Origin of the sequence: Francisella halioticida (genome assembly GCF_002211785.1) — a bacterium.
GTDB classification, from domain to species: domain Bacteria; phylum Pseudomonadota; class Gammaproteobacteria; order Francisellales; family Francisellaceae; genus Francisella; species Francisella halioticida.
Genome location: NZ_CP022132.1, coordinates 1323734 through 1554419, shown reverse-complemented (window position 1 = coordinate 1554419; position 230686 = coordinate 1323734). Strand labels below are relative to the sequence as shown.

Below are 230686 nucleotides of genomic sequence, written 5' to 3'. Positions count from 1 at the left end.
TTTTGTACTTAGAAAATTAGGTTATAGAAGTATTTTAGTTGGAAATATTGGTACGCCTGTACTAAATAAAATAGACGAAAAGTTTGATTATTGTGTTATAGAGACATCGAGTTTTCAAATAGATGTATTTCATTCTGTAAAATTTGATGTAGGTTGTGTTATCAATGTATCACCAGATCACTTAGATAGATATGCAAGTTTTGGGGAATATAAACAATCAAAGTTAAATTTAGCTAATTTTACAAAAGATTTCTTCGTATATGATGTTCATAATAATGGTATTAAATATGCAGGCGAATACGAAATAGTAAGGGCAAGCATATATAAAAATGCCACAAAGCTGCTAGATATTGCAGAAACTAACTTGTTTGGCAAACATAACTTAGAGAACATTGTTGTTGTTTTAAATATATTAGATAGATTAGATTTAGATATTTTTAAGGCATTAAATGCTATTAAAAAATTCAAAGGCTTAGAACATCGCTGTAGAATTGTAAGAAGTATTGATGGTGTAACCTATATAAATGACTCAAAAGGTACAAATGTTGGTGCCACAGTAGCAGCACTTAATAGTATAACTAGTACTAAAAACATTATATTATTGTCAGGAGGCGTAGCTAAGAGAGGGGACTTTAGTCTTATGGCAGAGTCACTAAAAAGATATGTCAAGTATGTTTTTATATATGGGCAAGATAAAGAGTATATAAAAGAGTCAGTTATAGATATTTGTAAATATGAACTATGTAGTAATATGCATCAAGCTTTTGAATTGGCTAGTAAAAAATCACAGAATAGTGAAATAGTTTTGTTATCTCCAGCATGTGCAAGTTTTGATGAGTTTCATAGCTATATAAAACGAGGCGAAGCTTTTGAAGATTATGTTGCACAATTAAAACATATAGGAAGCTAGAAGTGCTATATAGGTTAAAACTTTTTCTGAGTAGAAAAAATGTAAAAAGAGAGCGTGTAAGGGCAAAACTTGAAATAGATATTTCTATAGTTTTTATTATGATTGGATTGCTTACTTTTGGTTGGGTTATGGTTACTTCAGCATCTATGGTAGATGCTTTATATGATTTCAAGGATCCTTTTCATTACTCCATAAGGCAAGGTCTTTTTGCAATTATCTCAATATTCTTATTTTTATTAGCTTTGCTTGTACCAACTAAAAATTATGAAAAAAACTATAATGCGTTTTTCTTTATAATGCTTTTAGTCTTAGTTGCAGTACTTGTTCCAGGATTAGGTAAGAGTGTTAATGGGGCTAGACGTTGGATACCTCTTTTAATTATTAACATTCAGGTTGCTGAGTTAGCTAAACTTTTGGCAATTATATTTTTTTCTGGTTATATTGCTACAAATTTTAAAAATATGGGAAACTTTAAGGAAGGTATTCTTACACCAATAACGTTATTAGGATGTATCGCAATACTTTTATTGATGCAACCAGACTTTGGTTCTACTGTTGTGATATCAATATGTGTGATGGGAATGTTATTTGTATCAGGTAATAAAGTACGATGGTATGGGTTGCTTTTGGTCGCTATGGTATTAATGGCCTCAATGTTGGTTGTTATATCTCCGTATAGGATGCATAGAATTACAGGTTTTTTGCATCCATGGGAAAATGCAAATGGTTCGGGTTATCAGTTAGTTCAAGCACTTATAGGTTTTGGTAGAGGGGGTTGGTTTGGTGATGGTTTGGGTAATGGCATACAAAAACAATTTTTCTTACCCGAGGCGCATACTGATTTCATTACTTCTGTCATAGCGGAAGAAATCGGTGTTTTTGGGCTAATGATTTTATTATTAGTTTATTTATTTATTGCTCTAAAAGCGATAAATATTGCTAAATTTGCTTTTGAATTAAAAAGATATTATCAGGCTTTTTTGGCATATGGGATAGGCTTTTGGATTAGTTTTCAAGTTTTTGTAAATATAGGTGTAAATACAGGATTATTACCGACAAAAGGTTTAACATTACCTTTAATAAGTTACGGAGGAAGTAGCTTATTAATAATGTGTTATACCTTGGGGATTTTAGTTAGAGTAGATTTTGAGAATAAACTGTTAGCAGATACAATAAATCCTAGATATGTATATAAAAAAGTTAAATAAGGAAATCGTATAATTTGATATTATTATCATTTTGATCTTTGATGGCTTGCTCTGATTGGAAGTATTTAAATTCATTAACTCTAGATCTTGATATAGGGTCTTTTTCATCAATGCCTATAGCTGGATGGCACATTATTATTCCACCATCTTTAATTTCCGAATAAGCTTTTAGTATAACTTTTCTAAAATCTTGATTACTATTTTCAAGTGAATATATTCCAGAAAAGCTTGTATTGTGTTTAATGTTGTTATCAACTAGTAAGTTATTGAATTTTTTTGCCCCACTACGATAGATTATTAGTGATTTAAAATCTGATTTGTCCATATTAAAGGTTGAACGAATGTATGTCTGCTTTTTAAACATATTAAAATCTTTGTACAAGTTTATTACGACTTTTCGAATGATAGGGAAGTGATGCACATGTTGATGGCCATCAATAAAATCTGGTAGATCTCCCCATTGCTCTATAAAATTGTCTAGTTGGGCCTTTAGCTCATTATAAACATCAGTATATTTTATTGATCTAAGTTTTGATTTGACAAGTAATTTTGATAATGATAAAAATTCTTTATTTTTGCTTATAGAAGTCGCTTTTGTAAGAGGAGTTCCTTCCGTTAGGTTCAAATGTATACCAACATGAGTAAAATTATTATGTATACTTTTTAGATTAATAATTCCATACTTTAAAGCAGGCATATTTGACATACAGCTTGTAGCATTAATAATTTTTCTTTCTAAAAGGTCAAGAATACCTTTATTAACCTCATCACCTAGGCCAAAATCATCAGCACAGATTATTATTTTTTTAGACATAATAGGATCACTTAAATAATACAAAATATTATGGTTATTAGTATATATTTTATACTTTCATAGTTATAATAGCATCTATTAAGACTTAATATATTTTGTATTTAAAATGACAAATAGAAATATTCAGAATTCTTACCTTTATGCTGTAATTCCAGTCTATAATGAAGAGGCATTAATAGGATCTTTCTTAGAGGAATTAGCCGCAAAACTTAGCGGAATCTCGTCAAATTATAAAATAGTAGTTGTTGATGATGGTAGTGTAGATAGCTCTAAAGAGATTATCCAGGGGCTAGTTGGCAAATTAAATATTATGCTTATTAGTTTTTCTAGGAACTTTGGTCAGGAGGCTGCTATAACTGCTGGGTTAGAAGCTTCTTGTGATGCAGATGCAGCAGTTATTATGGATTGTGATTTTCAGCATCCGATAGAGGTGATAGATCAATTCTATGAAAAATGGTGTGAAGGGTATTCGAACGTCTATGGAATAAGAACAAGAAATGACCAAAGTGCAACCAGAAGTTTTTTATCGGAAACATTCTTTAAATTTAGTAAGAGCTTAATGGGTGTTAATATTCCAGCAAATGCAGGGTACTTTAGATTATTAGATAAACAGTGTATCAAAGCTTTTAATTCTTTATCAGAAAATAATCGTTTTATTAGAGGACTTTTTTCTTGGATAGGTTTTAAGGAATATGCTATACCATTTGAAGTTGCTGATAGAAAAGATGAAACACCTAGTCGATGGGGCTATAAAAAGCTTTTTAAACTTGCTTTTACTGGTATTTTTTCTTTTTCAGCTGTTCCTCTTAGAATGATATCTCTTATGGGAATAGTAATTTCTATATTTGCATTAGCATATGGGTTATATATATTTCTAGAGAATATTTTTTTCCATGTTGGTGTGAGTGGTTGGCCAACTATTGTTGTGAGTATTATGTTCTTTAGTGGTGTTCAGCTTATTTCTCTAGGGGTTTTAGGTGAGTATATAAGTCGTATATTTGATGAAGCAAAAAATCGACCTAAATACATCATTGATGAAGATGAAAGCCTAAATATTTAAATATTATAAATAAAGCTTCTTTTCTAATATCTTAGAAATTTAAATGTTTTTTTAAAAATTTCGGTTTGAATTATATAGTACATAGTAATTAATCTGTTATAAAAAATGATATAACTAAACTGAATCTGCCATCTTTAATTTGCTTGATAGGTCCTAATAATATCTACGTTAATTGTAAGATGCTGAAGTAAATATAACATAACTATTTTAGTGGCACATTAACTATAAATAATTAACTTTTGACTACCTCAACTACAACATTCTTGTTGTACCTCCCTTTAACTTGGAAATCTATATTTGGATATTTTTCTTTAATTTTTTGTAATTGCTTTTCTTTTGTGAAGATAACAATATCTTTTTTAGATTTTAAAAGTTCACTAAACTGAGGATAAGTAATTAAATACTTAGGCCATTTTCCATTATGAGATTGCTGGTATTGTTTAATGCCATAATGAAATTCTCTCGCCCAGTTATCAATTTCTGGTCTATAAGTTTTCCAGTTATAAACTATATAGATATTATCATTTAGTAGTAATGGAAGGTCTTCTTCATAACCTTTTTTCTTTATTTCTTCTTTTAATATAAAGTGCTTTGGTTGAGGTCTATTATAGTAGGCAAATATAGTATCTTTAGGAGAGTCTTTTATTACTTTTTCAACTAAAGGTTCAGATGTTCTAATATCAAAATAAGGAATCAAAAGTTGTCCTGAGATGTTTAATAACATCAAAGCAAGAATTGTTATTATGATAGCTTGCTTAAATTGATTCTTTAGAGATGGTCTTAGACTATAAGCTATCAGTAGGGCACATATAATTACTAAAGTTGTATAAACTAAGGGTGTTTGTACACTTAAAAATAAGTGTCGTATAGCAGAAAAGATTACTACACCAATAGCTGCTATTAAGAAAATTATGCTAGCTACTACATACATTTTTTTAAAAGAAATTATTCCATCATGCTCTTTAATTATTTTTTCAAATGATACTGACATCAGTAATGATAGTGGTCCAAAAATAGGTAAAATATAGCTTACAATCTTTGAGCTAGGAATTGAGAAAAATATTAGTATAAGCACACACCAAAGCATTATTAGAAATGTTATATAATCTGATCTTCTATTTTGCCAAATAGTTTTAAAACCTTTGGGTAATCTATTAAGTAGTAAAATACTAAATGGTAAAAATACTGCTAGTATAATTACAAAATAAAACCATGGTCCAATAGCATTGTTAAAGCCATGCCCAACAAAGCGATAGAATTGTTGGAAATAAAAAAAGAAGTATAGAAAATCAGGATTTTGTTGTTGGGCTAAAACTAGCCATGGCGTTACTATAACTACAAATATAATAGCTCCTGTTGGAATATATAATTCTTTAATTCTATGCCAGTTATTTGTCACAAGCATCCAGACAAAGATAGTCATACAAGGAAATGCTATGGCCATTAAGCCTTTGGTTAAAAATGCTAATGCTGATACAAAATATGCGCCATACATAAAAAGACGCTTTTTAGTTCCTATTTGCTGTTTTAAGCTAACTAAACATAAAAAGAATGCGATCCAAAGGAGATTTGCAACTATAAGATCCATATTCGCATAATGAGATTCAAAGAAATATAGTACATTAGCCGCTAGTATTAAACTTGCTAAGACTCCAGCAAAACGAGAATAAAAATATCTTCCGAATGAATATATTGATATACAACCTAATATGCCTAAAAGTGCTTGAGGTAAACGAATAGCCCAAGCATTTATACCAAAAAAATGCATTGAGGTAGCTTCTAGCCAATAGTAAAGAGGAGGCTTATCTAGAAAAGGAACCCCGTTAATTAAGGGAGTAACCCAATTACCTGTGCTTAGCATTTCTCTAGCAATTTCGGGATAGCGTCCTTCATCTGGAATACTTAGATGCCTGTGACCAAGAAATACAATAAAATATATTGCATAAATTACTAATAAAATTAGGATGTCATAAGCATAAGAGTTTTTAAATTTATTCATTTAAGTTTTTTAAAAAAAAGATAAATTAATGATTTAATGTATCTTTTAATTATAATTTTTTCAAGGAAATTATATTAAAAAAAGCTGATAGTAAGTATCTGCAAAAATATTGTTTAATTTATTGGGGTAGTATATTAGAAGAGTTAAATTTCATTGAATTGTTCTGGTTTCTCTTCTTCATTTTTAAATAAAAACTTGTGCATTTCTTGTTGTAGAAATTCTTTTGCTTTTGGATCCATAAGATTAAGGCGATATTCGTTTATCAAAATAGTTTGATGTGATAGCCAAGCTTGCCATGCTTTATTCGAAATTTCAGCATGTATCTTTTTACCTAGTTCACCTGGTAAAGGTTGAAATGGTATTACATCTAATTCTTGATTATATTTTTTACATAAAATAGTAGTCATTTTTTCTCCTTTAGAGTTTTTTTAAATACATCTTTTAGGTTTTGGTAAGCCTGCTAGTTTAGCAGCTTGTACAGCTGGAGAAATAGGAAATAACATTTGTAGATATAAACTATTGCCTATTTTTTCTCCATATTTCTCTTTTAATGCTTTAACAAGCTCTCTAATAGCTGGAGATTTCTTGTTTTTCTGATAAAAACTTCTTAAAAAATTAATAATCAGCATATGATTTTTAGATAAATTAATATCTTCAATTGTAGCTGCTGATTTGCAAAAATCTATATCCCAACTCTCAAAATCTGTTAAAAATCCATGTTTGTCTATGTTGTAGTTATCCACAAGTATGATAGAATTTGTTACTAGTTTTATTATTCGACAATTATAGCAAATAAGAATAGTTGTTTTAATCTATAAAAAGGCATATTTAATGAAAGTTACTTTATATACTACAAAATATTGTCCATATTCTCTTAGAGCAAGGATTGCTCTAGCAGAGAAAAAAATGAGTATGGAAGTTGTTGAGGCAGGTGATCTGACACCAGAAAAACTAAAGAAAATATCTCCAAATGGTATTTTCCCAGTATTAAAAGAGAAAGATTATAGTATAAATAATAGAAAAGCTCTTTTAATATATATTGATGAAAGGTTCCCAGCTCCTGGATTATTACCAAATCTAGTTAATGAGCGTATAAAAATCCGTTTGTCTTTAGAAAAAATAGACAATGAATGGTATCCAGTACTTGATCAGATTAGAAAAAATAAAGCAGATCAAGAGCAACTAAGTATCTTATTCAAAGAATTAAAAGAAAGTTTTATAGCTATGGAGAAAGCTTTTAGTGAGTTTGATTATTTTATATCTTCTAACTTTACTTTAGCAGATTGTTATATTGCAGCATTAATAATTTCTCTTGAAGCAGAAGGCTTTGTTATAGATGAAACATTTGGTGGTATACATGCGTATAAGAAAAGAGTGTTTGTGAGAGATTCTGTTAAAAAAGCTAATCTAAAAGGTAACGCAAATGAATCGTTGTTAAAGACTTTAAGAGCACACAGGTAATAGGTAGGTAAAGTTATATGTGGTATGAAGGTTTTGTAAGTTTTGTTTTTTTTGCTCTTAGTGTACTACTTATTGTGGTTGCTATTATTTTTGTTATAGGTAGTTTTTTCTCATTGTTAGCAAAGGCAAAGCAAGAAGTTGCTAAGTTGACAAAAGGTAAATTAGAAATTAATAAAATTGGCAAAGATTATAAAGAGATTAAAAAAGCGGTTTTAGAAACATTATTAAATAAAAAAGATTATAAGGATTATCTTAAAGGACAAAAGAAATTAGATAAACAAGATGATAAGCCTGAGAAAAAAGTTTTTGTAATTGATTTTAAGGGTGATATACACGCGTCACAAGTTGAAAATCTACGTAAAGAAGTATCTGCTGTTTTAGCAGTAGCAAAATCAATTGATGAAGTTATTGTAAGAATAGATAGTCCAGGTGGCGTCGTAAATGGTTATGGTTTTGCAGCTGCACAGTTAGAAAGAATTCGTCAAGCAGATATTAATTTAACTATTTGTATTGATCAAGTTGCTGCTAGTGGCGGCTATATGATGTCAGTTGTTGGGAACAAAATAATTTCAGCGCCTTTTGCAATAGTTGGTTCAATAGGTGTAGTTGGAACAGTTCCAAATATTAGAAACTTACTTGAAAAAAATGGTATTAACGTTGAGATGCATACTTCTGGAGAGTATAAGCGTACATTAACATCTGTTGGTGAAAATACTGAAGAAGGTCGTAAGAAGTTTAAGCAGGATTTAGAAAATATTCATCAATTATTTAAAAATCATATTTTAAATTATCGTCCTAACTTAGATATGCATAAAGTGGGTACAGGAGAATACTGGTTTGGTAAAGATGCTCTTGAGTTAGGTTTGGTTGATGAGATTCAAACTTATGATGATTATTTGATAAGTATACTTAGTAAAAGACATGAAGTATATGAAGTAAAGTTTGTTAAAAAGAAAAATAATGGGTTGTTGAGGTCTAAATTTGCTATGGTCAAAAAAACTTTAACAGATTTCTTATACGCACGTAAAATATTATAGGATCAAAGTGTTTTCTTTAAATACACATCAAAAAATTTTAGATAATTTTCTTGAACAAAAATCTAAGCATATGTTACATCATGCTTTTATCTTTAGGGTTAAGGATGCGGTACTTTTAGATAGCTTTATGAATTCTCTATGTCAAGTATTACTTGCTCAAAAAATTGATGACCATAATGAATCACCATATATAACAATAGCAAATTCAGAAAATAATGAAATCAGAGTTTCTGAAGTTAAGAAAATAATAAAAAATTGTGAGTTAACAGCTCATAATAACTTGGCTAAAATTATTATAATTCCAGAGTTAGATTTTTTAAATGAATCTGCAACTAATGCTATTTTAAAAACATTGGAAGAACCTGCTGAGAATACGTTTTTTTTAATGTTTACACGTAATTATAGTAATATTTTAGCAACGGTAAAAAGTAGATCTTTAGTTTATGATATAAATTTTAGTGAAGATGATAAATATAATTACTTAAAGTATACATTTAATATGTCAAAAGATGCTATAGAAAAATCTTTACTAATGGCTAGAGATGATATTAATGTGATTGCTAAGATTAAATTAGACAAGCATTTTTGGCAGGTCAGGAATAGTTTGATGAGAGTTTTGGTAAATCAGTTAAATTCAAATGTATTTCTTAAAGAAGCTAATCCAAACTTTAAAGATGTGCTTTATTGGTTAACGAGTTTAATTGTTGATGTGTACTATTATAAGCTTAATGATCAAACCCAAAATGTGGCTAATTATGATAAACTTGCTGTTGTTAAATATCTTGCAACTAAATTTACAGAAGATGAGATATACAAGCTATATCAAAAAACTCTAGAGGCAAATAGTTATTTTCTTAATTTCAAAAATGTTGATAAAGAGTTAGTTTTAGAAAATTTAATATTAAAAATTATAAAGTAGGTAAAAATGGAAGTAAAACAACAACAAAGATTAAAGGCTCAAGCTCATAGTTTAAAACCTGTAGTTTTGATGGGAGAAAAAGGCCTTACAGAGAATGTAATGCTAGAGATTGATTTAGCTTTAGCATCTCACGAGCTTATAAAAGTAAAAGCTGGACGTTTACCAAAAGAAGAAAAACAGCAAATTGCGGCTGAGATTGTTAAAGCAACAAAGTCAGAATTAGTACAGATAATAGGAAATATTTTAGTTTTATATAGAAGAAACCCCAATAAAAATAAAAAATAGGTTCGTATATGAGTTTTCCGATATCACGTCCGCGTAGACTTAGAGTTTCTCAAAATATTAGAGATCTGGTTGCAGAAACAACTTTGAATATTGATGATCTAATGTATCCAATATTTGTTGTGCATGGTGAAAATGTTAAAAAAGAAATATCAAGCATGCCAAACCAGTATCATTGGTCTGTTGATATGCTAGATGAGCTTGTTGAGAAAGTTCTAAAAGCTGGTATAAAGAGTATTATGATATTTGGGGTGCCAAAGATTAAAGACTCTATTTCATCTGAGAACTATGCTCCTAATGGTATAACTCAACAAGCTATTAGGAAAATAAAGCAACTTGCTCCAGAGCTAGTAGTAGCAACTGATGTGTGTATGTGCAGTTTTACACCACATGGACATTGTGGAATCCTAAATAAGGATGAATATGTTGATAATGATAAAACATTAGAAATTTTACAAAAAACTGCAGTATCTCATGCAGAAGCTGGTGCTAATATAGTTGCGCCAAGTGGAATGATGGATGGCATGATTTTAGCAATGCGTCTGGCTCTTGACGAGGCTAATTTTGAAACTGTAAGTATTATGTCATATTCAGTTAAATATGCTTCTGCTTACTATGGCCCGTTTAGAAGTGCTTGTGATTCTTCTTTAAAAGGTGATCGTAAAACCTACCAGATGGATTATCGTAATAAAAAAGAAGCTATTCGTGAAGCTATTGCAGATATAGAACAAGGGGCAGATTTTATTATGGTTAAGCCTGCATTAAGCTATCTTGATATTATAAATGAGCTAAACCATATTGTTGATTTACCAATAGCTGCATACCATGTAAGTGGCGAATATGCGATGATAAAAGCCGCAGCTCAAGCTGGATTAGTAGATGAAAAAGCTATTACGATAGAGACACTAGTATCAATGAAACGTGCCGGAGCAAAAATTATACTTACCTATACTGCATTAGATGTGTCTAATTGGATTAGACGCTAATTAAAATAAATTGCAATAAAAACTATTTTATATAGAATTTTAGAGAGGATTGCTGATTTTTTATAAACTAATAATGAATGTATTTATTAAGACTTTTTCTTTGATAGCCTTAGGCATAATTATTTCAGCGTGTGCGATTATTACAAATGATGATTTTGTCTATTTAGGACATCCTTCTAGATTACCTAAGTATCAGATTTACTATGATAAGACTTTTAAACCTTTATTTTTTTATAGATAAGGATGGCTGTTTTGATAAGAGTGTTGAAGATTCCGGAAGATGTATAACAATGAATCAGCAAGAAGCTGATATTTTTATTAAACAGATTTTATCTAAGATGCTTGATACTGAAAATAGGCTAGAAGAAGATAATAAACAAAAAGTCATGGCTGGATTAAAAAAGTATAATAGAACGGTAGTTAAACGCCCAATTAAAATTAACCTTAAACTACGACCTATAAAACAGATTAATGCATACGGCAAGAAAGAATATCATTTAGTACCAAAAAAATATAATGTGAAAGTTAATTTAATACTTATGTTAGATGGTTCTAAGCAAGATAGTGATGTTCGTGTGTTGTATTCAGTATGGATGCCAGCAGTTATCCAAAATCAAAAAACTTCAACAAAACCATTTTTAATAAATTCAGAATATTTAGAGAAAGTGATGAATAAAAAAGCAGTAAAAAAGTTTGAGGATTTATATAATAGGACTTTTGATGTGTAGTAATATCTTCCACCTATCAGCGGAATCTCAAATACTATATAATTTTCTAAAATCTGCCTAATTTATATAGGAATTTAACAAATTAGTTTGATGATTTGTTAGTTCTAGAACACTAATTATTTCATTTTTAGACTTTTTCAAAACTATCTTAGAGTCTGGTATTTTTTGTTTTTTACCATACTCACTATTTTCTGATTTTTTATAAGGCTGATAAGAAGCTCTTTTATTTAAAATAGTACCTGGAGCTCGTCCATATCCATGAGATTTATATACACAATGCTTTGCTGGTGAACCAATCTCTTGTAATATGGTTGATAGATTCCTTTGCACTTGATAAGGCGTGGAAATACTATTGTTTTTACGCATTTGTTTTTGCCAAGGATGTAATAAATCCGTATCCAATAAACTTGCACATGCAAGTGAATTTATGTAGGCAAGTACACTAACTTGATTCCAAATATCTAGTGTTGGAGTATCTGGAGTTTCATATTTACCTAAAAGTAAATGTTGCTTAGAAAACCTAAAGAAATGCTCAATATTAAATCTACTTGAATATCTAGAAAATATTTCAAAACTAGTCAGCTTTCCTCTATCTTTGCCAGCTAACATCAACCACATATTTTTGTAGTATACTGGATCTCCATTGTCTTTAAAAACTTGAACTTTAACAATATCAAAACAATTCTCATGCATTGGCATGTTCCTTTTTCCATGAATAATTAAATTATTCCAACGAGTCAATTTTACAGTATATACTTTTCCTCGTGTAGTAACTATTTCACATTGTTCAGAATCAGATGGAGCTGTAGTCCATATTGATTCATCATTTAATTTAAAAGACTCACCATATTTTTTGAGCTTATTATCACTATGATCTTGAAAAGATAAATTTCTAACAGAGTTAAGCCTGCTTAACAATAATGTATTATTATGTTCTGAGTAAACTCTATGAATACATTCCATTGAACTGTATTTTGAGTCACCAATCAGAACATTAATATCTCCTGAATTCTCTTGATTAGATATGTATTTATGGAATTGATCTAAGCTTACACTAATACCAGAATCAGCAGCAGTCACTCGCTGCAAATTAACAGGTACCACCCATTGCCCCATCTCCTGCCTAAGTATACTAAATAAGAGTATGAATGACCTATGCCAACTTTACCCGTACCATTAGTCAATCCATAAACAAATCTTCTTCCATCCATGCTTTTTGAGTTAGGCTTTAAGATTGATGTTTCATCTAGAGCATAAAAATGTATGTTGGATGAATTGTTTAATTTTATTTCATTAATCAATTTTGTTCCCACTTTACCCAATATCGATGATTGTGATTCTATCTTTAGTATCTGAGATATGCTGCTATATTGTCGAGTAAAAAATGGGGATAAAGATAGCTCAACAGCAGTTTTAGCATTTGATGATGATAAAGCATCTATTAATTCAAATGTGGTATCAGCATAAGTTTCAAAGCTATCATATAACTCTTCTCTAAATGAATTTGTATAGGCAAAATTACCAAAAGGAAAGGACATATAATGATCTATTTCAAAATTATTTACATGGAGATTATTATAATTTATTCAATGCCCAGACATCAAAAGCCCCATATAATAAGAGTTTAAAAGAGCAAAAAAAAAGGAAAGATAGCTTTGAGAGTTTTCTGCATGATGAATTGAATATATAGTATTAGATATTGGCATTTAGGATTGAAATAAATTGTAAAAATAATAATTTTATATAGAATTTTAGTAATTAAGTTATAAATTTTACTAAGTGATATAAATGAATAAAACCATTAAACTTTCGGCTATTGTTTTGTTATGTGTGTTAGCATATGCTTGCGCAATAGTTTCAAAAGATAACTTTTTGTATTTAGGTCATCCCAGTTCATTTCCTGACTATAATGTTTATTATGATAAAGTAGAAAAAAATTATCTTTTTATAGATAAGGATGGCTGTTTTGATAAGAGTGCAAGTGGTTCTGGCACATGTATGGCTCTTAACCATAAAGAAGCTAATAATTTTGTTGAGAATATATTGCCAAAAATGCTTGATAGACGCAGTAGAATCTTAGAAAAGCATAGTAAAGAGAAAATAATAGCCTATTTGAAAGAATCCAAGAGAAAAGCTGTTATAAAAGTAATTGATACGACAGGTATTAAGGTTATGCCAGTTAAAGAAATTGAAGTAGATGGTAAGGACGAATATCACTTGGTTTCAAGAAAGTATAATGTAAAGGTTAATCTGAAAATTATGTTAGATGCTTCTAAGCAAGATAATAATCTTAGAGTATTATATTCTTTAAGAATGCCGGGTGTTATAAATACGCCATACAAATCATTAAAACCATTTATGCTTGATCCTGAATTCTTAAACAAAGTAATGAATAAAAAATATATAAAATCAGCTGAGCAAAAACAAGAAGAAAACTTAGAACAGCGTAAAAAAGAAAAACAGAAATTTAAGGAGTTAAATCATTATTTAGATAATGATTTAGAGGTTAAATAATTTGTATGATAAATATAGCTTTGTATGAGCCAGAAATACCTCCAAATACGGGCAATATTATTAGATTATGTGCTAATGTTGGAGCTAACTTGCATTTAATAGAGCCTCTAGGTTTTAAGCTAGAAAATAAGCAGCTAAAAAGAGCAGGCTTAGATTATCACGAGTTTGCTGATCTTAAAATTTATAAAAATTTTGATGAGTTTTATCAAAAAAATAAATCTAAGAAGATTTGGGCCTGTACCACTAAAGCTAAACAGTATTATCATCAAGTTGATTTTGAATGTGATGATATACTACTTTTTGGTCCAGAGACAAGAGGGCTTCCTAGCGAGGTTTTAGAGTTGTTAGAGCAAACTCAGCTTAAAATTCCAATGCATAATAATAGCCGAAGTCTTAATTTATCTAATTCAGTAGCCGTTATTTTATACGGAGCTTTAAATAATATAGGTTTTGATAAGTTAGGTTTATTATAACTTTTATCTTAATTTAAAAACATCACAAGTATTATCATAAGTTTGTTTAGCGACTTGCTCAAAATCCTCATTTTTTAATTCAGCAAGAAATTTTGCAACATATTTTACATATTCTGGATAGTTTGGTTTGCCTCTATACGGTACAGGAGTTAAATATGGAGCATCAGTTTCTATCAATATTCTATCCAAAGGAAGCTTTTTTGCAGTTTCTTGGATATCTTTAGCATTTTTGAAAGTTAGTATTCCCGAAAATGAGATGTACATTCCCATATCTATAGCTTGCTTTGCCATATCGTAATCTTCTGTAAAACAATGTAGTATACCACCATATTTTTCAACCTTTTCAGATTTTAAAATATCTAGAGTATCTTGCTTAGCGGCTCTAGTATGCACAATTATAGGCTTTGCTACTTCAATAGCTGCTTGAATATGGTTTACAAACTTAGAAACTTGTTTAGACTTTGTCTCTTGGTCATTATAGTAATAATCTAGACCAGTTTCACCTATAGCTACACATTTAAGATGATTTGACCTAGCTATAATTTCTTGGATGCTGGGCTGATGGGAATCTAATTCACTAGGGTGAACTCCAACAGAAAAATACACATCTCTATAAGATTCAGCTATTTTTTGTATATCATTAATCTCATGCCACGCTACAGCAATAGAAATTATTTTGTCTATACCAGAATTTTTAGCATTTGTGATGATATTATCTAGATTTGTATCTTCTAATTTCAAGTAGTTAAGATGGCAGTGTGAGTCAATTATCATTTTAGATAAAGATTTTTGTTTGAACTGTTACAGATTATAACAAATATTCTGTTAATATATTGTTAGCATATTTGATAAATTGTTTTGCTAAAATAATGCTATGATAGTCAAATATCCTATATTAGAGTATTTATATTAATCAAAAATTTTATAAATATAGAGTTGAGTAATGATGAATGAAAAGAATACAAACAGTGTTTATAGTGTTTTTCCAAAATTTTCTAAAGATGAAGTTTTTACAGATCTTTTAAAATATGAGAATGTCCACGTTGAGAAAATTATTTCTTATGGACAAGTTACCGATACTGATAAACCATATGTTCAAGATCATGATGAGTGGGTTTTAGTATTAAAGGGTAAAGCAAAACTTAACTTAGAAGCCAAAGAACATATTCTCGAAGAGGGTAGATATTTATTTATCCCGAAGGGTAGTAAGCATTGGTTGACTTATACAGCTATTCCAACTATATGGTTAGCTATACATCTTAGAGGAAAATAAGCATATGCAAGAGTTTTTAGCTAACCATTTCTTTGTACTTTGTTTTTTTATTATATTAATGGGTTTTTTAGCTAGTTTTATTGATGCTATTGCTGGAGGAGGAGGGCTTATAAGCATCCCAGCTTTAAGTATGACTGGTTTGCCAATTGTTATGGTTCTTGGTACAAATAAGCTTCAGGCAAGTATTGGTACTGCAATGGCAACTTTTAAGTATTATAAAAATGGATTGATAAATTTTAGGACAGTACTACGAGGTTTAGTTGCAGGTTTTATTGGGGCATCTTTAGGGACTATCTTAACGGTTGTTATTCATAATGATTTTATGAATAAACTTGTTCCAATACTTTTAATTATTGTTTTCATTTTTAGTATTTTAAACAAAAATCTTGGAGTTAATCAGGGTAAAAAAAAGATGTCAGAAGTTACATTTTTTACATTGTTTGGATTCATCTTGGGTGCATATGATGGTTTTTTTGGTCCTGGAACGGGTAATTTTTGGATTATTGCAATAGTATATTTTCTTGGCTATACATTTTTGCAAGCTTCAGGGTATGCAAAAGTGTTAAATTTAAAGAGCAATGTATTTTCACTCATTGTATTTATTTTATCAGGACAAGTGAATTATACATTTGGTTTTTTGATGGCTATAGGAAGCTTTTTTGGTGGTATTGTAGGGTCTAAAATGGTTATACTAAAAGGTTCAAAGTTAGTAAGACCAATCTTTATAGTAGTAGTTGGTTTGAGTATCATTTTTATGATAAAAAAAACATATTTCTAAGTTTTTATTTTTCTATGTTAGAGAAAATGTAGGCGCCCTTAACTGTTTTTCCGAATTTATCATCTTTGTTATATAGTGGGCAAGTAGACACCCACATCCTATACATCTTGATAAATTGTCTCTTAGTTTGGTTAAATAGTCTATTCTTTTATTTAATTCATTTTTCCAATTGTTTGATAGTTCTTGCCAATCTTCTTCATTAGGGGTGCATTTGTTGGGAAGTTTAGAGAAAGCTTTTTTAATCTCTTCGAGGCTAATTCCTACCTTCTGTGCAGCTTTTATAATAGATATTTTACGTAGTACATCTCTGCTATACCTTCTTTGGTTTCCAGAGTTCCTCCAGCTTGAGATTAGTCATTTTTTCTCGTAAAAATGGATGGTCGATATTTTTACATCACATCTTTTTGCTACTTGTCCAACACTTAAAATATTATTGTTCATTTTATATTTAAAATATTTTTTTTAAAAAAAACTTGACCTCAACTCAAGTTGAGGCATTACAATGATAAATAACTTGAAAGAGTTTATCAAGAAGGAAGTAAAAAAATGAAATTAGAGCATTTAAATTTAGTAGTTAAAGATATACATAGCATGATTAATTTCTATAAGTCAGCATTTCCTCACTGGTATGTTAGGGCTAAGGGGAAGTCTGATTGGTACGGGGTAGAGCGAAACTGGGTTCACTTTGGAGATGATTTTCAATACTTAACGTTTAATAGTAATGGTCAAGGTGAAAATCGAGATTTAGAAGGACATGAAACTGGATTAGCGCATTTTGCTTATGTTGTAAGTAACCTTGAGTCAGTTAATAATAGATTATTAGAAACTGGATTTAAACCTAGAGCTAGCTCTGAAAATAAATATAGGAAAAATATATATTTTATAGATCCTCGTGGCTATGAAGTTGAATTCGTCGAGTATTATAGTGATATACCAGTTGAGCGTAATAGTGATCAATAATGATAAAGCTACAAATTTCTTAAATAAGATTATTTGTTTGGTATCTTAGCAAAAATTAAAATTATAAAACTATAGTGTTATAATAGTCCTACATTTTATAGTTAAAATAAATCTTGAGCATATGAGTGAAAAAGCATTAGAAATAAAAAACCTAACTAAAATCTACAAAGGTGGTTTAAAAGCTGTAGATGATATTAGTTTAGATGTTAAAAGAGGAGATTTTTTTGCTCTTCTAGGTCCAAATGGAGCAGGTAAATCCACAACGTTGGGAATTATCTCTTCTCTAGTGAATAAGACATCTGGGAAAATTAAAATATTTGGCCATGATATCGATAGTGATTTTATGAGTGCTAAAAAACATTTAGGTGTTATGCCCCAAGAGATAAACCTTAATATTTTTGAAAAGCCAATTGATATATTAATTACTCAGGCAGGGTTTTTTGGTCTTTCCAAGAAAGAAATTATGCCTTATGTAGAAGAACTACTTAGAAAAGTTGATCTATATGACAAAAGAAATACTCAAATAAGATTTTTATCAGGTGGTATGAAAAGAAGATTGATGGTTATCAGAGCACTAATACATAAGCCAAAATTACTAATATTAGATGAGCCGACAGCGGGTGTTGATGTTGAACTTAGAAATTCTTTATGGAAAATGATTTCCAAGTTTCATAAGGAAGGTTTGACAGTGATTTTGACTACACATTACTTAGAAGAAGCTGAATCCATGTGTAATCATATAGCCCTTATCCATAAAGGTAAAGTTCATGTGAATACAGATATGAAGACTTTCTTAAAATCAGCAGATAAGCATACATACATTTTTGACTTAAAAGATAAGTGTCAGGAGAATATTATTAAACTTAGTCTTGGTGATGCTAAATTAGTGGATGAATATACATTGGAAGTTGAGGTTTCAAAAGGTGTTGTTCTAAATGAAATATTTTTAGAATTAACAAACGAGTATCATTTAGATGTTTTAGATGTGCGTACAAAGGAAGCAAAACTTGAGAAATTATTTATCGACGTTGCAAGGAATAAATAGGTAAATTTATGAATTTAAAAGATTATTGGACAACATATATAACGATTTTTAATCGTGAGTGTAAAAGAGTATTTAGAATTTGGCCACAAACATTATTACCATCAGTAATAACTATAGTTTTGTATTTTTTAATCTTTGGTAAGGTTGTTGGTTCACGTATTGGTACTATGGGTGATGGGATTACATATATGCAGTATATTACTCCTGGTCTTATTATTATGGCTGTGATACAGAATTCTTATGGAAATGTCGTAAGTTCTTTTTTTGGGGTACGCTTTAGTAAAGCCATCGAAGAGCTACTAGTTTCACCTGTGAGTAATCATATAATAGTTTTAGGCTATATCTCAGGAGGTATTTTTAGAGGATTTATAGTAGGTATATTTGTAAGTATTGCAGCATTTGCTTTAGGCGGGTTTAGTACTATTTATAGTGTATTTTTAGTCTTTGCTGGGTTTGTATTTTGTGGGGCATTGTTTTCTTTAGGTGGATTAATAAATGCAATATTCTCTCAGTCATTTGATGATACTACGATATTTCCAACATTTATATTAGCGCCACTTATCTATCTAGGAGGGGTTTTCTATAATATAAATAATCTTACTGGTTTTTGGCATTTTATATCAGCTTGTAATCCATTGTTTTATATTGTTGATTTTGTTAGATATGGCTTTATTGGTGTTTCGACCGTTAACCCATATTTTGCTTTTGCCGCAATAATTATTTTTACATTTTTATTATATTATCTTTGCTGGTATCTACTAGAAAAAGGTATTCGCCTGAAAGCTTAGTTTTTTGTTTGTATACACTTGTGCATTTTCTTAATTATATAGAGGCCTATTTTGTCCCTATAGATGTTCTACCAATATAGCATTCCTATTCTAATTATTTGTAGCCACTAAAGATAAATAGTATTAAAAATGACAAAGAGATATTCATGAATGTTTATACCCAAAATAGGTAATCTTACGATTATTAATGAGCCATAAAGGATGCAGGTAAATGCAATTATCATGCTAGTATAAAACTTATTTGGTTTGATGAACTGCTTATATTTTTCTCTTAGCTTAATAAATAGTACCTATGGTAGACCTGCTTTAGTAGTCCATGATGACTAGCGATTGGCATTAGTTTAGTATCGCTAATTTTATTTATTTTATAAAATAATTCAGCAGAGTCTTTTTGTTACTATATTAGTTTCTCTATCTGTTGTTATTACTATAACCACTTCATATCCGTTAAATCAGTAATCACCATTTTTAAGTAAGTTCAGGAAGCCAACCTAGAGTAAATGCAAATCTTTTAAATAAGAGATTTAATTCTTCAGATTCATTTTTTATTGTCATATTAACTTGTTTAAACTTTAATAATATTGGATATTTTAGGTTTATTGAATTTTAATAACGACTATTATAGAATTGTTGCGAACCTTACAAGTATGATAGAATAATAAGATAAATTGTTATGTATCATATTATTATAATGAGTGGTGATTGAACGAAATGATATTACGTATGAAAATAGTTCAAAAATTAAGAAAAAAGCCTACATATATATTAGAGTTATTTTTGCTATTAGGATTATTTTTATATTTCTTAATAATAAATATCTATCAACCTTTATTTGCGGATGATTTTGTGAGAGCTAATATTGATGCATTTTATGATCATACTGTATTGCTGAATTTATATCACGATTATATACATTGGACTGGACGTATAACAGCTCAGCTACCTGTGTACATTTTTCTAAATAAAAGTATGCATTTTATGATTTACTTATTTGATTGTATCAATGCTTTTGTAATATGTTCTTTTATATTTATTTTTTTTAAAACTATTACAAAAGATAAAGAGTCTATAATATCAAAAAGTTTCTTAGTATATTTTACTTTTTTGATTACTTTTTCGTTTTGGTCAGCAGCTCTAGGCAATATCTTATGGAAAACACTTGCCATGCAATATTTTTGGGGTGCTTGTATAGGCATTTATTTTTATTATAAAAGTTTTGTAAAAGATAAAGAGGGTAAACTACTAGCTATTTTTACAGGTGTTTTTATTGGTTTATATAATGAAGTATATTTTGCAATTTGTTTTGTGATTTGTATATGTTATCTATTTGATTGTATTAAAAATAAGAAAAAGATAAATAATAATGTTTACTTCTTTGTCGTACCTTTAATATTGGCCGGGATAGTTTTATTATCAGCTCCTGGTAGTTATATTAGGCTGCATAATGTTGAAAGTAGTGATGTGGGCGTACAGACAAATATAATTCTTATGCTAGTATTTAATGCTCTTAAAGTATTTGTTCAGCAGATATTTTTAACGATAGTATTTATTTTAAGCTTAATACTTATGTATATAGATACTAAAAGAAACAATTCTAATGTAAATTGGTGGAAAATATTTTATTTGGTACTTATTTATTTGACTGTTGTACCAGCATCAATATCTTTCGCTCAGAGAGTTTGTTTGCCGTATTACATAGTTTATGGATATATAATATTCTCTATTTTATTAAATAGAGAGAGTAAATTTTTAATCTCCATGATGAAAAATATTAATAAGTTGTTTTTTATTTTAATATTACATCTTGTACTTTTAGGGGGGGGGTATTTTTATCTTCATCTTCAAATAATACAAAGACATAAGCTAATAGAAAAATATCATAGTAATAATATTGAAAATGCAAGGTTTAAAAAAATAAAACCTTTACCTAATAGTTCTATAATTGCCTATCGAGATATATCAAGAGATCCTTATGATTGGACAAATACTACTTATGCTAGATACTATAAATTTAATACTGTACAACTAGACTAAATGTAGAGTTAATTTACAATTTATAAAAAATAGCAAGTTTCAAAGATTTTATTTATGATAACTTAGATATACTTTATTGATATTATCTAAGCTTAAAATTCTCGCAGAAAAATTTATTGTTACTAATTTGTGAATATAAATTTTATAATGTCCCCAGAAAAAGCTACTGATTTTAGAAAGATTTTTATTCCTAGATGTTAAACTTAACTAGATAAATTAGGAAATAGATAAATGAGTAAAAAAAGAGTAACGTATACAGCTGATTTTAAAGCTAAAGTAATTATAGAATTGCTAGAAGGCGATATGACAGTTAATGAGATAGCAAGTAAGTATGATTTACTTCCTAAAAACGTGCATAATTGGAAGCAGCAATTTTTATCTAATGCTTGCTTAGCATTTTATAAAAGCTCTATTGTTAAGGAGTATAAGCAGGAAATAGATGAGCTTAGAAAAGATAAAGATGCAACAAGTAAAAAACTAGTCGAGGTAATAGTAGAGAGGGATTTTTTAATGGGAAAGCTAAAAAGCTTGGTATCATCAAATGATAGAGTAAACTCTGTAGATACTAAGCTAGAATTATCTTTAAATAATCAGCTTAAACTATTATCTGTATCTAAGAGTGTGTACTATTATACACCAATATCAAAATTTAGTAGTAATGATGATATTAGACTATTAAATGCAATAGATTTGATACATACTAAACATCCATATTATGGTACGAGAAGGCTAGTAAAGTTGCTAAATAGATTAGGATTTCTAGTTGGAAGGAAGCTAATCAAAAGTGCTATGTAATTCATGGGTATTAAGGCATTGTATCCTAAAAAAAAGACAACTGTCATTAATAAGCAAGACAAGAAATATCCATACTTACTTAATGTATTTAAAAATGAGACGAATCAGGTTGTTATAGATAAAGCTAATAAGGTATGGAGTGCTGATATCACGTATATTAGACTAGAATGTGGGTATGCATATTTAGTAGCCATAATAGATTGGCATAGCAAGAAAATACTAGCTTGGAAGATTTCTAATACTATGGATACACATCTAACAACTAGTGTGTTAAAAGAAGCGTTATTTAAATATGGTAAACCTGATATCTTTAACTCTGATCAAGGAACTCAATATACAGCAAAAGAGCATATTAAAATATTATCTGATAATAAAATAAATAAATCTATGGATGCTAAAGGAAGATCTATAGATAATATTGCAATTGAGAGATTTTGGAGAACACTGAAATATGAAAATGTTTATCCGGCATCATATATAACTATGAAAGAGGCTAAAGTAGGTATCAAAGAATATATTGATATTTACAACAATGAAAGACTACATTCTAGTATTGGATATATGACTCCTGATGAAGTATATTCTGGTATTTTAGATGCTGCATAAAAGCAAGGAATAAAAATATTTTATAAAGTGGTATTGAATAACAGGGACAGTTTATTTCTTTTTGTTATACTAACTTTAATAAAATTTTAATTTTAAAAGCAGATATATGTTTGCATATCAAAAAGTAGCTATTATTGGTAAGCACTATAAGCAAGATGTTAGTCAAACAGTTGAAATACTTTGTAACTATCTTACAGAAAAAGGATTACAAATAATAGTTGAGACAGGAACAGCTAAAGATATTAGTTTGAATAATATTGCGACTGCTAGCTTGAAAGAGATAGCTCTTGAATGTGATGTTGCAATAGTAGTTGGTGGAGATGGCAACTTTTTGAAGGCATCTAGAGTATTAGCTTTATATAGTAATATACCTGTTATGGGTATCAATAAGGGTAAGCTAGGATTTTTGACAACTATAGCGCCAGATGATAGAACTTTAAAAGATGATTTGTTAGATATTTTACAAGGAGAGGTTTCTGTTTCTAGTGTAAGTATGCTAATGTGTCAGATTGATGATAATTTACGGGCTCCTTTAGAAGCATCTATAGCACTTAATGAAATAGCAATAACTTCAAGTAGAGGTTTAATGTTTGGTTTAAAAGTGTATATCGATGGCAGATATGCTTTTGATCAACGTGGAGATGGACTTATTGTATCGACACCAACAGGCTCTACAGCTCATGCAATGGCAGCTGGAGGTCCGATTCTTAATCCTAATCAAAACAGTATAGTTTTAGTACCGATATGCTCACATTCATTAAATAGTAGGCCTTTGGTGATTTCAGATGAGAGTGTTATTGATATCTATATAACAGAATATAATGATCCTGAGCCCGTTTTAAGTATAGATGGTAGACATGATACTATCTTAAGATCTCATCAAAAAGTGACAATTAAAAAAGCCGAGAAGAAAGTCACAGTTTTACACACAAAAGATTATAATTATTATGATACTTTAAGGGAGAAACTAGGATGGAGTAAAGTTCTATTTTAGAAGTTCTGTAGCAGTTTTACTTATTGTCAAGCCAGTGTTGTCTGGATCGTTAATCATATTAGGAATTAGAAACGTATCTACTATCCACCAAATAAACATAGCTAATAAGGGAAGAATTAGAATAGAAAGAAACCATGAAACTATTGAGCAAATAAGCATAATAATTGCACTTTTTGTTTTACCTAAATAAAAACGATGACCTCCAAAATACCCTAAAAAAAACCATAATAGATAAGCTACTCCTATGTCTTTACTACTTTTTTGTTGGCTTAAAATATATTTCTGTGTAGCACAACCGCACTTTATACAAACAATTGCATTTTCATTGATTTGACTTCCACAGTTAGAGCAAAACATTCTATATCCTTTAAACTAATTGATAAGTTAAAATTAATTTTAATGAGTAAAGATTAAAAAGTAAATAAAGCGGCTATTCTAGAAAAGTTCAATCAAAATAATTATTATAAAAACTGTTATAAACAAGGCTGATACTAATTCTAATCTTTTGATATTTCTAAAAAAAACTTGTCTAAGTTTGTTGTTACCAAAGAAAGTAGCAACTATACAAAACCAAATAAGTGTTGTAAGAGCTATACATATCCAAATACCAACTTTACCAACACTAGATAAGCTATCAACTAGATTTAACATCGAACTAAAGAAAACTAGCACCTTGGCATTAGCTAGATTAGTAAAAGCACCATTTAAAAAAAGTTTAAAACTTGATGGAGTATCAAAGTTGTTTAAGTTTTTTATATGTTCACTAGCATTTGGATTTAACTGTTGTTGCTTTGTGAAAATATTTTTATATAAATTAAAAGCTAGATACGATAAGTAAATTGTTCCAATTAAAATTAGACCTTTAAATAATATTGGTTCTTTATAGAGTAGAAATGACCCAAACCAGTAGACAACAAACGTATTTATAAATATTCCAGATGCTACTCCAGATGCTGTATAAATACCTTGCTTTTGACCAAATTTGATTGAGTTATTAATAGTTATAAAGAAATCAGGTCCTGGAAGTACAAGGCAGCTAATTTGCAAAGCAAGAATTGTTAAAAATATTAACACTGATATACTCTTATTTTTATTTTAGTTGATATAGAATAGTATTAATAAAATTGTAAATCTAGAAAAATGTGTGACAAATCTAAAGAAAATTTACGCCAAGTAAAGAGTTATGTACAAAGATCTGGTAGGGTAACAAAGAAACAACAGCAAGCTCTTGAAAACTATGCTGAAAAATATATGATCGATTATGATCAAAATAGACAGATAAATTTTTCAGAAGTATTTGCCAATACTAATCCAGTAATTCTAGAGATTGGTTTTGGAATGGGTGGATCATTAATTCAGATGGCTTTAGAAAATTCAGAAAAAAATTATCTAGGAATAGAGGTACATAAAGCTGGTGTTGGAAATATTTTGTATGAAATAAAAGATCAAAATATAGCAAATCTCCGAATAATGAGTCATGATGCCGTTGAGATTTTAGAAAATATGATCGTTGATCAATCTTTATATGGTGTACAGGTTTATTTTCCTGATCCATGGCATAAGAAAAAACATAATAAACGTAGATTAGTTAATCAATCAAATATAGATCTCTTTGCTAAAAAGCTTAAAATTGGTGGAATATTTCATTATGCTAGTGATTGGCTGCCTTATGCTAAAGATGTTTTGAAACTTCTTGAGAATAATGATAAATATCAGAATATGTATTTGGGGTTTGCACCAAGACCAGAGTGGCGACCTTTAACAAAGTTTGAGAAGAGAGGCCAAAACCTAGACCATCAAATATCAGATATACTTTTTAAAAAAGTTTAAGGATTAATAGTGAAAATAGCTAGATATAAAAAAGGTTTTATGAAAGCTAGTGAATATAGTAGCAAACTACATTTTGATAATATATTTTGTCCAGATTGTGGTAAGGCTAAGTTAAAGCTAGTCCGTAAAGCAAATCAAGACCCTTATTTTGAGTTTATCAAAGGTGAAGACGAGCACGACCAGTTATGCCCCAAATCTAGTAAACCAATAGCTAATGATAAGATAAAAGAACTTGTTTTAAGTGATTCAAAAAAAGATATGAGTAAACTTAATTTTTTAGTTAATAAAAATCTTGAGAGATGTATAAACCTTCTTACAAAAATTGAAAATGATGGAATGCTTAAAAAAGAAGATGAATTAAACTTGATGCCGTTTAAAAAGCAGCAGTTAGTTGAGAATCGAACTAGAGAGTATTCAAAGCAGGATATTTATAGTATAAATGGATTAGAGCTAGCTGATATAAACGTACAGAGTATCAATAATAAATATTGTATTATATATGGAGTTGCAGGAATTACAGCATCAGAGATAGGTGAGAGTAAAAAGCTTCTTTTTAAAGTTGATCAAGATTCAAGGTTTTCAATATTTATAGTGCCAAATCAAATTAAGTATTTAGATTTTGATAAAAGTAAAAGAGCTAAGTTTGCAGTTTTTGGAAGAGTCAAAAAAACAGATAAATTTTTAAATATTGAAATACGTTCAACGAGAGACTTAGTTATAAAGGATTAGTTTATGAATATAAATATTCGTTATGAGCAATTAAAAGATCAAGAGTTAGTTTATGAACTTATTGCCTCATCATTTGAGACAGATGATGAAGAAAAATTGGTTAGATTATTACATACTGATCATCAAAGTCTGATTTCTCTAGTTGCTGAAGTAGATAATGCAATTGTTGGTCAAATAATTCTTTCTAAAATGGTGGTAAAAAATAATAATCTAAATATATATGGTTTAGCACCAATGAGTGTATCTCCTAAATATCAAGATCAAGGAATAGGAACCAAGCTTGTTGAAGCTGTAATAAAAGAAGCTAAGAAAAATAATATTGATGCTATATTTGTTTTAGGGCATCCAAGTTACTATCCTAGGTTTGGTTTTAAACCAACAGTTCAATATGAAATAAAATGTCAATATGATGTTCCTAGTGATGTATTTATGGTTTTGGATTTAACCCAAAAATTAGAGTTTTTAAAGAATCAAACAGTTTATTATGCTAAAGAATTTGGAGAAGTTTTTTGATAATGGAGTTATATACATAAAATATCTGAAAAAGTAAGATTTTTTTTATGTTTTTATGTTTTTATGTTTTTATGTTTTTATGTTTTTATGTTTTTATTGATTGTTCTAACACGCTAAATTTTGTTAATAACTAGTTATTAACACATTATACTAACTCAAAAACACCTTAGTATAAACTTCACATTTCTAATACCAATCAACAGTTTAAATATAATTTATTAGCACATTTAAAAGGTAATTTACATCTACGAATTTGAGCTAATGGGCTGGTAAAGTAAAATTATCTCCGTATATTTGAAAATAAGTAACTATTTTGAAGAAAGTTTACAATATTTTGTTTAAGATTTAGCAATAACAGTAGTCCAGAGCTTACAGATGAGGAGATTGTTACACTATATGTTTGCGATATATTGGAAAGTTAAAAGTATCTATACTCATACAAAGAAGTATTGGAATGGCTTATTTCCATCATTAGCAGGGCACGCTGCTTTCAATAAAAGAATAAATAAATTAGAAAGTGTCTTTGTTACATTAATTGAGCCTTATCAAAAAAAATGCCTTCAAATATTTATGATGTAAAAAACTTTAGGTTAATTGATTCAATGCCTATTATATTTCTAAGGAGCTCCTGAGCTAAAGCTAACTAGATAAAAACTCCAAGAACAACTATAACCTAGATATTAGTAATAGCCGCAATAGCTAGAAAGAGCCTAATAATATTTCGGGTAAATGGTATAATTGCATTAAAGTGCTTGTGTTATTGAGGCTTGGGCTTAATGCTAAATATTGAAGATTTGCTATTTTTTATTGAAGTTGTTGATGCTGGTACTTTTTATTTAGCTGCAAGGAGACTTAAAGTATCGATTGGTACAGTAAGTAATAGGCTTACGAGATTAGAGAATAGTTTAAAAGTTAAACTCGTAAAAGTATCAACACGTGGTTTAGCAATAACAGATGAAGGTGTTTTTTTATATGAAAAAACAGTTTTATAATACCCCATGAAATTGTAACAACAATTTTGAGAATTTAGTTCCTAAAGTAGCTAAACTATAAATGAGCAATTTAGGATAAATGTAAATGAGTAATAAGAGAAAAATATATACCGTTGAATTTAAGACTAAAGTTGTCTTGGAAGTATTGGGGAAAGATCAAACAATCACACAGTTATCAGTAAAATATAATATTACGCCCAAAAACATAAATAATTGAAAAACAGCCTTTTTAGAAAATGCTGAGTTGGCAATGGATCCATCCAAATCAGTATCACAATATAAAAAAGACAATGCAAAGCTTCAAACCAAGATAGATCAGTATTCTAAGAAGGTTGGACAACTAACAATTGAGAAGGAATTTCTTGAGGGAAAGCTCGTAAGCTTGGGATTATCTGATAGAAAAGCGATGATTGATCCTAAGCATAAATTATCTGTTGTAAAACAAAGTTTCTTATTAGAAGTTTCTAGAGCTGGTTTATATTACAAGCCTGTGGTTAACGAACATAAAGAAGAAGTAAAAGCAAAGCTTATACAGATACATGAGGAGATTCCCTGCTACGGCTATATAAAAGCTCATAAGCAATTAATAGAAGATGGGTTTAGCATCTGTGAGAACACAGTACAAAAGTATCGTAAAGAGTTAGGCATCAAAGCTATATTGGCGGTGAAAAAACCAAACTTAAACTTATCTAAACCTAACAAAGAGCATGCTATTTATAGTTACAAACTAAAAGGTTTAAGCATATTGAGACCTAATCAAGTTTGGTCTACAGATATTACATATATTAAGACTGATGCTGGCACAGTTTATATGGCAGCTATTATTGATTGGTACTCTAAGGCTGTACTAAGTTGGGAGATATCCAACACTATGGATAGTAGTTTAGTTATGAAAGTTTTAAATGAAGCTCTGTATAAATATGGAGTACCAGAAATATTTAACACTGATCAAGGTAGCCAGTACACATCTAACATTCATATCCAAACATTATTGGATAAAAAAATTACTATATCTATGGATGGTAAAGGTAGAGCAATTGATAACATTTGCATCGAAAGATTTTGGAGAAGTGCTAAATGTGAGAGATTTTATTTAAATCAATATCCTGGCATTGTTGAACTAAGAAACGATGTGGATGATTATATCGATTTTTATAATAATAGAAGATTTCATGAGTCTATCAATTATAAAAAACCTATGAAATTTTATTACGATAACTTATTGGAAAAACGGGCGGCTTAGATGGGAACTAAATAATTGAAAATATTGTTTAATTTATTGGGGTAGTATATTTCTATTAAAAATTAGATTGACTGTATGATTCAGGAGGTAAGAGAAAAGAATAAAAATACAAAAGGAAAAATAAGAATATCTACTCCTATAGGATTTCATAATCTTATATTAGCTTCTATCATGAGTGATTTTTTGAAACTGTATCCAAATATTGAAATATACATATATAGTAGCGCCGCATATGATCAATTACCAGAGTTGGAAAAATATGACCTTGCTTTTAGAGCGGGTGATCCTAGTAGATATCCTTTGACAAAAGTTTTTAGAAAAGTACTTAAATATAAATTCGTAGTATGTGTATCACCTCAATACATCAAAGAAAAGGGAATGCCAAAAAGTTTAAAAGATTTGAAGAAACATAATTGTTTGGGAAATGTCAATTTTAGCAAAACTAAAAAAGCATGGAATTTTATTGATGAAAATAGTCCCATATCAATTGAAGTTAAAAGTAATATTAATGTTGATTTAGGAGATTTAGCAATAAAATTGTCTTTAGGTAATACAGGTATACTTTATATTCCAGATTTCCTTGTAATCAAATATATTAATAATGGAGATTTAGTACAATTATTAAGTCAGTATGATACACCAGAAGAGCATATTTGCTGGTATCATAGCTACAATAATAAAAATATTCCATATAGAATAAAACTATTATCTGATTTCATTTTCAAAAACATAACAGAAGTTAACAGGTAGTAACGTTTCTAAAATACTGAAAAGAGCTTCTAATTATTAGATATTCAACCTCTGGCTTAAATACATTAGTATAGTGTTAATTCTAAAAAAGCTTTAAAAACAAATGATTAAAATTACAGCATTATTAAGTTCTCTCTTTTTACTAGTAAATTTTGCCTTCTCAACTATATTAGTAGGGACTACAGGCGATTATGCTCCTTTTTCAATTTATCAAAATAAGGAGTTTTCTGGTAAGGATATAGATCTTATAAAAGAATTTGCAAAAACACAAAAACAAAATATTGAATTTGTTAAAACGACCTGGGCAAGCTCTAGTAAAGATCTAGCTAAAGGTAAATTTGATGTATTTGTTGGAAGTGTAACAAAAACGCCTCAAAGAGAAAAACTTTTTATATTTTCAAAAAACCTAAATTCTTTTAGCAAAGCAGCTATGACTCAATGTGAAAATCTAAATAAATATAGAATTCTCGAGGATATAGATAATAGTAAATCACTGATAGTTGCAAACCATGGAGGAACTAATGAAACATTTACCTTACAGAAAGTGAAAAAGGCAAATATTTTGATTGTGCCAAGCAATATCGTAGCAATAAGATCTTTATTAAGTGGTGTAAATGGTATATACCCAAATATTATGTTTACTGATTCAACAGAAATTGCATATCAGCATGAAATAAACCCTAAACTATGCCTAATACCAATAAAAATTGATGATAATATTTCTCATATGGTTTTTCTGTTCAACAAAACAGAAAAAGGGAGACTTTTGGTAAAACAATTCAATCAATGGCTTAGCAATAATCCTAAAATACTTGAAAAATATAATAGCTATTAGAAACTATAACGATTAATGACTTTTCAATAATATAATAAATAGTTGTATGTTTTGTTTTTTTGGAGAGTATTATTAAGTGTCAAGTCTAATCAATTTCCCACATGAAGAAAATGGAATGGTTCCAACACAAAATAAGACAGGATCTATGTTTATAGATATCGTATGTGTTTCTAAAGACTTTATAAAGGACGCTAAAGAATCAATTTATCCTATTTTAGATTTAGGATGTGCATATGGTATAGTGACTTTAAAGTGTTTGGATAAAAATGTAAAGTCTATAATTGCCTTTGATATGGAAGAAACATTTAGATTTTTTGCTACAGAAAACAGCTTCTTATGGAAATAAACCGCTATTAATAAAAGGTATATTTCCTTATGATTTTAATTTTTATAAAGAAACATTATATGGAGTGCATTGCTCTAATATGTTTCACTTTTTATCGGGACAAGAAACTTATGAAGTACTAAAAAAAATACATGAATCTTTAATGCCGGGAGGTAAATTATATATCAATACTTGTTCTATTTACTTTCACTCATTTAAACATTTGTTTTCATATTTTGTAAAGAAATTCAGAGATGGAAGTGATTGGCCTGGAGAAATTAATAATGCACATTTACAGTCTTTAGCTTCACCAGATAGACTACCAAATTTTATACATGTACACAATAAGGTAAGCATGATTAAGATCTTAAAAAGAATAGGTTTTAAAATAAATAAATCTTTTTACTGTGATTTAAAGCCAAAAGCATATGCATCAGAGAATAAAGGTGTTTTAGCTATTATTGCAGAGAAATAATTATGCTTCCATTTGGATCATGTAATGTGAGCAATGATCATACCCTCCCATTTGGGACACTTAGGTGTTAAGAAAAGGAGACAAGATGAGATATACAAAAGAGTTTAAAGATGAAGCTGTTAAATTATGTTTACAACCAGATGCAAATAGACGAGAAATAGCAGATAACTTAGGGGTTAAATATAAAACCATTTGCAGTTGGATATCCAAAGCCATGTCAAACTCTCAGAAAGAAATAAAGATAGATTATAAAACGCAGTACCAGCAACTATCTTTTGAAAATACTGATTTGAAGAAAAAACTCAAACAGGCAGAAACAGAGCGTGAAATACTAAAAAAGGCAGCAGCGTACTTTGCAAAGCAAAATCTGTAAGGTACGCCTTTATTAAGGAGCATTATAAAGTTATGCCAGTAACAACACTATGTAAATCTTTGAATGTGAGCACATCTTCATATTACAGATGGATTCATAAACCTATAGGTAAAAGGCAATATAATGATGCTGAACTAGATGATGCTATTTTAATGAACATAAATCTAGATATGGAAGTGTTAGGATATACAAAGAGCTTAAAGATATGGGTTGGAAAGTTACTCAAAAACGTATGAAATTACTTGGTTTACATGCTAAAGCGGCTCGTAAGCATAAGAAAACTACAGATTCTAACCACAACAAACATGTTTATGATAATTTATTAGAACAAAACTTCACTGCTTTATCTGTAAATCATAGGTGGGTTACAGATATAACTTATGTACCTACACAAGAGGGGTGGCTGTATCTTTGTGTGATTATAGATTTATTCTCAAGATCAGTTATTGGTTGGGCAATGGATTCTAAGATGAAAGCGGATTTAGTTTGTAATGCTTTAAATATGGCATTCTTTAGAAGAAATTTTCCTAGTGGTGTGATTATACACTCTGATAAAGGGTCACAGTACTGTAGCAAACAATATCAAGACATTATTAAAGAACCTGGCTACTATCAAGTATGAGCTCTAAAGGATGCTGTTACGATAATGCTGCTTGTGAAAGTTTCTTTGGAATTTTAAAAGTAGAGTTAGTACATGATGAAAGCTATAAAACTAGAGAAGAAGCTAAACTATCAATATTTGAATATATTGAAGCTTACTATAATACAAAAAGGAGACATTCTACAATAAATTATATGACTCCATATCAATTTGAATATATAATGGAAAATGAAGTAGTAAACTGTCCCAAATTGACGGGGTAGATCACAATTTTCAGTGAGTTGAAAAATTCTTATAAAACAAGGCTTTTAGGCTGGTAAATTTTTCATGCTTTCGTAGTAGATTTTAGGTTTATATTTAAATTTTAAATTTCACTGTTCTTATTTGCTAATATACAAGGCCTTTAAGTATCAGCTTTTCAGGATGAAAGCTTATAAGTAAAAGAGTATAGTTATAAAATAACTTACTGAGAATTGCTGAATATTTATACTCCTGTAAAAAAAGCTAAGGGAGAAAAGTATTTAGATACTGCTGATAAACCATATTCAACGACTGTATCTAGTATTCACAAGCCTATTGAAGCTTTAAATAATTGGATAGAAGAAGAAACAGGAATAGAAATTGCTAGTAAGGTACGTTCAACTAAAGGGTTAATAGTGCATGTATTTGGTAGACTGGCTGCTTCTTTTAGGATTCTTACCAGAAAGCTAGTGGGGTTTAACTGTTGATTAGTATTCTAAGTATTTTATATATGGATTTAAGAAGAAAATATAATAAAGCTAAGGACGAGGGTTTAGACTTTTAAATTGATTTTAGTAATTGTTTAGCATCTACTTTGCCAACTAGTTTTTTTTCTTCACTACCTTTTTGATTAAAAACAATTATGCTAGGTGGACCAAAAAGCTTAAATTCTTTTAATAACTGACTACTATATTGTCCTACTTTTGTTACATCTGCTTGAATTAAGTTGTAGTTTTTAAGCTGAGCAATCACTTTAGGATCTGAAAAAGTCATATGCTTCATATATTGGCAATCCAGACACCAATTTGCATAATAATCTATAAGAACGGGCTTACCCTGATCTTTGGCTTGTTGTAAGGCTTTATGTAATTGTTTCACATTGGTAACATGCTGAAAATCTAATTGAGACTGCTTTGATTGAACAGCGGCTGTTAAAGGCTTAATAATGCTTGTATTGCCCATTAAAAATCCAATTAGTAATGTACTACCATATATTAAAAAGACATAAGCAAAAAACTGTCTAGCTTTAGCCCATTTAGTCTTGATACTAAAACCAAAGGCGCACATATAAATTGCTAAGCTTAAAATCAGAAAACTAGTCAATAATAAGGTAAATTGTGCTGGAATAATTTTTGATAACATATAAATAGCGAGCCCAAGTAGCATAAATCCAGATATATGTTTAACCATATGCATCCAGTTACCGGCTTTAGGTAAAATTGAGCCACTAGTAGTACCTACAATTAAAATGGGTACGCCCATACCTAGTCCCATAGCAAATAAAATAGTTCCGCCATAGAGTGCATTACCCGAATAACTAATATATGCTAATACAGCGACCAAAGGTGCTGTTACACAGCTTGAAACAATCAATGTTGATAATACACCCATGATAAATACACCAATATAAGTACCATTTTTTTGCTTGCTACTTAAGCTATTAGCTAAGTTTAATATAGGTGAAGGCATTTTTAGCTCAAAAGCACCAAACATAGCTACAGCCATAATTATAAATAATAAAGCCATAGCCGTAATTGCCCAGGGTGTTTGTAGGATATTTTGAACACCTCCGCCAAAAATCCCTGCTAACACACCAACTATTGCATAACTTATTGACATTCCTAAAACATAAAATAATGAAATGCTAAATGCTTTTGTTGTTGTTAATTGTTTTTGACCGGTAACGATACTTGATATAATTGGTAATAATGGCAAAACACAAGGGGTAAATGTTAATAAAAGCCCTAAACCAAAAAATATAAAAAATGCCCAAATAATATTTGTATGATCTAAAAACTTTGTATAGTCACTAGCTCTATCGAAGTTAGGATGTGTAACATCTAATTTATATTTTAGAGCTTTAGGTAGAGTTCCATGATAAGTTTTGCCTTGATAAGTTTTACCTATAGCAGACAAATCAATATTAAATTGCTGTTGAATAGGTACAAAGCAAATACCATTTTCAGAGCAACCTTGATATGCAACAATCAATGGTAGTACATTGTCATTCATATTATTTTTAATTTTTAATATAATGCTTACATAGTTTTTATAGATCTTTACCATCCCATAAAAAGGATCATTTTTAATTTGATATGTTTTTGGAAAAATGATTTTTTGGATATTAGCTTTTTGAGGTAGTAGGCTATAAAAACTAAAGTTTTTTAGATACAAATAGTTACCAGGTGTAATCTGCCACGTTGCTATTAAAGTATTTTTATCAAGAGTTTTAATTTGTAACTGAAAGTTTTGATCGACATTATAATGATTTAGCATGTTAGTATTAGCTAAACTCATTGAGCCTAGGACAATATTATTAGCTATTTTATTTTCCTGAGTAACTGTAGCATTGACAGAACTAGATAATAAAATACCCATACCAAATAATATGAAAATATGAAATTTGACTATAAAATCATATAATAACTTTGTTTTTTGTAACATATAATTACCTTTTTGTTTTTTCTATATCATAAAATTAACAATCATTATCATAATAAATTAAATGATTGCATGCTGTTATTTAGAATTGATAACAAAACAGGCTCTTGGTGGTCTATAAATACGTTCAATTAACATAAAACTTAAATATGAAATCCTCTTAATAAATAAAATACTAATAAAATGATTAAGCTTTAAGGCTAGTTTAAATTGTACTAATAATGCAGCAAAGCTATTACTATTGAAATTTATTGTAGATGATGAAGATAGAGTGTTAGTGGTACTACAGCTACTACTAATAGTTATTCGATTTAGGGTATAATATATATTACTTGTAGGAAAAATTGTAGAGATTATATTAAAGGAAAATATCAACAAAAGTAAGTTTGCTAAATTTGATACTTTACTTATTTCTTTCATATTTAATTTGTATCTGCTTTCTTTTTTATGCTGATAAGTTTAAAACTTTTATATTATTTTAATAGCAAAAGGTAGCTATCGGTAAAATATATCTCATTATTTGTATTATACAGATAATAAGTGAAAAATATTAGATTGTAATGAACAAAAAATAGAGCTTTTTAAAGATCAGATAGTTTTCTACGCTAAATAATTTGGAGGAGTAATGTATTTAGCTATGTTTGATTTTGATGGAACTATTTTTAAGTATATATTATTGACTACTAAATTAGATTTTTCTAATATAAGTGTATCGAAAGTTTTAAAAAGACAAATTTGAGTATGGATTTAATGCAAATGAAAGATAATGCTAGCAAAGCATCATCGCTATTAAAGGCTATTTCGCATGAATCTAGACTACTAATATTATGTCTGCTTTTAAGAAAAGAAATGACTGTTGGGGAGCTTGCGGAATACTCAGATCTTAGCCAGTCTGCTTTTTCTCAGCATTTATCTGTATTGAGAAGTAAAGGTCTGGTTAAAACTAGAAAAGAGTCGCAAAACGTTTTTTATAGTGTTAAAGATCCTGCTGTTAAAAAGATACTAGAAGCTTTATATAGTATATATTGTGATTAAAAAATTTATACATAATATTAGAATTAACTAAATTAGAAAAATCTAAAGGAGAGGTGAAGTGCATCAAGTAAAAAATATTTCAGTTAAAGAATTTCTTGATTTGAAAAACAAAGAAAAAGTTAAGCTGATTGATATCAGAACTATAGGTGAACATAATAGAGAATGTATTGGTTGTGCTGAAAATATCACAGTTGATGATATTTATGATGCAGATATTCAACCCGATGAAATCGTAGTGCTTCATTGTCAATCTGGAAATAGAACTAATCAAGCAGCTACAAAAGTTAAAGATTTAAATGCAAAAGCAGTTTATTTGTTAGAAGGTGGTATTAATGCTTGGAAACAACATAGACAACCAACACAAAAAAATGTCAAAGAACCATTGCCGATTATGCGTCAAGTACAAATTATAGTAGGTTTTATGGTCATTTTAGGAGTAGTGCTTTCGTTTACAGTATCACAATATTTTGCAATTCTAAGTGGTTTTTTTGGAGCAGGACTTTTATTTGCAGGACTATCAGGAACTTGCGGGTTAGCAATAATGCTAGAATTTTTACCATATAACAAAAGAAAATAATTAAAAGTAGAAAGGAGCTTATTATGGCTAATAGATATCTAATAATTGGTGGAGTTGCTGCAGGAGCATCAACAGCTGCAAGACTAAGAAGATTAGATGAGTCAGTAGAGATTATTATGTTTGAAAAAGGGCCTTATGTATCATTCTCAAACTGTGATTTACCATATCATCTTGGTGGATATATCGAGCCAGCTGAGAAGCTAATTTTAATGACACCAGAGAGGTTTTATAAGCAATATAATATTGATGTTCGTACAAATTCTGAAGTTATAGATATTGATAAGACAAATAAGCTTGTTACAGTTTTAAATCTTCAAACTAATGAAAAATACACAGAAAGCTATGATAAATTAATTATAGCTGTTGGGGCTAAGCCAATAGTACCTCCTTTTGAAGGCCTTAATTTAATAGATCATTTTATTCTAAGAAATGTAGTTGATGTTCAAAAGATGCATGATGCAGTTTTTAATACTCAGAAAACGGTTAAAGATGTAACAGTTATTGGGGCTGGATTTATTGGTATAGAAGTTGCTGAAAATCTCAAAGAAAGAGGTTTCAATGTAACTATAGTTGAGATGGCTAATCAGATTATGCGCCCTTTTGATTATGAAATGGCAAAGTTTTTAGAAAAAGAGCTACTTGACCATGATATTGAACTTATGTTATCAGAAAAAGTAGTTGGTTTTGAGTCTGATAAGGTTCTATTGGGTTCTGGCAAAAAAATTAAATCTTATTTGGTAGTTTTCTCGATAGGTGTAGCACCTGATACTAAGTTTTTAAAAGATGTTGGTATAGATCTAACTAAGACAGGGCATATTCAAGTTGATGAAAACTATCAAACATCAGATGAGAATATTTATGCAGCTGGTGATGCTATTTTAGTTAAAAATGCTCTTACTAATCAAGACTTTAGTTTGCCATTAGCTGGGCCAGCAAATAAGCAAGGGCGTTTGATAGCTGATCATATAAATGGTAAAAAGATAGTTAATAAAGGTTATATAGCTTCATCAATAATACAAGTCTTTAGTTACACAGGTGCAAGCACTGGTTTAAATGAAGCTTGGATTAGGTTTCATAATCTAGACATTGAGTATGCTTATACTTATGTTGTACCTGTAGATATGGTAGGTATTATGCCAGATGTCAAACCAATATTTATGAAGGTTATGTTTGAGAAAAATACTGGTAAATTATTAGGTAATAGGTCAAGGTATAGTTGATAAAAGGATGGATGTATTTGCTACAGCTATCAAAGCAGATATGACAGTAGAAGATCTTCAAGATCTTGAGCTTTGTTATGCACCACCATATTCCACTGGAAAAGATGCTGTCAATCATGCTGGTTATGTTGCGAGTAACATCTTAAATGGTGATTTTAAACAAGTACCATTTACTATGGTAAAAGATTTGATTGAAGCAAATGCTCAGATTCTTGATGTAAGAAATCCTTCAGAGATAGCCAATGGTATGTTAAATGGAGCAAAAAATATTTCTATGTCTGAAATCAGAAACAGATTAGTAGAAATAGATAAATCAAAACCTGTATATGTACATTGCCGTACAGGTCAACGCTCTTATAATGTCGTATTGTTGCTCCAGCAATAAGGATTTAATACCTATAATATAGCTGGAGGGTATATTATGATTTCATATTATTATGATACTATTGAAAAACTGACCAAAGAAAGGGCACCTTTTAACAAGGCGAACTTTAACTAGTATAAAAGAAGGAGAAACTATGATTTTTAGGCAGTTAATAGATAGAGATACGTATACGTATACGTATATTTTAGGTTGTGAAGAAACTAGGGATGCTGTGATAATAGATCCTGTAAGATTTAATATTAAGCAATATATTAAATTTTTAAAGGAACTTAACCTTAAACTGCTTTATGCAATAGATACCCATGTTCATGCCGATCATGTAACAGCTGCAGGACTTTTAAGGCAAGAAACTGGATGTGGTATTGTGCTAGGTGGAGAAACCAAAGCAGAGCACACAACTAAAAAAGTTTTTGATGGTGATATTATTGAGTTTGGTAATTATCAGATAAAGGCTATCTATACTCCAGGACATACTGATGATTCATATTGCTTTATGACAGAAAACAAGCTTTTCACAGGTGATACGCTACTTATAAGGGGATCAGGAAGAACTGACTTTCAAAATGGTAATTCTTATGCTGCTTATGATAGCATTATGAGTAAGTTAATGACATTACCTGGTAATACTATTATCTATCCAGGTCATGACTATAATGGTTTAACCAGTAGTAGTGTTGCGGAAGAAAAGAAAAATAATCCAAGATTACAGGTTGGCTCAGCAGAAGAATATGCAAAACTAATGGGAGATTTAAAATTACCACCACCGAACTATATTGATATTGCTGTCCCAGCTAATTTAAAATGTGGTGTAGAAGAGTGAGATGATCTTAGTAATATTTGGCTTTATTTGTGGAATTGCTCTAGGCCTTACTGGAGGAGGAGGTTCTATACTAGCGGTTCCCTTATTAATATATGTCATTGGCTTAGATTTTCATAGTGCAGTTACTATATCTTTGCTTGTGGTTGGATTCACAGAAATTTTTGGTATTGCAGTGAACTATAAAAATCAAGACATTCACATATTGCAGCAGTTGTGATGATTATTACTGGTGTTATCTTTGCGCCTATAGGAAGCTATATCTCACAAGCACTATCAGATAAATTATTGATGTTTAGCTTTTCAGTGCTTATGATTGTAATAGGTATTTGGAGTTTAATAAAAGCAAAAGTAATATCTAGTTCAGAGAAATCTATTTGTAAAAGTATAGGACCTAAATGTATAGTTTCCTTGCTAATAAGTGGTGGTGTCGTTGGTACTTTGACTGGTTTTTTTGGTGTTGGGGGAGGTTTTTTAATAGTTCCGGCATTAGTTTTTATTACCGCAATGCCTATGAAAAAAGCTATTAATACATCGCTACTAGTAATATTTGTTGTATCGATATCTGGTTTTGTATCACACTATGGACAAACAAGTGTAAATTGGTATGTCGCTAGTATGTTTATAATAGGTGGTGCTATTGGTATGCTTTTAGCTAATAAAATCAAGAAAAAACTCAATGATAAAGTCTTACAAACTATATTTGCAGTAATGCTTGTTGTTTTAGGAGTATTTATATACTTTAGTAATTAGTTCTTCTAGGTTAATATTTTTATAAGGTTAGTAATATTTTATAGAAAGAATGGACGGTTCATACAAAGCTACTTTAGTCTTTTTACATGGTTGGTGTTGTCAGCCATCAGATTTCAAAGCTCAAATTGATTTTTTTAGTAAGAATAATTTTATAGTTGCACCTAACTATTCTGAAATAATTTTAGAAGGAAAGAATACTCTGGGGCAAGTAGTTGTCTATTTATATGATGAATTATCTAAATATAAAAATATTATAATTGTAGGACACAGCATGGGAGGATTTTTAGCATTAAAATTAGCTCAAACTGATTTGGATATTAAAAAAGTTATAGCTATTGATACTACTCTGAAATTAAGACTTACACCTGGTGAAAAGAACTTTTTAGAAGCACTTGATAGCAAGTATGGCTTAGAGATTCTAGTTGATTATATTGATAACTACGTAATAGATAAACATTTTGATAACTATGATCTTATGCAGAATAAAACCCAGCAAATGTTGAGTTATTGGCAAAGACAACCAAAGTCTTTTAATAAAGTTCTTAGAGAAGCATTTTATTTTGATAAAAGGTCTTTATTTTTTAAATTAAATATAGATTTTTTATATATAGCAAGTGCATTACCTAGAGCACCTAAAGAAGAGCTTATATCCTTATTTTTTAAGACTAAATATGACCAGATAAGTACAGGACATTTCATTATGTTAAATGCAGTAGATAAAAATAATACTCTTATAGAGGAATTTTTATAAATAATAAATATTCTCTTGTTAAGAGAGATATTTTAATTCATTGTGTTTTGATGTAAAAAAAACTAGTCTAAACCTTTTATATGTAGTATTTTGAATTAAAAGCTAGAACCCCGAGGATGGGAAAATACTTATGGCAATGATTACTGATGAGGTTTTAAAAGAACAAATAGGACAAGGTGTATTATTAGTGGATATTCGTAGCTATCAAGAATACTTGGTAGATATAATACCTAGCGCAATCCATATAAGTGAATTTTTAATTAATTATGACAAATATAGTTATCATAAGAGTGTAGCTATATACTGTGAAACTGCAGGTAGGTCTAGTAAAGTACATAGTTTTTTTAAAAACCTTTTTGATGATGCTAATTGTCTATTAGGGGGTATTTCAAACTGGCGTGAGAATGGTAATAAAACTATTATTCCACCTGAGCTTGAGTATTTTAATTTTGATAAAGTTCTATTTTTTAATTATGCCGCGACAACGCCAGTTTTTCATGAAGTCGTTGAAGAAATGCAAAAGTATATGGAGATTGATACTTATTTTGCTAATCCAGCTTCAACACACTATTTAGGAAGCCTTGCTAAGAAAAAAATAGATGAGTCTGAGAAAAAGATCTCTGAATTTATAAATGCTTCGAGTGGAAATATAGTTTGGACATCAGGGGCAACTGAATCAAATAATTTAGCGATCAAAGGATTTCTTGAATCAAGTGAAAAGAAGAAAAGGCATATTATAACAACATCAATCGAACATAAAGCAGTCCTTGATGTTTGTAAGTACTTATCTCACAAGGATAGTTCAATTAGTGTGAGTTATCTAAAAGTTGATAATCATGGTCGTATAAACTTAAATGAATTGCGGAATTTAATAAGATCTGACACTTTATTAATTTCTGTAATGGCTGTGAATAATGAAATAGGAGTAGCTAATCCCTTAGAAGAAATTGGTAAAATTGCTAAAGAAAATAGTATTACTTTTCATGTTGATGCAGCTCAAGGTATTGGAAAGGTTGAAATCGATGTGCAAAAAATGAATATCGATATGTTATCTATGTCAGCACATAAATGTTACGGTCCGAAAGGTATCGGTGCTTTATATGTTTCTAATGATATACAATTAGAGGAGCAAATACATGGTGGAGGGCATCAAAATGGTATGCGTTCTGGGACATTGTCAACTCAACAAATTGTAGCGTTTGCTTCTGCAATTGAATTACTTAAAGAAAAAATAGATTTAGCTAAGTTGAAAAGGTATCGAGAATTCGTTGTTGAAAGTATATCTAAATTTGATAACGTTATAGTTAATACACCTTTAGAACAAAGCTATGCTGGTATTTTAAGTGTAACAGTTAAAGGTGTTCCAGGAGACATACTTTTTACTTTGATGCCAGATTTTGCATTATCTATGAGCTCGGCTTGCACTTCGAATGCAGATAAGCCATCTCACGTACTTAGCGCCATTGGTTTGGATCCTAGACAAGCAGCAAATACTTTAAGAATATCATTTGGATACTATACAACTGATAACGATATCGAGAAACTAGTGAAATCTCTAGAAAAAAATATTGAAGTTTTGAGAAAAATCAAGAAGTTTCATTAGCCTTTAGCTTATTTTGTTTGTTGATTTTCTAAGTGAGATAAAGAGCTATCAAGTTCTAACTTAGAATTTATACTTAATCAATTATTATTAAACCACAGCAAAGCGTAGATTTTGCGATTATAACTTGTCATGAGTTTGTAAGAGATAAGTTTCTAGATGTTGATGAAGTATCTATTCTATCAGATTAAATTAAGAGACTTTTAATTCGAAATTTTTATTGCAAAGGTGGATGGTTTATATATCATAGTTTGGCAAGTTATTCTAAAATTAAGTTTTAAAGATATTTATATCTGATAAAATGTATAGTTAATATTAAATCTAGTTATTTAGATTTTTGTAATGATTGTTCCTGTTATCTTATCTGGAGGATCTGGCTCAAGGTTATGGCCATTATCTCGTGAGACATCTCCAAAGCAATTTATAGGTTTGGTTGATGAGCATAGTTTATTAGAAAATACAATCAAACGCTTGGATAATATTAAGGATATATCACCACCTGTTGTTATATGTAATGAAGATCATAGATTCCATGTTGCAGAAATTTTAAGAAAATTAAACAAAAATGGTGATATTCTTTTAGAACCTATTGCTAAGAATACTGCACCAGCAATTGCTTTGGTAGCTTTTCATTTGTTGTGGAATGATCCAGAGGCTATAATGTTAGTTTTAGCTGCGGATCATCATATTAAAAATGTTGAAGTTTTTCACAGTGCTATTGCTAAAGCGAAGCAAAAAGTAATTAATAATGGATCTTTAATAACTTTTGGGATTACTCCGACTGGTCCTCATCAAGGTTATGGTTATATTAAACAAGGTGCTGAAACTGATATAAAAGGTGCTTATAAAGTGGATAGGTTTGTTGAAAAACCTAATCTAATAGTTGCACAAGAGTATTTAGATAGTGGAAAGTATTACTGGAATAGCGGAATGTTCATGTTTACTGCTAAGTCTTATTTACAAGCTTTAGAAAGGTTACGACCACAAATTTATGATTCATGTGAAAAAGCCTATCAAAGTTTAAAGCAAGACTTAGATTTTGTACGTTTTGATAGACAGTTATTTGATAAAATTGAATCTGAATCGATAGATTATGCAGTAATGGAAGAGGCAAATAATGTTATTATGATTCCAATGCATGAAAGTGGTTGGTCTGATGTAGGGTCATGGGACTCTTTATATGATATTTCTACAAAAGATTCCTATGGTAATGTAGCTATAGGTGATGTAATTACTAGTGATGTTAAAAATAGTTATTTACGTTCGCATGACCGTTTATTAGCAGCTGTTGGTGTCAATAATTTAATAGTTGTTGAAACAGCAGATGCTATACTTGTTGCTGATAAAAATAAAACTCAAAATGTTAAAAAGATAGTTGAATCTCTAAAACTTGAACAACGTAGTGAATTATTACAGCATAAACAAGCGTATAAGCCTTGGGGTTTTTCTACAGTATTAGAAGATAAATCTGGATATAAAATAAAAACAATACAGTTAGAGCCTGGTAAAAAACTTTCTCTACAAAAGCATTATCATCGTAGTGAACATTGGATTGTAATCTCAGGAACTGCGACAGTAACTATAGGAGATATAAAATCTATAGTTAGACCAAATGAGTCGGTATACATCAAGATTGGTGAACTTCATAGGCTTGAAAATAGTGGTCAAATCCCCGTTGTTCTCATAGAGATTCAAGTCGGTGAATATATATGTGAAGATGATATTGTTAGAATTGATAATAATTGATATCGGTAAATTATTTAAAATATAAAAAATCTCTTAGGAGATCGAAGTGAAACGAGTCATTATAAAGGATATAATCAATCTAGTGGTATAAAATTTGGTACTAGTGGAGTTTAGAGGACTTGTATCAGCAATGACAGATGCAATCTGTTGTAGCACCTATTAGTAGTAATACAGTAGTTGAGAAGATAGGGTATTTCAATAATATTGTCAGGACTAAAATAGGCTCACCTTATGTAATTGCTGCAATGAATTAGTTACCTCTAGATGGTCATAATGGTAAACTGTCCCTATTATTCAATACCACTTTATAAAATATTTTATTCCTTGCTTTTATGCAGCATCTAAAATACCAGAATATACTTCATCAGGAGTCATATATCTAATACTAGAATGTAGTCTTTCATTGTTGTAAATATCAATATATTCTTTGATACCTACTTTAGCCTCTTTCATAGTTATATATGATGCCGGATAAACATTTTCATATTTCAGTGTTTTCCAAAATCTCTCAATTGCAATATTATCTATAGATCTTCCTTTAGCATCCATAGATATATTTATTTTATTATCAGATAATATTTTAATATGCTCTTTTGCTGTATATTGAGTTCCTTGATCAGAGTTAAAGATATCAGGTTTACCATATTTAAATAACGCTTCTTTTAACACACTAGTTGTTAGATGTGTATCCATAGTATTAGAAATCTTCCAAGCTAGTATTTTCTTGCTATGCCAATCTATTATGGCTACTAAATATGCATACCCACATTCTAGTCTAATATACGTGATATCAGCACTCCATACCTTATTAGCTTTATCTATAACAACCTGATTCGTCTCATTTTTAAATACATTAAGTAAGTATGGATATTTCTTGTGTTGCTTATTAATGACAGTTGTCTTTTTTTTAGGATACAATGCCTTAATACCCATGAATTCCATAGCACTTTTGATTAGCTTCCTTCCAACTAGAAATCCTAATCTATTTAGCAACTTTACTAGACTTCTCGTACCATAATATGGATGTTTAGTATGTATCAAATCTATTGCATTTAATAGTTTAATATCATCATTACTACTAAATTTTGATATTGGTGTATAATAGTACACACTCTTAGATACAGATAATAGTTTAAGCTGATTATTTAAAGATAATTCTAGCTTAGTATCTACAGAGTTTACTCTATCATTTGATGATACCAAGCTTTTTAGCTTTCCCATTAAAAAATCCCTCTCTACTATTACCTCGCCTAGTTCTTTACTTGTTGCATCTTTATCTTTTCTAAGCTCATCTATTTCCTGCTTATACTCCTTAACAACAGAGCTTTTATCAAATGCTAAGCAAGCATTAGATAAAAATTGCTGCTTCCAATTGTGCACGTTTTTAGGAAGTAAATCATACTTACTTGCTATCTCATTAACTGTCATATCGCCTTCTAGCAATTCTATAATTACTTTAGCTTTAAAATCAGCTGTATACGTTACTCTTTTTTTACTCATTTATCTATTTCCTAATTTATCTAGTTAAGATAAACATCTAGGAATAAAAATCTTTCTAAAATCAGTAGCTTTTTCTGGGGACATTATATGGAGTATTGGATATGAGGCAAATGGAGGCTTTCTACAATCTGGAGATATTTGTCTATAAAATAGTATTCTAACCTAACTGAGATGCTGTGATACCAATGTTAGCTGTGCTTATGCTATCGGTAAATTCTGATAAAAACTATATTAGAGTTACAGTTTGATTTACCTGCGAGGTATACAGCGAGTAGTAAAATTGATGATTTTACAACTAAGAAAAGCCAATAAATATTAAAATCAATATTGGCAGGTGAATCTGATCTTTTAGATAAGATAATATCTGAGTATTTTAATAGTAATACTAGTGTTGAGGATATAGATACTACAGATGGTGTTAGGATTACTTTTGTAAATAAGGATATCTTACACTTAAGACCCTCTGGTAATGCTCCTGAGCTTAGATGTTATACGGAAACATCTTCGAAGAAGGTAGCAGAAGAGTTAAATAAATATAGTGTTTTTCTAATAGAAAAGTTAGGTTGATTTATTACAGATTTTATTATTGAATTTTAGAGTATTTACTTTCTTGAAAAGAGTAGGTGAATTTAGGCTACACCAAAGCTAAATAGCACCTCTTTTCATGGTTTGGAAGAATTCTTCATTAGTTAGAGAGCCTTTCATTTTTTCTGTTAAGAATTCCATAGCTTGAACATCTTCCATGCCACCAAGAATTTTGCGTAGAACCCAAAGTTTTTGTAATTCTTCTTGGGATGTGAGAAGTTCTTCTCTACGAGTACCAGATCTATCAAAGCTAATAGCTGGGTAAACACGACGTTCAGAGATTTTACGATCAAGATGAAGCTCCATGTTACCAGTACCTTTAAACTCTTCAAAGATAACTTCATCCATTTTAGAACCAGTTTCTACAAGTGCAGTAGCAATTATTGTTAAGCTACCACCCTCAGCTGTATTACGGGCAGCACCAAAGAATCTTTTAGGTTTTTGTAGAGCGTTTGCTTCTACACCACCAGATAATACACGGCCAGAAGCAGGAGATACAGTATTGTATGCACGAGCTAACCTTGTAATTGAATCTAGTAGGATTACAACATCTTGCTTATGCTCAACTAATCTTTTAGCTTTTTCAATTACAATTTCAGCTAATTGAACATGACGAGCTGCTGGCTCATCAAATGTTGATGCTACAACTTCACCACGTACTGAACGCTGCATTTCTGTAACTTCCTCAGGACGCTCATCAATTAGCAGCATAATTAGATTACACTCAGGATGGTTTTTGGCAATTGATGTTGCAATATTCTGCATCATAATTGTTTTACCTGTTTTAGGAGGGGCAACAATCAAGCCACGTTGGCCTTTACCAAATGGAGCTGCTAAATCAATAACTCTAGCTGTAATATCTTCATTTGAACCATTACCTATTTCCATAGTTAATCTTTCTTTAGCATATTCAGGAGTTAGGTTTTCAAATAAGATTTTCTTTCTAGCAAGTTCTGGAGAATCAAAGTTTACACTGTCAATGTGCTTAACTGCAAAGTACTTTTCATTATCGCGAGGAGGACGAATTTTACCAACAATACTATCACCAGTACGTAGATTTAGTTTTCTAATAAAAGCAGGTGAAACATAGATATCATCAGGTGATGCAAAATATGAGCTATCTGAGGATCTTAGAAAACCATAGCCATCTTGTAGAACTTCTAAAATACCTTCACCATAAATATCTTCACCTTTGTCAGCATGATATTTTAAGATTGAAAAGATAAGTTCTTGTTTTCTTGCGCGAAGCGATTCAAGATCCAGGCTTTGAGCTATATCCATTAGCTCATTAACAGATTTATATTTTAATTCATTTAAATTCATTTGATTCTCTATTTGTAAAGATATGTTGATATAACTAAATTATAGATATTTGTCTATGATTGAAATTAATTGACTTTTTTGTACCACACCGACTTTAGTTTCTTTGTTTTCACTATCTTTGAAAACCATAAGAGTAGGTACACCACGAACACCAAATTTCATAGCAGTTTCTTCATTATCATCGATATTGATTTTGCAAATTTTGATTTGATCGCCATAGTGATCAGCTACTTGCTCGAGTGTTGGCGAAAGCATCTTACAAGGACCACACCATGGCGCCCAGAAATCTAATAATACAGGGATATCACTATTTAGAACCTCATTCTCGAATTGATTATCTGATATATCGATACATTTTGACATGCTTTGATTTTCCTTTAATTTTGATTTTAAATTAAATATGATTAAGTAGTTTTTGCTACTATGTATTTTGATATTTTATAAGAAGTTAAACTTATTGCTAGTTATTATAAACAAAAAAACTTCTTAGACAATTTTTTTTAGCTATTTTAGCTATATTTTTTTATAATGGAAGTTAGTTATAAAACATATATTTTGGTTTGTATGTCAAAAATAGTAGCAACGGTAGATTTAGGTTCAAATAGTTTTCATATGCTTATTAGCGAAATCAAACCTGATGGAAAGGTTGTTACATTATCTAAACAAAAGCAAAAAGTACAGTTAAGAGCTGGTTTAAATAATAATCTGACAATAAGTAAGGATGTTCAAGAAAGAGCTATTAAATGTTTAGAATTTTTTGCCCAAGAAATACAAAGGTATAAAGTTGAGTATGTGCGTGCAGTAGGAACTTATACTCTTAGGAAAGCAAAAAATAATATAAAAGATTTTAAAAATAAACTAGATAAATCTTTAGGAACTAAGATTAAAATTATTTCTGGTCCAGAGGAGGCTAGGCTTGTATATGTTGGTGCTAGAGATAATCATGATATAAAGCAAAAAACTTTAGTTATTGATATTGGTGGTGGCTCAACAGAGCTTGTAATAGGTAGAGGTAATAAGATATTAATAGCTCGTAGTTTAAATATGGGATGTGTTGGAATACAGAATGATTTTTTCACAAATGAGAGGCTTGATTTTACAAACTTTCATGCTGCAGCTACAAAAGCCAAACAGATACTTGAGCCAATATTATTGAAATATAAAAAAATAGGTTGGAATCATGTTTTAGGATCTTCCGGTACGATTATCTCAGTTACTAATATGTCTGAAATATTTAATGAAAAACCTATTATTACTCAAGAATTTTTAAATGATCTAATCGTTAAGATAATAGATAAACGACAAGTTGAAAATATTCATTTTGATGGCCTAAGAGAGGATAGAGAGAGTGTGCTTGCTGGAGGAATTGCTATTTTATATGCAATTTTTGATTGTTTAGGTATTGCTGAAATGAAATTATCAAATGGGGCTGTGCGTGAAGGTGTGCTTTATGAGCTTGTTAAAAGTAAATATAAGATTGTAATAAATTAAGATTATTTTTAATAAAGTTTTGCAATTGATATTAGCAGTGTTTGTGACATACTGTTTCACACATTAGCAAAAGTATGTAAACTGCCTAGACTTAGCTGTCGCTTTGTTTGATAATCAATAGATGGCTACAAAACACACTTAGTTTAAATATAGTTGTAGACATTTCATTGATAATGCGATCAGTGTGTTGTGAAATATTAAAGAAAAGGTTTGTTATATGAAATATGTTCCATTAGCAGCTAGACTAAGACCTAAGAAAGTAGATGATATTATAGGTCAAGAACATTTATTATCAGAAAATGGTGTATTAAGAAAAATACTTATGGGTGATGGTATTTGTTCTATGGTTTTGTGTGGTAAGCCAGGGGTTGGTAAAACAACGTTAGCAAGAATTATAGCAAGCTCTAAAGATTTAGAGTTTTTTGAGTTATCTGCTGTAGACTCCGGTGTAAAAGAGGTTAAAAAGCTAATTGCTGATAATCAAGATTTAGATAGTTTTGTGTTATTTTTAGATGAAATTCACCGTTTTAATAAATCCCAACAGGATTTGCTTTTACCATATGTTGAGTCTGGCAAGATTATTCTAATTGGTGCAACCACAGAAAACCCTACATATTATTTAAATAATGCTTTGGTTTCGAGACTTTTTGTATTACGTCTTAAACGTTTAAGTATTGCAGGAACTAAAGAGCTGATACAAAGGGCTTTGATGCAAGATGGGGCTTTGGCAAAGCATTCTTTTGAGATAGGTGAGGACTTATATAATGCTATTCATAACTATAGTGAAGGTGATTGTCGTAGGATTTTAAATTTGCTTGAGCGAATGTTCTTAATTAGTGATCAAAAAGATAAGATTAGTTTAAGTAAAGAATTATTTGATCAGGCAGTAGGCGAAGCATCACGAGATTTTCATCGAGAGGGAAAAGAGTCTTATGAGCAACTTTCTGCTTTTCATAAATCTGTGAGAGGTACAGACCCAGATGCTGCTATATTTTGGTTAGGATTAATGCTTGATAATGGAGTCGATCCCTTAGTTATAGCAAGAAGAATGCTTTGTATTGCATCAGAAGATATTGGTAATGCAGATCCTCAAGCCTTAGGAATAGCTATAGATGCTTGGAATGCGTATAAAAAACTAGGCTTACCAGAAGGAAAGTTGGTGCTATCTCAAGCTGCTATATATTTAGCTGTGGCACCTAAAAGTAATGCTTGTTATAAAGCATTAGCAAAGGCTCAGCAAGTAACAAAAGGTTTAGGTCATATCGAAGTTCCTCAACATCTTAAAAACTATAAAGATAGCAATTATCTATATCCACATAATTATCCAAATTCATATGTAAACCAAGAGTATTTACCTAAAAATATTAAACAAATCTTTTATTCTCCTTCAGGTGGAGGGTTTGAAAGTAAGATTAAAGTAAAGCTTGATAGTATAAACAAAATCAAGAAGTTATAATTAAATCTATTAAAATTTTGCATTTGTATGATATAATCTTTGAAATTAATATATATCGAATAAAATATAACTAGGTTTTAAAACTGCTATGGCACTAGAAAATTTACTACATCCTACTAATATTAAAATTGATGACTATGCTAAAAATGCTACTAAGTTTTCTTTTGAAGCGCTAGAAAGAGGTGTTGGCTATACACTTGGTTATGCTCTCAAGCAAACTATGCTTTATTCTGTTGGTGGTGCATGTGTTACTAGTATAAAAATTAATGATGGTAAAATTGCATCTTTGGAAGATGTAATTTCGTGTGACGAAACTGTTGCTGATATTATTTTAAATGTTAAAGCTCTTCCTGTGACATTAGCTGATAGTGTCGAAACAGGTAAAATAATTTTTGAACTTTTTGGTTCTGAAGAAGAAATTTTTTCTGAAGAAGCTAAGTTATCAGAAGGTCTAAAAATAACTGAGGAAGTATTTATCTGTAGTTATAATGGTGGTAGAAGACTTAAAATAGAAGCTAAAGTTGAAAAAGGTATTGGCTATAGACAAGCCTCAGAAAATTTCAAAGATGGTGAATTTCTTTTGGATGCTACTTTTTCACCGGTTACTTTCTGTGACTTTGAGGTTAAGGATGCTCGTGTCGGTAGACGTACAGATCTCGATAAGCTCAATTTTAATATTAAGACAAATGGTAATATTACTTGTGAAGAAGCTCTAAGACTGTCAGCAACTACGATACAAAATCAGCTAAAGAATATTGTTGATGTTGAAGAAATTAATCAAGGTATTTTTGTAGAAGATCCAACAAAAGATATTGATCCTATATTGTTAAAGCATGTTGAAGAGCTAAATTTAACGGCTAGATCATCTAACTGTCTGAAAGCAGTGAATATTAGATATATTGGTGAGCTTGTACAAAAAACTGAGAATGAGCTTCTAAAGGCTCCTAACTTTGGTAAGAAGTCTTTAACAGAAATTAAACAAAAATTATCGGAATTAGGTTTATCTCTTGGTACTTCAATAGATAATTGGCCTGAGGACATCTAAAACTCGCCGGAGTGGTGAAATTGGTAGACGCGCCGGATTCAAAATCCGGTTCTGGCAACAGAGTGCCGGTTCGAGTCCGGCCTCCGGCACCATTTAACTTTTTCTATATAATTCTAAATAGTCCCAAACATGTTTAAATTCAATACTTACAAATAGTTTTATTATCCCGCCTAGTACCATTAAAAACCATTAGAACCCTTGTTAAAGTGTATCCTAGCTTATAAAAATGCTAAATTTGAAAATATGAGGATACACCTAATGGCTGGAAAGCTTACAGTAACTAAGATACAGGGCTTAAAAAATACAGGAAAAGACTATCGTATAGCAGATGGTAACGGTTTATATCTTAAAGTTAGTAAAACTGGTAGCAAGTCATGGCAATTTAGACATAAAAATAGATGGACTGGGCTAGGTAGTTATCCTGATGTATCTTTAAAAAAAACTAGACTAAAAATAGGAGAGTTTAAAGAAGCTATAGCAGATGGAGTTAGCCCGCAGATATACAAAAAAACTTTAGAAAGTGAAAGTCATAGTTTATTTTGTAATATTGTAGATTTTTATTTAAATCATAAAATAGAAAATAATGACTGGACTAGCGAAAGTACAAGAAAGAAAAATATAAATAGACTTAATAACAAAGTAAAACCGGTTTTTGCAAATAGACAAATTGACAAAATTAAACCAATAGAGTTAGCTAATTTTATTAAAAGCTTTACTGATACACCAAGTGAACAAGAAAAAGTATATAACCTATTAAATGGTATATATTCATTTGCCGTATCTAGTGGTTATCATGATACTAATCCGGTTAGAGAGTTAAATGCTATTAAAACCAATCCTAAAAATGAGCGATACCCTTTTATTAATCCAATCATGCAAAGAGCTATCTTTAGTAATTTATTAAATGATATAGATAATTACAAAGGACAAGTACAAACAGTAAAAGCATTACAAATATTACCTTATGTTGCATTTAGACCCTCTATGTTAACTGAATTAAAGTGGAGTGAGGTTTATTTAGATAATAATAATCATGAAAACCAGCCGCATATATTAGTAGCAAAAGAGAGGATGAAAAGTAGGCGAGACTTTGCACAGCCATTAAGCAAGCCAGCGGTTAAAATACTAGAAGCGATGAAAGCTATTAACGGTACAAAAGAGTTTGTTTTTTCATCTACAAAAGGAAAGCCTTTAGATATAAATACACTAAGAAAATCGATACAAAATAAGTTAGGTTATAACGGCAAAAATAAGCCAAAGCAGACTACACATGGATTTAGACATATTGTTAGCACAATACTTTATAGCTTGCAAAATAAATATAAATGGAGTGATACAGCTATAGAGACTGTTTTAGACCATGAGGCACAAAATAAAGTACAAGCTACATATAATATATATAGCTACTTTAAAGAAAGGGTAGAGATGATTAATATATTAGCTGATTATGTAGATGATGTTAAAGCAAATAGTAATATTATTAATATTGATAATGTAAGTTAAATTTTAAAGATTAGCATTGTCTAGGGTAACTCCCGACAGAATACTCCCCAAGTATTTTGGTAATGCTTCTTAATATTTTGGGAATAATTTGGGATATTGTTGTAATGGATTTTGAATTTGAACAAGATTATAATACTCCATGAAATTTTAACAACAATTTTGAGAATTTAGTTCCTAAAGTAGCTAAACTATAAATGAGCAATTTAGGATAAATGTAAATGAGTAATAAGAGAAAAATATATACCGTTGAATTTAAGACTAAAGTTGTCTTGGAAGTATTGGGGAAAGATCAAACAATCACACAGTTATCAGTAAAATATAATATTACGCACAAAAACATAAATAATTGAAAAACAGCCTTTTTAGAAAATGCTGAGTTGGCAATGGATCCATCCAAATCAGTATCACAATATAAAAAAGACAATGCAAAGCTTCAAACCAAGATAGATCAGTATTCTAAGAAGGTTGGACAACTAACAATTGAGAAGGAATTTCTTGAGGGAAAGCTCGTAAGCTTGGGATTATCTGATAGAAAAGCGATGATTGATCCTAAGCATAAATTATCTGTTGTAAAACAAAGTTGCTTATTAGAAGTTTCTAGAGCTGGTTTATATTACAAGCCTGTGGTTAACGAACATAAAGAAGAAGTAAAAGCAAAGCTTATACAGATACATGAGGAGATTCCCTGCTACGGCTATATAAAAGCTCATAAGCAATTAATAGAAGATGGGTTTAGCATCTGTGAGAACACAGTACAAAAGTATCGTAAAGAGTTAGGCATCAAAGCTATATTGGCGGTGAAAAAACCAAACTTAAACTTATCTGAACCTAACAAAGAGCATGCTATTTATAGTTACAAACTAAAAGGTTTAAGCATATTGAGACCTAATCAAGTTTGGTCTACAGATATTACATATATTAAGACTGATGCTGGCACAGTTTATATGGCAGCTATTATTGATTGGTACTCTAAGGCTGTACTAAGTTGGGAGATATCCAACACTATGGATAGTAGTTTAGTTATGAAAGTTTTAAATGAAGCTCTGTATAAATATGGAGTACCAGAAATATTTAACACTGATCAAGGTAGCCAGTACACATCTAACATTCATATCCAAACATTATTGGATAAAAAAATTACTATATCTATGGATGGTAAAGGTAGAGCAACTGATAACATTTGCATCGAAAGATTTTGGAGAAGTGCTAAATGTGAGAGATTTTATTTAAATCAATATCCTGGCATTGTTGAACTAAGAAACGATGTGGATGATTATATAGATTTTTATAATAATAGAAGATTTCATGAGTCTATCAATTATAAAAAACCTATGGAATTTTATTACGATAACTTATTGGAAAAACGGGCGGCTTAGATGGGAACTAAATAATTGAAAATATTGTTTAATTTATTGGGGTAGTATAGATGTAAAAAAAGATTTGGATTCTGGAGAACTTATTCATATACTGCCAAACTATAAAGTTATTTTTAATCCTAACGATAAGCCTGATAATATGGTTAGCTTGATGTATCTTTTTAAGCAGTTTTAGCCATACAGAGTAAAGAGTCTTAGTAAATTTATAATAGATAACTTCTCTAGTCTCTAGAATTAGCAACATAGATAAAACTTGGTTATAATTTCTAAAAATAATTAAATATTGTTATTAATGATAAAAAACATATTCTTTGATTTAGATGGTACTCTTGTAAATACTCTGGGAGATATTACAGTTGCTACAAATGCTATGCGTAAACATTTTGACCTTGATCCTATAACTGAGGATGTTTTAGCTAGTATTATTGGTAAGGGCTATCCCACAACTGTCAGAAAAGTATTAGCTTTAGATTTTGATGATGAACAATATATCGAATCTATAGCTGATGAAGGCGTAAAAATTATAAGTCAAACATATAAATCTCTAAATAGCGTGAATAGCAAGGTATACCCTAATGTTATTGAAACACTAGAGTTATTAAAAAAGAAAAATATCAAAATGGCTGTAGTGACAAATAAGCATGAAGAAAATACTAGACAATCTCTTTCTCACCTAGATCTAGTTGACTATTTTGAAGTAATAGTTGGTGGAAATACTACATCTAGCTACAAACCCTATCCAGAGCCACTACTTTTTGCCATAAGAAAACTAAATGCTAAAGTAGAAGAAAGCTTAATGATTGGCGATTCAATGAATGATTTTTTATGTGCAAAAGAGACAAATGTAAGAGCTGTAATGGTAAGTTATGGCTATCATAATGGTATTGATCTTAAAACTCTAGAGAGTTTTTCATATATTGATAGTTTTGCTCAATTGAAGAATCTTGCATAAAGAATAGAAATACATTAGCGATTATTAGCTTTAAAAATAAATGATTAAAAAGTAAAACTACCTAAGTCAATTTTTAAATTTATGAATTTTTTCTTTTTTATTTATTTTAAACTATAATAACTTAGGCAGTTTTGCACACTTTTTTACCATGAAAATATGCTGCTTAAACTCACTGAGTAAGTAGCAAGTAATATTAAAATAGAAATCACTGTTTTTCTTATTATAACTAATTTCAAAATTTCACTTACTCAAGCTCTATGCTATAATTTTGCCATAATCATATTTAGAAAATTTTTAAAATGGCAAATCATCATAAATTAATAATTTTAGGATCTGGCCCTGCTGGATATACTGCAGCAATCTATGCAGCTCGCGCAAACCTAAATCCTATAATAATCACGGGCATGCAGCCTGGTGGACAACTTACGACTACTACAGATGTTGATAATTGGCCCGGTGAACCTGAAGGTATCATGGGTCCAGAACTTATGGACAAGCTACAAAAACAAGCTGAAAGATTTGATACTCAGATTACATATGACACTATTAACTCTGTAGATCTAAAAACTAAACCATTTAAACTAGTTGGTGAGCTAGAAGAATATACTTGTGATGCTCTAATTATCTCAACTGGTGCTACTGCTAAATATTTGGGATTAGATTCAGAAGAAAAGTTTATGGGTAAAGGTGTCTCTGCTTGTGCCACGTGTGATGGTTTTTTCTATAAAAATAAAGATGTAGCAGTAATTGGTGGTGGTAATACAGCTGTTGAAGAAGCTCTCTTTTTATCAAATATTGCTAAATCTGTAACACTAATTCACCGCAGGGATTCTCTAAGATCTGAGAAAATTCTTATCGATAAGCTAATGGAAAAATCACAAAATGGTAATGTAAATATCATTTGGGATACTACATTGGAAGAAGTTCTTGGTGATGATATGGGTGTTAATGCTCTACGTATTAAAAATGTCAAAACTAATAAAGAATCTCAAATTGATGTTATGGGTGTGTTTATTGCCATAGGTCACACTCCAAACACTGGAATTTTTGAAGGTCAATTAGAAATGGAAAATGGCTATATCAAAGTTAAATCTGGCCTAGTTGGCAATGCCACTCAAACAAGTAGTGAAGGTGTATATGCAGCTGGTGATGTTGCTGATCATGTTTATAAACAAGCAGTAACTTCTGCCGGGACTGGTTGTATGGCTGCTTTAGATGCTGAAAAGTTTTTAGACCACTTAAATAAATAATTTTATAACCAAGCAAAATCCATATATCTAAGAGATTTTAACCTATAATTAATATATAATTTACTCCTCCCTAAATTTAAAGTGCTATAAGTATTTAAACTTTAAAACTATACTTTTTTTACATAAAATGGCTATAAGTATATATCCATAAAATATTAAGTTTTAAAAATAATGTCTCGTTCTATTCGTATACAAATTTTTATTATTCACCATGACCTCAGGTTTTTTGCAAGTTGCTCCTAGTGTAAATGGTGATTTCATATTAGAGACTATTAATTATAATGTCCCCATAAAAAGCTACTGATTTTAGAAAGATTTTTATTCCTAGATGTTAAAGTTAACTAGATAAATTAGGAAATAGATAAATGAGTAAAAAAAGAGTAACGTATACAGCTGATTTTAAAGCTAAAGTAATTATAGAATTGCTAGAAGGCGATATGACAGTTAATGAGATAGCAAGTAAGTATGATTTACTTCCTAAAAACGTGCACAATTGGAAGCAGCAATTTTTATCTAATGCTTGCTTAGCATTTGATAAAAGCTCTGTTGTTAAGGAGTATAAGCAGGAAATAGATGAGCTTAGAAAAGATAAAGATGCAACAAGTAAAAAACTAGTCGAGGTAATAGTAGAGAGGGATTTTTTAATGGGAAAGCTAAAAAGCTTGGTATCATCAAATGATAGAGTAAACTCTGTAGATACTAAGCTAGAATTATCTTTAAATAATCAGCTTAAACTATTATCTGTATCTAAGAGTGTGTACTATTATACACCAATATCAAAATTTAGTAGTAATGATGATATTAAACTATTAAATGCAATAGATTTGATACATACTAAACATCCATATTATGGTACGAGAAGGCTAGTAAAGTTGCTAAATAGATTAGGATTTCTAGTTGGAAGGAAGCTAATCAAAAGTGCTATGGAATTAATGGGTATTAAGGCATTGTATCCTAAAAAAAAGACAACTGTCATTAATAAGCAACACAAGAAATATCCATACTTACTTAATGTATTTAAAAATGAGACGAATCAGGTTGTTATAGATAAAGCTAATAAGGTATGGAGTGCTGATATCACGTATATTAGACTAGAATGTGGGTATGTGCATATTTAGTAGCCATAATAGATTGGCATAGCAAGAAAACACTAGCTTGGAAGATTTCTAATACTATGGATACACATCTAACAACTAGTGTGTTAAAAGAAGCGTTATTTAAATATGGTAAACCTGATATCTTTAACTCTGATCAAGGAACTCAATATACAGCAAAAGAGCATATTAAAATATTATCTGATAATAAAATAAATAAATCTATGGATGCTAAAGGAAGATCTATAGATAATATTGCAATTGAGAGATTTTGGAGAACACTGAAATATGAAAATGTTTATCCGGCATCATATATAACTATGAAAGAGGCTAAAGTAGGTATCAAAGAATATATTGATATTTACAACAATGAAAGACTACATTCTAGTATTGGATATATGACTCCTGATGAAGTATATTCTGGTATTTTAGATGCTGCATAAAAGCAAGGAATAAAAATATTTTATAAAGTGGTATTGAATAACAGGGACAGTTTAATCTGTAGATTTAAAATTGGTACAAACATTATTTTGATCCTCCCCACTCTCCAGCTTTATAACCTGGTATTTGCTCTAATCGAGAATACAATTCTTCTGAATTACCAGCAGTCCCTCCTAACCCTTTAAGTTCAAAAGAAAATAGTACTGTATCCGTTAAATTCCATAATATTGTCGGATTATTAGGATCTACATTGGTATAAGCACTTAGTTGATATAAAAGTCTAATATCCCAAGATCTAGCATTATACTGAACTCCTATAAATGCATTTGCTACTTGTTTCTGATTAAAATTATAGTTCCACAAACCAGCAACAGCTCAATGGTTAGTAAAATTAAATATCCCAACTAATGTAACTGTCTCTTGATGTTGTGGAGCAACACCATCATCTATCTGCTGCTGCTGAGTCAAAGCATCCCAGTTGTTTGCAATATTATTATATGAAACACTAAAAATATTCTCATTACTATCTTTATAAACAAACTGATAAACTTGATAATCAACATTACCTCGATTAATTCTATAGTTTATTTGGCCATTGAAATATAAATCCTTAGTTATATAAAGATTTAAAGAAGTCATTACGGGAGAAAAAGTATCATCTGAGAATTCATCCATCATGCCAGGATTAGGACATTTTGAATTGCCTTGACATAGAGTAACTCGTCTATTAGCAAGATATAACATTTGCCCTATTTTTGCAGTGGCTACAGTATTTCCATTACTATTATTTGACATTGAAGCCTCTAATGCATATGTTACCTGATTGGCATTATTTATCCTATCATGTCCTGTAAATCGATTAACTTGGAACATCTGTTCATATTGTTCATTTTGTAAACTCGTATCAAAAAGAGGTATATCTGTCTGATCTTGATAAGGTATATATGTGTAAAACAACCTAGGATGCAATGTTTGTGTAAATGAACCTTTACTAGTTGTAAAGTTACGATCAAAATATGCCCCTGCATCAATATTAAATATTGGAAGTATACTTGTCACAGAACTTTTATTAAATTTAATAGTATCTGTTGGTCTGTTATCAAGCTGATAATAACGTATAGGGACTTCTAACGATGGTTTAAAATATCCCCAAGAATTAGCAAAATCTCCAGCTATTTTAGGAGACTCATAACCTCTAAAAGCATTTACGTTTGTTGCCATTGGTGCACCAGGAGCATATGCTGCTGGACCACTTCCTTTTTGAAAAAACGTATTTAATATATTAGCACTTATTGTTATATAATCTGGAGTATACCCTTTTGATGTTACATTAAATTTGACTTCAGGTAATTTAGCATATGGTTGTCAATAGGCATTGAAAATTGACCCTATAGGCACCGAATTTTTGACCCCCTAGAGGACCTAAAATGACTGATTTTTAGTCAGTCAAAATCATCTGTTTTATTTCCTATTTTTAAGTCTAAAACTATCATTGCCAGTTTCAATAATTTCACAGTTAAAAGTTAAACGATCTAGCATAGCTGAAGTCATCTTCTTATCACTAAAAATCTGTGTCCATTCTCCAAAAGATAAATTTGAAGTTATAATCAAAGATACATTTTCATGTAACTTACTCAGAAGGTGGAATAATAAAGCTCCTTCAGACTTTGAGAAAGGTAAATAGCCCAATTCATCTAAAACAATCACATCCATTGATTTTAACTTTTCCGCAAGCTTTCCCGAGTTATTGTTTAACTTCTGCTGCTCTAATTGGTTAACCAAATCAACGATATTGTGAAATCTTGCTTTCCTACCTAATTTGACTATTTCTCTAGCAATGGCTATAGCTGTATGAGTCTTACCAGTGCCAGTAACCACCAACTAAAATAATGTTACGCTTACTATCTACCAAACCTGTGCTTTGTAAGCCTATAAGAACGTAAGCCAACTGCGTTGGCAGCTGTGGTTTAGTTTGTGCTAGTGGTCACAATTATCAATTAACTGTAAATATTTAGATATTTTTCCTTTATCTTCGAAGTGATCTAATTCAAATTTCTTACAATCAGGACGACGATATACATCATTATATTTATCACCATATATTTCATATATTTTAATCCAAAACTCATCAACAAAGTTTAACGAACCTTCAGCAAATTCTTGGATAACTACTTGAGGGAATAATTTATGGTTTTTAGCTATATCTCGTAATACTTTCTGTATCATCTTATTATGAGAATGTTTATGCTTCAATGTTTAAAATATTTTAAATATAATTATTTATTATCTAATAGACTTTTATACATTACAATTCGAACTCCATCAAAAATCAAAGAAGTATTACAAATTGGTAAATCATGGCTGAAATACTTCGAAGCTCATAAAACAGATATTAGAGATGTTGAGCTAGAAAACATGACTAATATTATGAGCTGTGGCTTACAGGTTAGAGGATATAAGCAATTTGTATGCCATACTAAAGGCTGTCATCATACTAAGAAAATATGTTTTAGCTGTAACTGTAGATCATGTCCTATACTACCCCAATAAATTAAACAATATTTTCAATTATTTAGTTCCCATCTAAGCCGCCCGTTTTTCCAATAAGTTATCGTAATAAAATTCCATAGGTTTTTTATAATTGATAGACTCATGAAATCTTCTATTATTATAAAAATCTATATAATCATCCACATCGTTTCTTAGTTCAACAATGACAGGATATTGATTTAAATAAAATCTCTCACATTTAGCACTTCTCCAAAATCTTTCGATGCAAATGTTATCAGTTGCTCTACCTTTACCATCCATAGATATAGTAATTTTTTTATCCAATAATGTTTGGATATGAATGTTAGATGTGTACTGGCTACCTTGATCAGTGTTAAATATTTCTGGTACTCCATATTTATACAGAGCTTCATTTAAAACTTTCATAACTAAACTACTATCCATAGTGTTGGATATCTCCCAACTTAGTACAGCCTTAGAGTACCAATCAATAATAGCTGCCATATAAACTGTGCCAGCATCAGTCTTAATATATGTAATATCTGTAGACCAAACTTGATTAGGTCTCAATATGCTTAAACCTTTTAGTTTGTAACTATAAATAGCATGCTCTTTGTTAGGTTCAGATAAGTTTAAGTTTGGTTTTTTCACCGCCAATATAGCTTTGATGCCTAACTCTTTACGATACTTTTGTACTGTGTTCTCACAGATGCTAAACCCATCTTCTATTAATTGCTTATGAGCTTTTATATAGCCGTAGCAGGGAATCTCCTCATGTATCTGTATAAGCTTTGCTTTTACTTCTTCTTTATGTTCGTTAACCACAGGCTTGTAATATAAACCAGCTCTAGAAACTTCTAATAAGCAACTTTGTTTTACAACAGATAATTTATGCTTAGGATCAATCATCGCTTTTCTATCAGATAATCCCAAGCTTACGAGCTTTACCTCAAGAAATTCCTTCTCAATTGTTAGTTGTCCAACCTTCTTAGAATACTGATCTATCTTGGTTTGAAGCTTTGCATTGTCTTTTTTATATTGTGATACTGATTTGGATGGATCCATTACCAACTCAGCATTTTCTAAAAAGGCTGTTTTTCAATTATTTATGTTTTTGTGCGTAATATTATATTTTACTGATAACTGTGTGATTGTTTGCAATACTTCCAAGACAACTTTAGTCTTAAATTCAACGGTATATATTTTTCTCTTATTACTCATTTACATTTATCCTAAATTGCTCATTTATAGTTTAGCTACTTTAGGAACTAAATTCTCAAAATTGTTGTTAAAATTTCATGGGGTATTATAATATTATAGAATCTTGCACGGCTGTAATTAATTTAAATCTGTATGATTTAATTTTATACCCTTTAACTTTAAATGTGTATTAGAAGTAAGTCCTTACAATTCCAAGGTATTCATGTACGATTCGTTGAGTTATATAAAAGTTATAAGCATTTGGTAATATTTTAATATTAGGAACAAGTTTAGAAGAGGCTAAACTAATAGTGTTTATATCAAATTTATCAAAAAGTATTTTTGCTCTTTTATAATGGATTCCACCAGTGACTAAACAATAAGTCTTATTTTTTTCTAGCAACTCTTTGGTATATTTAGCATTCTGATATGTGTTCTTAGATTTTTTCTCTAATAATATTCTAGAGCTCGATATTCCCAATTTATGTAATTCTTTTGCATAAATTTCAGCTTCTGATATTTTCGTTCCTGAAGGTACACCTCCTGTTACTATAATTTTTTGTGGATATTCATTATAAATTTCAGCGGTTTTAATTATGCGGTCATATGCTCCAAGACTTGGTTCTAATTGACCAAAAGCCTTATTTAAACCAGCTCCTAACAGAATAATACCACTTGTATTGGCACATGCTTTTATATCAGATGTTTCTGATTGGATTGGTTTTGCTAAAATATACCCTAGAATCCCACTACCAATTAGATAATAAATTATAGTTATAAATATGAAGAAATATCTTAAATATCCTTTTGAGAAAATACATCCAATAATTAAGGCAATTAAAAATAAACAACCAATATTTAATAAACTACTCATTTTAAATCCATATCTATTTTGCAAAGAAACCGCCAAACATTTGAGTATAAGTTTTAGAGTCTCTATTATTACACCCTCTAAATGATACACAAGTATGTTTAGCAGTTATTTTTATAGAAACATCTTCTGTACCAAGGATGAACTTCAAACTTTCAAATATTTGTGCAGTCATTCTTTCTTGAATTTGAGGACGCCTAGCAAAGAAATCACAAATACTATTTATACGACAAAGACCTATAATATTATTATCTTTCGGAATAAATGAAACTTCTGCGACACCTTCAAATGGTACAAAGTGATGTTCACAAAAAGACATAATGGTAATATTTTTTTGAGTTAGAACTCCATCATATTTGAACTCATTCTCATATAAGGCACATGCTGGAAAATTGTTATAGTCAAGGCCATTGAATATTTCCTGAGAAAACATTCTAGCTATTCTAAAAGGGGTTTTATCAAATTCATGAGTTTCTAGACCAAGAGTATCTAGTATTTCACGATATGCTTTTGATATTTTTTGTATTTTTATGTCATTATCAAACTTAAAGTCTCTAGGCTGTTCCAAACCTAACTTTATCAAATGATCACGAACATTTTTGCCTAATTCAGAGCAATATTTATTTGACATTTTTAGTTTAAAATCTCATATAATTGAGTATTAGCAATATTATATTATTTAATAAATCATCTTTATAGAGTAAATAGTATTTATTAGTGTTAATATAGCTAGGTTAAAAAAATAGGAAGTAAATTTTATGCAATTCTCAGATCTTGGTTTAAATTCTTCAATTTGTAATGCTTTAGATAAAAAAGGCTATACTAAACCAACAGCTATTCAGTCAAAAGCTATCCCATTAATTTTAAAAGGTAATGATGTAATGGCATCAGCTCAAACGGGTACTGGTAAAACTGCTGGTTTTGCATTACCTATTATACAAAAGCTTTTAGACCAGCCCAAAGCCCAAGCAAATAAAATTAAGGTTTTAGTTTTAACACCAACTAGAGAGCTAGCGGCTCAAATTGAAGATCAAGTTAGATTATATGGTCAAAATACACATATTCGTTCTACAGTTGTGTTTGGAGGTGTAAGTATAAATCCTCAAATGATGAAATTGCGTAAAGGTGTAGAGATATTGATAGCTACTCCAGGTAGACTGCTTGATTTATATAGTCAAAATGCAATTAAATTTGATAATCTAAATACTTTAATCCTTGATGAAGCTGATAAGATGTTAGATATGGGATTTATACATGATCTAAAAAGGATTCATAAACTTCTACCTAAAAAAATCCAAACTCTAATGTTCTCAGCAACTTTTTCATCAGAGATTAAAACACTAGCTAATGAATTTCTTAGCAACCCCAAATCTGTATCAGCAGATGTCGTAAATACTACGGTTAAAAAAATTACTCAGAAGATTTATACATTAGATAAATCAAAAAAAATTAATGCATTAATATCTTTAATTAGAGAACAAGACTTACATCAAGTATTAGTTTTTTCTCGCACAAAACATGGTGCAAATAAAATCTCAGAAAAACTTAATAAAGCAAATATAACAAGTAGCGCTATTCATGGTAATAAAAGCCAAGGGGCTCGTACAAAAGCTCTAGCAGACTTTAAAGATAAAGAGATAAATGTGTTAGTTGCTACAGATATAGCTGCACGTGGTATTGATATTGCTCAGCTCCCATGTGTTATAAATCTAGATTTACCAAATGTTGCTGAGGATTATGTTCATAGAATTGGTAGAACTGGTAGAGCAGGCCAAGATGGCTTAGCAATATCTTTAGTTAGTGCAGATGAAGTAGAATCATTGTCAAATATAGAGCATTTAATTGGTCATCTTTTACCTCGTGATGAGCTCGCTGGTCTTGAGGCTATTCATAATGTCCCTGTAACAAGTATGTCACGAAAAACTAAAGTGAAAAAGGTTAATGAAGTTAAAATAATTGCAGCAAAAAGAGCAAATAATAATAATAAATCAAGTGGTCATAATAAAGATTTTGCTAGAAGTATTAAGCAAAAAATTAATGCTAATAAAAATGTTAAAAAACCAAAAGGGTAAGTGTTATAAAGGAAAATTAAGTAAGTTATTACTGTTTAAGTACAAGTTTTAAATTTTTCAATTTTAATATCAACATCTAAATCTTTAATTTCAGATAAAAAATTCTGAACATGTTTAGATTCCAAATGAATTCTGTGACTATTTTCATTTGTAAAAGTCATAACTTCAAATACAGTTTCATCAAAATTACAGCCTAGTTCGTAATGAGTACAACCTAATTCCAAATTTATTGGTTGTATAAGTTTTTTAGCAAGATTATAAAGTTCTTGGTTCGACCATATTTAGAGTCTAATTTAACAAAAACAACTATTTTATCAGACATAAATTCTCTCCATTGTCATATTTGACTTTTATGTTTATACATAATTTCAAATTATTTTATCATAGTATTAATAAAAGGGTCATTTTGATAGAAAATCTACCTTAATATAACCCCCAGTTCGGAGTTATTTTAATGGATTTTTATTTAACTCAAAACAACTCTAAAACCTTTGTTTTATAATAATTTAAACCCTAAACTGAGGTAATATATGATTTTGGATCTACCCAATTATAAGCATTAACTGGGCATAGTTCTTACCTATATTGTTTATTTTATTTGTTTATCTTTGTTGAATGAGTTAAATCGATAGTCTTTATAAAGATATTACTTCACTAGTTTTTTTATTTGGTATGTGCTAGTTTTCTTAATAATATTAATTGCATTAATATGCGCCTCTCTTGATGAAGCCCCACAAGCGTCTTCAATAACAATTGGCTTAAACCCTTTCTGCATAGCAGTGTTTGAGCCATATAAAATTGCATTATATGTCGAAACACCTGTAAAATATATTTCGTTAACTTCTTTTATATTAAGCTCTTCTAGCAAATTATTGCCAAAGAATGGATCTCCTGATTTCTTATTAAAAAATTTGTGTTTATCAGAAGAATAAATAGATTCTATAAATTCAATATCTTCACTACCATATAAAAACTTTCTATTTTCTACTAATTCTATTCTGCTAGGAGCATATTTGAGTAATTTTCATCAAATGCTAATCTAATAAAATAAATAGGTAGTTTTTTTTCCTCAAAAAACTGTATTAACTTATTTGTATTCTCAATAACATAATTATGCTCCAACAAATATTCTTTACATATTCCATTTGTTGCGATTCCTTTGATAAAATCAATAACGAATAATGCTTTCATATTTTTTTCCTTAATCATTTGATAATTTCCTAACTAAGTTGCATAAATACTATGTATTTTTATACAAGGTATTATATTTAAGTCTATTTTGATAAATTATATAAATGATGGGCTTTTAGCTATCATTTTGATTGGTACAATATTACATATTTTCAAAGTTTAAACAGTATAATGTCCCCAGAAAAAGCTACTGATTTTAGAAAGATTTTTATTCCTAGATGTTAAACTTAACTAGATAAATTAGGAAATAGATAAATGAGTAAAAAAAGAGTAACGTATACAGCTGATTTTAAAGCTAAAGTAATTATAGAATTGCTAGAAGGCGATATGACAGTTAATGAGATAGCAAGTAAGTATGATTTACTTCCTAAAAACGTGCACAATTGGAAGCAGCAATTTTTATCTAATGCTTGCTTAGCATTTGATAAAAGCTCTGTTGTTAAGGAGTATAAGCAGGAAATAGATAAGCTTAGAAAAGATAAAGATGCAACAAGTAAAGAACTAGGCGAGGTAATAGTAGAGAGGAATTTTTTAATGGGAAAGCTAAAAAGCTTGGTATCATCAAATGATAGAGTAAACTCTGTAGATACTAAGCTAGAATTATCTTTAAATAATCAGCTTAAACTATTATCTGTATCTAAGAGTGTGTACTATTATACACCAATATCAAAATTTAGTAGTAATGATGATATTAAACTATTAAATGCAATAGATTTGATACATACTAAACATCCATATTATGGTACGAGAAGGCTAGTAAAGTTGCTAAATAGATTAGGATTTCTAGTTGGAAGGAAGCTAATCAAAAGTGCTATGGAATTCATGGGTATTAAGGCATTGTATCCTAAAAAAAAGAGAACTGTCATTAATAAGCAACACAAGAAATATCCATACTTACTTAATGTATTTAAAAATGAGACGAATCAGGTTGTTATAGATAAAGCTAATAAGGTATGGAGTGCTGTTATCACGTATATTAGACTAGAATGTAGGTATGCATATTTAGCAGCCATAATAGTATACTACCCCAATAAATTAAACAATATTTTCAATTATTTAGTTCCCATCTAAGCCGCCCGTTTTTCCAATAAGTTATCGTAATAAAATTCCATAGGTTTTTTATAATTGATAGACTCATGAAATCTTCTATTATTATAAAAATCGATATAATCATCCACATCGTTTCTTAGTTCAACAATGCCAGGATATTGATTTAAATAAAATCTCTCACATTTAGCACTTCTCCAAAATCTTTCGATGCAAATGTTATCAGTTGCTCTACCTTTACCATCCATAGATATAGTAATTTTTTTATCCAATAATGTTTGGATATGAATGTTAGATGTGTACTGGCTACCTTGATCAGTGTTAAATATTTCTGGTACTCCATATTTATACAGAGCTTCATTTAAAACTTTCATAACTAAACTACTATCCATAGTGTTGGATATCTCCCAACTTAGTACAGCCTTAGAGTACCAATCAATAATAGCTGCCATATAAACTGTGCCAGCATCAGTCTTAATATATGTAATATCTGTAGACCAAACTTGATTATGTCTCAATATGCTTAAACCTTTTAGTTTGTAACTATAAATAGCATGCTCTTTGTTAGGTTCAGATAAGTTTAAGTTTGGTTTTTTCACCGCCAATATAGCTTTGATGCCTAACTCTTTACGATACTTTTGTACTGTGTTCTCACAGATGCTAAACCCATCTTCTATTAATTGCTTATGAGCTTTTATATAGCCGTAGCAGGGAATCTCCTCATGTATCTGTATAAGCTTTGCTTTTACTTCTTCTTTATGTTCGTTAACCACAGGCTTGTAATATAAACCAGCTCTAGAAACTTCTAATAAGCAACTTTGTTTTACAACAGATAATTTATGCTTAGGATCAATCATCGCTTTTCTATCAGATAATCCCAAGCTTACGAGCTTTCCCTCAAGAAATTCCTTCTCAATTGTTAGTTGTCCAACCTTCTTAGAATACTGATCTATCTTGGTTTGAAGCTTTGCATTGTCTTTTTTATATTGTGATACTGATTTGGATGGATCCATTGCCAACTCAGCATTTTCTAAAAAGGCTGTTTTTCAATTATTTATGTTTTTGGGCGTAATATTATATTTTACTGATAACTGTGTGATTGTTTGATCTTTCCCCAATACTTCCAAGACAACTTTAGTCTTAAATTCAACGGTATATATTTTTCTCTTATTACTCATTTACATTTATCCTAAATTGCTCATTTATAGTTTAGCTACTTTAGGAACTAAATTCTCAAAATTGTTGTTAAAATTTCATGGGGTATTATAGTGAGTTATCGCCATCGCGTAGTTCAACGGCTTCATTTTCACCTGTGCTAGCCCCAGATGGTACAGATGCTGTTGCTTGCGTACCATCTTCAAGTTGTACGTATACTCGAACAGTTGGGTTACCTCGAGAGTCTAAAATTTCCATTGCTTGGATAGATGTTATTTTATCATTCATAGAGTAATCTCCTACAGTTGAAATTTTTTATAAAAATAAGGTACATCTTTACTATAGACTATAAATAGCTAACAATAAATAATTGATCATATCAAAAAAATAACTTATTTAATTTGCTTATATAGTTCTAAAGCCTTATCTCTAGAACTCTTAAGATCAATAATAGGCTTTGGATAGTCTTTGTTAAGAGTAATTTCTGCATCATTTAAAAAGTTTTCAGGAGCTTCCCATGGTTTTACTAAAAACTTATTTGGTAACTTAGCTATTTCAGGTACATATTTGCGAATATAGTCATACGCTTCAAATTTCTCAGATTGTAATATGGGATTAAATATTCTAAAGTAGGGTGCTGCATCTAAACCACAACCAGCTACCCATTGCCAGTTTGTATTATTACTAGCAAAGTCAGCATCAAATAACGTATCAAAAAACCATTTTTCACCATATTTCCAATGGATTAAGCAGTTTTTTATAAGAAAACTAGCAACTATCATTCGTACACGATTATGCATATAACCAGTTTGCCAAAGCTCTCTCATTCCAGCATCTACTATAGGTATACCAGATTGTCCTTGTTGCCATTTTTTTAGAATGATAGGGTTATTATCCCATTCAAAGTCATCAAACTTTTGATCGATGTTTTTATTATGAAGTTCAGGATAATAATATATCTGATAATATGAAAAATTACGCCAGACAAGCTCTTTGATAAAATGCTCTTCATTACTTCCAATAATATCTAAGCTTTGTATAGCATTAAAGATTTGATTTGGTGAAATTTCACCAAAATGCAAATATGGGGATAATACTGATGTAGCATTTAAACTCATATAATCTCTAGCAGCTTTATAGTTTTTAACTTTATTTGCTAAAAAGTCTCCAAGTATTTCACTAGCCGATTTTTCACCAATTCTCCATTGTTTGATGATATTTTGCCAAGAGTGTTCTGATTCTAATAGTTTTAATGAATCTAGATTGCTAGAACTATCAAGCTTTTCTAGGATATTGAACTCAGGTTTTATAATATTTGATCTATATTTTCTAATTTTAATGAGTTCTTTATAGAAAGGAGTATAAACCTTATAATGCGTACCATTATCTTTTTTACATTCCCAAGGTTCTATAAGTAAACTACAATTAAAACTTTTTACATTTATATTTTGTTCTTGAAGAAACCGCTTTATCTGAGTATCTCGATCTATACTGTATTTGTCATAGCATCTATTCCAATGAAAACCTGTGATATTATTTTCTCTAACAAGCTTTTTTATAATTTCTAGAGGATCTCCAATATAGAAGTTTAATTTATTATCTAGAGATTTATTAAGACTTTTTAGAGAGTGATGTAACCATAATTTACTTGCGCCACCTATTGGATATTTTTCATCGTGAATAAATATTGTTATAGTTCTATCTGCTTGGCTAGCTTGATATAATGCCGGATTATCAGCTAGGCGTAAGTCTTGTCTAAACCAATGTATAGATGTTGTTTTATCAGAGTTAATTTTCTTTTTCATGTTCTGTAAAATTAGTGTTTCTTAAATAACTTACCCAAGAGTTTTCACATTGAGAAATGGTTTTACCTGTAACTTTATTTATAGCTTTTTTGGTATTATTAGCATTGTAAATTTGCATAAATTTATTAGCGCCTAATTGTGTAAATAGATATTCTGTGAAAGATCCTGATAATATATAAAACATTCTTTTTTTATGAATGCGTTCTTTTTTAGGTCCTTTAAAGAAAACTAAGCCATCTTCTCCAACTTCATACTTATCTGCTAAGACACTTCTTAAGTTGTCATTTGAGGATATACTTTCGATATGTTTCTTTGCTAAGAAATTAAGGTTTTTGCCAAAATTAGGGAATGTCGGCTCACCTCCAAGCTTTTGATTAAGGTATACAGCAAGTCCTTCTTTAATCCAGACACTACGCCAATGCCAAGCGATAATATGAACTGTTTCATGTACATAAGGTGATCTACCTTGAGCATACCATGTAATAAGTGTTGTAGGATGAGCTTTATCAAGCATATGATATCCTATTATAGCATGTGATGCTTCATGAGCTCCATACACATAGTAATGTATCGTAAAATCTCTTTCATTTTCAGGAACTTTTAAAGTATTACGGATTTCTACAATAGCTTTATCAATTTTTTGTTGTAGTTTCAAAGCTTGTTGTTTGGTTAAATAGTTTTTTTGTACCCATATTATTGATAATGGTTTATTAGAATTCGCTTGAGTTGTTTGTTTTGATATATACTCTTGGCCACTGTCTTGGACTCTTTTGATTATTTTATCATTTCTTTCGATGTTGCCATATTTACCATATGAGAAACATAAATTACTAGAGAGAAATATTGAAGTTATTACAAAGAAGATTTTAATATAAGTTTTCATAGCTTTATACATTAAATTTAATCATTCATAATAATATTGTATAACATTTCCACATGCTCTTGAGAATCATTTAGACATGGAACTAGGCTAAACTGTTTTCCACCTTTATCTAAGAAAGCTTGCTTTTCTGTAATAGCTAATTCTTCTAAAGTCTCTAAACAATCAACACTAAAGCCTGGAGCTATAACAACTACTTTTTTATTTTGTTTAGCGAGCTCTTCTAGTTTAACTGTTGTATATGGTTTTAGCCATTTTTTAGGTCCAAAGCGAGATTGGAAAGATAATTCAAAATCTATGCCTGGATAGCTTTTCTGTAAAGATTCTTTTACTAGACGATAAGTCTTATGGCAATGGCAATAATAAGGATCTCCTTTATCAAAGTATTTTTGTGGTAAACCATGAAATGAAAATAAAATTGTATCAAGAGTATAGTTTAAGTTTTGTAAATGCTCTTTTATTTGTTGGCTAATAACTTCTATATGAAATTTATTATCATAATAAGGATTTATACCTTTAATAGTAGGTTGCCATCTTAGTTTTGATAAGATTCTATAAACTTCATCATAAACTGTGGCTGTAGTAGTTGCTGAATATTGTGGATATAATGGAAAAACAACTATCTCAGTAGCACCTTGATCTTGTAAGTTTTTAATTTTACTTTCAATACTTGGATTACCATAGCGCATAGCACAATCAACTATATAGTTATCTAGCTTTGTACTTAATTTTTGCGCGAGGTTTTCTGTATATAGTAGTAATGGTGACTTATTGTGTTGTTTATTCCATACAGTTTCGTAAGAATGGACATTTTTCTTTGAGCGAACAGGTAAAATAATTAGATTTAATATTAACTTCCATAAGATAGGATTAGCTTCAATTACGCGCCTATCTGATAAGAATTCCTTTAGATATTTTTTTATAGATTTAGCATCAAAATTATTTGGAGTTCCAAGATTAACTAGTAAAATTGCCTTTTTATTATATTTTTTGCTATATTCTTGCATTTTATTACTTAAGTATAAGATTTATCTAGGTTTTATTGTAACAAAAAAAATTTGCTCAAAAGTTAATTTTCTTCATAAAAGGGTCAAAAAAGTTATAATGTAAGATAGACTAATATACTACTAAGAAAAACTAGACCAAACTAAACTATAAGTGAATGCTTGAGGGATAAGCCAAACTCCTATTAGCGAAAGTCAAAAGATTAATTTAATCTAGCCGTTAATTGTTTTATTTAGTATCATTTCACGATATATAAAGTTTTGAGTTGTTTTTATAAAATGCAGCAGTGGCACCAATTACAATTTAGTGTGAAGTCTAAGTTTTTTGATATTATTGAAGACTATCTTTTTAACAATGATGCAGGTTCTATAACTAGAATTGATAAGCCATATGATATTGTTAACGTTGTAGTATTATACGAAAATCATCATGATATTGGTCTAATTATTGAGACTCTTAAAAAAGAGTTTGAGAATATTTTAGAAACCCAAATAGATTATGAAGTTATAAAAGATCAACAATGGGAAGCAGCTTGGTTATATGATTATGAACCACTTGAAGTTGGAAAGAATATAGTGGTCTATCCAAACTGGCGTGAATTGCCAAATGATAAAAATCATACATATATTATTGTAGATCCTAGTATAGCATTTGGTTGTGGTAATCATGAAACTACAAAAATGTGTTTAGAATGGTTAGAAGATTATGTGACAAATGATTCTAAGGTTCTTGATTATGGTTGTGGTACTGGAGTATTAGCTATAAGAGCTGTTAAGTTAGGTGCTAGTTTTGCACAAGGTATAGATATAGATCCAAATTCAATAGAGTCATCTATTAAAAATGCTACTGAAAATGATGTAACTGATAAAACTATTTTCGGTGATAATACTCCGACAGAGCAGTTTGATTTAGTTGTAGCAAATATTTTCTCTAATGTATTGATAAGCTTAGTTGAGAGTATTACAAGTAGTCTAAAACAGGGTGGTAGATTGGCCCTATCTGGGATAATAGAAAACCAAGTCGATGAAGTCCAAGAAGAGTTCAAAAAGTATAGTATAAGCTTTAACCAACCAAAACAGATGGGGCAGTGGTTTATGCTTGAAGGGAAGAAAAATGGGAGTTTATAAATATTTAAGTGAAGAGCGTGTTGATGTTCTAGAGAATAATACTATTAGATTTACTCAACCAGTGTTTCTAAATGATCCTTTTGAGACTCAAGTACATTTAAAAGCTCTTGCGTCAGTAGATGAGCTGCAGAAACTTTCTAATGAGAACTTTGACAAGCTTTTATCTGAAGAAATTAGTAAACATAATCACATATTTACTAATGTTATAAGAGATTATGTGACTAAAAATAAATTTGAAGAAGCATTATTTTTTTTTATTCAACTGCCAGAATTAAAGCAAACTTTTAAAAATAAATATAATGAAAGCCTCAATAATGGACTTGGTATATTATCTTTATCATCTAAAAATGATAATTTATTAATGTGGGCACATTATGCAAATTCACATCAAGGTTTTGTAATGGAGTTTGATGATCAGCATGAGTTTTTTAATCAAAAATTATTAGGAAAAGACTGTTTACGTAGTCTTAGAGAAGTTATTTATAGTAAAGAAAGACCAAGTAGGCTAATGTCAGAATATAATGAATATAGGATGATATTGCCACTCACTGATGCAGCAAAAAATATAAATGATGAAATCTACCTTTTCAAATATCCAAAAGAAATTGTTAGATCTGTATATTTTGGTGTAAATATGAATAGTGAAAATAAAAAGAAAAATTTAAACCTTATTAAGAATGATGAAGAGCTTAATCATATACAATTATTTCAAGCTTTTCCATCAGATAAATATTATAGAGTAGAATTTAAGTCTTATAGTGAATAAAATATGTCTTTTAAAATAGCTGATATTGAAATAGAAAATAACGTCGTACTTGCACCAATGGCAGGTTTTTGTGATAGTGCTTTTCGTACTATATGCAAAGAGCACGGAGCAGGGCTCATATATACTGAGATGGTAAGCAACAAAGCTGTAGTAGAACGTAATTGGGAAACTATGGAAATGCTCTATATGGAGAATAGTGAAAAACCACTTGGAATACAAATATTTGGTACAGATCTAGAGAGTTTTGTAGGGGCAACTAAATATATTGCTGAGAATACAGAATGTGATTTTTTAGATATAAATATGGGCTGTCCAATGCCTAAGATTGCGAAAAAACTTCAAGCAGGTGCCGCACTCCTTAAAGATGTAAATAGAATCCATGAGATACTAACTGCTGTAGTAAAAGCTGTACATAAGCCAGTTACGGTAAAGATGCGTATAGGTTGGGATGATAAAAATATTAATGCTGTTGAAGTAGCAAAAGCCTGTGAAGATGCTGGAGTTAGTGCAATAGCTTTACATGGGCGTACTCGTGAGCAGATGTATACTGGTAAAGCAAATTGGGATATTATCCGAGATGTGAAAAAAGCAGTAGATACTGTAGTGATTGGTAATGGCGATGTATATTGCCCACACAGTGCAAAAGCAATGATTGATCACACTGGTATTGATGCTGTGATGGTTGGACGTGCTTCAAGAGGTAATCCATGGATATTTAGGCAAATTGCAGAATATCTAAAAACAGGTGAAATAGTTTCACCACCGACAAATATAGAGAGAGTTGATGTGTTAGGCGAACACTTAAGACGTCTTATAAAGCTAAAAACTGCAAAGGTAGCAGTTAAAGAGATTCGTACTCATGCGAGTTTTTATCTTCAAGATTTGTCCAATTCAAAGGAATTTCGCCAGAAGTTAAATCAGCTAGATAATGAAATAGAAATTTTTAATATTTTAGAAGAATATAAAGTTTACTTAGAAAGTCTTAAATAAAATAAAAATAATATATTAGATTATTGTATTTTATTCCTTCTTATATTTTTGCAGATAAATTAGTAAAACACTGCAGATACAAATAAAAATACCTTCTAAATAAAACTGACTAATTACTATATATGATTCGATAAATACAATTACACCAAAAGCAAAATATTGTATAAGTGAAAATAATCCAGAAGCAGCATTAAATAGAGTTTTAACATTTGTAAAAACTTTAGTACTAGCAATAGCAAATGTTACTGTAGATGCTAAGTTTAGTAATATTCCTGGGATGACATATATGTAGGCATGATTCCAGGTTTTTAAACTAATTATAATAGCTAAAATACCACCTAGTAAGAAAATTATAACACCTAGTTTAATTATTGTATCTTTATGCATAAATCGCTCTAAAGTACTAACAATAATAGGACATAATAGTCCAGGAAGGGCTAATGGGAATAGATATAAAGCAATATATTTTGAATTAATATTAAATGTATCAGTTAACCAAAATGGTAAAGCAATAATGTAAGTCCAGGCGACACCATTTAAAATCGCAACAAATAGAGCATAACGGATAAAATGCTTCGTTTTTATATGTAAGAAAATTGTTAAAGTATTTTTTATAAAACCAGACTGTTTTATGGGTTTATTTTTTTCTTTTGAATTATTTAATTTATATACTGCGCTAATTACGATTATAAGCCAAATTAATACAAGTGCATAACCAAATTGCCAGCCTAAATAAAACCCAATCCAGCCTGAAAAAAATGGAATTATAAAAGAACAAAAATAGACTCCCATAAAAGTGATAGCTATAGCTCTTTGTTTTTGTTGAATATTATCAAAATAAATAAAAGGAAAACTTCTTGAACATACAGAAAGAGAGAAGATGATACTTGTCGTAATAATATAAGTAAATGTAAATATTATAATATTTGTTGTTAAAAGCATTATAATTGTTATTACGAAACTTAATATACTAGCAGATATAGCAACGTTTTAAACCTATTTGGTCAATTAGAGGCCCCCATAGAATAGGTGACAGTGATGAAATTATAAGTGATAGAGATAGTATTTGCTGAATATTTTGATGAGATACTTTAAAGAAAAGACTCATATCATTTACGAAAGGTAATCCTGCTTTTGTAATTACCCAATAACAACTCATTAATATCATTGGATAGTAGACTAAGTATTTATTTTGAACTATTTTTTTGTTTTGAGAATCCACTTTTAAAAGGAAATATAATTTCAGTATACAAATTATAATGGGATTTATTAGAAAGGATATTTTTTATACCTAAGTGGTGTTTGTAGTATATATTTAATTTGGAGTAGAAAAAAAGCTAAGTTAATAATAATTTGTTTTATTATCCTTATAATAAATGGCATGAAAAGCCAAATGAAAAATCTCTTATTATAAAAAATGATAAGATCATAAAATCATGCTTTATAACTAATATTTATAATAAAATATGAAATGTAAATCCAAAGGCAGTTTCTAAATATTATTTAACAAAAAAAAATTAGAACAATTCCATCTGTTTATCATCAACTTCTCCAAGCCGTATACCAATACCTATTAGACGGGTTGGGTAGTTTTGTTTTTTATGAAGTTCTATTATTAGATTTTTAAGAGATTCTTTATCTAGAGTCTTAGCTACTCTAGTTAGACTTGTTTTATTAAATTTTGTATCTGTAAATTTGACAAAAATACCTACTATACTTTTATAGTGTTTATCTGACATCCTGTTGGTTAGTTTTTCATATAAGCTAGGTAATTTTTCTAGGCAGGCTTCTAAAGTCTTTAAATCATCTAAATATGTATTTTCTACACTTACTGACTTACGAATACGAATGGGATTAACTTCACGATTATCAATCCCTCTGGCATAGTTATATAAACTAGCTCCAAATTTGCCAAATTTATCTATAAGAGTATTTAGGCTGATTTGCTGTAACTGTGAGCAAGTTTCAACTCCCATGTTTTTTAATTTCTCTTGAGATACTTTACCAACACCAAAGAGTTTTTTTACTGGTAGATCTTTTACAAATTTATTAACTTGTTCAGGAGTTATTACATATAAGCCATTTGGCTTATTTATATCACTAGCTATTTTAGCTAATAATTTATTAGGGGCTATTCCAGCTGAGCCTGTTAGTCCAGTTTTGTTAAATATTTCTTGTTTGATAGCTTGAGCAATCAAAGTTGCACTATTTTTATACTCTTGTACATCGTAACATCTATATATGCTTCATCAAGAGATAGAGGCTCAACTTTATCTGTAAAAGAATGAAATATTTTTCTAATAGCTGCAGAAGCAGTTTTATACTTTACAAAATCAGTATTTAGAAGTGTAAGGTTAGGACATTTTTGGAGTGCTATAGATGTTGGCATTGCAGAGTGTAAACCATACTCACGTGCAATATAATTACAAGTTGATATTACACCGCGTTTAGGGTTTGTACCTCCGACTGCAAAAGGTTTATCTTTTAAGTTAGGATTTGCTTTTTCTTCTACTTGAGCAAAAAAATAATCCATATCAATATGTATAATTTTTCTTGTTTTACCCATAGATTTTTATTTGTAAATATTTGCAAATTCATCTATATTTGCATCTTCTTGCCAAGAATATTCTATTTCAATACTTTTTTGCTTAGCTATTTCATAACCTAATAAATCTGCTATAAAACCTAAGCTCATATCTATACCAGCACTGACTCCTGAGCTTGAGTAAATATTATCATCCTTTATCCACCTGGCTTTATCTATCCATATGACATCAGGAGCTATAGATTTTGTCCAGTTCAAAACTTTTTTATTTGATGTGGCTCTTTTATTATCTAGTAGTTTTGTTCGAGAAAATAATGAAGATCCTGTACAAACTGTAAGTATATATTTAGCACTAGCTGCTAGTCTAGCTAGTTCAGCAATTAGATCTATATCATAAATCAGTTGCCGAGTACCCATACCACCAGGTATAAATAAAATATAATTTTTTAAGTTTGTTTGACTAAGCTTTTTAGTTGCTATCGAAACATTTTGACTACTAATAACGTTCCCACCCTCTAGAAAATAGTATTTTTTTTTAAAATGTTTTTTAAAACTTCCCAACACTTCCACAGGCCCTAATACATCTTGAGTTTCAAAGTCATTAAATATACAACTATTATATCTATCATTTATTAGCTTACTAAAATGTCAATCCTATAATTATAGCATGACTAGTAAGAAGTTTTTTTCATAAGAACTTAAATGAATTTTTATAAATATCGTACTAAGTTATTTTGGCATTTATTTAAGCATCTCATGGCAGTATTGGTTCTAGTTGAGAGCCATATTAGCTGTATTTTATAATATTTCGTAATAGGTTGATATATACTACCCCAATAAATTAAACAATATTTTCAATTATTTAGTTCCCATCTAAGCCGCCCGTTTTTCCAATAAGTTATCGTAATAAAATTCCATAGGTTTTTTATAATTGATAGACTCATGAAATCTTCTATTATTATAAAAATCTATATAATCATCCACATCGTTTCTTAGTTCAACAATGACAGGATATTGATTTAAATAAAATCTCTCACATTTAGCACTTCTCCAAAATCTTTCGATGCAAATGTTATCAGTTGCTCTACCTTTACCATCCATAGATATAGTAATTTTTTTATCCAATAATGTTTGGATATGAATGTTAGATGTGTACTGGCTACCTTGATCAGTGTTAAATATTTCTGGTACTCCATATTTATACAGAGCTTCATTTAAAACTTTCATAACTAAACTACTATCCATAGTGTTGGATATCTCCCAACTTAGTACAGCCTTAGAGTACCAATCAATAATAGCTGCCATATAAACTGTGCCAGCATCAGTCTTAATATATGTAATATCTGTAGACCAAACTTGATTAGGTCTCAATATGCTTAAACCTTTTAGTTTGTAACTATAAATAGCATGCTCTTTGTTAGGTTCAGATAAGTTTAAGTTTGGTTTTTTCACCGCCAATATAGCTTTGATGCCTAACTCTTTACGATACTTTTGTACTGTGTTCTCACAGATGCTAAACCCATCTTCTATTAATTGCTTATGAGCTTTTATATAGCCGTAGCAGGGAATCTCCTCATGTATCTGTATAAGCTTTGCTTTTACTTCTTCTTTATGTTCGTTAACCACAGGCTTGTAATATAAACCAGCTCTAGAAACTTCTAATAAGAAACTTTGTTTTACAACAGATAATTTATGCTTAGGATCAATCATCGCTTTTCTATCAGATAATCCCAAGCTTACGAGCTTTCCCTCAAGAAATTCCTTCTCAATTGTTAGTTGTCCAACCTTCTTAGAATACTGATCTATCTTGGTTTGAAGCTTTGCATTGTCTTTTTTATATTGTGATACTGATTTGGATGGATCCATTACCAACTCAGCATTTTCTAAAAAGGCTGTTTTTCAATTATTTATGTTTTTGGGCGTAATATTATATTTTACTGATAACTGTGTGATTGTTTGATCTTTCCCCAATACTTCCAAGACAACTTTAGTCTTAAATTCAACGGTATATATTTTTCTCTTATTACTCATTTACATTTATCCTAAATTGCTCATTTATAGTTTAGCTACTTTAGGAACTAAATTCTCAAAATTGTTGTTAAAATTTCATGGGGTATTATAATATATACTTATGTTCAGTATATTAGAGTAAATAGCAGGAGGCATCTTTATATGATGTTAATAATCATTAAGTTAATACTATCTGTATTAATGGTTTTGGGACTTATATATATTTCTGAGAAAAGTCCTAGGCTAGGAGGATTATGTTCAGGATTACCATTAAGTGTAGGTATTTTTACTTATTTTTATGCCAAAGAAAATGGCTTACAATTTTTGATGAGTTCTATGCCGTATGCAATTGCTGGATTTGCTAATACGTTGCTATTTACTATGGGGTTTTATTTAGGAAGTAAATTATTTACTAATCAACGTTATTTAAATACAGTAAGTGCGATAGTTATTGGATTTATAATCTATTTAATTAGTGGGTATGGTGTCACTTTATTACATTTAAATTTATTATCAGGCTTTATTGTATTTATATTATCAATGATAGTTTGTGTTCTTTTCTTTAGGGGAGTAATAGACAATAAAAGCATTAAAGAGAAAGTTAAATTAAAGCCAGTTAATAAAATTAAAATTATTTTATTTAGAATTACTCTTGTATCTGTATTAGTTTTATTAATTACCGGAATTTCTCGTTCAGTTGGACATGAGTGGGCAGGTATATTTTCTTCTTTCCCAGTTATGTTAATGTCAGTATCCATAGTTTTAATATTTACTTATAAAGATCAACTTTTCCCAGGTGTTTTTAAGCATTTTTCATATGGATCTTCTATCTTAGTAATATATGACTTATTGATTTTTTGGCTCTACCCAATTATGGGTATTAATTTGGGAACGGCTTTTGCCTATATTATTTGTTTTATTTACTTATCTTTTTTAAATAAACTAAATAGATAGTCTACTTTTTGTTAAATTCCTTTTATATAAATACTTAATGTATATAATTTTAGATAACTAAAATATTTATGTAATAACTAATGCTCTTTTTTAAAAATGTATCTTATCAGGTTGAGATAAAAGAACTTTTTGATAATATTAATTTTTCAATTTTCCCTAACCAAAAAATAGGTTTAGTTGGTAAAAACGGTACCGGTAAAACTACACTTTTTAATCTAATACAAGGTGGTTTAACTTCTGATAAAGGTAATATTGAGATTGCTAAAAACACTCGTATAGTTACAGTTAAACAAGAAGTTGATGACTATGAATCTAAGGTGATTGATTACGTAGTTAATGGTATAGAATTATTAAAATTATTGAAAATAAAAATGCAAGATTCTTTAATGCAGGAAAATTTCGTTGAGTATTCAAAATATCATGAAGAATATGAATCTCTAGGAGGTTATGCCATAGAATCTCAAGCTGGTAAGCTATTATCTGGTTTAGGTTTTAGTATTAGTCAGCTTCAACAAAAAGTAAAAGAGCTTTCAGGGGGATGGCAAATTCGTCTAAATCTAGCTCAGGCATTATTACAGGAGTCAGATATTTTACTACTTGATGAACCTACAAACCACTTAGACTTAGATGCAGTTTTATGGTTAGAAGAATATTTACAGGAGTATAAAGGTTCTTTACTTCTTATTTCACATGATAGGATTTTTCTAGATAATGTTGTTAAGCAAATATTTCATATTGAGAATAAAAATATAGCTATATATACAGGTAATTACTCATCATATGAAAAGCAAGCTTTTGAGCAAAGAATTCTTCAGCAAAAACAATTTGAAAAGCAGCAAAAGCATGTTGCTCACCTCGAGAGCTTTATAAATAGATTTAAAGCTAAGGCAACTAAGGCAAAACAAGCTCAAAGTCGTGTTAAAATGCTTGAGAAAATTCAGCGTGTCGAAGCAATTAAGACAGAATCAGATTTTAGTTTTGAATTTAAACAAGTTAAAGAGCATTTAGGAGGAACTTTAGTTAATCTACAGAATGCAGATCTTGGTTATGGCGACAAAATAATTTTGAAAAATGTAAAGCTAAATATTTATAATGAAATGCGCATAGGTCTTTTAGGTTTAAATGGTGCTGGTAAATCAACTTTAATTAAATCTTTGATTGGAGAGATTGATATCTTATTAGGTAAAATTGAAAAGCATCCCAATCTTAGGGTAGGATACTTTTCACAACATTCATTAGATATGCTTGATTCTCAAGCTTCACCATTGTTGCATATGCAACGTTTAGATCCGCAAGCAAAACAGGAAAAGCTTAGGACTTTTTTAGGTAGTTTTAATTTTGTTGGTGAGAAAGCTTTAACAAAAGTAGGAACTTTTTCTGGTGGTGAAAAAGCACGCTTAGCTTTAGCTATGATAGTTTATAAGGAGCCGAACTTTCTTTTGCTAGATGAACCAACAAACCATTTAGACATCGGTGTGCGGGAAGCTTTGACAGTAGCATTACAAAGTTTCCAAGGTGCTATTATTTTGGTTTCACATGATAGATTTTTATTAGAGTCTACAGTTGATGAATATATGCTTGTTGGTGAGGGGCAAGTTAGAGCTTTTGATGGTGATATGAAAGATTATTACAAATATATTCTAGAGGCCAAAAAAGTAGTCAATAAAACATCAAGCTCATTAGTAGAATCTAATAATGATTCAAAGAAACAAGCTAAAAAATCATTAGCAGGTAAAAGAAAACAGCTAAAACCATTGCAAGATAAAATCAAAAATCTTGAAAGAACTATAAATAAATTGCAACAACAATATTCTCAAATACAAGAGGCTATCCAAGATCAAAGCTTACATGATGATAAATCAGAATTACAACAAACTTTAGTTGAACATTCACAATTAAAAGAAAAAATAGAAAAAGTAGAGTTAGAATGGTTTTTAGCTTTAGAAGAACTAGAAAATAATAATTAAAAATCTATTTATAAGCTAAAAAGGTCTGTATTATTATCATTAATACATAAAGATTATATACTACTTATTTAAAATGAATATTCAGCAAGCTAAAACAGAAAAAACTAAGCAGAAAATACTTAAATCAGTTTATCAGATCGTTAAGAAAGAGGGTGTTCATGCTATTTCTTCTACTAATATTATAAAAACAGCAAAGATTAGTAAAGGTAGATTTTTTCATCATTTTCATCAGGTAGAGGATTTATATTTATATATATTAGATTCCTTTGTAGAAAAATTAGGTCGCAAAATACCTCCCGAAAAATTTGAAAGTTTTCAAGAGTTTATTAATAACTATGTTGAATATTCTTTTACTATGTTGAGACAATCTCCTGAAGAAGCTTCACTGATTTTTTATTTTGTTGGGCATTGTCAACATAATCAAAAATACAGAAATAAATTTAAGAATATTATTAAAAATTCTTTTGATGAATGGACAAATAGATTTCCTGCTCGTTTCAAATTAAATCTTTCTAAGGAAAAAAAACAACGCCTATTACGCTTGCTAGATGTGCATCTTGTTGGTCTAAGCTTTCATTATCTAATCGTAAGAAATAAAGAAATATCTGAAACAATTAATAGTGATTTTATAAGTATGATTATCAACTTTGTTAATGAAGATAATTTAGTATAAAAATTATAATTAATAGGACTAGAGTTGCAGAGCCAACTTTTGCTTAGTGGTTAAGAGGTGAGTTTTGAGTATTAAGCGTAGTTGATCTTGTTTTTAGTGAGATACCAAGAAAAATCTAAATTTATATAAAATTTTAGGGTTAATAGCAAAAAAGTGTGGGTTTTTTAGTACTTTTTATCGTTATTTATAGCATAATAAATCTACAACTTTTTTCTTCATTTCTTTTAATAAACCTCTATGCACTCTAACCCTATTTTTCATATTAGAAAACTTTAATTCTTTTTAAACACTTATTATACATGTGTTACAAGCATATTTTACCTATACTTTTTTGCTATTAACCCTTAAAACCTATGATCTCCCCCGTCAATTTGGGACACTTTTGATGTCAGGAAAAGGAGAGAGACATGGCTTACAAAAGATACCCAGAAGAATTTATGGATCAAGCAGTGCAGTTATGCTTAGCGGAAGATGCAAATCGTAAAGAAATAGCAGATAATCTAGGAATAAATTATAAAACACTCTGTACATGGATAACCAGCTACATGTCAAAATCTACCACACAAGATAAAAAGATTGATTATAAAACTCAATATCAAAATCTAATATCAGAGAATGCAGAGCTAAAAAAGAAACTTAAGAAAGCAGAAACAGAGCGAGAGATTCTAAAAAAGGCAGCGGCATACTTTGCAAACCCAAATACGTAAGGTATGCCTTTATACAAAGTCATAGAGATGTTATGGCTATAACAACATTATGCAAGACTTTGGGAGTAAGCACTTCTGCTTACTATAGGTGGATAGATAATCCTATAGGTAAAAGGCAACTAAATGACTATGATTTGGATCTGGCTATTATGCAAATATTTAATGATCACAAATCTAGATATGGTTCTGTTAGGATTTATAGGGAATTTAAAAGATAAAGGCTGGAAAGTAATACAACCGAGGGTATCAAAACGTATTAAATTATTAGGTTTACAGGCTAAAGCAAGTAAGAAATACAAAGTTACAACAAATTCTGATCATGACAAGAAAGTAGCGGGTAATTTACTTGATCAGGATTTTGATGCTCAAGATATTAATCAGAAATGGGTTACTGATATTACTTATATCCCTACCCAAGAAGGATGGCTATATTTGTGTGTAATTATAGATTTATTTTCAAGAGTAGTTATAGGTTGGTCAATGGATAAAAGAATGAAAGCAGAGATAGTATGTAATACTTTAAATATGGCCTTATTTAGAAGAGATTTTCCTACCGGTGTTATTATTCATTCTGATAGAGGTACACAGTATTGCTCATAGAAATTTCAAAATCTCATAAGTGATAATTGGTTATTATCTAGTATGAGCTCTAAAGGATGCTGTTATGATAATGCTGCTTGTGAAAGCTTCTTTGGAACTCTAAAGGTAGAGTTAGTGCATGATGAAAAATATAAAACTAGAGATGAGGCTAAATCTTCAATCTTTGAATATATTGAGGCTTATTATAATACTAAAAGGAAGCATTCAACTATAAATTACATGACTCCTAGTCACTTTGAATATATAATGAAGAATGAAGTTAACAACTGTCCCAAATTAGTAGGATAGATCAACTCTTTGCGGCTATGTCATGGGCTTTTTGTAATTTGATGATAAAATTAATAAAACCTCAAAATATGATAGCATTTATAGTATGGTCCAGTCTTTTTTCTTTTCCTACTATTTCCATAATGACTATTTATGTTGAAGGAACAGCTCCTTTCTTACAAATCTTTACAAAAATTAATATTAGCTCTATATTTTTAGTAATATTTCAGGCTTATATTACGACAATTTTTGGTTATAAAATTTGGAATAATCTTATGAAAAAATATTCTGCAATAACTGTAGCACCACTTTCTCTAATTGTACCTATATCTGGTATGCTTTGTTCCTATATGTTTTTTGATGAAAAATTAACCTATATAGAAATAATTGCAGCCTGTATAATATTACTGGGAATAGTATTGTTTTTTAGCTCTAATAGTAAAAAAGTATAATATTTGAAAGGCTCACCAAACTAGGGATTACTGATAAGCTTTATCCCAATTACCAGTTAATCCAGCAACTTCATATTCTGTTACACGGTTTTCAAAGAAATTTGTGTGATCAGCACCATTTAAAATCCATTCTAACCAAGCTAAAGGATTTTTATCAATATTGTATATTTCATTTAATCCTAACTGATTTAAACGTCTATCAGTGATATGTCGGATATACTCTTTTACTTCATCAGCATTTAAACCTTCAATGGTTCCTATTTCATATGCAAGATCAATAAATCTGTCTTCAAGTTCTACAGCTTGAGTAGCCATTAGATAAATTTCTTTTTTAAACTCGTTATCAACTATATATGGGTTTTCTTGGCAGTATATTCTAAATAATGCAGCATTACCTTCCACATGCATTGATTCATCACGAATTGACCACTCAACTACCTTACCCATCCCCTTCATTTTACCAAAACGCTGAAAATTAAGTAACATTGCGAATGATGCAAATAATGCAACACCTTCATTAAATACAGTTTTAGCTAGACATAATCCTAAACCACGACGAGTTGAAGGATCGGCATCCATCATAAATTCAATCTTATCGATCATAGCTTTGTATTCTAGAAAAGCATGATATTCTGAATCAGGAAGTCCTAAAGTATCATTAAGTAATGCATAAGCTCTTTGGTGGATCCCTTCTCGAGCTGCAAATGATCCTAGCATATTACGTACTTCATTATTCTTAAAAGCAGGGATAAATTGATCATAATAGTTTTGACCAACTGCAACGTCAGATTGTGTAAAGAGTCTTAGAATATTTGTAATATACTCTTTTTCTATTTTTGTGATTTTACCATTTTTCCAGTCTGTAACGTCTTCTGAAAGATCAATCTCATCCTCAATCCAGTGCGCTTTTTCATGCTTGACTGTTAGATCAACTGCCCATGGATAACTAAATGGTTTATATGTTTTTGAGAATGTTGTTAAAGAAGAGCCTTTAACTCTAGCTACAACTTCACCAGCCCTAGCCATTAGGTTATCATAACCACCAATATGTACATCATCAACAAATATCTGTGGCACAGTCCTAACATGTTCTTCAATAAGAAGTATATTTTTATTTACTTCATTATAGAATTTGGCTCTTTTTTCATCATCATCAAGAGTAATTTTTGTAAAAGGAATATCGTTTGCGCCAAACCAGCTTTTTGCAAGATCACAAAACGGGCAGTTTGTTTTTGTATATATTTTTACTTCCACTATTTTACCTACTTTTTACTTAAGATTTTTTCAGCATTAGACTTTAACTCTGTAAAACCACCAATATGTACATCATCAATAAATATCTGTGGTATAGTTGAGATAGGGTTAATTACTTTATCACTTTGATTCATTTCATCATAGAATCTAGCGCGTTGGCTATAATCATCCATAACAATCTCATCAAAAGCTATATTATTTTCATTAAACCATTGTTTTGCCCAAACACAAAAAGGACAGCCATTTCTACTATATATTCTGACTTTCATATTTTATCCTTCACAAACAATACATTCATTCTCAGATTGTTTAAGTTCAGAAAACTCAACAAGTCTTTGTTTTTCTACTTTTTTAGATATGTTTTCTGCTCTATTGGAAGTTTCTGTTCTTAAGTAATATAAACCTTTACAACCATATTTCCAAGCATTAAAATGAACTTTATGCAAATATTCTCTAGATGCTCCTGCTGGGAAGAAAATATTTAAAGACTGACCTTGGCATAGATATTTTTGACGCTCTCCACCTAAGTATACCACCCAGTCTTGATCCATTTCAATTGCCGTTTTAAATATATTTTTTACTTCTTCATTTAAAAAATCTAGTTGCTGAATAGAACCACCATTTGTAATAATATCAGACCAGACTTCCTCATTATTTTTACCAATTTTCTCAAGCTCTTGCTCTAAATACTTATTTTTTGTTAAGTGTGATCCAACTCTTGTCCTAGATGTAAAGGCATTTGCTTTCCATGGTTCGATACTTGGTGAAGTATTTAATATTAATGAACTGTTTGCATTTGGTGCAATAGCTAGTAAGTGAGCATTTCTACGACCAGTACCAGTCATATCCGGAGCTTCGCCTTTTTCTTGGCCAAGTATTAAAGTTTCCTGAACGGCCTGATCTTTTATTTTCTTGAATATCTCTTTATTGATTACCTTAGCCTTTTGAGATTCAAAAGCAATACTATGTTTTTGCAAATATGAATGAAAGCCCATAGCTCCAAGACCAAGGCTTCTTTCACGAGATGCACTATATCTTGCTTTAGATATCTCATCTCCGGCATGATCTATAAAGAACTGTAGTACATTATCTAAAAACCTAATCAAATCTTTAATAAGGGTAGTATCTTTCCATTCATCATATTTTTCTAAATTTACCGAAGATAGGCAACATACAGCTGTACGGTTTTCATCTGTAACTAAGTGTATTTCATTACATAGGTTTGAGCCCTTTATAGTTAAACTAAGGTCTTTTTGAGCTTTTGGTAATGCTCTATTTGCAGTATCTATAAAGTTTAAGTATGGTTCACCTGTACGATAACGAGTCTCTAGTATTGTTTCCCAAATTTTACGAGCTTTAACAATATCTCTTATGGTTTTATCATCCGGATCAATAAGTTTCCAATCTTCATTATTTGCAACTGCTTGCATAAACTCATCTGTAAGATTGACAGCATGGTGAATATTTAGACATTTTCTATTAACGTCACCCGTAGGTACACGAAGACCTAAAAATTCAACTATATCTGGATGAGATACATCCATATAAGCAGCATATGAACCTTTACGAGTTTTACCTTGTCTATAAGCTACCATATCAGCATCTACAGTATGCATAAAAGGTATTGGCCCAGGAGCTTTATCTGAAACAGCTCTGACATTTGACCAATGGCCACCAACACCACCACCTTTTACAGATAACCATCTTAGTTCAGAAGAATGCTCGATAAGTCCTTCTAATGAATCTGGAACGTATGATAAAAAGCAACTAATAGGCAATGATTTGACTTTTGCACCAGGTAAAGGAGCATTGGAAAGAACTGGTGAAGCAAACATAAACCAACCATTAGATGCAGCATCATATATACGTTGAGCAAGGTTAGTGTCACCAAATGAATATGCTACAGCAGCCCTAGCAAAAGCATATTGAGGAGAAGGTTCATTCTCTAAGCAATAATAGTTTGTAAGAAGCTGCTGAGCTTGTTCTGAAAGTTCATGATCTTTTGATACGTTAATGTTAATGCCAAGGTAGTTTTTATCAGACATAGTAAAACCTATTTTAATACATTATTAATATTACAAAGCTATACTAAATTAGTATAGCTTCAATTTTATATGTGAAATTTTATCAATTTTTTTCGATTTTAAAACACTAAATAGTTAAATATTATTCTTGACTTTATAGAATGAGTTTTAAGATGTAGATAGTATAAGGATAACTTAGATCCTTAATAAAAATTTTATTTTGATAAAATTTCAGCAGCAGCTTTATTTAAATCTTTAACAGCATCTATAGATATCTGTAATTGCTTTCTTTCTTTATCAGAAATTTCAACTTCTACAGGTCTTACACCATTTGCAGAGATTTCAGTAGGGACACCTACAAACAAATCCTCATCTAGACCATACATACCAACTTTTACTTTAGCAGCGCATGGTAAGATCATTTTTTTATCTTTTAGATAGCTATTAGCCATTTGAATACCAGCAGCTGCAGGTGCATAGTAAGCTGAACCAGTTTTAAGTAAAGCTACAATTTCACCACCACCACTTCTAGTTCTAGCAACTATAGAGTCTAATCTTTCTTGTTTCAGAGATCCTTCTTTTACGAGTTGCTCTAGAGAAACACCAGAAATATTAGACATTTTAGTAAGAGGTACCATAGTGTCTCCATGTCCGCCCATTACATAAGCTTGAACTTGCTGTACAGAAACATTTAGTTCATCAGCTAGGAAAGTTCTAAATCTAGCTGAATCTAAAACTCCCGCCATACCTACTATCTTATTATCTGGAACACCAGAAAATTTTTGTAGCATGTTAACCATAATATCTAGAGGATTTGTTATACATATTACAAATGCATTAGGGCAGTTGTGTTTGATTCCTTCACCAACTGCTTGCATTACTTTAATATTAATGCTTAAAAGATCATCACGAGACATGCCAGGTTTTCTTGCAACACCAGCTGTTACGATTACAACATCAGAGTTCTCAAGATCTCTAAAATCATTTGTACCTCTAACCTTAAAGTCAACTCCTTCAATTGGGCATGTCTGTAATAAATCAAGAGCTTTACCCTGAGGCATACCTTCAGCGATGTCAAATAAAATCACATCGCCTAATTGTTTAATAAGTGCTAAGTGAGCAAGTGTACCACCAATATGACCAGCACCAATAAGTGCTATTTTTTTTCTAGCCATTTAAATCTCCTTTTTTACGCTAAAAAGTGAATACCAAGAATATATTTATAATTATACCTAATAGTTTGCTTGTTATTCAATGAAAACTTTTGTAACAATCATAGTTTATATTTATAATTGTAATCAAATAAAGTTATCAAGTTTTATATGCAAAAAAAATATATCCAAAATATAGGTCTATATTTAGGTATTCTAGGCTTATTAATATTTATGTTTGGTTTAGCAGAAACAAATACTGCTGATAAAAATATAATTGTATTAATAGCAACATTTTTTTTATTTATCTCAGCAGCTGCACAGAAAGAACCTTTTTTTAGTGGTTTACAAGGTATAGCTTTTGTGAGCGCTATTATGGTTTTTTATCAAATAGGGCAGATTTATAACTTAGGAGTATTTATATTTTTAGCTATTGCATTTTCTATCTATTATTTTGGTAGACATAAGTTAAATATTGCCAGAATATGTGCATTTATTGGTTTAATTGCTTTATGTTTAGGTATACTTTTAGGTAGAAATGAGCCGATGGTTGTGTGTGGTATTGTTCTAGCGATTTATGCAATATTTTCGATACGAGAAGGCTATAGTGTAGGTTGGGTATTTCTAATACTCAATATCTTGTTTGCAATAGTTGCAGCAAATGCACTATATGGATTTTATTAATTAGGGAATAGATTATGAGAAAATTATCATTTTTAGATAAAGTTATTGAAGAGCTTGATAGTTATTCAAAATTTACAAAAGCTTCATTAAGTTCAAATAGGAAATCTCCAAGTAATGGCATAGTTGATAATAAATTATCTAATGATGATAAAAAACATGCTGCAGGGTTAATGAGAGTCGATTATACTGGCGAAATTTGTGCACAAGGTTTATATAGAGGCCAAGCTAGTGTAGCAAAATCAGCAGAAACTAAAAAACATCTATATCATGCTGCAGATGAGGAATACGATCATTTAGCATGGTGTGGCGAAAGACTTCAGGAATTAGATGCTAGACCTAGTTTGCTTAATCCATTTTGGTATTGGGCATCATTTGGTATAGGAGCAACAGCAGGTTCAATAAGTGATAGTTTAAGCTATGGCTTTGTTATAGAAACAGAAAAACAAGTAATGAGGCATTTAGATTCTCATTTAAAAAGTTTACCTATAAATGATAATCGCTCACGTGAAATACTTAAACAAATGTATATAGATGAATCAGAACATGCTGTTGAAGCAGAAAAAGCCGGAGGTAAAAAACTTCCTAAACCAGTTAAAGTGATTATGAAATTACAGTCAAAGGTTATGACAACTCTTGCATATAGGTTTTAGATTTTACAATCTTTAAGCTCTAGGTTGTATACCTGGGTCTTAAGTCTTACTTTGGCAGCTATAGCTTCTTTTTTTTGAATTGAATTGCTATTTTGATATGAGTTATTTATATAATTTTTATATCCTCCTTCTCCAAGCAGATATGCCAGATATAGATTAAAACTGTTGGAAGTTTTTAAATGAAGGTTATGTGTTAATTGTGACATATACCAATCTACAAATTCGACACTATCATTGAAATCATTACGTTTTGCATTAGGTTTAACAGTTTTTTGAAATATCTTCCAAGTACCATCTAGAGCTTGAGCATAACCAAATGCAGAAGAGTGTCTATTTTTTGCATTTGCATGAAATTTTGATTCTTGATGTATGACAGCTAATGTAAAAGCAGGGGAGATATTATATTTTTTATTAACCCTTTTTAAAGAGTTTCTCCAGTTTGGATGATGTTTTAATATTTGGCAAATATTCTTCTTATTTGATGTATTTTCTGTTTTAGCAAAGAGATTTGTAGTATTTAGAAAAAATATAATAAAGATAATTAAATTTTGTTTTTTCATAAAGAGTTTAAATTTTACAGTTTTTTAATTGAGATTGATAAACTTTTGTATAATTACTTACCTTTGAAGCAATTTTCTTATCCTCTTCAATTTTTGCTTTATTTTTAAATGTACCAGCTAGATAACGTTTAAATCCAGTTGCTCCAAGCATATATGCCATATATAAGTTTTTGCTATCTGTCATACGTAATTTTAAACTCTTTGATAATTGTGACATATACCAACCTATAAACTGTACACTATCATTTAAGTTATTACGTTGAGCATTTGATTTAACATCTTGCTGAAAATGCTTCCATGTACCATCAATAGCTTGGGCATATCCATAAGCAGAGGAGTATTTGCTTTTAGCGTCAGCATCAAATCGAGATTCTTGATAAATAACTCCCATAGCAAAAGCTGGAGGTAAGTTATATTTCTCCTGAGCCGTTTCTAGTGATTTTTTCCAGTTTGAATGCTGAGCTAATATTTTACAAGCTCCCATATTATCATCAACTTTGGTTTTCTCGGAGCAGCTTGAAATTATAATGATTAAAAAGATCAATAATAAATATCTAAAGTTAAAAGTTTTTGACATATTAATTTAAATAAATAGTTTAATAGTTACAAGAGTAAATTATATAGGTTTATATTTCTAGATATATAATTAAGATTTAACGATTAAAGTCTTCTCCAACTATTTCTTTAATAACAATCCCAGCTATAGTTAAGCCAAATAATGATGGCATGTAACTAAGAGTACCATTAGTAGCTCTAGATCTGCCTTGTTGATTAGGTTCTGGGTCTTTAGGAGGTAGAGGGGCTATACCTTTTTCAGTTGAAAAAACTGCCTTAATACCCTTTTTAACTTTTTGCTTTTTAAGACGGACTCGCATAGCCCTAGCTAATGCACAAACATCTGTTTTATAAATATCTGCAACTTTTATTTGTGTTGGATCAGTTTTTCCTCCAGCCCCCATACTTGATATTGTTTTTATACCTAGCTCATGAGATATTTTCACCAGATTTGCTTTGGCATTTAGAGTGTCAATAGCATCAATAACATAATCATAATTATATTGAGTTAGTAAGCTCTTTGTATTTTCTGGGTTTATAAAAATTTCTAAAGTAGTAACATTACACTCTGGGTTTATATCATTGATGCGCTTTTCCATAACTTCTACTTTGGGCATACTAATGGTGCTTTGCAATGCTATAAGTTGACGATTAATATTTGATGGATCAACAATATCCATGTCAACTATTGTTAAATTACCAACACCTGCTCTTGCTAAGGCTTCGATAACAAATGATCCAACTCCACCACAACCAGCGATAAAAATATTAGCATTTTCTAGTTTTTTTATACCTTGGTTATTAACTAATATACTTGTTCTTTCTGTAATTTCTTTAATCATATATTATGAGTAAACCCTATTCATATCTTTTATATAGTTGTAAGCAAATAAGTTAGCATAAATTTCGCCTGTTACATGATCAATTTCGTTTATATTAAGATCTATAGGTAGCCAATCAATACTATTAGTTAAAATTTTATCATTATCTAGAACAAAACCATCTACTATAGCATTAGCATTTTTCATAAACTTATCATAATTTAAGCGAGTAACAATAGAGTCTTCTTTTAGAGCAAACAAATACATAGGAGTTCTTGTTTTCTCTCCTAGGGTAAATATATTAGCGCTTTTCATTGTCGTCAAAAGCTCTTTATTAGAGAAGATTTTTTGCTTAAATAGATCGTACATAGAATTATTTCCAGTTGGTATACCATAGTGTGAGGCAGACTCTTGATTGGGATATTTTTTATACAATGCGCTATTAAATATTGCACCAGCAAAAGCAGTATTAGGAATATGTTTTTGTAAAAAAAAATTATCAAAAGTGTAGTGCTTACCTTGAAGATTACATTTATCTTGAGAAAAGGTAGAACACACCATATTGAAAAAATCTTTATCAAAATCTTGTGTGCTAATTGTTTTTGAAGTATTTACATAATGAAGATAGCTCATAAATGCATTAGACATTAATCCAGGTTTTAACATAGTTGTTATTAACTTACTATGTAGCAAATATTTGTCTGAATCATTGTTATCAGTCATAAAATTTAATGTAGTTTGACTAACATCATAGGCACCACTTAATCCTGTTGCAGCCCTATATTTATATAAGTTATTTAGCTTATCAACATTTTTACAGTTACCTCGCCATCCTAAACATTTTGCACTCCATATTGAATAAGCACCTCCTTCGGAATAACCCACTGAGAACAAGTTTAAATGTTGATTATTCGTTAAGTTATATTTTTTGCGAATATCTTTACTAACATTATTTAGCATATCAACAGCAGTATTTACTGTTTGCCTAGGATAAAAAACATATGGGTGATAGTTTTTATAATCATCACCTTGACCGATATAGTCAGGAGCAACAACAATATAACCATTTGCAGCATAAATAGCAGCATAAATAGTGTTAAAGAGTACACTTGTTTTATTATCTTTACTAAGGTTAGATGGAACTCCAGCATTATCAAATACAGTAGGGTGGTAGATAATAATTACCCCTTTAGGATTTTTTGTTTCTGGCAGCATTAAAAGGCCTGATACTTTAGATTTAATTTTACCTGTTGCAGGAAAAGTATTTGTTGTAACATAAGTTATTTTATTTAGCCCAATATTTTTAATATTTTTATCAGCTAGAGATTTAACATCAATACCATAACCTTTAATATTTTTAATATTTTTATTGCAATCTTCTTTAGATAATTTTTTGTTACAAAAAACTTTGGTTAGATAGTTTTTTTCTACATCTTTGGTTTTCCAAGTAGTTGTCTCAACAATTTTTGTATAACCTAAAGAAGATATTAGAACTAAACTAATTAAAAGAGCTGTTTTTTTCATAGCTAGATTTATTTTCAAAACATATAACTACATTTTATCAATTATTTATATTAGCTGTTTTATTTTTTATTAGTCCAAATTTATATTTCTCACATCTGTAATAGTCATACCAGCTTTTAAAGCATTTATTAGTCCAGGTATGCCATCCTCAAAAACATGACATTCTTGATTTTTTAGATTATATTTTTCAGCTAATGTAGTAAAAGCATTGGGAGTGCTTTTACTTGGATGATTATCATCCGCGGTAATAATCTCATCAAATAAATCTGTAAGTTCTAAAATATCTAAAGATTTATATACATTTTCTTTCTTGCCTCCAGATATTACAACCATAGGCAGTTTTTTGTAATAGTGTTTAACTAAATCAACAACTGGTTGTATAGGCTTTGTTTTATCTAAAAGCTTATATGATGTTGTTTTTATTGCTTCTGCAATAATCGGAATTTGTTTGTCATTAAAATTAAAGACTTCTTTTAAAATAGTTTCGCTTGGTAAACCATTATATTTTTCAAGGTTAGCTGGAGAGGTTGTTATATTCCTCTCACTTAATACATTTATCCAGGCGTTAGTATGTATATGCATATTATTTGCAATAGTTCCATCACAATCAAAAATTAAAAGTTTAGTATTCTTATGAATAGGTAAAAGCATGATATCTTGTGTTATTAGATGTGATGTAGAACATTATATACAATAAATATTATTGACATAAGAGCAATTAATGAGCAAAATTGGTATCGTTAAATTTAATAAATAACCATGAAAATTCACTAAATGGAGGATAATATTATGGTATTGGTAGGAAAAAAAGCTCCTGTATTTAATGCACCAGCTGTACTAGGTGATGGTGAGATAGTAGATAATTATGATTTTGCAAAAGCTATTCAAGGTAAATATGCTGTAGTAGTTTTTTACCCATTAGATTTTACATTCGTTTGTCCATCTGAGTTAATAGCTTTAAATAAAAGAACAGCTAAACTTAAAGAACTAGGTATAGAAGTTGTTTCGGTATCTATAGATTCTCACTTTACTCATAATGCTTGGAGAAAGACTCCAGCAAATGAAGGTGGTATCGGACCAGTTAAATATACTATGGTTGCTGATATAAACCAAGAAATTGTAAAAGCTTATGATGTTCAATCAGAAGGCGGTATGGCATTTAGAGGGACTTTTTTAATTGATAAGAATGGTGTTGTTCGTCATCAGGTAGTTAACGATCTTTCATTAGGTAGAAATATGGATGAAGTTACTAGAATGGTTGAGGCTTTACAGTTCCATGAAGAGTATGGTGAAGTTTGTCCAGCTGGATGGAATAAAGGTGATGAAGGTATGAAGGCTTCTCCAGAAGGTGTAGCAGAGTATCTATCTGATCATGTTGTAGATTTATAATTAAAATTCTATTCTTTTTCTAAGTTTGTTTCTACTTACTTATAATGGCTATGCAGTAGATGATATTTCTGATGTAAATACGCAAAAAAAGTTAGCCAAAGCCAATAAAGACCGAGCAAGTAAAAAAAATGATTCTGCTATTGATAATGTTGAAGAATATGAGGGAGAGTCTATTTCTTCAGGAAGTACATTTGATGTTGGTAAATCATTGTTAAAAGCTACTCATCTAAATAAGGTTAATATACTACCCCAATAAATTAAACAATATTTTCAATTATTTAGTTCCCATCTAAGCCGCCCGTTTTTCCAATAAGTTATCGTAATAAAATTCCATAGGTTTTTTATAATTGATAGACTCATGAAATCTTCTATTATTATAAAAATCTATATAATCATCCACATCGTTTCTTAGTTCAACAATGCCAGGATATTGATTTAAATAAAATCTCTCACATTTAGCACTTCTCCAAAATCTTTCGATGCAAATGTTATCAGTTGCTCTACCTTTACCATCCATAGATATAGTAATTTTTTTATCCAATAATGTTTGGATATGAATGTTAGATGTGTACTGGCTACCTTGATCAGTGTTAAATATTTCTGGTACTCCATATTTATACAGAGCTTCATTTAAAACTTTCATAACTAAACTACTATCCATAGTGTTGGATATCTCCCAACTTAGTACAGCCTTAGAGTACCAATCAATAATAGCTGCCATATAAACTGTGCCAGCATCAGTCTTAATATATGTAATATCTGTAGACCAAACTTGATTAGGTCTCAATATGCTTAAACCTTTTAGTTTGTAACTATAAATAGCATGCTCTTTGTTAGGTTCAGATAAGTTTAAGTTTGGTTTTTTCACCGCCAATATAGCTTTGATGCCTAACTCTTTACGATACTTTTGTACTGTGTTCTCACAGATGCTAAACCCATCTTCTATTAATTGCTTATGAGCTTTTATATAGCCGTAGCAGGGAATCTCCTCATGTATCTGTATAAGCTTTGCTTTTACTTCTTCTTTATGTTCGTTAACCACAGGCTTGTAATATAAACCAGCTCTAGAAACTTCTAATAAGCAACTTTGTTTTACAACAGATAATTTATGCTTAGGATCAATCATCGCTTTTCTATCAGATAATCCCAAGCTTACGAGCTTTCCCTCAAGAAATTCCTTCTCAATTGTTAGTTGTCCAACCTTCTTAGAATACTGATCTATCTTGGTTTGAAGCTTTGCATTGTCTTTTTTATATTGTGATACTGATTTGGATGGATCCATTGCCAACTCAGCATTTTCTAAAAAGGCTGTTTTTCAATTATTTATGTTTTTGGGCGTAATATTATATTTTACTGATAACTGTGTGATTGTTTGATCTTTCCCCAATACTTCCAAGACAACTTTAGTCTTAAATTCAACGGTATATATTTTTCTCTTATTACTCATTTACATTTATCCTAAATTGCTCATTTATAGTTTAGCTACTTTAGGAACTAAATTCTCAAAATTGTTGTTACAATTTCATGGGGTATTATATAAACCACCATTTTTTGATGGTATTAATAATAATGTTATATTTTCACAAGCATTGCTAAATACCCAACAAGAGACAGGAGATGGACTATTTATTTTAAAATCTCAACAGAATGGGTTATTAAAAGGTGACTATTTATATTTTGGTGGTATGGGTTCTTTTACGCCAGTGTGGGGTAGAGGTTCACAAAGTAATTTATCTTCAAATTCTGTTAATAACTATGCTCTAGAGTACTATGTATTGAGTACTCTTGGTGAGTGGACCTCTGTTTATGCATCTTTGAATACGTATACAACAAATGGTCAATGGAATGTTACACCGGGTAATATATTCTTTATATTAGAAACCTTGATAAATTTCCAATATATTCATATGCAGCTTTATCAACAGTCAACTTTGGTAACTTTAATGAAACAACTAATTTTTTGCCGACACTAACTAGATTATATTTTATGCAATCTGGAGGCAATGTAAATGTGTCTTACAATCAAAATGGGTAAACTGTCCCTGTTCAATACCACTTTATAAAATATTTTTATTCCTTGCTTTTATGCAGCATCTAAAATACCAGAATATACTTCATCATGAGTCATATATCCAATACTAGAATGTAGTCTTTCATTGTTGTAAATATCAATATATTCTTTGATACCTACTTTAGCCTCTTTCATAGTTATATATGATGCCGGATAAACATTTTCATATTTCAGTGTTCTCCAAAATCTCTCAATTGCAATATTATCTATAGATCTTCCTTTAGCATCCATAGATATATTTATTTTATTATCAGATAATATTTTAATATGCTCTTTTGCTGTATATTGAGTTCCTTGATCAGAGTTAAAGATATCAGGTTTACCATATTTAAATAACGCTTCTTTTAACACACTAGTTGTTAGATGTGTATCCATAGTATTAGAAATCTTCCAAGCTAGTATTTTCTTGCTATGCCAATCTATTATGGCTGCTAAATATGCATACCCACATTCTAGTCTAATATACGTGATATCAGCACTCCATACCTTATTAGCTTTATCTATAACAACCTGATTCGTCTCATTTTTAAATACATTAAGTAAGTATGGATATTTCTTGTGTTGCTTATTAATGACAGTTCTCTTTTTTTTAGGATACAATGCCTTAATACCCATGAATTCCATAGCACTTTTGATTAGCTTCCTTCCAACTAGAAATCCTAATCTATTTAGCAACTTTACTAGCCTTCTCGTACCATAATATGGATGTTTAGTATGTATCAAATCTATTGCATTTAATAGTTTAATATCATCATTACTACTAAATTTTGATATTGGTGTATAATAGTACACACTCTTAGATACAGATAATAGTTTAAGCTGATTATTTAAAGATAATTCTAGCTTAGTATCTACAGAGTTTACTCTATCATTTGATGATACCAAGCTTTTTAGCTTTCCCATTAAAAAATCCCTCTCTACTATTACCTCGACTAGTTTTTTACTTGTTGCATCTTTATCTTTTCTAAGCTCATCTATTTCCTGCTTATACTCCTTAACAACAGAGCTTTTATCAAATGCTAAGCAAGCATTAGATAAAAATTACTGCTTCCAATTGTGCACGTTTTTAGGAAGTAAATCATACTTACTTGCTATCTCATTAACTGTCATATCGCCTTCTAGCAATTCTATAATTACTTTAGCTTTAAAATCAGCTGTATACGTTACTCTTTTTTTACTCATTTATCCATTTCCTAATTTATCTAGTTAAGTTTAACATCTAGGAATAAAAATCTTTCTAAAATCAGTAGCTTTTTCTGGGGACATTATAATATCTTAGAATATTTATTTAACTTGATTAAATACTTTAGAGGCTATTTAAAGATATTTTTATTAATGTTTTATCATCATGGATACCATTTAATTCTTGATTATTTATGTTATCGATGATTTTACCAACGTCATCATTGTATTTTAAAATTTCTATAAACGAATCAATACCTAGCATTTGATTATTAACTATATTTGCTTCTGTAATACCATCTGTATAAATATATATAGATCCATTAAGTAATTCATTAAAATTTATATTTCTAATTTGATATATGTATTTAGGAATAGCTCCGAAGACTATATCATAATCATCTTGTTTTAATATATAGAGGTTTTCTTGTTTATTAATAATAGGTAGCTCATGACCGGCATTGATATATCTAATAATTTGCTTATCTAAATCAATTTCTAATATAATTGAACTAAGAAACATTCCCTCTAAATCTTGATTACAGATATATTCGTTAATCTTATAGGCTATATCATCAAAATTAGTGTATTTATCTATAATTTTTTCGATAGCAAATAAACAAAATAGGGCGTGTATAGTAGCTGTTATATTTTTTCCTGTGGAGTCTCCAATTAGTATATAAATTTTATTATTTTTTATGTATGTTAGGTATAGATCGCCAGAGCGTTTATCCGCAGCTTTTGAAGCAATGTCTATATTAACTTTATAAAAATTATTTTTAAAATATACGTTATCTTTAGTTTTTATAATCCTTTGTTGTAACTTTTTAGCTAAATTCATTTCACCATCATAAAAACTTAATTTTTTAACATCATTCAGTAAAAATCGTATTTTCCTATATGATTTATATAGATACATAGTTTCTGTTATTAATTTATCTCTGACGATTCCTCTATTAGATATAGCTGTTTCATTATTTTTTAGTATGTTAAAGATATTGTTTGATAATAAAGATATCGTATCTGATATTTCAGCTGTAGTTTTTGAAATTTTATTTAGAAAAAAATTATTTATAAGTAAAAAAATAATAAAAGTTAGAAGTGTATAAGAAGCAATTATAAATAAAATAATATTCCAATTTAAAGCAAGTATTATAGTCATAGCATTATTTAAAAAAGTTTTTTTATAGAAAATACTATTTGAATTGACTTCGTAACTTGCTTTATTTACAAGTAATTTAGTTATCTGTTTATCATGCGTCTGAGTAATTTTATTATTACTTCTTGAAATATTAAATATTTGATAGTTAGTATGACTAAAATAAGGATTACTTACTAAGTATAATTTTAAATTATTAGAAATTTCTGGATCATATTTATGAATAAAATTTGATAATTTTCTTGAAATATTTATATCTATAATCAGTAGTCCTATATTGTGGCTAGCTTTTTTAATTGGTGCTATTACAGTCAACAATAGTTTTCCTTTTTCTCCAGTTCTACTAACTTGAGGTGAAATGTATGTAGTTGATTTTATGTCTTTAAAATCTTTAAACCATGAGGTATTTTTGTATCCATTATCTTTTTTATAAATATTATTTAGATTTTGAATTCTTGATTTTTTAGATAAATCAATAAAACTATAAGTATTATATTCTTTATTGATACTAGCATAACCGATACCTGTGAAAGAATAATCTTTTTTATAGTGTTTAAAGTAATTATTAATTACGTATATGAATTTCTTTTCATTATAATTTTGCTGTTTTATCAGAATATTAGCATAATTAACTATATCAGATACATTGTTTTCAATAGTGTTTGCATAAATTTTTAATGTAATAACTGTACTTTGAATGTTTCGATACCCTATATAAAAGTAAAAAGAAATTATTGATGTACCAATAAAAATAAAAAATAGGGCTACATATAGGTTAATAAATATTTTAAGCTTTGAATATAATTCATATTTTAGGCTATTTGTTTTCATATGCTAAATTCATAATATTGTTTATTGTCTTTGTAATAGTAATTATTTTTTGTAGTTAATTGATTGACCAAGTGTAAGCCAATCCCTCCATAGTCTTCAATACCATATGATGCTACCTTACTTGTACTATTTGATGAGTGAGCTTCTAAATTAAAATCTTTAACATTACTAGCTATAATATTTATTTTATTATTTTTTATTTTAATAGTTATATCAATTTCTTTATCAGATATACGTTGAGAATGCATATAAATGTTTGTAATTGTTTCCTCAATTATAAGCTGCGTAATATTATCTATCTTGTCTAAATTATTTTTTATATATTTCCAAGCAGCATCTAAGTTTTTATAATAGCTTTTTATTTCAATAGTAGCCATAATACTTATTTATATTAACGGTATTAATTTATCAAAACCGGAAAGTTTTAGTATTTTTTCTGGCATACTTCCAGAAGCTACTTTAGCATAAATCTTATGGTTGTTTGATAGAACTTTTTTCGCTAGAAGAATAAAAGCTCTTAATCCTATGCTACTAATATATTCTAGATTTTCAAGATTTAAGTATACATTTAGATTTTGGATATAATTATTTTTATTAAAATTTTCAAAAATACTATAGCTTGATTGATCTAGTCTTCCTGTCAAGATATATGTTTGTTCTTTTTCATTAGATGAATATGTTATTTCCATTTTGATTCAAACCTCATTTTTAAATTATACTAGATATATACATTTTCTGTATTTTAGTAGCTTCATCTGCTAATATTCTAAGAAAAATATTATACATTTGTGGATGTTTTTGTAAAATATGTTTAATATCTGATTTTGATATTTCAAGTGTAGCAACATCTGATATAGATGCTTTATATATAGCAGGGCTTTTCTTATCAACTATAGTTTCAGTATTAAAAATATCATTTGCTGTTAGTACTGATATAGAAGCTTCCCACCCTCCATCTAAAATAGCAAATTTCTCTATAAAACCATCTAAAACAAAAATAAGATTATTACTATTATAAGCTATAATCTCATTTTCGGAATAGTGATTTAGCTTTGATGATAATACTAATTCATTGATTAGCGCCGAGTCATTAAAGTAACTTATTTGGTTATAAAATTTTTCTCTTTCTAATAATGATTTATCAACAATATCTTTAATAAGCTTATAATTTATTGTAGGCCATGATATCCCTAAACTTTTCATAATAGCTATTGTATAATTATTATTTACTCTCGGATGAAACTCATTTTGAGTATCATTATCTTGTAACCAGCCTTGATGCAACATAAACATTTCTATTAAATTTTTATATGTTGATTTGTTAAATTTGTCGATTAATACATCTATAAAATCTACTATATCTAACTGCTTAAGGTTTAATCTTTTTTCTTGTGCTAGAATTTTTGATAAATCTTGATGTTTAGGGTTAAATACATGGAATGTTTGATTGCTTAATTCATTTTTGTCAAAAATATTAATAATAGCTTTTGCTGTTATATCAACTAGGGAAATTTCAGTTGTTGCAACTTCTTTTGATATAACTCCTAAATTAATCATAGTTTTAAATCTAGCGAAAAAACCATTTTCTTCAATATTCTCTTGGTTTTTCCCATTAAAAGATATTACAGATAAGTATCCTACTCTATAAATATTTGTAGAAACTCCATGCTTTCTATATTTGTAGCACTCTAGTTCACCTTCATACTTAGTTGTTAAATAAACATTATTTCTATTGGTAAGCTCATCCCCAATTGACTCTTCATTAAACTCTATATGGGATCTTTCAGAAATATAACCATCGAGTAAGACACCAAAAGTTGATATATAATGAAAATCTTTTAAAGAGGTTTTTTCAGCAAGGTCTAGTAAATTAATAGTTGCTTGTACATTAGCACTATAAAAATCTTTATATTCACCGTAATGCTTTACTAATGCTGCAGAATGTATGATAGTGTCAACGCTATCTATTAATGAACTATATTCTGCTTCATTAAGTCCTAAAAGATCTTTATTCTCTATATCTGCACTATATACTTTGATTCGATTTTGGTAGTTACTTAAATCTTGATCAAAATAGAAATTAAACTTTTTACTTATACGTTTTTTAGCTTTTGAATGATTCTCAGATCTAATTAGCAAAATTATATTTTTATTACTATAAGTAAGTAATTGATAGAGAATATTACAACCTAAATATCCAGTGCTTCCTGTTAATAGTACAGTATTTATTTTTTTATTTGTATAGGTTAAATTTATATTAGAGCAACTATTATATTTTTCAATTTCAATATGACTATTTTTATTATTAGAGATTTTTATAGAAGAATATTGTTGTCTTATTTTTTCTAATCTAGTTACTAAATTATTCTTAGAAAAAATAATGTTTTCTGCTAATCTTCTTGGTGTTTTATATTTGAAAATTTCAGCTACAGTAACTTTAAAACTCTCTTGTAGCTTATAAACAAGCTGAATGGCTTTTATAGAGTTACCACCAATTTGATAGAAATCACTATCTATACCTATCTTAGTATTTCCAAGTATATTGGCAAAGGCTTCGCAAATTATTGTTTCTTGGAAGTATTATTTTTACTTGTTCACTTGGGTTAACTTCTGGTAAAGCTTTTCTATTTAATTTTCCATTAGTTGTTAAAGGGAAATTATCCAAAATAACTATTGATTTTGGTATCATATATTCGGGAATAAAATTTAGTAAATGGTTTTTAATCTCATTTTCAGAAATTTGAGCATTTATTGTTACATAGGCAATTAAATAGTTTATACCATTATTTTCTTTAGCTATAACACAGCTTTGATTTATTGTACTTATTTTTGTTAAAGATTTTTCGATTTCGCCTAATTCTATACGATAGCCATTAATTTTCACTTGAAAATCATTTCTACCAATATATTCGATCTGTCCATCTTCTAACCATTTAACTAAGTCCCCTGTTTTATATAATTTATTTTCGAACTTAGGATCTTTATTTTTATTCCAAAAATGATTTAAAACAAATTTTTCAGCTGTTAAATCATCTCTATTTAAATACCCTTTAGCAAGAGAAATACCTGCTATATATAATTCCCCAACTACTCCAATTGGCGTAGGTTTCATATCTTTATCAAGGATGTACGCTTTATTATTTTGAAAAACCTTACCAATACTGTTGTTTATAGTAGTAGGCTTAGATACTGTTATTTCTCCAGTTTCTGTTGGTCCATAATAATTATAGATTTCTATTTTACTTGCCAAATCTTTTATTATTTGAGGAGTTATTGCTTCGCCACTTAAGTAGAGTTTTTTAATATTTGAATCTTTGATTAAATTGTCAATTGCCTCATACTGGGAAGGAACTAGATGAGTTGAATTACATCGTTGTATATTATTATTTATCTCATTAATATCAAAAATATTTTCTGATATATAAATTGATGCGCCATAACAAATGTGAGCAAATATATCTGATACAGAAACATCAAAAATATAGTTTGTTTTAAAAAAATAATTATCTTTTTCCGTAATATTTGAAAATTTAGACATATATTCAATACGATTAACTATAGAAGAATGGCTTACCATTACTCCTTTGGGGTTGCCAGTAGTTCCTGATGTGTATATAACATATGCTAAATCATTAGGGTTTACGACTGTATTTTCCAAATTAAGAGAGGACTGGTAAGCATAATGGTTATCTTCTAAAGCTAAAAGTAATATATTATTTTGATTAATTCTGTTTAAATCATTCTGGTAATGTTCATCACATATTAAAAGTTTAGGGTTAGCATTATCTAATATAAATTTAATTCGCTCTTTAGGGTGTTTGGGGTCAATAGGTATATATGCATATCCTATTTTTAATATTGCTAGTATATTAATAATCATTTCTAATGATCTATCAACACATAAACAAATTAATTTACTATCTTTATCATGGTTTTTATTAATCTTACTTTTTAAGTATCTTGCTAATTGATTTGCTTTTTCATTTAAGTGTTTGTAGGTTAATGATTTATCCTTAAAAGTAATTGCTATTTTCTCTGGAGTCCTTAATATTTGTTCTTCAAACAGTGCATGAACAGCTTTATTATTACTATAGTTTTGACTTGTATTATTCCAGTTATATATAATTTGTTTATATTCTTTATCACTTAAAACCTGGTATTCATTAATTTTTTTATCAAGATTGTTTATGAGTTCATTAAGTATATTTTCATAATGAGATAGCATTTTTGTGATAGTTACAGATTTAAATAAATCTATAGCAAAATTAAATTCAATACTTAATTTATTAGTTGATAAATGGCACATTACCATCAAATCGAATTTTGCAGTACGAGGATCAGTCCATGCAGGTAAATTAAATATTAGGTCTTTTGATTTATATTCTGTTTGATGTTCTAAAAAATTAAACACAACATCACAGAGAGGGTTACCTAAACTAGTATCAAGATTTAATTCTTTTACTAAAGCTTCTAAATTAAGATCTTGATGGTCAAGTAGGTCTAAGGTCTGGTCATAAATTTCTTTTATATCATTGATACAAGATTCATTAGGATTTACAGTAACTCCAAGAGGCAGAGTGTTAACAAACATTCCTATTGACTTATCAAGCTTAGAATCGATTCTACCATTAGTTAATGTTCCTATGACAAAAGATTCTCTTTGAGAATATTTATTAATTAATATTTTAAAGGCATGTAACATTATAGCGTTAATAGAAACTTGATGCTCATTTGATATATTTTCAAGCTTATCTATAAATTCGTGATTAAATTCTTTAACTATATTACTGCCAATATGGCTCTTAGCTTGAGTTTTAGAAAAATCAGGAGAAAGCTCTAAAGGTTCTAAATCTATTTGTGAGAGTTTATCTTTCCAGTATTCTAGATTTTTTCTGTAAGTATCTTGTGCTATTAAAGATTCTTTTTGCCAGATAGCATAATCTATATATTGTAATTCTGCTGTATTTAATAAGCCTTCATCATATGCTTGGATTAATTCATTTAGAAAAATCGAGACTGATCCTCCATCAAAACATATGTGATGAAAATCAGCAAAAAGACAATGTTCTTTAGAGTTGATTTTTATAAGTTTAAACCTAACTAAAATATCTTGTTCTAAATTAAAAGGCTTAATAAAATTTTCGAATAAAACATCAAGTTCTTGCTGATTTGACACCTTTGCTATTTCTTTACTAATATTTATAAAAGTATCATTGTTTAAGTATTGAGAAAGATTGGAATCTTTCATTTCATATTTATTTAATAATATCGAGTGCTTTTTTACTATAGCGGTAAGAGCTATACCTAGATTTTCAAAGTTTAATGAGCCTTTAATGTTTATTTTAATAGGGACGTTATATAATTTATTATCTTCTGTTATTAGTCTACTAGCATAGAACATGCGTTCTTGCTGGTGTGATAAAGAGTATGAATTTCTACTATCGGCTTTTCCAATTGAGAAAGTTATATCTTGCTTATCTAGATTAGATAGTTTCCTTGGTGTTTTTAGAAAGAAAATATCCTTTATAGTTATTTTAAAATGATCTCTTAGAGATGATAGTAAAAAAGTTGCTTTAATAGAGTTTCCGCCAAGATTATAGAAGTTATCATCTATTCCCACATCAAAGTTTAGGTTTAAAACCTTTTTAAATTTTGAACATATTATTTTTTGTTCATTTGTATTAGGTGCTATGTATTCACATCTTTTTATTACTAGCTCTGGTAAAGCATTTTTATCTAGTTTTCCATTTATGGTTAATGGAAAGTCATCTAAAAATACAATATAATTAGGTATCATATAATCAGGAAGATACTTTTTAAGAAATTCAACAATATGTTGTTCATTAATCATTTTATCTCTACATTTTATATATGCTATTAAATAGGGTATTTGTTGATTCTTCTTTGCAAGAAGGCATGTTTGAACTATATAAGGATGACCTAATATAGCATTTTCTATTTCGCCTAATTCTATGCGATATCCTCTAATTTTAACTTGAAAATCATTCCTTCCAATATATTCAATATCACCATTTTCTAGCCATTTTCCTATATCACCACTTTTATATAATTTGGTATATCCGTTAGCTTTATCACTTTCTGTTTTAAAAGGATTATCAATAAATCTTTCAGAGGTTAGTTTATCTTTATTTAAGTATCCTCTAGCTAATCCGGCACCTCCAACATAGATTTCTCCTTCTACGCTAATATCTACAGGCATTAAATCTTCATTCAAAATATATATTTTTTGATCACTTATTCTTTTACCAATATTAGATATATTTTGTTCATATTGAGTGATTTCTTTATGTGTAACGTGAACGGTAGTTTCTGTGATTCCATACATATTTATTAATTTTGTATCAAAATTTATAGTATTTTGGTACTTCCACCATCCTTCTAAATAGGATAGATTAAGAGCATCACCACCAAATATAATATATCGGAGGTTTAACTTATAGTTATAATCTAGGTTAGCAATAAAACTATAAAATGCTAAAGGCGTTTGATTTAATACTGAGACTCTATTTTCGTAACAATATTTTACGAAGTCTTTTGTACTTCTTACTAATTCATCAGATGGAATCAAAAGTTTGCCACCATAAAAAAGAGGTCCCCATATTTCCCAAACACTAAAATCAAAGACATATGAATGAAATAAAATCCAAACATCACTAGAATCAAACTTAAAAAAATCATTTGTAGCACTAAATAATCTAGTTATATTATGGTGTAACTGCATAACACCTTTGGGTTTTCCTGTAGTTCCTGATGTATAAATTATATAAGCTAGGCTATTTGAGTTATTGGTCTGTGCTAAATTTAGATCATTCTCATATGAATAATTTTCATTATCTATACTAATAGCATTAACTTCATATAAACTCTGTAATACGTATTTATAAGATTCTTGAGTAAGAATAGTTTTTATATTGCTATCCTTTAAAATATAATCAACTCGATCTTGAGGATATCTTGGATCTATTGGTACATACGCTCCTCCAGCTTTTAAAATAGCTAATATGCCAATAATCATTTCTAATGATCTATTTAGATATAAGCCAATAAGTGTATCATTAGGAAGTATTTTATTATTATTAACGATCTTTAATATATATTTTGCTAATTGATCAGATTTTTTATCTAATTCTTTATAAGTTAGTGCTTTTTTATTAAAAACTACAGCTATATTATCTGGAGTTTTTTCTACTTGCATATTAAATAAGTTATGTATTGATTTTTCTCTAAAGTTTGTATAGCTTGTATTATTCCAGTCATATACTATTTTTTTGAATTTTTTTTTATCTAACATTTTAGAGCCTCAATTTGCTTAGATATAATTTATTTAAAAACTTATTAATTTTACCATTATTAAGCTTTCTAAAAAATAATTAATGATTAGATAATATTACAATTAAATTATATTTATTTAGCATCTTCTTTTAAATTTGATTTTTTTATTAAAAATAAATTATTCTTAATTTTATGTTAAACTACTATCGTTATTAATACTTTAGGAGTCAAAATGCAATCTTTACCACAGTGCTCAAAGTGTCAATCTGAATATGTTTATCAAGATGGTGAGTCATTAATTTGTCCAGAGTGTGGTTATGAATGGCAGCTTGGTGAGAAAGATGATAATACGCCAATTATAAGAGATTCTAATGGTAATTTATTAGAAAATGGAGATGTTGTTACAGTAATAAAAGATTTAAAGTTAAAAGGATCTTCTCAGATTATAAAAGTAGGTACTAAAGTAAAAAATATTCGCCTAGTAGAGGGAGATCATGATATTGACTGTAAAGTTGAAGGTTTTGGCGCTATGAAACTAAAATCACAATTTGTTAAAAAAGTGTAATGAAATAAGTGTGAAACTTGAGAGAGCTTTATTTTCAGTATCGTTAATAGTTATTTTTGGCTTGTGTTACGCATCATATATTGTAAAAGATGATGGTAAAAATATTAATGTTACAAATAAGCAAGCAAATTTGATTGATGATATTGAGATGCAAGAAGGAGAGGCTTTAAGCCAGAATCAAATTATTAATATTATCAATGCTAATAGCAGTTATAGTTTAAAATAAATATTAGACGATGTTTAAAAGAATACTTACTATATTAAATATTTCCCTAATATTTTGTATATGTAATATAGCTATAGCAAGTGATGTATCTCAAAAAGAGGATAGCTCCTTAGAGTTAAGTAATCAATATTCTCCTAATTTTATTAGAGCATTAGAATCTAATGCTTTTAGAAGAGTTTTTCCTAATGAAGATTTTATAGCTAATATAGCTCCTTTAAGTAATAGACAACAAGAAAAACAACAAGAGAAAAGTGCTCAGCAGGCTATTCAAGATTTAGCTGTAAAAGAAGGTGATGGTCTTACTAATAGTGAAAAAAGAGCAGTTGCGAAGAAAAGTATTGATAATAAAATCAATCAAGCACTAAATTATAATCCTATAAAAACTTCTTTCTTTAATGGTTTTAGGGTTAGTGAGACTCTTTCTTATGCAATGTTAAACACCCAGCAAGATACAAGTGATCCATTATTTATGCTTCAAGCTAGACAACAAGGTATCTTGGATGATAATTATATATATTTTGGTGCTAAAGTATCTTTACTTGATTGGTTTAGATTAAATAGAATACCTCCAGGGGGAGAAAATCAAGAGTTTTCATATGCTGTACATGCTTATGCAGCTTCAACAATATCTAAATGGTTTAGTGCGCTACTTGGCTTTACACTTTATCAAGATCATGGTGACGGATTTAATGTTACTCATGATACGATATATCTAATTGAAGGTAATTTATCAGAGAGTCCAATTTTTGGTTACGTTGCAAACTCAACAGTGATGTTTGGAAACTTTGATATTGTTTCTAACTATGTTCCTACTTTAACGCGAACATATTTTATGCAAGCTGGTGGGAATATCAATCTTTAGTATCATACTCAAGACTTACATTTAAATGCAGTAATATTAGATGCTAACCCTAGTAGTTACTTTGGTGCTACAAATGCTGGTAGTAAAAGTGGCGTAGGATTTAGTTTAAATGCTAAATATATCTATCAAATGGATAATGTAGGCGATTATCAATTTTTTGGAGCAGCTTATTCAAATGTCTCTGGTTTTCAAACTGCAAATGGAGGTAATGTAGGGTCTTTTGATATAAACTACGGTTAGCAATATCAGACATAAACTTTGAAGCAGAGGCTCTTATTACTGATAAAGGAGTAGGGGGAATTAATGACTCGTCTTCTGTTAGCCCACAAAATATTGCTGGAGTTCCATTTTTCGGATCAATAAGGCCTAGTTGCTAATTTGATATATGATGGCTTTTTAGGCTCGTGAGCTCCTCTAGCATCATGGTCAACTCAAGCCAGTTATACTGCTACAGTTTATAATAAAAGACTCATACCCTATGTTGATTATTCACAGATTCTCCAAAACACAGATAATTACTCTTATCAATATGGTGGAGGTGTTCGATATAATATTTTTTATGGCTCTTGGATTGGTTTAGATTATACAAGCATCAACTCACGTAGTACGCACTTTAATGAGAGACAAAATTATATTTCTTTAGACTATACATTATATTTATAGTGATCTATTGATATAATTATTGCTACAGGTTTTCTTTTGGTAAGAATTAATGTCTAGACAAATTTTTATAGATACTGAAACAACAGGGTTTGATTATAAAATTGGTAATAGAATTGTAGAGTTTGGAGCAGTAGAAGTTATTGATAGAAAAGTAACTGGAAATACGTTACATTTTTATTGCAATCCTGATTATGAAGTAGAAGCAGGGGCATTAGCTGTTCATGGTTTAACAAACTATTTTTTATCAGATAAGCCTTTTTTTGAAGAAAAAGCTGCCGAAATGATTGAGTTTATAAAAGATGGTGAAATTATTATTCATAATGCTGCCTTTGACGTACCTTTTATAAACTGGGAACTTGGATTATTAAAAGATAATAAGTATGGAACTTTGGAAAACTATGTTGTAAGAATAGTTGATAGTTTAGAAATTGCCAGAAAGAAACATCCATTACAAAAAAATAACCTCGATGCTTTGTGTAAGAGATATCATATACGAAATGATCATCGTACGTTTCATGGAGCCTTACTTGATAGTGAGTTACTAGCTGATGTATATTTGGCAATGACAGGTGGGCAAACAAACTTGATGTTGCAAACAGTAAAAACAACAAGTAAAAATAATATTGATATAGACATTAGTAAGCTAAATTTACGTAAAGCAGATGAGACAGTTAAGAATATAAGTGATCATCAAGAATATTTAGAGAATATATTAAAGTTGCAAGAAGATAATATATGGTAGAAAAAATAATGTTCTTAGAAGCTAAAAATACTGAGCTTATCTTAGCCGGTAAAGATTTCTTCGAAAGAGATTTATTTTTAGAAAAAGCTACATATAATGCATGGCTTACTCTTCAAAAAGCCGCTAAAATGAATCAAGTAGAATTATATATAGTATCAGGCTTTAGAAGTTATGAGTATCAACAGAAAATTATTGATAGAAAACTAGCTAGTGGACAAACTCTTGAACAAATCAGTAAAGTAAATGCTTTACCAGGACAAAGTGAGCATCACACAGGTAGGGCGATTGATTTAACTACGACTAATGAGAAAGAAGCTTTAACAGAAGAGTTTGAAAAAACTCCTGCTTTTAAATGGTTAACAGAGAATGCTCATAAATTTGGTTTTAAAATGAGCTTTCCACCTAACAATAAATATGGTTTTATTTATGAGCCTTGGCACTGGTGTTATCAAAATTAAAAAAATTAAAAAGCTCTTATTTTTATCTTGTTCTCTAATTATTTTGAATAGTTGTAGTAGTGTTAGTGTATCTAAAGATGTTAAAAAAGATAAAACAAATCTAGAGTTTGCCTCTACGAATTATCCTTGGATATTTAGTTCAGTACGTAAAAATATCATCGAATCTAACCTACAGGAAGCCATTAGTCAGAATAATGAAATAGGACGTGCTAAGGAGCTAAAAAATCTAAATGAGCTTGAAACAGGTCGACTTTTACAGTTAGATGGTAACTATCAAGGTTCAATAAAATCATATAATGAAGCACTAAAATCTGTACCAACAAATAGAAAAGAGTTTCTTAAAAAAACTAAGGCAATATTACTAAGTAAAGATACTTATAGTTATTATGATATTAAGTCAGCATACAATATTTCTGATTATGAAATAACTTTTTTATATACATATCAGGTGTTAAATTTTTTAAAAACAAATAATATTAAAGATGCTATAAAATCTTTATCTAGCTTAGATAATGCAAATATATGGTATATCCAACAGCAAGTTCTTAATGATGGAATGAAAGAGCTTGCAAAGAAAAGTTTAAAAGAAAATGATATAGCTGACAAAATACTTGGAATTCAAAACTTTAAAGCATTAAACCAGATGATAAAATTTTCAGGGAGAATTCCTAACTCATATGGAAATCCTATGAGCTATTATTTAAAAGCCATATTGGAGTCTGCAGTTTCTAAAGACTACCCAAAAGCAGTTTCTGATTTATCTAAAGCTAAGAACTATACAATTGGCAATAAATATCTTAATCAAACAGCAAATGAGATTCAATCAGCAATAGCTAGCCAGACATCACCTTTTCCTATGGGAATGGGTAGAGTAGTTGTACTTTATGAGCAAGGTCTTGTAAACGTAAGAAAATCAGAAAAAGTACGTTTAGATTTGGGAAATGTTGGTATAAAGAGGATAGAGTTTCCGATCTACAAGACAAGCTATCATTTCTTTGGCCCTAAGAAAATAATAATCTCTGTAGGGGATAGAAAACTTGTTGATACTTATACAGAAACACTTCTAGATGGCACTCTTTTTGCTATCAAATCTTTAGTGGAGGAGTACCCTAGAATTATTACACAAAATATTGTAATAGAGGCTGTAAAGCATGACTTTGATAAAGGGTTTGCATTAGGTGGATTGTTAGGAAGCCATCTAAAATTTAATCTTTCAAAAACAGATCCTAAACGAGCTGATTTAAGAAGTTGGTTATTGATACCAAATAGTGTTGATTTATTTGAACAAGAAATTGATAGTGGCAACTATACAATTCAGGTTAATAATATTCGTCAAAAAATAGATGTTAAGCAAGGTAAAACCACTTTGCTATGGATTGTAGATATTGGTAAATTTAAGAAAATTTATTATTTTATTATTTAAATATCACTTATTCTTAGAGTCTAAAAATTATTTTAGATAGTCAAAAATCACCTCACCAAATCCTAAGGTTACATCAGCAATAAAATGAGAGCCTTTAACAATTTCATTAACAGGTAGGTGATGAAGAGCCGCTTGTACATGATTGAACACTTGTAAGTCAACAGGCCCAGTCCAAGCCCCTTTAACAGGGAGAGTTTAGGATTAGTGTATGGATTTCAAAATTCTTAAATGAATACCATGGATTTAATACTGAGACAGTTGGAAATACAACAGTAGCTTTATTCTGGATTATGTAATGTGTGGGTGGTATATTAGGTATAGCATTGTTAAAGTTATATAATGTCAAAAATATTTTAAAGGTATTTCTAACACTACAGTTAATATCTTTAAGTTTAGCATTATTTGGTTCAGCAAATGTTTCATTAATATTTTTCCCTGTCTGTGGCTTTTTGACATCCATAATGTATGGGGGTCTTTTTTCATTAGGAATGAACTCTCTAAAATCTCATCATGGGACAATCTCTGGAATATTTTGTACTGGTATAATAGGTGGGGCTATAGTTCCTTTAATCGTTGGAAATATAGGAGATATCTTTGGTTTAAGAGTGGGAATATGTTTTGTTTATCTTACTATTATATTTATGCTATATGTTGCAATAACAGCAAAACCACTAGTAGATAACAAAACAATAAAGTTAAAAGAACTATTATCAACAAAATAATTAAAAACAAACATGATTAGAAAAGCTAGAAATTATAATAAAACTATTGTTGGTGTTGACATAGGTGGCACGAAAATAAATGCAGGAAAAATTGTTGGCGATACTTTATTAGAATCATTTTTAAATAAAATTCCAGCTAATTCAGAGAGTAATGCTCAATCAGTTATAGATGTTGTTATAGATACTATTTCAAAGGTTTTTTCTACTGAGGTTGAAGGCATAGGTGTAGGTATACCAAGTGTTGCAGATAGAGAAAGAGGCGTGGTATATGATGTTCAAAATATAAAGTCTTGGAAAGAAATTCATTTAAAAGAAATTTTAGAAAAAGAATTTAAAGTACCTGTTTTTATAGATAATGATGCAAACTGTTTTGCTATAGGTCAGAGGCTTTATGGTAAAGGTAAACAACATGAAAGTTTTGTTGGTATTACAATAGGTATAGGTATAGGTATAGGTATAGGTATAGGTATAGGTATAGGTATAGGTATAGGTATAGGTATAGGTATAGGTATAGGTATAGGTATAGGTATAGGTATAGGTATAGGTATAGGTATAGGTATAGGTATAGGTATAGGTATAGGTATAGGTATAGGTATAGGTATAGGTATAGGTATAGGTATAGGTATAGGTATAGGTATAGGTATAGGTATAGGTATAGGTATAGGTATAGGTATAGGTATAGGTATAGGTATAGGTATAGGTATAGGTATAGGTATAGGTATAGGTATAGGTATAGGTATAGGTATAGGTATAGGTATAGGTATAGGTATAGGTATAGGTATAGGTATAGGTATAGGTATAGGTATAGGTATAGGTATAGGTATAGGTATAGGTATAGGTATAGGTATAGGTATAGGTATAGGTATAGGTATAGGTATAGGTATAGGTATAGGTATAGGTATAGGTATAGGTATAGGTATAGGTATAGGTATAGGTATAGGTATAGGTATAGGTATAGGTATAGGTATAGGTATAGGTATAGGTATAGGTATAGGTATAGGTATAGGTATAGGTATAGGTATAGGTATAGGTATAGGTATAGGTATAGGTATAGGTATAGGTATAGGTATAGGTATAGGTATAGGTATAGGTATAGGTATAGGTATAGGTATAGGTATAGGTATAGGTATAGGTATAGGTATAGGTATAGGTATAGGTATAGGTATAGGTATAGGTATAGGTATAGGTATAGGTATAGGTATAGGTATAGGTATAGGTATAGGTATAGGTATAGGTATAGGTATAGGTATAGGTATAGGTATAGGTATAGGTATAGGTATAGGTATAGGTATAGGTATAGGTATAGGTATAGGTATAGGTATAGGTATAGGTATAGGTATAGGTATAGGTATAGGTATAGGTATAGGTATAGGTATAGGTATAGGTATAGGTATAGGTATAGGTATAGGTATAGGTATAGGTATAGGTATAGGTATAGGTATAGGTATAGGTATAGGTATAGGTATAGGTATAGGTATAGGTATAGGTATAGGTATAGGTATAGGTATAGGTATAGGTATTGGTATAGGTATTGGTATAGGTATTGGTATTGGTATTGGTATTGGTATTGGTATTGGTATTGGTATTGGTATTGGTATTGGTATTGGTATTGGTATTGGTATTGGTATTGGTATTGGTATTGGTATTGGTATTGGTATTGGTGGAGGAATAATAAATAATGGTTCCTTGCTAAAAGATTCTAATTGTGGAGCAGGCGAGTTTGGGATGTTGCCTTATTTGGATGGAATTCTAGAGGATTATTGTAGTGGACAATTTTTTATCAAAAAAATAGGTATTGATGGTTTAGATATTTTAAAAAGAGCCAAAAATGATGATAAAGATGCTATTGATATTTATAAACAGTTTGGCAAGCATTTAGGAGTTGCTATAAAATCGATAATGTATACTGTAGATCCTAAAGTTATTATATTAGCAGGATCAATAATTTCAGCAAGAGAGTATTTTGAGGATGCTATGTGGGATGAGGTACAGACATTTGCTTTTACTCAATCAATTAATAAACTTAAAATAGAGTGGTCAGAAACACAAGGTGACTTCCAAGTTTTTGGTGCAGCAGCTGTTTATTTAGATAGATGCAAAAATTTATAGTAATATTAATGATAATTGGAATAAAAGTATAAAACTTTTGGATGAATGAAACTCAAATAGAAATATTAAATTCTTTAGATGATCAGAAATACGTTAGTGGTCAAGATATAGCAGATAATCTAGGTATATCTAGGGCAGCTATATCTAAAAATATAAAAGCTCTTAGAGATAATTATCAAATACGTATATTTTCTAATTCAAAGATAGGTTATTTATTAGATGAAAAATTTGATCTAATAAAATTAGATGAGTTAAAAAAAGTTTTTAAAAATGTAAATTATTTTTACTCTATAGATTCTACATCAAAGTATGCTATTGAAAATCAGAATAGTTTCTCAAGTAATTCAGTTTTTATTGCTGAACATCAGACAGATGGCTTTGGTAGATTTAATAGAAAATGGATATCACCTTTTGGAAAAAATATTTATTGTACTTTGCTTGAAATAGTTGATCTTGATATATCTAAATTAAATGGTTTGTCTTTAGTTATTGCGATAAGTATTACTAAAATCTTAAATAGATTAGATTTAAATGTTAAATTGAAATGGCCTAATGATATTTATATCGATGATAAAAAAATAGGTGGAGTAATAATAAATATTTCTGCAGAAATAAATGATCAAGCTAAATTATTTATAGGTTTTGGCTTAAATGTGAATATGCAAAATAACCAAGATATTACAAAAAACTGGACTTCAATAAAATTAGAGTCTAATAGACACGCTAATAGAACGAATCTGCTTATACAAATAGTAAAGACTATAAGAGAAGATTTAGATGTTTTTAGTAAAGAAGGTTTTTCTTTTTTTAAGGAAGACTACGAAAAATTAAACTATCTCAAAAATAAAGAATTTACGTTGATATTAGCAGATAAAAAATTTGATAACTGTAAATATAAAGCTCTATCAGATATTGGCGAAATAATTATTGAAAATAATAATGGTTCTTATTCATTCTCTTCTGGAGATATTAGTATTTTAGATAGCTCTATAAAATCTAAGTAATTAGCATTTTCATGTATTTTTGCTATACATTTGTACCCTGAAAGCTTTTCAATTGTCTCTATCTGTTCATTAATAAAACTAACATCTTGATAGTTACAGTTAGCTACCCAACCAGTTAGTTCTACATTATGTCTATTAAGTTCATTAATGGTTAGTAGTGTGTGATTTATACAGCCTATTTTTATCGATGAAACCAATAGGACAGGTATTTTTAGAACTTTTATTAAATCAAATTGAGTAGTTTGATTTGAATATGGAGTTAATAATCCTCCAGCACCTTCGATTAAAAGAATATCAAGATTTTTATTATAGTTATTCTCAATAAAAGGTTTTAAATTTCCTAAAGAAATATTTGTACCAGATTTTGCAGCAGCTATATGAGGAGCAATAGCTTCTTCAAAAGATATTAAATTTATTTTATCAGGTGAAAATTTGTATTGATATGCTTTTAAAATATTTTCAACATCTTCACTTATATCGGAATTTTCACTTTTACCAGATGCCACAGGTTTTAAACAAAGTGATTTAATATTTTGTGACTCATAAGCTTTTATTAAATTAGTTGAAACATATGTTTTTCCAACCTCTGTATCGGTTCCTATAATAAAACATTTTTTCATAAAATTATTCCTTAAAACAAATAAATAAACCGATATGGTAATTAAGAGTAAATTGATTTTGATCTGAGCAGAGTTCTCTTATTTTTTTATAATTACAGTTAGCTTTATTTCCTGTATATGTATTTACTCCTGTAGACTTTAGATGACTAATAACTTCCTTAAAGCTATTAAAACTTTTATTTATATAAAAGCTATTGTTGTATAAGCAATTTAGATTAGCTTTTCTAATAAATTCTAAAATAGCTGATTTACTATGCATTTCATTTATACGAAGAATATCTTTTAGTTCATAAAAATTATTATCAAGAATTGTACTAAAAGCTAAAATTGAATAATTATTTAATTTTTTTGCGATATTTTGGGTTAGTTCTTCAAAGTTTTGACTCCATTGAAATGACATGTTTGAAAAAATTAGATCATAATCATTGCTTATTATATTTAGATCTTTATCAAAATTAAGTTTAAAAGCATTTAGGTTTTTTATTGCTGTAGAGTTTTTTGGTAGAGCAATATCACCAATATCAATTTTTTCAGGGTTGAAGGTTTTTTTTAACTCTAAAGGTTCCGAAAGATCACGAACTCCTAAATTTAATATATTATTTATATGGTTATAATTTAGAAGTTTTGAGTATTTTAATGTTTGTGCTAAAAGCATTTGGCGAACTTTATTTTGAACAGTACATTTTTTTGAGTATTCATTTGCTTTAGAAAAATTGGTTTTAACTTCATTATATATATCCATAGCTTACCTCCTTAGAGATAATTTCTAGAGCTTTTTGGATTTGATTTGGCGTATTACTTGTATGTAATGATAATCTAAGAATAGCGTGATTCTTAGGAACTGTTGGATATCTAAAACAAGAGACTGAAATATTGTTTGTATAAAGCTTATTTTTTAAGTTCATAGCTAAATCATTATCGTTTATCAATATACTTTTAATGGGCGATATATCATTAGATAACAGTTTCAGATTTTTCTCTTTGCACAAGTGGTTAAAGAGATCTATATTTTTATAAAGTATGATTCTTTGATTATCCGCTAATTTTAAATTTTCTAATTGTAAAATAGAAGCTTTTAATATTAGAGGTGGTAGGGCAGTAGTATAAATATAGTTTCTAGCAAACTGGATTAAATATTCAGCAATCTTGTCAGTTGTGCAAACCATTGCACCAACACCTCCAAATGTTTTACCTAAAGGAAATATACTAATAGGGCAATCTTTGAATGTTAGCTCATATTTATTTATACAACCTTTTCCATGTTCTCCTAAGATACCAAAACTATGTGCTTCATCAACAATTAATCTATTTTTAGCTATATTTGATATTTTATTTAATTGACTAATTGTTCCAGAGGTACTAAAAACTCCTTCAGTAGTTATAAAACTTTTATTATCATAAACACTATCTAGATGAGCTAATTTTTGGTGCCTATATCTTTTGAGTTTAGCTTGTGAAAGTTTAATTCCATCAATAATTGAAGCGTGAATATATTTATCAGCAAATATTGTTTGATTTTTATCAAATAAAGTTGAATAAATAGCTAAATTTGCCATAAAGCCGGAGCTAAAAAATATAGCCCTGGGATAATTGACAAATTCTGCGAATTCTATTTCAAATTGTTTAGTTTCATCAGTATAACCACAAACAACATTGGATCCTTTACTACCAAAGCCGTATTTATCAAATCCGGAGATTATAGCTTGTTTTAGATTAATAGAGTCAGATAAATCTAGATAGTCACTGGTAGTAAAATCAACGCTAGTTTTGTTTTTCTTAATATCGTGGGTAGTTAGTTCTCTTAATAAATTATTTTTCTGATATTGAATATATTTATTTTCTAGATTTATCATGGTATGTGTTTAAGCTGTTAATCCTAATTTTGATAATAGGTAGTTATCTGAATTCACAGTAGCATTATTTTCAGTTAGAAGTTTATTACCATAAAAAATTGAATTAATACCAGCAAGAAAACATAGCGTTTGAGTCTCTAAAGACATATTTTCTCTACCTGCAGATAATCTAAGTCTGGCTTGAGGAAAAAGGATCCTTGTTGTTGCTATAAATCTCACAAGCTCAAAATTATCAATCTGAGCTTGAGAATATTTGTCACCTAGAGGAGTGCCTTTGACTGGTATTAAAGTGTTAATTGGAATGCTTTTAAGTGGAGAAGGTAATGCTAATAATTCCAATAATAGACTAAGTCTATCATCTAGAGATTCTCCCATACCTAATATACCACCACAACAAACATTTATATCTGCATTAGCTATATTTCTTATAGTTTCAATTCTTTCATCAAACTTTCGAGTTGAAATTATTTTAGGATAAAAGTTTCTTGACGTGTCTAAATTATGATTATAATAATCTAATCCTGCTTGTTTTAATTTAGTTGCCTCATCAGCATTAATACTTCCTAAAGTTACACACGTTTCTAATCCAAGCTGCTTTACTTCAGATATAATATTAGCGACTTTATCTAAATCTTTTTTAGGAATATTTTTCCAAGCAGCTCCCATACAGAATCTTTTTGAGCCATTCTCTTTAGCTTGTTTTGCTTCTTCTAAAATATTATCTAAATCTAGTAATTTATGCTTTTGTACTTTTGTATTGTAGTGGCCACTTTGTGGACAATATTTACAGTCTTCTGGACAGGTTCCAGTTTTTATACTTTTTAATGAGCATAACTCTATATCATTATTAAAATTTTTCTTATGTATTTCTAGAGCACTTAATATTAGTTCAGTAAGAGGTTTATCATAGATTGCTTTTATTTGTTTTAAATTCATTTTTATGTAGCTTATATTTAAGGTTGTAAATTATTGTATATCTTGTATATAATTTATGTCAACCTAAAAATCAACAAACGGTTTACAATGAAGTATAGTACTAATATATGGCATCCTTGTACACAAATGAAGGATTTTGAGCAAATTCCGCCCCTAAATATTAATAAGACAGAGGGGAGTTATCTATATACACAGGATAATAGAAAGCTTTTTGATGCTATATCTAGTTGGTGGTGTAAGTCGTTAGGACATCGACACCCATATATTGTAAACAGACTAAAAAAGCAGCTCGATAGGTTTGAACATACAATATTTGCTAATACAACTAATGATGAAGTAGAACATTTTAGTAAAAGAATATGCAAGCTAACATCAATGGATAAAACCCTATATGCTGCAGACGGATCATGCGCTGTTGAAATTGCTCTAAAAATGACTATACACTTAAGACAAATTAGAAATCAGACCTATAAAACTAAATTTGTATGTTTTGAAAATTCTTATCATGGTGAAACATTAGCAACCATGAGTGTTAGTGATTGTGGCTTATATTCAAAACCATATGAGTCTTTGTTATTTGATAGTTTAACTATAACTGATATACCGTATGTAAAAGGGAAAAATGATCCTTTATGGCATAATGCTGAACAAGCTTGGCATGAAACTCAAAAATCCTTAGAGAAGAATAAAGAAAGCATTAATGCATTAATAGTAGAGCCTATATGTCAAGGTGCTGGTGGTATGTTGCTATATAGTAAAGATTATCTTAATAGATTGTGCAAATGGTGTAAGCAAAATGATGTTTATATTATCTTTGATGAGATAATGACAGGAGTCGGAAGGTTAGGTAAGTTATTTGCTTTTGACTATTTGGAAATTTTGCCAGATTTTTTATGTATTTCAAAAGGTATTACATCTGGTACGATACCGTTTAGTGTTACTCTCACAAAAAACCAATATTATGATATGTTTTATAAAGATAAAATTTCAGAAGCATTTTTACACTCACACACTCATAGTGGTAATATTTTAGGAGTAGTAACAGCAAATAGTGTTTTGGATATTTTTGAGCAAGAAAATATACTACACAATGTAGATGAGTTAGAGAAAATAATGTTAGCTTCTTTTTTAGAAATACAACAGGAAATTCCAGTTTTTAAAAATATTAGAAATCTTGGTGGTATGATAGCAGCTGATTTAGATATAAATAAATATAGATTTGGTTTTGATATATACAAAGAGGCTATCAAGCTAGGAGCTTTGCTTAGACCACTTGGTAATACCATCTATTGGTTACCACCTTTAAACTCTAAACTAAAAGATATTATTACTTTAAAACAAATCACCAAGAAATCTATAAAAAATGCTATTGAGAAACTTTAATAAAAGCTACTTAAATAGGTTGTAATGTTTGATCAAAGTAAGTCTAAGAAGTCAGTGACCATTTTAATCAATGGGCAAAAGGATAGTTCAATCCAACAGATGATGTTTAGTGATAGTTTGAGTCTGAGATAATTTAAAATTTAGTAAATTGACTATACCTTTATCATTGCTATTCTCAAGCAAATAAAAAGGTTCTAAGTTGAAAGAATATGTAATCCAAAATTAACTTTCCATAGCTATCTGATTAACTAAAAATTCACCTAAAATTTGTTATAAATTATTCTATTAAATAGTACTTTGTATTTGTGATTTTTAGAAGTTAGAATGAAATTAGACATTTTGAAAAATAAAAAGTTTCGCCACTTACTGTGTAGGTTTTAGCGACACACTTTTTGCATGGCTCCCCCTGCAGGCAGGGACTTCTCTTAAGAGGATAATGGTATGCGGAATTATCAATAACTTAAAAAATTCCCCTTTGGTATGAAGGGGTGGCAGTCATAGACTGGCGGGGTAGTTTTTTTAAAAGAATTTTTAGAAAGAGTAGGAGATCAGATGAAGTTTAAAATTTATTATTAACAATTATATTAGTAATTCCAGCAATGGGATATTGTGGATTTATAGGTTGGATAACTGGATATCCAGAAGTTAAAACAGAAATTAAACAAAACCTTGAGAAAATGTATCAAGGAGATGAGTTTGAGGTAACTAGTGTTAGTTATTCAGATAATCTTAAAGGCTATAACTTCAAAGCTACAGATATCACCAGAGATATAACAAATAAAGGCTCATATTTCCCTCAAACTAATACTATATGGGCAAATGGTTTTATGTGGAGTGTTGTATTAGGACAATGGCGAGATATATTTGAACCGTATATAAAAAAGATAAGTAATAATTATTTGATTATTGGAGGTATAATGTCCCCAGAAAAAGCTACTGATTTTAGAAAGATTTTTATTCCTAGATGTTAAACTTAACTAGATAAATTAGGAAATAGATAAATGAGTAAAAAAAGAGTAACGTATACAGCTGATTTTAAAGCTAAAGTAATTATAGAATTGCTAGAAGGCGATATGACAGTTAATGAGATAGCAAGTAAGTATGATTTACTTCCTAAAAACGTGCATAATTGGAAGCAGCAATTTTTATCTAATGCTTGCTTAGCATTTGATAAAAGCTCTGTTGTTAAGGAGTATAAGCAGGAAATAGATGAGCTTAGAAAAGATAAAGATGCAACAAGTAAAGAACTAGGCGAGGTAATAGTAGAGAGGGATTTTTTAATGGGAAAGCTAAAAAGCTTGGTATCATCAAATGATAGAGTAAACTCTGTAGATACTAAGCTAGAATTATCTTTAAATAATCAGCTTAAACTATTATCTGTATCTAAGAGTGTGTACTATTATACACCAATATCAAAATTTAGTAGTAATGATGATATTAAACTATTAAATGCAATAGATTTGATACATACTAAACATCCATATTATGGTACGAGAAGTCTAGTAAAGTTGCTAAATAGATTAGGATTTCTAGTTGGAAGGAAGCTAATCAAAAGTGCTATGGAATTCATGGGTATTAAGGCATTGTATCCTAAAAAAAAGAGAACTGTCATTAATAAGCAACACAAGAAATATCCATACTTACTTAATGTATTTAAAAATGAGACGAATCAGGTTGTTATAGATAAAGCTAATAAGGTATGGAGTGCTGATATCACGTATATTAGACTAGAATGTGGGTATGCATATTTAGCAGCTTCATCTTTAAACTCTTTTGTATATCTCATCTTGTCTCCTTTTCTTAACACCTAAGTGTCCCAAATAGGAGGGTATGATCAGTTCAGATATAATCACAGGAGGTCAAGGTGATGATGTTTTAGCTGGAGGGGCAGGGTCAGATACTTATGAGTACTCATCTGGTGATGGCAATGATACTAGCAACTTAGCTGGAGATGGTTCTACAGATATACTCAAGCTAAATGATATCTCAAAAGATGATATATTATTCTCAAGAGTAGATGATGATTTACAGATTAACTTCCAAGATCAGCTATCATCAATAATTGTAGATGATTATTTTGAGTCACAATATAATAATGATTCCCTTATTATAGATGCAAATGATGAGTTTCAAATGTTGTTAGCCGCTAATGCAAATAAGATGTCTGAAATACTAGCAGCAAATACATCTAGTGAAGATATAGATGGAGGTAGTGTAGATGGCAGTAACCAAATTACCACACAAGTAGATGCATCACAATTAGCTGACCTATGGATGCCTAAGGATAAAACAGGTAGTTAGAATAAAATTTGAAATAATATCTATATTTTATTATTAAAATATTCTCTATCTGCTATATATATTGTTTTAATAGCTTTAGCATAAATATTTTTTTGTAAATCTTCATAACATACAGGTAAACTAACTATTGATTTATTTTTGATTTGTACATCTTGTTTAATGTTAGCTATAATTTGTTTAGATAATAAAAATCTTGCATATACAATGCTATGATCAGTGATTGGCTTAAGGTAGTCTATATTTGCTGACAAGTCCCATACAACATAATCTTCACCAAGGATTTTACATAATTGCAAAGGGTAGATTGGGTCTAATGAAGAATATATTGCTCCACCAAAACCCGTACCATGATAGTTTTTAGTATTTTCATTTAGATTAAATTTTAGATGAACTTCAAGAAAATCATTAGATACAAATATTATTTCACCACCAGTTGCTACAAAGGCTGGTAGCTCATTAAACCTTGCTATAAGTTGAGTTGATTTATCGTCAGATTTTTTATCTGTTTTAAAAACTGGGTTCATATTAATTACTAGTATTTTTTACCTTTTATTAACAAATTCTACAACTTTATCTAGAGCTATTTTAGCATTTGGTAATGGGCTAATTCCAATTATAGTCATAAAACCATGATACATTTCATCATCGTAATGTGTTTCAACTAAAGTCCCTTGTTGTTTTAATTTATCTTCATAAGCATAAATTCCATCTATTAAAATATCATGAGTAGCTGCTACTATTAGAGTATCCGGTTGCTTTATTGCTTCATAAAATAAAGGAGAAATTTTTGGATCTCTTAATCTCTTTGGCTGAGATAAAATTTTATCACCAAGATAGGCTTTAAGCATCATTTCACACCATTCTGCAGTTAGATGGTATTTATATTCATTAAATTTATGAGTACTTTCATATTTTGTATACATATCAACAGCTGGATAAAATAGGATTTGAGCTTTAGGCATGTTTTGTTGGCGTTCATGGCAAATTATAGCCACAAGATTTCCTCCAGCACTATCTCCCATAGCAAAGATATTCTCAGAGGCTATATCAAATCTACTAATATTTTTATATAACCAATCATAAGCAAATAGTGCATGATCAGCAGCAATAGGATACTTATGCTCAGGAGCTAAACCATATGCTAATGAGAATATGTCAAAGTTTCCCTTATCACAAAGATAACGACACACATGGTCATAAGTATCTATCGAGTTTAGACACCAGCCACCACCATGAATAAAAAGTAGCGCTTTACCATTTGGTTTTTTAGACTTATAGTGTCTTAGTATAGTATTATTCCCTAGTTTGATATCTTCTTCGAGAATATCAGGACGAGGAATTCTTTTAATTTGGCTAATAGATAAACTTTTAAAAATTTCACGCTGTTCTTTTAAGTCTATTTTTTTTATTCTTCTAATTTCTGGAGTGTCAAAGATTGCTTCTAAACTTGGGTGGTATGACATAGTTATTCCTTATTAAATCTTATGTATTCTTATAATTTCAATATTTATTTTTTCTAACTTTTTTGAGAGTTCTCTAGTTGCTCGATCTAAGGATTTTAGATTATCATCTTTTGTTAATCCTAAAATAGATGGTTTACGTGAATGGCCAATTAATGCTTTTAAGTCTAATCTTTCTTTTATTTTAATAAAATTCTCTAATAAATATTTAGCAGTATCTGCTTTTTTACCAAAGCCAAAACCTACATCAAAATAGATATTTTCTTTTGCTAAACCATTATTTATGAGAATTTGCTTTTTTTCCTCAATATATTTACATATATTATCTATAGCATTTTGTTTATTTAGATACTGATCTCTATCTGTTATACCCAGATTATGAGTTATTACATATTTCTTATTATATTTTGCAATTAACTTGGATTTTTGCTCAATATCATTACATTCAACATCATTTACCATCCATATAATATCATGATGTTTCTCCAAGATTTTGTGCATAACATCTAATTTACGTGTATCGATGCTAATTAATGGTTTATATTTTAAATTTGCGGTATTAGATTTTATATACTCTAGAAAAATATTGAGCTTTTTAAACTCTTCATCTACCGATATTACTCTAGCATTTGGTTTAGTTGATTCTGCCCCAATATCTATAATTTCAGCACCATTTTCGATAAGTTCATATAAGTTTGATTCGCGACGATCATCATCAAAATGGCCATCAGAGAAAGACTGATAAGATAGGTTTATAATGCCCATACGCATAGTATTTGAATGATTTTGTTTAAGTTTTTTAATCTTACCAAGCTCTTTTAATTTAATATTAAGATTTATATCTACTTTTTTAGGATGATACCAGCCTTTGGATAACTCTAGTAAAGGGGCTAAAGCAAAGTTACGATTAATTAATTCTTTGTGAGGGATTATAAGCTCATCTGTTTCTAGAATCAGATCTTCAGCAGCCAAAATATCTAGATCAATAATTCTTGGTGACCATACAGGAGCATTTAGATCTCTGCCAATGTCCTTTTCAATATTTTTTAATACTACCAAGAGCTCAGAAGGTGATAATGTTGAACTAATTTTTATAGCCGTATTTATAAAATTAATATCCCAGTCTTTAGGAGCATTTTCTTTAAGTAGAGCCTTACTGCTATATAATCCAGCTTTTTTTAGTATTTTTATATTTTGGTTAACGCTTAGAGCTTCTATTGCTAGATGAATATTCTCAAGTGTGAAACCTATATTTGTACCAATTCCTATAATATACTGCATACTAATCCCTAATAATAAAACAAGCAGATTTTATTTGTGAAACAGGAGGCGCTTTTATAAGTTTCAAGTACTTTATTTTTACATCATTATATTTTTTTTGAATAAAAAGAAATATTTGCTTAGCTAAGTATTCAATAAGATTATAATTAATATTATTACAGAATTTTTGGATATTGTTTCTTAAGGTATAGTAACAAATAGTTTCTTCTAAATCGTCAGTATCACTAGCAGAGTAGTTCTGATTAAATTCTAGTTCAATATCAAGCTTAATCATTTGCTTGTGAGCTCTTTCTTCCTCAGAATATCCTAAGCTGACATAAATTTCTAGTTCATTTAAAAATAAAGATTGTTGCATTTTATTAAAAGAAATTAAATATTAAATTTTAATTTAATATATCATATTAGCAAGCGCTTGGATAATTAATTACTTAAAAATGAGCCAACTTAAAAATTTTTTGGATAATATTAAAAAACACGATAAAAATATTTTTTTTTTTGGTACAAAAAAATCTCGTATCAAGAGGTTTTGAATAAATCTTATGATTTAGCTAGATTATTGGAATCTTATGGTTATAAAAAAATATTTTTTAATCTTAAAAATTCACCATTATCAATTAGTTTATATATTGCTAGTTGGATAGCTGATATAGACCTTTTTGTACCTATTAATCCTCGACTAGTTGATTCTGAACTTAAAAGTATATTAGAAGAAGACTCGTTATTTATAACAGATAAGTTAAGTCATTTAGAAATAAAAGGATTAGAAATACTATATGTAAAAGATGAAATAGAATTCTTAGATAATTTACCAAAGACACAGGATTATGAAATATTTGCAAAAGTAATAACTGCACATGTAAGCTCAGGAACCACAGGATTTTATCAAAAGCATCAACATAATATTAACCAAATCATAGAGTATGCGCAAAATAGGGTCGATGATTTAGGTATTAAGCAAGATGATCATTTATTGGTAGCTTTATCAATAAACCATGCATTTGCTTTTTCTTACCAGCTTTTACCGGCTTTGGTTATGGGGATAGATATTACAGTTATTCCAGAGTTCGATCCTAAACTAGTTGCTAAAATTATTAATGAGTTTAATGTAACTGCTTTAGGGTTGTTGCCAGCAATGTATCATTTTTTAATTAAAGAAAAAATTAATCAAAAAAATAAGTTACGTTATTTAAGTGTCGCAGGAGATATAACATCTGAATCTTTAAATAATTTAGTAAAAGTAAAACTAGGTATCCCATTGCAGAATGGAATAGGTATGACAGAAGTTTTTGGTTATGGTCAAAATACATCTAATAAGGATTGTAACACTGTAAAGATTTTTGCAGATACTAAGGTAAAAATAGCTAAATTTGAGAATAGTAATTACGGAAAGATTTTTATCAAAAATAATATGCTTCCTTTAAATAATAAAGGTGAGTGGTTAGAGACAGGTGATATAGGCAGCTTTGATAATCAAAAATATCAGCTTACCTTTTATGGTAGGTATAAAGATATTATAATAAAAGGCGGTTCAAATATTTCACCAATTGAGTTCGAAAAGTATATTCTAAAAATACCTGAAATTAAAAGCTGTGTTGTTGTTGGTAAATACGATAAAATATGGGGAGAAAGTATTTGGGCAATTTTAGTTTCTGATAAAGAGTATTTATTAGACTCTATAAATAATGAGCTTACTAAATATGTATCTGAATATAAGAAGCTAGATGGCGTTGTATATCTTGATAAGATTCCTATGACATTAACAGGTAAAACAGATAGAAAAAAGCTAAAAGAATTAATTAATAATGAACTCTAAAATACCTCAGTTTGCCATATTTGAAAATACTTTAGTAGATAGCGGGAATTACTATTTTTATAATCCTACTAAAGAAGTTATAGCTTATGATAAAGAATCTTTAGAATTAGCTTTTTATGAGTTAGAAAAGCTTCAGCAACAAGGCTTATACTTAGCTGGATATATTAGTTATGAGGCAGGTTATTATTTAAAAGATGAGTTAAAACACTTACGTTTACCTAATGATGGAAGACTACTTCATTTTGTGGCTTTTAAGAATCTTAGCTATGATGTGCCTAATTTCTCTAATATAGCTAGTTCTATAGATTTAATGATAGATAATCTTAGTTTTGAAGATTATTCTAAAGATTTTGAAAAAGTTCAATTAGCTCTCACAGATGGAGAGAGTTACGAAGTTAATTTAACTAAAAATATTCTTGCAGCATCTAGTTTTAGTAGCCAGGAATTATATAGTAGTTTAAAACAAAATCAGTTAGTTAAATATGCAGCATATTTACCGTTTTTGAATCCTGATCTAATATCAATTTCACCAGAACTTTTCTTTAAGAAAGAAAATAATACTATTATAGTAAGACCAATGAAAGGTACTGCTAGACTTAGCGGTAATGATCAAAAAGACTTAGAAATTTTTCAAGAACTAGAATCTTGTGACAAAAATAAAGCTGAGAACTTAATAATCGTTGATTTGCTAAGAAATGATTTATCAGGCATTGCAAATACTCATACAGTTAAGGTAGATAAACTTTTTTTAATAGAAAAATATAAAAATCTTTTACAAATGACCTCACAAATATCTGCCAATGTAGATAAACAAATATCTTTTAGAAAGATATTAGTTAGTTTATTTCCTTGTGGATCTATAACAGGAGCTCCTAAAAAAAGAACTATGGAGCTAATAAAACATATAGAAAAGCAAAATAGAGGGGTTTATACAGGGAGTATTGGTTATATATTACCTAATAATAATATGTGTTTTAATGTTGCTATAAGAACCATCCAGAAGTATTCAAACAATATCCAAATTGGAGTAGGAGGCGCTATAACTGTATATTCAGATGTGGAGTCTGAGTGGCATGAAATGGATACGAAAATAGCATTTATCAAACAAATGTATAAACCTGATTTTTCTTTGATAGAAAGTTTTTATTATAGTAATGGATTTAAATATTTACATTTACATTTGGAGCGTCTTGAAAATACAGTTAAACGATTATTTTTTGATATAAATATAGTGGATATTAAAAATCGACTAATTGACTACTGTAAAAAAATACATAAAAGCAAAGAGTATAAAATTCGTCTTGAATATAGCTATGATAAATCTCTTATTATTGAGCATAGTCAAATAGATACAAATATTAAGCAATCTGTTAAGCTAATAGTTTGTCCAGAGAGAGTAGATTCTAAAAATAAACTATTTCAATATAAAACAACTCATAATTCTACACGTGGTTTTTATACGCAAATGCATAATAAGTATATTAATACTAAAAATGACTACGAGCTTATATTTTTAAATGAAAATGACTATGTTACAGAAACTAGATTTCATAATATAATTATTGAAAAAGATAGGCAGCTATATACGCCAAAACTAGTCGATGGTGTTTTAAATGGTATTGCTAGAAAATCTATGATAATTGAGACAAATCTAAAACCTAAAAGTTTAACTATGGATGATTTAAAATATGCAGATAAAATATATCTTATCAATAGTGTTAGAGGCTTAACGCCAGCATACTTAGAGGTATAAGATGGTTTTATATATTGATCATTATGATTCATTTACAAATATTATAGTTGATTATATAACCTATCTTGGTCATAAGGTATGTGTAAAAAAAACAGATCAGGAAATAAAAAGTATTGAACAATATAGCCATATTATAATTGGGCCTGGACCTGGACATCCTAATGAATTAAAAGATAAATATTCAATTATTAAATATTGTGAGCAAAATAATAGACCTTTATTAGGTATATGTTTAGGTCATCAGCTAATAGCTCAGTACTATGGTTCTAGTATAATAAGAGCTAAACAGATATATCATGGAAAAATCTCTAAAATTAGAAAGCTAGAGGAATCTATATTATATAAAAATCATACAGAAAACTTTGATGTTACACGTTATCATTCATTAATAGTAGATGGAATTAATGATCCTCTAGTTACTATAGCTGTGGCTAATAATAATGAAATTATGGCTTTTGAGCATAAAGAGGTCAAAATTTTTGGGGTTCAATATCATCCAGAAGCATATTTGACTAAGTATGGCTTGGAAACTTTAAATAATTTTTTAAATAACTAGTATTCAAAGAACCCTTTTCATTATTTGTTTTGTTTAAGAGAGACTATTCCAACAAAGCTTAATAAAATAAAGATGATGCTTATTAAGATTGTAATGTTTATAGAAAATATAATTATAAATCCACTCAATACACATATTATAGAATTACCCAACATAGCAAGAGATGTTCGAAATCCTAAAATTTCACCTTGTTTATTATTCGATGTAGAATCTGAAAGCATAACTAATTGTAAATTATTGGCTGTACCAAATATTAAACCTAATATAATAAACTGAAAAATAACTAAATATAAGTTACTAGAGAGTAATAAAAGATAACCTATAATCATAATAGTAAGTATTAAATACAAGCTTTTTTAGGTAAGAATCTTTTATTTAAAATGAGGGAATATATAAAACACCTAAAGAAAGGCTTATACTATACACTGCTGTCAATATAGCTATAAACATAGAATTCATATTCCAATTATTGGCTAATATTATTGGATAAAATTCATAATAAGTCATAATAGAAAGCGATAAAAAAGTGCTACTAAATAATAAATATCTTATGGAATTATTATCAGCAGCTTTTAATAGATTTTTTATAATTCTAAACTCATTCAATAAATTTAATTTCTCATGAGAAATTTTTGAAATACTTTCTACAATTTTATATTTAACTAATATTGCTAATATAATAGATACAAGACAAGCAAAGTGATCATACCCTCCTATTTGGGACACTTAGGTGTTAAGAAAAGGAGACAAGATGAGATATACAAAAGAGTTTAAAGATGAAGCTGTTAAATTATGTTTACAACCAGATGCAAAAAGACGAGAAATAGCAGATAACTTAGGGGTTAAATATAAAACCATTTGCAGTTGGATATCCAAAGCCATGTCAAACCCTCAGAAAGAAATAAAGATAGATTATAAAACGCAGTACCAGCAACTATCTTTTGAAAATACTGATTTGAAGAAAAAACTCAAACAGGCAGAAACAGAGCGTGAAATACTAAAAAAGTCAGCAGCGTACTTTGCAAAGCAAAATCTGTAAGGTACGCCTTTATTAAGGAGCATTATAAAGTTATGCCAGTAACAACACTATGTAAATCTTTGAATGTGAGCACATCTTCATATTACAGATGGATTCATAAACCTATAGGTAAAAGGCAATATAATGATGCTGAACTAGATGATGCTATTTTAATGAACATAAATCTAGATATGGAAGTGTTAGGATATACAAAGAGCTTAAAGATATGGGTTGGAAAGTTACTCAACCTAGAGTATCTAAACGTATGAAATTACTTGGTTTACATGCTAAAGCGGCTCGTAAGCATAAGAAAACTACAGATTCTAACCACAACAAACATGTTTATGATAATTTATTAGAACAAAACTTCACTGCTTTATCTGTAAATCATAGGTGGGTTACAGATATAACTTATGTACCTACACAAGAGGGGTGGCTGTATCTTTGTGTGATTATAGATTTATTCTCAAGATCAGTTATTGGTTGGGCAATGGATTCTAGGATGAAAGCGGATTTAGTTTGTAATGCTTTAAATATGGCATTATTTAGAAGAAATTTTCCTAGTGGTGTGATTATACACTCTGATAAAGGGTCACAGTACTGTAGCAAACAATATCAAGACATTATTAAAGAACACTGGCTACTATCAAGTATGAGCTCTAAAGGATGCTGTTACGATAATGCTGCTTGTGAAAGTTTCTTTGGAACTTTAAAAGTAGAGTTAGTACATGATGAAAGATATAAAACTAGAGAAGAAGCTAAACTATCAATATTTGAATATATTGAAGCTTACTATAATACAAAAAGGAGACATTCTACAATAAATTATATGACTCCATATCAATTTGAATATATAATGGAAAATGAAGTAGTAAACTGTCCCAAATTGACGGGGTAGATCAATCAGAAAATTTTCCAATAGTTGGGGCACTTAAAAACTGACCAAATGGATACGCTGCTAAAGTAAATCCTAAACCTATATATAATGCTTTTTTAGAATAAAAAGAAAACAGAATATTCTTATGTATAAACAGTGGAGCAAAAATAGCATAGGGCATTGATGTTCCGGTAACACTAAAAAATATTATAAGTAAGAGTATATATATTTGATCTCTGTTGTTAACTTTAGTGTTCATTTATCTTAAAAAGGGACTGGGTATTTTCTTCTCACCTTTTCTATATCTGCTAAAACTTCTTGAGATAATTCAAAATTAATAGCGTCTATATTTGTTTTGAGCTGTTGCATAGTAGTTGCTCCTATTATACTAGAGCTCATATACGATTTTCTAATTGTAAATGCTATTGCCATCTGGCAAATATCTAAGTTATGTTTTTTAGCTATATCAATATATCTATTTATAACTTCATCTTTTACATCAAGTCTATAATCTAGCATATCTTTTAAACTCTGATTAGAAAAAAACTTATTTGACATACGTGACTGATCTGGACGTTTATTATTAGTATATTTACCAGTTATAATCCCTTGCTCGAGAGGCGACCATGTTAAATATGAAATCTCTTCGAGTGCACAGGTTTCCATAATATCAGTTTCATCTCTACGGCGTAGTAAATTATATTCATTTTGTAGGCTTTGAATACGTGGTAAATTATATTTTTCCGAGAGATTAATAAATTGGCTAATTCCCCATGCTGAATCATTTGATATTCCAATGTGTTTAATTTTACCAGCTTTAATAAGGTCATTGCAGGTTTGTAAAGTTTCTAAAATATTCTCAATAATCTGTGGTTTATCCAAATTATTTTTAGTAGGCTCAAAGTTCCACCATAAATTAAAATGGTAGTGTGGTCTATTCATAGGCCAATGAAATTGGTAAAGATCAATATAATCAGTTTTTAACCTTTTGAGACTATTATCTACAGCTAAAATAATATTTCTCTTATTAATTAGAGGAGTATCTTCATTTCTAGCATAAGAAATAGGTGAGAATTTTGTTGCTAGGATAACTTTTTCTCTTTTTTTTGTAGATTCAATCCAATTTCCTATAATCTCCTCTGTTTTTCCATAAGTTTCAGGAGTTCTAGGGAAAGCATACATTTCAGCAGTATCCCAAAAATTCACACCTTTAGAAAGAGCATAATCCATTTGTTCAAAACCCTCTTTCTGAGAATTTTGTTGCCCCCAGGTCATAGTTCCCAAGCATATTCTACTAATATTGATATCAGTTTTACCTAATTTTGTATATTTCATATTCTATTGACCTTATTTAATTTAGTAACAGATTATAATAAATAAACTATCCCTGTTATTCAATACCACTTTATAAAATATTTTTATTCCTTGCTTTTATGCAGCATCTAAAATACCAGAATATACTTCATCAGGAGTCATATATCCAATACTAGAATGTAGTCTTTCATTGTTGTAAATATTAATATATTCTTTGATACCTACTTTAGCCTCTTTCATAGTTATATATGATGCCGGATAAACATTTTCATATTTCAGTGTTCTCCAAAATCTCTCAATTGCAATATTATCTATAGATCTTCCTTTAGCATCCATAGATATATTTATTTTATTATCAGATAATATTTTAATATGCTCTTTTGCTGTATATTGAGTTCCTTGATCAGAGTTAAAGATATCAGGTTTACCATATTTAAATAAAGCTTCTTTTAACACACTAGTTGTTAGATGTGTATCCATAGTATTAAAAATCTTCCAAGCTAGTATTTTCTTGCTATGCCAATCTATTATGGCTGCTAAATATGCATACCCACATTCTAGTCTAATATACGTGATATCAGCACTCCATACCTTATTAGCTTTATCTATAACAACCTGATTCGTCTCATTTTTAAATACATTAAGTAAGTATGGATATTTCTTGTGTTGCTTATTAATGACAGTTGTCTTTTTTTATGGGACTTTTGATGTCTGGGCATTGAATAAATTATAATAATCTCCATGTAAATAATTTTGAAATAGATCATTATATGTCCTTTCCTTTTGGTAATTTTGCCTATACAAATTCATTTAGAGAAGAGTTATATGATAGCTTTGAAACTTATGCTGATACCACATTTGAATTAATAGATGCTTTATCATCATCAAATGCTAAAACTGCTGTTGAGCTATCTTTATCCCCATTTTTTACTCGACAATATAGCAGCATATCTCAGATACTAAAGATAGAATCACAATCATCGATATTGGGTAAAGTGGGAACAAAATTGATTAATGAAATAAAATTAAACAATTCATCCAACATACATTTTTATGCTCTAGATGAAACATCAATCTTAAAGCCTAACTCAAAAAGCATGGATGGAAGAAGATTTGTTTATGGATTGACTAATGGTACGGGTAAAGTTGGCATAGGTCATTCATACTCTTATTTAGTATACTTAGGTCAGGAGATGGGGCAATGGGTGGTACCTGTTAATTTGCAGCGAGTGACTGCTGCTTGATTCTGGTATTAGTGTAAGCTTAGATCAATTCCATAAATACATATCTAATCAAGAGAATTCAGGAGATATTAATGTTCTGATTGGTGACTCAAAATACAGTTCAATGGAATGTATTCATAGAGTTTACTCAGAACATAATAATACATTATTGTTAAGCAGGCTTAACTCTGTTAGAAATTTATCTTTTCAAGATCATAGTGATAATAAGCTCAAAAAATATGGTGAGTCTTTTAAATTAAATGATGAATCAATATGGACTACAGCTCCATCTGATTCTGAACAATGTGAAATAGTTACTACACGAGGAAAAGTATATACTGTAAAATTGACTCGTTGGAATAATTTAATTATTCATGGAAAAAGGAACATGCCAATGCATGAGAATTGTTTTGATATTGTTAAAGTTCAAGTTTTTAAAGACAATGGAGATCCAGTATACTACAAAAATATGTGGTTGATGTTAGCTGGCAAAGATAGAGGAAAGCTGACTAGTTTTATACTACCCCAATAAATTAAACAATATTTTCAATTATTTAGTTCCCATCTAAGCCGCCCGTTTTTCCAATAAGTTATCGTAATAAAATTCCATAGGTTTTTTATAATTGATAGACTCATGAAATCTTCTATTATTATAAAAATCGATATAATCATCCACATCGTTTCTTAGTTCAACAATGACAGGATATTGATTTAAATAAAATCTCTCACATTTAGCACTTCTCCAAAATCTTTCGATGCAAATGTTATCAGTTGCTCTACCTTTACCATCCATAGATATAGTAATTTTTTTATCCAATAATATTTGGATATGAATGTTAGATGTGTACTGGCTACCTTGATCAGTGTTAAATATTTCTGGTACTCCATATTTATACAGAGCTTCATTTAAAACTTTCATAACTAAACTACTATCCATAGTGTTGGATATCTCCCAACTTAGTACAGCCTTAGAGTACCAATCAATAATAGCTGCCATATAAACTGTGCCAGCATCAGTCTTAATATATGTAATATCTGTAGACCAAACTTGATTAGGTCTCAATATGCTTAAACCTTTTAGTTTGTAACTATAAATAGCATGCTCTTTGTTAGGTTCAGATAAGTTTAAGTTTGGTTTTTTCACCGCCAATATAGCTTTGATGCCTAACTCTTTACGATACTTTTGTACTGTGTTCTCACAGATGCTAAACCCATCTTCTATTAATTGCTTATGAGCTTTTATATAGCCGTAGCAGGGAATCTCCTCATGTATCTGTATAAGCTTTGCTTTTACTTCTTCTTTATGTTCGTTAACCACAGGCTTGTAATATAAACCAGCTCTAGAAACTTCTAATAAGAAACTTTGTTTTACAACAGATAATTTATGCTTAGGATCAATTATCGCTTTTCTATCAGATAATCCCAAGCTTACGAGCTTTCCCTCAAGAAATTCCTTCTCAATTGTTAGTTGTCCAACCTTCTTAGAATACTGATCTATCTTGGTTTGAAGCTTTGCATTGTCTTTTTTATATTGTGATACTGATTTGGATGGATCCATTGCCAACTCAGCATTTTCTAAAAAGGCTGTTTTTCAATTATTTATGTTTTTGGGCGTAATATTATATTTTACTGATAACTGTGTGATTGTTTGATCTTTCCCCAATACTTCCAAGACAACTTTAGTCTTAAATTCAACGGTATATATTTTTCTCTTATTACTCATTTACATTTATCCTAAATTGCTCATTTATAGTTTAGCTACTTTAGGAACTAAATTCTCAAAATTGTTGTTACAATTTCATGGGGTATTATATTTTGAAATATTTTCTAGATATTCAAGTAGATTTAATATTGAGCATTTCTTTAGGTTTTCTAAGCAACATTTACTTTTAGGTAAATATGAAACTCCAGATACTCCAACACTAGATATTTGGAATCAAGTTAGTGTACTTGCCTACATAAATTCACTTGCATGTGCAAGTTTATTGGATACGGATTTATTACATCCTTGGCAAAAACAAATGCGTAAAAACAATAGTATTTACACGCCTTATCAAGTGCAAAGGAATCTATCAACCATATTACAAGAGATTGGTTCACCAGCAAAGCATTGTGTATATAAATCTCATGGATATGGACGAGCTCCAGGTACTATTTTAAATAAAAGAGCTTCTTATCAGCCTTATAAAAAATCAGAAAATAGTGAGTATGGTAAAAAACAAAAAATACCAGACTCTAAGATAGTTTTGAAAAAGTCTAAAAATGAAATAATTGGTGTTCTAGAACTAACAAATCATCAAACTAATTTGTTAAATTCCTATATAAATTAGGCAGATTTTAGAAAATTATATAGTATTTGAGATTCCGCTGATAGGTGGAAGAGATTACTACACATCAAAAGTCCTATTTTAGGATACAATGCCTTAATACCCATGAATTCTATAGCACTTTTGATTAGCTTCCTTCCAACTAGAAATCCTAATCTATTTAGCAACTTTACTAGCCTTCTCGTACCATAATATGGATGTTTAGTATGTATCAAATCTATTGCATTTAATAGTTTAATATCATCATTACTACTAAATTTTGATATTGGTGTATAATAGTACACACTCTTAGATACAGATAATAGTTTAAGCTGATTATTTAAAGATAATTCTAGCTTAGTATCTACAGAGTTTACTCTATCATTTGATGATACCAAGCTTTTTAGCTTTCCCATTAAAAAATCCCTCTCTACTATTACCTCGCCTAGTTCTTTACTTGTTGCATCTTTATCTTTTCTAAGCTCATCTATTTCCTGCTTATACTCCTTAACAACAGAGCTTTTATCAAATGCTAAGCAAGCATTAGATAAAAATTGCTGCTTCCAATTATGCACGTTTTTAGGAAGTAAATCATACTTACTTGCTATCTCATTAACTGTCATATCGCCTTCTAGCAATTCTATAATTACTTTAGCTTTAAAATCAGCTGTATACGTTACTCTTTTTTTACTCATTTATCCATTTCCTAATTTATCTAGTTAAGTTTAACATCTAGGAATAAAAATCTTTCTAAAATCAGTAGCTTTTTCTGGGGACATTATATTTTGTTATTCTTAAATTAATAATGACTAAAATTTAATAAAAATTTAATTGTTCTAGACTTTAGGCCTAGTAACTATTATTATCTAGGAAAATTCATAGAAAGAGGCTTAAAATGTCAGATAATAGATATGAAATTACAAAAAAAGTAACAATTGTAGGAATGTTTGTAAATGCATTGCTTGCAATATCTAAAACAATAGTTGGAGTAGTTGGGCGCTCACCAGCCTTATTTGCAGATGGTATTCACTCTTTTTCAGACGTGTTGAGTGACTTTATGGTTTTGTTTGCAGCAAAATATGCAAATAAAGGTGAAGATCATAATCATCCATACGGTCATGAAAGATTTGAGACATTAGCAACACTTGTGCTTTCTGGTATGCTTATAGCTATTGGTTTTATGATTGTTTATCATTCATTAGCAGACTTAATTAGTGGCAACTATGTTACCCCAGATAGATTTACAGTTTTTGCAGCTATTTTTTCGATAATAGGTAATGAGTTTATTTATCAATATACCATGAGAGCCGCAAATAAAATTAATTCTGATATGTTAAGAGCAAATGCATTGCATAGTCGTTCTGATATGTGGTCTTCAGTAGTTGTTTTAATTGGCTTAATAGGATCTTTTTTAGGGTTTGCATGGATGGATGCTATAGCTGCTCTTGTGGTATGCTATATGATTGTCAAAATGGGCGTCAAATGGGGCTACTATGCTGTTGCTGAATTGATTGATGAAGGTGTAGATGACGAAACGCGTAAGAATATAAAAGCAATAATAACAGGTACTGAAGGGGTTGAAGATTTTCACTACTTAAGAACGAGGAAAATGGCCAGTAAAATTGTTTTAGATGTCCATGTTTTGGTTAATAAGTTTAGTACAGCTTCAGAGGGTCATTATATTGCAGAGATTGTCAAAAGTAATATTTATCACAATATTGAAAATATAAAAGATATCACAGTACATGTTGATGTTACAAACCATGAAGACAGTGTAATAAAACTAGAAAATTTTGAGCCATCAAGAAAAGATATTTTTAAAATTATATCTGAATTTTTTGCTGAAAATAATCTAGATTTAAAAGTTATTTTATCAAAAAGAAGCTCTATATATTATTTTGATAATGAAATAATTGTTGATCTTTATGTTAAAAGATCAAATGATTTAAAAAGATACTCAAATGAGTTGAAGAATCTAGCATATAAAGATTATAATATTAGTATTAATCTATACTGTCAGCTTGTTGATAAGTAATTTGTAAGGTTCTTAAATGAAAATTAGAAAAGCAGTATTTCCTGTTGCCGGTTGGGGTACTAGATTTTTACCAGCAACAAAATCATGCCCCAAAGAAATGTTGACAGTAGTCGACAAACCTCTTATACAATATGCTGTAGAAGAAGCAATTGAATCTGGTTGTAAAGAAATAATATTTGTTACGAGTTCTAATAAAAAATCTTTAGAAGATCATTTTGATAGAAATTTTGAATTAGAGTATTCACTTGAAAAAAAGCAGAAGTATGAGTTGCTAGAGATGGTGAGAAACATTATTCCAAAAGATGTAAGTTTTTTCTTTGTGCGCCAGCCCGAGGCTCTTGGATTAGGTCATGCAGTATTGTGTGCTAAACCTCTTGTTGGAATTGAAGATTTTGCAGTTATATTACCTGATGATCTTATTTATAATCATGATTGTGGTACTGGAGTTTTAAAACAGATGGTTAAGTCTGTTGAAGGTACTGATATTAGAGGATGCATAGCTACTCAACAAGTTAAAAAAACTGAAACAGAATCATATGGTATTGTTGCAAAAGATCAGCAAGACATGATAAAAGCAATTGTAGAAAAGCCTTCCCCAGAAAAAACACCATCAACAAATGCTGTGGTTGGTAGATATTTATTACCCAATAAAATTTTTAGATGCTTAGAGATGACATCTGAAGGAGCTGGTGGTGAAATTCAATTAACAGATGCTATTGCTAAGTTAATAGAGCAGGAGGAGAAAATACTTTCTTATGAATTCAAAGGAACTCGTTATGATTGTGGTAGTAAATTAGGGTTTTTAATCGCTAACTATGAAATAGCTCTGAAGCATCAAGAATTGGGTGAAAAATTCAAAAATTATCTTCAAAATAGACACTAAATTTGTTAATAACCTACTATTCTATAACTTAAAATTTTTCTTAAATATGCTATTATGAAGTTAAGATTGAATTTATTTTATTAGTGGTCATGATGCCGTATTCAAAATTTCAAGTATCTCAAGAGTTTATTGATAGTTCTCATGTTAATAGTGAATTGTATGAAAAGCTTTATAAAGAATCTTTAAGTAACTCAGAAGAGTTTTGGTCTAAACAAGCAAATCGTATACATTGGGATAAACCCTTTAGCAAAGCATCTAATAGTAGTTTTGAACCTGTTAATATAAAATGGTTTGAAGATGGGCAGTTAAATGTTTGTTATAACTGTGTAGATAGACATCTACCAGAAAGAGCTAACCAAGTAGCATTTATATGGCAAGCTGATAATCCAAAGAAATCAAGAAAAATCACATATCGAGAGCTTTATCATAGAGTATGTGAGATGGCTAATATTTTAGAAAATAATGGTGTAAAACAGGGTGATATTGTAACTATATACATGCCATTAGTACCAGAATCAATATATGCAATGTTAGCATGTGCGCGTATAGGTGCGACACATTCTGTCGTATTTGGTGGGTTCTCTGCAGAGTCTTTAAAACATCGTATTATAAATGCTAAAAGTGACTTTATAATAACAGTTGATGAGTCTGTCAGGTGTGGTAAAAAAATCCCTATGAAAGCAGCTGTTGACAAAATCATACCTGATATTGGTTTTGTTAGAAAAGTTTTAGTAGTACGTAATACAGAAACAGATAATATATCATGGAATGAAAAACTTGATATTTGCTATTCAGAAGAATTAAAAAAAGTTTCAAATGAACATAAACCAAAATCTTTTAAAGCAGAAACTCCCTTATTTATGTTGTATACTTCAGGTTCAACTGGAGCCCCTAAAGGTTTAGTACATACATCAGGAGGATATTTAGTTTATGCTAGTATGACACATAAATTAGTATTTGACCATAAAGATCACGATGTGTATTGGTGCACAGCAGATATTGGCTGGATAACCGGGCATACATATGTAGTTTATGGACCTCTTGCTAATGGAGCCACTTCGGTTATATTTGAGGGCGTACCTACATACCCAGATGCTTCAAGACTATGGCAAGAAGTTGATCAACATAATGTTAGCATTTTATATACAGCGCCAACTTTAGTTAGATCTTTATTAAAGGTTGGTGATGATTATCTTAAAACTACAAGAAGAAAATCTCTACGAGTACTAGGATCAGTTGGTGAACCAATCAATCCTGAAGCATGGCATTGGTTTGTAGAAAAAGCTGGTAATAATCAAGCTCCTTTAGTAGATACCTGGTGGCAAACTGAAACCGGTGGGCATATGATTACACCTTTGCCAGGAGCACATAAGTTAAAACCTGGATCTGCTTCTAAGCCCTTTTTTGGTGTTGAAGTTGCTTTATTTGATACAGAGGGCAACGAAATACATGGTGAAGGAAAAGGTGCTTTATGTATAAAAAGAGCTACTCCTGGAATGGCAAGAACTATCTTTGGAGATCATGATAGATATTTGCAAACTTATTTTTCTAGCTTTAAAGGGCATTATTTCTCAGGGGATGCAGCTAGAAGGGATGCGGATGGTTATATCTGGATAGAAGGGCGTATGGATGATGTAATAAATGTTTCAGGACATAGAATGGCAACTGCAGAAATAGAAGCAGCTCTAAATACTCATCCTGCAGTTGCTGAAAGTGCTGTTGTTGGTATGCCTCATGATATTAAAGGAGAGGCTATATATGTTTATTGTATTCTTAAGAAAAATGAAGATAATAACCAAATAGCTCTTGATGATGTTAGTAAATCTTTAATTAAATATGTTCGTCAAGAGATTGGTCCTGTAGCAACACCAGAGGTTATTCAGTTTACTCCAGAGCTTCCAAAAACTAGGTCAGGTAAGATTATGCGTAGAATTTTAAGAAAAATAGCAGCAAAAGATTTTGAAAATTTTGGAGATATCTCTACACTATTAAATCCAGATATAGTAGAGTATCTAAAAAATAATAGATAAAATTAAATCATGAATAATTCTTCTTTAGTAAAAGGCTATTTTAAGATAGTTCTGGCTTTGTTTTTTTGGGCTAGTTTATATCATATTGCTCCTTTACCACTTAAATATGTTGATATATATTTAGTAGGTCTGATACGTTATGTTTTTGCATCATTGATTTTTCTGGTAATACACTATTATTATACTAAGACATTTTTTCCTAAGCTTAATATAAAACAATGGCTATACGTTATAGCTGTAGGTTTTTTTGGAGTGTTTCTGTACAATATAACGTTTTTATGGGCAGAAAAGTTAATATCTGGAAACATTGTAGCCATTATTTATGCTTTTACGCCATGTCTTATTATAATATTATCAAGTTATATATTTAGTTTAAAAGTTAATCAGCAAGCAAAAGTCGGTATTCTTGTAGCATTGCTTGGTACTGTGGGGGTTGTTTTGTTCTCAAGTGGTGCGTCTGCTTCTGAATGTTTGAGTGGTATACAAATTAATGCTGGTGAAGTACTAAGTGTACTAGCTGTTATATGTTTTGCTGCTTATGCAATATTAGGTAAATGTTGTGTAAGAGAAGGCATTCATATGATTACTATAAATACTTACGCAGCAATTGTTGGTATGATAATGTTTGCTATAGTTAGTTTATTTAAGTCAGATTTTTCTCAACTTGCTCATACTGATATCAAATTTTGGGGAAGTATGCTTTATATAGCAGCATTTGCAACTGTAGTTGCCTATGTTTGGTATCTTGGAGCCCTTGAGGAAATAGGAGTATACAAAACAGCAGTTTTTCAAAATACTTTACCATTTTTAGTTATTTTTATAGGTTTTCTTTTTTATGGAGAGACTATTTCTATTCTATCTTTATTATTTGGAGGAGTAGTATTTTTAGGAGTATACATAACTAATGCAGCTGTTAATAAAAAGTCAGCTAGCTAGTTAGATAAAAACTATAATCATACTTAAAAAAGTTTTAAGCTTTACCTTCTTCCTCCCCCCATTCTCATACCCATTGAGCTAGCTATTGGCATACTTCTGTTAAAGTTTATATGTTGTTGAGTATAATGGTTAGCTTCTCTATCCATGTTGTACCATTTTGTTCTAGTAGCATTAGCTAGTCTATGCTGATCATGCCTACGGAAATAATATTCACACATATAAGGAATATAGCTATAAGAAGAATAGTCGTTATCATAGTATTGAGAACATTCTCCTGAATAATAACTATTTTCTATCTGGTTATTATTAAACTGTCCCTGTTATTCAATACCACTTTATAAAATATTTTTATTCCTTGCTTTTATGCAGCATCTAAAATACCAGAATATACTTCATCAGGAGTCATATATCCAATACTAGAATGTAGTCTTTCATTGTTGTAAATATCAATATATTCTTTGATACCTACTTTAGCCTCTTTCATAGTTATATATGATGCCGGATAAACATTTTCATATTTCAGTGTTCTCCAAAATCTCTCAATTGCAATATTATCTATAGATCTTCCTTTAGCATCCATAGATATATTTATTTTATTATCAGATATTATTTTAATATGCTCTTTTGCTGTATATTGAGTTCCTTGATCAGAGTTAAAGATATCAGGTTTACCATATTTAAATAACGCTTCTTTTAACACACTAGTTGTTAGATGTGTATCCATAGTATTAGAAATCTTCCAAGCTAGTGTTTTCTTGCTATGCCAATCTATTATGGCTGCTAAATATGCATACCCACATTCTAGTCTAATATACGTGATATCAGCACTCCATACCTTATTAGCTTTATCTATAACAACCTGATTCGTCTCATTTTTAAATACATTAAGTAAGTATGGATATTTCTTGTGTTGCTTATTAATGACAGTTGTCTTTTTTTTAGGATACAATGCCTTAATACCCATGAATTCCATAGCACTTTTGATTAGCTTCCTTCCAACTAGAAATCCTAATCTATTTAGCAACTTTACTAGCCTTCTCGTACCATAATATGGATGTTTAGTATGTATCAAATCTATTGCATTTAATAGTTTAATATCATCATTACTACTAAATTTTGATATTGGTGTATAATAGTACACACTCTTAGATACAGATAATAGTTTAAGCTGATTATTTAAAGATAATTCTAGCTTAGTATCTACAGAGTTTACTCTATCATTTGATGATACCAAGCTTTTTAGCTTTCCCATTAAAAAATCCCTCTCTACTATTACCTCGACTAGTTCTTTACTTGTTGCATCTTTATCTTTTCTAAGCTCATCTATTTCCTGCTTATACTCCTTAACAATAGAGCTTTTATCAAATGCTAAGCAAGCATTAGATAAAAATTGCTGCTTCCAATTATGCACGTTTTTAGGAAGTAAATCATACTTACTTGCTATCTCATTAACTGTCATATCGCCTTCTAGCAATTCTATAATTACTTTAGCTTTAAAATCAGCTGTATACGTTACTCTTTTTTTACTCATTTATCTATTTCCTAATTTATCTAGTTAAGTTTAACATCTAGGAATAAAAATCTTTCTAAAATCAGTAGCTTTTTATGGGGACATTATATATTATTAGTTTGATTTGGAATATTAAGATTATTATTTATAGTAATTTTACTAGGGCTTGAAGGCTCATTAATTACATTTATATTTCCAAGATTAAGTTTTTGAGAGTTCTTAGTTGGTGTATTAGAAAAAGAAGGCACTCCATCATTATTATTTTCATACATGTCAGAGGCGAAGGAGCAATTAAAAACAAACCAGAAAATGTTAATTAAAAATATTCTATTTTTCATCCAATACTCCTAAGAAGTTCTTGTTTTATTTAAGAAAGGACTTCTCTTTTTTTATTTCTAATAGCTCTTTTAATATTACCCCAATAATTAAGCTAAATACTATAAGTACAAAAATAAGAGTCATTCCTATTTCCATCCATATTGTTTTATAGCTATTTAGGTATATAGTTTTTTCAAGTATTCCTCGAGTGTTTTTGGGTAGCTCTTTTTCTATTTTGCCGTTAGTGCTAATAACTGATGTTATACCATTACTTGTTGTTGTTAAAACAAATTTAGCATTTTCAATAGCCCTTACTTGAGATATTTGTAATTGTTGGTCACGAGCTATAGAATCACCAAACCATGAATCATCACTAATTACAGATATTAGTTTAGCTCCTTGTAATTGGTCTCTTACTTGTTCAGGGTAACCAACTTCATAGCATATAAAGTTAGCTAAAGGGTAGCCAAAAGCATTCATTATTGGTTGAACTTTATGGCCAGCATTAAAATTACTAAGGCCAGCACTATCAACATAACCAAAAAATTTAATTGGGAAATATTCACCAAAAGGAACAAGGTGATGTTTATTATAAACCCCATGACCTTTGCCTATAATAATAGAACTATTATAAACTTTAGAAGAATTATTTGATTGTTCTATACTCAATGAACCAATTAATAAAGCACTATTATTTTTATTTGCTATTTTAGCAAGCATATTAAAATAAGGGCTTAAATATTGTCTATAGCTTGGAATTGCATTTTCTGATAATATTATTAAAGCATTTTTATGTTTTTTAGCTACATTCTCATAGTATTTTTCCATTTTCACAAAATTATCACGATCCCATTTAAATCCTTGGATAAAGTCACCTTGAACTAAATCAACCTTCTGTAATTGATCTGTTTTTACAGGTGGTTGATTGTGCTGAATAATAAACCCACATACGTATAAAATACAAATAATAACTATAGATGAAATAATCTTTTTAGTATTGCTTCTATTACAAATACAGAAAGTTATCAAACAAGCAATAAAAACGATAATATAGCTAACTAGATAAACTCCACCTATATTTGCAAACCATACTAGGGGAGATTCTGTTTGGGAGTAGCCTAGTGAAACCCAAGGAAATCCTCCCCATAAGAGATTAGCCTTAACTATTTCAAATAATGTCCATAGTGCTGGGTATATTAAGATTTTAGTGAAATTATTGGCTTTTCTAGTGAGGATATAGCTGAAAGTTCCAAAGGGAATAATATGCAAAAAGCTCAATAAAATAACTAGTGCAATAGCCGCAGCTAGCCCAGCAGCTACCGATTGAGTAAATAGATGTATGCTTATATATACCCAAGATACACTAGTGCCAAAAAAGCCAAATCCGAATAGAGCAGAAGTGAAAAAAGCACTACGATTTTTTTTAGATCTACTCAATATGTGAAAAAAAATTACTAGAGATACTATTGCTAATATATCTATTCGAAAAGGTGCAAATGCTAAAGTTAGCAGTGCACCACTTAAAACTGTAACTATTGCTTTAAATATATTGTTCTTCATTATTCTTCAAATTTTCGATTAAAACTTTAATAATTTTGCGATTATCGGCTTCTTGGATTGTAAATTTTAGCCCATCAAAGACAATACTATCACCTTTTTGTGGTAAACATTCTAAAGTTTGAATAATCATACCTGCTATAGTGTCATAGTTGTTATCATCATCTATTGAGGTATTAAAATACTCATTGAAATCTTCTATGGAAGTTGTAGCATCAATTATAAACTTATTATTAGATATTTTTATAATATTTTCACTTGTTATGTCAAATTCATCTTCAATATCACCAACAATTTCTTCTAGAACATCTTCTATTGTGATTAAGCCAGAAATAGCACCATATTCATCAACTACTATTGCTATATGATTTTGACTATTCTTAAAATCTTTTAACATTGAGTTTAGTTTTTTTGTCTCAGGGATAAAAATAGCAGGGCGGAGAATACTCTTAATATCTTGTGCTTTTAATTCACCATTTGTTGTAGACTCAATCTCTTTTTCAAAGATTAATTTTAATAAATCTTTTGAATGTAATATTCCTAATACTTCAGATTTATCTTCACAATATACAGGCAAACGTGTGTGACTTGAGTTTATAGTCTTTTTTAAAATTTCTTTAACTGACATAGACATATCTACAGCAACTATTTTAGTGTGGGAAATCATAATATCACCAACATCTAAAGATGATATTTCCATCGCACCAATAAGCATGTTTTGAGAAGTCTTATCAATTACCCCATTATCTGCGGCCTTATTGATAGCATCTATAAGAGCAGCTTCACTTTTAATATTAAAAATACTTGATGTGATTTTTTTTATGAAAGGGTTATTCTCTGACATTATTAATTCTCTTGTATAAAATATGGATTATCTATTCCTAGTTTAGCTAGTAACTCTATCTCTAAACTTTCCATTTTTTCAGCTTCTTTATCATCTATATGATCGTACCCTAGTAGGTGTAATAAGCCATGAATAAAAATATGTTGCCAATGATTTTCTAAAGTTTTATTTTGCTCTTTGGCCTCTTGTTCTAGTACTTTGGGAGCAATAACAATGTCACCTAAAAAATCATCTATTATATCATCAGGTAAACCTTCAGGCCTATCAAATTCGAAAGATATAATATTTGTTGGTTTATCTTTGTTACGAAACTGTTTATTTAGTTGTTGAATTTCATCATTTGACACAATACCTACATTTACTTCAGCTTGGGTAATATTGTGTTTATCTGCGATGAGTTTAAAACATTTAATTAGTAGACCTTTACCCGGTATGGGGTGTTCATCATCATTAATTATATTTAGAGTTAAATCATTCATTCTTATATATTCTCTTCATGCTTATCATAAGCATTAACAATTTTTTGAACTATTTGATGACGGACAATATCTACTGATTTTAGATAACTAATAGCTATGCCATCAATATTATCAAGAATTGATAGAGCATGTCTTAAACCAGAAGTTACATTTTTAGGTAAATCAACTTGTGTAATATCACCAGTTATAACTGCCGTAGTATTAAAACCAATCCTTGTTAGAAACATTTTCATTTGTTCTTTTGTAGTATTTTGACTTTCATCAAGTACAATAAAAGAGTCATTAATTGTTCTACCACGCATATATGCTAGTGGAGCAATTTCTATAGCTTGTTTCTCAATTAGCTTTGTGACTTTCTCTACACCCATAAAGTCAAAGAGAGCATCATACATTGGACGTAAATATGGATCAATTTTTTGGGCTAAGTCGCCAGGTAAGAATCCTAGTTTTTCACCAGCCTCAACAGCAGGGCGTACAAGCACAATTCTTCTAACTTCACCTTTTTCATATGCAGATACCGCGCAAGCAATAGCCATATATGTTTTACCTGTACCGGCAGGTCCAACACCAAAAGTTACAAAGTTGTTTTTGATATTATCAAGATATATAGCTTGATTATGTGTACGAGCTTTGAGTTTTTTGCTTCTAAGTTGTACTTCAGCTTCTTGGAGTTTCTTTTTAGATTTAGCTTGAGGAGTTTTTTCTTTTGCAGTTGCATTTAGAATAGTTGTAATTTGCTCCAAGTCTAGTTCTGTATTTCCAGCTAAGATCTCAGCATAGCATGATTTAATAAATCTTTTTGCCTGAGTATTATTTGTACTTGAATCACTTGATATTTCAAATTCATCAGCACGATGCTTAATTTCAACACTAAAATAGTTTTTAATAGCACGGACATTTTCATCAAGATTGCCGCAAAGCTGCATCATAGCATCGTAATTGTATGGCTCTAAAACAAATTGAGTTTTATTCATGTTATTAAGCAATCTCTCCTCTTAGAGAATTTGGTAGGCTTTCTGTTATTGTAACCGTAGTGAACTGACCAATCAAAGATTTATTGCCTCTAAAATTAACAATTCTATTATTTTCAGTTCTGCCAGCTAAAACATCATCAGCTTTTTTAGATGTTCCCTCAACAAGTATACGTTGTTTAGTACCAACCATTTGTCTGGAGATGATATGAGAATTGCTATTAAGCAAATTTTGTAGCCTTGTTAATCTATCTTTTTTCACTTCAATAGGAGTATCATCAGGTAGATCTGAAGCTGGAGTGCCTGGACGTTTACTATAAATAAAGCTAAAAGATTGATCAAAGTTTACATCTTTTACTAGATCAAGAAGTTTTTGGAAATCTTCTTCTGTTTCACCAGGGAAACCGACAATAAAATCAGATGAGATAGTAATATCTGGGCGAATAGCTCTTAGTTTTCTAATTTTTTGTTTGAATTCTAATATAGTATGATTTCTTTTCATATTTGTAAGAATTCTATCTGAGCCGTGCTGCACAGGTAGATGCAATTGATTTGCCAATTCTGGAACACTACCATAAGCATCAATTAGGTTTTGTGAAAACTCAACAGGGTGAGATGTTGTAAATCTAATTCTTTCAACTCCATCTATCTCAGCAATAAAATGTATTAGTAATGCAAGATCAGCTACTTGACCATTTTCCATTGGGCCTAAATAATGATTTACATTTTGTCCTAGTAGGGTAATTTCTTTGACGCCTTGCTCTGCTAATATAGCACACTCAGCTAAGACATCTTCAAATGGTCTATTTACCTCAGGACCTCTTGTATAAGGAACTACACAGTAAGAGCAGTATTTATCGCATCCTTCCATAATAGAGACATATGCTTTAGCACCTTCTGCCTTTGGTTCAGGTAAATAATCAAATTTTTCAACCTCAGGAAATGATATATCAACTTGAGATTTTTGAGTTTGCTTTTTTTGTTTAATCATTTCTGGAAGTCTATGGATAGTCTGTGGGCCAAAAACTAAATCAACAAAAGGAGCTCTTTTAATAATATTTTCACCTTCTTGAGAAGCAACGCAGCCACCAACACCAATTACTAAATCTTCTTTAGTTTTTTTAAGATTTTTCCATCTTCCTAACTCATGGAATACTTTTTCTTGAGCTCTTTCTCTAATAGAACATGTATTGATTAGAATGATATCAGCATCCTTATAGTCATCTGTCTTTACAGTATGGAAGTGTTCATCTAGAACTTCATGCATTCTAGCTGAATCATACTCATTCATTTGACAGCCTAAAGTTTTTATAAAAACCTTTTTTTGTTCTTTCATTTAATAAAACCTTTAATTTTTTAGTTACTCTTTACTTTAAGTTTGAGAAAGTTATTTACAATAAAATGCGCACAAATTCTAGCATAAAAATAAAATAAAAGCACTTTTTGAGGCTAGACTAATTATTACCATTAATGCAAAATACTAAAAGTTTTTTATAAAATTATCTTCATAAATGAAGCAAAATCAATTTACTCAGGATGATATTTGGCAATACTGTCTTGATCACACTAGTGATTTATCTATAAACCTTGAACAATTAAACACCCAAACGAGAGAACAAGTTTATGGTGCACAGATGTTATCAGAAAAGATAGTTGCTAAATTGTTACAGTTTTTTGTATTTACTAGTAAGGCTAAAATATGTGTTGATGTTGGCACATTCACAGGAATGTCAGCTATAGCTATGGCTGAAGTATCACCAGGTATAAAAATTTACACTATTGATAGACCTAATCAGTCAGGTGAAAGGCTAGCAAAAGAACTTATAGTTAAATATCCAAATATAAACTACCTTGAAGGTGATGCTATAAATATTTTACCAGAACTACCTAATAATATAGATATAGCATTTATTGATGCTGATAAAAAACAAACACAGAAGTATTTTGATATTTTAATAAATAAAATGTCTAATAACGGTATAATCATTGTAGATGATATTTTATGGCGAGGCGAAGTCCTAGACCCTCAGGATAAACGTGCTAAAGCTCTTGATGAATTTAATAAGTATGTAAATCAAAGAGAGGATTTAGAAACATTAGTTTTACCTATTCGTCATGGTATTAATATAATTAGAAAGATTTAGGAGACATTATGATATTAAAAAAAGTAAATTTAGCATTATTTTTAATTGTAGGAGTTTCAAGTTCTGTATTTGCTGTAGGATGTAATCCTAATGTTGATGGTGTTAAGTGGTATCATGTTTCAGCTGAGAAAAAAGCGTTGTATCATCAAGCTTATAATGTCGCAAGTGAAAAAATAAAACATGAAGTTAAAAAAGAAAAACTTAAAAAAGATTCGTGGGGAGTTATATTAGACATTGATGAAACTACACTAGATAGTTCTGCAAATGAGTATAAAAACTATAGAAATTATAAATTTAATGAAAATATGCTTAAAAAAGGAGATGCTATAGCTACTCCAGGAGCTATTAAATTTACTCATTTAGTTCATAAGCTAGGCGGTTATGTAAGTTTTGTTACTAATAGAGGTGGTAATGATAAAAAAGAATTTAATGCTACTGTTAAAAACTTAAAACAGCAAGATATTTATTTTGATCAAGTTCTTTTCTCAAATAAAGATGATGGTAAAGAGCAGTTTAACAAAAATTCAAGATTTAAAGCTGTACAAACAGGAGAGTATAATAAAAAATTAATATTTACTAATGAATTACCAGCTCATAAAGTTATAGCTTACTTTGGTGATAATATTCAGGACTTCCCTCACATGAAGCAGCAAAGTATGCAAAAAGCCGATCCAGAAGCATATAAAGAATTTGGTTCTAAATATTTCATCATGCCGAATCCAATGTATGGAAGTTGGCAGTAAATAAGGAAATTAATTGTGGCAAAGCTATATTTTAGATATTCATCTATGGATGCAGGTAAGACTTTAGATCTTTTAAAGGTTGCTTATAACTACGAAGATCGTGGTAGGAAATCATTGATTTTAACTTCTGCAGTTGATAAAAGAGCAGGGTTAAATAAGGTCAAATCACGTATAGGAATTGACCAAGATGCATATTCTTTGACAGATCGGGACAACATCTATAACTTTGTTCAAAAATACAATCAGCAAACATCTGTAGATTGTGTATTAATTGATGAGATACATTTTTTAAAATCTGATCAGGTATGGCAACTATCAGAAATTGTCGATGATCTAAATATTCCAGTAATTTGCTATGGCTTACGTACTAATTATTTGGGTCAACCATTTGAAACAGCAGCCTTACTATTAGCTATAGCTGATACATTAGAGGAAGTTAAAACAATTTGTCATTGTGGCAAAAAGGCGAGTTTTAATATGATGGTACAAAATGGTCAAGCTATAAAAGAAGGAGATCCTATAGTTGTTGATGATGTTTCTTTAAAAGAAATGGATATAAAATATGTTTCTGTATGTCGTAAGCATTGGAAAAAAGGCGTTTATAGATAAATAAAAGTCTTTGACTTAACTCGTAGATGTTCTGCATTTTTGACGCCTAAGTTTGCAGCTTTTTTATAATACATCATAGCTTTTTCTTTATTGTAAGATACGCCATTTCATAATACATATTTCCTAACTTATAATATGCTAGGCCATAATTTTTGCTAGCAGCTTCTTTAAAGTAGCCTGTAGCTTTTTTATAGTCCTTAAGATTGTAATAATAAATTCCAATATAGTAGATTGCATATACATCATCATTATTAGCGGCATGCTCAAGTTTATATAGCTTTTTATAGTCTCCCTTCTGAGCAAAAACTTGCATTCTTTGAACTTTTTCTTCAGCTGTTAGTTGTATTTCTTTCTTTTGCTCTTGTTTTTTTAGTGCATCATTTTCTTCTATTTTAGCTAAAATGTTTCTTTGATATAGCGCTTTTGAATTCTCTTTAATACTTTTGCTTGATGAGTCATTGATTAATAGACTATCATTATTTAGCACTGGTATTAAAGATGACTGTTTAGGTTTATTTTGGATTATATTTTTATTTTTATAAAAAAAATATATTATCCCTTCATATTTGTTGATATTATTATTGTCTCCAAAATCAATTCTTAGAGATGATCTATTGTTTTTAAACTTAGAAAGGTCTATAAGTTTGTTAATATAACTATCTTTAGTATTTTTTGAGTTTATTATCCAGCCTTTCTCAATTTCTAGACCAGAGATGTTTCTATAGAAGTTTTGTAGTTTTTCTTTATCAGTATCAAAAAGATTAATATTATAATGTCCCCAGAAAAAGCTACTGATTTTAGAAAGATTTTTATTCCTAGATGTTAAACTTAACTAGATAAATTAGGAAATAGATAAATGAGTAAAAAAAGAGTAACGTATACAGCTGATTTTAAAGCTAAAGTAATTATAGAATTGCTAGAAGGCGATATGACAGTTAATGAGATAGCAAGTAAGTATGATTTACTTCCTAAAAACGTGCACAATTGGAAGCAGTAATTTTTATCTAATGCTTGCTTAGCATTTGATAAAAGCTCTGTTGTTAAGGAGTATAAGCAGGAAATAGATGAGCTTAGAAAAGATAAAGATGCAACAAGTAAAAAACTAGTCGAGGTAATAGTAGAGAGGGATTTTTTAATGGGAAAGCTAAAAAGCTTGGTATCATCAAATGATAGAGTAAACTCTGTAGATACTAAGCTAGAATTATCTTTAAATAATCAGCTTAAACTATTATCTGTATCTAAGAGTGTGTACTATTATACACCAATATCAAAATTTAGTAGTAATGATGATATTAGACTATTAAATGCAATAGATTTGATACATACTAAACATCCATATTATGGTACGAGAAGGCTAGTAAAGTTGCTAAATAGATTAGGATTTCTAGTTGGAAGGAAGCTAATCAAAAGTGCTATGGAATTCATGGGTATTAAGGCATTGTATCCTAAAAAAAAGAGAACTGTCATTAATAAGCAACACAAGAAATATCCATACTTACTTAATGTATTTAAAAATGAGACGAATCAGGTTGTTATAGATAAAGCTAATAAGGTATGGAGTGCTGATATCACGTATATTAGACTAGAATGTGGGTATGCATATTTAGCAGCCATAATAGATTGGCATAGCAAGAAAATACTAGCTTGGAAGATTTCTAATACTATGGATACACATCTAACAACTAGTGTGTTAAAAGAAGCGTTATTTAAATATGGTAAACCTGATATCTTTAACTCTGATCAAGGAACTCAATATACAGCAAAAGAGCATATTAAAATAATATCTGATAATAAAATAAATATATCTATGGATGCTAAAGGAAGATCTATAGATAATATTGCAATTGAGAGATTTTGGAGAACACTGAAATATGAAAATGTTTATCCGGCATCATATATAACTATGAAAGAGGCTAAAGTAGGTATCAAAGAATATATTGATATTTACAACAATGAAAGACTACATTCTAGTATTGGATATATGACTCCTGATGAAGTATATTCTGGTATTTTAGATGCTGCATAAAAGCAAGGAATAAAAATATTTTATAAAGTGGTATTGAATAACAGGGACAGTTTATATATATTATGATATTTTGTGTCTGTTTTCTCAGAAATAAATATTTAAATTTATCTTAATCTAATTTATATATTTCTATAAATAATTTAGAATATAGTAATATTGTTGAATATTATTAATTGTTTTATGAATGTTGCTAAATTTAAAAAGATTCTTGGCACTGGCTATTGGAGTGATTTTTACGTTTATCCTATAGCTACTATTATCTTTTTTATCTATGGTTTGAAGTTACTTAACTTTAATATAGGAGCAGTAGTTATATTATTTGTAATTGGTATTATCCTTGGATCTCTTATTGAGTATTTTATTCATAGAATTCTTTTTCATCATTGTCCTATATTTAAAGAGCTACATCAATTACATCATGATAAACCTATTGAACTTATAGGAAGTCCTACCTACGTATCATTACCTGTTTACATAATTTGTGTTTTTATTCCACTATGTGTCATTACTAATACAGGCTGGGCTAGTGTTATATTTAGTGCATTTCTATTAGACTTATTATTCTACTTTATAGTTCATCATACAACTCATCATGTGAGATCTAAAAAAGGTTCAATATTACATTGGTATAAAAGGTATCATGCGACACATCATCAAAATCCAAATATAAACTTTTCTGTAGCCTTTCCTATTTGGGATATTATTTTCCAAACTAAACAAAAAAAATAACTTTTTGAATACTAATTGTTATTTACATCAAATAATATATTATTTAACGAATATTTCTATAAATTATATTTTCTATGCAAAAATACACATTTTTTGTTAGCTGCGCAAAAGGCATCGAACTACTATTGAAAGATGAGTTACAAAGATTAGATATTGTATCATATGAGAAACTTGCCGGAGTTGAATTTGAAGGAACGTTAGAACAAGCTTACAAGGTTTGTATCTATTCACATCTAGCTAGTCAAGTAATGTTGAAAATAGCTACTGAGAAGGTAACTGATCAGCAAAGCTTATATAGCTTTATATCCTCTATAAACTGGATGAGTTATTTTGATGTTGATAAAGCTTTTAAAATTATAATTTCTGGAAAGCATTATGATTTTAATAATACAATGTTTGTTTCTCAGAAAACTAAAGATGCGATAGTTGATCAATTTCGTAAAGAGACAGGCCATCGCCCAAATATTAATACAGAAAATCCCAATAACGTGATAAAACTTCATTTACATAAACAGTTTGTAAATGTTTTTTTATGTTTAAATATAGATAGCTTACATAAGCGTAGTTATAGACAATTCCAAGGACAAGCACCTCTTAAAGAATCTCTAGCAGCAGCAATGCTTATCAAAGCAGGGTGGTTAGATGAACTTAAAAAAAATCAACCAATACTTATAGATCCGATGTGTGGTTCTGGGACTATTCTTATTGAAGCTGCGCTTATGGCAACAAATGTTGCTCCTGTGTTGTTAAATAAAGAATTTAAAATATTTGATTCAAAAATTCATAGTGAAACCCTCTGGGATCATCTAATAAATGAAGCTCAAAAATCTCAAAAACCTATAAATGCGATTATTCAAGGATATGATATTGATAATAACGTTTTAGATAAAGCAGAGAAAAACATTTATCAAGCAGATGTTGATGATATTGTAAATATTAAACGCCGTGATATTCGAGACCTTGAAAATGAATTTGATAGCGAGGGATTGATCGTTACAAACCCACCATATGGTGAGAGGTTATATGGTGATCAACTTGATGAGCTTTTAGATATTTTTAACGGTTTTGGAGATAGGTTATCGCAAGATTTTTATGGTTGGAAAGTTGCAATCCTTACAAGCCTTTCTGACTCAATTAAAGAAATGCAACTTCGTACTACAAAGCGTAATAAGTTTTATAATGGGGCTATTGAAACAGTTTTATATCAATTTGATATAAATGAGCATGCAAGATTTAAACATGAAAGTCAGCTTGAAAAAAATGTTCGTATAGCAGAAGCAAGTGCACAAAAATCTAATGAACATATTGATTTTTCAAATAAGCTTAAAAAGAATCTTAAAAGTTTAAAACCTTGGTTAAAACAGACTGGGGTTGAGTGCTATCGCCTATATGACGCTGATATTCCAACATTTGCTATAGCAGTAGATATATATGGTGAGCATATATTTTTACAAGAATATAGAGCAGATGCAACTATAGATCAAAATGTTGCTAAACAAAGATTTTATCAAGCTATATATCAAATACATAAAACGTTAGGTGTTACTTACGAAAATATTCACACCCGTGTGCGTCAGCGTCAAAAAGGCAAAGACCAGTATCAAAAAGAAAGTGATAAAAATAATTTTCATGTGATAAATGAGTCTGATGCTAAATTTTATGTCAATTTTGATGATTACTTAGATACAGGTATTTTCTTAGATCATCGTAAGATTAGACAACTTGTTACTAAATCTGCTAAAGACAAATCTCTATTAAACCTTTTTAGTTATACCTGTACAGCTAGTGTCCATGCCTCTCTGAAGGGGACTAAAACTACTAATGTAGATATGTCTAATATATATTTAGAATGGGGTAAAACTAACTTTATACTCAACAATATTGATCATAAAAAACATAATTTTATCCAAGCTGATTGTATAGGATGGCTAAAATCTAATACCGAGAAATTTGATGTGGTATTTCTTGATCCACCAACTTTCTCAAATTCGAAACGTATGGACGATATTTTAGATGTACAAAGAGATCATCAATTACTTATAAATCTTGCTATGGACTCTCTTAAGAAAGATGGTGTACTATATTTTTCAAATAATTATAGACGCTTTAAAATGTCTCAAGAAATCATTGATAAATTTAATTGTGAGAATATTGATAGAAAATGCCTTTCAAGAGATTTTCTCTCTAATAAAAATATCCATAATTGTTGGGAAATAAGATATTGATCGTAGCTATTTAATTAAAATATTTTCTTTTAATCCATAACGATACATTTACTAAACTTATCAAAACTGGTACTTCAACAAGTGGGCCTATAACTCCAACAAAAGCTTGAATAGAGTTTATTCCAAATACTGAGATTGCAACAGCAATTGCTAATTCAAAATTATTAGAAGCAGCTGTAAAGCTTAAGGATGCTGCTTGCTCATAAGTTGCTTTAAATTTATACGACATTAAAAATGATATAAAAAACATAATTAAGAAATATATTAGAAGAGGTATAGCAACTTTTATTACTTAAAAAGGTAGGCTAATGATTTGATCTCCTTTAGTCATAAACATTAGTACGATTGTGAATAATAAAGCAATTAAAGTCAGAGGAGATATAACTGGGGTAAATTTTTTAACATACCACAGTTCACCTTTTTGAGAAATTAATATAACTCTTGTTAATACTCCAGCTATAAAAGGTATTCCTAAATATACCCCAACACTTTTTGCAATATCTAGCATGGACATATTTATATTAGCATTTATATTAAAACCAAGTAACTGCGGTATGACTGTAATAAATATATATGCATATGCGGCATAAAATATTATTTGAAAAATAGAGTTAAAAGCGACTAATCCAGCACAATACTCTCTAGATCCTTTAGCTAGGTCATTCCAAATAATAACCATTGCAATGCATCGAGCTAATCCTATTAGGATGAAGCCAATCATAAAAGCAGGCTGGTTATGGAAAAAAGCAATAGCTAGAATAAACATTAATACAGGTCCAATTAGCCAATTTTGGACTAAAGATAAAAATAAAATTTTAGTATCTTTAAAAATTTTTGGCATTGTCGAATATTTAACTTTTGCAAGTGTAGGATACATCCAATTAACCAGTTACCAGTATAATGTCCCCAGAAAAAGCTACTGATTTTAGAAAGATTTTTATTCCTAGATGTTAAACTTAACTAGATAAATTAGGAAATAGATAAATGAGTAAAAAAAGAGTAACGTATACAGCTGATTTTAAAGCTAAAGTAATTATAGAATTGCTAGAAGGCGATATGACAGTTAATGAGATAGCAAGTAAGTATGATTTACTTCCTAAAAACGTGCATAATTGGAAGCAGCAATTTTTATCTAATGCTTGCTTAGCATTTTATAAAAGCTCTATTGTTAAGGAGTATAAGCAGGAAATAGATGAGCTTAGAAAAGATAAAGATGCAACAAGTAAAAAACTAGTCGAGGTAATAGTAGAGAGGGATTTTTTAATGGGAAAGCTAAAAAGCTTGGTATCATCAAATGATAGAGTAAACTCTGTAGATACTAAGCTAGAATTATCTTTAAATAATCAGCTTAAACTATTATCTGTATCTAAGAGTGTGTACTATTATACACCAATATCAAAATTTAGTAGTAATGATGATATTAAACTATTAAATGCAATAGATTTGATACATACTAAACATCCATATTATGGTACGAGAAGTCTAGTAAAGTTGCTAAATAGATTAGGATTTATAGTTGGAAGGAAGCTAATCAAAAGTGCTATGGAATTCATGGGTATTAAGGCATTGTATCCTAAAAAAAAGACAACTGTCATTAATAAGCAACACAAGAAATATCCATACTTACTTAATGTATTTAAAAATGAGACGAATCAGGTTGTTATAGATAAAGCTAATAAGGTATGGAGTGCTGATATCACGTATATTAGACTAGAATGTGGGTATGCATATTTAGTAGCCATAATAGATTGGCATAGCAAGAAAATACTAGCTTGGAAGATTTCTAATACTATGGATACACATCTAACAACTAGTGTGTTAAAAGAAGCGTTATTTAAATATGGTAAACCTGATATCTTTAACTCTGATCAAGGAACTCAATATACAGCAAAAGAGCATATTAAAATATTATCTGATAATAAAATAAATATATCTATGGATGCTAAAGGAAGATCTATAGATAATATTGCAATTGAGAGATTTTGGAGAACACTGAAATATGAAAATGTTTATCCGGCATCATATATAACTATGAAAGAGGCTAAAGTAGGTATCAAAGAATATATTGATATTTACAACAATGAAAGACTACATTCTAGTATTGGATATATGACTCCTGATGAAGTATATTCTGGTATTTTAGATGCTGCATAAAAGCAAGGAATAAAAATATTTTATAAAGTGGTATTGAATAACAGGGACAGTTTAAGTTTTTGAATATCACACACACATAGAGTATTTTTATTTAATATATAAAATCATTAATCTATTTTTATCAGAAATAGATTTCAAAAAAATTATTGAACTTTCCATTAAACATATTTAGGTATTTAAATTTATATATATGTTAGTATTTTACAAAAAAATATCAATAATATCCTCTAAATATATAGTTTTAGATAAGATGTTGTCTTAATGTTTAGTCAATATAACCTATATGTGTTAGAATCAAGCCAGCATAAATAGTTATTTTGTAAATAAAATTGATGGGACGATTTCAGCAGAACTTAATGTACGCAATTATTTTAGTGATAATGTTTGTTATTTGTATTTATTTTTTTACTTTTAATCGTAAATATGAGGTAAAAGGAATTTTCTTGCCGGTATATTCAAAAAAGCTACCTCCGACAGACCCTAATAAAATAAGAGTCTTTAATCTGGGCTATGAAAGTGATATTAAGGGTAATATAGGTCAAGTTAGAACATCAATCCATGTAAGTAACCAAAAATATTTTCAAGAACTGTGTGATAAAAATTTATATAAAGCAATGAAGCTAGCAGCAGAGAATGGTGCAAATGAGATTAAATATGTTTGTTTATACCCACAAGGACAGATCAATGAATTAAGTAGTGTTTCATTAAGAGCATATGCTTTTAGGGACTAATAAAATTCATGAGAAAATTAAATATAGTTTTTGCGGGAACTCCTGATATATCTGCTCAAGTTCTTAAAGATTTATATAATACTGAACATAACATTCAAGCTGTATTTACACAACCTGATAGAGCAAAAGGGCGAGGTAAGAAAATTCAATTTTCACCAGTCAAAGAGATTGCATTACAAAATAACACGCCTATTTTTCAGCCACTATCATTTAAAAAAAATCCAGAAATTTTAGAGCAATTAAAGAATCTAAACCCTGATGTTGTAATTGTTATAGCATATGGCATTATAGTACCAAAAGCATTTTTAGATATTCCTAAATATGGTTGTTTAAATATTCATGTTTCATTATTACCAAAATGGCGTGGAGCAGCACCAATTCAAAGAGCCATTCAGGCAGGAGATAATAAAACAGGTATCTGTATTATGCAAATGGATGAGGGCTTAGATACTGGGGATATCTTAAACATTCTTGAAGTAGATATAGATGATACTGATACATCACAAGATTTGCATGATAAATTTGCTAGATTATCAATACAGCCATTAATAGCGACTTTGAATAATATTGAAACCATTAAAAATAAATCTCAAGAAGGTGAGCCAACATATGCTCATAAGATAACTAAACAAGAAGGCTTAGTAAATTTCAATAAAACTTCTTGGCAAATAAGCTGTCATATTCGAGCATTTACTCCATGGCCATCAGCATTTTTTATATTAGATAATCAAACTATGAAGATAGGACAATTTGAAATATTAGAACAATCTTGCAAAAAAACTCCTGGAACTATATTAGATATTTCAAAGCTAGGCTTTGATATCTGTACTGGTGATAGAGTTATAAGATTTAAACAACTTCAGTTCCCTAATAAAAAAATGTTAAGTACGGCTGATATTTTAAATGGTAGAGACTTAAGTAAATATATTGGACATAAAATAGGATAAATAATGAAAGTAGGATTTATAATAGATGATTTAAACTCTTTTAATATTTCAAAAGATAGCACTTTTATGATGCTACAAGCAGCTCAAGATAAAGGTTGGGAGATTTACACATTTTATCTTAATGATTTATATATTATCAATGGTGAACCAAAAGGTAACTCTCTTAAAATAAAAATTCATAAGGCTAAGCAAATTTGGTATGAAGTTCTATCACAGCATAATGATTTTTCTTTACTAAATCTAGATTGTATATTTATGCGTAAAGATCCTCCTTTTGATATGGAGTATATCTATGTTACGTATATGTTGGATTTAGCTAAAAAAAGTGGTGTTTTAATAGTTAATAACCCGCAGTCTTTAAGAGATTTTAATGAAAAAGTAGCTATTTCAAACTATCCAAAATTTGCCCCAAATACTTTAATTACTAGAAGCTACAAACAAATTAACAATTTTTATAAAAAGTATAAAGATATAATAGTTAAACCACTAGATGGTATGGGCGGTAGCTCTATCTTTAGAATCAAAGATGGTGATAAGAATAAAAATGTGATTTTAGAGGTTCTAACAGAGCATCAATCGAAATATATAATGATTCAAGATTATCAAAAATTAATTAAAGATGGTGATAAAAGGGTTCTTATAGTAAATGGCGAACCCATAAAATACTTATTAGCTCGTGTTCCTAGTGAAAAAGATAATCGCGGGAACCTAGCTGCAGGGGCTACAGCAGAGGTTAGAGAGCTAAAAGATAGTGATTATAAAATAGCTAAAAAAATAGCTAAAAAGCTTAAAAAACAAGGTGTAATGTTCGCAGGTATTGATGTCATTGGAGACAAATTAACCGAAGTTAATATCACAAGTCCTACTGGCATCCAAGAAATTTATAAAGCTACAAAAATAAATGCTGCAAGTTTATTAATGCAGGCAGTAGAACAAAAAATTGAGAAAATGAAAGAAGAAATTAAGGATGCAGAATAAATCTGTTTATTTTATGAATAAGCTTCTATTTTAATAACTCTTTGAAAATATATTTAATTAAATAACTCTTTGAAAATATATTTAATTAAAACTTAATAGGTGTAAATATTTTATGATTAATTATAAAGAACTTCCTAAAGGAGTAATGCATATTAATTTAATCCAAATTTTCTCAACAGTTGGCTATGCTGCGTTGATGGGATTATTAAATTTCTATCTAACGAATTATATTGGTATAAGCAAAACTGAAGCAAATACGCTTACTTCTAGCTTTTTTGCAATTAATTTTTTATTTCACTTTCTAGGTGGGACTGTTGGTGGTAGATATTTAAGCTTTAGAGGATTATTTTTTGTCAGTTTATTTTTACAATTTGTGGGTCTATGTTTGATTGCTATACATACAAAAGCAATAGTATTGATGGGTATGGCAACCTTTATTACAGGCTCAGGATTAAATGTTAGCTGTATAAACATGATGTTAACACAACTATTCGCTCAAAATGATAAGCGTCGAAGAATAGCATTCTCAGTAAATTATAGTTTTATGAATATTGGTTTTGTAGCAAGCTTCTTTATTGCAGGATATCTTCAAGGCACTGGATCATATAGTGTCGCATTTTATTTTGCTGCTATTTGTTTATTAATAGCGACTATTATTCATTTATCTGCATGGAAATATGTTAATGATAAGTCTACATATTTTGTAGAAACATTCTATCTATTAAATAAAAAATTCTTTGTGGCTCCTTTGATAATTATTGGCTGTTTAATTTTTGCTTATGCTTTAATGCATCATCCAGTTTTTGCATCTTATCTTATTTATGTGGCATTTTTTGCAATTTTGATCTTTATGTTAATCTTTGCGATAAGACAGCCCCAACAATATAAGCTAAAAATATATGTTTATTTAATTCTATCAGTAGCTAGTATGGTATTTGCTTGTGTTCAAGGATTACAATCAACAGCTTTAGAAAACTTTGTTGAATTTAATACTACAAAGTCATTATTTGGTATCCCAATGGCACCAGCTACAGTAAATATGTTTGAGAGCTTGGGTGTAATCATATTTGGTATTATTCTTGCTATGATGATGAAAAGAAGACAAAAAAAAAATAATCCATATCAACCAGGTTTTCTAGTTGTTAAAGGTTTAGCTGTATATACTATAGCTTTTCTTATGATACCTCTGGGTATATTTTTAGCTGGTGGTGGTAAATCAAATGTTATTTTTCCAATTTTATTATTGATTATTGTTGCCATGGGAGAAATCCATGTAAATGCTGTAAACTATGCTATGGCTGGTGAGATGATGGATCCTAAGCACCAAGGCTTATTTACAGGGTATTTATTTTTAAATATTGCTTTTGGTATTAATTTAGCAGGACCAATATCAAATTATGCAATTGCATCTACTAATAATACAGTCACAATGTCATACCAAGCAACTAATCCAATGTATATGCATATATTCTTAATGATGGCATTGGTAGCATTTGTAATAGCCGCAGTATTTTTTATTTTAATAAGGTTCTTAAATAAAATTTTAGCTGAAGCTAGTTCAGAAAAGCTTTTGGAAAGTGAGATTATTTGATATAAACCTAATATTGGGATAAAAAAATGGATAACAAAATACAAGAATCAGAAAGTTTATTTATACAAGCGCAACAATATATTCCAGGAGGTGTGAATTCTCCTGTCCGAGCCTTTAAAAGTGTGGGGCAAGATTTTCCAATATTTATTAGATCAGCTAAAGGTGCCTATATCTATGATGAAGATTGGCATAGATATATAGACTATATAGGATCTTGGGGACCAATGATTCTAGGGCATGGTGATGATGATGTTTTAAAAGCTATGCAATGCCAGTTACAAAATGGTTTAAGCTACGGTGCCCCATGTAAACAAGAAATAGAATTAGCTAAAAAAATAACTGAGCTTATGCCAAATATTGAACAAATTCGTTTTGTTAATTCAGGTACTGAAGCTACTATGAGTGCTATTAGACTGGCTAGAGCTTATACTAATAAAAATAAAATAATTAAGTTTGAAGGCTGCTATCATGGCCACGCAGATGAGTTTTTAGTAGCTGCTGGATCTGGAGCATTATCTCTAGGTCAACCAAATTCACCTGGTGTTCCTGAAGATGTTGTCAAAGATACATTAATAGCTGATTTTAATGATATTGACTCTATTAAGGCACTTTTTGAAAAGTATACAGATGAAATAGCTTGTATTATAGTAGAGCCTATAGCTGGAAATATGAATATGATATTCCCAAAAGATGATTTCTTAGCTAAGCTTAGAGAGTTGTGTGATCAAAATAATGCTTTACTTATTTTTGATGAAGTTATGACTGGCTTTAGAGTAGCGTTAGGTGGAGCACAAAGTATATACAATATTAAGCCAGATATTACAACTTTAGGTAAAATTATTGGTGGTGGCATGCCAGTAGGGGCTTTTGGTGGTTGCAAAGATATAATGCAAATGATATCACCAGCTGGATCAGTTTACCAAGCAGGAACTTTATCAGGGAATCCTCTTGCAATGGTAGCAGGATTAAAAACTTTAGAAAAAATATCACAAGATGATTTTTATAATAAACTTGAATCTAAAGCTCAAAAATTAATAAATGGTTTAAATGAAGCAGCAAAATTATATGATTTTTCTTTCCATGCTAAATATCTAGGAGGAATGTTTGGACTATTCTTTTGTAATGAAAAAGTTGAGGTAAATACTTTTATAGATTTAGGTAAAACAAATCTTAATATGTTTAATAAATTTTTTGCATATATGTTGGAAAATGGAGTGCACTTAGCTCCTTCAGCTTATGAAGCAGGGTTTATTTCCATAGTACATTGTGATGATGATATTCAAAAAACTATTGATCTAGCTAAAAAATTCTTTTATAAACATACTAATTAATATAGTTGATTTAATAAGTTTACGAAAAATTATAAATAATTTTGTTAATTTAAATATTTCTTTTAATTGTGCAAATGTCTAAAAATTTATAGTTGCCAAGCCTTGACATAAAATCATTGGTAGCTTCATTTAGTACAATTTTGAGCTTACAGCTTGGTATTAAAGGACAGTTTGAAGGTTTATCTTTATTAAAGCATTCAACTATATTCATAGGTTCTAGGTTTCTAATAATATCAGATAGTTTGATATCATTAGTATCTGGAGATATTGATATTCCACCAAATCTACCTTTATATGAATTTATATAGTTTAAATTAGATAAGTTATTTATAATTTTTGTAGCATGATTAAGTTTTATATCTAATATATTTACTAAATCTTTTGTTTTATATTTTTGTGATGGATTCGATCCTAGAATTATTAGGATTCTTAGTGAATAGTCAGTAAATGACGTTAGATTCATATATTAGATTTTTTTAAAGATATTTTGGGGAAGTATAAAATAAATTTGCATGAAATATAATATGCATTTATAATACATATTATATTTTAAGTTTAATTTAAGAGTAAGTTATATGCTAAGCCAAAAAAACATAGATACAATAAAAGCAACTATTCCTATATTAGAAGAAAATGGAGTAGCATTAACAAAACATTTTTATAGTAGAATGTTTCAGCATAATCCAGAAGTTAAGAAATTTTTTAATATATCGCGACAAAAAAACTCTAATCAGTCTGAAGCATTAGCTGCTGCTATTTTAGCTTATGCTAGAAATATTGATAATTTAGATGGGCTTAGTCAAGCAGTTGAATTAATAGCTCAGAAACATGTTTCTTTACAAATAAAGCCTGAACATTATCCTATTGTTGGAACTAATCTCATAGAGTCTATTAAAGAAATGTTAAATTTATCTGATAGTGATGATGTTATTATAGCTTGGAAAAAAGCATATAATTTATTAGCAGAAGTATTAGTTAGTCGAGAAAATAATATTTATCGTGAGAAATTGGAGCAGTATGGCTGGAATGACTTTAAAGAGTTTAATGTTGTAAAAAAAGAAAAAGAAAGTATAAATACATATTCATTTTATCTTAAGAATGATTCTATTGATAAATTCAACTTTAAGCCAGGTCAATATATAACTGTAAGACTTCCATATGAAAATACTACAACGATGAGAAACTATAGTATCTCATCAGCTACTAATGAAGACTACCTAAGAATAACAGTAAAAAAAGAACAAAAGGGTAATATATCTCAACACTTATTTAATAATATAAATGTTGGAGACACTATTGAAGTTGCATCACCATCAGGAGAATTCTTCTTAGATCTAGAGCAAAAATCAGATGAGTCCCTAGTTTTTATATCTGCAGGTATTGGAATAACTCCTCTTATAAGTATGCTTTTATCTGAATTAAAAACAAACAATACGAGAAAGATTGTTTTTATTTGTGGTAAAAAAAGTAAGTTAGAGCATCCGTTCGTAGATTTATTAAAAAAATTAACAGAAGAAAACTCTAGGTTAGAAACTATATTTTTTTATGAAAATATTGAAAAAGATGAGGCTAAATTAGGGGTAGTGAACCTAGATATAGTTAATAATTACTTAGGAAATGAAGCTTTTAATACTCAATATTTCTTTTGTGGACCTACAGATTTTATGCTTTCTACACAAGGTGGTTTACTAAAAAATGGTGTAAATAATGAAAATATTAATTTTGAATTTTTCGGATCAAAGACTTTCTAATAAGTAATTACATAGTTTTCTACTTACTATATTTTATTTTTTTATCAAAATAAATAACTTAGTTTCTTGCAAGGTTAGAACTATACTATATCTAGACTAATTTAATTAATAATAAGCTATAAATTTAATAAATGTACTTCTAGATTCTTTATAAAACCTATAGTATTCTTCAACATTTATATACTTAGCGAGTACTTTTATTTAGTAAAGATAACGATGTATAGCTAATACTACAAATTTATTTTATATCTGAAGTATATCCAAAGATATTTCACTTCTAAGACCTACATTAGCATGTAAAGTATTTTTTGTAGTTTTGTATTCAAAAAGATTGCCTGAAAGAGCATTGTTTAAGATTTTATTTTTACAAAATTCTTTACCAGTTCTCCATGAAGTTACTGATATGATAGACGAGTTAAACTCGACTAGTATACATGGTATATATTTAAATCGAAGTTTTTTAGCAACGGCAAATCTATGGTGCCCATCTAGTATTATATTTGTGTTGATATCAATTAGTATTGGAAATTTCCAGACTTTACTTTTTGATATTTCCTCACATAGATTATCAGCATACTCTTCAGATATCTGTTCTGATGGAATCAATTCAGATATTTTTATAAGACTAAATGTTAGCATATTTTATAATCTCCCAGATTCTAAAAAAAATTATAAATCTATCACTACTAATCTTTATAGAATAATAATTTACTACAATTAAAGCCATAGAACTTTCCTTTTATTATTTTAATCATTTATTTAATTTTTTAATAAAATTTAATTAGCTAGCCATTACCTCATTCTAGATAAAACATTATCTTTCAAAAGAATTTTATGATACAAGACAGCTAGTATATGTAAAACAAAACATATACCTAACATATATGCAAAGAATATATGAAAACTAAAAATATAGCTTGATAAATTAGTATGGTTAGGGATTTGAGGAACTGGTATTAAATAAAATATTTTTCTTTCATGTGCAGAAAATATAGATGCTATAATACCAGTCAAAGACATGCCTAATATACTTATATACAATCCAATATGAACCATTTTAGCAAGTATATAGTTTAGTATTGATAATTTTGGATTATAAGGAACATTTGGTTTAATAAATCTTATGGTGATTAAAAACACAACAAGAATCAATGCTACATAGCCAAAAGATCTATGCAAATCTACCAACCAATCAGGCAAGAGCTTATAATATGTAGCTATCCCAAAAGGAAACTGTATAATTATAAAAAATCCTAAAGCCTTGTGAGCTTGCCTAACCCAAAAATTATATTTCATTGTAAACCCTAAAAAATATATTATTTAATTTAATCTCTGGATTTTAATAATTTTAAAAAACACCAAGCTAGTAACATACTTGTGACTGCAAAACCAATACATAGACCAAACCAGATTCCGTAACTTTTCCAGAATAACCAATAACCAAAAATTCCCATTGCTGGAATACCGACTATCCAATAGCCAATAGTAGTGGTAGTAAAGCCAACTCTAGTTTTACCAAGACCTCGTAATAAACCAATAAGTATATTTTGAGCACCTTTGAAATATTGGTGTGCAATTGCAAACCACAGAAGGCTTGTTGCTAATGTAAGAACAGTAGGATCAGCTTTGTCTCCAAGAAATGGTAACAATATAATATATGGAAAAATAATATAAAAAGCAGCAATAATGGTCATGATGGTAAAGCTAATAGTAAAACTACGTAGAGCAATTACGCCAATTTTATTTGCTTGATTTTTTCCTATAGCGCGGCTTACTAAAATAGAAGTGCTATGTGACAACCCAATATTAAGCTGATAGACGATATATGCTAACTGATTAACAATATTTGAAGCAGCTAGTGCGATCGGTCCAAAAGTGCCCATCATAATAGTCGCTATGGAAGTAATTGCAGCCTCTGAACCATAAGTTAATGAGATTGGAAATCCCATCTTAGTAAGATGTATAATTATTTCCCATTTAGTTTTCCAAAGATTTAAGGAAATAAGTTTATTGAGAATTTGATCACGCATTACAGTTCTTAGATAAATAAAAAATATACAAAAATTAACTATTGTAGTTGCTAAACCAATACCAACAATTCCAAGATGAGGTAATCCAAACCAGCCATAAATAAAAATTAAATCTAAGAAGGCATTAATAGCAACGGAAACTAAGGTAACTAATAGTAAAGATCCAGCACGACGCATACCAACCGCAAACTGTCTTAAAACATTAAGCCATAGCATAGGTAAAAGGCCTGGTGCTAATGCTAGCATTATTGATTTAGCTAAAGCAGTAATAATCTCACTCTGTCCAAAATAAGCAAGAAAATGAGTTAATATAATAATAAATATAATTGCAATAATACCTGTAATTGTTGCCAATAGAAGACCTGCCTGTATCAGACTTTGTATTTCTTTTATTGCTGATTCATCAAGATTACTATTACCAGTTCTAGTTTCTCCTTTACCAACAGCAGAAGCAATAAGATTACCAAGTCCTGTAACCATACCTACGCACATTGTTCTCATTTGGTTATATAGTATTAAAGCAAGTCCGCCAGCTGCAATAGCTTGGATACTAATTAATCCTAACATTAAAAGATCCGTACTTGTAAGTGCAACTTGAGCTAATTGAAGAGCAATAATAGGGGTTGAAAGTGAGATGATTTCTCTATATTGTCGGAATATCATAATTAGACTGCTATTGTTTTAGATGCAAGAAATATAGAATCTTGATAGGCATCAAAAAGTTGCTGAATGGATAGCTGTATTGACTTATTTAATAAAGAACGTTCCTCTAACCAATTATCATTATAAATAGTATCTAAATATTTCTCCCCAGCATCACAGGCTAATACTACTATTGTACTATTTGGCTCAACAAGCATTAATCTCTTAAGTGCTACATATATTGCCGCACCAGATGTACCACCAAGTAGCATACCCTTACGATATGCAACAACTCGTGCAGTATTAAAAGCATCTATATCAGTTACAGTTAAGCCTTCATCAATTAAGGAATAATCAACATTTGAACCAATAGTAAAGCCTTCTGGTGCTCCAGCACCAGTTTGCAAATATTTGCCAGGCTTACCTCCAAATATGATAGATCCTGTTGGTTCAACACCAATACTAGTTACTTTAGAGCCTAAGTTACGTAATTCTCTAACAGTACCACACAAGGTACCACCAGTACCAACTGCGCCTATTAAATAATCAATATTGGTATCAATATCACTTAACAACTCATTAGCAATATTAGCATAACCTTTACTATTGTTAGGATTATAGTGCTGATCTGGCCAGAATGCACCAGTAGATTTGACAATTTCCTCTGCAACTTGACGGCGCCTAACAGTACTTGGTTTATCAGATCCACTTTCAACAAAAATTAAATTAGCACCTAAAGCTTGCATCGCAAGAAGCTTGTCACGTGAAGCATGATTATCAACAATAGCTGTATATTTATATCCACGTTCAATAGCAATAAAAGCAAGTCCCGTTCCAGTGTTACCTGAAGTAGGCTCAACAATATGACCACCTGGCTTAAGTCTACCATCATACTCTGCAGCTAAAATCATTTCACGAGCCATTCTGACTTTACATGAACCCGTTGGATTAAATTGCTCTAGTTTTACTAATAATCGGCTACCTGAACCTGTACGAGCTAGTTCGAATAGAGGAGTTCCTCCTATTAGCTCAGAAAAATCTGTTATGATTCTTTTTTCTGTAGTTTTATATTTAGAAATCATTAGTCTATTCTCCAAAAATAATCTTGATTTTGTTGAGTGATAACAATCTTTGGTGGTAGAGGTAGTTGATGAAACTCACTCTCATTTTTATCCATTTGATATCCAGCAGTATTAGGGTAAATAATTAAATCACCATATTTTGGTGCAGTAGGAAATTTAATTTTACGCCAAGTTAGTACATCATATTCCATACAACTAGACCCCCCAATAACAACATCAATTGGGCTTTGTGGGCGTGGTGATCCACATTGTATAAGAATAGGGCTAGGTAAAAATTCACTATTTTTCCACTGTTCAGATAGACTCATACTAAGTCCTGCAACTGTTACAATGCCATATTCTGTATTTTTCTTAAAACCTTGAACTGGAAAGATCGTCATTCCAGCGCCATCTAAAAGAGCTCGTCCAGGTTCAAGATAAAGTTGTATTTTTGTATCAATTAGTTTACTTGCTAAACTTATATCTCCTATTGATGATTCTAATATTGTATTAAGCATATCTGCGCCAGTAGGGGACTGATAGTAAGGATAAAAATGACTAAAAGCCTTATTTGCATGAAATTGCTCGGGATTTAATGCTGCTTTGAAATTATTCCAGTCAGCTTCTTCAACATAACTACATGCAAAACCTCCACCGATGGATATTGATGAACTAGAAAAGCCATATTCTCTAGCCTTTATACACCAATCAATTAAGGTAAATGCCATTTCTACTCGTGATTCTACTAAGTAACCATCTATATGAAAGGAAAAGCCTTCCATAATAATATAATTTTTGAAATCTTTACAACGCTCTAGTGCTGTAATGATATCTTTTCGATTAAGTCCAAAACGACTATTAGGACTATTTGTTGGTAGTACTCGTAATAAGATTCTTAATTTATCCTTTGAGTTAGAGACAATGCTAATAGCTCTCTCAAGCTCATCTAAAGCATCAATCGCAACTAGAGCTCCATGACGGTTAGACAACCATAAAAGCTCATTATTTTTAGCAGCACCAGTAACACCAATATCTTCCCCACGAATACCATTACTTAAAGCATCTACAAATTCTGGAACACTAGCAACATCGACAGCTCCATTAAGCTCCGCTATTTCTTTTAGCCATGCTCCTGCTTTGTTTGCCTTCTTGCCAAAGTATACTTGCCCGGGGATATTATGCTTTTGAAGAACTTCTTGAAAGTCTAATAAGTTTTTGGCAAAGCTCTTAGGGTTAATGAGATGAAAAGGACCATTTGTGACATTAGCAATGCTATTTAGCAATGTAGTATTTTGTTGAACATTAATAGCCCAGTCTTGTTGTCGAGCGCACATCAAATTCATTGTTAGCTCCATAATTTAATTTTAGAACCACGTCCTGCTGAAATTGCTCTAGTTGCAAGAGCATTAGCAACGGGAATATCTGTTATTATCATTCCACTTGAAAATACAAAAACTTTATCATTTTGAGAGTTTCTACCTAGTTTGTGACCAGAGATAATATCAGGTAATTCAGCATTTATATTTGCTTCATTATTTGAACCTGCTAGTCGCTTACCAGTAACACCCATTTGCATTTTATTAGTTGCTACAACATAATTCACATCTTGTAATGCACCATTTGCTACTCCTTTGCTAGCAACAGAAATCAGTAGTCCTCCAGGCTTTAACCAATTTGTTTCGATCTTAGGGTGTGCAGCACGTCCTGAGGCTACAACAACAATATCTGATTTACTAACAGCAGCAGGGACATCTTTTACAAGTTCTATCTCACGATCTGGGAAGTGCTTCGAAAATGCTTCAATACTAGCAGCAATTCCATCAGGATGCGTGCCAAATAAACGAAGAGTTTTAAGAGAGGGCACTGCGGTTAGAAGGTATGGGATTGTATTGATTCCTTGTGCTCCAGTACCAATCATTAATGCTGATTCAGTATTCTCTTTTGCACAGTATTTAGCAATGATTGCTGTTGTTGCTGGAGTACGGTAGCTACCAACACGATGACAGTCCATAAATGCAAATGGTAATCCAGTTGTATCATCATAAAGACTAATTGTTGTGTAGTATTTATCAGCATTTTGGCTACCTTGACGATAGGAGGTTTTAAAACCAACTTGTTCTAGAGAACCATCGTAACCAAGCATTGAATAAGAAACTGCATCTTTTTGTTTATTAGGAAGCTCCATCATTAGCTTTGTAGGGCATAGCGACTTTTTATCAGCATAAGTTAAATATGCTTTTTCTACAATATTAATTACGTCTTCTGGATTAAGCTCAATATCAGACAAATCTGAGCGGCTAAGAATATGAATAATAGGGTTATTTGAATAAGACATTTTTTATTCTCCTTTTGATTTTTATATAATTAAAGTAAAATATTTTAATATAGACAGGGTAGAGTAATAAAAATCTATATTTAAATGATAATGGGTATCATTATAATTCTTTAGGAAAGATTCTACACGATAATGATTATCATTTCTATAAAATGTTAAAAAAACTTACATTAATAAACAAAATAAAGGATTTTACTCATTTATTTAAAACTATTTTAACCAATTTGGACCATAAGGAGCGAATGAACAAAATGTGGCGGTTTCAACTTAATTTTTAGATAATTTTGTTACTCAAACCGCTATATCTTGTAAAAAATTTCAAAGAGTTCTCTGTTAAATAGACTTGCGGGATAATGAATATAAGTAAGTCGGTATATTACCGCGCTTTAAGTTCTAAAGATAGTGAACAAATATAAGCCGTATATAAAAATCAATGCCTGATTTTCGGAGATGCTATTTTATTTATTGCATATAATTAGATTTCAAAAAAAGAACTTAGAATTAAATATGATTTCAGCAAACGACAAAAAAAGTATTATCAAGAACTATTAGATAAAAATCCTGAATTTGAAGGAACTTTTTTTGTTGGTGTTAAAACAACAGGTGTTTTTTGTTGTCCCACCTTCCCAGCTAGAAAACCAAAATTTATCAATTGTGAATTCTTTAAGTCAGCTAAGGAAGCTATGTTAGCTTCTTTTAGAGCATGTCAACGCTGCCAACCTCTTTCCCACCCAACAAAGTTTCACCAATCATTAAAAAACTTGTAGAAGCGGTGGAAGCTTGTCCTGAAAAGCGTTGGAAAAATAAAGACTTTAACGAATTATCTATTAATGCATCAACAGCAAGACGTCAATTTAAAAAACGATTTGGTATGACCTTTGTAGAATATGCACTAGCAAGAAGAATGGGGTTGGCTATGAAGCATATTAGAAAAGGAAATTTAGTAATAGATGCTCAACTCTCCTCAGGCTATGAATCTGGTAGTGGGTTTCGTGATGCATTTTCAAAAATCATGGGGGTGGCACCAACAAAATCTGACTGTTGTATATTGAATGTTACTTGGTTAGATACAGAATTAGGACCTATGGTTTGTATTGCTGATAATGATGGCGATACCTATTAGAGTTTGTTGATCGCCGTGGACTAGAACTTGAAGTAGAGCGTCTTAGGAAAAAGCTAAGCGTTGCTATAATTCCTGGAGAGACATCCATTACCAAACAATTGAGGCTTGAACTTGAACAATACTTTAAAGGCATAGGCATGGTATTTAAAACCCCCACTCATTTAATTGGTACTGTATTTCAAAAAGAAGTCTGGGAAACCCTCAAAACGATTCCAATAGGGAAAACACAATCTTATGCCGATCTTGCAAAAAGTGTTAATAAGCCAACAGCATATAGAGCTGTCGCTCAAGCAAACGGTGCTAATCAATTATCCCTTATAATTCCTTGCCATCGAATTATAAATAGCAATGGTAATTTAGGCGGTTATGGTGGAGGTATCATACGAAAGCAATGGCTTATAAATCATGAAAAAAATCACTCTAAGTAATGACAATTCTATGTAACAATTAAAACAAGAAAAAATGAAAAAATTTCTCAAGAAAATTATATAATACTATCTAAACTTTGATCTACCCCGTCAATTTGGGACAGTTTACTACTTCATTTTCCATTATATATTCAAATTGATATGGAGTCATATAATTTATTGTAGAATGTCTCCTTTTTGTATTATAGTAAGCTTCAATATATTCAAATATTGATAGTTTAGCTTCTTCTCTAGTTTTATAGCTTTCATCATGTACTAACTCTACTTTTAAAGTTCCAAAGAAACTTTCACAAGCAGCATTATCGTAACAGCATCCTTTAGAGCTCATACTTGATAGTAGCCATGTTCTTTAATAATGTCTTGATATTGTTTGCTACAGTACTATGACCCTTTATCAGAGTGTATAATCACACCACTAGGAAAATTTCTTCTAAATAATGCCATATTTAAAGCATTACAAACTAAATCCGCTTTCATCCTAGAATCCATTGCCCAACCAATAACTGATCTTGAGAATAAATCTATAATCACACAAAGATACAGCCACCCCTCTTGTGTAGGTACATAAGTTATATCTGTAACCCACCTATGATTTACAGATAAAGCAGTGAAGTTTTGTTCTAATAAATTATCATAAACATGTTTGTTGTGGTTAGAATCTATAGTTTTCTTATGCTTACGAGCCGCTTTAGCATGTAAACCAAGTAATTTCATACGTTTAGATACTCTAGGTTGAGTAACTTTCCAACCCATATCTTTAAGCTCTTTGTATATCCTAACACTTCCATATCTAGATTTATGTTCATTAAAATAGCATCATCTAGTTCAGCATCATTATATTGCCTTTTACCTATAGGTTTATGAATCCATCTGTAATATGAAGATGTGCTCACATTCAAAGATTTACATAGTGTTGTTACTGGCATAACTTTATAATGCTCCTTAATAAAGGCGTACCTTACAGATTTTGCTTTGCAAAGTACGCTGCTGCCTTTTTTAGTATTTCACGCTCTGTTTCTGCCTGTTTGAGTTTTTTCTTCAAATCAGTATTTTCAAAAGATAGTTGCTGGTACTGCGTTTTATAATCTATCTTTATTTCTTTCTGAGGGTTTGACATGGCTTTGGATATCCAACTGCAAATGGTTTTATATTTAACCCCTAAATTATCTGCTATTTCTCGTCTATTTGCATCTGGTTGTAAACATAATTTAACAGCTTCATCTTTAAACTCTTTTGTATATTTCATCTTGTCTCCTTTTCTTAACACCTAAGTGTCCCAAATAGGAGGGTATGATCACTTGCTAAAAAATGTAATGTTGATGAGGTAGATATTTACAAATTAGAAATGGCACAATGTATTCCAAGAAGTTCTTATGAGGTCCGTACTACAGACCTATTTTCAAGCCCTGTTGCGGAAGATCATATTGCTTCAACTAGAATAAAATATTATACCTCTCAATTATAAAATATGCTAAAGAAGCACTTGCTTTATCTGAATTTAATGATTTAACAAAAATAGCTCAACAGCTGAAAAATAATTTTAGCACTCAGTTAGAGAAAAAGTTTAAAGGTATAAAAACTCCAGGGTGCCAAAATTTTGATCAAGCATGGGGATACTGGATTAATGGAACTTGGGGAATTTGCTTAAAAGAATTAAATGTTAGATGTATAGCTAAGAAAGAGCTATCACGATTAGCAATTACTGAACCAATTATATAACTAAGAATGATAAAATAAAGCTTATTGATGCTGTTAATACTTATATATGCTTCTATGGATTTTCCAGTATATAGTATACGACATATATTACCACAAGAAACAATCAATAAATTTCAGCTAGAGATTAACTTAGATATGCACTTATATATAAAAAGATAATCTAGCATCAATTTAGATAAGTCACATCATAACCCATACTATAAAAAGACAAAGAAAGTCTAAACCACACATTCTGTTCATTAGCTCCCTATGGTCCAATTTGATTTTGATTTTTTTTATTAAATTAACAGTTTATAAATATCTCTGGGATGAATTATTATAAAGAATAGTAAGAAATAGTTTATATATTAAAAATATTTTCTAAGGCAGCTTGTATATTTATTTTTAAGGAAGTCACTGTATAATTAGTTTGATCTACAGAGGTTGCTCCATATATACAGACATAATTTTTTATGTTATCAATATAGTCAATATCATAAGGTGTAAGTGCAGCTATATTTATAATTTTATTAGGGGCTATAGAGGTCAGATTAGAATATTTCTTGTTATATGTTTTTAAACTTTCAGATATTAATAAAATTAAATCATAATTTCTTATATCTGCTTCAAGATTATCATTTATATGTTTTGTACTAATACTTATATTTAAATTTTGATTTAAAACTATTTTTTTTAATATTTTATTAAATTCATCTAATCGCTGTTTATCAGAATCAACAATTAAGATATTTTGATTATTTTTAAACTGATATGGAATTAATCCTGAGTTTTTAACAATATTTGTACTTTGTTTTGCAATATCTAATGAAACTTTTTGGTGTTTTTGAGAATTAACTGTTAGATTTGCTCTTTTAACTTGTTCATTCTGAGAAAATTTATATATATATGAATTATGTAAATTATGATTTTGTTTAAATTTTAGAATTTTATAATAAGCCTCATCAACAGCTAGAGCAAATTTAGTGTTTTGCTGATATTCTTTTTCAAGAGTCAGAAAGAATTCTTCTAGCTTATAAATATCTTTTTCAGACCAAATTCTTACAGGCATTAGAACTATATCAATACCAGCTAATATTGCTAACTTTGCTGCCTCAATAGAACCAAAATGAGTGGTAATAGCTTTCATATCCATAGCATCAGATATAATTAGGCCCTTAAATGCTATTTTTTCTTTTAAAAATTTAGTAATAATATTATGTGATAAAGTAGCTGGAATACTAATATCTTGACCTGTTGAAATTGATTTATGAGTAGCGTTATCTAAAGCAGGCATACTGATATGTGCCGACATAATCATACTGTATTTATTAACTAATTTTTGAAAAGGTAATAATTCAATTTTTTTTAAATCATCTAAGCTCTTATTTACACTCGCATTATCTAAATGACTATCTGATGAAGTATCTCCATGACCTGGAAAGTGCTTTACACAATCAATAATTTTAGAATCATGATAGCCATCTATAGCATGTCTAGCATACTCTATAACCGTTTCTGGATTATCTGAATATGATCTAACACCAATAATAGGATTATTCTTATTTGAGTTAACATCAATTACAGGAGCAAAATTTGTATTTATCCCTAAACTATATAACTCATCTCCGATCAGCTTAGCCATAGTATAAGCATTTTCTGGCTTATTTGTAGCAGCAAGTGCCATATTACCACAACCACTAGTACCTTGTTTAATACGATTTACTCGACCTCCTTCTTGATCTGTTGCAAAAAAGAGTGGGGTACTTATGTTTGATTGTATACCTCTTAAAAGAGAAATAGTCTGTTCATTAGTTTCTATATTCTCCTTAAATAAAATGAGGCCACCTAAATTATAGTTCTTAAAAAGCTTATTGACTATAGAATTTATTTTTGTAAAAGCAATAGGTTTCTTATCTGTACTTTCATCCCAATAGCGAAAGTCCATCATAATTAGTTGACCGAGTTTTTTTCTTATAGAATCAGACATTTATGTTAGAACGTAATACTAATATAGAGCTAATATTAACATAGGTGATTATTTTTATTTACATTGCTCAGCCATGACTAACTAAAATTTTTTGACCAGTTAAAGCATTCGTTTTAAATCCAGCTAAGAATATAGCTGTATCTGCAATATCCTGAACAGTTGTAAACTCGCCATAAACTGTACTACCAAGCATAATATTTTAATTACTTCTTCTTCATAAATATTAAGTTCCTTAGCTTGTTCGGGAATTTGCTTTTCTACAAGAGGAGATAACACAAAACCAGGACCTATTAAATTAGATGATATATTGTGCTCAGCTCCTTCTTTTGCTAAAGCTCTTACAAAACCAACCTGAGCATGTTTAGCTGCTACATATGCAGCTTTATTTTTTGATGCAAGAACTGAATGAACAGATCCTACTACAATAACTCTACCACCAGTTTTTAGATCTATCATATGTCTCATCGCTGCTTGAGTCACTAGTAAGGTACCTGTCATGTGTATATCAAATAGTTTTTTCCATGCAGAAATTTTGAAATCAACAATAGGTGAAATTATTTGAATACCTGCATTGTTAATCACTGTATCAATACGCCTATAATACCCCATGAAATTGTAACAACAATTTTGAGAATTTAGTTCCTAAAGTAGCTAAACTATAAATGAGCAATTTAGGATAAATGTAAATGAGTAATAAGAGAAAAATATATACCGTTGAATTTAAGACTAAAGTTGTCTTGGAAGTATTGGGGAAAGATCAAACAATCACACAGTTATCAGTAAAATATAATATTACGCCCAAAAACATAAATAATTGAAAAACAGCCTTTTTAGAAAATGCTGAGTTGGCAATGGATCCATCCAAATCAGTATCACAATATAAAAAAGACAATGCAAAGCTTCAAACCAAGATAGATTAGTATTCTAAGAAGGTTGGACAACTAACAATTGAGAAGGAATTTCTTGAGGGAAAGCTCGTAAGCTTGGGATTATCTGATAGAAAAGCGATGATTGATCCTAAGCATAAATTATCTGTTGTAAAACAAAGTTTCTTATTAGAAGTTTCTAGAGCTGGTTTATATTACAAGCCTGTGGTTAACGAACATAAAGAAGAAGTAAAAGCAAAGCTTATACAGATACATGAGGAGATTCCCTGCTACGGCTATATAAAAGCTCATAAGCAATTAATAGAAGATGGGTTTAGCATCTGTGAGAACACAGTACAAAAGTATCGTAAAGAGTTAGGCATCAAAGCTATATTGGCGGTGAAAAAACCAAACTTAAACTTATCTGAACCTAACAAAGAGCATGCTATTTATAGTTACAAACTAAAAGGTTTAAGCATATTGAGACCTAATCAAGTTTGGTCTACAGATATTACATATATTAAGACTGATGCTGGCACAGTTTATATGGCAGCTATTATTGATTGGTACTCTAAGGCTGTACTAAGTTGGGAGATATCCAACACTATGGATAGTAGTTTAGTTATGAAAGTTTTAAATGAAGCTCTGTATAAATATGGAGTACCAGAAATATTTAACACTGATCAAGGTAGCCAGTACACATCTAACATTCATATCCAAACATTATTGGATAAAAAAATTACTATATCTATGGATGGTAAAGGTAGAGCAACTGATAACATTTGCATCGAAAGATTTTGGAGAAGTGCTAAATGTGAGAGATTTTATTTAAATCAATATCCTGGCATTGTTGAACTAAGAAACGATGTGGATGATTATATCGATTTTTATAATAATAGAAGATTTCATGAGTCTATCAATTATAAAAAACCTATGAAATTTTATTACGATAACTTATTGGAAAAACGGGCGGCTTAGATGGGAACTAAATAATTGAAAATATTGTTTAATTTATTGGGGTAGTATAGCCTAAATTTTTCTACAGTAGTATCAATACCTACTTTTACCTGATCTTCATTTGTTACATCCATTTGTACAGCTAGAGTTTCTATATCATATTTATAAGAAAGATCTCTAGCTACTACTTGAGATTTTCCAAGATCTAAATCTGCTATTACAACTTTTGCCCCCTGTTTTGCGAACTCTGTTGCCATACCTAAACCTAAACCAGAAGCTGCTCCTGTTATTAGTGTAACTTTATTTTTTACAGACATTAAGACATCTCCTATAAACTATAATGAGGTTTGCTAATTATTATATAACAAAATTAAGCTAATTGATCACATAAGAGGTGTCAAAATTTTCATAAAGCTTTCTATGAGTAAGCTAGTACGCTTAGTTGTCATATGATCAGTGTCTTTGCTAGAATCAGCTAGAATCTTATCTGCCCAGCTATATAGTTTCTGAACATGATCTTGACTATATATAAAAGTTGCTATCTCATAATTCAAGAATAAGCTACGATTATCTAGATTTACTGAGCCTAGCATTGCAAGGTTATTATCAATTAGAACAGCCTTTGCATGTACCATGTTTTTTGTAAAATGAATAGCTATATTAAATTTTAGAAAATCTCGGATATAGCTTGCTCTAGCTCTATCTACTATTTTATGATTGGATTTCTTAGGTGTTATAATTTTTACTTCAACACCTCTTTTTTTAGCTAAAACTATAGAATGATATAATTCAGCAGAAGGTACTAAATATGGTGTTATAATCCATAATTTATTTTTAGCAGAATTAATAGCGGTAATTAGACCTGAATATAAAGGATCTTCTTGTAGGTCAGGTCCAGATGGGATTACTTGCACAAATCCTTCCTGAGAAATATTGTTATTTACTTTAAAATCTAACTCTTGATTTGTAGCAAAATACCAATCTGAGCAAAAAACTTTTAAAAAATATAGTAATGATTCACCCTGAATTTTAAATAACAAGTCATCCCACATTCCTTCGTGTTCGATTGGTGACATATATTCATCACCAATATTCATTCCACCACTAAATACAATTTTATTATCAAAAATATATATTTTCCTATGATTTCTATAATTAATATAGTTACGTAATGGGTTAGTCAAAACAGGCATAAAGAAGACAACTTCAGCTCCTAATTTTCTTAAATTTTTAAATATTTTTTTATTATGACGATAGACATATAGTGAACCAAGTGAGTCTACCATCATCTTTACTTCAACACCTTCAGCAGCTTTTTTTTCTAAAGCATTTATAACAAGTTTAGATGTAGTGTCATTTTTAAAAACATAGGTTTGTATATAGATGTTATTTTTTGCTGAGTTGATAGCTTCTATAAAAGCTTGAAAAGCTTTAACACCATCTGTGTATATTTCAAAAGAGTTTTTTCCTCTGAGAGTTGGTAAATCCATACTAGAAAAAACATTAATAGTATCCATGGGTAAATCTTGACACTTATGTTCTTTTGTTAAGCATGTTTTTTGTAGGGTAGGTTGACTAATATCCATAGTCTCTTTTTGCCAAAAGCTACGCTTGTCTTTACGTTGAAATATAAAAAAGAAGGGAATTGCAACATAGGGAATAAAAAGTATTGCTAAAAGCCAAGCTAAAATATTTGATGCAGATTTTTTGTCTACTATAAGCTTTAGTACAACTAAAATTGTTAAAGCCTGACAAATGAATAAAACTATATTTGCTTCTACTATATATAGTAAACTTAAAAAGAAATTTTCCATTTTTTAGAAAAAATATAAAAATAATAATTATTCTATAAATTCTAACACAGTGAAAACATTCTAGATAGCAGACCCAATTAGAATAGGTTCATAAACTGGAAATATAGTTTCTAGAATCCCTATAAACCTATATTCTCTTTCAATTTAAAACTAGTTCTTCCAAATCGCTTAATAGATTCAGTTAAGTATAAATTAAGTTTTCTAATGTAGAATTATATCTCTATAGGTTTTTCATTTTATCTAGATTATTAGCAGCAACAAGTTTTCTGCTTCTAAATTTCATCCAATTTGACAATTTAAAGATTATTGATTTAATATATTAATTTTTTGTAGATTTTATAAAATACAGATATCAAAGATATTATATACTTAATCGTTATTTCTAGCGTTAAAATAACCTACTGTCAATAGGCATTGAAAATTGACCCCTATAGGCACCGAATTTTTGACCCCCTAGAGGACCTAAAATGACTGATTTTTAGTCAGTCAAAATCATCTGTTTTATTTCCTATTTTTAAGTCTAAAACTATCATTGCCAGTTTCAATAATTTCATAGTTAAAAGTTAAACGATCTAGCATAGCTGAAGTCATCTTCTTATCCCTAAAAATCTGTGTCCATTCTCCAAAAGATAAATTTGAAGTTATAATCAAAGATACATTTTCATGTAACTTACTCAGAAGGTGGAATAATAAAGCTCCTTCAGACTTTGAGAAAGGTAAATAGCCCAATTCATCTAAAACAATCACATCCATTGATTTTAACTTTTCCGCAAGCTTTCCCGAGTTATTGTTTAACTTCTGCTGCTCTAATTGGTTAACCAAATCAACGATATTGTGAAATCTTGCTTTCCTACCTAATTTGACTATTTCTCTAGCAATGGCTATAGCTGTATGAGTCTTACCAGTGCCAGTAACCACCAACTAAAATAATGTTACGCTTACTATCTACCAAACCTGTGCTTTGTAAGCCTATAACAAGCTCTTTGTTGATTACACTCTTATCAAAATCAAATTCATCCAAAGATTTAGCTGTAGGGAACTTAGCCAATTTAATTTGATTATTAATTGATTTAACAGCTCTATAACTGACCTCTTTCTCAAGTTGCTCCTCTAACCACTTATAATATTGAGTATCATCCTTATCAATCTCTTTAAGACCATCTAAAACTGTACTTAGATGTAACTTTTTTAAATACTCTTGAAGTTCTATCATATTTATAGACCTCCTAATAATTGATTATAATTATTACAGTTAGCTATTGGTGGATTCTTAAGCTTTAGACTATCATCAACATCAACTATAGGTGCACCTTTCTCACATTTTAAACGTATTATTGAGTTTATAATATGCTGAGAATTTATAACATTACTACCAATATCTAAGTCACATGCTATTTCAACAGCCTCAATGCCATAATCTCTCAAAGATAATAGAACCTCAACAGCTTGCCTATCTCCACCGTTCTTAGACATCAGAAGATCTTTAACTTTTAAAATACTTTTAGGTAAAACCCAATCTTTAAAAGGTTCTCCATTTCTCAACGCTCCTGGCTTTCTTTCCAAAAGGTTTAGATAATGATATGGGTTAAGTATCCTTTTATTTCTATCTAAACATATATCATGTGTAGCAATCTTGTTACCATTACAGAAAATTCTTATTTTGCTTGGATAAGCTCTAACATCTACAGATCTATTAGCATATTCACAAGCGACACTATATCTATTACTATCGTAGCTAACCAAACAGGTCTTATCTACCTTGCGTGTAATTTCTTTATACCCATTAAAGGGGGAACTAAAGTCTCGCAATAAGCTTTTTTCTTGTCTAAACACATCATAAATAGTTTTATCTCTTATTTCTGTATGTTTGCGTTGTTTAGATATATCTAATACTCTTTGTTGTAAATGTCTATTAAGCTCCTCCAATGTATCAAATTTCAACCTTGGCTTGAATAGCCAATCTCTGATATTATCAACTTGGTTTTCTACTTGTCCTTTTTCCCATCCTGAAGCTGGGTTACATGCTGTGGGCTCTATAACATAATGCTTTAACATACATAAGAAGTTTTGATTGAACTTACGGTTGGATTTGCTCACAAACACTTTATCTACTGCTGTTTTCATATTATCATAGATACCTCTTTGAGTTACTCCACCAAAGAACTCAAAAGCCTTATCATGTGCATCAAACAGCATTTCTTGACTTTCTCTTAGGTATGCAATCACAAAAAACATCCTGCTATAAGACAATTTAAAATGAGCTAATTTTATTTTAGTTATCTTTACACCTAACTCTACAGTTTCTTCACTCCAATCAAATTGGTAAGCTTCATCAGGGTCAAAGTATAGTGGTATAAAGCTATCCTTTAGTTGAGCAGTGTGTTTTTCGTAGTATTTCTTAACATACCTTTCTTACAGAATCATAAGAGCCTGTATAGCCTAGAGCTTCTAACTGGTTATGATATTTACGAGTACTTCTCTGAGATTTCTTTTCTAGCTTCAAATCATGTGCAAGCATTTCTTCAAGTATCTTGATATAGTCTTGTAACTTTGGGTAAAAAGTCACTTTACGTTGATATTGTTTAGGAATATACTCAACATCTTTTTCTCGGATAATTTTTCTGACTGTGTTCTTTGACACATTCAGGCTAGTACATATTTCACTTATTGAATTGCCTTCACGACGCATTACTAAAATGGCTGTTTTTTTATCCATTTTTATCACCTTAATTTAAGCCCTATATTTATAAAAAATGTAGGGTAGTTTACCACCTCAGGGGGGCATTTTTCTGTGCTTATTTGCCCCTAAAAGGGGGCATTTTTGCATGCTTATTCACACCTAAGTTTATGAAACCAAAATTTGCATCACACATTCTATTTTTTTCATTAATTATAGCGTAGCAGCTATTACTGATCTTTTGTAATTTCATTTAAATTAGCTTATTTTAAAGCTCCCTATATATGGATTTATTGTATCAAAGTTGTAAAAATTATTTTGTTTATGTTATTGTTAATTTTTAATGGGGTTTATCAAAAACTGATGAAAAAATAACTAATAATTTAGTTTTTTATTGATTAAACATACTGAGTGGGTAGCTATACCTTCTTTTCTACCAACAAAGCCTAATTTCTCAGTAGTAGTAGCTTTGATATTTATTTGATTGATTTCTATATCCAAAATATTAGCTAAACAAGATTTCATATCTTCAATATACGGGAGCATTTTTGGAACTTGGGCGACTATAGTACAGTCAATATTTCCAATATGATAAGCTTTTTTATTGAGCATTTTTTTTATCTCAGCTAAGAAAAATTTACTATCAGTATTTTTATATTGACTATCAGTATCTGGAAAGTGTTTACCAATATCTCCAAGCCCTAGAGCTCCAAGTATAGCATCACATAATGCATGTATAAGAACATCACCGTCAGAGTGAGCTTCTAAGCCAAGATGATAAGGTATTTCTATACCACCAATAACGATATTTTGCTTTTGATCTGTGAATTTGTGGACATCATAGCCATGACCTATTCGAAACATATTTTCAGCCTTGTGTAATAGGGTAATTATTATTTAACCAGTCTTGGATACCACCAGTAATAGAAATAACATCTGCATAGCCCATTTGTTGTAAGCTAAGAGTAGCTAAAGCTGAACGAAAACCACTACCACAATATAAGTATATTTTTTGATTTTTGTTTGGTACTAGATTTTCGATTTTAACTTCAATTTTTCCTTTGCTTAGGTGTGTTGCTCCTTGGATATGAAATCTATTAAATTCAGATTCCTCTCTTACATCAAGAATTACTCCATCAAAATTATTAGAGTTTATTTTATTGAATAGATCAGTAGCTGAGCATTCTTTGATTTGTGATTTTGCATTGTTAACAAGTTTTAAAAACTCAACAGGTCTAGCCTCTTTTGGTGAGACTGTAGGGTATCTTTTCATATTCCAGCCTCTCCAGCCACCATCAACTGAAATTACGTTGTTGTATCCCATTTTTTTTAGTGTCTCAGCAACTAAAGCAGATCTATAACCACCACCACAATAAAAATACATTTTCTGATTTTTATTTGGTATTGCTGATTCAATAGCACTTTCAATAATTCCTTTACTTATATGGATTGCGTTTGGGATATAACCATTTGCAAATTCAGACTCTTCGCGAGTATCTATCAAAATACCATCAAGAGAGTTATCTTGATTCATTCTATAAATATCATCGACTGTGCATTCTTGTATTTTTGCTTTTGCTTGATCTACTTTTTTTACGAATCCTTGGGAGTGTTGCATCTTTATCACCTTAATTTTGTGTTTATCTAAATTAATATATTATATTCTTATTCAACCAAAAAGAATATCTATAACAGGTAACTTATAATTTGGAATATTATAATAACTATAGCGATAGTAAGAGCTACTGTATTTAGAGTCTTATTTTTCATGGAAGAGTATATAATATTATAGTCTTTATTACGTAGGATCCTAACCATGTTTAAAGGGCAAGAAACAAGCATAATTAGTGAAAAAAGCCCTACAATAGATAAGGCAATTAAAAAGAGTTTTTTAAAATAATAATTTAAAACAATTGGTAGGATGAAAAGTAAAAAACTAAGAAGTATATTCTTACTTATTTTTGAAAAGTTATTCATCTTAAATCTATCTAAAATTAGATCTTTTAGTGCTAAAGAAAGAGTTATGAATGCTGTAGTTACAGATATTGATATAAAACTATATATCAAAGTTATTATTTCAGGAGATTTAATATTTGCTTTGAGTATGTAGATAAGCTGAGTAATGCTATCTTGAGTACTTAACGGACCACTAAGTATTGATGCAAAGCTATTTTTATCTCCATAAATAGCAATATTACCAAAGATAGCAACAATCCAACAAATATAAATTAATAAAATTATCATTGATGCTACCATGATAATTCTTCTTATATCTTTAGGGTGTGGGCCTACATAATTTACTACTGTAGGCACTATGATATGTGCAGAAAATGTTGTTGCTAATATTGGCAGTGCAATAATTAATTCTTTAAAATTACTAAAACCATACTTATCTAAGTTTATTGACTGTACTGATTTAAATAATTGAATAATTGTAAACAGTATAATTATAAGTTTTAAGGTTAAAAAAAGTCTATTTAACCATTCAGCATGGCTAGTACCTTTTAGAATAAAACCACCAAAGATAATAACAAAGCCTATTTCTATAAGTATATAATTAATATTTAGCAGGCTTTCTAAAGATGATCCTATAGCAGATATATATGCTGCTAACATTCCATAGAGTATGCCAAAGGCACAAATATATACTAAAACGATTCCTGGTTTTTCAAAAAGTTTATGGGCAAGTCCGAGATAACTAATTCCTTTTTCAAAATGTAGACATGCCTCTGCTACAGCTAGAGTTGAGTATGTCATCAAAAGCCACATTAGAAACATTATTATACAACCAATTAAAATTCCAAAATATGAAAGAATCATTGGTATCGCAAGAATACCACCACCTAGTGAAGTACCAATAATTAAGAAAATACATCCAATTTGTTTGTTTATATTTGTCACAAATAAGGTTTATTATTGTATATAGTTTAGAAATAATTAAAACATATAAATCTGGGATAATAAAATAATAATTTCTACTTTTTACCAGGCAGCGATTGCCGCACCATCAGGATATACTTTTTGGCCTATCTTTTTAATAGCAGGACTTTGGAATGCTTTGACATACTCTTTAAGTTTAGGGTTATTTTTCTGATCCGCATTTGCTGCAATAATATTGGTAAATGGAGAATCTGTTGGTTCTACAAATAAAGCATCTTTATGTGTAAGGCCAGCTTTTGATAGATAGTCATTATTTATAATACCTAAAGCTACTACCCCTAGATTGTTAGGAATTTGGTCTGCTTGTAGAGCAATGATTTTTAGATGTTTAGGATTACTAACTATACTATCTGGAGTAGCTTCCCAAGTGACACCTTTTTTAAGTTTAATCAATCCTACATCTTCTAATATCATTAGAGCACGGCCTTGGTTTGTTGGATCATTAGGTATAGCAATAGTAGCGCCATTAGGAACTTCGTTGAGGTGTTTATATTTCTTTGAATATATCCCCATTGGGTAAAGAAAAGTTTTTCCTATAGATACTATATGATAGCCAAACTTCTTATTTTGATTTTCTAAGAAAGGTATATGTTGGAAAACATTTGCTTGAATCTCATTATCATTTAAGGCTCTGTTTGGAAGGTTATAATCTCCAAATGAAACTAGCTTAACATCAAGACCATATTTTTCTTTAGCAATTTTTTTGCTTAGCTCCATAATTTTATCTTGAGGAGGGCTAGTTATGTATCCAACTGTTATCTGATTAGGATTGATAGCAGCTGATGCATTCAAATATAATTGAGTGCCGCTTGCTATTAATAAGATAACCGAAATCACCCAAAGTGAAGTTAATTTTTTTGCTGAAAGGAGATAATTTCCAAAAGATTGTGTTAGCTGTACTAGTATAACTAGTATAACCACACCACCAAATAGCAATGTATAGTTGCCATAGTTGTATCCTTTGAAATATGTTAAATCACCAAGACCTCCACCACCAACAATACCGGCCATAGCTGAAAAGCCAATCAAAGATATACAAGTTAAAGAAGCTGCATCGATCAGAAGATTTTTAGATTCTGGTAACAGTACTTTAAATATAATTTGATTCTTAGTTGCTCCCATAGCTTTTGCAGCTTCAATTAAACCATAATCGACTTCTCTTAGAGCAGATTCTGTCAAGCGAGCATAAAATGGTAACGCTGCAATTGCAAGAGGAACTATAGATGCTGTTGTTCCAATAGTTGTGCCAACTATTAATTTTGTTAACGGGTACAATAAAATAAGTAAAATAATGTACGGAATGCTTCTAGTAATATTAATTACTACACTAAAACCTTTGCTAAATCCTTTAACTAAGATATTTTTATTATCCTGAGTAATGTATAGCAAAATACCTAATAATATACCACCTATAACAGCTACTAGAGTGGCGATGAAAACCATAAAAATAGTTTCCCAAGTAGATAGAGCTATTTGGTTAAGCTCGTGTAAACTAAATATTGTCTGCTGTTGCATAACCTAGTACCTTTAAATTAACATCTTGGTTTGAAAGAAATCTCAGGGCATTTTCCCAATCTTGGCGTTCACCTGTTATATGACAAATTGCGATTCCAACTATTTGTTCTTGGATTGTCTCAATATTTGCTTGAATAATACTTGCTGTAGCATTAAATTGCCGAGATATCTCAGCAATTATTGGCATCTTACCTTTATCACCGTAAAAAGTTAGCTGTACAACAGGATATGTGTGGTCGTTGCTGTAAGGGTTATCATGAAGTTTCTTAGCCATAAAATCAGGAACTTTTGTATGAATACTCGTCTCAACAAAAGATTTTGTTACAGCTGTTTGTGGATCTAAGAAAATATCAAGAGTTTTGCCCATTTCGGCAATACGACCCTTATCAATAATAGCAACCCTGTCACATGTTTTTTTAACTACATCCATTTCATGAGTAATTAAAATTATAGTCAGTCCTAGTTCTTTATTTAATCTTTTAAGTAGGGCTAATATTTGTTTTGTTGATGTAGGGTCTAAAGCAGAGGTAGCTTCATCAGATAATAATACTAATGGGTCAAGAGCAAGTGCTCTAGCTATGGCTACTTTTTGTTTTTGACCACCACTAAGTTTTTTAGGGTAAGCAGTTGCTTTATTTGGAAGTTCTACTAAGTCTAAAAGTTCATGAACTCTTTTTTTTATTTCAGCTTTAGATATGCCCTGGATCTCAAGAGGTAATGAGATATTTTCAAAAACATTTCGTGATGATAATAAATTGAAATGCTGAAATATCATAGAGACTTTTTTACGAAAGGCTCTTAACTGTTTTGGATTTTTTTTAGTTATATTTTCATCTGCTATAAATATAGAACCCTCTGTGGGCTGCTCAAGTAAATTTAGGCATCTTAATAGTGAGCTTTTACCAGCGCCACTATGACCAATTATACCAAATATCTCACCTTGCTTTATTTCAAGATTAATATTGTCAAGAACAAGGTTATTAATATTACTTGTGCGATATTCTTTTTTTAGATTTTTAATTTGTATCATTTTTTGCCTTTGCTTTATCGCCTATTTTACTTTCTTGTCCACTAATTAATCTTTGAATATTACCTTTGTGTTTAACAAGGATAATAATAGCTATTATTAAAAAAGGAGCAGCTATTTGGAAATCTGCTGTAAATATTACAGAGAAGCTTGCTATAACAGTAGCTAATAATGCAGATAGTGAAGAGTAGCGAGTTATTACAGCTACACACAACCATGTAATTACAAATATTAATCCTAATATCCAGCTAAAGCCAAATAACGTTCCTATAAGTGTAGCAACACCTTTGCCTCCTTTGAACCCAAAGAATATAGGAAACACATGACCTAATATAGCATATAGAGCAACACATGCAGTTATAAATTCATTACCTGTTAGGACTTTCGCAATAACTACAGGTATTAAACCTTTTAGAATATCAAAAGTTAATGTAATAATAGCAGGAGTTTTACCACCAATTCTTAATACATTAGTTGTACCAGGATTACCAGAACCAACACTTCTTGGTGATGGCAGTCTGAAAATATAACAAACTATAATTGCACTATTTATTGATCCTAATAGGTATGCAAATATTAGAACGCTAAAGTTTAAAAAGCTCATAAAACTCCTTTTATCTTTATTTTTTTAAAATTACTCGAATTCTTATAAAAGATAATACTATCTAGGTAATATCTTGGCTAGCTATTTTTGCAGTTTTATTATAGGCTTAATGGCCTAAAAAGACTTATTTATCAATTTTTATTTCAAAAGGTTTGATTTATGACTGTAATGAAGTTCGATTTAATCAAAAAAGAGGGCAAAGCAAGAAGAGGAAAGATAAGCTTTCCTAGAGGAAATATTCAGACACCAGCATTTATGCCAGTTGGGACTTATGGTGCTGTGAAATCATTATCTCCTGTAGAGCTAAATGAGATGGGTGCAGATATTATTTTAGGTAATACTTTTCATTTATGGTTGCGTCCAGGTACTGATATTATTAAAAAACATGGCTCTTTACATGGATTTAATGGTTGGGATAAACCTATTTTGACTGATTCAGGAGGCTTTCAAGTATTTAGTTTAGGTAAGATGCGTAAGCTTACTGAAGATGGTGTAACTTTTAAATCGCCAATTAATGGTTCAAAAGTATTTTTATCTCCAGAAATATCTATGCAAGTGCAAAGAGACTTAGGGTCTGATATTGTTATGTGCTTTGATGAGTGCACTCCATATCCGGCGACTGAGAAAGAGGCTAAAGAGTCTATGAAATTATCAATGCGTTGGGCAAAAAGATCAAAAAATGCTCATGAAGATAATCAATCAGCATTATTTGGTATTATTCAAGGTGGTATGTATGAGCACCTAAGAGACGAATCTTTAGCTGCATTAGAAGAGATTGGTTTTGATGGTTTTGCTATAGGAGGATTATCCGTAGGAGAGCCAAAAGAAGATATGATTCGAATATTAGATCATATTGCTCATCAAATGCCAGAAGATAAACCAAGGTACTTAATGGGTGTAGGTACTCCAAAAGATTTAGTTGAAGCTGTGTATCGTGGTATAGATATGTTTGATTGTGTAATGCCTTCACGAAATGCTCGTAATGGTCATATTTTTACTTCAGAAGGAGTTATAAAAATTAGGAATGCTAAACATAAAGATGATATCTCGCCATTAGATCCAAATTGTGATTGTTATACCTGTAAAAATTTTAGCAGAAGTTATTTGCACCATCTTGATAAAACCAAGGAAATTCTAGGATCAAGGTTAAATACTATTCATAATCTGACTTTTTATCAAAATCTTATGGAAAATATCCGCAAAGCTATAGAAGAAGTTAGGTTTGAAGAATTCAGAAAAGATTTCTTAGAAAATTATAAGTAAAACTATTTGTTTAGAAAAGAGTGGAGTAATTTATTCATCTTTGTAAAAACTTTAGAGTTAGGTTCTTTAGATAGTAAATAATAAGATTTGTTAGCAAATAAACTTTTTTGTTCAGGCAAGTATAATAAGCCATTTTCAATAAGGTCACTAATTAAGAGTTTTTCTGTTACAAAAAAAACAATTCCTGAGAAACAAGCTTTAATAGCTTGAATCGAGTTTTTAAAAACTATTTTTTTATTATAATTATCACTTATATTATTATGTTTACACCATTTAATATAGTCGCTATCTCTCAATTTATCATTAACAAAAATAAGTTTTTGTGTAGCTATTATTTCTTCAAATGTTTTGTTTATCTGTTTGATATTAGATACTAAAACTAGTTCTCCAAAAGCAAGTTTTTGTCTATTTTTATTTTCAAACTCCTCATCTGAGCCATATTCAATACTTAAATCTATATTGTCATTATCAAAATCAATTTTTGTTCCTTTTGTTATAAGCTGTATATCTATATCATTAAATGCTTCAAGAATGTTATCAAACCTAGGGATTAGCCAATTAGCACATAATGTGGACAGATAATTGATAGAAACTTTATTCATTTGATGTTCTTTGAAAATATTCGTTGACTGATATATTTCTGTTATTAAAGGATCAATTTTTGAATAATATTCTTTTGCTAAATCTGTAATTACAATTCTTCTTTTTTGAGTTAAAAAAAGTTTTCTGTCAAAATGTGTTTCTAGTTTCTAGTTTCTAGTTTCTAGTTTCTAGTTTCTAGTTTCTAGTTTCTAGTTTCTAGTTTATTGATAGATTGACTTACTGCAGAGTGAGTCATAAATAACTGTTCTGCTACTTTTGTATAACTTTTAGTTTTCATTACTGCTATAAAAACAGGTAAGGAGTTTAAAGGAGGTAAATCGGTTTTTTTTATCATCTTGGTGTAAGAAAAACTTACTTTTATTGTAATAGTGAGGATAAAGTATTTCACATGGCTATGCAATATTTATATGGTTCTGTTACGGTGAGGGTAATTCCAAAAAATGGGATTAAGTTAATAAGTCTAGTAAATAATATTTTTAGTAACACTTATTGCCTTTGGGATTTTTATAAGACAATATTTGGTTGCAATTATTGGTATCTATATGTCTATCACCTATGTGGTCGTAGATAGAGCTTCACGGGTTTACCCATGGGTATCTTTTACTTATAAGAATTTTTAAAGTTTATGTATATCAAATATTACAAATTATTTAGATGGTAGTAGATTTGCTGATCTCAAAAATAGGATTAAGTACATAAGCGGTTTGTCTAAAGAACTAAAGCTTAAATAGTAGATTTCTATATGCAAAATAATGGTAAAAAATTCTAAACTAGCCCTTATTTTCTTCAATTAGCTCTATTTTTCAGTAATAGTCGTGGCTGTATTGGACATTGTTTTTCATGGAATATCAATTATTTTTTTAGAGGTATATGGGATTCTAATAGTATATATTAGTAGCATATTATTAATAATTAAAAAATCTTAGACTTATATATGGAGTTAAAAGTACTTTGATAATAAGCGCATGTCTTTATGTAAGTTTAGCTTACATAAGTGTAAGTTAAAGTTAAAGTAGTTTTACTTTAAAGTATGTTAGCTGTATTATTTAGTTATTGATTTTAGTATTTATTGGATTTAGGGCTGTAAATGAGGCTATTACTCGACAGTATTGCTATGTTTTGGATGCTCTTATCAGCTACTTCTATAACGTTATTTGGATTAGCTATTAAATTTCTGATGTCTAGTAGTTCCATATATAGTGTTATGCTTACGTACTTTGTTGGAAGTTCTATATTAATGTGGTGGATTGTTAGTATTTCATCATTTGATAAACTACGTCCTCTTGAATGGAAGCCTATATTGATGAGAGTTATTCTTCTTGTCACTTCGCAGTATTTTTTATTTTTAGGGTTACACAGCTCATCATTGTTGTTACCAATACTTTTATTTAATACTAGTCCTTTATTTATACCAATAATTAGATGAATTTTTTATAAAGTAAAGGTAGATGTAGGTACATGGGCACTACTAATAATGAGCTTTCTTGGTATTTATCTAGTGTTAGGAGGTAAGTCATGACATCCTGATATATGGGCTCTAAGTGCTTTAGTTTCAGGTGTTTTAAATGCAGGATCTCAAGCTGTACTATATACTGCAAGCCAAAAAGAAAATTTATTTACTATGAACTTGTGGATATTTACATTTATAAGTATCCTTATGTTTATAGGTTTACCATTTACTCATATTACATTTGCAGGAGTTAGAAATGTATTTGCTAGCACACCATTAATTTGTGCAGGTATTGTAATTGTAATATTTGGTGTAAGTTCCAATCTTTTTAGAGTTAAAGCTTTTAAGTATACAGTAGACCCGTCTTTTGTAGCTCCAGGTATGTACTTTTACGTTGTTGTGGCTGCTGTGATAGATGTGTTTATGTATAATAAAAATTTAACTGGTATAGAGGTTTTTGGTATATTGATTGTTTGTGCGGCGGGCATACTTTCAGTTATTAAGAAAAAATAGTTATAAATAAAAGGAGAATTTAAAATGAAAAATACTTTAATTATTGCTGCTGACTTCATTAATGAAATTGTTCATGAAGAAGGTGCTTTTGGGGCTTATCATGCTCAGTCTATTAAACATGGAAAATGCTAATAAGATCATAGCTTGGGGTCGTAAAAATGGGATTAAGATTGCTCATGTTAAAGTTGGCTTTAGCAAAGATTATCATGAGTGCCCAGAGAACTCACCTATATTTGGTCAAGCACCTCAGTATAAAGCGCTTCAGCTTGGTACATGGGCAACAGAATTTCATAAAAATATTGATGTTCAAGAGAGTTATATAGTTATAACAAAATAAACTGTCCCTGTTATTCAATACCACTTTATAAAATATTTTTATTCCTTGCTTTTATGCAGCATCTAAAATACCAGAATATACTTCATCAGGAGTCATATATCCAATACTAGAATGTAGTCTTTCATTGTTGTAAATATCAATATATTCTTTGATACCTACTTTAGCCTCTTTCATAGTTATATATGATACCGGATAAACATTTTCATATTTCAGTGTTCTCCAAAATCTCTCAATTGCAATATTATCTATAGATCTTCCTTTAGCATCCATAGATATATTTATTTTATTATCAGATAATATTTTAATATGCTCTTTTGCTGTATATTGAGTTCCTTGATCAGAGTTAAAGATATCAGGTTTACCATATTTAAATAACGCTTCTTTTAACACACTAGTTGTTAGATGTGTATCCATAGTATTAGAAATCTTCCAAGCTAGTATTTTCTTGCTATGCCAATCTATTATGGCTGCTAAATATGCATACCCACATTCTAGTCTAATATACGTGATATCAGCACTCCATACCTTATTAGCTTTATCTATAACAACCTGATTCGTCTCATTTTTAAATACATTAAGTAAGTATGGATATTTCTTGTGTTGCTTATTAATGACAGTTGTCTTTTTTTTAGGATACAATGCCTTAATACCCATTAATTCCATAGCACTTTTGATTAGCTTCCTTCCAACTAGAAATCCTAATCTATTTAGCAACTTTACTAGCCTTCTCGTACCATAATATGGATGTTTAGTATGTATCAAATCTATTGCATTTAATAGTCTAATATCATCATTACTACTAAATTTTGATATTGGTGTATAATAGTACACACTCTTAGATACAGATAATAGTTTAAGCTGATTATTTAAAGATAATTCTAGCTTAGTATCTACAGAGTTTACTCTATCATTTGATGATACCAAGCTTTTTAGCTTTCCCATTAAAAAATCCCTCTCTACTATTACCTCGACTAGTTTTTTACTTGTTGCATCTTTATCTTTTCTAAGCTCATCTATTTCCTGCTTATACTCCTTAACAACAGAGCTTTTATCAAATGCTAAGCAAGCATTAGATAAAAATTACTGCTTCCAATTGTGCACGTTTTTAGGAAGTAAATCATACTTACTTGCTATCTCATTAACTGTCATATCGCCTTCTAGCAATTCTATAATTACTTTAGCTTTAAAATCAGCTGTATACGTTACTCTTTTTTTACTCATTTATCTATTTCCTAATTTATCTAGTTAAGTTTAACATCTAGGAATAAAAATCTTTCTAAAATCAGTAGCTTTTTCTGGGGACATTATAGTTTTAAGAGTTGTATATCATATTAACCATTTTTGCTAAGTAAGCTGATTGCTTTGTTATCTTGCTCAAATTGGTATTTTGATCAGATTTGTTGGCTTTATAAGTCTCATGAAAGATGATATCAGACCAGTTAATGGTAAAAGTTCTTTTGAGACCACTTTATACGCTGAAAAAAATCATGCTAGTATGAATAACAGCATTTTTCTCCTTACCAAGTAAGATATCAATCTCTATAACAAAGCTTATATAAGTAAGTTAAAGATAAATTATAGCTTTACTAAATATAGAAGATAATCCAACATTTTTTGTTAAAAAAATCATAAAAAAGTACCTAATAAAAGCAGAAATACTTCTTTTGGAAGTATCCACATTCCATAATAAATATAATTTCCAAGCCCTAAATTTTGTAAAAGTATTGTTATTTGTGATTGCTAGATATTAGGTGAAATATCTATTATGGCTCTGTAATAGCATAATACTATTCTATAGGATAGCTACTTAATGATTTAGCAAGAGAATATCCATTGATAATACAGTGTTACTAATGTAGAATTCACATGTTTAGGATATATAATAAAAAAAACTCTAGGAGAGAAAATGAAAAAAATATTGTTATCACTAGCTGCTATTGTGTTATTTAGCTCAAGTTCTTTTGCTGCAGGTGGTGCGCAAGAAGCAAGTAGTCCATTAAGTTCAATCTTGATGTTAGTAGTATTTTTTGCGATATTTTGGTTTTTACTTATTAGGCCACAACAAAAGAAAAGCAAACAATTACGTAAAATGCTCTCAGATTTAGCTAAAGGTGATGAAGTTGTAACAAATGGTGGTGTGATAGGGAAAATCACTAAAATTGATGATACTTTTGTAGATCTAGAAGTAGCAGAAAGTGTTACTATAAAAGTTCAAAGAAGTGCAGTGGCAAATATTTTACCAAAAGGTGCTACTAAGGCGTAATTAGCCATTCTAGAAATTTTTTAATCTTTTTTCTTTTACAAAGGGATTTTTTTTCAATGAGTAATAATAAAAGTCTTCCCATAAATCAGTTTCCATTATGGAAAAACCTTTTAATAGTTTTTATTCTAGCATTAGCCTTGTTTTATGCAGTACCTAATATTTTTGGTAAAAGCCCTGCTTTGCAAATATCGCAGAAAGATGGTGATGTTAACATTCAATTGTTAGTTAAAATTGAGAATACTTTAAATAAAAGCGCTGTTGCTTATGAAAAGGCGCACATAACAAATAACAAAGATAATGTTTCAATTACATTTAAAGATGTGGAAGAGCAGCTTAAAGCTAAAAAAATATTAAAAGAAAGCTTAAGTGGTAACTACATTATTGCAATGAATATGCTCTCTAACTCTCCTGGTTGGCTTTCAGCATTAGGTGCTAACCCTATGAATTTAGGATTAGATTTACGTGGTGGAATGTATTTAATGCTAGAAGCTGATACAAAGACAGCAATAAATGCTCAGTTAGATAATACGTTGAATGTTATTTTAGCAGCAGCTAAAGATAATAACATAGGTGTTTCTAGTTCAACTAAAGCAGATGAGAAATCTAGTATTAAAGCACCTCAGGATTATATTGCTAATGGTTATATATCCATAACTTTAGATAACTCAGAAGGTGTTGCTAAACTTAATCAGTATTTAGGCTCTGAGTTTAAAAAGACTCAAGATCTTAATATAACTTATACAACTAAAGGTAATACTGTGTTTGTAACCTATAATAGTGCTAAGATGCTTCAATTAAATCAAGGTGCTATATCTCAAGTTGTGACAGTTATGCGTAATCGTATTAATGCATTAGGTGTCGCAGAGGCTTCGGTTGCACAGGCTGGAGAAAATCGTGTTGTTATTGAAATTCCAGGTATGCAAGATGCTACTCAAGCTAAGCAAATCTTAGGGGGAACATCTACGGCAAGTTTTTACTTAGTCAACCCAGTTTCAGATAGATTAGCGACAGAAGAGCAGGGCTATAAGGTTTATACCTTAGATAATAGTAAAGGATATCAAAGTTACTATAGTTTAAAAGGTGCACCTGTAGCTGGTGGAGCAAATATTATTGGTGCAAGCCCATCTGTTGATCGTCAAACAGGTACACCTATAGTTATGGTTGAGTTAAGTAGGTCAGCTGCTAGTCATTTTAGAAGGATTACAGGCAAGAATGTTGGTAATCCTATGGGTGTTATGCTGGTTAATACTACCTATGAGAAAGTTAAAGAGAAAAATGGTAAAGAGAAGAATGTAGTTAACAAAACTGAGAAATTAATAAACGTTGCTACTATCCAGTCTGCACTTGGCTCACATTTTCAAATTACGGGTCTAAGTCAAAAAGAAGCAAATAACCTTGCTTTAATGATTAAGTCTGGTTCGTTACAAGTTCCTGTACATATTGTTCAAGAATCACAAATAGGACCAAGTCTAGGTAAAGCTAATATTGAAAAAGGTATGCTATCTATAGTAGTAGCGCTTTTAGCTGTTGTTATATTTATCTTAGCTTACTATCGAGTATTTGGTATTATTGCAAATATTGCTCTAATTATGAACTTGGTACTTATTGTGGCTGTGATGTCGATTATTCCAGGAGCAACATTAACATTACCAGGTATTGCAGGTATCGTATTGAATTTAGGTATGTCAATTGATGGCAATGTACTAATTTTTGAAAGAATTAGAGAGGAGATTCGTGCAGGTATGCCACGTCAAAGTGCAATTCATATAGGTTATGAGAAAGCATTTACGACAATTGTTGACTCTAATATTACTACTTTAATTGTTGCTGTTATACTTTTCTTTATTGGTACAGGTGCTATTAAAGGGTTTGCTATCACATTGATGATAGGTATTGTCACATCTATGTTCACATCAGTTACTGTTTCTAGAGCTATGACTAATTTTGTTTATGGTAAGAAAAAGAAGCTAGAAAAAATCTCTATAGGAATATAATTTTAGGTTGGGTTTATAATGGAATTTTTTAAACAAAAGACTCAGATAGATTTTTTAGGTATCAAAAAGTATACGACTGCTTTTTCAATACTTATGATTGTTATCTCGTTGTTTTTTATATTTACTAAAGGTCTAAATCTTGGTTTAGACTTTACTGGTGGTTATCAAGTGCAGTTATATACTTCAAAAACGTTAGGTTCTGAAGTTATGACTAAAAAACTAGAAAAAATAGGCTTTAACCATACGACAATAACAACTTTTGGAGATAATGATAATTATTTGATTAAATTTGCTCCTAATGAGGTCAATGCTAAAGCTAAAGATTTAGAAATAGCTCAGCAGCAACTTCAGTCTGAGGTTGCAACTACTTTAGATGCAAAAGTTGAAAGTGTAAACTATATTGGCCCGCAAGTTGGTAAAGAGCTTGCCAGTAATGGTGTCTTAGCAATAATTATTGCTTTAGTATGTATATTGATCTATATAAGTGCTAGATTTGAAATGAAGTTTGGTATAAGTGCATGTGTAGCTTTATTGCATGATCCAATAGTAATATTAGGAATATTTGCAGCTTTTCAGTTAGAGTTTGACTTGACAGTTCTAGCAGCTATTTTAGCAGTGATTGGTTATTCTTTAAATGATACTGTTGTGATTTATGATAGAGTCCGTGAGAACTTTAGGAAAATGAGTAATGCAAGTGTTACGGATGTAGTAAATAGAAGTATTAATGATACTCTGTCAAGAACTATACTTACCTCTGGATTAACAATGCTTGTAGTTGTAGTACTATTTTTATTTGGTGGAAGCTCAGTGCATAATTTCTCTTTAGCTTTAATGTTAGGTATTGTGATAGGTACTTATTCATCTATATATGTAGCAGGAGTAGTAGCTGTGGCTCTAGGTTTAAATAGAGAATTTCTACTACCTAAGCAGATAAGTAAGGAAGATACTTCTCTACTTTAACATTTATTAATAATTTATAGCTATTAAATAATGTATAATGAAATTAAGAGATTAAAAAAGGATAAGTAATGAAAAAAATAATTTTGATAGTTAGTTTTTTGATGTTTGGAGCTAGCTTAGGATTAGCTATGTCTAGTGATAAACCTGCTAATGTTACAAAACAGGAACAAAAAACGACAACATGTGTAAAAAATAAAGATCATCATAAACTTGTAGATATCTATACTAAAGAAGATACTACTTCACAAATTGTTGATAAAGTTACACTTAAAACCCAAGACCATTACAGTATTTTTTACTGTAAAAATACTGGCTGGTGCGAAGTTGTTAATAAAACTGACGGAAATACTGGTTGGGTAAGCTTAGATCAGCTTAAGCAAGCGCAACAAAAATATGCTAATTACATGCAGAAAAAAAATACGGTAAAAAAACTTGTTGAATATGTTAATGTACAAGATCAAAAAATAGCGCAATTACATGCTATGATACAACAAATGCAAGAACAGTTTGGTTATGTATTGCAAAAGCAACAAGTAGAAGTTAATCAGTTAAGACAGTCCTATTACTATCAGTAGATTAAAATCTAGTAGGGTCAATATGTCTAAAAAAAAGTTATTACCAGCTACAAAACCAAAAACTTTACCTGTTGTTTCTGATAATAATCTTAGTTCTTATTTTAATTTTGTTAATAGCTTACCTATTTTATCTTTAGAAGAGGAGCAGGAGTTAGCAAAACGTTATAAATATAAAAAAGACTTAGATGCGGCTCAGCAGTTAGTTTTGTCTCATTTAAGGTTTGTCACTAAACTTGCTAAAAACTTCTCTGGATATGGTTTATCAATAGCAGATCTTATTCAAGAAGGTAATATTGGGCTTATGAAAGCTGTAAGTAAGTTTGATCATGAACAAGGAGTTAGATTAGTTTCTTTTGCTGTTCACTGGATTAAGGCTGAAATGTATGATTATGTCTTAAAGAATTGGAAAATTGTAAAAGTCGCTACAACAAAAGCGCAGCGAAAACTATTTTTTAATCTTAGAAGTTCTAAGAATAAGGTTGGTTGGTTAAGCTCAGAAGATATAAAGCAGTTAGCCGAGGAGCTTAATGTAAAAGAAGAAACAGTTATCGAAATGGAAAAAAGAATGTGTCAAGGAGATGCTAGTCTTGATCTTCCTTATAAAGATGACGAGGGTGAGCAGACTAGTCAACAAAGTCTATATCTTGAAGATAAATCATCAAATGTTGAACATCAAGTAGTACAACAGGATTATTATGATAACTTTAAGGCGGTCATAAAGGATGTTTTAGGTGATTTTGATATACGTACAAAAGATATTATTATGTCTCGTTATTTACTTGAAAAAAAAGTGACCTTACAAGATTTAGCAGCTAAATACAAGATTTCTGCAGAGAGAGTTCGCCAAATAGAAGAAGAGGCTTTAGCCAAATTTAAAAAAGCTATTAAAAATAGAAGTTAAAAAGTATTTTATTTACGTGTTTTTTAATAGCGTGAAAATCTAATTATCCAAAGAACTATAATTAATTATCTTATTTTACCATTTTTCTGTATTTGAATATGGGTATATTTTTGAAATTCTTTTAAAGACATGTTTTCAGTTCTAAGTTGATTATTTTAAGACAGTTATTGCAACAGATATTTGATGTGTTATCTATCTTATCTTTTGATAATGGCATAAAGCAACACTTACTATTTTAGTGTGACACCAAGCAATTTTTATTTTTCATTAAAATATGTTTGTTAATAGCTATATAGTTAATTTTGTATGCTCTTATATAAAAAGTCGATATGTCTTTTATAAAAGATAATGAGTAAACGTTTGTATAACTGACTTAGTTTTTAGGTTAAGTTTTTCTTAAAAAAAACTACTAATAAGAGCATATTATGATGAATAAAAACTAATTTGTTTATGGTAATATATTCGTTATATATTTAATTTCTTATTTTTAATAGTAATGAAGGATTTTATACCTAAAACGGAATCAAAAATAAATCAAAATATTTATTTAGATGGTTCAAAAAGTATCTCAAATAGATCTTTAATCATTGCTGCTATGGCTGATGGTGAAACCAAATTTGAAAATCTACCAAATAGTGCAGATGTTTTAGCATGCGTTGCGGCTTTAAAAGCACTTGGTTATGCGATTGAGCACAATCAGAGTGAAAAAAAATTAACAATATTAGGTTGTAGTCGAGAGTTTCAGAATCAAAAAGCAGAAATATTTTGTAATGAGTCAGGCACTCTAACTAGATTTATAATCCCTATGTGTGCTGTACAAAAATCTGGTGATTATTATGTTTATGCTAAACAAAGAATGATGGAAAGGCCACTGGCAGATCAATTAAAACCGTTAGAAAAACTTGGGATGAAAGCTTTATATCATGAGAGGAATTATGCAATGCCTTTAACTATTAATGCAGATTCTTTAAAGGGTGGTAGTATTAAGGTCGATGGTAAAAAAAGTTCGCAGTTTGCGTCTGGCTTACTTATGGTAGCACCATTTATGCAACAAGGTTTAGCTTTGAGTTCGATTACAGATCATAAGCAACCTTATTTAGATATGACTGCAAAAGTTATGGCTGAGTTTGGTATAGATGTTAACATTGAGAATAATATGTATACTACTAAAAAATTTAATTATACATCGCCAGGAAGGTATGTTGTTGAACCAGATGTGTCAACAGCTTCATATTTTTGGGCATTTGCAGCTATTACAGGATCTATTATAAAAGTAATGAATATAACTAAAAAATCCAAGCAAGGAGATATTAAGTTTTTAGATGTTTTAGAAATGATTGGTTGTGAAGTTAAGTATTGTGGCGATGGTGTAGAAGTCACAGGAACTGAAAAATTAAAAGGTATAAATGTTAATATGCGTAATTTCTCAGATACTTTTATGACTTTAGCTACAATAGCATGTTTTGCTGATTCAGACACTTATATCTCAGGGCTTAGTCATACTAGAGGGCAAGAATCTGATAGAGTATCTGCTATGGCAGAAGGACTTACAAAACTAGGAGTATATGTTGAAACAACACAAGATAGTATTTTAATATCTCCTTCTAGGAGTAAATTTCAATCAGCGGAAGTTGATAGTTTTAATGATCATAGGATTGCTATGTCATTGGCTCTTTTAGGATTAAAAAATGATGGTATTATCATAAATAATTCAGAAGCTATAAGCAAGACCTGTCCTGATTATTTTGATAGAATGAGAATTTTAGTAGGTTAAAAATTATGAAGGTGAAAGAGCGAATTATAGTTAGATATCTTGCTCAAAGATGGTATAAAAAAGCTCTTATTGTCACGGGTAATGATGATGGCTATCTTGATAGAATTAATGTCTTAAAAAAAGTTGTTTGTTCTGGATATTTAAAAACACAACAGCAGAAAGGATGTGTTTTTAGTGTCAAAGCTTGGCCATTTGAACATAAATTTTTTGATTTAGTAATCTTAGATCAAAGTTCTTTATCTTCTCCAAAAGAAGTAAAAGCTCTACTCAAACAACTACACTTTTGTTTAGCTGATGATGGTGAAGTTATAGTGGCATGTTCAGGAGATATTAGACTTTATAAGGTCTTATCAAAATTTTTAGCTAATGGCTTTGTTAGTAAAGAAGTTCAATTGATAAATCCAACGGGAAATATTTTTATTGATTTATTCAAGCGTATAGTAAGTAAAAACTTTGTTGTGATCTTTAAAAAAGATAACTACTTTATAGTAGATGGTCTAAAAGTATCTGATTTAGTAACTGAATCAGGAAAAAAACAAGCATATAGAGGAGAGTGTGCGAAGGAGATTTATGGAGATGTTCAGCAAAAAAAATAATGTAGTAGCATATACTGATGGAGCTTGTAAAGGTAATCCTGGAATAGGTGGTTGGGGAGCTATACTTAGTTATAATGGTGTAGAGAAAGAGATATATGGTGCAGAGAAAGAAACCACTAATAATAGAATGGAGCTTTTAGCAGCTATAAAAACATTAGAGACTCTAAAAAGAAAATGTGATATTACTATTTTTACAGATTCTAAATATTTACAAAATGGTATTAATCAGTGGTTAAAAAACTGGAAAGCTAACGGTTGGAAAACGGCTGCTAAGAAAGAAGTAAAGAATAAAGATTTGTGGCAAGAGCTTGATACTTTGAGTCAAGTCCATAATATCGCTTGGAACTGGGTCAAAGGCCATAGTGGCAATCAAGGTAATGAAAAGGCAGATGAATTAGCAAATAGGGCTATTTCTGAGCTAATGGAGAAAAATAAAAATGGAAAATCTTAGCCATAAGAAGATTCTGGTTTTATACACTGGCGGCACTATTGGTATGATAAATACAGAGCAAGGATATGATGTTAAACCAGGATATTTAACAAAAACTGTCGAAGGTATTCGTGATTTTTATGAATATAATATGCCTGAGTTTAAAGTCAAAGAATATACAAATTTGATAGATTCATCAAATATAAATCCTAAAAGATGGGTGTCATTAGCTTTAGATGTAATAAAAAATTATAAAGATTATGATGGCTTTGTGATCTTACATGGCACGGATACTTTAGCTTATACAGCTTCAGTATTATCTTTTATGCTTGGTGAAATTCAAAAGCCTGTAATTGTAACAGGTTCACAAATTCCAATATCAAAAATAAGATCTGATGCAATATCAAATATTCTAAACAGTTTAATATTTGCTTGTAGTGATGATATTAAAGAAGTTTGTGTTTATTTTAATCAAAGGCTTATGAGAGGTAATAGAACTACAAAAATATCTGCTACAGATTTTGAAGCTTTTGACTCTCCAAACTATTCTAGCTTAGCAAAAGTTGGAATTGATATTGAAATTAAAAAAAGAAGGTTGTGGCAAAGATCTGATAATTATGATTTGCCAATATTAGAAACGTTTGGTGTACCAAAAATAGCAATCTTAAGTGTTTTCCCTGGTATGGATAATAATATATTAGAAGCAGTCCTTGAGCCACCGTTACAAGGCTTAATTTTAAAAACTTATGGTTCTGGAAATATGATGGATGATCCTAATATTCACAAGACGCTAGCAAGGGCTAATCAAAGAGGGGTTGTGATAGTTAACTGCACTCAATGTCTGTATGGAAGTGTAAAAATGCAAACTTATAAAATAGCTCGAGGACTTGTGGATGTTGGAGTTGTATCAGGATATGATATGACAGATGAAGCAGCGTTAGGCAAGCTTTTTTATTTACTTAGTCAACCTGGAATTTCTCAGCAGCAAATCAAGGATGCTTTTAATACTTCTTTGCAAGGTGAGGTAACAATATAGTTATATTATAAGTTAATAAAGACTTGTTCATTAAGATATTCTAATATATCATATGAAGTGTAATATATGAAAAAATATTCAGATAATATAAGGAGAAGACATGAGTGATATAGCCGAGTTAATCAAAGGTAATAGAGAGTGGGCGCAAGAGATTGAAAGGACTAATCCTGGTTTTTTTGAAACACTATCGAAAGGGCAGTCTCCAGAGTATCTTTGGATAGGGTGCTCAGATAGTCGTGTACCTGCTAACCAAGTTTGTGGTCTTGTCCCTGGCGAAGTATTTGTACATCGTAATATTGCGAATGTTGTTTCACTTACAGATTTAAACTGTTTATCAGTGTTGCAATTTGCTATTGAAGTTCTTAAGGTTAAGAAAATTATTGTGTGTGGTCACTATGCTTGTGGTGGTGTGGAAACGGTTGTTAAAGATAAGAGTTATGGATTAATTGATAACTGGCTAACTTCTATCCGTGAAATAAAAGAACAGAACAAAAAGTTTATTGAAGAGACTCTTTCTTATCTAAAAGACAATGAGGAAGAGTATATGAAGAAAAAGGTTGATATGATGTGTGAGCTTAATGCACTTCATCAAGCTTTAAATCTTTGTAAAACCACAGTTGTAAGTGATGCTTGGGAGAAAAAAGGCTTAGATTTTACTATTCATGCGGCAATCTATGGTGTCGGTGATGGTAAGCTTTATGAAATAGGTGGTGGTGTTGGCTCAAGAGCTGAAATGGATGCTACTTACGCTCAAGCTATCAAAGCTATCAAGTCTAGATATTGCGAATAGAATATAATTCTAGTAGACAAGTTATATTTATTTAGACTTTTTTGTAGTTTCATGAGACTCGTGAGGAGTGATAAATTGAAGCTCACCAGCTTCTTCAAAAATACCTGTCTCATCTCTTCTATTAGGCGGGTATATTCTTTCAAGGTTAATATGTTTTTTAATATCTTTAGCTTCCATGCCAATTTTTTTAACTTTTCTTTCCCATCCTTCTGTGTATAAACCACCATATTCACCTAAATCAACACATGTTACATAATTTGGTTGATAATATTCTTCCATTTTTGAAATACCTAATAAATGTAATATTGCATTATGTCCAGCAAGCCTTCCTTGAGGTCTTCCTTGTTGGCATGACATTACTGCATAATGTTCATCATCAACTTTTACATTTGCAGCATCTCCAGCTATAAAGATATTTTCATTAGGAGTTTGTAGATAGTGATTAACTTTTATTCTATTTGCATGATCTTTGTCGTAGTCTAATAGATTATTTAAATTTGTTGCTTTCATACCTAATGCAGAAACAATAAAGTTAAATTCAAGCACTTCATCATTTATAGTCACAGATCCTTTATCCGCTTTAGTTTGAGTAGCTTCTGTGATAGATGCATAGTTTAAGCATTTAATGTTAGCCAAATTAAATGCATCTACAATGTATTTCTGAGGATCTTTACCTAATGAATAAGTAACATCTCCTCGATCGACTATTGAAACATCAAGATCAGATGATGGTTTTAATCCTAGTTCAAAAGTTAGCTTTTTCAATGTTACAGGAAGTTCGCAAGCAAGTTCGATACCTGTGATTCCACCACCTAGTATAGCTACCTTATAAGTATCTATATTGTAGACAGTTTTTATTCCTTTAATTCTTGGTTGAGCTAATTCACTACCAGCACACAGTATTAACTACTAAAACTTAATTCTCTTTGTTGTTTTTGAGAGTCGTTTATCACAATAAATTGCTTTTCACTATTAATGTCCCCAGAAAAAGCTACTGATTTTAGAAAGATTTTTATTCCTAGATGTTAAACTTAACTAGATAAATTAGGAAATAGATAAATGAGTAAAAAAAGAGTAACGTATACAGCTGATTTTAAAGCTAAAGTAATTATAGAATTGCTAGAAGGCGATATGACAGTTAATGAGATAGCAAGTAAGTATGATTTACTTCCTAAAAACGTGCATAATTGGAAGCAGCAATTTTTATCTAATGCTTGCTTAGCATTTTATAAAAGCTCTATTGTTAAGGAGTATAAGCAGGAAATAGATGAGCTTAGAAAAGATAAAGATGCAACAAGTAAAAAACTAGTCGAGGTAATAGTAGAGAGGGATTTTTTAATGGGAAAGCTAAAAAGCTTGGTATCATCAAATGATAGAGTAAACTCTGTAGATACTAAGCTAGAATTATCTTTAAATAATCAGCTTAAACTATTATCTGTATCTAAGAGTGTGTACTATTATACACCAATATCAAAATTTAGTAGTAATGATGATATTAGACTATTAAATGCAATAGATTTGATACATACTAAACATCCATATTATGGTACGAGAAGGCTAGTAAAGTTGCTAAATAGATTAGGATTTCTAGTTGGAAGGAAGCTAATCAAAAGTGCTATGTAATTCATGGGTATTAAGGCATTGTATCCTAAAAAAAAGACAACTGTCATTAATAAGCAAGACAAGAAATATCCATACTTACTTAATGTATTTAAAAATGAGACGAATCAGGTTGTTATAGATAAAGCTAATAAGGTATGGAGTGCTGATATCACGTATATTAGACTAGAATGTGGGTATGCATATTTAGTAGCCATAATAGATTGGCATAGCAAGAAAATACTAGCTTGGAAGATTTCTAATACTATGGATACACATCTAACAACTAGTGTGTTAAAAGAAGCGTTATTTAAATATGGTAAACCTGATATCTTTAACTCTGATCAAGGAACTCAATATACAGCAAAAGAGCATATTAAAATATTATCTGATAATAAAATAAATAAATCTATGGATGCTAAAGGAAGATCTATAGATAATATTGCAATTGAGAGATTTTGGAGAACACTGAAATATGAAAATGTTTATCCGGCATCATATATAACTATGAAAGAGGCTAAAGTAGGTATCAAAGAATATATTGATATTTACAACAATGAAAGACTACATTCTAGTATTGGATATATGACTCCTGATGAAGTATATTCTGGTATTTTAGATGCTGCATAAAAGCAAGGAATAAAAATATTTTATAAAGTGGTATTGAATAACAGGGACAGTTTATCCTATAGTAGCTTCTTCTAATTCTTTTATATACATTCTTGGTCGTATTGTCATATATGAGTTACGACTAATTACAATAATATCAACTTCTGTTTTCTGATTAAGTTTATTTCTTAATTTTGCTGCTGACAGAGCTGCTGATATGCCAGCATGGCCTGCTCCAATAATAACTAATGTTTTTTTTGACTGTTCATGATAATCCTCCTAGATTAATTATGAAAGGAAATTAAGTTAAATGAATAATAGGTATTTGAATTACCTATTTAATTTTTACTTAAAAGTCTATATAAAATATAGGCAATCAAAGCAGCAATTAAATTTATAAAAAACACTGCTTCAACAGCTTGATTATAAATAGAACCACTAAACGATGTTAGAGAGTCTAGGATTATGTAGATAGAAAAAAATATTAAACAAGCAGCTTTAAATTGAGAGTTTTTAAATAGTGCTAAAACTGAAAATATAAATAAGCATAATTGGAAAATTCCTATCTGAAAAACAGCTGGAGTAAAAATCCATCCTTGAAATTTACTCATGCTGTCTCCATATACTAAATAAGCATAGCTGTTTATGAGAGTTGTAAGGCTTATATTGCTGCCAATAAAGTAATTTACATAGACACTAACATAGTGTTTGTTGTAAATAATACTTGAATGTAAAAAAGCTATTATAAAGGGCGTTATTAGTAGACAAGTAGTTATAATAATAGTTACCATAGGTGATTTAGATTTATTAGAAATAGCTAAATTTTACAACAAAAGCTTTAGCTTGTCATATATTTGATAATAAAGATATAGATAATTTAATAGATGAAAGTTAAAATTTGCTACTAGAAAATTGTTAAATAAATAAATAAATAAATAAAAGGAAAACTTAAAATGGATGTTACTGTAGAGAAGAAAGAGGGAATTAATTGCTCATTACTAATTGAAGTTCCAGCAAATGAAGTTGATACTGAAGTAAATAAAAGAGTTAATCAAACTGCAAAAACTATTAAAATGGATGGTTTTAGACCAGGTAAAGTACCAACTGGTATGGTTAAGAAAAAATATGGTGAGCAAATTCGTATGGAAGTCATCTCTGATGTGATTCCTCAGAAATATTCAAAAGCTATCCAAGATGAGAAGTTAGCAGTTGCTGGTATAGAAGTTGATCTTAAAGAAAATAAAGAAGGTGAACCTCTTAAGTTTGTAGCTAATCTTGAGCTTTTCCCAGAATTTGAAGTTACTGGTTTTGAAAAAATTGAAGTTCAAAAACCAACAGTCGATCTTGGAGATGCTGAAGTCAAAAAAATGATTGAAAACTTAAGAAAGCAGTTAGCAACTTTTAAAGAAGTAGAAAAAGCTGTTGAGAAAGATGATAAAGTAGTTATTGATTTTGTTGGTAAGAAAGCAGGTGAAACTTTTGAAGGTGGTTCAGCAAATGACCAAGAACTTGTGATTGGCTCTGGTCAGATGATTCCTGGTTTTGAAGATGGTATCATTGGTATGAACAGTGGTGAACAAAAAACTATCACAGTAACATTTCCTGAAGAATATCAAAACAAAGATCTTGCTGGTGCTGAAGCTACTTTTGAGATTACAGTTAAGAAAATTCAACAAGCTGAATTACCAGAAATTGATGAAGAATTCGTTAAAAAATTTGGCGTAAAAGGTGGAGTTGATACTTTTGAAGGTGAAATCAAAGAAAATATGCAACGTGAGCTTAAGTTCATTTTACAAAGAAAAGTAAAAGATCAAGTTTTCAAAGGTTTAAGAGAAATTGCTGAGTTTGAAACTCCAAAAGCTTTAATAAAAAGAGAAATTGATGTTGCTAAGCAGAATTTAATTAAACAAATGGGTGATGCTAAAGGCTTTGATGTTAATCAATTACCTGATAATCTATTTGAAGATAACGCTAAACAAAAGGTTGAAACAAGCTTAGTACTTGATAGTGTTATGAAGACTCAAAATTTTGAAGCTACAGATGAAGAGGTTGATGGCTTACTAGACGAAATGGTTCAAGCCTACGAAGAGCCAGAGAAAACTAAACAAGAAATCAAGAAAAATGAAAAAGAAATTGCTAATTTAAAAGCTTTAGTTGTTGAAAATAAACTTACTGATTGGGTACTAGATCAAGCTCAAGTTTCAGAAAAAGCTGAGGATTTCTTTGAAATTATAAAAGAAAATATGCAAGCTCAACAAGCTGGATTTTAAGCTAGCTTATAAAGAGAGGTTATAAATGATAACTAATAATTTAGTTCCTACTGTTATTGAGAAAACTGCTAGTGGTGAAAGAGCTTTTGATATTTATTCAAGATTATTAAAAGAGCGAATAGTTTTTTTGAATGGTGAAGTAAATGATCATTCAGCAAATCTAGTTATTGCACAGTTGTTATTCCTAGAATCAGAAGATCCTGATAAGGATATTTATTTTTATATAAATTCTCCAGGAGGAATGGTTACAGCAGGTATGGGTGTTTATGATACTATGCAGTTTATTAAGCCAGATGTTAATACTATCTGTATTGGTTTAGCTGCTAGTATGGGATCACTCTTATTGGCTGGTGGTATGAAAGGTAAGAGATATAGTTTACCAAGTTCACAAATCATGATTCATCAGCCTTTAGGTGGTTTTAGAGGTCAGGCATCTGATATTGAAATTCATGCTAAAAATATCTTACGCATCAAAGAAAGGTTAAATAATGTACTAGCCCATCATACAGGTCAAGATCTTGAAACTATAGTTAACGATACTGATAGAGATAACTTTATGATGGCAGATGAAGCAAAGGAATATGGGCTGATAGATCATGTTATTGAATCTCGTGATGCAATAATTAAATAAATAAAGGAAATCTAGTTTAAAAATGGCTAAAATTCGATATTGTTCTTTCTGTGGGAAATCGCAACAAGAAGTTAAAAGTATTATCTCTGGTAGAGATGGTAATATTTGTAATGAATGTGTGAGCAAGTGCGCAAGTAAAATTAAAAGTACAACTGGAGTGGATACAAATCAAGATATTACTTTTGATGAGTTGCCAAAACCTATAGAAATAAAAAAATACCTTGATGATTATATTATTGGTCAAGATAATGCTAAGAAAGTACTATCTGTTGCTGTATATAACCATTATAAAAGAATCATATCTAGTGTGACACAAGATGATGATACAGAGCTTAAAAAAAGTAATGTTTTATTGATTGGTCCAACAGGCTCAGGAAAAACATTATTTGCCCAAACTTTAGCAAAACAGTTAAATGTTCCTTTTGCTATTGCAGATGCAACTACTCTTACAGAAGCAGGATATGTTGGTGATGATGTCGAAAATATTATCGTACGCTTATTGCAAAATTCTGAGTTTAATGTTGTTAAAGCACAAAAGGGTATTATATATATTGATGAGATAGATAAGATTGCAAGAAAATCAGAAAGCTCATCTATTACACGTGATGTATCTGGTGAAGGTGTTCAACAGGCTTTACTTAAACTTATTGAAGGTACTGTATCTTCAGTACCACCAAAAGGTGGCAGAAAGCATCCTAACCAAGATATGATTCAAGTTGATACTTCAAACATATTATTCATCTGTGGAGGAGCTTTTGCAGGAATAGAAAAAGTTGTTAAACACAGGATGGATAAAGTAAGTATTGGTTTTAATGCAGATGTTATTCAACAAAAAGATAATCTTGATACTGAAAAATTGATGCGAAAAGTTGAGAGTGAAGATTTAACAAGGTTTGGTCTTATTCCAGAACTTATTGGTCGTTTACCAATAGTTACAGTTTTAAATGAACTAAAAGAAGAAGATTTAGTTAAAATATTAAAAGAACCTAAGAATGCTCTTATTAAACAATATATTAAGCTATTTAAATTTGATGATGTTGAAATAGAGTTTACAGATGAAGCTCTTATAGAGATAGCTAAGAAAGCAATAGTTAAAAAAACAGGTGCAAGGGGTCTTAGAACCATTCTTGAAAATGCTCTACTTGAATTGATGTTTCATGTACCATCTTCACAAGATATTGAAAGAGTTGTTATTAATGATAAAGTCATATTAGAGCAAGAAGAACCTATATTAGTTAGTAAAGCAAAAGAGCAAAAACAATTAAAAGATATAGTCTAAAATAATTTACAGGAGTATAGTAAGTTTATGTCAGAAATCTTAAATGTTGTTCCTGTTATCCCTTTAAGAGATGTGGTTATATATCCATCAATGACTATCCCACTTAATATTGGGCGTAAAAAGTCGATAGAAGCAGTTAAACAGGCATCAAATAATCATAACAATTATATTTTGTTAGCAACTCAAAAAAATGGCTCTAGCTCAGGAGATGTTGTAGATAATATCTATGATATAGCTACATTAGCTAAAATTGTTCAAGTTATGAAACTTCCTGATGGAAGTTTAAAGGTTATAGTAGAAGGTATCGCAAAAAGATTAGTATCTAAATATACAATTGAAAATGATTGTATTTATGCAAGTCTAGATAATTTGCATATTGATGATAATTATAGTCCTAATCAAGTTGATAAAGAATTAAAGGCTATTTTAGTATCTATTTCTGATTCTTTTAAAAGATTTGTTGATATTAGTGGTAAAGTTTCTAAAGAAACGTTAGCAACTTTGATTAATACAGAAGAGCCACATAAGTTTATTTACGAGATTGCTACAATTCTTAATTCAGAAATTATTAAGAAGCAAAAAATTCTTGAAGCATCTGATATAAAGAAGAAATCATTACTATTATTATCATGTCTTTATGAAGAATTAGAGATACTTGAGCTTGAAGCTAAGATTAAAGATAGAGTTAAATCACAGGTTGATAAAAATCAGCGTGAGTATTATTTAAACGAACAAGTAAAAGCGATTTATAAAGAGCTTGGAGAGGCTGATGAAGAATCAGAAGTCTCTGCACTGAAAAAAAGAATTGAGAATACTAAAATGTCTCAAGAGGCGAAAGAAAAATGCTTAAAAGAGCTCAAAAAACTTAAAGCTATGCCACCATCTTCTTCAGAATCAGCTGTATCAAGAAATTATATTGAAACTATTCTTTCTTTACCTTGGAGTAAAAGAACTAAAGTTAAAAAAGACATTAGTATAGCTGAAAAAGTACTAGAAAAAGATCATTATGGTATAAAGAAGGTAAAAGAAAGGATTCTTGAGCATTTAGCTGTTCAGATAAAAAGAGACAGTAATACCAAAGCCCCTATTTTGTGCTTAGTAGGTCCTCCAGGAGTTGGTAAAACATCTATTGGGCACTCTATAGCAAGAGCTACTGGGCGTGAATATGTACGTATGGCATTAGGTGGAGTTCGTGATGAGTCAGAAATTAGAGGCCATCGTCGTACTTATATAGGTTCTATGCCAGGACAGATCATCCAGAAAATAATTAAATCTAAGACAGAGAATCCTCTCTTTCTATTAGATGAAATTGATAAAGTTTCTTCTGATTTCAGAGGAGATCCATCAGCAGCATTGTTAGAAGTGTTAGATCCAGAACAAAATAATACTTTCAATGACCATTATCTTGAAATAGATTATGATTTATCAAAAGTAATGTTTGTCGCCACAGCTAATTCTCTAGATATAGATCCTGCATTGAGAGATAGATTAGAGATTATCAATTTATCTGGTTACACAGAGCTTGAAAAGCAAGCTATTGCTAAACAGTATCTTGTACCAAAGACTTTAGATAATAATGGCTTAACCAGGAAAGAAATTAATTTTACTCCAAAAGCTATTTTAGATGTAGTTAGATACTATACTAGAGAGGCGGGCGTAAGAAATTTACAGCAAAAAATAGATGGGATCTGTCGTAAAGCTGTTAAGAATATCCTTAAAAATCCTGAATATGGTAAAATTTCAATAACTCAGAAAAATCTTGAAGAGTACTTAGGTGTTCAACAGTTTGACTATGGTATTAAGAATACTAAAGCCAAAGTAGGTCAAGTTACAGGTCTTGCTTGGACATCTGTAGGTGGGGAGCTTCTTACAATTGAAGCTTTAGCTATGCCGGGTAAAGGCAAAGTCAAGTATACAGGTAGCTTAGGCGATGTAATGAAAGAATCTATTGATGCTGCTTTTAGTGTGATGCGCTCAATCTCTAAAAATTATAAGCTTGAAGATGATTTTTATGAGAAAAAAGATGTACATATTCATGTGCCAGAGGGCGCAACTCCTAAAGATGGACCAAGTGCTGGTATTGCAATGACTACAGCTTTAGTATCAGTATATACAAATAAGCCAGTAAGAAATGATATAGCAATGACAGGCGAGGTAACCTTGCGTGGAGATGTACTACCTATAGGAGGGTTAAAAGAGAAACTTTTAGCAGCTTTAAGAGGTAGAATTAAAGAAGTTTTAATACCTCAGCAGAATGTTAAAAATCTTGTAGATGTAGACAAAGAAATTACAGAAAAATTAGAAATTACTCCTGTAAATAACATAAAAGAAGTATTAGAAAGAGTTTTTTAGTATTTTTGTATTGAAACGATGTATTTTTAGTGTTATAAAGTTAATTGGTAATATATCCATTTATAAAACAAAAGGAGTTTTGAGATGAATAAAAGTGAACTAGTGAGTGCTATAGCTAAAGAAGCAGATGTTACTAAAGAAGTTGCTGGAAATACTTTAGACGCTACTATTGATGCGGTAACTAAAGCTCTTAAGAAAGGCGATAGCGTAACACTTGTGGGATTTGGTACCTTTCAAGTTAAAGAAAGAAGTGCTAGAGAAGGTAGAAATCCTAAAACGGGCGAAACAATTCAAATTGCAGCTTCTAAAGTTCCAAGCTTTAAAGCTGGTAAAGGTCTTAAGGATGCGGTAAAATAAAAAAACTTTAAAAATTAGTTTTTAAAGGGCGTGCTTAACAGTATGCCCTTTTTTTTATCTATAGTTTTATAAATTTAATAAGAGTTCTTAATTCAGGGTTGAAAAAATGTTGCAGTCTTTTAATGATCGATTTAAAGGACCATTTACGTGGGTAGTGGTTATTTCTATAAGTTTTATATTTGTAATTTCTGGGATGAGTTTCTTTTTTACGAATATGGGAGGTAGTCGTTCTTATGTTGCAAAAATTGGAGATAATGAGATAAATTATCAGCAGTTTCAGCAATATGCTCAAAATGCTAAAACTAAAGAACAGAAAGTTCAAGTTTTATCGCAAATGGTAGATCAGTACTTAATGTTGACAGCAGCACAAAAAAATATAGCCGTATCTAAGTTAGCACTACAATCTGCTATTTTTAATAATCCAATGTTTTTTGGTAAAGATGGAAAGTTTTCAAGTGATAAATTAAGACAAGTAGTTAGCTATCTTGGAGGTATGGGGAAGTTAGAACAATTAATGTCACAAAATATACAAGCTACAATAATCCCTCAAAATATAGCACAAACCTCATTTATAACGGATTATGAAAATAAATCACTATCTAGTATTTATTCTGTAGATAAACAAATAAATTATATCAAGACTTCACCAAATTCTCTAAAAGAACAAATTAAACCAACTAAGCAACAACTAGAGAAGTATTATTATGATCATAAGACAGAATATGTTACTCCGGCTAGTAAAAAAATTAATTATTTTATAATTTCAAAAAATGATTTTATATCAAAAGATAAAATTAGTAACCAAGTATTAAAAAACTATTTTAATACTCATCAAGATTTGTTTACAAAGTTTGATGATAAAACTAAACAGACTATTACTAAAATTATTCAAAACAGAAAAGCATTAGAGCAATTTAATTCTTATACTCAAAATGTTGATAGTATTAAGTTAGGTGAATTAAAGACTGAAATGGGTAAAGCAAGAATAGCAAATATTACGGATAATACTAACTCCTCATTAGATGGCATTAAAAATAGCTTATTTTTCATAAAAAATGATAAATACTCAAGCATACCTATATCTAATGATAAACTTTTGGTTTATCAAGTAGATAATTCAAGCTTAGCCGCACAACAAAAACTATATAAAGTCAAAGATGCTATAACAAAAGCTTATGTTGAGAAAAAAGCTCAAGAATTAGCTATACAGAAGTCACAAAAGCTATTAGATGCTCTTAAAAGTAGTAAAAATATAAAACAGAGTTTTAGTAGGGCTACTATACATGGTGGTTCTAAAACAGAGAATTTTGATAAAGGCTTCAGTAACTATGTTTTATTTAACAATAATAATCAATATCATATTTATCAGAATGAAAATAGTGATATTTATGTTTATAAGGTTACAAAGGTTGAATCAGCTAAATCAGCTAAGAAAAATAATATTCCTAGTCAGGTAATTAATTTATATAAACAAGAAGAGCTAAATTTTTATTTACAAGCTCTTAAAAAAGAGATTCCTGTCAAAGTTAATTACAAAAATATCTAAATGAATAAATCAATTTATGCTATAGCTGGGCCAACAGCTTCTGGTAAAACATCTCTTTCAATCTGTATTGCCAAAAATATTAATGCAGAAATAATAAGTGTTGACTCTTCACTTGTTTACAAAGGTATGGATATTGGTACTGCTAAGCCAACGTTACGAGAACAAGCAGATGTAAAGCATCACCTTATAGATATAATAGAACCTACTAAGAACTTTTCTGTTGCTGACTTTATATCAAGTGTTAATAAGCTTAAGAAAGAGATATGGTCTAGAAATAAAGAAGTTTTGTTAGTCGGTGGAACTATGCTTTATTTCAAAGGTTTAATAGAAGGCTTGTCTAGTTTACCAGAGAGTAGATCTGAGATAAGACAGACATTAGAATTAGAAAAAAAAGCAAAAGGACTACAGTCTTTACATGAGCAGTTAAAGAGAATGGATTCTGAGTCTGCACAAAAAATAAATTCTAATGATCAGCAGAGAATCTTCCGAGCTCTTGAGGTAATTATTATAAGTGGTCAAAAATATTCTAAGCTTGTAAGAACTCCAAAAGTTGGTGGTTTAGAAGAAGAGTTGAAACTTTGTGCTTTAGTACCAAAGGATAGATCAATACTTCATAAAAATATTGAGTTAAGATTTAAGCAAATGCTGGATCAGGGTTTCATAAATGAAGTACGGGAATTAAGAAAGAATTTGAATTTAACAAAAAATACTACGGCTATTCGAAGTGTAGGATATCGACAGGCATGGGAATATCTTGATGGTGATATTGGTTATGATGAGTTTATTAAAAAAGGTATAGTATCAACTCGCCAACTTGCTAAGCGCCAATTAACTTGGATTCGTAATTGGCAAGGTGAGATTAAGACTATTGAGATGGAGGATGATGATAAAGAATTAAAAGTCTTAGACTTTTTCAGTGCTTAAAATTATTTTTAATAAATCAAAGATTGTTTAGATAGGTTTATAAATATATAGAAATATCTAAAGTAATCGTATTCATATTATTACCATCATAAAACTTTTGATATGCCCATTCTGACCCAAATAGAACGTTGTTATCAAAATAAGCACGTTGAGCAGAAAAAACTAATTGATTCTTAATCCCAGATGCTGATAAACCATCTTGAAAAGGACTAGCTGGTATAGACATGGGAACAGCAGCTGCATTATATGTTTGGCCATAGCCAACAGTAAAATTGGTGTCTCTTTCGGCAAGGTTTAAAGAATAGTTCCCTCCTATAATACCACGCTCCAGTAAAACATCATTTCCTGTGCCATTAAAATCAGCAGCTCCTGTGGTAGTAACCCACCCAATATTAACCTGCAGTGCACCTGTACCAATATTATATGCTACGTTAGTATCAATATTATAAACTCCTATAGTTTTCCCTGGAGCAACTATTGGTATACTAAGATTTTCAGCACCATTTAGGTTATATACATAACCAGTATTAAAACCTATTGATAAATCTTTTGTCAATGAATTACCATAAAAGAATCCAGCTGAAAAGTTTGCTGTTTGATCATCTGCTCCAAATGCAGCTACACTTATATTTGTTGTGTCACTCTTATAGTTTAAAGATACATTTGTAGCTCGACCAACGCCAAGATAGTTAGCAACACTTCTAGTATAATTACCTCCGCCACCAAAGCTAGCAACAGTGAGAGGGCTTCTTCCAGCTGTTACAAAAAATGGAGAAACTGTAAGATTACCAAATATTGCAAAAACATTATTTATGAAAAAATCGCTAGCTTCATTTGCACTAAGATCATATGATGCTGTAAGATACTCGCCAGCATTAGCTAAGAAAAATAATGTAGCTTTTGTAAGGTATATGTTTTCTCCAGTTCCTCGAAAACTAGTAGTTGGTCTACCATTAAAATCTACTCTACTTAAGTTATTTCCAAACCAAGTTTGTGCATCAATACCAATAAATCCACCTAAGAATATTTCATAATCTCCAAACTTATCTCTTTGGCCTAATACTGTCGTGGCAAATAATGTTGAAGAAATTTGTCCAATTGGAATTTCGTTATTACCAGAGTACGCACCTAAAAGTATAATGTCCCCAGAAAAAGCTACTGATTTTAGAAAGATTTTTATTCCTAGATGTTAAACTTAACTAGATAAATTAGGAAATAGATAAATGAGTAAAAAAAGAGTAACGTATACAGCTGATTTTAAAGCTAAAGTAATTATAGAATTGCTAGAAGGCGATATGACAGTTAATGAGATAGCAAGTAAGTATGATTTACTTCCTAAAAACGTGCATAATTGGAAGCAGCAATTTTTATCTAATGCTTGCTTAGCATTTGATAAAAGCTCTGTTGTTAAGGAGTATAAGCAGGAAATAGATGAGCTTAGAAAAGATAAAGATGCAACAAGTAAAAAACTAGTCGAGGTAATAGTAGAGAGGGATTTTTTAATGGGAAAGCTAAAAAGCTTGGTATCATCAAATGATAGAGTAAACTCTGTAGATACTAAGCTAGAATTATCTTTAAATAATCAGCTAGAATTATCTTTAAATAATCAGCTTAAACTATTATCTGTATCTAAGAGTGTTACTATTATACACCAATATCAAAATTTAGTAGTAATGATGATATTAGACTATTAAATGCAATAGATTTGATACATACTAAACATCCATATTATGGTACGAGAAGTCTAGTAAAGTTGCTAAATAGATTAGGATTTCTAGTTGGAAGGAAGCTAATCAAAAGTGCTATGGAATTAATGGGTATTAAGGCATTGTATCCTAAAAAAAAGACAACTGTCATTAATAAGCAACACAAGAAATATCCATACTTACTTAATGTATTTAAAAATGAGACGAATCAGGTTGTTATAGATAAAGCTAATAAGGTATGGAGTGCTGATATCACGTATATTAGACTAGAATGTGGGTATGCATATTTAGCAGCCATAATAGATTGGCATAGCAAGAAAATACTAGCTTGGAAGATTTCTAATACTATGGATACACATCTAACAACTAGTGTGTTAAAAGAAGCGTTATTTAAATATGGTAAACCTGATATCTTTAACTCTGATCAAGGAACTCAATATACAGCAAAAGAGCATATTAAAATATTATCTGATAATAAAATAAATAAATCTATGGATGCTAAAGGAAGATCTATAGATAATATTGCAATTGAGAGATTTTGGAAAACACTGAAATATGAAAATGTTTATCCGGCATCATATATAACTATGAAAGAGGCTAAAGTAGGTATCAAAGAATATATTGATATTTACAACAATGAAAGACTACATTCTAGTATTGGATATATGACTCCTGATGAAGTATATTCTGGTATTTTAGATGCTGCATAAAAGCAAGGAATAAAAATATTTTATAAAGTGGTATTGAATAACAGGGACAGTTTAAAATGCTACTTGGCCTCTATTTGTAATAGCGGGAGTTCCCCTTACATTAATTCCGCCTTTAGTATTAAAAATCTCACCTAATGGTTCATTTTTTAAATCTATAATCTGGTTATCTGCATTTACATTTTGCATTATCTCTACTCTATCTTGTTTTATCAAACTCTTATCAAGAGGATTTTTAGAAGATCCAGAATTATCAGTTATTACAGATGAATATGTAGAGAATGAAGAATCATTATTTTCTTTAACTGAAGACTCTAATTGATTGATTTCATTTTGAAGGCTTTCTATTCGTTGTTGTAGCTGCATTGTAGTATCTCTAACTAATGAGTCTTGTTTTGGTTGAGTTACTAAATATTCAAAGCCAAATATATATTCTAATATAGACAGTAAAACTTCTGAAGATGAATACCATTCGAACTTTCCTTAATCATTCCATAATCCTATCGTTGTATTTAAGTAGTAAGAAAATGTTAAGATGAGTGATACATATTTTATCTCAACGATATTTAAAATAGAATAGAAACCCATTTACTGAATATTATTATTTATATAGATAATTGACGAATGTGTATTTTATTGCTGCTTGAAATTAATATTTGCCGATAAGCTTAAATATTGTTAGAATATACCGCGAAGTTTAATTGTTAAACTTGATAAAATAATAACTATAACAAAATAATTAAAAGGAAGTGAAACAATGTCAAGAATATCATCTTTACAAGACCCGTTCTTAAATGCTTTAAGAAAAGAAAAAGTTAGCGTATCAGTATATCTTGTAAATGGAATTAAATTACAAGGTCAAGTAGAAGCCTTCGATCAGTTTTGTATCGTACTTAGAAATACTGTAAATCAGATGGTTTATAAGCACGCCATTTCAACTATAGTACCAGCTAAAAGTGTAAGAATGGTTTATAGTTCTTTTAATCCATATCATCAAAATTCAAATGAAGATAAAGATGAGAGTGTTGCTGATGTTCATTATGATGATCTAGAAGCTCAAGAAAACGAAGGTAATATTAACGAGTAATAACTCTATATATTTTCACTACTAACTTAATAATTAAGTTAAGCTATCTTAATTTCCCTCTCTAACATAAGTAATTTTAGAGTATTTGTTTGTATCATATCCTGGCGTAAAGATAATTAGCTGATATACTTATTTCAAAATGTTTATGTTCGCTAGGAGCACACAGATTAAATGGAATTTTTCCAATCTTATGAAGCAGGTAGCAAGTGTCTACTTGTAAATATAAATTTTAAATATCATCGTGAGATTAATGCAGATTTGACTGAGCTTGAAGGTTTGGTTCTAGCAGCAGATAAAATAGTGTTAGAGAGCTTGGATTTTAATCATCCTGAACCTGATATCAAATATTTCTGTGGTATGGGTAAAATGGAGATGATAAAAAATAAACGTGATGAAATAAAAGCAGATTTAGTAGTTTTTAACCATCCATTGAGTCCATCTCAAGAACGTAATATAGAAAAGCTTCTTGAATGTAAAATTATGGATAGAACTAGACTAATTCTAGAGATATTTTCACTGCGAGCTAAAACCCATGAAGGAAAACTTCAAGTTGAACTTGCACAACTAAATTACCAGTCAACACGCTTAGTAAAAGGTTGGACTCACTTAGAAAGACAAAAAGGTGGTATTGGTGTAAGAGGAGGTCCAGGAGAGACTCAGCTTGAGATCGATAGACGTTTAATTAGGCAGAGAATTAAGCAAATAACTCAAAAACTTGAAAGAGTAAAGCATCATCGTAACTTAAGTAGATCTTCGCGTAAGAAAAATAACATTTTAACAATTTCATTCGTAGGATATACAAATGCAGGTAAATCTACATTATTTAATAAAATTACAGATGCTCATGTTTTAGCAAAAGATCAGCTTTTTGCAACCCTCGATCCAACATTACGTAAAGTAATAGTACCTAAGTTAGGAGAAGTGATATTTTCTGATACTGTAGGATTTATTAAAAATTTGCCACATGATTTAGTAGAAGCATTTCATGCAACTTTAGAAGAAGCCATAGAATCAGATCTTTTAGTTCACGTTATTGATTATGCTGATGAAGATTATAAAAGTTATATTGAGCAAGTTGAAAGAGTTCTAAAAGAAATAGGTATAGTAGATAAAGAAATGATCTGTGTATACAATAAAATTGATAAACTAGAAGGTGTTGCTCCAAGCTTTGCTCAGCTGGAAGATTCTGATACTAGTATTGTAGCTAGAGTATATTTGTCGGCGCAAACAGGTGAGGGGATAGAAGCTTTTTATGAAGCATTGGCAACATTTTTTAATAAATCATGGATAAATGGAATTTTAGAGTTACCACCTAAGTATTCAAAAATTAGATCAATGATGTATGAATTAGGCGTAGTTGATAATGAAGCTATTTCTGATCTGGGAAATTATTTGCTAGAAATAAAAATATCTGAGTATGATTTTGAAAAATTTGGTAGAGATTTTGATTTAGATTTAGAACAGTTTTTTGTTAAAGATTAATCTTTCTTATATTCTGGAAGTTCTATTTGGTCATTAAAAATTCCAGCACCAATAAATTTTGATACAATAGGTGTTGAAGATACTTTGATTGTTATTGTAGAAAGATATTTTTTTACAATCTCATCTGATGCTGCTAACGATAAGTTTGAAAGCCCAACTTTTTGTTTTCTGTTAATTATATCTTTTAACTTATTTTGCCACTCATCAAAAGCCATTTTATAATTGCCTTTGGCTTTATATAATTCACCAGCTAAGACGTATGCCTCAACTATTGCAAATATACTTCCTAGGCCCATTAATATAGAAGGGCAAGAGGAAGCATCTCCAACTAATGCAACTCTACCTTTATACCAGTTATCCATTTTTACTTGGCTTACGTTGTCAAAATAAATATACTCAATGTTGTCAAGCCTAGCTAGTATGTCAGGAGTTTCCCATTTATTATCTTTAAACACAGATTGTAGGAGTTGTTTTTTTTCTTTTAAACTAGTCGGAATTTTTTCAACTAAGCTTGAATCAATAGTAAGCATCACTAGGGTTTCTTTCTCATCTAAACAAACTCTAGCAACTTGTTTGTCATTACCAACACTAATTGCGTAGGTAAACTTCTCATAGTGGTTATAGTCTTTTAAGGAAAATGCAGCAATATACTTATTTAAATCAGATTCCTCATATTCAGACTTATCAAATACTAATGAGCGGATATGAGAGTGTAGACCATCAGCCCCTATAACAAGATCAAACTTTTCTTTAGTATTATTTGATAAATGAACAGTTATGCCATCTTTTTGTTCTTCTAAGTTTTCAATAGATGTACCGAATCTTATATCAATCCCTTTGCAGGCATTATAAATGACTGATGAAATATCTCCACGTTTAACACTTAAAAATTCTCCATAATTTTCTTTAATAAGAGAAGATATATTTATTTTTGAGGATCTTCTACCATTCTCATCAAAACAGTGGATGTGTTTTATTTGATAAGATTCTTGCCTTAACTGTTCAAGAAGCCCCATTTTTTCCATTATCTCACATGCATGCCCCCAAAAGTCAACAAGATGTCCCCCTGACTTAAACTCAGGAGATTTTTCAAAGATAATAGGTTCAAAACCATATTCTCTAAGCCACCATGCTAAAGTCGGCCCTGCTATACCAATTCCATTTATAGCTATTCTCATATTCTTTCCTTAAGAAATTAGTCTTACTTCCAATTTTAGAGCTATATCCTTAGTTATTCAATAATATAAAGATAAGCATTTGTTAATTATTTGCAGATAGTGCAAAAAATGTAGAAATTTTTATATATAATAGGTACGTTATAAGCGTAGAAAAATACTATTATAAAGTTATGGGAATATTAATTTATGATTAAAAAGCTAAAGCAGAAATGGTTTTGGAGCAAAAACTCTGAGCAAGGTCCTCCAGATTTAGAGGAGATGATAAAAAAATTCTTTGGTAAAAAGAAAAAAAATAATAATGATGGTGATGAGAGTATTTATTCAAAGAATGTTAATAAAAATAAACCAATCTTTGAAAAACCACCTATTAAGAAAATAGCTGCTATTGTTATAGTAATTATAGTAGTTGGGTGGGTAGGTCTTGGATTTTATGTTGTTCAGCCTGCTGAGCAAGCTGCGGTACTTAGATTTGGTAAGTTTACTAAGATGGTTCAACCGGGCTTACACTGGTATCCAATAGGGATAGATACGATTGATAAAGAAAATGTGCAAGAGTTAAAAACAATTTCTTTAAAAAGAGATATGCTAACTTCAGAAGAAAATATTGTGCATGTTTCTTTTACAGTACAGTATCGGATATCTAATTTACAAGATTATTTGTTTGCAAATACAGATCCATCTCAATTATTACAGCAATCACTAGAGAGTGCTGTTAGACAAGTTATTGGACATAGTAACTTATCTGATATTCTAACAACACAAAGAGCATCAATAGCAGGTAAAGTTAAACAAGAAATGGAAGCTTTATTGAAAGAATATAAATCTGGTATATATATAAGTGATGTTATTATGCAACCAGCGCAAGCACCAGATGCTGTTAAAAGTGCTTTTGATGATGTTATAAAAGCAAGAGAAGACCAAGCTAGACTACAAAATGAAGCCGAATCTTATGCAAATAGAGTGATCCCTGTTGCTCAAGGTAAGGCCCAAAGGATTGTGGATCAGGCAAATGCTTATAAGCAGCAAATAGTATTACAAGCTCAAGGTGAAGTTGCTGAGTTTGAGCAATTATTACCAATATATAAAAAATCACCGGATATTGTTATGAACCAGATGTACTTTAATACTATCTCAGATGTCTTACAACATAATAAGGTGTTTATAATAGATGGTGATGGTGCAAAAAATATTTTCTATGGTTTAGGTAATAAGCAAAAACAAGCATTATTATCAAGTACACAGGGAGGGAACTAAGATGAGTAAGCTTTTAAAAATAATCTTAGTGCTTGTGATAATTGCAGTGATATTGATTTTAAGTAGTAAATTTGTAGTGAAACAGGGTACTGAATCTGTTGTTTTAAGATTAGGTGAGCTTGTTAAAAAAGATGGCAAAGTTATTGAGTATGAACCTGGTATTCATGTCAAAATTCCATTTTTAGATACAGTTAAAAATTATGATATGAGAAATAGAGTTTTAACAACAGATTCATCACGCGTAGTTACAAAAGAGAAAAAAGATGTTCTGATAAATGCTTATGTCGTTTGGAGAGTAAATGATATTTCTAAATTCTTTACTAGTACTAGTGGACAAGTTTTTAGAGCGGAAACTTTATTAAAACAGTTTTTAGAATCATCATTAAGAGCAGAAGTTGGTAAAAATGATATTCAAAGCTTAGTTAATAATGATCGTGATAAATTAATGATAGCACTAACAAAAGATGTTGCTGTGCAGTCTAAAGAAATTGGTATATCTATAGTAGATGTTAGAGTTAATCAAATTGATTTACCTGATACAATTACTGAATCTATATATCAAAGAATGAAATCTTCTAGACATAAGGAAGCTTCACGTATAAGAGCAGAGGGTGAAAGAGCAGCAGAAAAAACAAAAGCAGCAGCAGATGCAAAAGTGACAGTAACCTTAGCAGAATCAGAAAAAAAATCAAAAGTTATTAGAGCTCAGGCAGATGCTAAGGCTGCTAAGATTTTTACAGAAACTTATTCTAGCTCAGTTCCTTTATATGAATTCTTAAAGAGTATGAATTCTTATAAACAGAGTTTTGATGGTAAAAATCAAATTGTATTTATGCTTAAGCCTGATAGTAAGTTTTTTGAAGGCTTTAAACTAGAACCAAATAGCCAACTTGCTGAAGATATGAAAAAGGCTAAATAAGATTATGAATAAGATAAAAGTACTATTTGTATGTAAGGGTAATATATGCAGATCTCCAACAGCACATGGCATTTTTAGGGATATAGTTAGAGAGAATAATCTCCAAAATAGTATTTATGTAGCATCTTGTGGTACTAGCTCACGTATTTGGAAACATGAAGGTGATGGTGCTGATATGAGATCACTAGAAACAGCAAAGAAATATGATTGTGATCTTTCAGATCAAAAATCTCAACAACTAGGAGAGTCGGATTTTTCAGAATTTGACTATATAGTTGCTATGGATCAAGAAAATGTTGCCACGATGAAAGAGATGTTTCCAAAAGCAGATTTTTCAAAAGTATCAAGAATGCTTGAATATGCTTCAACAATATCTTTAAAAGATGTGCCAGATCCATATTATGAAGATAACTTTGATAAAGTTTTTTTAATGATTCATACAGCTTGTCATGAACTTTTTGAAAAAATAAAACTAGAGTACAAATTATGAACTATCATAACGCAAAATATATAATGGGAGCAGCAAAAGTTTCTCAACTTCCTGAAGATGTAGGTGTTGAAGTAGCATTTGCTGGCAGATCAAACGCTGGTAAGTCGAGCGCCTTAAATACTCTCACAGATCACAAAGGTCTTGCTAGGGTAAGTAAAACTCCTGGAAGAACCCAGTTAATTAATTTATTTGATATTGGTGATAATAAACGTTTAGTTGATTTACCAGGATATGGTTATGCAAAAGTATCAGAGAAAATTAAGAAGCAATGGCAGAGTGAAATGGAGAGTTATCTAACATCACGTAAATGCTTAGGAGGAATTATTCTTTTAGTAGATTCGCGTCATGCATTAAAAGAGTTTGACTCCTTGATGATTGAAATGGCAATCTCATTTGATTTAAACTTGCACGTACTTCTTACAAAAGCCGATAAGCTAAATAACAAAGAAAGAGCTCAAGTAAATAGAATGATTGAGAGCTTTTTGAAAACATTCATCTCAACAGATAAAATTTCTTATCAATTATTTTCTTCATTAAACAAAATGGGTCTAGATAAGTTAAAAGAAAGGCTAGACTCTTGGTATCAATAAAGTATCTATTTAGTTAACTTCTTATAGGTTTTTAAGTATTTTTTACTTGTGTACAAATATTTACATTATTTTAAAATTGTTATTAATTACGTTAGAGGAAATTCTAGTTTATTAACCATCTCTTTAGGGCAAACTTGATAGAAATTACTTAAGAGATTATCAAAATTATCTAATATCCTCTTTGAATGTTTTGACTGTGTTTCTTCAACATGCTATAATTAGGTTTTTTAAAACAGTAGCCCAATATTGATTTTTTATTCTATTAAAGATTATTGTTTCAGGATTTAATCTATCTACAAATGTATTTTTTTAATCATAGACAAAGGCCATTCCTCCTGTCATTCCCGCACCGAAATTATCTCCGGTAGTACCTAGTATAACAATAACACCTCCTGTCATGTACTCGCAGCCATTAGAGCCACAACCCTCTACTACAGATATAGCTCCAGAGTTTCTTACAGCAAATCTTTCACCAGCAATACCTTCAGCAAAAAGTTTACCTGAAATTGCTCCATAAATTACAGTATTCCCTACTATTGTGTTTTTATTAGATATCAAATTACTTGCTTCTGATTTTCTAATAATTATTGTTGCTCCAGAAAGACCTTTACCAACATAGTCATTAGCATCACCTTCTAATACAAGTTTTAAACCTTCTATAGCAAAAGCGCCAAAAGATTGTCCTGCTGAGCCTTTAAAATTTAAAATCAAAGGAGTTTCTAAGATTTTTGTTGCATATTTTTTAAATAAATAATGCGAAATTCTGGTGCCAACGGCTCTGTCAGTATTATTAATGGTAAAAAAATTACAGACTTTTTCATTTGAAAGTATATTTTGTTCTATTTCTGGCCATATTTTTTGGTCTAGAGTGTCAGGAACTTTGTTGATTGTAGGATTGTCACAATATCTTTTATTATCACCGCAGTCAGCTTGTATAAATAATGGGCTTAAGTCTAAATCATCTAAACTAGAAGAGCCTTTATTAACTTGCTTTAATAAGTCTGTACGGCCAATGATATCAGTCAATTTATGATAACCCAACTGTGCTAGAATTTCTCTAACTTCTTGTGCTATAAAGGTAAATAAATTTACAACTTTTTCAGGCGTGCCAGTAAACCTTTTTCTTAGATCTTCATCTTGAGTGCATATTCCAACAGGGCAGGTATTAGAGTGGCATTGTCTAACCATAACACATCCCATTGCGACCAATGCTGTCGTTGCTATACCATATTCTTCAGCTCCCATCATTGCTGCAATAACAACATCTCTACCTGTTTTAATACCACCATCAGTTTTTAAGGTAATCTTATGTCTTAAATTATTTAGAGTTAAAATTTGATTGGCTTCTGTTAAACCCATCTCCCAAGGTATCCCAACATATTTAATGCTTGTTTGAGGTGAGGCTCCGGTACCTCCATTATGCCCAGAGATTAGGATTATATCAGCATTAGCTTTGGCGACACCTGCAGCTATTGTACCAATACCTGAAGAAGCAACTAATTTCACACTAACTCTAGCATGTGGATTAACTTGTTTGAGATCGTAGATTAACTGAGCAAGATCTTCTATGGAATATATATCATGATGTGGAGGAGGGGATATAAGTGTTACACCAGGTGTAGAATGTCTTAATTCGGCTATCTCTCTAGTTACTTTAAATCCAGGCAACTGACCTCCTTCACCTGGTTTAGCACCTTGAGCAATTTTTATTTCTATTTCGTTACAATTATTTAGATATTCTAGGCTAACACCAAATCTAGCAGATGCTACTTACTTAACTCGTGAATTAGCACTATCCCCATTTTTTATTGACTTAAATCTTTCTCGACTTTCTCCACTACAAGAAGCTCCTTTAATTCTATTCATTGCTATAGCTAAAGTTTCGTGGGCTTCCTTAGATAGTGCTCCATGTGACATACTACCTGTTCCAAATCTATGCAGTATATTCTCAATACTTTCGACTTCATTAATATCAATGGGAGAGCGTTTATCTTTAAAATCAATTAAATCTCTAATATTTATAGGAGGCAGGTTATATATACCTTTAGTATATTTCTTATATTTATCGTAAGAGTTTACAAATACTGCATTCTGTAATAAGTGAATTAATGTTGCTTGGTATTGGTGAGTTTCTTCATTGTGTCTAGATCTATATAGTCCTCCTATTGGTAGCATTATATTATCAAAATCATTATCAAATGCTTGCTTATGAATTTTTGTTATTTTTTCTTCAATTCCAGCTAGACCTATACCTGAGATTTTAGATACCACATTAGGAAAAAATTCATTAATGATAGTTCTACTTAAGCCTACAGTTTCAAAATTACCACCTCCTCTATATGAACCTATTACAGATATTCCCATTTTTGCCATAATTTTTAGCAAACTTGAATTTATAGCTTTTATATATCTTTTAACTGCTTCATCAAAGCTTAAATCTTGTAAAATATTTTTTTGGAGGCGATCATAAATACTATCTATTGCTAAATAAGGATTTATGGTGGTTGCACCTACTCCAATTAGTGTAGCAAATGAATGGGTGTCAAAAGCATCTGCTACTTGTACATTGATCGAAACCCGGCCTCTTTTATTTAAGTCAATTAATAATTTATTAATCATTCCTACGCATAGTAGCATTGGTATAGGATAGTTATTTTTAGATACTTTTTTATCTGAAAGTATTAAATGAGAACAACCTTCTCTTATGGCATTTTCACATTCTTGTTTGATCTTATATAATCCGTTTTCTAGAGATGTCTTGTGATTAAAAGTACAATCTAGAGTTTTATAGTCGCCATAAAAAAGAGTTTTAAATTTTTCAAGCTGTGAATTAGACATTATAGGGCTATTTAAAACATAAATAGACCTTTTAGTTAAGTTATCAAAATCTAGAATATTACCCATATTACCAAATCTAGTTTTGATACTCATAACCTTATTTTCTCTTAAGGAGTCTATAGGTGGATTAGAAACTTGACTAAAATTCTGTCTAAAAAAATAATATAAGTGTCTGTACTTGTCTGATAAGACTGCTAAAGGAGTATCATCTCCCATTGATCCAATAGCTTCTTTTGCATCTTTAGCCATTGGCTGTAAAATTAGTTCTAAATCCTCAAAACTATAGCCAAAAGCATATTGCCTTTGTAAGAGGTCTTTACCAGAGAAATGATGTTTTTCATTATTAATTATTATTTGTTTATCTAAATCTATAATCTTCTTACTAAAATGTTTATATTTTTCAGCTAAGTAGTCTTTTATTGTTTTGTTATTATAAAGTTTAGCTTTAGCTGGTCTCACACCTATTACTTCACCTGGCGCTAGACTTCCTTTTTTAATTATATTTTCTTCATCTATTTTAACCATGCCAGCTTCGGAGCCAGAAAATAGGAGGTTATCTTTAGTAATAGTATACCTCAAAGGCCTAAGCCCATTTCTATCTGTTGCTGCAATAACCCATTCATTATCTGTTGCTGCAATAGCCGCAGGACCATCCCAAGGCTCCATAGTACTATTTAAAAAACTAAATAATTGCATATGTTCTTCTGGAATAACACTACTTTTAGACTACGCATCTGGGATTAACATTAATTTTGTTAAAGGTGCAGAATGCCCTGATATTGTTAATAGTTCAAATACATTATCTAATGATGCTGAATCTGATTTATTACAACC

Annotated in this window: 248 protein-coding genes, 1 tRNA gene and 16 pseudogenes (2 of these 265 cut by a window edge); 151 read left to right on the top strand and 114 right to left on the bottom strand. The window is 30.0% G+C overall.

The features are described 5' to 3' along the window. Together murD and ftsW are read left to right on the top strand one after the other, a co-directional pair. Positions 1 to 910: the 3' portion of a UDP-N-acetylmuramoyl-L-alanine--D-glutamate ligase gene (gene murD, locus CDV26_RS08375; RefSeq protein WP_088772892.1), read on the top strand. 347 nt of this gene lie to the left of the window's left edge; the window shows 910 of its 1257 coding nt (coding positions 348–1257); its start codon lies beyond the left edge, outside the window; its stop codon occupies positions 908 to 910. A 2-nt stretch (positions 911 to 912) separates the two neighbouring features. Continuing rightward, complete coding sequence (gene ftsW, locus CDV26_RS08370; RefSeq protein WP_088772891.1) at positions 913 to 2118, top strand: putative lipid II flippase FtsW; 1206 nt, start codon at positions 913 to 915, stop codon at positions 2116 to 2118. On the opposite strand, the gene naxD is transcribed toward ftsW, so the two are convergent. After that, entirely contained in the window at positions 2111 to 2932 is an 822-nt protein-coding gene (naxD, locus tag CDV26_RS08365) for an N-acetylhexosamine deacetylase NaxD (RefSeq protein WP_088772890.1), read from the bottom strand. The genes ftsW and naxD overlap by 8 nt on opposite strands. 106 nt (positions 2933 to 3038) lie before the next feature. Between naxD and CDV26_RS08360 the strand changes: the two genes are divergently transcribed. Continuing rightward, positions 3039 to 3992 (top strand): glycosyltransferase family 2 protein, encoded by a 954-nt coding sequence (locus CDV26_RS08360; RefSeq protein WP_088772889.1) that lies wholly within the window; start codon positions 3039 to 3041, stop codon positions 3990 to 3992. A gap of 232 nt (positions 3993 to 4224) precedes the next feature. Here the strand turns inward: CDV26_RS08360 and CDV26_RS08355 are convergent, their stop codons facing one another. From CDV26_RS08355 to CDV26_RS08345, 3 genes are all read right to left on the bottom strand, one after another. Next, positions 4225 to 5991 carry an ArnT family glycosyltransferase gene (locus CDV26_RS08355; RefSeq protein WP_088772888.1) on the bottom strand — a complete coding sequence of 589 codons (1767 nt, stop codon included), beginning with the start codon at positions 5989 to 5991 and terminating at the stop codon, positions 4225 to 4227. Positions 5992 to 6134: 143 nt separating this feature from the next. After that, positions 6135 to 6398, bottom strand: coding sequence for an oxidative damage protection protein (locus CDV26_RS08350; protein ID WP_088772887.1), 264 nt, complete (start codon positions 6396 to 6398; stop codon positions 6135 to 6137). A 21-nt stretch (positions 6399 to 6419) separates the two neighbouring features. Then, positions 6420 to 6734: a TusE/DsrC/DsvC family sulfur relay protein gene (locus CDV26_RS08345; RefSeq protein WP_088772886.1), complete on the bottom strand. Its 315-nt coding sequence runs from the start codon at positions 6732 to 6734 to the stop codon at positions 6420 to 6422. An 88-nt stretch (positions 6735 to 6822) separates the two neighbouring features. Here CDV26_RS08345 and sspA point away from each other — a divergent pair, with 88 nt between their 5' ends. From sspA to CDV26_RS08315, 6 genes are all read left to right on the top strand, one after another. Beyond that, a complete protein-coding gene (gene sspA, locus CDV26_RS08340; protein ID WP_088772885.1) occupies positions 6823 to 7452 on the top strand; it encodes a transcriptional regulator SspA in 630 nt (209 codons plus the stop codon). Positions 7453 to 7469: 17 nt separating this feature from the next. Then, positions 7470 to 8489 carry a protease SohB gene (gene sohB / locus CDV26_RS08335; protein WP_088772884.1) on the top strand — a complete coding sequence of 340 codons (1020 nt, stop codon included), beginning with the start codon at positions 7470 to 7472 and terminating at the stop codon, positions 8487 to 8489. 7 nt (positions 8490 to 8496) lie between these two features. Next, positions 8497 to 9408 carry a DNA polymerase III subunit delta' C-terminal domain-containing protein gene (locus tag CDV26_RS08330; protein WP_088772883.1) on the top strand — a complete coding sequence of 304 codons (912 nt, stop codon included), beginning with the start codon at positions 8497 to 8499 and terminating at the stop codon, positions 9406 to 9408. A 6-nt stretch (positions 9409 to 9414) separates the two neighbouring features. Beyond that, the gene (yhbY, locus tag CDV26_RS08325; RefSeq protein ID WP_088772882.1) at positions 9415 to 9693 is read left to right on the top strand and encodes a ribosome assembly RNA-binding protein YhbY; all 279 of its coding nucleotides are present in this window, start codon (positions 9415 to 9417) and stop codon (positions 9691 to 9693) included. A gap of 8 nt (positions 9694 to 9701) precedes the next feature. Then, the gene (gene hemB, locus CDV26_RS08320; protein WP_088772881.1) at positions 9702 to 10676 is read left to right on the top strand and encodes a porphobilinogen synthase; all 975 of its coding nucleotides are present in this window, start codon (positions 9702 to 9704) and stop codon (positions 10674 to 10676) included. A 203-nt stretch (positions 10677 to 10879) separates the two neighbouring features. Continuing rightward, entirely contained in the window at positions 10880 to 11404 is a 525-nt protein-coding gene (locus CDV26_RS08315) for a hypothetical protein (RefSeq protein ID WP_088772880.1), read from the top strand. Positions 11405 to 11461: 57 nt separating this feature from the next. Here the strand turns inward: CDV26_RS08315 and CDV26_RS08310 are convergent, their stop codons facing one another. Beyond that, on the bottom strand, positions 11462 to 12520 hold the full coding sequence (locus CDV26_RS08310) for a hypothetical protein (RefSeq protein ID WP_157671555.1): 1059 nt from the start codon (positions 12518 to 12520) through the stop codon (positions 11462 to 11464). Further along, positions 12481 to 12942, bottom strand: coding sequence for a hypothetical protein (locus CDV26_RS08305; RefSeq protein WP_088772878.1), 462 nt, complete (start codon positions 12940 to 12942; stop codon positions 12481 to 12483). The genes CDV26_RS08310 and CDV26_RS08305 overlap by 40 nt, the downstream gene beginning before the upstream one ends. A gap of 250 nt (positions 12943 to 13192) precedes the next feature. On the opposite strand from CDV26_RS08305, the gene CDV26_RS08300 reads away from it, so the two are divergent. After that, a complete protein-coding gene (locus tag CDV26_RS08300; protein ID WP_088772877.1) occupies positions 13193 to 13918 on the top strand; it encodes an FTN_0109 family protein in 726 nt (241 codons plus the stop codon). Positions 13919 to 13923: 5 nt separating this feature from the next. Beyond that, on the top strand, positions 13924 to 14391 hold the full coding sequence (gene trmL, locus CDV26_RS08295; RefSeq protein ID WP_088772876.1) for a tRNA (uridine(34)/cytosine(34)/5-carboxymethylaminomethyluridine(34)-2'-O)-methyltransferase TrmL: 468 nt from the start codon (positions 13924 to 13926) through the stop codon (positions 14389 to 14391). 3 nt (positions 14392 to 14394) lie between these two features. Here the strand turns inward: trmL and CDV26_RS08290 are convergent, their stop codons facing one another. Continuing rightward, complete coding sequence (locus tag CDV26_RS08290) at positions 14395 to 15165, bottom strand: TatD family hydrolase (protein ID WP_088772875.1); 771 nt, start codon at positions 15163 to 15165, stop codon at positions 14395 to 14397. A 172-nt stretch (positions 15166 to 15337) separates the two neighbouring features. Here CDV26_RS08290 and CDV26_RS08285 point away from each other — a divergent pair, with 172 nt between their 5' ends. Both CDV26_RS08285 and CDV26_RS08280 read left to right on the top strand, forming a co-directional pair. After that, a complete protein-coding gene (locus tag CDV26_RS08285; RefSeq protein WP_245806423.1) occupies positions 15338 to 15664 on the top strand; it encodes a cupin domain-containing protein in 327 nt (108 codons plus the stop codon). A 4-nt stretch (positions 15665 to 15668) separates the two neighbouring features. Further along, a complete protein-coding gene (locus CDV26_RS08280) occupies positions 15669 to 16442 on the top strand; it encodes a TSUP family transporter (protein WP_088772873.1) in 774 nt (257 codons plus the stop codon). A 12-nt stretch (positions 16443 to 16454) separates the two neighbouring features. On the opposite strand, the gene soxR is transcribed toward CDV26_RS08280, so the two are convergent. Together soxR and CDV26_RS13645 are read right to left on the bottom strand one after the other, a co-directional pair. Beyond that, positions 16455 to 16793 (bottom strand): redox-sensitive transcriptional activator SoxR, encoded by a 339-nt coding sequence (soxR, locus tag CDV26_RS13650; protein ID WP_338029175.1) that lies wholly within the window; start codon positions 16791 to 16793, stop codon positions 16455 to 16457. Positions 16794 to 16796: 3 nt separating this feature from the next. After that, entirely contained in the window at positions 16797 to 16883 is an 87-nt protein-coding gene (locus tag CDV26_RS13645; RefSeq protein ID WP_255321910.1) for a MerR family DNA-binding transcriptional regulator, read from the bottom strand. Between the two features lie 105 nt (positions 16884 to 16988). Here CDV26_RS13645 and CDV26_RS08270 point away from each other — a divergent pair, with 105 nt between their 5' ends. From CDV26_RS08270 to CDV26_RS08245, 7 genes are all read left to right on the top strand, one after another. Next, the gene (locus CDV26_RS08270; protein WP_088772872.1) at positions 16989 to 17402 is read left to right on the top strand and encodes a VOC family protein; all 414 of its coding nucleotides are present in this window, start codon (positions 16989 to 16991) and stop codon (positions 17400 to 17402) included. 121 nt (positions 17403 to 17523) lie between these two features. Continuing rightward, positions 17524 to 18447: an ABC transporter ATP-binding protein gene (locus CDV26_RS08265; RefSeq protein ID WP_088772871.1), complete on the top strand. Its 924-nt coding sequence runs from the start codon at positions 17524 to 17526 to the stop codon at positions 18445 to 18447. 8 nt (positions 18448 to 18455) lie between these two features. Then, positions 18456 to 19235, top strand: a complete 780-nt coding sequence (locus tag CDV26_RS08260) for an ABC transporter permease (RefSeq protein ID WP_088772870.1) — start codon at positions 18456 to 18458, stop codon at positions 19233 to 19235. Positions 19236 to 19958: 723 nt separating this feature from the next. After that, a complete protein-coding gene (locus tag CDV26_RS08255; protein WP_088772869.1) occupies positions 19959 to 21269 on the top strand; it encodes a DUF6056 family protein in 1311 nt (436 codons plus the stop codon). A gap of 231 nt (positions 21270 to 21500) precedes the next feature. Then, the gene (locus CDV26_RS12215) at positions 21501 to 22064 is read left to right on the top strand and encodes a transposase (protein ID WP_157671533.1); all 564 of its coding nucleotides are present in this window, start codon (positions 21501 to 21503) and stop codon (positions 22062 to 22064) included. A 3-nt stretch (positions 22065 to 22067) separates the two neighbouring features. After that, the gene (locus tag CDV26_RS12210) at positions 22068 to 22670 is read left to right on the top strand and encodes an IS3 family transposase (protein ID WP_157671526.1); all 603 of its coding nucleotides are present in this window, start codon (positions 22068 to 22070) and stop codon (positions 22668 to 22670) included. Between the two features lie 106 nt (positions 22671 to 22776). Continuing rightward, entirely contained in the window at positions 22777 to 23664 is an 888-nt protein-coding gene (locus CDV26_RS08245; RefSeq protein ID WP_088772868.1) for an NAD(+)/NADH kinase, read from the top strand. Here the strand turns inward: CDV26_RS08245 and CDV26_RS08240 are convergent. Then, entirely contained in the window at positions 23656 to 24021 is a 366-nt protein-coding gene (locus CDV26_RS08240; protein WP_088772867.1) for a zinc-ribbon domain and TM2 domain-containing protein, read from the bottom strand. The two genes, CDV26_RS08245 and CDV26_RS08240, sit on opposite strands and share 9 nt — an antisense overlap. Before the next feature lie 78 nt (positions 24022 to 24099). After that, positions 24100 to 24738, bottom strand: coding sequence for a LysE family translocator (locus CDV26_RS08235; RefSeq protein ID WP_088772866.1), 639 nt, complete (start codon positions 24736 to 24738; stop codon positions 24100 to 24102). 66 nt (positions 24739 to 24804) lie between these two features. Here CDV26_RS08235 and trmB point away from each other — a divergent pair, with 66 nt between their 5' ends. The 15 genes from trmB (at position 24805) to CDV26_RS08160 (ending at position 33058) form a co-directional block, all read left to right on the top strand. Continuing rightward, complete coding sequence (gene trmB / locus CDV26_RS08230) at positions 24805 to 25494, top strand: tRNA (guanosine(46)-N7)-methyltransferase TrmB (protein ID WP_088772865.1); 690 nt, start codon at positions 24805 to 24807, stop codon at positions 25492 to 25494. A gap of 9 nt (positions 25495 to 25503) precedes the next feature. Beyond that, positions 25504 to 26223, top strand: a complete 720-nt coding sequence (locus CDV26_RS08225) for a hypothetical protein (RefSeq protein WP_088772864.1) — start codon at positions 25504 to 25506, stop codon at positions 26221 to 26223. A gap of 3 nt (positions 26224 to 26226) precedes the next feature. Then, positions 26227 to 26736 carry a GNAT family N-acetyltransferase gene (locus CDV26_RS08220; RefSeq protein ID WP_088772863.1) on the top strand — a complete coding sequence of 170 codons (510 nt, stop codon included), beginning with the start codon at positions 26227 to 26229 and terminating at the stop codon, positions 26734 to 26736. Between the two features lie 776 nt (positions 26737 to 27512). Beyond that, positions 27513 to 27728, top strand: a complete 216-nt coding sequence (locus CDV26_RS08210; protein WP_088772861.1) for a helix-turn-helix domain-containing protein — start codon at positions 27513 to 27515, stop codon at positions 27726 to 27728. 85 nt (positions 27729 to 27813) lie between these two features. Further along, positions 27814 to 27945: a transposase gene (locus tag CDV26_RS13640; protein ID WP_169709695.1), complete on the top strand. Its 132-nt coding sequence runs from the start codon at positions 27814 to 27816 to the stop codon at positions 27943 to 27945. A 33-nt stretch (positions 27946 to 27978) separates the two neighbouring features. Next, positions 27979 to 28971 (top strand): IS3 family transposase, encoded by a 993-nt coding sequence (locus CDV26_RS08205; RefSeq protein ID WP_088772860.1) that lies wholly within the window; start codon positions 27979 to 27981, stop codon positions 28969 to 28971. A gap of 75 nt (positions 28972 to 29046) precedes the next feature. Beyond that, positions 29047 to 29721 carry a substrate binding domain-containing protein gene (locus CDV26_RS08200; protein ID WP_088772859.1) on the top strand — a complete coding sequence of 225 codons (675 nt, stop codon included), beginning with the start codon at positions 29047 to 29049 and terminating at the stop codon, positions 29719 to 29721. Between the two features lie 103 nt (positions 29722 to 29824). Further along, on the top strand, positions 29825 to 30556 hold the full coding sequence (locus CDV26_RS08195) for a transporter substrate-binding domain-containing protein (RefSeq protein ID WP_088772858.1): 732 nt from the start codon (positions 29825 to 29827) through the stop codon (positions 30554 to 30556). Between the two features lie 76 nt (positions 30557 to 30632). Then, positions 30633 to 30902, top strand: a complete 270-nt coding sequence (locus CDV26_RS08190) for a hypothetical protein (RefSeq protein WP_157671553.1) — start codon at positions 30633 to 30635, stop codon at positions 30900 to 30902. Beyond that, positions 30871 to 31356: a hypothetical protein gene (locus tag CDV26_RS08185; RefSeq protein WP_088772856.1), complete on the top strand. Its 486-nt coding sequence runs from the start codon at positions 30871 to 30873 to the stop codon at positions 31354 to 31356. The genes CDV26_RS08190 and CDV26_RS08185 overlap by 32 nt, the downstream gene beginning before the upstream one ends. Positions 31357 to 31420: 64 nt before the next feature. Beyond that, positions 31421 to 31729, top strand: a complete 309-nt coding sequence (locus tag CDV26_RS08180; RefSeq protein WP_157671255.1) for a transposase — start codon at positions 31421 to 31423, stop codon at positions 31727 to 31729. A 32-nt stretch (positions 31730 to 31761) separates the two neighbouring features. After that, entirely contained in the window at positions 31762 to 31965 is a 204-nt protein-coding gene (locus CDV26_RS08175) for a hypothetical protein (protein ID WP_088772855.1), read from the top strand. Further along, a complete protein-coding gene (locus tag CDV26_RS08170) occupies positions 31935 to 32351 on the top strand; it encodes an IS3 family transposase (protein WP_088772854.1) in 417 nt (138 codons plus the stop codon). The genes CDV26_RS08175 and CDV26_RS08170 overlap by 31 nt, the downstream gene beginning before the upstream one ends. Further along, complete coding sequence (locus tag CDV26_RS08165; RefSeq protein ID WP_088772853.1) at positions 32348 to 32593, top strand: IS3 family transposase; 246 nt, start codon at positions 32348 to 32350, stop codon at positions 32591 to 32593. Before CDV26_RS08170 ends, CDV26_RS08165 begins: the two co-directional genes overlap by 4 nt. Before the next feature lie 210 nt (positions 32594 to 32803). Further along, entirely contained in the window at positions 32804 to 33058 is a 255-nt protein-coding gene (locus CDV26_RS08160) for a transposase (RefSeq protein ID WP_088772852.1), read from the top strand. 73 nt (positions 33059 to 33131) lie between these two features. Here CDV26_RS08160 and dsbD read toward each other — a convergent pair whose 3' ends face one another. Then, positions 33132 to 35015 (bottom strand): protein-disulfide reductase DsbD, encoded by a 1884-nt coding sequence (dsbD, locus tag CDV26_RS08155; protein WP_088772851.1) that lies wholly within the window; start codon positions 35013 to 35015, stop codon positions 33132 to 33134. A 738-nt stretch (positions 35016 to 35753) separates the two neighbouring features. On the opposite strand from dsbD, the gene CDV26_RS08145 reads away from it, so the two are divergent. The 8 genes and pseudogenes from CDV26_RS08145 to CDV26_RS08110 all read left to right on the top strand — a co-directional run bounded on the left by CDV26_RS08145 (position 35754) and on the right by CDV26_RS08110 (position 43896). Beyond that, a complete protein-coding gene (locus CDV26_RS08145) occupies positions 35754 to 36047 on the top strand; it encodes an ArsR/SmtB family transcription factor (protein WP_088772849.1) in 294 nt (97 codons plus the stop codon). A gap of 58 nt (positions 36048 to 36105) precedes the next feature. Then, entirely contained in the window at positions 36106 to 36624 is a 519-nt protein-coding gene (locus tag CDV26_RS08140) for a rhodanese-like domain-containing protein (protein ID WP_088772848.1), read from the top strand. 23 nt (positions 36625 to 36647) lie between these two features. Then, positions 36648 to 38343, top strand: a pseudogene (locus tag CDV26_RS08135) (FAD-dependent oxidoreductase). Between the two features lie 19 nt (positions 38344 to 38362). Next, on the top strand, positions 38363 to 39049 hold the full coding sequence (locus CDV26_RS08130; RefSeq protein ID WP_088772847.1) for an MBL fold metallo-hydrolase: 687 nt from the start codon (positions 38363 to 38365) through the stop codon (positions 39047 to 39049). Position 39050: 1 nt separating this feature from the next. Next, positions 39051 to 39799 (top strand): annotated as a pseudogene (locus CDV26_RS08125) (sulfite exporter TauE/SafE family protein). Between the two features lie 49 nt (positions 39800 to 39848). Next, entirely contained in the window at positions 39849 to 40550 is a 702-nt protein-coding gene (locus tag CDV26_RS08120) for an alpha/beta fold hydrolase (RefSeq protein WP_088772846.1), read from the top strand. Positions 40551 to 40680: 130 nt separating this feature from the next. After that, a complete protein-coding gene (locus CDV26_RS08115) occupies positions 40681 to 42153 on the top strand; it encodes an aminotransferase class V-fold PLP-dependent enzyme (RefSeq protein WP_088772845.1) in 1473 nt (490 codons plus the stop codon). A gap of 339 nt (positions 42154 to 42492) precedes the next feature. Beyond that, a complete protein-coding gene (locus CDV26_RS08110) occupies positions 42493 to 43896 on the top strand; it encodes a mannose-1-phosphate guanylyltransferase/mannose-6-phosphate isomerase (RefSeq protein ID WP_088772844.1) in 1404 nt (467 codons plus the stop codon). Positions 43897 to 44226: 330 nt separating this feature from the next. Here CDV26_RS08110 and CDV26_RS08105 read toward each other — a convergent pair whose 3' ends face one another. Then, positions 44227 to 45396 carry an IS3 family transposase gene (locus CDV26_RS08105; protein ID WP_088772843.1) on the bottom strand — a complete coding sequence of 390 codons (1170 nt, stop codon included), beginning with the start codon at positions 45394 to 45396 and terminating at the stop codon, positions 44227 to 44229. A gap of 94 nt (positions 45397 to 45490) precedes the next feature. Here CDV26_RS08105 and CDV26_RS12205 point away from each other — a divergent pair. After that, a pseudogene (locus CDV26_RS12205) lies at positions 45491 to 45963 on the top strand (phosphomannomutase); the annotation flags it as partial. Between the two features lie 78 nt (positions 45964 to 46041). Here the strand turns inward: CDV26_RS12205 and rho are convergent. Beyond that, positions 46042 to 47304 (bottom strand): transcription termination factor Rho, encoded by a 1263-nt coding sequence (gene rho / locus CDV26_RS08095; RefSeq protein WP_088772841.1) that lies wholly within the window; start codon positions 47302 to 47304, stop codon positions 46042 to 46044. Positions 47305 to 47343: 39 nt separating this feature from the next. Next, positions 47344 to 47667, bottom strand: a complete 324-nt coding sequence (gene trxA / locus CDV26_RS08090) for a thioredoxin (protein ID WP_088772840.1) — start codon at positions 47665 to 47667, stop codon at positions 47344 to 47346. 201 nt (positions 47668 to 47868) lie between these two features. Here trxA and CDV26_RS08085 point away from each other — a divergent pair, with 201 nt between their 5' ends. The 11 genes from CDV26_RS08085 (at position 47869) to CDV26_RS13215 (ending at position 57914) form a co-directional block, all read left to right on the top strand. Continuing rightward, complete coding sequence (locus CDV26_RS08085) at positions 47869 to 48795, top strand: Ppx/GppA phosphatase family protein (RefSeq protein WP_088773481.1); 927 nt, start codon at positions 47869 to 47871, stop codon at positions 48793 to 48795. 217 nt (positions 48796 to 49012) lie between these two features. Next, positions 49013 to 50251: an AAA family ATPase gene (locus CDV26_RS08080; RefSeq protein ID WP_088772839.1), complete on the top strand. Its 1239-nt coding sequence runs from the start codon at positions 49013 to 49015 to the stop codon at positions 50249 to 50251. An 88-nt stretch (positions 50252 to 50339) separates the two neighbouring features. Then, positions 50340 to 51296: a DNA-directed RNA polymerase subunit alpha gene (locus CDV26_RS08075; protein WP_088772838.1), complete on the top strand. Its 957-nt coding sequence runs from the start codon at positions 50340 to 50342 to the stop codon at positions 51294 to 51296. 5 nt (positions 51297 to 51301) lie between these two features. After that, a tRNA-Leu gene (locus CDV26_RS08070) sits at positions 51302 to 51388 on the top strand. Between the two features lie 166 nt (positions 51389 to 51554). Further along, entirely contained in the window at positions 51555 to 52799 is a 1245-nt protein-coding gene (locus CDV26_RS08065; RefSeq protein ID WP_169709729.1) for a tyrosine-type recombinase/integrase, read from the top strand. 218 nt (positions 52800 to 53017) lie between these two features. Beyond that, positions 53018 to 53149 carry a transposase gene (locus CDV26_RS13635; RefSeq protein ID WP_169709702.1) on the top strand — a complete coding sequence of 44 codons (132 nt, stop codon included), beginning with the start codon at positions 53018 to 53020 and terminating at the stop codon, positions 53147 to 53149. A 33-nt stretch (positions 53150 to 53182) separates the two neighbouring features. After that, a complete protein-coding gene (locus CDV26_RS08060) occupies positions 53183 to 54175 on the top strand; it encodes an IS3 family transposase (RefSeq protein ID WP_088772295.1) in 993 nt (330 codons plus the stop codon). Between the two features lie 292 nt (positions 54176 to 54467). Beyond that, positions 54468 to 55127 (top strand): HAD-IA family hydrolase, encoded by a 660-nt coding sequence (locus CDV26_RS08055; protein ID WP_088772836.1) that lies wholly within the window; start codon positions 54468 to 54470, stop codon positions 55125 to 55127. A gap of 299 nt (positions 55128 to 55426) precedes the next feature. Next, positions 55427 to 56377, top strand: coding sequence for a thioredoxin-disulfide reductase (gene trxB, locus CDV26_RS08050; protein ID WP_088772835.1), 951 nt, complete (start codon positions 55427 to 55429; stop codon positions 56375 to 56377). Positions 56378 to 56742: 365 nt separating this feature from the next. Further along, positions 56743 to 57495 carry an IS3 family transposase gene (locus CDV26_RS13220; protein WP_245806420.1) on the top strand — a complete coding sequence of 251 codons (753 nt, stop codon included), beginning with the start codon at positions 56743 to 56745 and terminating at the stop codon, positions 57493 to 57495. Then, positions 57474 to 57914 carry a DDE-type integrase/transposase/recombinase gene (locus CDV26_RS13215; protein ID WP_245806419.1) on the top strand — a complete coding sequence of 147 codons (441 nt, stop codon included), beginning with the start codon at positions 57474 to 57476 and terminating at the stop codon, positions 57912 to 57914. The genes CDV26_RS13220 and CDV26_RS13215 overlap by 22 nt, the downstream gene beginning before the upstream one ends. A gap of 82 nt (positions 57915 to 57996) precedes the next feature. Here the strand turns inward: CDV26_RS13215 and CDV26_RS08035 are convergent. From CDV26_RS08035 to CDV26_RS08025, 3 genes and pseudogenes are all read right to left on the bottom strand, one after another. After that, positions 57997 to 59274: pseudogene (locus tag CDV26_RS08035) on the bottom strand (LPS-assembly protein LptD); the annotation flags it as partial. A gap of 99 nt (positions 59275 to 59373) precedes the next feature. Further along, complete coding sequence (locus tag CDV26_RS08030) at positions 59374 to 59790, bottom strand: ATP-binding protein (protein WP_157671551.1); 417 nt, start codon at positions 59788 to 59790, stop codon at positions 59374 to 59376. A gap of 99 nt (positions 59791 to 59889) precedes the next feature. Continuing rightward, positions 59890 to 60138, bottom strand: a complete 249-nt coding sequence (locus CDV26_RS08025) for a hypothetical protein (RefSeq protein ID WP_088772833.1) — start codon at positions 60136 to 60138, stop codon at positions 59890 to 59892. An 18-nt stretch (positions 60139 to 60156) separates the two neighbouring features. On the opposite strand from CDV26_RS08025, the gene CDV26_RS08020 reads away from it, so the two are divergent. Then, a complete protein-coding gene (locus CDV26_RS08020) occupies positions 60157 to 60462 on the top strand; it encodes a transposase zinc-binding domain-containing protein (RefSeq protein WP_157671549.1) in 306 nt (101 codons plus the stop codon). 33 nt (positions 60463 to 60495) lie between these two features. Here CDV26_RS08020 and CDV26_RS08015 read toward each other — a convergent pair whose 3' ends face one another. The 4 genes from CDV26_RS08015 to folE all read right to left on the bottom strand — a co-directional run bounded on the left by CDV26_RS08015 (position 60496) and on the right by folE (position 63125). Then, entirely contained in the window at positions 60496 to 61488 is a 993-nt protein-coding gene (locus tag CDV26_RS08015; protein WP_088772831.1) for an IS3 family transposase, read from the bottom strand. Between the two features lie 33 nt (positions 61489 to 61521). Beyond that, a complete protein-coding gene (locus CDV26_RS13630; RefSeq protein WP_169709728.1) occupies positions 61522 to 61644 on the bottom strand; it encodes a transposase in 123 nt (40 codons plus the stop codon). A gap of 169 nt (positions 61645 to 61813) precedes the next feature. Continuing rightward, a complete protein-coding gene (locus CDV26_RS08010) occupies positions 61814 to 62497 on the bottom strand; it encodes a YdcF family protein (protein ID WP_088772830.1) in 684 nt (227 codons plus the stop codon). A gap of 13 nt (positions 62498 to 62510) precedes the next feature. After that, positions 62511 to 63125, bottom strand: coding sequence for a GTP cyclohydrolase I FolE (folE, locus tag CDV26_RS08005; RefSeq protein WP_088772829.1), 615 nt, complete (start codon positions 63123 to 63125; stop codon positions 62511 to 62513). Between the two features lie 127 nt (positions 63126 to 63252). On the opposite strand from folE, the gene CDV26_RS08000 reads away from it, so the two are divergent. After that, on the top strand, positions 63253 to 64566 hold the full coding sequence (locus tag CDV26_RS08000) for a DEAD/DEAH box helicase (RefSeq protein WP_088772828.1): 1314 nt from the start codon (positions 63253 to 63255) through the stop codon (positions 64564 to 64566). A gap of 646 nt (positions 64567 to 65212) precedes the next feature. On the opposite strand, the gene CDV26_RS07990 is transcribed toward CDV26_RS08000, so the two are convergent. After that, positions 65213 to 65500: an isochorismatase family protein gene (locus tag CDV26_RS07990; RefSeq protein WP_245806573.1), complete on the bottom strand. Its 288-nt coding sequence runs from the start codon at positions 65498 to 65500 to the stop codon at positions 65213 to 65215. A 59-nt stretch (positions 65501 to 65559) separates the two neighbouring features. Then, positions 65560 to 65775: a cysteine hydrolase family protein gene (locus CDV26_RS07985; protein WP_088772825.1), complete on the bottom strand. Its 216-nt coding sequence runs from the start codon at positions 65773 to 65775 to the stop codon at positions 65560 to 65562. 237 nt (positions 65776 to 66012) lie between these two features. Here CDV26_RS07985 and CDV26_RS07980 point away from each other — a divergent pair, with 237 nt between their 5' ends. Beyond that, complete coding sequence (locus CDV26_RS07980; protein ID WP_088772824.1) at positions 66013 to 66828, top strand: IS3 family transposase; 816 nt, start codon at positions 66013 to 66015, stop codon at positions 66826 to 66828. Here CDV26_RS07980 and CDV26_RS07975 read toward each other — a convergent pair. From CDV26_RS07975 to hemH, 6 genes and pseudogenes are all read right to left on the bottom strand, one after another. Beyond that, a complete protein-coding gene (locus CDV26_RS07975) occupies positions 66825 to 67817 on the bottom strand; it encodes an IS3 family transposase (protein WP_088772823.1) in 993 nt (330 codons plus the stop codon). The two genes, CDV26_RS07980 and CDV26_RS07975, sit on opposite strands and share 4 nt — an antisense overlap. A gap of 33 nt (positions 67818 to 67850) precedes the next feature. Beyond that, positions 67851 to 67982: a transposase gene (locus tag CDV26_RS13625; RefSeq protein WP_169709695.1), complete on the bottom strand. Its 132-nt coding sequence runs from the start codon at positions 67980 to 67982 to the stop codon at positions 67851 to 67853. Positions 67983 to 68073: 91 nt separating this feature from the next. Continuing rightward, positions 68074 to 68247 (bottom strand): annotated as a pseudogene (locus CDV26_RS07970) (phosphopyruvate hydratase); the annotation flags it as partial. Between the two features lie 104 nt (positions 68248 to 68351). After that, a complete protein-coding gene (locus CDV26_RS07965; RefSeq protein ID WP_088772821.1) occupies positions 68352 to 69764 on the bottom strand; it encodes a cryptochrome/photolyase family protein in 1413 nt (470 codons plus the stop codon). Further along, positions 69748 to 70647, bottom strand: coding sequence for a hypothetical protein (locus CDV26_RS07960; RefSeq protein WP_157671547.1), 900 nt, complete (start codon positions 70645 to 70647; stop codon positions 69748 to 69750). Before CDV26_RS07960 ends, CDV26_RS07965 begins: the two co-directional genes overlap by 17 nt. 17 nt (positions 70648 to 70664) lie before the next feature. Next, positions 70665 to 71651, bottom strand: a complete 987-nt coding sequence (gene hemH, locus CDV26_RS07955; RefSeq protein ID WP_088772819.1) for a ferrochelatase — start codon at positions 71649 to 71651, stop codon at positions 70665 to 70667. A 276-nt stretch (positions 71652 to 71927) separates the two neighbouring features. Between hemH and prmA the strand changes: the two genes are divergently transcribed. The 3 genes from prmA to dusB are packed head-to-tail and all read left to right on the top strand — an operon-like array spanning position 71928 to position 74532. Beyond that, the gene (gene prmA / locus CDV26_RS07950) at positions 71928 to 72776 is read left to right on the top strand and encodes a 50S ribosomal protein L11 methyltransferase (RefSeq protein ID WP_088772818.1); all 849 of its coding nucleotides are present in this window, start codon (positions 71928 to 71930) and stop codon (positions 72774 to 72776) included. After that, complete coding sequence (locus CDV26_RS07945; protein WP_088772817.1) at positions 72763 to 73542, top strand: DUF2971 domain-containing protein; 780 nt, start codon at positions 72763 to 72765, stop codon at positions 73540 to 73542. The genes prmA and CDV26_RS07945 overlap by 14 nt, the downstream gene beginning before the upstream one ends. A gap of 3 nt (positions 73543 to 73545) precedes the next feature. Then, entirely contained in the window at positions 73546 to 74532 is a 987-nt protein-coding gene (dusB, locus tag CDV26_RS07940) for a tRNA dihydrouridine synthase DusB (protein ID WP_088772816.1), read from the top strand. A gap of 30 nt (positions 74533 to 74562) precedes the next feature. Here dusB and CDV26_RS12200 read toward each other — a convergent pair whose 3' ends face one another. The 5 genes and pseudogenes from CDV26_RS12200 to CDV26_RS13620 form a co-directional block, all read right to left on the bottom strand. Next, positions 74563 to 75474 (bottom strand): MFS transporter, encoded by a 912-nt coding sequence (locus CDV26_RS12200; protein ID WP_157671545.1) that lies wholly within the window; start codon positions 75472 to 75474, stop codon positions 74563 to 74565. Between the two features lie 575 nt (positions 75475 to 76049). Further along, a pseudogene (gene dinB, locus CDV26_RS07930) lies at positions 76050 to 77098 on the bottom strand (DNA polymerase IV). A 6-nt stretch (positions 77099 to 77104) separates the two neighbouring features. Continuing rightward, entirely contained in the window at positions 77105 to 77686 is a 582-nt protein-coding gene (locus CDV26_RS07925; protein ID WP_420809902.1) for a DJ-1/PfpI family protein, read from the bottom strand. A gap of 264 nt (positions 77687 to 77950) precedes the next feature. Next, positions 77951 to 78943, bottom strand: a complete 993-nt coding sequence (locus tag CDV26_RS07920; protein WP_088772814.1) for an IS3 family transposase — start codon at positions 78941 to 78943, stop codon at positions 77951 to 77953. Between the two features lie 33 nt (positions 78944 to 78976). Continuing rightward, positions 78977 to 79108, bottom strand: coding sequence for a transposase (locus tag CDV26_RS13620; protein WP_169709695.1), 132 nt, complete (start codon positions 79106 to 79108; stop codon positions 78977 to 78979). A 144-nt stretch (positions 79109 to 79252) separates the two neighbouring features. On the opposite strand from CDV26_RS13620, the gene CDV26_RS07915 reads away from it, so the two are divergent. From CDV26_RS07915 to CDV26_RS07885, 7 genes are all read left to right on the top strand, one after another. Continuing rightward, positions 79253 to 80041 (top strand): MFS transporter, encoded by a 789-nt coding sequence (locus tag CDV26_RS07915; protein ID WP_245806418.1) that lies wholly within the window; start codon positions 79253 to 79255, stop codon positions 80039 to 80041. Between the two features lie 80 nt (positions 80042 to 80121). Next, positions 80122 to 82008 carry an ABC-F family ATP-binding cassette domain-containing protein gene (locus tag CDV26_RS07910; RefSeq protein WP_088772812.1) on the top strand — a complete coding sequence of 629 codons (1887 nt, stop codon included), beginning with the start codon at positions 80122 to 80124 and terminating at the stop codon, positions 82006 to 82008. A gap of 73 nt (positions 82009 to 82081) precedes the next feature. Continuing rightward, a complete protein-coding gene (locus CDV26_RS07905) occupies positions 82082 to 82681 on the top strand; it encodes a TetR/AcrR family transcriptional regulator (protein WP_088772811.1) in 600 nt (199 codons plus the stop codon). A gap of 407 nt (positions 82682 to 83088) precedes the next feature. Next, a complete protein-coding gene (locus CDV26_RS07900) occupies positions 83089 to 83388 on the top strand; it encodes a transposase (protein WP_088772156.1) in 300 nt (99 codons plus the stop codon). Positions 83389 to 83550: 162 nt separating this feature from the next. Next, complete coding sequence (locus CDV26_RS07895; protein ID WP_157671328.1) at positions 83551 to 83988, top strand: DDE-type integrase/transposase/recombinase; 438 nt, start codon at positions 83551 to 83553, stop codon at positions 83986 to 83988. A gap of 42 nt (positions 83989 to 84030) precedes the next feature. Beyond that, entirely contained in the window at positions 84031 to 84276 is a 246-nt protein-coding gene (locus tag CDV26_RS07890; protein WP_088772810.1) for an IS3 family transposase, read from the top strand. A 41-nt stretch (positions 84277 to 84317) separates the two neighbouring features. Further along, entirely contained in the window at positions 84318 to 84707 is a 390-nt protein-coding gene (locus CDV26_RS07885; protein ID WP_157671543.1) for an EamA family transporter, read from the top strand. 27 nt (positions 84708 to 84734) lie between these two features. Here CDV26_RS07885 and CDV26_RS07880 read toward each other — a convergent pair whose 3' ends face one another. The 4 genes from CDV26_RS07880 to mdh all read right to left on the bottom strand — a co-directional run bounded on the left by CDV26_RS07880 (position 84735) and on the right by mdh (position 89160). Next, positions 84735 to 85964 (bottom strand): ribonucleotide-diphosphate reductase subunit beta, encoded by a 1230-nt coding sequence (locus tag CDV26_RS07880; protein ID WP_088772808.1) that lies wholly within the window; start codon positions 85962 to 85964, stop codon positions 84735 to 84737. A 5-nt stretch (positions 85965 to 85969) separates the two neighbouring features. Continuing rightward, positions 85970 to 86230, bottom strand: coding sequence for a glutaredoxin domain-containing protein (locus CDV26_RS07875; RefSeq protein WP_088772807.1), 261 nt, complete (start codon positions 86228 to 86230; stop codon positions 85970 to 85972). Positions 86231 to 86233: 3 nt separating this feature from the next. Next, complete coding sequence (locus CDV26_RS07870; RefSeq protein ID WP_088772806.1) at positions 86234 to 88006, bottom strand: ribonucleoside-diphosphate reductase subunit alpha; 1773 nt, start codon at positions 88004 to 88006, stop codon at positions 86234 to 86236. 194 nt (positions 88007 to 88200) lie between these two features. Next, positions 88201 to 89160: a malate dehydrogenase gene (gene mdh, locus CDV26_RS07865; RefSeq protein ID WP_088772805.1), complete on the bottom strand. Its 960-nt coding sequence runs from the start codon at positions 89158 to 89160 to the stop codon at positions 88201 to 88203. A gap of 147 nt (positions 89161 to 89307) precedes the next feature. On the opposite strand from mdh, the gene CDV26_RS07860 reads away from it, so the two are divergent. Both CDV26_RS07860 and coq7 read left to right on the top strand, forming a co-directional pair. Continuing rightward, a complete protein-coding gene (locus CDV26_RS07860; RefSeq protein ID WP_088772804.1) occupies positions 89308 to 89820 on the top strand; it encodes an MFS transporter in 513 nt (170 codons plus the stop codon). Between the two features lie 14 nt (positions 89821 to 89834). Beyond that, positions 89835 to 90470: a 2-polyprenyl-3-methyl-6-methoxy-1,4-benzoquinone monooxygenase gene (gene coq7 / locus CDV26_RS07855; protein ID WP_088772803.1), complete on the top strand. Its 636-nt coding sequence runs from the start codon at positions 89835 to 89837 to the stop codon at positions 90468 to 90470. Here coq7 and CDV26_RS07850 read toward each other — a convergent pair. From CDV26_RS07850 to CDV26_RS07830, 5 genes are all read right to left on the bottom strand, one after another. Continuing rightward, positions 90467 to 91030, bottom strand: coding sequence for a transglycosylase SLT domain-containing protein (locus tag CDV26_RS07850; RefSeq protein ID WP_088772802.1), 564 nt, complete (start codon positions 91028 to 91030; stop codon positions 90467 to 90469). The genes coq7 and CDV26_RS07850 overlap by 4 nt on opposite strands. 7 nt (positions 91031 to 91037) lie before the next feature. Next, positions 91038 to 91607 carry a transglycosylase SLT domain-containing protein gene (locus tag CDV26_RS07845; protein WP_088772801.1) on the bottom strand — a complete coding sequence of 190 codons (570 nt, stop codon included), beginning with the start codon at positions 91605 to 91607 and terminating at the stop codon, positions 91038 to 91040. Positions 91608 to 91683: 76 nt separating this feature from the next. Next, complete coding sequence (locus CDV26_RS07840) at positions 91684 to 92427, bottom strand: tRNA threonylcarbamoyladenosine dehydratase (protein ID WP_088772800.1); 744 nt, start codon at positions 92425 to 92427, stop codon at positions 91684 to 91686. Between the two features lie 3 nt (positions 92428 to 92430). Next, positions 92431 to 93930, bottom strand: coding sequence for an alpha/beta hydrolase family protein (locus CDV26_RS07835; RefSeq protein ID WP_088773479.1), 1500 nt, complete (start codon positions 93928 to 93930; stop codon positions 92431 to 92433). Between the two features lie 69 nt (positions 93931 to 93999). Further along, positions 94000 to 94581, bottom strand: coding sequence for an HAD family hydrolase (locus CDV26_RS07830; RefSeq protein WP_088772799.1), 582 nt, complete (start codon positions 94579 to 94581; stop codon positions 94000 to 94002). Positions 94582 to 94719: 138 nt separating this feature from the next. On the opposite strand from CDV26_RS07830, the gene CDV26_RS07825 reads away from it, so the two are divergent. Then, positions 94720 to 95319: a peroxiredoxin gene (locus CDV26_RS07825; RefSeq protein WP_088772798.1), complete on the top strand. Its 600-nt coding sequence runs from the start codon at positions 94720 to 94722 to the stop codon at positions 95317 to 95319. Between the two features lie 25 nt (positions 95320 to 95344). Next, positions 95345 to 95575 carry a hypothetical protein gene (locus CDV26_RS07820; protein WP_088772797.1) on the top strand — a complete coding sequence of 77 codons (231 nt, stop codon included), beginning with the start codon at positions 95345 to 95347 and terminating at the stop codon, positions 95573 to 95575. A gap of 33 nt (positions 95576 to 95608) precedes the next feature. On the opposite strand, the gene CDV26_RS07815 is transcribed toward CDV26_RS07820, so the two are convergent. Beyond that, complete coding sequence (locus tag CDV26_RS07815) at positions 95609 to 96601, bottom strand: IS3 family transposase (protein ID WP_088772295.1); 993 nt, start codon at positions 96599 to 96601, stop codon at positions 95609 to 95611. 33 nt (positions 96602 to 96634) lie between these two features. Then, positions 96635 to 96766 (bottom strand): transposase, encoded by a 132-nt coding sequence (locus CDV26_RS13615; protein WP_169709695.1) that lies wholly within the window; start codon positions 96764 to 96766, stop codon positions 96635 to 96637. Positions 96767 to 96851: 85 nt separating this feature from the next. Here CDV26_RS13615 and CDV26_RS12195 point away from each other — a divergent pair. Continuing rightward, a pseudogene (locus tag CDV26_RS12195) lies at positions 96852 to 97351 on the top strand (hypothetical protein); the annotation flags it as partial. A 51-nt stretch (positions 97352 to 97402) separates the two neighbouring features. On the opposite strand, the gene CDV26_RS07805 reads toward CDV26_RS12195, so the two are convergent. The 7 genes from CDV26_RS07805 to CDV26_RS07770 form a co-directional block, all read right to left on the bottom strand. Next, the gene (locus tag CDV26_RS07805; RefSeq protein WP_245806572.1) at positions 97403 to 98368 is read right to left on the bottom strand and encodes an IS3 family transposase; all 966 of its coding nucleotides are present in this window, start codon (positions 98366 to 98368) and stop codon (positions 97403 to 97405) included. A gap of 63 nt (positions 98369 to 98431) precedes the next feature. After that, positions 98432 to 98572, bottom strand: a complete 141-nt coding sequence (locus CDV26_RS13210) for a transposase (RefSeq protein ID WP_088772134.1) — start codon at positions 98570 to 98572, stop codon at positions 98432 to 98434. Between the two features lie 124 nt (positions 98573 to 98696). Then, complete coding sequence (locus tag CDV26_RS07795) at positions 98697 to 100562, bottom strand: SpoIIE family protein phosphatase (protein WP_088772796.1); 1866 nt, start codon at positions 100560 to 100562, stop codon at positions 98697 to 98699. Beyond that, the gene (locus CDV26_RS07790; RefSeq protein WP_088772795.1) at positions 100559 to 100939 is read right to left on the bottom strand and encodes an ATP-binding protein; all 381 of its coding nucleotides are present in this window, start codon (positions 100937 to 100939) and stop codon (positions 100559 to 100561) included. The genes CDV26_RS07795 and CDV26_RS07790 overlap by 4 nt, the downstream gene beginning before the upstream one ends. Positions 100940 to 100948: 9 nt before the next feature. Next, positions 100949 to 101251, bottom strand: coding sequence for an STAS domain-containing protein (locus CDV26_RS07785; protein WP_088772794.1), 303 nt, complete (start codon positions 101249 to 101251; stop codon positions 100949 to 100951). Between the two features lie 19 nt (positions 101252 to 101270). After that, positions 101271 to 103079 (bottom strand): SDR family oxidoreductase, encoded by a 1809-nt coding sequence (locus CDV26_RS07780; protein ID WP_420809901.1) that lies wholly within the window; start codon positions 103077 to 103079, stop codon positions 101271 to 101273. Between the two features lie 7 nt (positions 103080 to 103086). Then, positions 103087 to 107874, bottom strand: a complete 4788-nt coding sequence (locus tag CDV26_RS07770; protein ID WP_088772792.1) for a non-ribosomal peptide synthetase — start codon at positions 107872 to 107874, stop codon at positions 103087 to 103089. Positions 107875 to 108087: 213 nt separating this feature from the next. On the opposite strand from CDV26_RS07770, the gene CDV26_RS07765 reads away from it, so the two are divergent. From CDV26_RS07765 to CDV26_RS07735, 6 genes and pseudogenes are all read left to right on the top strand, one after another. Next, positions 108088 to 108420 carry a zinc ribbon domain-containing protein YjdM gene (locus CDV26_RS07765; protein ID WP_088772791.1) on the top strand — a complete coding sequence of 111 codons (333 nt, stop codon included), beginning with the start codon at positions 108088 to 108090 and terminating at the stop codon, positions 108418 to 108420. A 10-nt stretch (positions 108421 to 108430) separates the two neighbouring features. Further along, positions 108431 to 108646 (top strand): hypothetical protein, encoded by a 216-nt coding sequence (locus CDV26_RS07760; RefSeq protein WP_088773477.1) that lies wholly within the window; start codon positions 108431 to 108433, stop codon positions 108644 to 108646. A 103-nt stretch (positions 108647 to 108749) separates the two neighbouring features. After that, positions 108750 to 110171 (top strand): annotated as a pseudogene (locus CDV26_RS14050) (hypothetical protein); the annotation flags it as partial. A 49-nt stretch (positions 110172 to 110220) separates the two neighbouring features. Beyond that, positions 110221 to 110913: a DNA polymerase III subunit epsilon gene (gene dnaQ, locus CDV26_RS07745; protein WP_088772790.1), complete on the top strand. Its 693-nt coding sequence runs from the start codon at positions 110221 to 110223 to the stop codon at positions 110911 to 110913. After that, a complete protein-coding gene (locus CDV26_RS07740; RefSeq protein ID WP_088772789.1) occupies positions 110907 to 111371 on the top strand; it encodes a M15 family metallopeptidase in 465 nt (154 codons plus the stop codon). Before dnaQ ends, CDV26_RS07740 begins: the two co-directional genes overlap by 7 nt. Continuing rightward, complete coding sequence (locus CDV26_RS07735; protein ID WP_088773476.1) at positions 111340 to 112794, top strand: COG3014 family protein; 1455 nt, start codon at positions 111340 to 111342, stop codon at positions 112792 to 112794. Before CDV26_RS07740 ends, CDV26_RS07735 begins: the two co-directional genes overlap by 32 nt. Positions 112795 to 112821: 27 nt before the next feature. Here CDV26_RS07735 and CDV26_RS07730 read toward each other — a convergent pair whose 3' ends face one another. Beyond that, on the bottom strand, positions 112822 to 112944 hold the full coding sequence (locus CDV26_RS07730) for an acetoacetate decarboxylase family protein (RefSeq protein WP_245806415.1): 123 nt from the start codon (positions 112942 to 112944) through the stop codon (positions 112822 to 112824). 50 nt (positions 112945 to 112994) lie between these two features. Here CDV26_RS07730 and CDV26_RS07725 point away from each other — a divergent pair. The 4 genes and pseudogenes from CDV26_RS07725 to CDV26_RS07700 all read left to right on the top strand — a co-directional run. Continuing rightward, positions 112995 to 113516, top strand: a pseudogene (locus tag CDV26_RS07725) (MFS transporter); the annotation flags it as partial. A gap of 12 nt (positions 113517 to 113528) precedes the next feature. After that, positions 113529 to 113975: pseudogene (locus CDV26_RS07720) on the top strand (ROK family protein); the annotation flags it as partial. Positions 113976 to 115148: 1173 nt separating this feature from the next. Then, a pseudogene (locus CDV26_RS12495) lies at positions 115149 to 115625 on the top strand (ROK family protein); the annotation flags it as partial. A 41-nt stretch (positions 115626 to 115666) separates the two neighbouring features. After that, positions 115667 to 116629 carry a biotin--[acetyl-CoA-carboxylase] ligase gene (locus CDV26_RS07700; protein ID WP_088772788.1) on the top strand — a complete coding sequence of 321 codons (963 nt, stop codon included), beginning with the start codon at positions 115667 to 115669 and terminating at the stop codon, positions 116627 to 116629. Here CDV26_RS07700 and bioD read toward each other — a convergent pair. Genes bioD through bioB form a run of 4 tightly spaced genes read right to left on the bottom strand, consistent with a single transcriptional unit; the run spans position 116572 to position 120038 of the window. Continuing rightward, complete coding sequence (gene bioD / locus CDV26_RS07695) at positions 116572 to 117249, bottom strand: dethiobiotin synthase (protein WP_088772787.1); 678 nt, start codon at positions 117247 to 117249, stop codon at positions 116572 to 116574. The two genes, CDV26_RS07700 and bioD, sit on opposite strands and share 58 nt — an antisense overlap. 4 nt (positions 117250 to 117253) lie before the next feature. Then, entirely contained in the window at positions 117254 to 117991 is a 738-nt protein-coding gene (locus CDV26_RS07690; RefSeq protein WP_088772786.1) for a methyltransferase domain-containing protein, read from the bottom strand. Continuing rightward, entirely contained in the window at positions 117978 to 119102 is a 1125-nt protein-coding gene (locus CDV26_RS07685) for an aminotransferase class I/II-fold pyridoxal phosphate-dependent enzyme (protein ID WP_088772785.1), read from the bottom strand. Before CDV26_RS07685 ends, CDV26_RS07690 begins: the two co-directional genes overlap by 14 nt. A 9-nt stretch (positions 119103 to 119111) precedes the next feature. Next, a complete protein-coding gene (gene bioB / locus CDV26_RS07680) occupies positions 119112 to 120038 on the bottom strand; it encodes a biotin synthase BioB (RefSeq protein WP_088772784.1) in 927 nt (308 codons plus the stop codon). Positions 120039 to 120125: 87 nt separating this feature from the next. Here bioB and bioA point away from each other — a divergent pair, with 87 nt between their 5' ends. From bioA to CDV26_RS07660, 4 genes are all read left to right on the top strand, one after another. Next, entirely contained in the window at positions 120126 to 121421 is a 1296-nt protein-coding gene (gene bioA / locus CDV26_RS07675; protein ID WP_088772783.1) for an adenosylmethionine--8-amino-7-oxononanoate transaminase, read from the top strand. A 599-nt stretch (positions 121422 to 122020) separates the two neighbouring features. Then, positions 122021 to 122392, top strand: a complete 372-nt coding sequence (locus CDV26_RS07670) for a hypothetical protein (protein WP_088772782.1) — start codon at positions 122021 to 122023, stop codon at positions 122390 to 122392. A 30-nt stretch (positions 122393 to 122422) separates the two neighbouring features. Beyond that, positions 122423 to 123232, top strand: a complete 810-nt coding sequence (locus tag CDV26_RS07665) for a transposase (protein ID WP_088772781.1) — start codon at positions 122423 to 122425, stop codon at positions 123230 to 123232. Between the two features lie 19 nt (positions 123233 to 123251). Further along, positions 123252 to 123722, top strand: a complete 471-nt coding sequence (locus CDV26_RS07660) for a hypothetical protein (RefSeq protein WP_088772780.1) — start codon at positions 123252 to 123254, stop codon at positions 123720 to 123722. Positions 123723 to 123742: 20 nt separating this feature from the next. Here the strand turns inward: CDV26_RS07660 and CDV26_RS07655 are convergent, their stop codons facing one another. Genes CDV26_RS07655 through CDV26_RS07640 form a run of 4 tightly spaced genes read right to left on the bottom strand, consistent with a single transcriptional unit; the run spans position 123743 to position 126818 of the window. Then, positions 123743 to 124246, bottom strand: coding sequence for a PaaI family thioesterase (locus CDV26_RS07655; protein WP_088772779.1), 504 nt, complete (start codon positions 124244 to 124246; stop codon positions 123743 to 123745). A gap of 18 nt (positions 124247 to 124264) precedes the next feature. Next, entirely contained in the window at positions 124265 to 125185 is a 921-nt protein-coding gene (bioJ, locus tag CDV26_RS07650; RefSeq protein WP_088772778.1) for a pimeloyl-ACP methyl ester esterase BioJ, read from the bottom strand. Positions 125186 to 125197: 12 nt separating this feature from the next. Continuing rightward, positions 125198 to 126463, bottom strand: a complete 1266-nt coding sequence (folK, locus tag CDV26_RS07645; RefSeq protein ID WP_088772777.1) for a 2-amino-4-hydroxy-6-hydroxymethyldihydropteridine diphosphokinase — start codon at positions 126461 to 126463, stop codon at positions 125198 to 125200. A 1-nt stretch (position 126464) separates the two neighbouring features. Continuing rightward, positions 126465 to 126818, bottom strand: coding sequence for a dihydroneopterin aldolase (locus CDV26_RS07640; protein WP_088772776.1), 354 nt, complete (start codon positions 126816 to 126818; stop codon positions 126465 to 126467). A 79-nt stretch (positions 126819 to 126897) separates the two neighbouring features. On the opposite strand from CDV26_RS07640, the pseudogene CDV26_RS07635 reads away from it, so the two are divergent. The 3 genes and pseudogenes from CDV26_RS07635 (at position 126898) to CDV26_RS07625 (ending at position 130585) form a co-directional block, all read left to right on the top strand. Continuing rightward, positions 126898 to 128276 (top strand): annotated as a pseudogene (locus CDV26_RS07635) (class I adenylate-forming enzyme family protein). Further along, positions 128266 to 130029 carry a bifunctional chorismate-binding protein/class IV aminotransferase gene (locus CDV26_RS07630; RefSeq protein ID WP_420809882.1) on the top strand — a complete coding sequence of 588 codons (1764 nt, stop codon included), beginning with the start codon at positions 128266 to 128268 and terminating at the stop codon, positions 130027 to 130029. The pseudogene CDV26_RS07635 and the gene CDV26_RS07630 overlap by 11 nt, the downstream one beginning before the upstream one ends. 1 nt (position 130030) lies before the next feature. Beyond that, positions 130031 to 130585 (top strand): anthranilate synthase component II, encoded by a 555-nt coding sequence (locus CDV26_RS07625; RefSeq protein ID WP_088772774.1) that lies wholly within the window; start codon positions 130031 to 130033, stop codon positions 130583 to 130585. Between the two features lie 375 nt (positions 130586 to 130960). Here the strand turns inward: CDV26_RS07625 and CDV26_RS07615 are convergent, their stop codons facing one another. Continuing rightward, positions 130961 to 131311: a hypothetical protein gene (locus tag CDV26_RS07615; RefSeq protein WP_088772772.1), complete on the bottom strand. Its 351-nt coding sequence runs from the start codon at positions 131309 to 131311 to the stop codon at positions 130961 to 130963. Between the two features lie 4 nt (positions 131312 to 131315). On the opposite strand from CDV26_RS07615, the gene CDV26_RS07610 reads away from it, so the two are divergent. From CDV26_RS07610 to CDV26_RS07605, 3 genes are read left to right on the top strand one after another with little or no spacing between them, the layout of a single operon-like run. Then, positions 131316 to 131624, top strand: coding sequence for a transposase (locus CDV26_RS07610; RefSeq protein ID WP_157671541.1), 309 nt, complete (start codon positions 131316 to 131318; stop codon positions 131622 to 131624). A gap of 32 nt (positions 131625 to 131656) precedes the next feature. Next, the gene (locus tag CDV26_RS12190) at positions 131657 to 131872 is read left to right on the top strand and encodes a hypothetical protein (protein ID WP_088771820.1); all 216 of its coding nucleotides are present in this window, start codon (positions 131657 to 131659) and stop codon (positions 131870 to 131872) included. Then, positions 131830 to 132501 (top strand): IS3 family transposase, encoded by a 672-nt coding sequence (locus CDV26_RS07605; RefSeq protein ID WP_088772770.1) that lies wholly within the window; start codon positions 131830 to 131832, stop codon positions 132499 to 132501. Before CDV26_RS12190 ends, CDV26_RS07605 begins: the two co-directional genes overlap by 43 nt. A 243-nt stretch (positions 132502 to 132744) precedes the next feature. On the opposite strand, the gene CDV26_RS07595 is transcribed toward CDV26_RS07605, so the two are convergent. Together CDV26_RS07595 and CDV26_RS07590 are read right to left on the bottom strand one after the other, a co-directional pair. Beyond that, positions 132745 to 133815, bottom strand: coding sequence for an aldo/keto reductase (locus CDV26_RS07595; RefSeq protein WP_088772768.1), 1071 nt, complete (start codon positions 133813 to 133815; stop codon positions 132745 to 132747). 96 nt (positions 133816 to 133911) lie between these two features. Further along, a complete protein-coding gene (locus CDV26_RS07590; RefSeq protein WP_088772767.1) occupies positions 133912 to 134472 on the bottom strand; it encodes an IS3 family transposase in 561 nt (186 codons plus the stop codon). A 92-nt stretch (positions 134473 to 134564) separates the two neighbouring features. Here CDV26_RS07590 and CDV26_RS07585 point away from each other — a divergent pair, with 92 nt between their 5' ends. Further along, positions 134565 to 135038 carry a hypothetical protein gene (locus CDV26_RS07585; RefSeq protein ID WP_088772766.1) on the top strand — a complete coding sequence of 158 codons (474 nt, stop codon included), beginning with the start codon at positions 134565 to 134567 and terminating at the stop codon, positions 135036 to 135038. Positions 135039 to 135141: 103 nt separating this feature from the next. Next, a complete protein-coding gene (locus CDV26_RS07580; RefSeq protein WP_088772765.1) occupies positions 135142 to 135549 on the top strand; it encodes a hypothetical protein in 408 nt (135 codons plus the stop codon). Positions 135550 to 135582: 33 nt separating this feature from the next. On the opposite strand, the gene CDV26_RS07575 is transcribed toward CDV26_RS07580, so the two are convergent. Continuing rightward, positions 135583 to 136575, bottom strand: coding sequence for an IS3 family transposase (locus CDV26_RS07575; RefSeq protein WP_088772764.1), 993 nt, complete (start codon positions 136573 to 136575; stop codon positions 135583 to 135585). A 33-nt stretch (positions 136576 to 136608) separates the two neighbouring features. After that, positions 136609 to 136740 (bottom strand): transposase, encoded by a 132-nt coding sequence (locus tag CDV26_RS13610; RefSeq protein ID WP_169709695.1) that lies wholly within the window; start codon positions 136738 to 136740, stop codon positions 136609 to 136611. A gap of 16 nt (positions 136741 to 136756) precedes the next feature. On the opposite strand from CDV26_RS13610, the gene CDV26_RS07570 reads away from it, so the two are divergent. Continuing rightward, positions 136757 to 137347: a hypothetical protein gene (locus CDV26_RS07570; RefSeq protein ID WP_169709727.1), complete on the top strand. Its 591-nt coding sequence runs from the start codon at positions 136757 to 136759 to the stop codon at positions 137345 to 137347. Here the strand turns inward: CDV26_RS07570 and CDV26_RS07565 are convergent. Continuing rightward, positions 137344 to 138018 (bottom strand): transposase, encoded by a 675-nt coding sequence (locus CDV26_RS07565; protein WP_088772762.1) that lies wholly within the window; start codon positions 138016 to 138018, stop codon positions 137344 to 137346. The two genes, CDV26_RS07570 and CDV26_RS07565, sit on opposite strands and share 4 nt — an antisense overlap. Positions 138019 to 138218: 200 nt before the next feature. On the opposite strand from CDV26_RS07565, the gene CDV26_RS07560 reads away from it, so the two are divergent. The 4 genes from CDV26_RS07560 to CDV26_RS07545 all read left to right on the top strand — a co-directional run bounded on the left by CDV26_RS07560 (position 138219) and on the right by CDV26_RS07545 (position 143207). Further along, on the top strand, positions 138219 to 139358 hold the full coding sequence (locus CDV26_RS07560) for a cation diffusion facilitator family transporter (protein WP_088772761.1): 1140 nt from the start codon (positions 138219 to 138221) through the stop codon (positions 139356 to 139358). 16 nt (positions 139359 to 139374) lie between these two features. Then, positions 139375 to 140241: a UTP--glucose-1-phosphate uridylyltransferase GalU gene (gene galU, locus CDV26_RS07555; protein WP_088772760.1), complete on the top strand. Its 867-nt coding sequence runs from the start codon at positions 139375 to 139377 to the stop codon at positions 140239 to 140241. A gap of 92 nt (positions 140242 to 140333) precedes the next feature. Further along, complete coding sequence (gene acs / locus CDV26_RS07550; protein WP_088772759.1) at positions 140334 to 142271, top strand: acetate--CoA ligase; 1938 nt, start codon at positions 140334 to 140336, stop codon at positions 142269 to 142271. 9 nt (positions 142272 to 142280) lie between these two features. After that, positions 142281 to 143207 carry a DMT family transporter gene (locus tag CDV26_RS07545; RefSeq protein WP_088772758.1) on the top strand — a complete coding sequence of 309 codons (927 nt, stop codon included), beginning with the start codon at positions 142281 to 142283 and terminating at the stop codon, positions 143205 to 143207. Positions 143208 to 143248: 41 nt separating this feature from the next. Here the strand turns inward: CDV26_RS07545 and CDV26_RS12185 are convergent, their stop codons facing one another. The 8 genes from CDV26_RS12185 to miaB all read right to left on the bottom strand — a co-directional run bounded on the left by CDV26_RS12185 (position 143249) and on the right by miaB (position 150222). Further along, on the bottom strand, positions 143249 to 143425 hold the full coding sequence (locus CDV26_RS12185; RefSeq protein ID WP_157671539.1) for a hypothetical protein: 177 nt from the start codon (positions 143423 to 143425) through the stop codon (positions 143249 to 143251). A 143-nt stretch (positions 143426 to 143568) separates the two neighbouring features. After that, complete coding sequence (locus CDV26_RS07540) at positions 143569 to 144738, bottom strand: IS3 family transposase (protein WP_088772757.1); 1170 nt, start codon at positions 144736 to 144738, stop codon at positions 143569 to 143571. Positions 144739 to 144821: 83 nt separating this feature from the next. Beyond that, entirely contained in the window at positions 144822 to 145055 is a 234-nt protein-coding gene (locus tag CDV26_RS07535; protein ID WP_088772756.1) for a hypothetical protein, read from the bottom strand. A 25-nt stretch (positions 145056 to 145080) separates the two neighbouring features. Then, on the bottom strand, positions 145081 to 146595 hold the full coding sequence (gene lnt / locus CDV26_RS07530) for an apolipoprotein N-acyltransferase (protein ID WP_088772755.1): 1515 nt from the start codon (positions 146593 to 146595) through the stop codon (positions 145081 to 145083). Further along, positions 146576 to 147436: an HlyC/CorC family transporter gene (locus tag CDV26_RS07525; RefSeq protein WP_088772754.1), complete on the bottom strand. Its 861-nt coding sequence runs from the start codon at positions 147434 to 147436 to the stop codon at positions 146576 to 146578. The genes lnt and CDV26_RS07525 overlap by 20 nt, the downstream gene beginning before the upstream one ends. A 2-nt stretch (positions 147437 to 147438) precedes the next feature. Then, positions 147439 to 147915, bottom strand: a complete 477-nt coding sequence (ybeY, locus tag CDV26_RS07520) for an rRNA maturation RNase YbeY (protein ID WP_088772753.1) — start codon at positions 147913 to 147915, stop codon at positions 147439 to 147441. A gap of 2 nt (positions 147916 to 147917) precedes the next feature. Further along, positions 147918 to 148889 (bottom strand): PhoH family protein, encoded by a 972-nt coding sequence (locus tag CDV26_RS07515; protein ID WP_088772752.1) that lies wholly within the window; start codon positions 148887 to 148889, stop codon positions 147918 to 147920. Between the two features lie 4 nt (positions 148890 to 148893). Beyond that, complete coding sequence (gene miaB / locus CDV26_RS07510; RefSeq protein ID WP_088772751.1) at positions 148894 to 150222, bottom strand: tRNA (N6-isopentenyl adenosine(37)-C2)-methylthiotransferase MiaB; 1329 nt, start codon at positions 150220 to 150222, stop codon at positions 148894 to 148896. Between the two features lie 175 nt (positions 150223 to 150397). Between miaB and CDV26_RS07505 the strand changes: the two genes are divergently transcribed. From CDV26_RS07505 to CDV26_RS07495, 3 genes are read left to right on the top strand one after another with little or no spacing between them, the layout of a single operon-like run. After that, entirely contained in the window at positions 150398 to 151030 is a 633-nt protein-coding gene (locus tag CDV26_RS07505) for an O-methyltransferase (RefSeq protein ID WP_088772750.1), read from the top strand. An 8-nt stretch (positions 151031 to 151038) separates the two neighbouring features. Beyond that, positions 151039 to 151773: an HAD family acid phosphatase gene (locus CDV26_RS07500; protein WP_088772749.1), complete on the top strand. Its 735-nt coding sequence runs from the start codon at positions 151039 to 151041 to the stop codon at positions 151771 to 151773. 15 nt (positions 151774 to 151788) lie between these two features. After that, entirely contained in the window at positions 151789 to 152382 is a 594-nt protein-coding gene (locus tag CDV26_RS07495; RefSeq protein ID WP_088772748.1) for a thymidine kinase, read from the top strand. 73 nt (positions 152383 to 152455) lie between these two features. Here the strand turns inward: CDV26_RS07495 and CDV26_RS07490 are convergent, their stop codons facing one another. Further along, the gene (locus CDV26_RS07490) at positions 152456 to 152869 is read right to left on the bottom strand and encodes a hypothetical protein (RefSeq protein WP_088772747.1); all 414 of its coding nucleotides are present in this window, start codon (positions 152867 to 152869) and stop codon (positions 152456 to 152458) included. 369 nt (positions 152870 to 153238) lie between these two features. On the opposite strand from CDV26_RS07490, the gene CDV26_RS07485 reads away from it, so the two are divergent. The 4 genes from CDV26_RS07485 to rlmKL all read left to right on the top strand — a co-directional run bounded on the left by CDV26_RS07485 (position 153239) and on the right by rlmKL (position 157362). Beyond that, a complete protein-coding gene (locus tag CDV26_RS07485) occupies positions 153239 to 153379 on the top strand; it encodes a transposase (protein ID WP_088772134.1) in 141 nt (46 codons plus the stop codon). 63 nt (positions 153380 to 153442) lie between these two features. Continuing rightward, positions 153443 to 154408, top strand: a complete 966-nt coding sequence (locus CDV26_RS07480; RefSeq protein WP_157671662.1) for an IS3 family transposase — start codon at positions 153443 to 153445, stop codon at positions 154406 to 154408. Positions 154409 to 154588: 180 nt separating this feature from the next. Beyond that, entirely contained in the window at positions 154589 to 155137 is a 549-nt protein-coding gene (locus tag CDV26_RS07475; RefSeq protein WP_088772745.1) for a sterol desaturase family protein, read from the top strand. Positions 155138 to 155211: 74 nt separating this feature from the next. Then, positions 155212 to 157362 (top strand): bifunctional 23S rRNA (guanine(2069)-N(7))-methyltransferase RlmK/23S rRNA (guanine(2445)-N(2))-methyltransferase RlmL, encoded by a 2151-nt coding sequence (gene rlmKL, locus CDV26_RS07470; protein WP_088772744.1) that lies wholly within the window; start codon positions 155212 to 155214, stop codon positions 157360 to 157362. A gap of 10 nt (positions 157363 to 157372) precedes the next feature. On the opposite strand, the pseudogene arsB reads toward rlmKL, so the two are convergent. Further along, positions 157373 to 158251: pseudogene (arsB, locus tag CDV26_RS07465) on the bottom strand (ACR3 family arsenite efflux transporter); the annotation flags it as partial. A gap of 95 nt (positions 158252 to 158346) precedes the next feature. On the opposite strand from arsB, the gene CDV26_RS07460 reads away from it, so the two are divergent. The 6 genes from CDV26_RS07460 to hemL all read left to right on the top strand — a co-directional run bounded on the left by CDV26_RS07460 (position 158347) and on the right by hemL (position 165094). Next, positions 158347 to 159516, top strand: a complete 1170-nt coding sequence (locus tag CDV26_RS07460) for an IS3 family transposase (RefSeq protein ID WP_088772743.1) — start codon at positions 158347 to 158349, stop codon at positions 159514 to 159516. A 332-nt stretch (positions 159517 to 159848) separates the two neighbouring features. After that, the gene (fvfA, locus tag CDV26_RS07455; protein WP_088772742.1) at positions 159849 to 160247 is read left to right on the top strand and encodes a Francisella virulence factor A; all 399 of its coding nucleotides are present in this window, start codon (positions 159849 to 159851) and stop codon (positions 160245 to 160247) included. 8 nt (positions 160248 to 160255) lie between these two features. After that, positions 160256 to 161194: a methionyl-tRNA formyltransferase gene (fmt, locus tag CDV26_RS07450; RefSeq protein WP_088772741.1), complete on the top strand. Its 939-nt coding sequence runs from the start codon at positions 160256 to 160258 to the stop codon at positions 161192 to 161194. Between the two features lie 3 nt (positions 161195 to 161197). Further along, positions 161198 to 162172, top strand: a complete 975-nt coding sequence (gene gshB / locus CDV26_RS07445) for a glutathione synthase (protein ID WP_088772740.1) — start codon at positions 161198 to 161200, stop codon at positions 162170 to 162172. Between the two features lie 112 nt (positions 162173 to 162284). After that, on the top strand, positions 162285 to 163763 hold the full coding sequence (locus CDV26_RS07440) for a peptide MFS transporter (RefSeq protein ID WP_088772739.1): 1479 nt from the start codon (positions 162285 to 162287) through the stop codon (positions 163761 to 163763). Between the two features lie 26 nt (positions 163764 to 163789). Next, the gene (gene hemL / locus CDV26_RS07435) at positions 163790 to 165094 is read left to right on the top strand and encodes a glutamate-1-semialdehyde 2,1-aminomutase (RefSeq protein WP_088772738.1); all 1305 of its coding nucleotides are present in this window, start codon (positions 163790 to 163792) and stop codon (positions 165092 to 165094) included. A gap of 49 nt (positions 165095 to 165143) precedes the next feature. On the opposite strand, the gene CDV26_RS07430 is transcribed toward hemL, so the two are convergent. Continuing rightward, positions 165144 to 165557 carry an Rrf2 family transcriptional regulator gene (locus CDV26_RS07430; protein WP_088772737.1) on the bottom strand — a complete coding sequence of 138 codons (414 nt, stop codon included), beginning with the start codon at positions 165555 to 165557 and terminating at the stop codon, positions 165144 to 165146. Positions 165558 to 165669: 112 nt separating this feature from the next. Here CDV26_RS07430 and hmpA point away from each other — a divergent pair, with 112 nt between their 5' ends. After that, a complete protein-coding gene (gene hmpA / locus CDV26_RS07425; RefSeq protein ID WP_088772736.1) occupies positions 165670 to 166845 on the top strand; it encodes an NO-inducible flavohemoprotein in 1176 nt (391 codons plus the stop codon). Between the two features lie 243 nt (positions 166846 to 167088). Here the strand turns inward: hmpA and CDV26_RS07420 are convergent, their stop codons facing one another. The 6 genes from CDV26_RS07420 to CDV26_RS07395 all read right to left on the bottom strand — a co-directional run bounded on the left by CDV26_RS07420 (position 167089) and on the right by CDV26_RS07395 (position 172913). Then, positions 167089 to 167484 carry a ParB N-terminal domain-containing protein gene (locus CDV26_RS07420; RefSeq protein WP_088772735.1) on the bottom strand — a complete coding sequence of 132 codons (396 nt, stop codon included), beginning with the start codon at positions 167482 to 167484 and terminating at the stop codon, positions 167089 to 167091. Positions 167485 to 167637: 153 nt separating this feature from the next. Next, positions 167638 to 168141 (bottom strand): cytochrome b, encoded by a 504-nt coding sequence (locus tag CDV26_RS07415; RefSeq protein ID WP_088772734.1) that lies wholly within the window; start codon positions 168139 to 168141, stop codon positions 167638 to 167640. A gap of 29 nt (positions 168142 to 168170) precedes the next feature. Beyond that, positions 168171 to 169538 carry an MATE family efflux transporter gene (locus CDV26_RS07410; protein ID WP_088772733.1) on the bottom strand — a complete coding sequence of 456 codons (1368 nt, stop codon included), beginning with the start codon at positions 169536 to 169538 and terminating at the stop codon, positions 168171 to 168173. Between the two features lie 2 nt (positions 169539 to 169540). Beyond that, positions 169541 to 170599 carry a PLP-dependent cysteine synthase family protein gene (locus CDV26_RS07405; protein ID WP_088772732.1) on the bottom strand — a complete coding sequence of 353 codons (1059 nt, stop codon included), beginning with the start codon at positions 170597 to 170599 and terminating at the stop codon, positions 169541 to 169543. After that, positions 170599 to 171921 carry a type III PLP-dependent enzyme domain-containing protein gene (locus tag CDV26_RS07400; RefSeq protein WP_088773474.1) on the bottom strand — a complete coding sequence of 441 codons (1323 nt, stop codon included), beginning with the start codon at positions 171919 to 171921 and terminating at the stop codon, positions 170599 to 170601. The genes CDV26_RS07405 and CDV26_RS07400 overlap by 1 nt, the downstream gene beginning before the upstream one ends. A 2-nt stretch (positions 171922 to 171923) precedes the next feature. Continuing rightward, positions 171924 to 172913: an ornithine cyclodeaminase gene (locus tag CDV26_RS07395; RefSeq protein WP_088772731.1), complete on the bottom strand. Its 990-nt coding sequence runs from the start codon at positions 172911 to 172913 to the stop codon at positions 171924 to 171926. A 479-nt stretch (positions 172914 to 173392) separates the two neighbouring features. On the opposite strand from CDV26_RS07395, the gene CDV26_RS14045 reads away from it, so the two are divergent. The 3 genes from CDV26_RS14045 to CDV26_RS12685 all read left to right on the top strand — a co-directional run bounded on the left by CDV26_RS14045 (position 173393) and on the right by CDV26_RS12685 (position 174464). Continuing rightward, complete coding sequence (locus tag CDV26_RS14045) at positions 173393 to 173680, top strand: Ada metal-binding domain-containing protein (RefSeq protein WP_211276392.1); 288 nt, start codon at positions 173393 to 173395, stop codon at positions 173678 to 173680. Beyond that, entirely contained in the window at positions 173617 to 174036 is a 420-nt protein-coding gene (locus tag CDV26_RS12690) for a helix-turn-helix domain-containing protein (RefSeq protein WP_211276362.1), read from the top strand. The genes CDV26_RS14045 and CDV26_RS12690 overlap by 64 nt, the downstream gene beginning before the upstream one ends. A gap of 137 nt (positions 174037 to 174173) precedes the next feature. Beyond that, positions 174174 to 174464: a methylated-DNA--[protein]-cysteine S-methyltransferase gene (locus tag CDV26_RS12685; protein WP_211276361.1), complete on the top strand. Its 291-nt coding sequence runs from the start codon at positions 174174 to 174176 to the stop codon at positions 174462 to 174464. An 82-nt stretch (positions 174465 to 174546) separates the two neighbouring features. Here CDV26_RS12685 and CDV26_RS07385 read toward each other — a convergent pair whose 3' ends face one another. From CDV26_RS07385 to CDV26_RS07375, 4 genes are read right to left on the bottom strand one after another with little or no spacing between them, the layout of a single operon-like run. Beyond that, positions 174547 to 174792, bottom strand: coding sequence for an IS3 family transposase (locus tag CDV26_RS07385; protein WP_088771625.1), 246 nt, complete (start codon positions 174790 to 174792; stop codon positions 174547 to 174549). A gap of 53 nt (positions 174793 to 174845) precedes the next feature. Beyond that, positions 174846 to 175217, bottom strand: a complete 372-nt coding sequence (locus CDV26_RS07380; protein WP_088773473.1) for a DDE-type integrase/transposase/recombinase — start codon at positions 175215 to 175217, stop codon at positions 174846 to 174848. Then, the gene (locus tag CDV26_RS12175; protein ID WP_088771820.1) at positions 175175 to 175390 is read right to left on the bottom strand and encodes a hypothetical protein; all 216 of its coding nucleotides are present in this window, start codon (positions 175388 to 175390) and stop codon (positions 175175 to 175177) included. Before CDV26_RS12175 ends, CDV26_RS07380 begins: the two co-directional genes overlap by 43 nt. 32 nt (positions 175391 to 175422) lie before the next feature. Then, the gene (locus CDV26_RS07375; RefSeq protein ID WP_157671537.1) at positions 175423 to 175731 is read right to left on the bottom strand and encodes a transposase; all 309 of its coding nucleotides are present in this window, start codon (positions 175729 to 175731) and stop codon (positions 175423 to 175425) included. Positions 175732 to 175907: 176 nt separating this feature from the next. On the opposite strand from CDV26_RS07375, the gene CDV26_RS14040 reads away from it, so the two are divergent. Beyond that, entirely contained in the window at positions 175908 to 176183 is a 276-nt protein-coding gene (locus tag CDV26_RS14040) for a DUF6058 family natural product biosynthesis protein (protein ID WP_420809900.1), read from the top strand. Between the two features lie 340 nt (positions 176184 to 176523). Here the strand turns inward: CDV26_RS14040 and CDV26_RS07365 are convergent, their stop codons facing one another. Together CDV26_RS07365 and CDV26_RS07360 are read right to left on the bottom strand one after the other, a co-directional pair. Next, a complete protein-coding gene (locus CDV26_RS07365; protein WP_088772728.1) occupies positions 176524 to 178149 on the bottom strand; it encodes a glycoside hydrolase family 3 N-terminal domain-containing protein in 1626 nt (541 codons plus the stop codon). 123 nt (positions 178150 to 178272) lie between these two features. Next, positions 178273 to 178758 (bottom strand): SDR family NAD(P)-dependent oxidoreductase, encoded by a 486-nt coding sequence (locus CDV26_RS07360; protein ID WP_245806413.1) that lies wholly within the window; start codon positions 178756 to 178758, stop codon positions 178273 to 178275. Between the two features lie 77 nt (positions 178759 to 178835). Between CDV26_RS07360 and CDV26_RS13600 the strand changes: the two genes are divergently transcribed. Together CDV26_RS13600 and CDV26_RS07355 are read left to right on the top strand one after the other, a co-directional pair. Further along, the gene (locus CDV26_RS13600) at positions 178836 to 178967 is read left to right on the top strand and encodes a transposase (RefSeq protein WP_169709695.1); all 132 of its coding nucleotides are present in this window, start codon (positions 178836 to 178838) and stop codon (positions 178965 to 178967) included. A 165-nt stretch (positions 178968 to 179132) separates the two neighbouring features. Beyond that, a complete protein-coding gene (locus CDV26_RS07355) occupies positions 179133 to 179993 on the top strand; it encodes an IS3 family transposase (RefSeq protein ID WP_088772727.1) in 861 nt (286 codons plus the stop codon). Here the strand turns inward: CDV26_RS07355 and CDV26_RS07350 are convergent. From CDV26_RS07350 to plsY, 13 genes are all read right to left on the bottom strand, one after another. Beyond that, positions 179990 to 180289, bottom strand: coding sequence for an SDR family NAD(P)-dependent oxidoreductase (locus CDV26_RS07350; protein ID WP_088772726.1), 300 nt, complete (start codon positions 180287 to 180289; stop codon positions 179990 to 179992). The genes CDV26_RS07355 and CDV26_RS07350 overlap by 4 nt on opposite strands. A 66-nt stretch (positions 180290 to 180355) precedes the next feature. Further along, on the bottom strand, positions 180356 to 181786 hold the full coding sequence (cls, locus tag CDV26_RS07345; protein ID WP_088772725.1) for a cardiolipin synthase: 1431 nt from the start codon (positions 181784 to 181786) through the stop codon (positions 180356 to 180358). 501 nt (positions 181787 to 182287) lie between these two features. Next, positions 182288 to 182704, bottom strand: coding sequence for an ATP-binding protein (locus tag CDV26_RS07340; protein WP_157671310.1), 417 nt, complete (start codon positions 182702 to 182704; stop codon positions 182288 to 182290). Then, complete coding sequence (locus CDV26_RS07335; RefSeq protein ID WP_088771691.1) at positions 182685 to 182999, bottom strand: ATP-binding protein; 315 nt, start codon at positions 182997 to 182999, stop codon at positions 182685 to 182687. The genes CDV26_RS07340 and CDV26_RS07335 overlap by 20 nt, the downstream gene beginning before the upstream one ends. A gap of 2 nt (positions 183000 to 183001) precedes the next feature. Then, on the bottom strand, positions 183002 to 184141 hold the full coding sequence (istA, locus tag CDV26_RS07330; RefSeq protein ID WP_088771690.1) for an IS21 family transposase: 1140 nt from the start codon (positions 184139 to 184141) through the stop codon (positions 183002 to 183004). 43 nt (positions 184142 to 184184) lie between these two features. Beyond that, on the bottom strand, positions 184185 to 184502 hold the full coding sequence (locus tag CDV26_RS07325) for a helix-turn-helix domain-containing protein (RefSeq protein ID WP_088771689.1): 318 nt from the start codon (positions 184500 to 184502) through the stop codon (positions 184185 to 184187). 79 nt (positions 184503 to 184581) lie between these two features. Next, positions 184582 to 184716: a hypothetical protein gene (locus CDV26_RS13595; RefSeq protein ID WP_255321797.1), complete on the bottom strand. Its 135-nt coding sequence runs from the start codon at positions 184714 to 184716 to the stop codon at positions 184582 to 184584. Between the two features lie 122 nt (positions 184717 to 184838). Then, complete coding sequence (gene ispF / locus CDV26_RS07320; RefSeq protein WP_088772724.1) at positions 184839 to 185327, bottom strand: 2-C-methyl-D-erythritol 2,4-cyclodiphosphate synthase; 489 nt, start codon at positions 185325 to 185327, stop codon at positions 184839 to 184841. A 4-nt stretch (positions 185328 to 185331) separates the two neighbouring features. After that, positions 185332 to 186081 carry a rhodanese-like domain-containing protein gene (locus CDV26_RS07315; RefSeq protein WP_088772723.1) on the bottom strand — a complete coding sequence of 250 codons (750 nt, stop codon included), beginning with the start codon at positions 186079 to 186081 and terminating at the stop codon, positions 185332 to 185334. Positions 186082 to 186149: 68 nt separating this feature from the next. Then, entirely contained in the window at positions 186150 to 187364 is a 1215-nt protein-coding gene (locus CDV26_RS07310; protein WP_088772722.1) for an aromatic amino acid transport family protein, read from the bottom strand. 81 nt (positions 187365 to 187445) lie between these two features. Beyond that, positions 187446 to 188918 carry a MetQ/NlpA family ABC transporter substrate-binding protein gene (locus CDV26_RS07305; RefSeq protein ID WP_088772721.1) on the bottom strand — a complete coding sequence of 491 codons (1473 nt, stop codon included), beginning with the start codon at positions 188916 to 188918 and terminating at the stop codon, positions 187446 to 187448. Beyond that, complete coding sequence (locus CDV26_RS07300) at positions 188896 to 189948, bottom strand: methionine ABC transporter ATP-binding protein (RefSeq protein WP_088772720.1); 1053 nt, start codon at positions 189946 to 189948, stop codon at positions 188896 to 188898. Before CDV26_RS07300 ends, CDV26_RS07305 begins: the two co-directional genes overlap by 23 nt. Next, the gene (plsY, locus tag CDV26_RS07295; RefSeq protein ID WP_088772719.1) at positions 189935 to 190549 is read right to left on the bottom strand and encodes a glycerol-3-phosphate 1-O-acyltransferase PlsY; all 615 of its coding nucleotides are present in this window, start codon (positions 190547 to 190549) and stop codon (positions 189935 to 189937) included. The genes CDV26_RS07300 and plsY overlap by 14 nt, the downstream gene beginning before the upstream one ends. Positions 190550 to 190708: 159 nt before the next feature. Between plsY and tgt the strand changes: the two genes are divergently transcribed. Beyond that, complete coding sequence (gene tgt, locus CDV26_RS07290; protein ID WP_088772718.1) at positions 190709 to 191812, top strand: tRNA guanosine(34) transglycosylase Tgt; 1104 nt, start codon at positions 190709 to 190711, stop codon at positions 191810 to 191812. A gap of 2 nt (positions 191813 to 191814) precedes the next feature. Here tgt and CDV26_RS13870 read toward each other — a convergent pair. Next, positions 191815 to 192749 (bottom strand): annotated as a pseudogene (locus CDV26_RS13870) (LysR family transcriptional regulator). 870 nt (positions 192750 to 193619) lie between these two features. On the opposite strand from CDV26_RS13870, the gene CDV26_RS07280 reads away from it, so the two are divergent. The 3 genes and pseudogenes from CDV26_RS07280 to CDV26_RS07270 form a co-directional block, all read left to right on the top strand. After that, positions 193620 to 193841, top strand: coding sequence for a hypothetical protein (locus tag CDV26_RS07280; protein WP_157671535.1), 222 nt, complete (start codon positions 193620 to 193622; stop codon positions 193839 to 193841). A gap of 102 nt (positions 193842 to 193943) precedes the next feature. Beyond that, positions 193944 to 194378, top strand: coding sequence for an EamA family transporter (locus CDV26_RS07275; protein WP_338029173.1), 435 nt, complete (start codon positions 193944 to 193946; stop codon positions 194376 to 194378). 24 nt (positions 194379 to 194402) lie between these two features. Then, a pseudogene (locus tag CDV26_RS07270) lies at positions 194403 to 194712 on the top strand (cysteine hydrolase family protein); the annotation flags it as partial. Positions 194713 to 194766: 54 nt separating this feature from the next. On the opposite strand, the gene CDV26_RS07265 reads toward CDV26_RS07270, so the two are convergent. Both CDV26_RS07265 and CDV26_RS13195 read right to left on the bottom strand, forming a co-directional pair. Then, a complete protein-coding gene (locus tag CDV26_RS07265) occupies positions 194767 to 195732 on the bottom strand; it encodes an IS3 family transposase (RefSeq protein ID WP_245806570.1) in 966 nt (321 codons plus the stop codon). 63 nt (positions 195733 to 195795) lie between these two features. After that, positions 195796 to 195936, bottom strand: a complete 141-nt coding sequence (locus tag CDV26_RS13195; protein ID WP_088772134.1) for a transposase — start codon at positions 195934 to 195936, stop codon at positions 195796 to 195798. Positions 195937 to 196621: 685 nt separating this feature from the next. On the opposite strand from CDV26_RS13195, the gene yajC reads away from it, so the two are divergent. The 10 genes from yajC (at position 196622) to CDV26_RS07210 (ending at position 206034) form a co-directional block, all read left to right on the top strand. Further along, positions 196622 to 196978, top strand: coding sequence for a preprotein translocase subunit YajC (gene yajC / locus CDV26_RS07255; protein WP_088772714.1), 357 nt, complete (start codon positions 196622 to 196624; stop codon positions 196976 to 196978). Positions 196979 to 197034: 56 nt separating this feature from the next. Further along, positions 197035 to 198972, top strand: coding sequence for a protein translocase subunit SecD (gene secD, locus CDV26_RS07250; protein WP_088772713.1), 1938 nt, complete (start codon positions 197035 to 197037; stop codon positions 198970 to 198972). An 18-nt stretch (positions 198973 to 198990) separates the two neighbouring features. Beyond that, complete coding sequence (gene secF / locus CDV26_RS07245) at positions 198991 to 199932, top strand: protein translocase subunit SecF (RefSeq protein WP_088772712.1); 942 nt, start codon at positions 198991 to 198993, stop codon at positions 199930 to 199932. A 68-nt stretch (positions 199933 to 200000) separates the two neighbouring features. After that, positions 200001 to 200507, top strand: a complete 507-nt coding sequence (locus CDV26_RS07240) for a hypothetical protein (protein WP_088772711.1) — start codon at positions 200001 to 200003, stop codon at positions 200505 to 200507. Positions 200508 to 200529: 22 nt separating this feature from the next. Then, positions 200530 to 201408 (top strand): RNA polymerase sigma factor RpoH, encoded by an 879-nt coding sequence (gene rpoH, locus CDV26_RS07235; RefSeq protein WP_088772710.1) that lies wholly within the window; start codon positions 200530 to 200532, stop codon positions 201406 to 201408. A gap of 496 nt (positions 201409 to 201904) precedes the next feature. Further along, entirely contained in the window at positions 201905 to 203182 is a 1278-nt protein-coding gene (gene aroA / locus CDV26_RS07230) for a 3-phosphoshikimate 1-carboxyvinyltransferase (protein ID WP_088772709.1), read from the top strand. A 5-nt stretch (positions 203183 to 203187) separates the two neighbouring features. Continuing rightward, positions 203188 to 203778 carry a hypothetical protein gene (locus tag CDV26_RS07225; RefSeq protein WP_088772708.1) on the top strand — a complete coding sequence of 197 codons (591 nt, stop codon included), beginning with the start codon at positions 203188 to 203190 and terminating at the stop codon, positions 203776 to 203778. Continuing rightward, on the top strand, positions 203753 to 204229 hold the full coding sequence (gene rnhA, locus CDV26_RS07220; protein ID WP_088772707.1) for a ribonuclease HI: 477 nt from the start codon (positions 203753 to 203755) through the stop codon (positions 204227 to 204229). The genes CDV26_RS07225 and rnhA overlap by 26 nt, the downstream gene beginning before the upstream one ends. Further along, a complete protein-coding gene (ansA, locus tag CDV26_RS07215) occupies positions 204216 to 205244 on the top strand; it encodes an asparaginase (RefSeq protein ID WP_088772706.1) in 1029 nt (342 codons plus the stop codon). The genes rnhA and ansA overlap by 14 nt, the downstream gene beginning before the upstream one ends. Before the next feature lie 100 nt (positions 205245 to 205344). Next, positions 205345 to 206034, top strand: a complete 690-nt coding sequence (locus CDV26_RS07210) for a carbonic anhydrase (protein WP_088772705.1) — start codon at positions 205345 to 205347, stop codon at positions 206032 to 206034. A 27-nt stretch (positions 206035 to 206061) separates the two neighbouring features. Here the strand turns inward: CDV26_RS07210 and CDV26_RS07205 are convergent, their stop codons facing one another. Further along, positions 206062 to 206829, bottom strand: a complete 768-nt coding sequence (locus CDV26_RS07205; RefSeq protein ID WP_245806569.1) for an FAD-dependent oxidoreductase — start codon at positions 206827 to 206829, stop codon at positions 206062 to 206064. Positions 206830 to 207093: 264 nt separating this feature from the next. Between CDV26_RS07205 and CDV26_RS12170 the strand changes: the two genes are divergently transcribed. Together CDV26_RS12170 and CDV26_RS12165 are read left to right on the top strand one after the other, a co-directional pair. After that, positions 207094 to 207657 (top strand): transposase, encoded by a 564-nt coding sequence (locus tag CDV26_RS12170; protein WP_157671533.1) that lies wholly within the window; start codon positions 207094 to 207096, stop codon positions 207655 to 207657. 3 nt (positions 207658 to 207660) lie between these two features. Further along, positions 207661 to 208263 carry an IS3 family transposase gene (locus tag CDV26_RS12165; protein ID WP_157671526.1) on the top strand — a complete coding sequence of 201 codons (603 nt, stop codon included), beginning with the start codon at positions 207661 to 207663 and terminating at the stop codon, positions 208261 to 208263. Between the two features lie 317 nt (positions 208264 to 208580). On the opposite strand, the gene CDV26_RS13865 is transcribed toward CDV26_RS12165, so the two are convergent. After that, positions 208581 to 209033, bottom strand: coding sequence for a DUF6790 family protein (locus CDV26_RS13865; protein WP_088772703.1), 453 nt, complete (start codon positions 209031 to 209033; stop codon positions 208581 to 208583). A 162-nt stretch (positions 209034 to 209195) separates the two neighbouring features. Here CDV26_RS13865 and tig point away from each other — a divergent pair, with 162 nt between their 5' ends. The 7 genes from tig (at position 209196) to miaA (ending at position 217601) form a co-directional block, all read left to right on the top strand. Beyond that, positions 209196 to 210512, top strand: a complete 1317-nt coding sequence (gene tig, locus CDV26_RS07190) for a trigger factor (protein WP_088772702.1) — start codon at positions 209196 to 209198, stop codon at positions 210510 to 210512. 25 nt (positions 210513 to 210537) lie between these two features. After that, positions 210538 to 211143 (top strand): ATP-dependent Clp endopeptidase proteolytic subunit ClpP, encoded by a 606-nt coding sequence (clpP, locus tag CDV26_RS07185; protein ID WP_088772701.1) that lies wholly within the window; start codon positions 210538 to 210540, stop codon positions 211141 to 211143. Positions 211144 to 211165: 22 nt separating this feature from the next. Beyond that, positions 211166 to 212422 carry an ATP-dependent Clp protease ATP-binding subunit ClpX gene (clpX, locus tag CDV26_RS07180; protein WP_088772700.1) on the top strand — a complete coding sequence of 419 codons (1257 nt, stop codon included), beginning with the start codon at positions 211166 to 211168 and terminating at the stop codon, positions 212420 to 212422. Positions 212423 to 212449: 27 nt separating this feature from the next. Next, on the top strand, positions 212450 to 214774 hold the full coding sequence (gene lon, locus CDV26_RS07175) for an endopeptidase La (RefSeq protein WP_088772699.1): 2325 nt from the start codon (positions 212450 to 212452) through the stop codon (positions 214772 to 214774). An 84-nt stretch (positions 214775 to 214858) separates the two neighbouring features. After that, positions 214859 to 215131, top strand: coding sequence for an HU family DNA-binding protein (locus CDV26_RS07170; RefSeq protein WP_088772698.1), 273 nt, complete (start codon positions 214859 to 214861; stop codon positions 215129 to 215131). Positions 215132 to 215237: 106 nt separating this feature from the next. Beyond that, positions 215238 to 216677, top strand: a complete 1440-nt coding sequence (locus tag CDV26_RS07165; RefSeq protein ID WP_088772697.1) for a SurA N-terminal domain-containing protein — start codon at positions 215238 to 215240, stop codon at positions 216675 to 216677. Beyond that, positions 216678 to 217601, top strand: a complete 924-nt coding sequence (miaA, locus tag CDV26_RS07160) for a tRNA (adenosine(37)-N6)-dimethylallyltransferase MiaA (RefSeq protein ID WP_088772696.1) — start codon at positions 216678 to 216680, stop codon at positions 217599 to 217601. A 37-nt stretch (positions 217602 to 217638) separates the two neighbouring features. Here the strand turns inward: miaA and CDV26_RS07155 are convergent, their stop codons facing one another. Then, positions 217639 to 218700 (bottom strand): DUF3573 domain-containing protein, encoded by a 1062-nt coding sequence (locus CDV26_RS07155; protein ID WP_245806568.1) that lies wholly within the window; start codon positions 218698 to 218700, stop codon positions 217639 to 217641. A 124-nt stretch (positions 218701 to 218824) separates the two neighbouring features. Here CDV26_RS07155 and CDV26_RS12160 point away from each other — a divergent pair, with 124 nt between their 5' ends. Together CDV26_RS12160 and CDV26_RS07145 are read left to right on the top strand one after the other, a co-directional pair. Beyond that, complete coding sequence (locus CDV26_RS12160; protein WP_157671531.1) at positions 218825 to 219295, top strand: transposase; 471 nt, start codon at positions 218825 to 218827, stop codon at positions 219293 to 219295. Beyond that, complete coding sequence (locus CDV26_RS07145) at positions 219256 to 220017, top strand: IS3 family transposase (RefSeq protein WP_157671659.1); 762 nt, start codon at positions 219256 to 219258, stop codon at positions 220015 to 220017. Before CDV26_RS12160 ends, CDV26_RS07145 begins: the two co-directional genes overlap by 40 nt. Positions 220018 to 220068: 51 nt before the next feature. Here CDV26_RS07145 and CDV26_RS07140 read toward each other — a convergent pair whose 3' ends face one another. Then, positions 220069 to 220380, bottom strand: coding sequence for a DUF3573 domain-containing protein (locus CDV26_RS07140; protein WP_088772694.1), 312 nt, complete (start codon positions 220378 to 220380; stop codon positions 220069 to 220071). A gap of 391 nt (positions 220381 to 220771) precedes the next feature. Here CDV26_RS07140 and hfq point away from each other — a divergent pair, with 391 nt between their 5' ends. After that, entirely contained in the window at positions 220772 to 221101 is a 330-nt protein-coding gene (hfq, locus tag CDV26_RS07135; protein ID WP_088772693.1) for an RNA chaperone Hfq, read from the top strand. A gap of 171 nt (positions 221102 to 221272) precedes the next feature. After that, a complete protein-coding gene (gene hflX / locus CDV26_RS07130; RefSeq protein WP_088772692.1) occupies positions 221273 to 222583 on the top strand; it encodes a GTPase HflX in 1311 nt (436 codons plus the stop codon). Here hflX and CDV26_RS07125 read toward each other — a convergent pair. Then, positions 222580 to 223761 (bottom strand): FAD-binding domain, encoded by a 1182-nt coding sequence (locus CDV26_RS07125; RefSeq protein ID WP_088772691.1) that lies wholly within the window; start codon positions 223759 to 223761, stop codon positions 222580 to 222582. The two genes, hflX and CDV26_RS07125, sit on opposite strands and share 4 nt — an antisense overlap. A gap of 186 nt (positions 223762 to 223947) precedes the next feature. Here CDV26_RS07125 and hflK point away from each other — a divergent pair, with 186 nt between their 5' ends. Genes hflK through yihA form a run of 4 tightly spaced genes read left to right on the top strand, consistent with a single transcriptional unit; the run spans position 223948 to position 227014 of the window. Further along, positions 223948 to 225015, top strand: coding sequence for an FtsH protease activity modulator HflK (gene hflK, locus CDV26_RS07120; protein ID WP_088772690.1), 1068 nt, complete (start codon positions 223948 to 223950; stop codon positions 225013 to 225015). A gap of 1 nt (position 225016) precedes the next feature. Continuing rightward, a complete protein-coding gene (hflC, locus tag CDV26_RS07115) occupies positions 225017 to 225934 on the top strand; it encodes a protease modulator HflC (protein ID WP_088772689.1) in 918 nt (305 codons plus the stop codon). 4 nt (positions 225935 to 225938) lie between these two features. Continuing rightward, positions 225939 to 226424 carry a low molecular weight protein-tyrosine-phosphatase gene (locus CDV26_RS07110; RefSeq protein WP_088772688.1) on the top strand — a complete coding sequence of 162 codons (486 nt, stop codon included), beginning with the start codon at positions 225939 to 225941 and terminating at the stop codon, positions 226422 to 226424. Further along, positions 226421 to 227014 (top strand): ribosome biogenesis GTP-binding protein YihA/YsxC, encoded by a 594-nt coding sequence (gene yihA, locus CDV26_RS07105; RefSeq protein WP_088772687.1) that lies wholly within the window; start codon positions 226421 to 226423, stop codon positions 227012 to 227014. The genes CDV26_RS07110 and yihA overlap by 4 nt, the downstream gene beginning before the upstream one ends. 309 nt (positions 227015 to 227323) lie before the next feature. Here the strand turns inward: yihA and CDV26_RS13185 are convergent, their stop codons facing one another. Together CDV26_RS13185 and gltB are read right to left on the bottom strand one after the other, a co-directional pair. Then, positions 227324 to 228040, bottom strand: a complete 717-nt coding sequence (locus CDV26_RS13185) for a GltB/FmdC/FwdC-like GXGXG domain-containing protein (RefSeq protein WP_245806566.1) — start codon at positions 228038 to 228040, stop codon at positions 227324 to 227326. 66 nt (positions 228041 to 228106) lie between these two features. Next, positions 228107 to 230686: pseudogene (gene gltB / locus CDV26_RS13180) on the bottom strand (glutamate synthase large subunit) (its annotated part continues 816 nt past the right edge of the window); the annotation flags it as partial.

Coding starts and splice junctions, on each gene's coding strand:
- naxD (WP_088772890.1), bottom strand. CDS start 2,932: ATGTCTAAAAAAATAATAATCTGTGCTGATGATTTTGGCCTAGGTGAT.
- CDV26_RS08360 (WP_088772889.1), top strand. CDS start 3,039: ATGACAAATAGAAATATTCAGAATTCTTACCTTTATGCTGTAATTCCA.
- CDV26_RS08355 (WP_088772888.1), bottom strand. CDS start 5,991: ATGAATAAATTTAAAAACTCTTATGCTTATGACATCCTAATTTTATTA.
- CDV26_RS08350 (WP_088772887.1), bottom strand. CDS start 6,398: ATGACTACTATTTTATGTAAAAAATATAATCAAGAATTAGATGTAATA.
- sspA (WP_088772885.1), top strand. CDS start 6,823: ATGAAAGTTACTTTATATACTACAAAATATTGTCCATATTCTCTTAGA.
- sohB (WP_088772884.1), top strand. CDS start 7,470: ATGTGGTATGAAGGTTTTGTAAGTTTTGTTTTTTTTGCTCTTAGTGTA.
- yhbY (WP_088772882.1), top strand. CDS start 9,415: ATGGAAGTAAAACAACAACAAAGATTAAAGGCTCAAGCTCATAGTTTA.
- hemB (WP_088772881.1), top strand. CDS start 9,702: ATGAGTTTTCCGATATCACGTCCGCGTAGACTTAGAGTTTCTCAAAAT.
- CDV26_RS08315 (WP_088772880.1), top strand. CDS start 10,880: ATGATAAGACTTTTAAACCTTTATTTTTTTATAGATAAGGATGGCTGT.
- CDV26_RS08310 (WP_157671555.1), bottom strand. CDS start 12,520: ATGGGGCAATGGGTGGTACCTGTTAATTTGCAGCGAGTGACTGCTGCT.
- CDV26_RS08305 (WP_088772878.1), bottom strand. CDS start 12,942: ATGTCCTTTCCTTTTGGTAATTTTGCCTATACAAATTCATTTAGAGAA.
- CDV26_RS08300 (WP_088772877.1), top strand. CDS start 13,193: ATGAATAAAACCATTAAACTTTCGGCTATTGTTTTGTTATGTGTGTTA.
- trmL (WP_088772876.1), top strand. CDS start 13,924: ATGATAAATATAGCTTTGTATGAGCCAGAAATACCTCCAAATACGGGC.
- CDV26_RS08290 (WP_088772875.1), bottom strand. CDS start 15,165: ATGATAATTGACTCACACTGCCATCTTAACTACTTGAAATTAGAAGAT.
- CDV26_RS08285 (WP_245806423.1), top strand. CDS start 15,338: ATGAATGAAAAGAATACAAACAGTGTTTATAGTGTTTTTCCAAAATTT.
- CDV26_RS08280 (WP_088772873.1), top strand. CDS start 15,669: ATGCAAGAGTTTTTAGCTAACCATTTCTTTGTACTTTGTTTTTTTATT.
- CDV26_RS13645 (WP_255321910.1), bottom strand. CDS start 16,883: ATGAACAATAATATTTTAAGTGTTGGACAAGTAGCAAAAAGATGTGAT.
- CDV26_RS08270 (WP_088772872.1), top strand. CDS start 16,989: ATGAAATTAGAGCATTTAAATTTAGTAGTTAAAGATATACATAGCATG.
- CDV26_RS08265 (WP_088772871.1), top strand. CDS start 17,524: ATGAGTGAAAAAGCATTAGAAATAAAAAACCTAACTAAAATCTACAAA.
- CDV26_RS08260 (WP_088772870.1), top strand. CDS start 18,456: ATGAATTTAAAAGATTATTGGACAACATATATAACGATTTTTAATCGT.
- CDV26_RS08255 (WP_088772869.1), top strand. CDS start 19,959: ATGAAAATAGTTCAAAAATTAAGAAAAAAGCCTACATATATATTAGAG.
- CDV26_RS12215 (WP_157671533.1), top strand. CDS start 21,501: ATGAGTAAAAAAAGAGTAACGTATACAGCTGATTTTAAAGCTAAAGTA.
- CDV26_RS12210 (WP_157671526.1), top strand. CDS start 22,068: ATGGGTATTAAGGCATTGTATCCTAAAAAAAAGACAACTGTCATTAAT.
- CDV26_RS08245 (WP_088772868.1), top strand. CDS start 22,777: ATGTTTGCATATCAAAAAGTAGCTATTATTGGTAAGCACTATAAGCAA.
- CDV26_RS08240 (WP_088772867.1), bottom strand. CDS start 24,021: ATGTTTTGCTCTAACTGTGGAAGTCAAATCAATGAAAATGCAATTGTT.
- trmB (WP_088772865.1), top strand. CDS start 24,805: ATGTGTGACAAATCTAAAGAAAATTTACGCCAAGTAAAGAGTTATGTA.
- CDV26_RS08220 (WP_088772863.1), top strand. CDS start 26,227: ATGAATATAAATATTCGTTATGAGCAATTAAAAGATCAAGAGTTAGTT.
- CDV26_RS08210 (WP_088772861.1), top strand. CDS start 27,513: ATGCTAAATATTGAAGATTTGCTATTTTTTATTGAAGTTGTTGATGCT.
- CDV26_RS13640 (WP_169709695.1), top strand. CDS start 27,814: ATGAGTAATAAGAGAAAAATATATACCGTTGAATTTAAGACTAAAGTT.
- CDV26_RS08205 (WP_088772860.1), top strand. CDS start 27,979: ATGGATCCATCCAAATCAGTATCACAATATAAAAAAGACAATGCAAAG.
- CDV26_RS08200 (WP_088772859.1), top strand. CDS start 29,047: ATGATTCAGGAGGTAAGAGAAAAGAATAAAAATACAAAAGGAAAAATA.
- CDV26_RS08195 (WP_088772858.1), top strand. CDS start 29,825: ATGATTAAAATTACAGCATTATTAAGTTCTCTCTTTTTACTAGTAAAT.
- CDV26_RS08175 (WP_088772855.1), top strand. CDS start 31,762: ATGCCAGTAACAACACTATGTAAATCTTTGAATGTGAGCACATCTTCA.
- CDV26_RS08170 (WP_088772854.1), top strand. CDS start 31,935: ATGGGTTGGAAAGTTACTCAAAAACGTATGAAATTACTTGGTTTACAT.
- CDV26_RS08165 (WP_088772853.1), top strand. CDS start 32,348: ATGAGCTCTAAAGGATGCTGTTACGATAATGCTGCTTGTGAAAGTTTC.
- dsbD (WP_088772851.1), bottom strand. CDS start 35,015: ATGTTACAAAAAACAAAGTTATTATATGATTTTATAGTCAAATTTCAT.
- CDV26_RS08145 (WP_088772849.1), top strand. CDS start 35,754: ATGGATTTAATGCAAATGAAAGATAATGCTAGCAAAGCATCATCGCTA.
- CDV26_RS08130 (WP_088772847.1), top strand. CDS start 38,363: ATGATTTTTAGGCAGTTAATAGATAGAGATACGTATACGTATACGTAT.
- CDV26_RS08120 (WP_088772846.1), top strand. CDS start 39,849: ATGGACGGTTCATACAAAGCTACTTTAGTCTTTTTACATGGTTGGTGT.
- CDV26_RS08115 (WP_088772845.1), top strand. CDS start 40,681: ATGGCAATGATTACTGATGAGGTTTTAAAAGAACAAATAGGACAAGGT.
- CDV26_RS08110 (WP_088772844.1), top strand. CDS start 42,493: ATGATTGTTCCTGTTATCTTATCTGGAGGATCTGGCTCAAGGTTATGG.
- CDV26_RS08105 (WP_088772843.1), bottom strand. CDS start 45,396: ATGAGTAAAAAAAGAGTAACGTATACAGCTGATTTTAAAGCTAAAGTA.
- rho (WP_088772841.1), bottom strand. CDS start 47,304: ATGAATTTAAATGAATTAAAATATAAATCTGTTAATGAGCTAATGGAT.
- trxA (WP_088772840.1), bottom strand. CDS start 47,667: ATGTCAAAATGTATCGATATATCAGATAATCAATTCGAGAATGAGGTT.
- CDV26_RS08085 (WP_088773481.1), top strand. CDS start 47,869: ATGTCAAAAATAGTAGCAACGGTAGATTTAGGTTCAAATAGTTTTCAT.
- CDV26_RS08080 (WP_088772839.1), top strand. CDS start 49,013: ATGAAATATGTTCCATTAGCAGCTAGACTAAGACCTAAGAAAGTAGAT.
- CDV26_RS08075 (WP_088772838.1), top strand. CDS start 50,340: ATGGCACTAGAAAATTTACTACATCCTACTAATATTAAAATTGATGAC.
- CDV26_RS08065 (WP_169709729.1), top strand. CDS start 51,555: ATGGCTGGAAAGCTTACAGTAACTAAGATACAGGGCTTAAAAAATACA.
- CDV26_RS13635 (WP_169709702.1), top strand. CDS start 53,018: ATGAGTAATAAGAGAAAAATATATACCGTTGAATTTAAGACTAAAGTT.
- CDV26_RS08060 (WP_088772295.1), top strand. CDS start 53,183: ATGGATCCATCCAAATCAGTATCACAATATAAAAAAGACAATGCAAAG.
- CDV26_RS08055 (WP_088772836.1), top strand. CDS start 54,468: ATGATAAAAAACATATTCTTTGATTTAGATGGTACTCTTGTAAATACT.
- trxB (WP_088772835.1), top strand. CDS start 55,427: ATGGCAAATCATCATAAATTAATAATTTTAGGATCTGGCCCTGCTGGA.
- CDV26_RS13220 (WP_245806420.1), top strand. CDS start 56,743: ATGAGTAAAAAAAGAGTAACGTATACAGCTGATTTTAAAGCTAAAGTA.
- CDV26_RS13215 (WP_245806419.1), top strand. CDS start 57,474: ATGTGGGTATGTGCATATTTAGTAGCCATAATAGATTGGCATAGCAAG.
- CDV26_RS08025 (WP_088772833.1), bottom strand. CDS start 60,138: ATGATACAGAAAGTATTACGAGATATAGCTAAAAACCATAAATTATTC.
- CDV26_RS08020 (WP_157671549.1), top strand. CDS start 60,157: ATGCTTCAATGTTTAAAATATTTTAAATATAATTATTTATTATCTAAT.
- CDV26_RS08015 (WP_088772831.1), bottom strand. CDS start 61,488: ATGGATCCATCCAAATCAGTATCACAATATAAAAAAGACAATGCAAAG.
- CDV26_RS13630 (WP_169709728.1), bottom strand. CDS start 61,644: ATGAGTAATAAGAGAAAAATATATACCGTTGAATTTAAGACTAAAGTT.
- CDV26_RS08010 (WP_088772830.1), bottom strand. CDS start 62,497: ATGAGTAGTTTATTAAATATTGGTTGTTTATTTTTAATTGCCTTAATT.
- folE (WP_088772829.1), bottom strand. CDS start 63,125: ATGTCAAATAAATATTGCTCTGAATTAGGCAAAAATGTTCGTGATCAT.
- CDV26_RS08000 (WP_088772828.1), top strand. CDS start 63,253: ATGCAATTCTCAGATCTTGGTTTAAATTCTTCAATTTGTAATGCTTTA.
- CDV26_RS07985 (WP_088772825.1), bottom strand. CDS start 65,775: ATGATTAAGGAAAAAAATATGAAAGCATTATTCGTTATTGATTTTATC.
- CDV26_RS07980 (WP_088772824.1), top strand. CDS start 66,013: ATGAGTAAAAAAAGAGTAACGTATACAGCTGATTTTAAAGCTAAAGTA.
- CDV26_RS07975 (WP_088772823.1), bottom strand. CDS start 67,817: ATGGATCCATCCAAATCAGTATCACAATATAAAAAAGACAATGCAAAG.
- CDV26_RS13625 (WP_169709695.1), bottom strand. CDS start 67,982: ATGAGTAATAAGAGAAAAATATATACCGTTGAATTTAAGACTAAAGTT.
- CDV26_RS07965 (WP_088772821.1), bottom strand. CDS start 69,764: ATGAAAAAGAAAATTAACTCTGATAAAACAACATCTATACATTGGTTT.
- CDV26_RS07960 (WP_157671547.1), bottom strand. CDS start 70,647: ATGAAAACTTATATTAAAATCTTCTTTGTAATAACTTCAATATTTCTC.
- hemH (WP_088772819.1), bottom strand. CDS start 71,651: ATGCAAGAATATAGCAAAAAATATAATAAAAAGGCAATTTTACTAGTT.
- prmA (WP_088772818.1), top strand. CDS start 71,928: ATGCAGCAGTGGCACCAATTACAATTTAGTGTGAAGTCTAAGTTTTTT.
- CDV26_RS07945 (WP_088772817.1), top strand. CDS start 72,763: ATGGGAGTTTATAAATATTTAAGTGAAGAGCGTGTTGATGTTCTAGAG.
- dusB (WP_088772816.1), top strand. CDS start 73,546: ATGTCTTTTAAAATAGCTGATATTGAAATAGAAAATAACGTCGTACTT.
- CDV26_RS12200 (WP_157671545.1), bottom strand. CDS start 75,474: ATGCTTTTAACAACAAATATTATAATATTTACATTTACTTATATTATT.
- CDV26_RS07920 (WP_088772814.1), bottom strand. CDS start 78,943: ATGGATCCATCCAAATCAGTATCACAATATAAAAAAGACAATGCAAAG.
- CDV26_RS13620 (WP_169709695.1), bottom strand. CDS start 79,108: ATGAGTAATAAGAGAAAAATATATACCGTTGAATTTAAGACTAAAGTT.
- CDV26_RS07915 (WP_245806418.1), top strand. CDS start 79,253: ATGTTAATAATCATTAAGTTAATACTATCTGTATTAATGGTTTTGGGA.
- CDV26_RS07910 (WP_088772812.1), top strand. CDS start 80,122: ATGCTCTTTTTTAAAAATGTATCTTATCAGGTTGAGATAAAAGAACTT.
- CDV26_RS07905 (WP_088772811.1), top strand. CDS start 82,082: ATGAATATTCAGCAAGCTAAAACAGAAAAAACTAAGCAGAAAATACTT.
- CDV26_RS07900 (WP_088772156.1), top strand. CDS start 83,089: ATGGCTTACAAAAGATACCCAGAAGAATTTATGGATCAAGCAGTGCAG.
- CDV26_RS07895 (WP_157671328.1), top strand. CDS start 83,551: ATGATCACAAATCTAGATATGGTTCTGTTAGGATTTATAGGGAATTTA.
- CDV26_RS07890 (WP_088772810.1), top strand. CDS start 84,031: ATGAGCTCTAAAGGATGCTGTTATGATAATGCTGCTTGTGAAAGCTTC.
- CDV26_RS07885 (WP_157671543.1), top strand. CDS start 84,318: ATGATAAAATTAATAAAACCTCAAAATATGATAGCATTTATAGTATGG.
- CDV26_RS07875 (WP_088772807.1), bottom strand. CDS start 86,230: ATGAAAGTCAGAATATATAGTAGAAATGGCTGTCCTTTTTGTGTTTGG.
- CDV26_RS07870 (WP_088772806.1), bottom strand. CDS start 88,006: ATGTCTGATAAAAACTACCTTGGCATTAACATTAACGTATCAAAAGAT.
- mdh (WP_088772805.1), bottom strand. CDS start 89,160: ATGGCTAGAAAAAAAATAGCACTTATTGGTGCTGGTCATATTGGTGGT.
- CDV26_RS07860 (WP_088772804.1), top strand. CDS start 89,308: ATGCAAAAAAAATATATCCAAAATATAGGTCTATATTTAGGTATTCTA.
- coq7 (WP_088772803.1), top strand. CDS start 89,835: ATGAGAAAATTATCATTTTTAGATAAAGTTATTGAAGAGCTTGATAGT.
- CDV26_RS07850 (WP_088772802.1), bottom strand. CDS start 91,030: ATGAAAAAACAAAATTTAATTATCTTTATTATATTTTTTCTAAATACT.
- CDV26_RS07845 (WP_088772801.1), bottom strand. CDS start 91,607: ATGTCAAAAACTTTTAACTTTAGATATTTATTATTGATCTTTTTAATC.
- CDV26_RS07840 (WP_088772800.1), bottom strand. CDS start 92,427: ATGATTAAAGAAATTACAGAAAGAACAAGTATATTAGTTAATAACCAA.
- CDV26_RS07835 (WP_088773479.1), bottom strand. CDS start 93,930: ATGAAAAAAACAGCTCTTTTAATTAGTTTAGTTCTAATATCTTCTTTA.
- CDV26_RS07830 (WP_088772799.1), bottom strand. CDS start 94,581: ATGCTTTTACCTATTCATAAGAATACTAAACTTTTAATTTTTGATTGT.
- CDV26_RS07825 (WP_088772798.1), top strand. CDS start 94,720: ATGGTATTGGTAGGAAAAAAAGCTCCTGTATTTAATGCACCAGCTGTA.
- CDV26_RS07815 (WP_088772295.1), bottom strand. CDS start 96,601: ATGGATCCATCCAAATCAGTATCACAATATAAAAAAGACAATGCAAAG.
- CDV26_RS13615 (WP_169709695.1), bottom strand. CDS start 96,766: ATGAGTAATAAGAGAAAAATATATACCGTTGAATTTAAGACTAAAGTT.
- CDV26_RS13210 (WP_088772134.1), bottom strand. CDS start 98,572: ATGAGTAAAAAAAGAGTAACGTATACAGCTGATTTTAAAGCTAAAGTA.
- CDV26_RS07795 (WP_088772796.1), bottom strand. CDS start 100,562: ATGAAAACAAATAGCCTAAAATATGAATTATATTCAAAGCTTAAAATA.
- CDV26_RS07790 (WP_088772795.1), bottom strand. CDS start 100,939: ATGGCTACTATTGAAATAAAAAGCTATTATAAAAACTTAGATGCTGCT.
- CDV26_RS07785 (WP_088772794.1), bottom strand. CDS start 101,251: ATGGAAATAACATATTCATCTAATGAAAAAGAACAAACATATATCTTG.
- CDV26_RS07770 (WP_088772792.1), bottom strand. CDS start 107,874: ATGTTAGATAAAAAAAAATTCAAAAAAATAGTATATGACTGGAATAAT.
- CDV26_RS07765 (WP_088772791.1), top strand. CDS start 108,088: ATGCAATCTTTACCACAGTGCTCAAAGTGTCAATCTGAATATGTTTAT.
- dnaQ (WP_088772790.1), top strand. CDS start 110,221: ATGTCTAGACAAATTTTTATAGATACTGAAACAACAGGGTTTGATTAT.
- CDV26_RS07740 (WP_088772789.1), top strand. CDS start 110,907: ATGGTAGAAAAAATAATGTTCTTAGAAGCTAAAAATACTGAGCTTATC.
- CDV26_RS07735 (WP_088773476.1), top strand. CDS start 111,340: ATGAGCCTTGGCACTGGTGTTATCAAAATTAAAAAAATTAAAAAGCTC.
- CDV26_RS07700 (WP_088772788.1), top strand. CDS start 115,667: ATGAATGAAACTCAAATAGAAATATTAAATTCTTTAGATGATCAGAAA.
- bioD (WP_088772787.1), bottom strand. CDS start 117,249: ATGAAAAAATGTTTTATTATAGGAACCGATACAGAGGTTGGAAAAACA.
- CDV26_RS07690 (WP_088772786.1), bottom strand. CDS start 117,991: ATGGATATATATAATGAAGTTAAAACCAATTTTTCTAAAGCAAATGAA.
- CDV26_RS07685 (WP_088772785.1), bottom strand. CDS start 119,102: ATGATAAATCTAGAAAATAAATATATTCAATATCAGAAAAATAATTTA.
- bioB (WP_088772784.1), bottom strand. CDS start 120,038: ATGAATTTAAAACAAATAAAAGCAATCTATGATAAACCTCTTACTGAA.
- bioA (WP_088772783.1), top strand. CDS start 120,126: ATGAAGTATAGTACTAATATATGGCATCCTTGTACACAAATGAAGGAT.
- CDV26_RS07670 (WP_088772782.1), top strand. CDS start 122,021: ATGGGATATTGTGGATTTATAGGTTGGATAACTGGATATCCAGAAGTT.
- CDV26_RS07665 (WP_088772781.1), top strand. CDS start 122,423: ATGAGTAAAAAAAGAGTAACGTATACAGCTGATTTTAAAGCTAAAGTA.
- CDV26_RS07660 (WP_088772780.1), top strand. CDS start 123,252: ATGATCAGTTCAGATATAATCACAGGAGGTCAAGGTGATGATGTTTTA.
- CDV26_RS07655 (WP_088772779.1), bottom strand. CDS start 124,246: ATGAACCCAGTTTTTAAAACAGATAAAAAATCTGACGATAAATCAACT.
- bioJ (WP_088772778.1), bottom strand. CDS start 125,185: ATGTCATACCACCCAAGTTTAGAAGCAATCTTTGACACTCCAGAAATT.
- folK (WP_088772777.1), bottom strand. CDS start 126,463: ATGCAGTATATTATAGGAATTGGTACAAATATAGGTTTCACACTTGAG.
- CDV26_RS07640 (WP_088772776.1), bottom strand. CDS start 126,818: ATGCAACAATCTTTATTTTTAAATGAACTAGAAATTTATGTCAGCTTA.
- CDV26_RS07630 (WP_420809882.1), top strand. CDS start 128,266: ATGAACTCTAAAATACCTCAGTTTGCCATATTTGAAAATACTTTAGTA.
- CDV26_RS07625 (WP_088772774.1), top strand. CDS start 130,031: ATGGTTTTATATATTGATCATTATGATTCATTTACAAATATTATAGTT.
- CDV26_RS12190 (WP_088771820.1), top strand. CDS start 131,657: ATGCCAGTAACAACACTATGTAAATCTTTGAATGTGAGCACATCTTCA.
- CDV26_RS07605 (WP_088772770.1), top strand. CDS start 131,830: ATGGGTTGGAAAGTTACTCAACCTAGAGTATCTAAACGTATGAAATTA.
- CDV26_RS07595 (WP_088772768.1), bottom strand. CDS start 133,815: ATGAAATATACAAAATTAGGTAAAACTGATATCAATATTAGTAGAATA.
- CDV26_RS07585 (WP_088772766.1), top strand. CDS start 134,565: ATGTCCTTTCCTTTTGGTAATTTTGCCTATACAAATTCATTTAGAGAA.
- CDV26_RS07580 (WP_088772765.1), top strand. CDS start 135,142: ATGGAATGTATTCATAGAGTTTACTCAGAACATAATAATACATTATTG.
- CDV26_RS07575 (WP_088772764.1), bottom strand. CDS start 136,575: ATGGATCCATCCAAATCAGTATCACAATATAAAAAAGACAATGCAAAG.
- CDV26_RS13610 (WP_169709695.1), bottom strand. CDS start 136,740: ATGAGTAATAAGAGAAAAATATATACCGTTGAATTTAAGACTAAAGTT.
- CDV26_RS07565 (WP_088772762.1), bottom strand. CDS start 138,018: ATGAGTAAAAAAAGAGTAACGTATACAGCTGATTTTAAAGCTAAAGTA.
- CDV26_RS07560 (WP_088772761.1), top strand. CDS start 138,219: ATGTCAGATAATAGATATGAAATTACAAAAAAAGTAACAATTGTAGGA.
- galU (WP_088772760.1), top strand. CDS start 139,375: ATGAAAATTAGAAAAGCAGTATTTCCTGTTGCCGGTTGGGGTACTAGA.
- acs (WP_088772759.1), top strand. CDS start 140,334: ATGCCGTATTCAAAATTTCAAGTATCTCAAGAGTTTATTGATAGTTCT.
- CDV26_RS07545 (WP_088772758.1), top strand. CDS start 142,281: ATGAATAATTCTTCTTTAGTAAAAGGCTATTTTAAGATAGTTCTGGCT.
- CDV26_RS12185 (WP_157671539.1), bottom strand. CDS start 143,425: ATGTGTGAATATTATTTCCGTAGGCATGATCAGCATAGACTAGCTAAT.
- CDV26_RS07540 (WP_088772757.1), bottom strand. CDS start 144,738: ATGAGTAAAAAAAGAGTAACGTATACAGCTGATTTTAAAGCTAAAGTA.
- CDV26_RS07535 (WP_088772756.1), bottom strand. CDS start 145,055: ATGAAAAATAGAATATTTTTAATTAACATTTTCTGGTTTGTTTTTAAT.
- lnt (WP_088772755.1), bottom strand. CDS start 146,595: ATGAAGAACAATATATTTAAAGCAATAGTTACAGTTTTAAGTGGTGCA.
- CDV26_RS07525 (WP_088772754.1), bottom strand. CDS start 147,436: ATGTCAGAGAATAACCCTTTCATAAAAAAAATCACATCAAGTATTTTT.
- ybeY (WP_088772753.1), bottom strand. CDS start 147,915: ATGAATGATTTAACTCTAAATATAATTAATGATGATGAACACCCCATA.
- CDV26_RS07515 (WP_088772752.1), bottom strand. CDS start 148,889: ATGAATAAAACTCAATTTGTTTTAGAGCCATACAATTACGATGCTATG.
- miaB (WP_088772751.1), bottom strand. CDS start 150,222: ATGAAAGAACAAAAAAAGGTTTTTATAAAAACTTTAGGCTGTCAAATG.
- CDV26_RS07505 (WP_088772750.1), top strand. CDS start 150,398: ATGAAGCAAAATCAATTTACTCAGGATGATATTTGGCAATACTGTCTT.
- CDV26_RS07500 (WP_088772749.1), top strand. CDS start 151,039: ATGATATTAAAAAAAGTAAATTTAGCATTATTTTTAATTGTAGGAGTT.
- CDV26_RS07485 (WP_088772134.1), top strand. CDS start 153,239: ATGAGTAAAAAAAGAGTAACGTATACAGCTGATTTTAAAGCTAAAGTA.
- CDV26_RS07475 (WP_088772745.1), top strand. CDS start 154,589: ATGAATGTTGCTAAATTTAAAAAGATTCTTGGCACTGGCTATTGGAGT.
- rlmKL (WP_088772744.1), top strand. CDS start 155,212: ATGCAAAAATACACATTTTTTGTTAGCTGCGCAAAAGGCATCGAACTA.
- CDV26_RS07460 (WP_088772743.1), top strand. CDS start 158,347: ATGAGTAAAAAAAGAGTAACGTATACAGCTGATTTTAAAGCTAAAGTA.
- fvfA (WP_088772742.1), top strand. CDS start 159,849: ATGGGACGATTTCAGCAGAACTTAATGTACGCAATTATTTTAGTGATA.
- fmt (WP_088772741.1), top strand. CDS start 160,256: ATGAGAAAATTAAATATAGTTTTTGCGGGAACTCCTGATATATCTGCT.
- gshB (WP_088772740.1), top strand. CDS start 161,198: ATGAAAGTAGGATTTATAATAGATGATTTAAACTCTTTTAATATTTCA.
- CDV26_RS07440 (WP_088772739.1), top strand. CDS start 162,285: ATGATTAATTATAAAGAACTTCCTAAAGGAGTAATGCATATTAATTTA.
- hemL (WP_088772738.1), top strand. CDS start 163,790: ATGGATAACAAAATACAAGAATCAGAAAGTTTATTTATACAAGCGCAA.
- CDV26_RS07430 (WP_088772737.1), bottom strand. CDS start 165,557: ATGAATCTAACGTCATTTACTGACTATTCACTAAGAATCCTAATAATT.
- hmpA (WP_088772736.1), top strand. CDS start 165,670: ATGCTAAGCCAAAAAAACATAGATACAATAAAAGCAACTATTCCTATA.
- CDV26_RS07420 (WP_088772735.1), bottom strand. CDS start 167,484: ATGCTAACATTTAGTCTTATAAAAATATCTGAATTGATTCCATCAGAA.
- CDV26_RS07415 (WP_088772734.1), bottom strand. CDS start 168,141: ATGAAATATAATTTTTGGGTTAGGCAAGCTCACAAGGCTTTAGGATTT.
- CDV26_RS07410 (WP_088772733.1), bottom strand. CDS start 169,538: ATGATATTCCGACAATATAGAGAAATCATCTCACTTTCAACCCCTATT.
- CDV26_RS07405 (WP_088772732.1), bottom strand. CDS start 170,599: ATGATTTCTAAATATAAAACTACAGAAAAAAGAATCATAACAGATTTT.
- CDV26_RS07400 (WP_088773474.1), bottom strand. CDS start 171,921: ATGAATTTGATGTGCGCTCGACAACAAGACTGGGCTATTAATGTTCAA.
- CDV26_RS07395 (WP_088772731.1), bottom strand. CDS start 172,913: ATGTCTTATTCAAATAACCCTATTATTCATATTCTTAGCCGCTCAGAT.
- CDV26_RS12690 (WP_211276362.1), top strand. CDS start 173,617: ATGTCAACGCTGCCAACCTCTTTCCCACCCAACAAAGTTTCACCAATC.
- CDV26_RS12685 (WP_211276361.1), top strand. CDS start 174,174: ATGGTATTTAAAACCCCCACTCATTTAATTGGTACTGTATTTCAAAAA.
- CDV26_RS07385 (WP_088771625.1), bottom strand. CDS start 174,792: ATGAGCTCTAAAGGATGCTGTTACGATAATGCTGCTTGTGAAAGTTTC.
- CDV26_RS07380 (WP_088773473.1), bottom strand. CDS start 175,217: ATGGGTTGGAAAGTTACTCAACCTAGAGTATCTAAACGTATGAAATTA.
- CDV26_RS12175 (WP_088771820.1), bottom strand. CDS start 175,390: ATGCCAGTAACAACACTATGTAAATCTTTGAATGTGAGCACATCTTCA.
- CDV26_RS07365 (WP_088772728.1), bottom strand. CDS start 178,149: ATGTCTGATTCTATAAGAAAAAAACTCGGTCAACTAATTATGATGGAC.
- CDV26_RS07360 (WP_245806413.1), bottom strand. CDS start 178,758: ATGGGGTATTATAGGCGTATTGATACAGTGATTAACAATGCAGGTATT.
- CDV26_RS13600 (WP_169709695.1), top strand. CDS start 178,836: ATGAGTAATAAGAGAAAAATATATACCGTTGAATTTAAGACTAAAGTT.
- CDV26_RS07350 (WP_088772726.1), bottom strand. CDS start 180,289: ATGTCTGTAAAAAATAAAGTTACACTAATAACAGGAGCAGCTTCTGGT.
- cls (WP_088772725.1), bottom strand. CDS start 181,786: ATGGAAAATTTCTTTTTAAGTTTACTATATATAGTAGAAGCAAATATA.
- CDV26_RS07335 (WP_088771691.1), bottom strand. CDS start 182,999: ATGATAGAACTTCAAGAGTATTTAAAAAAGTTACATCTAAGTACAGTT.
- CDV26_RS07325 (WP_088771689.1), bottom strand. CDS start 184,502: ATGGATAAAAAAACAGCCATTTTAGTAATGCGTCGTGAAGGCAATTCA.
- CDV26_RS13595 (WP_255321797.1), bottom strand. CDS start 184,716: ATGAAATTACAAAAGATCAGTAATAGCTGCTACGCTATAATTAATGAA.
- ispF (WP_088772724.1), bottom strand. CDS start 185,327: ATGTTTCGAATAGGTCATGGCTATGATGTCCACAAATTCACAGATCAA.
- CDV26_RS07315 (WP_088772723.1), bottom strand. CDS start 186,081: ATGCAACACTCCCAAGGATTCGTAAAAAAAGTAGATCAAGCAAAAGCA.
- CDV26_RS07305 (WP_088772721.1), bottom strand. CDS start 188,918: ATGCAACAGCAGACAATATTTAGTTTACACGAGCTTAACCAAATAGCT.
- CDV26_RS07300 (WP_088772720.1), bottom strand. CDS start 189,948: ATGATACAAATTAAAAATCTAAAAAAAGAATATCGCACAAGTAATATT.
- plsY (WP_088772719.1), bottom strand. CDS start 190,549: ATGAGCTTTTTAAACTTTAGCGTTCTAATATTTGCATACCTATTAGGA.
- tgt (WP_088772718.1), top strand. CDS start 190,709: ATGACTGTAATGAAGTTCGATTTAATCAAAAAAGAGGGCAAAGCAAGA.
- CDV26_RS07280 (WP_157671535.1), top strand. CDS start 193,620: ATGCTTACGTACTTTGTTGGAAGTTCTATATTAATGTGGTGGATTGTT.
- CDV26_RS13195 (WP_088772134.1), bottom strand. CDS start 195,936: ATGAGTAAAAAAAGAGTAACGTATACAGCTGATTTTAAAGCTAAAGTA.
- yajC (WP_088772714.1), top strand. CDS start 196,622: ATGAAAAAAATATTGTTATCACTAGCTGCTATTGTGTTATTTAGCTCA.
- secD (WP_088772713.1), top strand. CDS start 197,035: ATGAGTAATAATAAAAGTCTTCCCATAAATCAGTTTCCATTATGGAAA.
- secF (WP_088772712.1), top strand. CDS start 198,991: ATGGAATTTTTTAAACAAAAGACTCAGATAGATTTTTTAGGTATCAAA.
- CDV26_RS07240 (WP_088772711.1), top strand. CDS start 200,001: ATGAAAAAAATAATTTTGATAGTTAGTTTTTTGATGTTTGGAGCTAGC.
- rpoH (WP_088772710.1), top strand. CDS start 200,530: ATGTCTAAAAAAAAGTTATTACCAGCTACAAAACCAAAAACTTTACCT.
- aroA (WP_088772709.1), top strand. CDS start 201,905: ATGAAGGATTTTATACCTAAAACGGAATCAAAAATAAATCAAAATATT.
- CDV26_RS07225 (WP_088772708.1), top strand. CDS start 203,188: ATGAAGGTGAAAGAGCGAATTATAGTTAGATATCTTGCTCAAAGATGG.
- rnhA (WP_088772707.1), top strand. CDS start 203,753: ATGGAGATGTTCAGCAAAAAAAATAATGTAGTAGCATATACTGATGGA.
- ansA (WP_088772706.1), top strand. CDS start 204,216: ATGGAAAATCTTAGCCATAAGAAGATTCTGGTTTTATACACTGGCGGC.
- CDV26_RS07210 (WP_088772705.1), top strand. CDS start 205,345: ATGAGTGATATAGCCGAGTTAATCAAAGGTAATAGAGAGTGGGCGCAA.
- CDV26_RS12170 (WP_157671533.1), top strand. CDS start 207,094: ATGAGTAAAAAAAGAGTAACGTATACAGCTGATTTTAAAGCTAAAGTA.
- CDV26_RS12165 (WP_157671526.1), top strand. CDS start 207,661: ATGGGTATTAAGGCATTGTATCCTAAAAAAAAGACAACTGTCATTAAT.
- CDV26_RS13865 (WP_088772703.1), bottom strand. CDS start 209,033: ATGGTAACTATTATTATAACTACTTGTCTACTAATAACGCCCTTTATA.
- tig (WP_088772702.1), top strand. CDS start 209,196: ATGGATGTTACTGTAGAGAAGAAAGAGGGAATTAATTGCTCATTACTA.
- clpP (WP_088772701.1), top strand. CDS start 210,538: ATGATAACTAATAATTTAGTTCCTACTGTTATTGAGAAAACTGCTAGT.
- clpX (WP_088772700.1), top strand. CDS start 211,166: ATGGCTAAAATTCGATATTGTTCTTTCTGTGGGAAATCGCAACAAGAA.
- lon (WP_088772699.1), top strand. CDS start 212,450: ATGTCAGAAATCTTAAATGTTGTTCCTGTTATCCCTTTAAGAGATGTG.
- CDV26_RS07170 (WP_088772698.1), top strand. CDS start 214,859: ATGAATAAAAGTGAACTAGTGAGTGCTATAGCTAAAGAAGCAGATGTT.
- CDV26_RS07165 (WP_088772697.1), top strand. CDS start 215,238: ATGTTGCAGTCTTTTAATGATCGATTTAAAGGACCATTTACGTGGGTA.
- miaA (WP_088772696.1), top strand. CDS start 216,678: ATGAATAAATCAATTTATGCTATAGCTGGGCCAACAGCTTCTGGTAAA.
- CDV26_RS12160 (WP_157671531.1), top strand. CDS start 218,825: ATGAGTAAAAAAAGAGTAACGTATACAGCTGATTTTAAAGCTAAAGTA.
- CDV26_RS07140 (WP_088772694.1), bottom strand. CDS start 220,380: ATGCAGCTACAACAACGAATAGAAAGCCTTCAAAATGAAATCAATCAA.
- hfq (WP_088772693.1), top strand. CDS start 220,772: ATGTCAAGAATATCATCTTTACAAGACCCGTTCTTAAATGCTTTAAGA.
- hflX (WP_088772692.1), top strand. CDS start 221,273: ATGGAATTTTTCCAATCTTATGAAGCAGGTAGCAAGTGTCTACTTGTA.
- CDV26_RS07125 (WP_088772691.1), bottom strand. CDS start 223,761: ATGAGAATAGCTATAAATGGAATTGGTATAGCAGGGCCGACTTTAGCA.
- hflK (WP_088772690.1), top strand. CDS start 223,948: ATGATTAAAAAGCTAAAGCAGAAATGGTTTTGGAGCAAAAACTCTGAG.
- hflC (WP_088772689.1), top strand. CDS start 225,017: ATGAGTAAGCTTTTAAAAATAATCTTAGTGCTTGTGATAATTGCAGTG.
- CDV26_RS07110 (WP_088772688.1), top strand. CDS start 225,939: ATGAATAAGATAAAAGTACTATTTGTATGTAAGGGTAATATATGCAGA.
- yihA (WP_088772687.1), top strand. CDS start 226,421: ATGAACTATCATAACGCAAAATATATAATGGGAGCAGCAAAAGTTTCT.